This window comes from Candidatus Pelagibacter sp. HIMB109 (assembly GCF_052048155.1).
GTDB lineage: Bacteria > Pseudomonadota > Alphaproteobacteria > Pelagibacterales > Pelagibacteraceae > HIMB114.
In genome coordinates this window covers 1-176,351 of sequence record NZ_JBNAIK010000002.1, presented here as the reverse complement: position 1 = coordinate 176,351, position 176,351 = coordinate 1, and the positions used below count along the sequence as shown (strand labels likewise).

Below are 176,351 nucleotides of genomic sequence, written 5' to 3'. Positions count from 1 at the left end.
TTTAGATAGAAACAATATAAAGTCTAAAATTTTAGGAAATTTTGGTATACCAGTATTAGATAAAAGAATTTCGAGTGATGAAATTTGTATTATTGAATTATCTTCATACCAAATTGACTATTCAAAAAATTTAAAATTAGACAAAGCCTGTATTTTAAATGTTTCACCTGATCATTTAGAAAGACACAAGACATTATTAAATTACAAAAAAATAAAATTAAAAATATTTAAATTTCTAAAAGAAAATGGACGGGGCTACTACCATCAAAATTCATTTCCAAAATTAAAAAATAAAAATAAAATTAAAAGCTTTTCCAATTTGAATAAAATTTTTTTAAAAAATATTTTGGGAAAAAATGTAAAAATTCATAAAAATTATCATAATCAAATTAAAAACAAACTTCCACATCGCGTTGAATTTTTTTATAAAAAAAATAATTTTAAATTTATAAACGACTCAAAATCTACAAATTTTGAGGCAACCAAATTTGCTATACAGCAATATACAAATATTATTCTTATAATTGGAGGTCTATTAAAAAAAGGAGATAGTTACAATTTTAAAAATTTAAGTAAAGATTTGGTAGATATTTATATATTAGGAAAAAAAAATAATATTATTCAAAAAAGTCTAACAAAACAAAAAATACGATTTATTTGTTTTGATAACTTAGGAGCTGTTTTAAAGAATATTTACAAAAAACACTATTTAGAAAATAAAAACAGTAATAAAAATTTTACAGTATTATTTAGTCCTGCAGCTGCATCTTTTGACCAATTCAAGAATTTTGAAGACAGAGGTAATAAATTTAAAAAATATACTTATGAGTTTTTTAAAAATTAGTAACACTTTTTTATTTAAATGGTTTTCAAGCATCGATAAGATTATTTTGTTTTTGCTGATTACATGGATTACCTTAGGAGTAATTTTTAATTCAAATTCAACTCTAGGTTTTGTATCTTCTAAATTATATAATGATCCAAATATTTTAGTTAACAAATTTTATTTATTTGTATTTCTAGGATCATTAGTAATTTTTTTCTCATCTCTATTTAATGAAAATTTTTATAAGCAATCTGGGAAAATTTTGTTTTTAATATCTTTTTTTCTTTTATTTTTGACATTAATAATGGGCGTAGAAGTAAAAGGGTCAAAAAGATGGTTAAATTTTATTTTTTTAAACCTTCAACCTGTTGAGCTTTTAAAGCCGTCTTTAATAATTTATTTATCAAGTATATTTTCTAGTGATATTAAATTTTCTTATAAATTTTTATTATCTGGTTTCATTTCTTTTTTTTGTGTGTTGATACTTCTTTTACAGCCAGATTATACACAATCATTAATTATATTAGTTATCTGGTTTACTTTAGTATTCATGTCTGGATTAAATTTAGGCATACTTTTTTCTTTTTTTTTCTTACTTACAGGTCTTATGACTTCTGTCTTAATAGTTTTTAAACAAAAATTTTCATATATAATTTCAAGGTTCGAAAAATGGATTAATGTAAATGATATTTCCTATCAATCAGAAAAATCTTTAGACGCAATTCAACATGGCGGTTTTTTTGGCCAAGGTATTGGAGAGGGTATTTTAAAAGAGAGAATACCCGAGTCTCATACTGACTACGTATTGGCATCTATAAGTGAAGAATATGGAATTATAATAATAATATTAATTTTAATAATTGTTTTTTCTTTGTTCATGAGAGTTTTTGCTATTTGTCAGAGAGAAATTTCAAACTTCAAAAAATATACACTAGTTACCTTATCTACCATTATACTACTGCAAATATTTATTAATATTGGGGTTACAATTAATTTGTTGCCATCAACCGGTATGACTTTTGCTTTCGTAAGTTATGGAGGTTCATCTATTATTACCAGCTCTTTTATTATGGGTATAATTTTAGCGTTAACAAAGATAAAGAATTAAAATAAAGAAACATTAAGCATTTTATTTAAATAAAATTATATGAAAATCCAAATTAACAAAAAAAGTACAATATATTTTGTAGGCATTGGCGGGATTGGCATGAGTGGGATAGCATTGATAATGAAAAATTTAGGCTATAACGTTTGTGGAAGTGATCTAACTAGTTCAAACAAAGTAATTGAAGAATTAAAAAAAAACAAAGTTAAAATTGTTAAAGGTCACGAGACCAAATCAATTTTAAAAGCGGATATTGTTGTAATATCTACAGCAATAAAACCTGATAATAAAGAATTCAAATTAGCAAAAAAAAGTAACAAATTAATAATTAAAAGAGCTGATATGTTAGCTCATTTAATAAATTTAAAAAAAAATATAATAATTTCAGGCTCTCATGGAAAAACTACAATTACATCTTTGGTTTCACATTTACTAAAAGATAATAAATTTTTTCCCACTATTGTTAATGGCGGAATAATAAATTCTATCAAGTCTAATGCTACGCTTGGAAAGGGCGAATGGTCTGTTGTTGAAGCAGACGAGTCAGATGGTAGTTTTTTAAAATTTAAAAGTATTTTTTCAATAGTCAGCAATATTGATATTGAGCACATGGATTATTACAAAACTACCAAAAATTTAATAAATAGTTTTAAATTTTTTTTAAACAAAACTCCATTATTAGGGAAAAATATTGTCTGTATAGATGATGCAAATGTTAAAAAATTAATTAAAGAAATAGATAAAAAAAATTTTTTAACATATGGCTTTGCAAAGAACGCAAATTTACAATGTAAAAATATCAGAAATATCGATATGGGGATGAAGTTTGATATTTCTATAAACTTTTCAGGTAAAAAAAAGTTAGTAAAAAATATATTTATTAATCTTTTAGGAAAACACAATGTTCTTAATGCAACCGCAACTTTTGCGGTAGGCTTGCTTTTGAATATTAAAATTGAAAGAATTAAAAAATCATTATTTAGTTTTTCTGGTGTCCAGAGAAGGCTTACATTAATTTATAAAAATAAAAATTCATTTATTTATGATGATTATGCGCATCATCCAACCGAAATAAAAGCTGTGCTAAGTGCTTGTAAAAATAATTTTAAAAATAAAAAAATAATTGCAATTTTTCAACCTCATAGGTTTTCAAGAATTCTATCCTTATATAAAGATTTTATAAAGTCATTTGTAAATGCAGACCAAGTCTTAGTTTGCCCAGTATATTCTGCTGGTGAAAAAACAAAAAACTTTAATTATAATAAATTTTGTAAAGACATACTCATAAAATCTGGAACAGAAGTTATACAAACAAATTCAAAAGATGATCTAGAAAACTTTTTGCAAAAAAATTTTATAGGTAACCAGGTCGTTATAGCTATGGGAGCAGGAAACATTAGTAATTGGATAAGGAATATTTCAAATAAAATTTAATGAATAATTTAAAGACAAATTATAACTTATCTAAAAATAGTTGGTTTGGTCTTGGGGGAAAAGCAGATAAGTTTTTTACGCCCGACGATGAAAATGAATTAACTAATTATATAAAAAAAAATACAAATGAAAAATATTATTCAATTGGATCAGGATCTAATATTTTATTTAGAGATAAAGGGTGTAAAAAAACAATTATAAAATTAGGAAAAAATTTCAGAAAAATTAATATAAAAAATAATAAAATTATTTGTGGTTCTGCAGTTTTAAAAAATCAATTATCAAAATTTGCGTTAGATAATGAAATTATTAATTATGAATTCTTAAGTTGTATTCCAGGAACTATTGGAGGCGGTGTTATAATGAACGCAGGGTGCTTTCAAAATGAATTTAAAGATATTGTAGAGGAAGTAAAAGGATTTAATAAGAAAAATTTAAAATTTGTTAGATATAAAAAAAATGAGATTAAATTTTCTTATCGTAAAACAGATTTACCAGATGATTTAATTATAACAGAAGTCGTATTTCAAATAAATTATGGTACAAAAGAAAAAATTAAAGATAAAATTAAATTTTTAAAAAACAAAAAGGAAGCAGCTCAGCCCTCAAAAATAAAAACTGGAGGAAGTACATTTAAAAATCCAGATCCAAAAATTAAAGCATGGGAATTAATTCAAAAGAGTGGCTGCGATAGAATAAAATTTGGTAAGGCTAAGTTTTCAAAAATGCATTGTAATTTTATTGAAAATCAAGGTAATTCAAGTTTAGATATTGAAAAGTTAATTTACTTCACAATTGATGAAGTAAAGAAAAAATTTAATATAGTATTAGAACCAGAAATTAAAATTATTGGTGAAAAATAAAAAAAAAATACTTGTTATAATGGGTGGCAGATCTAGAGAAAGGTCTGTTAGTATTGCATCAGGTAAAGCTTGTTATGATGCCATAAAAAAAATTGGATATAAAGTATTCAAATATGATCCTATAAAAAATATAAAAAATAATATAAAAAAAAAAAATCCAGACATTGTATTTAATTGTCTACACGGAAAATACGGAGAAGATGGTCAAATTCAAAAAATTTTAGAAAAATTAAAAATTCCTTATACGCACTCTGGAGTAAAAGCTTCAGAAATAGCTATGGATAAGATTAAATCTAAGAGAATATTTTTAAAAAAAAAATTATTACACCAAATTTTAAAATTATAAAAAAAATTTCCGATATTAAAAATAAAATTTCAAAATCAAAATTTATATTAAAACCAATTAATGAAGGTTCGAGTTTTGGTGTTAAAATTTTTACAGGAGACTCAGTATCAAATATTAAAAATATTAAAAAACTTTTAAAAAGATATAAAATTTTAATACAAGAACCTTATATAGATGGCAGAGAAATTCAAACTGCCGTACTTGGTAATAAAGTAATAGGCTCAGTAGAAATTATTCCAAAAAGAAGTTTTTATGATTACAGAGCAAAGTATTCACTATCGGCAAAGACTAAACATATCATTCCTCCTAAAATTCCAAAGAAACTTCATAATAAAATTAAAAAAATTGCATTAAAAGCTCATAAATCTTTAAAATGCAAAGGTGTCACTAGATCTGATTTTAGAGTAATGCAAAATAATAAAATTTATATTTTAGAAATAAATACCCAACCTGGAATGACAAAATTATCACTAGTTCCTGAGATTGCTCAAGATTTTGGTTTAAGTTTCATTAAATTAGTCGATTGGATGATCAAAGATGCAAGTATTAATAGGTAAAAGAAAATTTTTATTTTTATTTTTTTTATTTTTTTTTTTTACTACCTACCAAAATAATAAAAAAAATAATTTATATATCTTTAAAATAGAAAAAATTAATTTTATAGGGGATATAAATTTTGAAGAAAATATTAAGGATGATATAGTAAGATTTTTAATTCAAAAAAATTTATATAATATTAGTATAAATGAACTTTCTAAATTTTTTTGATAAAAGTCAATGGCTAAAAAAATTTAGTATAAAAAGAAAATATCCAAATCAAATAGATTTGTTTATAATAGAGTATAAACCAATTGCAGTTTTAAAAAAAAAAGATCATTTTTTTTTAATTAACGAGGATTTCAAATTAAGTAAAAAGGTTATTAAAACAAATAATAAATTAGATTTAATTGTTATAACTGGCAAATATAAAAATAAATATTTTAAAAATATATATAATAGGATAGTTGATAATAAAATTTTTTCTCTAATTAAAGAATTGCATTTACTAAACTTAGGTAGACTAGATCTTTATTTAAAAAATAATATTCATGTTAAAATGAGATATTATGATATTGAAAAACAAATTAAAATTTTAGAGATGATGCTGAGTCAAAATCAAAATTTAACTTACATTGATCTAAGAAATGAGAATGCAGTTATTGTAAAATGATTGATGAAAAAATTACTATTGTAGATTTAGGTTCGTATAAAATTAAATTATTAGTTATTTCTTTAAATGAAAAAAATTATATAGATATTCACGCAAAATTCTCAATCTATTCTTCTGGTATAAAAAAAGGAAATATAGTTGATATCGAAAAATTTAGTTCAAAAATTAAATCATGTATAGAAACAGTTGAAAAAGAATTAAAATTTAAAATAAATAATATTTTTGTAGGCATCAATTCGCTTAATTTCAATTTTCTAACATTTGGATTAAGTAGAAATATTGGTTCATATGAGATTGAGAAAAAAAAAGATTTACAAAATTTAATTAGTTCAGCAACTAATATATTTTATCACAATTTACCCAATCATAAAATTATTCATTTTTTAAATTCAGGTTTTTATTTAGATAAACATAATTATGTTGAAAATCCAATTGGTTTAAGATCAAAAACTCTTGATGTAAATTTTAGTTTTTTAAGTTTAGATAAAAACATAATATTAAATTTTGATAAAGCATTTACAAAATTAGGATTAAGTGTAACAAGATATTTTTATTCTCCGTTCGCAAATAGTATTTTATCTGCAGACCAAGATTCTTTGGAGCGAGGGTTTACAAATATTAATTTTGGTTTTGATAAAACATCCATAACTTTATTTGAAAATTCTAAAATCTTATTTTCTAGTATAATACCTATAGGATCATCGCATATAAACAATGACCTTGTGAAAGCAGTTGGAATTGATAAAAATTTAGCAGAAAAAATTAAGTTAAATTTTGATGAAATCTTAAGTGGTAAAATAAACGGTTTATTAGAAACAGAGATTAAAAAAACCAAAACTTCTTTAGATATTATAATTAAAATAGTAAATGCAAGAATTGATGAAATAATAGAACATATTTTTAAGAAAATCATTTATTGTAAGTCTCTAAATAAATCTGCAAGACAAATTATTATCAATGGTGGAGGATCAGAATTACCAATTTTTAAAAGGAAGTTGTCAAAAAAATTAAATACATCTGTAAAGTATGCAAAACAATCTTTTCCTATAAAAGATACAGAATTTAATATCTTTCATGACTACATGGTATGTTTAGGTATAGCAAAACTAATTTTCTTTCCAAATAAAGATGAAATCAAAAGTTTTGTTAAAAAAAAATCTGGATTTTTTAGCAAGTTTTATTCACTTTTTTTAAAATCTTGAAATAAGAAATATTTATTGAGTAGATTATATATGATTTATTTGAGATTTAATTTGAGTGTTCAAAAAGCAAATTACAATTAAAAAAGCCATAATTTTTAAAGGAATAGGATTACATTCTGGTGAACCTGTATCATTAAAATTATCTCCTGAAAAAAAAAACACTGGAATTATTTTTTATAAAAAAAATAAAAAAATAAAAGCATCTTGGAAAAATGCAGAGGTGAGTCAGTTGTGTACTAAAATTAAAAATAAAAATATCACTATTTCAACAATTGAACATCTAATGTCTACATTAAGTAGCTTAGGTATAACAAATTTGAAAATTGAAATATCTGGGTCTGAAATACCCATATTAGATGGAAGTGCAAAAATTTTTCTAGATGAGATTCTTAAAGTTGGTACTTTAGAACAAGATGCTAATCAAAAATTTATAAAAATAAAAAAAAAAGTTTTATATGAAGATAAAGAAAAATTTATTTGTATCAATCCAATTAAAGAAAAAAAGTTAATTATAGATTTTACTATAGACTATAACGACCAGTTTATTAAGAAACAAAAATTAATTTATACACACTCTCCAGACAATTTCAGAGATATATATTTAGCAAGAACATTTTGTTTACAAAAGGATCTAGAAAAAATTTTTTCTTTAGGATTAGGAAAGGGTGGATCTCTAGATAATGCTATTATTGTATCTGAAAATAAAATTTTAAACCAGGGAGGTTTAAGGTATCCCAATGAATTTGTTAAACATAAAATTTTAGATTGTATTGGTGACCTTTATTTAGCTGAAAATCAAATATGGGGAAAAGTTGAAACATATGGTGGAGGGCATGAATTAAATCTTTTACTTTTAAGAGAAGTTTTTAAAAATAAAGAAAATTATGAGTTTTTTGATTATTAAAATTAAATTTTTTTAAATTTAAATATATAAAAACCTTATAATGATATTATTAGTCGAATAAATGATGATTATTTCAAAAAATAATTTTTTTTTAGTACTTATCTTTTGTATCTCTTTAATTAGTTGTAGTAAGAAAGATAATTATATTAAAAGGCCTGAAAAATTGCCACCCTTAGATGTTTTGTACAAAGAAGCTTTTAATAGTTATGAAACAAATCAATGGAGCGACTCTGTAGAATTGTTCCAAAAAGTAGAGTCTAGGTACTCATTTTCAGAATGGGCTCCAAAAGCAACATTGATGATCATGTATATTTATTATGAGTCTGGTGAATATTTTAAAGCAGTAGAATACGCAAAAAAATTTAAAAAATTATATCCCCTAAGTAGTGATTTGGATTATGTAGAATTTATAATTGGATTGTGTTTTTATGAAAAAATTGAAACAATCGCTAGGGACCAGTCTAATAGTGAATTTGCATTAAAAAAATTTAACGAAATAATTAAAAAGTATCCTAATTCAATTTATGCGACTGAGTCCAAATATAAAATTGATTTAATTAAGGAACAGCTCGCTGGTAAGCAAATGTATATTGCAAGATATTATATGGATAAATCAAGATGGATACCTGCAATTAAAAGATTAAAAATTATTATAGATGATTACGATCAGACAATTTATATCACAGAAGCTTTACATCGTTTAGTTGAAATTTATTATAAACTTGGAAATACTTTTGAGGCAAAAAAGTATGCATCTATTTTAGGTTATAATTTTAATGACAGTGATTGGTACAAAAAAAGTTATAAAATCGTAGGAGATAAAAATTATAAAATTGTTAAAGATAATAATGAAGAAAAACTTACAGATAAACTAAAAAAAATTTTTAAGTTTTCAAAATGATTAAGGATATAAGTGAATATAAAAAAAAGAAAAAAATCTTAATTAAGCACAATAAGTATTATTATGATCATAATGTATCGAAAATAGATGATGCTTCATATGATAAACTTAAAATTGAACTTTTAAATTTTGAAAAGAATTCAATAATACCAGTAAATGAAATTAAGGTATCTGATTTGGTAGGATACAAGCCATCCAAAAAATTTTCAAAGGTAAAACATTACGAGCGGATGCTGTCCTTGGATAATGCATTTGATAAAAATGATATAATAGATTTTTATAAGAGAATTAATAATTATTTAAATTTTAAATCAAATTTTAGACTAGAATTATTTGCTGAGCCAAAAATCGATGGAATCTCTGCTAGTTTGAAGTACATCAATGGAAATTTGGTCCAAGGTTTATCTAGAGGAGATGGTGAATATGGCGAGGATATTACTGAAAATTTATTAACAGTAAGTGATATTCCAAAGAAACTAAAAAAATTAAAATCTGGAGAGCTGATTGTAAGAGGTGAAGTTTATATACCTAGGTCAAAATTTAATCATATTTCTGAAAAATTTGCTAACCCGAGAAATGCTGCATCTGGTTCGTTAAGACAAAAAGATGCAACAAACACATCCAAAATCCCACTGAGTTTTTTTGCTTATGGAACAATATTCATGAATCATGACCTTTGTAATAAACAGTCTGAATTTTTAAACATTCTAAAATCAGAAGGTTTTCAAATTAATTCTTTTGGACAGATAGTAAAAAATGAGGATGATTTATTTAAGAATTATGAAAAAATAGAGAGTGTAAGATCTCAACTTGATTATGACATAGATGGAATTGTATATAAAGTTGATGAATTTAAGTTGCAGCAAAGACTAGGTAATTTAACTAATTCACCAAGATGGGCTATTGCACATAAATTTTCTGCTGAAAAAGGTATTTCAAAAATAAAAAATATAGAAATTCAGATTGGCAGAACTGGAGCCTTGACACCAGTTGCAAAAATAAATCCAGTAAATATTGGAGGAGTAACAGTATCAAATGCTACATTGCATAATGAGGACGAGATTAAGAGAAAAGATATTAGAATTGGAGATACTGTTATTGTGCAAAGAGCGGGAGACGTAATACCTCAAGTTGTTCAAGTAGATAAATCTAAAAGAGAAAAAAACTCTAAGAAATTTTTGTTTCCCAAAAAATGTCCGTGTGGTTTTGAAACAATTAAGGAGTTTAATAAGATTACAAAGAAGTATGATGCGGTAAGAAGATGTCCAGATAGAGGATACGAATGTAATTTAATTACAAAAGAAAAAATCAAACATTACGTTTCAAAAGATGCAATGAATATTGAAGGTTTAGGGAAAAAAGTAGTTGAGAATTTTTGGGAGATGAACTTGGTAAAATTACCACAAGATATATATAATTTAAATTTTGATAAAATTGCTAAATTAGAAGGGTGGGGTAAACTTTCTGCTGAAAACTTAAAAAAATCAATTAATAAAACAAAAAAAATTAGTTTAGATAAATTTATTTATTCACTGGGCATAAGACATATAGGGCAGGAAAATGCAAAGATTTTAGGCAAATACTTTCAATCAATAAAATTTTTTAATAAATTAATGACTGAAAATGAAAGTTCCTACAAAGATTTATTTGAACTTGATGGTATTGGAGAAACACAAATCAATTCATTAAAAAATTTTTTTTCTAATAATACTAACAAAAAAGTTTTCAAAGAATTAGTTAAGAATTTATCTATTTCAGATTTCAAAATGCAATTAAAAGGCAAGTTTATAAATAAAACATTTATGTTTACAGGTGGTATGGAAAAAATGAGTAGGTCCGAAGCAAAACAAATTGTAGAAAATGAAGGTGGAAAAGTTTTAGGTTCTCCATCAAAAAAGTTAGACTATTTGGTTATTGGAGACTCAAAGCCAACTGTAAAAAAAGTAAATCAGGCTAAGGATTTGGGTATTAAAATTTTAAAAGAAAAAGATTGGTATAAATTAATTAATCCTTGAACAATATTTTTGCAAAAATACTTTCTGCTTAGAATTGAGAAATTTGTGAATTTTTTCAAAAATTTCTTTATGATAATTATTAATCCAGTCCTTTTCATTTTTAGTGAGCATAGATTTAAGTATCATTTCTCTTTCAAATGGAACTAATGTGAGGTTTTCAAAATTATTTTTATGATTTTTATAAATTAAATTTTCTATTCTAATTCCAAAATCATTGTTTTTATAATAACCAGGTTCATTAGACACTACTTGATTAACTAAAAATTTCTTATTATAAAATTTTGATATTGAAGGTGGTGCTTCATGTACATTTGATAGAAAGCCTACACCATGGCCTGTACCATGATTATAATTATATCCAAATTTAAGAAGATTTTTTCTAGCAATTCTATCCAATTTTTTTCCTGTCATGTTTTTTAAATTAGCAATAGCAACCGTAATATGTGATTTTAAAACTAATGTATAAATTTTTTTTCTAAATTGATTTTGTTTACCCAGCGAAAAACTTCTAGTCATATCTGTGGTTCCATACAAATATTGTGAACCGGAATCTAAAAGATAAAGATGTTTCTTTTTTAAATTTGTTTTTTTATAATCTTTGGCATTATAATGAATTATAGATGCATTTTTCTCAGTTGCAGAAATAGTTTCAAAGCTAGGTCCAAGATAAAATTTATTTTTCTTTTTAAAAAATTCAATTTTTTTTTGACATTCAATTTCACTAGTATTTTTTAAATTATTATTTTTTAGCCAATATAAAAATTTACAATATGCTATACCATCAAAAATATGTGATATTTTTAAATTTAAAATCTCTGTATTATTCTTTATACTTTTAAATTGATCAATCGGATCATTAATGAATTTAATTTTAATTTTATTTTTTATAAAAAAATTATGATGATAAAGAGACAGGTACTTTTTGTCTGTATAAATTTTTTTTATACTCAAAAGATGTTGTTTAAATTCACTGTTTTTTTTAAATATTATATTTTTTATTTTTAAATTAATTTTTTGATCTGAATAAATATAAATTTTTTTATTTTTAATTAATGCAATACAATTAAAAATTTTACTAAATTTTTTATCATAAGATCTAATATTACTTAACCAAGCAATATTTTCAGGTGAAGTAATTAGAAAAACTTCATTTTTTTTTAAAGTGAGTTTTTTATTAACTTTCTTTGATTTTTCAAAAGAGTCCTGCCCGCTATAATTTTTTGAAAGGTAAAAGAGTTTTTCTTTTTTTTTTAAATTTTTATTTGAGTTAAAAAAGTGAAGATTTCTATAATTGAATTTACCAAAAAAATTGAATGTAAAAGTTTTTGGATCAATGAGTAATTTTTTATTAGAATTTATTATTTTGCCAATATCATTTTTTAGTAAAGATATATCTTTAATTATAAAATTTTTTGTTTGTATCTTGGCTTGTTGGGTATATCGACCATCGACATATAAATTTTGCTTATTTTTATATATGATTGCATAACCTAGAGATCCTGTAAATTTTGTAATTTTTAATAAAAAATTATCTCTATCTTCTACAAATTCATTTAAAAAAGTATTATTTTTTGAAATCAAACAAGCTTCTATATTATTATTATTTTTTAAGTAATTTTTAATTTTTAATACGCTATTCATTAGATGCTTTTTGAATAAATTTATCTATTACCTTTTTTTCACCTTGCTCTTTAAAATTTATAAGTAATTTGTTTCCATCGATATGAATAATTTTTCCTAAACCAAAACCTTCATGTTTCACAGTTTCACCTACAGTAAAATCTGTGAAATTTTCAGTATAAGAAATAGTTTTTATATTTTCCTCATTTTTATTTGCAAAATTGCTCTTTAATCTATTCCAACCTGGGCTATTTTTTTTCCCCTCAATATTGAAATCTTGATCGAAGATAAACTCATCCTCTTCAGTATTATCAATTGATATCTCAGTATATTTATCGTCTATTTCGTCGATAAAGCGAGACTGCAATGAAGAATAAAAGTCATAATTATCATTTTGTCTTCCATAAAATTTTCTTTGATTTGCAAAAGAAATAAATAATTCTTTTTTTGCCCTTGTAATAGCTACATACGCTAATCTTCTTTCCTCTTCTATACCGTCTGCTCCTTTTTCATCAATTGACTTTTGATGTGGAAACAAACCTTCCTCCCAACCAGGTAAAAAAACTGCATCAAATTCTAAACCTTTAGCTGAATGAATAGTCATAATATTAATTTTTTCACCATCCCATTCTTCATCTATTGCCGTCTGAAGAGAAATGTTTTCTAAGAACTCATTCAAAGATGAATAGTTCTTCATTGAAGATTTTAATTCTTTTAGATTTTCTAATCTTGCATCAGCTTCAGGCGTTCTTTCATTTTTAAGCATAGAAGAGTAACCCGACTCATCTAGCACAATTTCAAGTAATGAAATGTGATCAATATCTTTAGATTTTTGTTTCCAAGAAATCATATTTACTAAAAAGGATTTGAGATTTTGTATTGTTTTTGGTTTAAGTATATTTTCTTTTAATATTTGTTGAGAAGCATCAAAAAGTGATAAATCCTTTTCTCTAGCAAAATCATGAATTTTTTTTATTGAGCTATCACCTATAGATCTTTTTGGGTTATTAATTATTCTTTCAAATGAAATATCGTCAGATGACTGATTGATTAGTCTTAAATAACCTAAGGCATCTTTAATTTCTGATCTTTCATAAAATTTTAAACCTCCAATAATTCTATATGGTAGTCCAATTTTTATAAATCTTTCTTCAAATTCTCTTGTTTGAAATGCAGCTCTAACCAAAATCGAAATTTCATTAAGTTTAAACTTTTTTGATAAATTTTGCTCAATGATATCCGAGATACCTGTCGCTTCACTTATGCCATCAAAATAAGATTTAATTTTTACCTTTTCTCCATCACCTAATTCTGACCAAATATTTTTTTCCAGTCTATCTTCATTATTTGAAATAAGAGAAGTTGCACTATTAAGTATATTTTCTGTAGATCTATAATTTTGTTCTAATTTTATTGTTTGAGTATTTTGATAATTATTTTTAAATTCTAATATATTTTTTACCTCGGCACCTCTCCAACTATAAATTGATTGATCATCATCACCCACAACACAAATATTTTTTTTTTCAGAAGTTAATAACTTAAGCCAAAGATTTTGAACATAATTAGTATCTTGAAATTCATCTACGAGAATATATTTGAAGTTTCTTTGATATATTTTTTTTATATCTTCAAACTTTTTTAAAATTGTTACAACATGTAAAATTAAGTCACCAAAATCAACACAGTTCATAACTAACAATCTTTTTTGATAGATTTTGTATACCTTAAGTGCATTTACTAAATTAAATTCTTGATTTTTTAACTTTACTTGCTCAGGTAACAAAGCTTTGTTTTTCCATTGATCAATATGAAATGCAATTTGTTTAGGTGGATTTTTTTTAATATCTATATTTTCTGCACTTAAAATATTCTTAATTAACTTAATCTGATCTAAAGTATCAATGATTGTAAAGTTTGGTTTTAAACCAACTGCTTCAGCATTTTTTCTTAACATTTTATTGCAAATTGAATGAAAAGTTCCAAGCCACGGAAATGCTACTGATTTAGAATTAACTAATTTTAAAACCCGTTCACGCATTTCACTTGCGGCTTTGTTTGTAAAAGTCACACAAAGCATTTGTTGTCCAAAACATTTTTTTTGTTGGATTAAATAAGCAATTCTTGAAGTTAGAACTTTAGTTTTTCCTGAGCCGGCGCCAGCCAATACTTGTAATGGCCCCTCTGTGTTTGAGACGGCCAATTTTTGTTGATTATTCAATGAATTTAAATAACTACTCATTTAATAATTAAATTAGCACAACAAAAATAAATGTTAAAAAAAAATGCAAAAAAGCTGTTAATATCAATTTTATTTTTAGTTTTTTCTGTAACAACCTATGTCTGCTCACCTTTTTTAATTAATTTCAATAATGATAAGAAAGCTGGAATTGAAAATTTAATATCTGAATTAATATTTTATAAAGTAAACATTAAGGGCAATATTCAATATAAACTAAATCCTCTACCTAGTTTGGAAATTTCTGAAGTGCATATAAAGAATGATGAAGAAAACAGTATTCTAAATAAAATTGTTTTAAATGTATCTATTTTTGATTTATTAAAAAATAAATTCTCATACAAAAATATTCTTATCAATAGTGGAGAATTTATAATCAATCTAAATAATTTGGAAATTTTATCGAGTATTGAAGAATTTGATAATAAAAAAATTAATTTTGAAAAGGTAAATATTAAGTTTTTTGATAATAAGCAGACTTTCAGCATAAACGAATTTTCAGGCAATATTTTATACAAAAATAAGAAAATAGATAAAATAAATGGAAAATTTTATGTTGGTGATATTTTGTTTAAAATTAAATTTAAAGAAAATCAATTAAGTTTAAAATCTCCAGAAATAAATTTCAAAGCTAGCATTGAAAATTTTCTAAACCCAAAAAAATTGATAAAATTAGATTACAATAATAGTTCTATTTTTCCAGGAGTTGAAAGTATTTTTGCCTCTTTTACTTATGAGCAAAATAAAAATAAGTTTAGTTTGATTACTAAAGAATTTGAAACAAATATATTTAGTGGATTAATCAATATAAACAATAATAATGAAAAAAATATAATTGTACTCGATGGATATTTTGAAAATTCTAAATTTAAAAAAATTAGTAATACAGACCTGGCAACTTTTTTATCACAAAACCTTAATTTATTAGCTAATCTTTTCGATGGAAGAATAAAATTAAGCTTTAATAATTTCAAGAGCGATAAAGAAGTTTTTGAAAATATTAAGTTAAATGTCTTATTTCAAAATGGAGATATTTTTTTTGAAGATATAAATATTTATTCAGATAATAATTCAATTAATATTAAGGGAAGAAATATAACTTATCAAAAAGACAATCTTTTTTTTTATGATGTTATATTTTCAACAAAAAATTTAAAAAGACTTTGTGCACAAATTTGTGATGATAAATTTTTAATTGATAAAGCTATAGATGGCGAATTTAAATTACAATCAAAAGGAATTTTAAATATTAATAAATCAAAAATTACTGTCCAAGAAAATTTTGTAAATAGGGAGTTTAATGATAATGAGATTCAAAAATTAAATACAAATCTAAATTCGATTGTAATCTTCGGAAAACTTGAAAATTTATTCGATCTACCAAGATACTTTACTTTGCTATAAATTATTTTGGTCTTACCATCTTTTTGGGATCAACTATCTTATTATATTCTGCTTCTGTTACTAAGCCAGTTTTTAAAGTTTCTTCTTTAAGAGTTGTTCCATTTTTATGTGCTGTTTTTGCAATTTTGCTTGCATTATCATATCCAATTTTTGGTGATAGAGCTGTTACAAGCATTAAAGAGTTATTTAAAAGTTCATTTATCTTTTTCTTATTTGGTTTTATTCCATTCACACAATAATCAACAAAACAATTTACAGAGTCTGCTATGAGGTCAATCGATTGAATTATATTATGTGCGATCATTGGTTTGAAAACATTAAGTTCAAAGTGTCCGTGAGTTCCAGCAATTGTTATTCCTGTGTGATTACCTATTACTTTAGTACAAACCATTGTTATGGCTTCACATTGAGTTGGATTCACTTTTCCAGGCATAATAGATGAACCAGGTTCATTTTCAGGAAGCTCAAGTTCTGAATAACCTGCTCTTGGACCAGATCCTAAAAATCTAATATCGTTAGCTATTTTTGTTAGTGCTACAGCTGTTGTGTTTAAGCTCGCAGAAAAATTGACTACTGGATCATGACTTGCGAGTGCTTCAAATTTATTTTTCGCTGTTTTGAATGGAAGTTTAGTAATTTTTTTGACTTCATTAGCAATTTTTTTATCCCAACCTCTTCTTGAGTTTATACCTGTACCTACAGCTGTTCCTCCTTGAGCAAGATAATATATTTCTTTTAATGCTATACGCACTCTTTCTAAAGAATTTTTAATCTGCATATGATAACCTGAAAATTCCTGTCCCAAGGTTAATGGAGTTGCATCCTGTAAATGAGTTCTTCCAATTTTAACAATATCTTTAAATTGCTTAGTTTTTTTTAAAAGAGCTTTCTCCAATTTTAAAAGGGAAGGTATTAATTTTTTATTCGTTTGTATTGCAATAGCTATATGCATTGCAGTTGGAAATGTATCGTTTGTAGATTGAGCCATATTTACATGGTCATTTGGGTGAACTGGTTTTTTTGATCCTAATTTTCCGCCTAGCATCTCGATTGCTCTATTTGCAATTACCTCATTAACATTCATGTTTGTTTGTGTACCAGAACCTGTTTGCCAAACTTTTAAAGGAAAATGATCGTCAAGTTTTCCTGCTATTACTTCATCGGCAGCTTTTTGAATATATTTAGATAAATTACTATCTAAGTCTTTAAACTTAGCATTAACTATTGCTGCAGATTTTTTAACTATTCCAATTGCATGAATTAGTTCAAGAGGCACATTTACTTTGCCAATCTTAAAATTTTTTATAGATCTTTGTGTTTGAGCTCCCCAGTATTTATCTGAAGGTACTTTTATTTTACCAAAACTATCAAATTCAGTTCTTGAAGACATATTTGATTATAATTTATATATATATATTAAATTAATAAAAACAATGAACACATTAATAATAGGTGGAACTTTTGGTATAGGCTTTGAACTTGGAAAGATTTATTTAAAAAATTCTAAAAATTTGATCATTTTTGGAAGAAATGAAGATAAATTAGAACAAATATCTGAAGATTTTCTAAATGAAAATTGCAAAGTAATTACAAAAAAACTTGATGTAACTTCAGCAAGTGAATGTAGAGAAGTTTTAACTTCAGTTATAGATGAAGTAAAAAATATTGATTTAGTAATTTATTCTAGTGGTTTTTATAAACCCAATAATACTTTTGATGTAGATTTAGATCTTTATAGAAAAACTATAGAGGTAAATTTTATGGGTTTAATTAATGTGATGTCCGTGATTTTACCTGTTATGAAAAATCAACAAAAAGGTCATATTGCTATGATTAGTTCTTTAGCAGGATTTTTTGGTTTACCAAATTCATCCGGTTATGGACCAAGTAAAGCTGCTATCATGAACTATTCAGAATCTATTTATAATGACTGTAAAAAAAACAATATATATGTGAGCTTAATCAATCCTGGCTTTGTCAAAACAAGACTTACTGATCAGAATAAATTTGAAATGCCTTTTTTAATGTCTGCTGAAAAGGCTGCACAAATTATTCATAAAGGACTAGAGAAAAAGAAATATGATATTACTTTTCCTTTTACGATGAGTTTAATATTTAAAACTCTTAAAATTTTACCAAAACCAGTTTTTTTATTTCTAATAAAATTTATGGTAAAAACTGATAATTAGTAAATCACTAAATAAATCATTACCATTACAACTAAATTTGCCCCTAATAGTAGTTGTGTTCCTTTATTAAAAAAAGAATTGGTTTTTTGATCAATCTCAATTGGATCAACTTGAGCTAGTTTTATTAAATTATTTTTTTTCATACATCGATATATAAATTTTAAATGTGACTGAGTTTTTGGGTAAATTTGACTTTTTTTTGACCGCTAACCGTCAAGCAAATCTAAGGCTTGTTTGAGCATTTCTTCAGATTCTTTATGATCACCAGACTTGTGGGCCTGTTCACCTTGAGCTCTTAATTGTTTAATCTCTGATAGTTGATCTTTTGATAATTGTTTAGTCTCTAATAATAAATTATCTATTTCTTTTATTAAGTTCAAACAGTTACCCGCGTAAGTATTAAAAGGGAAAAGCAATAAGCAAATGAAAATTACAGATTTCTTAAACATGTAATTGCAAATAATGATTGAATTTGTCTAAATTAAGATTTTTTATGATTTTGATAGCGACTGATCTAAATCTTGTTTTAAATCCTCAATATTTTCAAGTCCAATTGATATTCTGACTAAGTTATCAGTAATATCTAAATTGGCCCTTTCTTCTTCGCTCAAAACTCTATGAGTAGTTGTTGCAGGGTGAGTAACAAGTGATTTGGTATCTCCAATATTGTTTGTAATATCAAAAATCTTGAGATTATTTATAAACTTATATGTTTTTTCTTTATCACCTTTGATCTTAAAGCTCATTATTGTTCCACCTTTGCTCATAAATTTTTTCGCTATATCATTTTGTTTGAAGCTTTCTAAAAACGGATAATTTACTTTTTCGATATTCGAATTACTTTCTAAAAATTTTGCAATTTCAAAAGCATTGTCTGATTGAGAATTAACTCTAAGCTGAATTGTCTCCAAACTTTTTAATAAAATCCACGCATTAAAAGGACTTATACATGGGCCTGTATGTCTAAGGAAAGGTTTTAAAGTTTCTTCTTTGAATTGTTTTGATGTAAGTATTGCACCTCCTAAAACTCTTCCTTGGCCATCAATATGCTTTGTTCCAGAATACACCACTATATCTGCGCCATATTTAATTGGACTTTGTAATACTGGAGTAGCAAAAATATTATCGACAATAGTTAAGATATTATTTTCTTTTGCAATGTCGCAAACACCCTTCAAATCTATGATTTCACAACATGGGTTGGATGGAGTTTCTAAGAAAAATATTTTTGTATTTTTTTTAATTTTATTTTTCCATTGTTCAAGATCTCTGCCATCAATAAAGTCTACCTCAATTCCAAACTTAGGAAGTATTTCCTTTAATATATATCTACAAGAACCAAAGAGTGCTGATGCTGATATAACATGATCTCCTGTTCTAAGTTGGCACATCATGGAACCAAAAACAGCTGACATACCACTAGCAGTTGCAAAACAATCTTCATATCCATCTAGGAGTGCTAATCTTTTTTCAAAAGTATCAATTGTGGGATTAGCATATCTTGAATATTGATAGCCAGTTTCTTCTCCTTTAAAAATAGCTTCAGCTTGCTCAGCACTATCATAAACAAATCCTGAATTTAAAAATAGTGCCTCAGAGGTTTCTTTAAATTGAGATCTTTGCAAACCTCCTCTTACGAGATTTGTTTCCTTATTTTTCAATTTATCCCCTTAGTTCTTTTGCAGCAGCGACCATTTCTTTCAAAGCATCTAAAGTTTCTGGCCAGCCTCTTGTCTTTAGACCACAATCAGGATTAACCCATAATCTTTTTGGATCAATTTGTTTAGAAGCTTTTTTGATAAGCTCAACCATCTCTGATTTATTAGGAACTCTTGGAGAATGAATATCGTAAACTCCTGGTCCAATTTCATTTGGATATTTGAACTGTTCAAAAGTTTTTAATAATTCCATTCTTGATCTTGATGTTTCGATAGAAATTACATCAGCATCGAGTGCTGCAATGGACTCAATAATATCTTCAAACTCAGCATAACACATATGAGTATGAATTTGAGTTTCATCCTTAACTACAGCGGCAGAAATTCTAAATGCATTTACAGACCATTTTAGATATTGGTTCCAATCATCTCGCTTTAATGGAAGACCTTCTCTTAAAGCAGGCTCATCAATTTGTATCATTCTAATTCCATTTTTTTCAAGATCTTCAACCTCATCTCTAATTGCAAACGCAATTTGTTCAGCAGTTGTTTGTCTTGGCTGATCATCTCTTACAAATGACCATTGTAGAATTGTAATTGGGCCAGTTAACATTCCTTTTACAATTGATGAAGTTTGTTCTTGAGCAAATTTTGACCATCGTACAGTCATTGGATTTGGTCTTGATACATCTCCAAAAATAATTGGTGGCTTAACACATCTTGATCCGTAACTTTGGACAAATCCACTTGATGTAAAAGTAAACCCTTTTAAGTTTTCACCAAAGTATTCAACCATATCATTTCGTTCAAATTCACCATGAACGATAACGTCAATACCCAACTCTTCTTGTTGTCTTATTGTTTCAATAGTTTTTTCTTCTAAAAACTTTTCATATTCTTCATTAGAAAGTTCGCCTCTTCTATTTTTAGCTCTAGCTTGCCTCACATCTTTTGTTTGAGGGAAAGATCCAATGGTAGTTGTTGGGTATAAGGGAAGATTGAAAATTTCTCTTTGAATATTTGCTCTTTCTTCATACTTTGAAACTCGGTTTAAAACACTATCATTAATTGTTTTAACTCTTGTTTTAACAGCTTCATCATGGATAAGTTTTGATTTTTTTCTATCTTCAATATCAGCTTTATTTTCTGAGAGCTGATCTTTTGCTTTGCCATGATTAATATTTTCTTTTAAAATATTTAGTTCTTGTAATTTTTGTTTTGCAAAAGCTAACCATTTTTTTATCTCTCCTGGGACTTTTGTTTCTAAATCTAGGTCATAAGGTGAATGGAGTAATGGACATGAGCTAGAGATGATAAAATCATCACTTACTTCTTTGAGTTCATCTATAATCTTTGATAAATCAGATTTCCATATATTTCTTCCATTTACCACACCAAGGGATAATGTTTTGTTAGAGTTTTTTATGTAATCTTTGTTTTTTTCTCCTCTAACCAAATCAAGGTGAACAGCATCAACATTTGATGCAAAAACTTCATCTTTTACTTTTTTATCAATACTTTCAAAATAAGTAGTTAAAAGAATTTTGGATTCACCTGCTGATGATTTTATTTCATTTAATGTATTTTTAATTTTTGAAACAACACCATCATTTAAATCTTTTACAAAAATTGGTTCATCAATTTGAATCCATTTTGCGCCAAGTTCATTTAGTTTTTTTACAATCTCTTTGTAAACTGGAAGAATTTTATCCAAAAGGTCAATTGTACTAGATCCATCAATAGATTTAGCTAAAAGTAAGAATGTAATTGGACCTAGTATTACTGGCTTAGTTTCAAAACCAGCATTTTTAGCCTCATTAAACTCATCGAAAGGTTTTTGGGAACTAATTTTGAAATTTTGATCTTTTTTAAGTTCAGGTACTAAATAGTGGTAGTTTGTATCAAACCATTTGGTCATCTCTAATGCACCAACATCAAGATCTTTTGTTTGAGATCCTCTAGCCATTGCAAAATAAGTATTTAAATTTACATCATCTCCATTCCATTTATATCTCTCTGGAACAGCGCCTAATAAGCAGATCATGTCTAATACTTGGTCATAAAATGAAAAGTCATTAGAAGTAATTAAATCAATTCCGTTATCTTTTTGAACTTGCCAAACACTTTTTCTTAACTCCGCAGCAGTTTTCTGTAGCTCGGCTTCTGAAACATCTCCCTTCCAAAAACTTTCTAATGCTTTTTTAAGCTCTCTTTTTGGTCCAATTCTTGGATAGCCAATAGTTGCAGTTGTAATCATATTCTTATTTCTCCTTTTTCTTTTTCTTTCTTTGTTTTTAAAAAATTTTTGTAAGATTTTAGCCTCGAACAGACCGCGTAACTTAATTCATATTTATTTAAAGTATAAAAATGAAATTCATTAACACCTTCTTTTTGAAGTTTTTTCACCAAGTCAGTTGCAATGCTAGAACCTATCATTTTTTGAACATCTGGATTATCTTCAGATCCTTCAAATTCTTTTTCTATCCAGGCAGGTACAGAAGTTCCGCATTTATTACTGAAATTTTTAACTCTCTTATAATTTTGAATGGGCATGATACCTGGTAATAATTGAATTTTAATTCCTTGTTTTGCAATATCATCTCTAAATTTTAAAAATATATTTTCATCAAAGAAAAATTGAGTAATGATTCTATCAGCACCTGCATCTACTTTTCTTTTTAGGTTATCTAAATCCAATTCTTTATTTTTTGAGTCTGGATGTATCTCTGGATATCCTGCAACTGAAATATCAAAATTTGCTAACTTTTTTAAACCTGCGGTCATATCAGCTGCATTTTTATATCCATCAGGATGAGGTTTATACTGTTCGCCTGAATTTCGAACATCTCCTCTTAAGGCGACAATTCTTTTTATTCCTTTTTCAAACCAGTTAAGAGCGATATCATTGATTTCATCTTTCGACATATCAACGCATGTTAAATGACCCGCCACTGGAACATTACTTTCTTTTTTAATTTTTTTAACAAAACTGTCAGTTTTTATTCTTTCGCCACCACCAGCACCAAAAGTAACCGAGTAAAATTGCGGATCAAAGCTTTCAAGTTTTTTTAAACTTTTCCATGCAGTGACTTCATCCTCTGCGTTTTTGGATGGAAAAAATTCAAAACTAAATTTTAATTCTTCTTTCATAATTTTAGTTTCAAATTTGCCGGAAGGTAAAAAAAAACCACCGGCTAAAGCGGTGGTCAAAATCGCTTTAGCAGTTTTTATAAAGCGCCCGCAATTTGATATAAATCAGCGCTTAGATATTCTTATAGTTAAATAATATTTTATGTAAATACTAATTATCTTTAAATTCAGGTTTTTTTTTAGGTAAATCTCTTACAGTTGCTATAGCAACAAACCAATAAAACCTTAGTTTATTAAAAAAACCTTTTCGTGCTTTTAGCAAGTAATACTCAGATAACCCACACTCTGTTTTGATGTAATTAGTAATATCTTTGCTCATTTTTTTAATTTTTCGATTAATTTCTTTATAATTAATGGAACCAAACCTATCAATATAAATGAAATAATTATTTCGATACTTAGTATATCCTCAATTTTATTAATTTTTGATAATTGAACACCCGCATTCACAAAAATGATAGTTCCAAGAAACATACCGATTTGAGATACCAAATAGAAAGTCAGTGCTTTCATTTTAGTCAGACCAAATACCAAATTTATAATAAAGAATGGAAATATCGGACTTAATCTTAAGAAAAATAAATAATAAATTCCATCTTTTTTAATTCCTTCATTTATTTTTTCTAAATATTTGGAATACTTTTTTTCTACATAATCTCTTAAAACAAACCTGGACATTAATAAGCATAAAGTTGAACCAATTGAGCTTGCAAATGACGTTATTATCACACCTGGAATTAAGCCGAAAAGAGCCCCAGCCAAGATTGTTTTTAATGCCCCAAAAGGCAATGCAAATGCTGTCACTATTAAGTAAATAATAAAGAATACCACTATAGATAAAGAATAATTTAATTTGATAAATTCATTTAATTTATCATGTTGGCTTTTAATCGTTTCAAAAGAAAAGTATTGGCTATAATCAAAAAGTAGCCCAAACGAAATGGTTCCTACAAAGATTAAAATAATAAAAATTTTAAAAATCTTGTTAGTCATTAACTACAACTAGAACCACCTAAAACGCAAAATTTAGAACAGTGCGGATGATTAAGGTAGATTTTTTTCATCGATTCTTTCAGACTATTGCCCAAGTCAAACTCTTGTTTATAAGGAAGCAAAGTACATGCAATTACACTTGGGTTTTCATTTCCTTTTTTCTTAACAATCATTCGAGAAGTTGAGCACATTACAGTATCTGGATTTTTATTTAAAATTCCCCAACATTCAGTTGTTATCTCTGGAGTATCTTGTTTTTCATCCATTTCTGCAAAAGTTACCAGTTGGTTTTTATTCTCTTCATCCAAAGTAAGTTGATATTGATCAATAAATTTTTTAAAATTTCTTCTTGTTGTTTCTTCGTCCTCATTCCACATTAGCCGAGTTGCCAAACAATAATTAAATTTATTCTCAGACAACCATTTTAATCCTTCAATCATCGGACCCCAGCTATTTGGACCTCTGATTTGTTCATGCTTATCTTTATTATAATGATCAATTGAAACTCTAATTGTTAGGTTTAAATGATTTAATTTATTCAAATCATTCTTATTATTCATCATTGGTTTCATTGCATTAGTAAGCACTAAAGTTTTAAACCCGTTATCAAGAGAATATTTAATCATCTTAAAAATATCTTTGTTCATAAATGGCTCACCACCAGTAAATCCAATTTCTTCAGTTCCCATTTCATTTTGAATACTTTCATTTACAAACATCTTAAATTCATCAAAAGAAAGATAAGATAAGCGATCATTTTTAGGACTTGATTCAATGTAACAATTTTTACAAGTTAGATTGCAAAGCGTTCCTGTATTGAACCATAAAGTTTTTAATTTTTTAGACTCTATATAAGCTCTAGCTTTGTTATCAGCAGTAAAAGTTTTATTTTCAAATTTTTGGTACATTTTCAATTCTTTTAAACTAAATAATTTTAAAGTATATTATTGAAATGTTCCCAGAAAACTACTTGCTTTTTTTACAAATAATTATTGTAATGTTTGTTACTCCCGGAGGACCTAGAGTTTTAATCATGTCTCAGTCAATAAATTATGGTTTTAAAAAAAGTTTATGGACAGCTTTTGGTGATGTGACAGCAAATTCTGTTCAAATGGTATTAGTTCTTTTTGGCTTAAGTGCATTGATAGAAATATTTCCAAATATTGTTTCAGTTTTTAAGTGGGTTGGTATTTCATACATATTATATGTTGCTTTTGGTTTTTTTAAATCTAAAGCAAACTTAGATATTAAAACTGGAAAACAAATTAAATCTAATACTGCTTTATTTAGAGATGGATTTTTTATTGCTTTCTTTAGTCCAAAGGCCATCGTTTTTTTTGCTGCTGTATTTCCAACTTTTTTAACTGGTGAAAATTATATTGCCCACTTTATTATTATGCTGATCAGCTGGGTAACTTTAGATTTTTTAACTCTAGCAATTTACTCAAAGGTAGCTGAAAAAATTATTGATCAATTAAAGTCAAATCCAAAAACATTAAATTATGTTTCTGCTGCAGCGCTTACTGTAATTGCAATTTTTATTGCAATAAAAGTATAATTCAATCAAAAGTTGTTTTTTTTTATTTAGCTTTTGAAGTTGATTACAAATATTTTTAAATGTAATTTTATAAAGTTAATTAACAAAAACAAACAGGGGAGAATATGAAAAATCTATATAGATCTATCTTAACTTTTATCTCTGTACTTGCATTAGTTTTTAGTTTTGGAACTGCAAATGCAAAAGTTGAGGGCGATACAATTGTTCTTGGCGCAGCAGTATCTCTAACTGGAAAATATTCTACAAATGGTGAGCATACCAAAAATGGTTACAACCTTGCCGTTGATAGAATTAATAGCATGGGTGGAGTAAAGGTTGGAGGAAAAAGCTATAAGTTTAAAATCATTTATTATGATGATGAGTCTAACTCAAAAAGAGCTGCTCAGTTAGCAGAGAGACTTATTAAGCAAGATGGTGTTAAATATATGCTTGGACCTTACAGTTCAGGATTAACAAAAGCGATTGCACCAGTAACTGAGGAAAATAAAATTCCTATGGTTGAAGCAAATGGTGCATCAAGATCGTTATTTACTAAAGGATATAAATACTTGTTCGCAGTTTTATCACCTGCAAACCAGTATCTTGAAGTAGCAATCGATCTTGCAGTTGAAAAGAACGGTGGAAAGCCAGTTAGAATCGCGCAAGCTTTCGAGCAAGATGCATTCTCACAAGACGTTAGATTAGGTGTTTTAGATGCAGCGAAAAGAACTGGATCAAAAATCATCATCGACGATAAGCTTCCAAAAGAACTTAATGATATGGCAGCAACTTTAGCAAAAGTTAAAGCTGTAAAGCCAGATGTTCTTGTTGTGTCAGGTCACTCAAAAGGTGCGTTAACAGCGATCAGACAAATTTCAGAAATGAAAGTTGACGTTCCAATGTTAGCAATGACACACTGTGACGCTTCAAAATTAGCTAAACAACATGGTGCAAAATCTGAATTTGCTTTATGTGCATCTCAATGGCATAAAACTTTAACCTACAAAGATAAATTCTTTGGTGATGGTATAAAGTATGACAAAGACTTCACAAAAGCTTACGGTTATGCGCCTCCATACCAAGCAGCAGAATCATCTGCAGCATTATTAGTTTTTAAAGATGCATTTGAAAGAGCTAACTCTTTCGATACTAAAAAAGTTAGAGATGCATTAGCAAAAACTAAAATGCAAACTTTTTATGGAAATATAAAGTTTGGATCAGGTGGACAAAACACGGCAAAGCCAATGGTGCTTTTCCAAGTTATGTGCAAAAGTGGTAAATGTGAAAACGTAGTTGTTGCTCCAACTAAATGGGCAGCGGCTGAGTTAATTCATCCAATACCACCTTGGTCAAAAAGATAATTAAGATATAGAAATTGCCCTCTTCTTAGTTTAGAAGAGGGCAGTTTTTTTTTAAAATGGATTTTTTAGTATTTCAAGTTCCAGCTTTAACAGCCCAGGCAATTCTTGATGGGATTCTTTTAGGAATTTTATTCGCCTTAATTGCTTACGGTATGGCTCTTCAATGGGGTGTGATGAACATTATTAATATTGCCCAAGGAGAACTTGTTATAATGGGTGGGTATATTGCATATTTCATGTACATGTCGGGCATTCATCCTGCTTGGGGTATTTTCGTATCACCCATCATAATGTTTTTTGTAGGAGTATTTATTTATAAACTTGTAATAAACAAAGTCGTTGACCGCGACATGTTTATTTCAATTTTAGCAACATTTGGAATTAGTATTTTAATGATGCAATTAATGAATTTTGGTTTTGGCTCAGATGTTGTTGTTGCACAGTCAGATTTTGGAACAACGATGTTATTTAATAATTCAGTTACACTTCCAAATTCAAAAATTTTCTCAGCAGTTGTAAGTATTGTTTGTGCAGTATTACTTACTATTTATATGAAGAAATCTAAACTTGGTCGTGCAATTAGAGCAACAGCTCAGAATGCAAGGGCAGCAAAAATTTTAGGTGTAGATACTGAAAAAGTTTATGCTTCAACTTTTGGAATTAATGCTGCATTATGTGGTGTAGCTGGCGCATTGGTTGCTATTACATTTACTTTACACCCCTATGTTGGGTTACCTTATACGGTAAGATCTTTCATGATAGTAATTGTAGCAGGTCTTGGTAACTTACCTGGTGTTGCAATGTCTGGTATGGGCTTGGGAGTATTTGAAGAGTTTGCTGATTATTTACTTGGAACAGAGTTTAGAATTGCAACTGTATTCTTTTTATTAGTATTAATTTTAGTTTATAGAAGATTTAAACTTGCCAAAACGAGGGAGTATCTAAAATAAATCAATGTTAGCTTTTACAAAAAGAGAACTTTATATTTGTGGTGCGCTTTTACTTTTTTTATTAGTTGCTCCATTTGTATTCGTTAATTTTAAATTACAATTAGCATTCATGTTAATCCTTATCATTCTTGCAATGACATGGAATATTCAAGGTGGAGAAATGGGATACAATTCTTTTGGAAACATAATGTTTTTTGGAGTCGGAATGTATTTGTGCGCGAGTATGCAAATTGGTTTGTATTTCCCTCTAGCTGAATGGACAGAAAGTGGTGGAGAAAAAACATTCGTTCATGAACCAGATCAATATTTTAAAGGTTTAGCACTAGGTTTAGCCTTTGCTGCTTTAATCCCGCCTATGATTGCTGGTTTAATTGGTTATGGAATTTTAGGATTAAGAGGACATTATTTTGCCATTTGTACTTTAGGAATTGGTATTGCGTCAGGTGAATTGGCAGGTGGAATAGAATTAATTGGAGCTGGACAAGGCATGACAGCCCCACCATTCCCAAAAGGTCTTGGAGATTTAGAAACTAGAGGAGAGTTTTTATATTTCCTATGTTTAATTCTTTTAGTTGCTACGTTTACTTTCATCAGATGGTTATACACGACGAGATTTAGATTAGTTTTAAATGCCATAAGAGACAATGAGGACAAAGCTGAAGCGATGGGTATTGAAACCATGCGTTATAAAATTACTGGTTGGATGATTTCAGCATTTTTCTGTGGTTTAGCAGGAGGTCTTGTAGGAACAATGGTTGGTTACATAGAACCAGTTGAAGTAGCCTTTGATGGAAGAGAAATGGGTGTGTTTATGGTGTTAATGACAATTCTTGGAGGAAAAGGAACTTTATGGGGACCAATAATTGGAGCCACCGCGTTTCATATATTTAAAGAAAGTTTCTGGACTTTATTTTTAGGTTGGCAATACGTAGCTCTTGGAGTTTTAATCATTGTAATCGTTATTTATTTCCCAGAAGGTTTAATGGGATATTTAAGAGAAAAAAAACCAGAGTGGTTCGGTGAAGTTATAGATGAAAAAGATAGAAAGGCTCAGATCAGTTTAGATTAATGGCATTACTTGAAGTCAAAAATGTTTCAAAATCTTTTGGCGGTGTGAAAGCCAATGTTGACATTTCTTTGCAAGTTGAGCAAGGGTCTATTGTTGGTATTATTGGTCCTAATGGTTCTGGAAAGACAACATTATTTAACTCAATAGTTGGAACACATCCAATTGATCAAGGTTCAATTAATTTTGATGGAAAAGAAATTTCTCAGTTAACCATTCCGTCTATTGCAAAATTAGGATTACTTAGAACTTTCCAGCAAACTAGAATTTATGGAAAACTTAACTGCGTTCAAAACATGCTCATTTCTCATAAACCAAGAGATGAAACTGTTTTCACAGTTTTTTCAGGAATACCTACTGATTTAACAGCCAAGGCAGAAGATATTTTAAAATTTGTAGGGCTTTACCAAAAAAGAAATTTAAGGGCTGGGGATTTGTCTTTTGGTCAGCAAAAACTTTTAGAGTTAGCTATGGCACTAATGAGCGATCCTAAAATGTTATTGCTTGATGAGCCAACTGCAGGGATTAACCCTACCTTAATTAATGGTATCATCAAAAGACTAATTTCTGTTAATAAAGAGTACGGTATTACACTTTTAGTGATTGAGCATAATATGAAAGTTATTATGCAATTAGCTCAAAAAATTTTCTGTGTAGCGCACGGTCAACTTTTAGCTGAAGGAAATCCAGATCAAATTAAAAATGATAAGCGAGTAATTGATGCTTATCTAGGAGCACAATAATGGCAGATCAATATTCAGTATTAGGTGCAAAACCAACTAAATCAGATTTAGAAAAATTATCTTCTGGTGAAATACATGTCACAATTGAAGGCTTAACAGCTGGATATGGTAAAATGGAAATTTTGCATAATATAGATTTGTTATGCAGCAAAGCTCAATCACTTTGTTTAATTGGCCCAAATGGAGCAGGTAAGTCAACTATTCTTCATTCTATTTATGGTTTCACAAATATTTTTTCGGGTAAAATTAATATCGATGGAAAAGAAGTTACAAATGTAACGCCAGCTGAAAAATTAAAGTCATTCGGTATTGCGTATATTTTGCAAGATAACTCTGTATTTCCAGATATGACCGTTGAAGAAAACTTATTAATGGGAGGTTATACAAAAGATAAAACAGAAGAAGCTTATGAGGAAGCACAAAGAGTATTAGAAAAATATGAAAGACTAAGAAATAGAAGAAACCAACCTGCTAAAGTTTTATCTGGTGGTGAAAGAAGGCTATTAGAAATCTCTAGAGCTTTGGTTATGAAACCAAGTGTTTTATTAGTTGATGAACCATCAATTGGTTTAGAACCAAGGTACATTGAAATGGTATTTGAAATTTTAAGAGACCTACAACAAAATGAAAAGAAAACTATTATTTTAGTTGAGCAAAATGCGAAAAAAGGTTTGGAATTTGCAGATATTGGATATGTTTTAGTTTCAGGAGAGTTAGCAATTGTTGGTAAGGGTGATGAATTGCTAAATAACCCAGATGTCGGTAGATTATTCCTTGGAGGATAATCTAAATCTTGTTTTCATCGCAATCTTTTAAAGACGGAGTTAAGCACGCCTTTGGTGTTCCAGCCTTAGGACTTGGCTCAAGTATGTTTGCTTTTGGAGCTTTTTTACATAGTGCTGGCTTTGATATTTATCAGAGCTTCTTCTCAACATTTTTTACTTTTGCTTTACCTGGTCAGTTTGTAATGGCAGAGACAATTTTAGCTGGAGGAACTTTGTTAAATATTTTTCTAGCCGTTTTATTAACGAATAGTCGTTTGTACCCAATGACTGTAAACATCACTCCATTAATTAGAAATTCAAACGTTCCTAAATGGAAACAATATATTGGAGCACATTTCATTGCAGTGACATCTTGGTTTAATTTTTTCTCTGTTCAAAAAAATATTAAGGAAGATGAAAAGTTTAATTATTTTCTTGGATTAGGAGGATTTTTGTGGGCTAACTCAGTTGTTTGTACGGTAGCAGGATATTTATTCTCTAATCTGGTTTCTCATGAAATTTTAATTGCTCTTGTATTTATTAATCCAATGTATTTTTTAGTCATGACAGTAAGTAATTTAGAAGAAAAAAAGATTATTTGCTCAATTTTAGTTGGAGCAATTTTAAGTATATTTTTAAATGATGTTTTTCCTGGCTGGTCAGTTTTAATTGCAGGAGTTTTAGCAGGAACATTAGGCTTTTTCATCTTCAGAAAAGAGAATAATGAGTAGTCAATTTATTTATTTATCAATTTTGGTCGCAAGTGTTGGTACTTATTTTTGTAGAGCTTTTGGCATGTTTAGTGCCAAAAATATTAAAGTAGATAGCCCTATTTTTCATTGGATTAGATGTGTCTCTATGGCTGTCATTGCTGCTGTTATTGCAAGAATAGTTTTTTTTCCAGTTGGGATACTAACCGAGTCTACTATGTTGGTAAGAATTATTTGTACCTTAATTTTATTAGTCGTTTATTTTTTATTCAAAAAAAATGTAATATTAGCAGTATCTAGCAGTACAATCTGTTTTGTGATACTAAATCATGTTTTGTAATGAAAAAAGTCACAGGATTAAAAGTTAATAATCATTCATCTAGTCAGAGACTAGTAGATATTAAAATTGAAAATGATTATTTAGATAAAGTTAAAGAACAGTTTGATCAATTTGATTTACTAGATATTGAATACAAACCTTTTTTAAGATTTCATATTACCGATATATTTAACAAAATTTTTAATGAGAAAATTCAAAGTTTAACCAAAACTATTTTATTAAACAGAGATCAAGGAGCATTTGTTATAGGTCCAGAAGAAATGGATCAATCTAAATACGACACTGATTTTTTGGTTAAGCTATCGACGGCACTTACGCATCTTGTTGGTATTCCTAACTTTGATGCAATGTATGGAAAATATTATGCAAGGTTTGAAGTTAAAAATACTGATAATAGTGACAGCTATTTAAGAAAGGCAGCAAAAAAATTAGATCTTCATACAGACGGGACGTACGTCAAAGAAAAAACCGACTGGCTTTTGATGATGAAAATGAAAGAAGAAAATTCAGAGGGGGGAGAAAGTACCTTGTTACATTTAGATGATTGGGAAGATTGTGAAAAATTTTTCACTGACCCGATTGGAAAAGAAAATTTTGTCTGGGGTTCTCCAAAAAGTAAAAATGTAGATTACAAAATAGAACACCCAATTTTTTCTACGGATCAACTAGGAAAACCTATTATTTCATACATTGATCAATTTCCTGAGCCACAAAGCTTAAAACAGGGTTTGTATTTAAATAGTTTGTCAGAGTCTTTAGAGGGAAGTAAAAAACTTATATCTTTTAAATTACCACCTGGTTATGCAATTTTTTCAAATAATTATTTTATGTTACATGGAAGAAAAGCGTTTAAACCTCACCCTAAACTATACAGAGAACTTCTTAGACAAAGAGGTATTTTTTATAAGTGATTAGATTTATAATCTTTTTTTTAATCTTATTTAGTTTAAATAATTTAACAATGGCCGATGAAAAAAAAGCATACTTTGCTGGTGGATGTTTTTGGTGTGTTGAAGAAGCATTTGAAAAAACTGATGGAGTTAAAGAAGTTAAGTCAGGTTATACTGGCGGACATGTAAAAAACCCAACATATGAACAAGTAACATACGAAGAAACAGGTCACTACGAAGCTGTTGAAGTAATTTATGACTCAAATAAAATTTCTTATGATCAACTTTTAGATGTTTTTTGGAAAAATATAGACCCATATGATGCCAAAGGTCAATTTTGCGATAAAGGATCGAGTTATTTATCTGCAGTTTTCTATCAAAATGATGACGAGAAAAAAGCTTATGAAGAGTCTAAAAAAAGGTTGAACAAAAAAGATGTTGCGGAATTTGCTACTCATATAAAAAAATTAGATGTTTTTTATCCAGCTGAAGATTACCACCAAGATTTTTATAAAAGAAATCCATTAAGATATAAGTATTACAAAACTACTTGTGGTCGAGTTCAAAGATTAAAAAAAATCTGGAATTAATGTTTAGAAAAATATTTCAAAATAAAAGGAATAGAAAAAATAATTAAAAATATTCTTAAAAAGTGATGGTAAGTCACAAATAGTGGGTCAATGTTATAGGCTATACTTATAACTACCATTTCGTGCAAACCTCCAGGCGCAAAACTTAGAAATGCTGCCATGAAATCAAAACCTAGAAAAACTTTTAAAAGGTAAGCGAAGATTGCTGCAATACCTAAAAGCAAAACCGAAACAATAAATCCATGTAAAGAATAAAAACCTATTTCTTTAATTGGCAAACCACTCAAACGACATCCAATTGCAGATCCTAGAAATACGAATGCAATATTAATAAAGAAGTCAGGAAACCTTGCAGTTGTTATTTCAAATGTGTAGAAAATTCCACAGAGTATCATAGCCGCTAAAATCGGTGCGGAAGGTACTTTTAATCTTTTTAATCCCATTGATCCTAATTGCGCTATTCCTAATAAAAAAATTAGTTCGAGAAAATATCTCAAACTATAATCTGGATTATTTCCATGTGATGAGATTTCCTGGTAACCAACTTGAGTAACAAACACAAAAGGTAAGATTAATACAATAAACAAAACTCTTGTTGCTTGCGGAATAACAACCTGTCCACTTTCTTTCTTACTATCAGTCATTTGGTTGATTGCTGCAGCTATAACAACAAAAGCACCAGGCAATCCAGCTAATACGGCAACTAGTTTTCTAAATTTACAAACTTTATAAAAATAAAACGCAACTACAATTGAACCAATGATCGTACATACGATCATCGCTATAGATGAATAGATCCATAAATGAATTTTGTATAATAACGTGATATTAAACGATCCAGCTAAAATCACACCAATGATTAAAAGAACTGGTAGGAATATTTTTTTATCAAAAGTTATTTTATAACTTGTGAAAGAAACTAATAAATTAAGAAGTAGTGCGCCTAATAACCAAGGTAAAGGCAAATGAATTAATGTACCTAGATATCCACCTATTACTCCAATAATTACACTTTTGTAACTTTTTTTAATTGCTTTGAAGTATTCAGCCACGTTTATTTATTTCCTTTTTCAATTTTTATATATTTTTTAAAATCTAATAAATTTAAAGTATCACTTGCTTTGTTTTTATATTTAGGAATTGTATTTTTTTTAATCAAATCTAAAGTTTGTTTAGTTGAGTCTATATATCCATTTAATATCTGTTGAGAAAATAAAGCAAATTTAAATTTATTTTTACTTACATCTTTTAAAGTAAATTTTACATTTTGAGTAATGTTAAGCATTAGAGGTATATTTTTTATTTTTTTGTTTATCATGTTTAAATGTTTTATTGAGTTAATGCCGGTGATGAAAATACAATCTGCACCTAACTTTTTAAAATGCAAAGCTCTTTTAATAGCCTCGTCAAGCGAACCTGCAGTCAAAGCATCTGTTCTTGCAACAACTAGGATATTTTTATTTTCTTTTGCAGCGTTAATTGCAGTTTTAACTCTCTCTTTTGCTTCTTTAAGATTCAATAATTTAACATGTTCAGTTAATGCACATCTCTTTGGAAAAACCTGATCCTCTAACACTAGCGCTGAAGCTCCTGCATCTTCTAAATCTTTTACAGTTCTATAGACATTAGCAAGACCACCAAATCCAGTATCTGCATCTACAATTATTGGTAATTTTGTATGGCTACAAATTTTTCTAGTCGCATCAACTAATTCTTTTTGAGTGATTAAACTGGCATCAGGGAAACCTAAGCTCGCTGAAGATAAAGCAAAACCTCCAATAAAAGAAATTTTAAATCCCTTACTCTGGATTAATTTTGCAGACAAAGGATCATGACAAGTAGGAAGATGATAGGTTTTTTTATCTTTTAAATATTTTTTTAAGAGTAAAGTTTTTTTATTCATTTGATAATAATTCTTTTAATTTACTGCGGTAGCTTGATAGTATTTTATAGTATTTTGGCACTGACTTGTTAGTAAAAAATTGTTTCCATCCTGATACACTTATTGTTCCTTTGAAATTATCTTTTTTATCAAAAACAGGTAAAGCTACACTTGCAATATTATCTAGTCTCTCACCTGCAGTAAAAATATAACCTTTTTTATCTATTTGATTTTTTAGTTCTGAATAATCTTCAGTATAAGCTAATAAAACTTTTCCCGTAGCAGATGTTAATTCAAAAGTTGTGCCTTCTACGACATAATGATTTAACTCAGATTTAGAATTTACTCGATATAAGCATACTTTTTTATTTCCAGCTTTTACCCAATAACCTGTTGACTGACCTGTAGCCTCACAAATTTCGCTTAAAATTTCTTTTATTTCATTTCCAATTTTAAAATTTGAATTATAAATTGAACCAAGTTTCCAACTTCCGGGACCCAAGCGGTAACTTCCATTAATTTCATTTTTAATCAGAAAATTATGCTTTATTAGAGAACTACATATTCTTAATATTGTTGATTTATTTAATTGAGTAATCACTGTTAATTCTTTTAAAGAAATACTTTTATTTGCATCATCGAATGAATTTAAAATTTGGAAAGCTTTATCTAATACTTTTATGGTACTCATAATGTTTTACAATGTGAAACATCATTTTATATTATAAAATTTGTTGACAATCTATATTTTTTTTGCAGAACTATATTTTTTATATAAATAGGGGAAATCAAGATGGGCAAAGCTTACACACCAAATATTAAATCAGATAAAGGTAAAAACTTAACTAAATACGTAGCAGAGTTTGTTAAAAAAAATAAATACAACTCAATACCAAAAAAAGTAGTAGAATTAGGAAAGAAACATATTTTAGACGGCTTCGGTTTAGCATTATCAGGTTCAGTCGCAAGGACTGGAGATTACTTATTTAAGCATATTAAACAGAATTCAGCAAAAGGTAGGGCAACTGTAATTGGTTCAAAGATGAAAGTAACCTCGCGTTTTGCAGCTTTGGCTAATGGTACTGGAATTCACTCAGATGATTACGATGATACACAACTTGCTGTACAAAAAGACAGAGTTTATGGCTTGCTTACTCACCCTACGGCACCATGTTTGCCAAGCGCCCTAGCAGAAGGAGAACTAAAAAAAATTAATGGTAAAGACTTTTTGAATGCTTATTTAATTGGTGTTGATGTTGAATGTAAAGTTTCAGAAGCAATGTCACCAAGGCATTACCAGCATGGTTTTCACTCGACTGCAACATGTGGAACTTTAGCATCTGCGTCTGCTGCTGCAAAAATTAGAGGCTATAATGTTGATAAAATTCAGAGATCGCTAGCAATTGCTGCATCATTAAGTGCAGGACTAAGAGAAAACTTTGGTACGATGACAAAACCACTTCACGCTGGAAGAGCAGCTGAGAGTGGAGTTGTTGCTTGTGATCTAGTTGGATATGGATGGTCTGCAACTGATAAAATTTTAGAGTCACCACGAGGTTTTTTCCAAGCTCATGGCGGTGGATATAATTTAAATTCAATCAAAGGTCAGTTAGGAAGACCTTGGACTTTTTCTAAGCCAGGAATTTCAATTAAACCGCATCCATGTGGATCTTTAACACACCCTGGAATGACAAAAATGTTAGAACTAATTTTAAAGCATGACATCAAACCACAAGACGTTGTTAAAGTTGATGTGGGCACAAATCATAACATGCAAAATGCATTAATCCACCATAGACCAACTAATGAGTTCCAAGCAAAATTTAGTATGGAATATTCTATGGCAATTTTATTAGTTCAAAGAAGAGCTTACATACCTGAATATCAAGATAAAAGAATTAATAAGCCAGATGTTCAGAAAATGTTAAGAAAAATTAATTTCTATAAAAATAAAGTTGCTGAGGCTGCAGGTTATGACAAGATGACAACCATTATTGATATTTATCTTAAAAATGGAAAGAAAATATCTGGTAGAGGTGATTTTGGAAAAGGAAGTCCAATGATCCCGATGTCTTATGATGAAGTAGCAGATAAATTCCTAGGCTGTTGTGAATTTGCTAAATGGCCTACTAAAAAGTCAAAGGCAATAATTGAAACTGTAAGACATTTGGAAAAATTAAAGGATATTAGAAAATTAACCAACTTATTATCAAAATAATTATTCATGAAAGTTGCTATACTTGATGATTATCAGGCTATAGCTGATCAACTAGTTGATTGGTCTAGATTTGAAAATAGCTGTGATGTTAAAGTTTTTAACCAGCCGTTTGAGAATGAAGAACATGCTATTGAAAACTTAAAAGATTTTGAGGCTCTCTTAATTATGAGGGAGCGGACACCAATTACAAAGAAATTAATAGACGCGTGTCCAAAATTAAAATTTATTGCAACTAGTGGAATGAGAAATTTGGGTATCGATTTAGATTATGCAAAATCTAAAGGAATAATTGTTTCAGGATCGGAGGGTAATAAAAATCCAACTGCTGAGTTAACATGGGCACTAATTTTAGGATTATCAAGAAATCTTAAACAGGAGTCTGAAAATATGTACCAGGGCTATTGGCAAACAACTATTGGTTTTGAGCTTAAAGGAAAAACTCTTGGAATCATGGGGCTTGGAAAATTAGGTTGCATGGTTGCAAAAGTTGGTAAGGCTTTTGGGATGGATGTTATAGCTTGGAGTGAAAACTTAAAAATGTCACACGCAGAAGAAAATGGTGCTTTGGCAGTTACAAAAGATGAGCTATTTGAAAAGTCAGATTTTTTATCAATACATTATCTCTTGAGTGATAGGAGTAGGAATTTAGTAAAGTATGAAGATTTAGCAAAAATGAAAAAAACAGCTTTTATAATTAATACGTCAAGAGGACCAATAATAAATGAAGATGATTTGATTCAAGCTCTTCAAGAAGAGATAATAGCAGGAGCAGGTTTGGATGTTTATAATATAGAACCACTACCTGAAAATCATAAGTTAAGATTTTTACCTAATGTTTTGTTAACGCCTCATATTGGATATGTAACAGTTGATAATTATATGAAATGGTACACTCAAATGGCAGAAGATCTTCAGGCTTTTATAGATGGAAGCCCAATAAGAGTTTTGAATTAAAAAATAAAATTATATTTTTTTCCAAATACCTTCAGCTGTAGCTAAAAGCTTATCGTCACACTTAATTTCTCCATACATAAAGATTAGTGTATTAGTGTGTTTTTTTATTTTTGCATATCCAATAATTTTATCTCCAGCTTTTGATCCTCCAATAAAATTAGTATTTAAGCTAATGGTCACTGCTCTACCTTTAATAACTTGATGTGCTGAGGTACCCATGCCTGAGTCCAGCATCGACATAACAAAACCACCATGAGTTACACCACCGGCGTTCATATGAAATTCTTTGATAGTAGTAGTAAACTCAAATTCAGTATCTGATATTTTCCTAAACTCTAATCCACCGTTGTGTTTCATAAAACCAACTTTGCTTATATTTCTAAAATTCTCAGTCATTGATTATTTATGTTCATTTAAAATTTTATTAGTTTTACCAGTTAGTACATCAGTTCTTGTTGCATTAGCATTTGCATATGTCCAATAAATTTTTAATTTCTCTTTTTTTTTGTTCATGAAACGATGTGGAATTTTAGCTGGTATCCAGCTAACTTCTCCTTTTTTTAGAATATATTTTTTTTTATTAATTTCAGCTATAGCCGTACCTTCAAGGATCATCACAGCTTCCTCACAGTTATGATAATGTAAGTTAATAGATTTATTTTGTGGAATTATTGTTATTCCACTAATCATTTTTTTTGATCCCTGTTTTTTGTTAATAAAAATTTTAGTTTTTACGCTACCAAACCTTTTAATGGGTTTAATTTTTTGTTCTTTAAAAATTTTTTCTTTAATTTGTTTCATTTTTTTCAATATATATATAAAAAGTTGAAAATGAGTAATCTTAAATTTTTAGTATTAGAGGGCGATGGAATTGGTCCTGAAATTGCAAAAGCATCAGTTGATGTATTACAAGCAGCACTAAAACTATATGATTTAAAAGTTAATCTCGTATATGAAGAAATAGGTTTTGCTTCTTTGAAAAAACACAAAACAACTTTTAGAAGTGAGGTTTTAAAAATAGCAGAAAAATGTGACGGTATGATTTTAGGTACCTGTTCTCACAATGATTATCCTCCGACTGAGGAAGGCGGTTTGAACCCATCAGGGGTAATCAGAAAATATTTTGATTTATATGCAAATGTAAGACCAGCAAAAAATAGACTGGGAAAATTAGAAAGATTTCCAATGGGTATTGATTGCTTAGTAATGAGAGAAAATACAGAGGGATTTTATTCAGACCGTAATATGTTTAAAGGGGTAGGGGAATTAATGCCAACACCTGATGTAGCGATTTCCATTAGAAATATCACCAGAAAAGGCTCAACTAGAGTTGCAGAAATTGGGTTTAAGTACGCAATGGAAAGAAGGAAAAAATTAGTAGCAATCCATAAAGCAAATGTACTTCGCTATAGTGATGGTTTATTTTTAGAGTGCGCAAGGCAGGTCTCTAAAAAATATCCTGAGGTAGAGTATAAAGAGCAAATTGTAGACTCAATGTCTGCAATGTTAATTAGAGATCCTTCTGTCTTTGATGTTATTTTAGCTACAAATTTATTTGGAGACAATCTTTCCGATGCAGCTTCTGAAATAGCTGGAGGCCTTGGTTTAGCAGAATCGATAAATGCAGGTGAAAATTATTGTATTGCCCAAGCCCAGCACGGATCAGCTCCTGATATTGCAGGTAAAAATATTGCAAATCCAGTATCATTAATTGGATCTACTGCAATGATGTTAGACTGGTTGGGTAAGAAAAATAATAATCAACAATTAAAAGAAATTGCGCAAATGATCGAAGATGCAATTGATAAAACTATAATCAATCCAAAGACAAGAACATCAGATATTGGTGGAAATTTATCAACTACTGATTTTACAGATGTATTAATTTCTAATTTAAAAAAATAATTTTTAATTTTAATTTTTTGGCTTGAACTTTAGCGCTTTACCGTTGTTACAAAACCTTTTACCAGTTGGCTCTGGACCATCATCAAATATATGCCCATGATGACTACCACATTTTGCACAATGATACTCTGTTCTAGGATAGCCTACGTGATGATCTGTTTTAGTTTCAAATACCTCTGGTTTACTTTCAAAGAAAGATGGCCATCCACTCCCGCTTTCATATTTTTTCTCAGAATCAAACAATAAAGTATCACATCCGGCACAATGATATGTCCCTGTCCTTTTTTCAGAATTTAATTTACTACTACCTGGAGGTTCAGTTCCTTCTTCGCGCATAATCAGAAACTGTTCTTGATCTAAAATTTTTCTCCATTCTTCAATATTTTTATTTTTAAAATCTGACATCGATTTCAAAATAGATGAATGATTTCATATTGTAAAATAATTTTTCTCTTTCAAATAAAATAAATTATATTAAATACTCACCCATGATCAAATATGATGTCATCGTCGTTGGAGCAGGTAATGCCGCACTATCATCTGCGCTGGCAGCAAAAGATAATGGTGCAAAAAACATTCTAGTATTAGAAAAAGCTTCACAAAAAGAACGTGGCGGAAATAGTAGATATACTAATGGAGCATATAGATTTGCCTATAATGGATTTTCAGATTTAAAAAAAATTATTCCAAGTTTAAAAAATTCAAACAGTATAGATTATGGGAAATATACTGTGAGTGACTTTTTAAAAGATATGAAAAAAGTAACTGACGGTAAAACTGATAAAGTATTGTCAAAAACATTGACCTCAAAAAGTTTTGAAACAATTCATTGGCTAAGTAAAAAAGGTTTGAAGTTTAAACCAATAGAAGGTCGACAGTCTTTTAAAATAAATGGAGTAATGAAATATTGGGGTGGCTTAACATTAGAAGTTAATGGTCAAGGTGAAAAACTAGTGGATTCATTATTGAAAATTACAAAAAAAAACGGAATCAAAATTCAATATGATTCAGCGGCCACTGATTTAATTTACGAAGATAATCAAATTAAAGGTGTAGAAGTATTATATAAAAACAAACCTCAAAAAATTTATGCCCAGTCAGTTGTATTAGCTTGTGGAGGTTTCGAGTCCAGCTCGGAAATGAGAACACGATATTTAGGACCAGGCTGGGAAATGGCTAAAGTTAGAGGAACAAAGCACAACACCGGAGATGGTTTAACTATGGCTTTAAAAGTAGGAGCTTCTCCTTACGGAAATTGGTCAGGCTGTCATGCGGTATTTCACGATATGAATGGACCTGAGTTTAGTGATTTAAAAATAAGTAATAAGTATAGAAAAATTAGTTACCCTTGGGGGATTGTTTTAAATGCAAATGGAGAAAGATTTGTTGATGAGGGTGAAGACTTTAGAAATTATACTTACGCTAAATTTGGAAGAGAGGTCATAAAACAACCAAATCAGATTGGTTGGCAAATCTTTGATCAAAAAGTCAGACACATGCTGTATCCAGAATATGATGTAAAATCTGCAACTATGGTTAAAGCTAAAACAGTTGAAGAATTAGTAAAAAAACTTTCAGGAGTTAACAGCGCTAAAGCTTTACAGACAATCAAAGAATATAATGAGTCTGTTAGAGACGATATTAAGTATGATCCAACAATTAAAGATGGAAGATGTACGGAAGGATTAAAAGTAAATAAAACAAATTGGGCAAATAAAATAGATCAAGCTCCTTTTTATGCGTACGGCGTTACATGTGGTATTACATTCACATTTGGTGGCTTAAGAGTAAATAATAAGTGCCAAGTATTAAATAAAGTCATGAAACCTATTAAAGGTCTTTATGCTGCTGGAGAGATGATAGGTGGAATTTTCTATTTTAATTATCCAGGCGGAAGCGGTTTAACCTCAGGAGCTGTATTTGGTAAGATTGCAGGACAATCTGCAGCAAGAGTTTAAATAGGACTCTTAATTTTGTACTGACTAGCTAGTTTTTTTAATTCAATTACTGTTTCTTTAGATAAATTAATACCTGATCTTTTTAATCTCATTTCGTCAAGATACTCTGGCTCACCAGGATGTAAAATTTTTTTAAAACCTTTAGCTTTTTTTAGTTGTTTAACTTGTTTAATTCCATATTCAATTTTTTTAATAAAACTTTTATGAGATTGAAAAAGATTTGTTCGCATGCAAATCATTAGATGCCCTACATTTGCTGGACCAGAAAAATCATTAATTGCATTTTTAACTTTTCCACTATGATTAGCGCCAGTAAATATACCTGCAACAATATCCATCATCCAAGATAATCCCGCACCTTTCATACCACCAAATGGCAACATAATACCTTCAAATGCTTTTTGCCCATCATTTGTTGGTTTGCCAAATTTATCTAAAGCATAACCGAATGGGATTTTAATATTATTTTGAGCTGCAAATTTTAATTTTCCTCTTGCAACTGATGATGAAGCCATATCTAAAATAAATGGTTTATTTTTATTTTTTGTAGGACAACCAAATGCAAATGGACTTGTTCCAAAAAAAGGTGCCATAGCACCGTGAGGTGGAAGCGCTTTAGATGCATTAGTAAAAACCCAGGATATACAATTATTTTTAGCAGCAAATTCTAAATAATTAGCAGCCATTCCAAAATGATTACTATTGCTTATTCCTACTAAACCAATTCCATTTTTTTTAGCAAGCTGGACACATTTTTTCATTCCTTCATTTGCAGAAATAAATCCGAGTCCGTTATCACCATTTAAATGAAATGCACTTTGTGAAATTTTTTTAAATTTTAATTTTGGTTTTGTGTTAGCGGCATTTTTATTTAATCTTTGAATGTACACTGGAAGTCTTACAATACCGTGAGACCACACCCCTCGCTCATCTGCTCTTACCAACATTTTAGATACAACTTTTGCGTTAGCAGAGCTCAATCCTATTTTTTTTAATATTGCTTCAGTAAATGATTTCAGCTTTGAATTTAATATTTTTTGCATTGCATTATCAAATTACATTTTTGACTGTTGTTTTGCATTGTGAAATTTGTTTATTAATCCTTATTATTAGATTTAATAATAACAAACTTAACACAGGGGAATATATAATGTTAAATAAATTAATCGCTACATTAGTTGCTTCTGTCATGATGATTTCTTCTGCTTTTGCAGTGGATTATTCTGGCAAAACAGTAACAATGTGGATTCCATTTAAAGCCGGCGGTGGATCTGATACTTGGGCAAGAGCTTTAGCTCCAATCTTAAGTAAAAGTTTACCTGGTAATCCTTCAGTTGTAGTAAAAAACGTAACTGAAGGAAAAGCAATCGGTGCTTCAAACAAATATTTTGCTGAACACGGTAAAGACAAAGACGGTATTGTAGTATTTGGTACTTCAGGATCTGTACAATTACCTTTTATCTTTAAAGATAAAAGAGTTAGATACAGATACAAAGATATGTATCCAGTATTTGCAAGTGGTACTGGTGGAGTTGTTTACGTAAGAAGCGATTCTGGAGTTAAAGATATCATAAAAGATTTTAATAAAATAAAATCTTCTAAGTTAGTATATGGATCTCAAGGTAAAACATCTTTAGATGCAGTTCCAATTTTAGCTTTTGATATGTTAGGTATGGATACGAAAGTTGTTTACGGAATGAAAGGTAGAAAAGGCGGAAGAGCTGCTATCCTTAGAGGCGAAACAACAATTGATTATCAAACAACTGCTTCATATTTAAAACACGTAAAACCATTAGTTGGAAAAGGTGAAATGGTGCCTTTAATGACTTGGGGTGCTTTAAAGGATGGAAAAGTAGTTAGAGATCCTAATTTTCCAAATTTACCATCATTCCCAGAGGTATACGAAAAGGTTACTGGTAAAAAATTTAAAGGTACTGAAGCTAAAGCTTGGACTGCAATGTTTACAGCAGGATTTGCAACACAAAAATATATCATGTTGCCAAAATCTGCAAAAAGCAGTGTGAAAAAAGCTTGGACTAAAGCTGCAGCAAATATTGTTAATGATCCTTCAGCAATGAAAGTAATTAACAAGAAGCTTGGAAAATACGACCAAGTTACAGGTAAAGCATTGAAGCCAGCTCTTAAAAAAGCAACTTCAATTGACTCTGCTTCAAACAAGTTTTTACAAGCTTGGAAAGCTAAGAAGTAATTTCTAAATATTAGAGGGGCAATTATTTGCCCCTCTAAATCATATGAATCAAAACTCTGATATAGTTTTAAAAGATCATAAAATCTTTTTTGTAGGTGGTGTAGATTTTAAAAAAAATAATAAGATTTTTAAAAGAGGACAAATGTATGTTGAAGCCTTTAAGCCAAAAAATTCAAATGGAAAAAAAATTATTTTAATTCACGGTGGTGGCCAATCAGGTGCAGGATTTATTTCAACTGCTGATGGTCGAAGAGGTTGGTTACATAATTTTTTAGATAAAGGCTATGAAGTTTACATAGTTGATCAACCAGGTAGAGCAAGATCTGGTTATTCAGAAAATTTATATGGCAAATACTTGGAAAGGGAAACAAATTTAGATGATGCTGAAAGACGCTTTACAGCAATGGCTGTAAAAGGAAATTGGCCTCAAGCAAAGACACATACACAGTGGCCTAGTAATGGCCTTAGAGGAGACCAGGTTTTTGAACAGTACATGGCCTCACAAGTAAATACGATGGCTGATAGAATTGATATTGAAGAAATGTCTAAAATTGCATTGTCAGACTTAATCGATCAGATAGGCGATACGGTAGTTTTGGGTCATAGCCAAGGAGGACCATTTTGCTGGCTTGCTGCTGATGTTAGGCCGAAACAAGTAAAAGCATGTGTTGCCGTAGAACCTAACGGTCCACCTTTTTTTAATGTGTCTTATGGAGGTATTCAACATTCGCACTTAGATAAACAAACTTTTAAAAAGAATGATTTTGATAAAGATTGGTACCAAACTAGTTCAGAACCAGATAGACCAAATGGTATAACCTATTCTGCATTAACATATGATCCACCACTCAAACAAGGTGAAAAATTAATACCAGAGATTGATACTCAAAAAACGCCAGATAATTTAGTACAATGTTTTTTGCAAAAAGAACCTGCAAGAAAACTAGTAAATTTATCTAAAACCAAAATCTTAATTTTAACTGCAGAGTCTTCATATCATGCACCATACGACCATGGGACCAGTAATTTTTTAAAACAAGCCGGTGTTAATCATGATTTTATACGATTAGAAGATCATAAAATAAAAGGTAATGGTCATATGATGATGCATGAAAAAAATAGTAATGAGGTATCTAATTTTATTATGAATTGGCTTGATAAAAATTATGGATAAAAAATTTGATAGAATTATTTTAAAAATAAGGTTTATATCCACATCAACTTATTCTAAATTAAATGATTGAATCTCTCTTAAGTGCACTTGTTACAGTTTTATCAGGTCAATCTTTTTTCTTTTTAATATTAGGTGTCGTTATTGGATTAATTGTTGGTGTCATACCAGGATTTGGTGGAACAGTGGGCTTGTCTTTATTGCTTCCATTTGTTTTTGGAATGGAACCAATTTCAGGAATTGCAATGATGATGGGTTTACTTTCGGTTGTAGCCACCTCTGATACATTTCCTGCCGTATTAATTGGTGTGCCAGGTTCTGTATCTGCACAAGCTACTGTAATGGATGGTTTTCCACTTGCGAAAAAAGGACAAGCGGCTCGTGCTTTATCCGCAGCTTTTTTTGCTTCATTATTTGGCGGTTTATTTGGGGCAACACTACTAACAATGATTATTCAAATCGCTAAACCTATAATATTGGCATTTGGAACTGGTGAGATGCTGATGCTTGCGATTTTTGGAATTTCAATTGTAGGAACTCTTACAGGTTCAAGTATTGCAAAAGGTTTAGTAGCTGCATGCCTTGGTTTAATTATAGGAGCGATTGGTATTGCTCCTGCTACTTCAGAATATAGATTGGATATGAGTACATTCTTAGATGTTCATAATCCTGTTGTTTCATATTTAAGTGGTGGGATACATTTGATGGTAATTGCAATATCAATTTTTGCTGTTCCTGAAATAGTTGAATTATTAAGAACAAATAAACCAGTCAGCGAAAAAGCAAGTTTAGAAAAAACTGGATGGGCACAAGGTTTTAAAGATTTTTTAGCAAATAAGTTTTTGGTTTTAAGATGTTCGTTTATTGGAAGTTTAATTGGGATGATACCAGGCATTGGTGGTTCATGCATTGATTGGATAAGTTATAGTCATGCGAAAACAACTGTAAAAGATGCTGATAATTTTGGAAAAGGAGATATCAGAGGTGTTATCGGTCCAGAATCTAGCTCTAATTCAAAAGAAGGTGGAGCATTAATACCAACATTATTATTTGGAATCCCGGGCTCTGGTGGAACAGCGGTATTAATGGGCGGGTTAATTTTACTTGGCGTTGATCCTGGAATACAGTTAATTGAAACAAAATTAGACCTTGTTTACACAATAATTTGGTCTTTAGCAGTCGCAAATATTTTTGGTGCAATTATTTGCGCAACATTGGCTAAACCAATTTCAAATCTAACAACTATTAATTTTACTTTATTAGCTCCTTTTTTAATTTCTCTAATTTTGTTTGCTATTTTTAACTCTACAAGGTCTTGGGGAGATTTGATTTTTGCTCTTATGATTGGAGTAATAGCTGTGTTTATGAAGAGATTTGATTACTCAAGAGTAGCGTTAATGATTGGGTTTGTTTTGAGCGATGGAATTGAAACAAATTTATATCAAACTATGCAGTTTTATACTTTTGGAGAATTGATAACTCGTCCAATATTTATAGTCTTGATAATTATTGCGCTATTATCAATTTACTCAGGAATTGTTGTGATTAAAAAATCTAGACAAATCAAAGGTGATGAGGTTTCGGCATTTAATTTCTCAAAAACTCCGCAGTGGATCTTTGTTATCCTTATGATGCTTATTTCAATTGGAACATTTTTAGCAACTAAAAACTTAGAATATTTAGGCATGGTTTATCCAGTCTCTGTTTCAGTAATAATGTTTGTTTTATCATTTGTCATTGCAGTTCAAATGTACTTTTCAAATGAATATTCTTCAGTTTTATTTGACAACGAGCAAAGTCTTTTAAAACAAAAAGATCTTAGACCTTTTTGGTTACCTATATTTTGGTTTATCTCACCCCTATTATTATCAATATTTATTGGCTTTTATATTTCTATAGGATTGTTTGTAATAATATTCTTAATTAAGATAGCTAAAGTTAATTTAAGAAAATCTATAATTGGAGGTATTGGGGTATGGATTGTCCTAGCGTTAATTTCACATTTTATGGTAATGGATTTTCCTCCAGGAATAATTCAAAGTTTTATAGAATTACCTTGGCCAATTAACTAAATTATGACTGATCAAATTAAAATTCCGTGTTTGTTTATGAGAGGTGGAACCTCAAGAGGTCCATATCTTTTAAAATCCGATTTACCAGAAGATTTAAATCAAAGAGATAAAATTTTATTAGCTATCATGGGATCACCTGATGTTAGGCAAATTGATGGAATAGGCGGAGCTGATCCAGTAAAAAGTAAAGTCGCCATATTATCAAAATCAGATGAAGAAGGTGTTGATGTGAATTATCATTTTGCGCAGGTTAAAATAGATGAACCGATTGTAGATACAAAGCCATCTTGCGGAAATATGTTAATTGGAGTTGGACCAGCTTCTATTGAAAGAGGCTTAGTTAAAGCAATCAATGGTGAAACAAAAGTAACAATTCGTGATGTAAATACTGGAATGAAAATAGAAGAAATTGTTCAGACACCAGGTGGAGAGGTTTCTTATGACGGTGATTTTAAAATTGATGGAGTTCCAAACTCTGGAACACCTGTTGAAATTAGATTTTTAGATTCAATTGGATCTAAAACAAAAAAACTTTTCCCCACTGGAAACAAAATAGATAAAATTAATGGGAAAGAATGTTCGCTCGTTGATGCTGCTATGCCAGTAGTTTTTTTCAGAGCAACAGATTTTGGCGTCACTGGAAATGAAAGTCACTTGGAATTAAATCAAAATCAAAACTTAATTGATGAAATGGGTAAAATAAGAATAGAACTTGGAAAACGAATTGGATTTGGAGATGTAAGTAAATCTGTGATTCCAAAAGTAGCTTTAGTGTCAAAACCAGATAAAGGTTCTATTAAATCAAGATATTTTATGCCATGGAGCTGTCATAACGGATATGCTATCACAGGATCAATTTGTTTAATGGCTGCCTCAAAATCAAGAGGCACTATTTGTTCTGAGTTTTATTCAGATTATTCTGATAAAGGTTCATTTGAAATTGAACATCCAACAGGTATTTCAAAACTAAATTTAGAAATTGATTATAAAGGTGATGAAATTGTAAATTTAGTTGCTGGAACAACTAGGCACGCTAGACTAATCATGTCTGGAGACGTGCACGTTCAAAAAAGTAAGTTAAAATAACAATAAAGTTAAATCATAGGTTGTTGGTAGATGTTTATGCCACAGGGTAATTACTGCTCTAATTCTTGATTTTATTGTCTTATTTCAATATTTAGCTGTTCATGAAAAGTTTAGATAGTTTTAAGTCTTTATCAGACTTGCAAGTTGGTTCCAAAAAATTCAAATATTACAATCTTAAAAAAGCAGCACGAAATGGTTTAGATGGTACTGAAAAATTACCAAAATCATTAAAAGTTGTTTTAGAAAACCTTTTAAGATTTGAAGATGATCTATCAGTTAATAAAGATCAAATTTTAGCTTTAAAAGAATGGCTAAAAAATAAGAAGTCGCCACAAGAAATAGCATACAGGCCCGCAAGAGTTTTATTACAAGACTTTACTGGTATTCCTGCGGTAGCAGATTTAGCTGCAATGAGAGAAATAGTAAAAGAAAAAAACAAAGACCCTAATAAGATTAATCCATTATCACCAGTTGATCTAGTAATTGATCATTCAGTTCAAGTTGATATCAATGGATCTAAAGATGCGCTTCAAAAAAATGTTGAAAAAGAATTTGAGAGAAATGGTGAGAGATATTCTTTTTTAAAATGGGGACAGCAAGCTTTTAATAATTTAAGAATCGTCCCTCCAGGAACTGGAATTTGTCACCAGGTTAATCTTGAATTTTTATCAAAGGTAGTTTGGACAGCAGATGTAAATGGAGAAACATATGCTTATCCAGATACACTAGTTGGAACAGACAGTCATACAACAATGGTTAATGGATTATCTGTTTTAGGTTGGGGCGTAGGTGGTATTGAAGCTGAAGCAGGAATGTTAGGACAACCTATATCAATGTTACTTCCTGAAGTTATTGGATTTGAAGTTAAGGGAAAATTACCTGAAGGTACAACTGCGACTGACTTAGTTTTAACAGTTGTTAAAATTTTAAGAGACAAAGGAGTTGTAGGAAAGTTTGTTGAATTTTATGGAGAAGGCTTAAAGAATCTTACATTAGCAGATAGAGCTACGATTGGAAATATGGCCCCTGAGTATGGAGCAACTTGTGGCTTCTTCCCAATTGATGATGAGACAATAAAATATTTAGAATTATCTGGTAGAGATAATGAAACGATTGAACTTGTAAAACTTTATGCAAAAGAACAAGGTTTGTGGGCTGATGATAATACAGTTTATACTGATACGGTATCTCTTGATATGTCAACTGTGGTTCCAACAATATCTGGACCTAAAAGACCACAAGATAAAGTATTGCTAACAGAAGCTGCGGCTACGTTTAAAAATGTTTTAAAAGATATTTCAAAAAGAGATAACCCTAAGTCTGTTAAAGTTGAAAACAATGATTTCGAACTTGAAGATGGAAAAATCGTTATTGCAGCAATTACGTCTTGTACCAACACATCAAATCCAAGTGTTTTAGTTGGCGCTGGAATAGTTGCAAAAAAAGCAGCAGAGTTAGGATTAAAATCTAAGCCTTGGGTCAGAACTTCATTAGCTCCAGGTTCTCAAGTTGTTACGGACTACTTAAACAAAGCGGGCCTTACTCCTTATTTGGATGAATTAGGATTTAATACTGTTGGTTATGGTTGCACGACTTGTATTGGTAATTCTGGTCCATTACCGGATGAGATTAATAATGCAATTTTAGATAATGATTTATTAGCTGTTTCAGTTTTATCTGGAAATAGAAACTTTGAAGGTCGTATTAGTCCAGTGGTCAAAGCTAACTTTTTAGCATCACCACCACTTGTTGTAGCTTATGCAATTGCAGGATCAATGAATGTTGATTTATACAAAGATCCAATTGGACAAGACAAAGATGGAAAAGATGTATTCCTAAAAGATATATGGCCAACAAATAAAGAAATTGAAGATACCCTAATGTCTTGCTTGGATGCCAATATGTTCAAATCTAGATATTCAAAAGTTTCAGAAGGCCCTAAAGAATGGCAATCAATTACTTCAGAAGAATCGAGTATTTATTCATGGGACCCAGGTTCAACTTATGTAAAAAAACCACCATTTTTTGATGGTATGCCAGATGAACCAGAAGGTTTTAAAGAAATTAAAGACGCAAGACCATTATTAATTCTAGGAGATATGATTACAACTGATCATATATCACCCGCAGGATCTATTCCAAAAGATAGCCCAACAGGTAATTATTTTATGGAACATCAGATTCTTCAAAAAGATTTTAACTCCTATGGAGCAAGAAGAGGAAATCATGAAGTGATGATGAGAGGAACTTTTGGAAATATACGAATTAAAAATGAAATGGCTCCAGGTACTGAAGGAGGATTTACTAAAATTTATCCTGAAGGAAAAGATGTAACGGTTTTTGATGCAGTCATGGAATATAAAAAAAGAGGAACACCACTAGTTGTTGTTGGTGGAAAACTTTATGGAACAGGATCTTCAAGAGACTGGGCTGCAAAAGGTACTCAATTAGTAGGAGTTAAAGTTGTTATTGCTGAAAGTTTTGAAAGAATTCATAGATCAAATTTAGTTGGAATGGGAGTTTTACCGTTACAATTTAAAGAAGGCATGGATAGAAAAAGTTTAAAATTAGTTGGATCAGAATTGATTACAGTTATTGATGTGGAGAAAGGTTTAAAACCTCTTCAAGATGTTAAAGTTGAAATCAAATATGCTGATGGAACTGCAAAAACTATAGATACGACTTGTAGAATTGATACGGATAATGAAGTTTTATATTACATTAATGGTGGAATTCTTCAGTATGTTTTAAGAAACATGCTACAATAGCATGCATGATACCAGATAGTTTTAAAAAAATAACAATTCAAAATCAAGATTATGATGTTGCTGATATTAGCAACATAAATGATATTGAGAAAATTCCATTTTCTTACAGAATTTTAATTGAAAATATTATCAGACAAAGTTTACTTGGAAGAAACAAAAACGCAAATCAACAAGTAAAATTTATTTTGGAAAATAAAATTGGTTCTGCAATTAATTTTGCACCAAACAGAATTTTAAGTCACGATATTTTAGGAAAAGTTATGCTAGTTGATTTTTTAGCATACAGAGAAGCTTTACAAAAAAAAGGTATTAGTTCTGATTCAATTCAACCTGATGTTCCAGTTGATGTTGTTATTGATCACTCTTTGCAAGTTGATTTTTTTGGTAATGATGAAGCTAAAATTAAAAATTTACAAAAAGAGTATGAAAGGAATTCTGAAAGATTTTCTTTTCTAAGATGGTGCTCAAAATTTTTAGATAAAGTAAACGTCATACCTCCGGGAGTAGGAATATGTCACCAAGTCAATATTGAATATTTATCAAAAGTTATTTGGCGAGAGAAAAAACAAGGTCATAATTTAATGCATCCAGACACATGCATTGGAACAGATAGCCATACTCCTATGGTTAATGCAATTGGTGTAATGGGTTGGGGTGTTGGAGGTGTTGAGGCAGAAATATCAATGCTTGGTAGAACTATTCCAATGACGGTGCCCGAGGTTGTCGGAGTTAATTTAAAAAATAACTTAAAAGAAGGTATCACTTCAACGGACTTAGTTTTGTATATCACTAAATTGTTAAGAGAGAACAAAGTTGTTGGAAGTTTCATAGAGTTTTTTGGGGATGGTGTTGAAAATTTAACAGTTGGCGACAGAGCTACTATTTCTAATATGGCACCAGAATATGGTGCAACGAATGTTTTGTTTCCAGTAGATAATTCAACTTTAGATTATTTAAAAATGACTGGCAGAACAGATGAGGAGATTAAAATTGTTGAAGAATATTCTAAAAATCAAAAACTTTGGAGAAATCCTGGAGATGCTCCAATGTATAATAGAGTTTTAGAGTTAGATCTTGATTCAATAACCCCATGTGTTTCTGGCCCAAAAAACCCTGAGGATAAGATTAATCTAGATCAATTCTCAAGTTTGGCAAATGAACATTCGCAAATGCTTTACAAAAAAGATTTGCGTAATGAGGAATTTGAAGTTCCTAAACTTAGTTTTAAAATTAAAGACGCAGACATAATGATTGCAGCGATAACAAGTTGTACAAATACTGCAAACCCTAAAAATGTGATTGCAGCAGGACTGATTGCTAAAAAATTAGTAGAGCTTGGGATCAAGAGAAATGAAAAAGTTAAAACATCTTTTGCACCAGGGAGCAAAGTTACTGCCGAAATTTTATCACAAACAGGTTTGCAAAAATACTTAGATGAGCTTGGTTTTAACATGGTGGGTATTGGTTGCACGACTTGTAACGGGAGTTCAGGACCATTAGACGACAATATTGCAAATACTATTGAGAAAGAAAAAATTTTTTCAATTGCCGTTTTGTCTGGAAATAGAAATTTTCAAGGTAGAATTCATCCAAATATTAGAGCATCCTACTTGGCATCACCAGGTTTAATAGTTTTATTTTCTATTTTAGGGACAATAAAAAAGGATTTAACAAAAGATAGCCTAGGAAAAGATAAAGACGGTAAAGATGTTTATTTTAAAGATGTGTGGCCATCAAATGAAGGCGTAAATAAAATTATTAATCAATTTTATAAATCAGAGACTTTTAGTGAAAAATATAAAGAGGTAAATGATGGAGGAGATCTTTGGGAAGGTCTTCAAGTTTCAAACTCTAGTAACTATGATTGGCCAGAAAGTACTTATATAAAAAAACCTCCTTATATGAGTAATGCTGAAAATAATGTCATTAAAGATATTAATTTAGCAAGACCTATCGCTCTTTTAGGAGACTCTGTAACAACAGATCACATATCTCCATCTAGTGTAATTACAAAAGGAACTGCAGCTTGGGATTATTTAACTGAATTAGGATTAGATCCAAAAGACTTTAATAATTATTTAACAAGAAGAGCAAACCACGAGATTGTTGCACGATCTACTTTTGCAAGTTTAAGATTACGAAATCTCATGACCCCTGATCAGGAAGGAAGTATTACGGTTAAGTATCCTGAGAATAAAACTATGAGACTTTATGAAGCCGCGATGGGTTATCAAAAAGAAAACAAAGAAATTATTGTTTTAGCTGGAGAAAACTATGGATGTGGATCATCCAGAGACGTTGCAGCTAAAGGTCCATTATTAATTGGTGTTAGAGCTATAGTTGCCAAAAGCTTTGAGAGAATTCACAGATCAAATTTAGTTGGAATGGGATTATTACCTTTAGAGTTCGAAAAAGGACAGGGTATAGATGAATTAAAGATAATGAGTACTGATCAATTTAGTATCATTGGTTTAGATAGAATTAGTAATGATAATAAAAAAGTTACGATGAAAATTCACAAAGATAGTGGCGATGTAATAGATGTGAAATTAAATGTTAGGCTAGATGTTCCTGAAGAAGTTACATTTTGGAAAAATGGAGGTATTTTGCCTACAGCTTATAAGGAAGCCTAATGGGTCAAAACTGGATTAAAGCAACATATTATAGGGGCGGAACTAGCAAAGGAGTTTTCTTTCAAAAAAAAGATTTACCAACACAAGATGAAAAAGAATTAAATAAAATTTTCTTAAAAGTTATTGGAAGTCCCGATCCAAATGGAAGACAATTAAATGGCATGGGTGGCGGAGTTTCTTCAGTATCAAAATGTGTAATTATCAGTCCATCTGAAAGAGATGACGCAGATGTTGATTATAATTTTATTCAAATTGCAGTAGATCAACCAATTGCAGAGTGGAATAATAATTGTGGAAATTTATCAGGTGCCGTTGGTCCGTATGCTGTTCAAGAGGGTATTATAAAACCAAAAGAGGGTGAAAATAAAATAAGAATTTATCAAGTTAATACTGATAAAATTATTCATTCAACTTTTAATGTTAAAGATGGAAAACCTGAAATTGAAGGTGATTATACTATCGCTGGTGTTTATGGTGAAAGCTCAAAAGTTAGACTTGATTATTTAGAGCCAGGTGGATCTGGTACTGGTAAATTATTACCAACGGGAAATGTTGTAGATGAAATTGAAATTGATGGATTTGGAAAAATAAAAGTTAGCGTTGTTGATGCTGCTACACCACTAATTTATATTCAAGCAGAGGATTTAGGCCTTAAAGGAACCGAAAGTCCTGATGAGCTCGATGGTAATGTGGAAAAAATGGAAATCATTCAAAAGATAAGAAGAAAATGTGCTTTCATGACTGGTTTATCAAAGTCAGAACATGAAGCTCCAATGAATACTCCTCGTATTGGTATTGTTACATCACCTAAAGATTATATCAGTTTAGATAAATCAAATATTAAAGGTGATGATCAAGATATTACCGCAAGAATGTTTTCAATGGGAAAAACTCATAAAGCTATTATGGGTACCGCTGGAGTTAATATAGGAGTTGCAGCAGCAATTGAAGGTACAATTCCAAATTTAATCAAAAGAAAAGGCTCAAATCCTTTAGAACTTAGAGCTGGAAATCCATCGGGAGTTATGACTGCTGGTGCCGTTATCGAACAAGTCGATGGTAGGCCTCATGCAAAATCGGCAATTATGTATAGAACGTTTAGACCTCTTATGAGAGGTGAAGTCTTAGTCTAAGCTGAAATTTTTATTTCACCCGTAACTTGGGTTCTGTGCATTACCCTTCTAGTATTAGGGTCAAAAGCATCTCTTTTATGAAGAACGAAAAGATTTTTCCACATTAGCAGTTCATTTGGCTTCCACCTTTGTGTCCAGGTATATTTTTTTTGAGTGGCATGTGCCCAAATATCATCAAGTAATTTTTCACTTTCACTTAGTTCCAATCCAATAACGTAAGCGTAAGGTCTTCTTCCAATAAAAAGAGATTTTTTTCCAGTATTGGGATCATTAAAGACTATTGGATGTTTTGCACCTGGTGTTTTTGATGGATCAGAAACTTCTTCATACCCTTTCCTTAATTGTCCAGCACTGTTGTGTGCAGAGTCATGAATTAAAATTTTTCCTTCAATTCTATTTTTTAAATCTTCTGGCATATCTTCGTAAGCTGCGATCATATTTGCAAAATGAGTATCTCCTTGATCTTTTGGAACTTCTAAAGAATATAAAATACCAGCTTTAGGTGGCACATCTTGATAAGACATATCAGAATGCCATGTTGCTTCACCATCTCCTAAAATTCCAGTGGGCTTACCTTCTTTTTTTACGTTAGAAATTACATTAATTTCTGGATGCTCTGGAGAAAAATTTATACCAAATGGATTTGGCGCTGGGTGATCCAAGTTACCGAAATTTTTACTAAATTTAATTAAATCAGGATCAGTTAAATTTTGATTTTTAAAAACCAAAACTAAATTTTCATCCCACGCTTTGTTAATCTGGTCAACTTCTTGTGAACTTAAATCTTTACTTAAGTCCATGCCTTTGACTTCAGCACCAAGAGCTAGACCACTTTTGATAATTTCCATAAACAAATATTAATTATTTTTAAAATTATAGTCAAATTTTAGAGGTTGTGAAAACCAAAATAAATCAATCTAATTGCTCCAAAAAATAAAATTATACTTAAGATTTTTTTAAAATAACTTTGACCCTTTGAAATAAGAACCAATTTTCCAAGATAAGTTCCAAGAAAACCAACTAAAATCATTACAGTAACTAATGGCAAATATTGTTGAAAAGAAAACCCAATAAAAAAATATGCAAAAGATTTAAATAAATGCTGAAAAGTCATCATTGATCCATGTGTTGCAACATGTTTTATAGGGTTAAAATTCATATTTTTTATTAAAGTTGCAACAAGTGGTCCCGAGGCTCCAAACATGACTGACATGGTAGATGAAGCAATTCCACCAAAAAAAATATATTTTTTTCCAAGCTTTGGAAACTTCCCAAACAATGAGTATAATATAAATAATCCCACTCCAATTTGCCCAATTGCAGGAGATAAGACTTCCACAACATTTGCTCCAAGGAATGAACCGATTAGCGTTCCACCCATAAAAGGTAATATTATTTTTATATCTAAATCTTTGAGTGAAACAAATATTCTTGCAAAATTTGAACCAAGTTGAATTATTCCATGCACAGGAACCAAAGCTACCGGAGGTACAATGAAGGATAAACTCACTAGCATTAAAAGCCCTCCACCTAAGCTAAGTGCAGTTGAAATAAATGAGCATAATAAATTAATTAATATTAACGCTAAAGCTCCAGACAAGGATACAGAGTCTGGCAAATATAAATTTATTAATTCCACTAAATTAATTTCAAATAAATAGTCGTAGAAACAATTAATACCACACTAATACAAAATCCAACCAAGAAAGGTTTAAAACCAAATCCTTTTAAATCATTAATGGAAATACTAGACCCAAGTCCAAATAATGCAAATAATATCAAATATTTAGAAACCGTTGAAACAAAACTAACTATTTTTTCCCAATTAGATAACATTGAGACTTCAATTGTTGCATCAACTATACTTCTAAATACTGCCAAAAGCATAAAAAAAATAATAAAGGGCGGAATTAGATTAAAAAATTTTAATTTGTTTTTTTGTTCTTGAGATGAATAATAAAACGTCAGCAAAGGTATCAAAATAATTAAAAAAGAATTTCTAAGTAATTTTGTTGATATTGTTGAATTAAAAGATTGAGCATCACCATAAATATTTTGAAAAATAGTACCTGCAGCTGTTACTTGAGATGTATCATGAATTGTTGCGCCAAGCAGTATGCCCGCTTTGATTTGTTCTTGTTCAAAAATCAGATTTGCAAAAAATGGAGAAACAAATACAGATAAAGTTCCAATCAGAGTAATGACAGCAACTGCGCATGTAATATCATTTTTTTTATTATTCATGACCGAGCTTGCTGCCATAATAGCTGTAATACCGCATACTGCAGAGCCGATTCCTAATAAATTTATCATTCCTTTATTTGAGTCAAGAAATGAGTTTAAAACTTTAATTAAAATAAAAATTAAAACAAAATTTAAAACTATAATAAAAAAAGAAATACTTGCGTAATTATAAAACTCAAAAAAACTGATTTTAATTCCAATTAAAGCAACTCCAATTTTTAAAAAATTTTTGGTTAAAATATTATTAATATTTTCAAAGTTACTTATTTGAAAATGATTAATCAAAAGCCCCGCAAGGATACATACAATTGCAGATGATATCACAATTGAATAATCAGATAATAGTGCAGATATATACTCGGCTATCGCTACGACAAAAGTAGCAATCAAAAAATTTTTTTTCATGAAATATTTAAGTTTGAAAGCTCAACAAATTCTTTAATCGTAAAGTCCTTATTTAAAATACAATCAATTAGATCATCAGTTTTAGAATTATTAAATACTTTAAATAATCTTTTAGATTTTGCAGTGATGTCATTTTTATCCATTGGATTATCCGGTGTTCCTCTGACTGAACTTGCATGATAAAAAAGCTTTTTACCATCATTAAGTATTATTGTTAATTTTGATTGTCTTTCAGGTCTAGCTTTGGCTAATTCATCACTTGATACTGATTTAATTTTTTTTCTTAATGCTACTACTTCTGGATCATTAAAAAGATTTTCATCATGAGCCTCTTCGTATCCCATAGTCTTTTTAATTAAATGCACAGCAATTAAATGTTGTGCACTTATCGAAGGAATTTTTCTGTCATTCACAATATGAAAACGGTCTGATGGTATTTCAATTGTAAGCTCTTTGATATCTTTATGATCAAAATCATTATTTTTTAAAAGATATTCAACTGCATCCATCATGGATTGAATAGGAGATCCTACCGACCATTTTTTTAAAGAAGAATGATCAATCTCAAATTTTTTTCCAAGTTCACTTATTATTAAATCAGGTTTAGGATTATGAGCAAAACCTTCATGAAAGCCTCTTTCTCCCAGAAGTGGATCAGTTACGGATGTAAAGTTTTCTTTTGCAAGAAGCGCTGAATAAATTGCATTTCTTGTTGTCATTCCAGAAAATACAAATGCCTTTTCAATGTGATCAGGATCTCTATTCCAACAAGCTAAACCTGAAGCTTGTTGTATCGTATAAGATAATAAATAATTACATTGTTGATGGTTTAACTTTAACAATGCGCCAGCTGATGCTGCGCACCCAAAAATTGGACCTAAACTATGTGTTGCAAAGATTGTTTTTTTTGGAGTTTCATAACCTAAGCTTGTGGTAATTCTAACGCCAATATCATACCCAAGTGCGATTGCTTTTAAAATTTCTTTAGAACTTAAATTTTCTCTTTCAGCAATTGCTAATGTTGCCGGAACAATTGCACATCCTGGATGAAACCTACCATTTGTATGAGAGTCATCAGTTTCGTTTGCGTGCGCTGCCATTCCATTTGCAAAGCCTGCATGAATTGCAGACACCTTAATATCATTACCTAATAATGTTGCTTCTTTAGGACCGCCTTGATTTTTAGAAAATTCAAAACCTTTTTTACCCGGAGGCAAAAGCCTTCCTGTTAGAATAGCAACCATGGTATCTAATAGATGAAACCTTGTATTTAATTCAGTCTCTTTTGGTAATTCGTGTGATAATGCTTCAGATATATATTTTGTGAGCGTTTGTTGAATATCCATTAATAAATCCCTTTAATATTATTTTTATCAAAATTAATTTTATTTTCATCACACATTACATTAAGTTTTTTTACATCATCAAAAGAAAGACTTTTCAAATTATTTATTAAATCTAAAAATCTTTTTTGTTCTTTTTCATTTACCATGCTTTCAAACAAAGGTTCCGTTTTTTTAATATATTCTGGTCTTCCAAATGGGGTTTTGCCACTTGGATGAGCATTTGCAAATTCTAAACTATCAACAATTTTTTCACCATTTTTTAAAATAATTTCAACTTTTGCACCTTGAGCTTTTTTTAAAGGATCTGGTTCATCATAATACTTTTTATTCCATTCAGGACTTTCAAAAGTTTCAATTTTATTCCAAAGTTCTACAGTTTCTTTTCTATTTTTTCTTTCTTCGCTGTAACTTTTTTCATGGTGCCACTCTCCATCCTCAAGCGCTACAGCAAATATATACATAGCTGAATGGTCTAATGTTTCACGTGTTGCTTTAGGGCTATATTTTTCTTTATCATTACTTCCACTGCCCATTACAATATGGGTATATTGTTTACTATGAATATTAATTTTACTAATCTCTTTAGTATCTTTAATTTTTTTTCTCATATTAAATGCAATATCGATTAAAGAGTTTCCGTGGTATCCAGCTGAATGTTCTTTAGTAAATGTTCCTAAAATTCCTTTTCTAGGTTCATCTCCAACAGGTAACTCAATATCTAAATCATCATTATTTTTTTTTAATAATATTGGAATGATTCCGTAATCACCTTCCCATACTGGACTAGGAGAGGTGTCACCACGAATTGCTCTATCAATTGCATCGATTGCATTTTTTCCAACTAGACCTGGCGCATAAGCTTTCCAACTTGAAAGCTCACCTTTTCTTCCTTGTCTTGTGAAAATTGATGTATGTGCACTCCATTGAATTGCCTGATAGATAGTATCAGCATCTAATTTTAGAAGTTTACCTAATCCACTAGTAATTGAAGGACCCAGGTGACCAACATGATCTATTCGATTTGGATTTAACGCAATTGACATGGATAATCTTAATTGTGTTTCGTAGCTTGTTGCAATTGCTTTTACTAAATCTTCACCATTACAATTTTTTTGTTGAGCTACAGCTAAAATTGTTGGGATACAATCTCCTGGATGACAAGTTTCTTTAGCCATAATATTATCATGAAAATCCAGTTCTCTAACAGCAACTGCGTTTGCCCAAGCCGCCCACTGACAGTCGTACTTTTTATTATCTTGAATTCCAAAAAGAGTAGCTCCATGCTTATTCTCAAACTGCATAGCTTGAGCTCTTGCGATTTTAACAGCCTCTCTATTTAAAGCTGCTACTGCAACTCCAGCATTATCTATAATTCTATTACCAACCATTTCGATTATTTCATTCGTTAATCGCCAATCTTCAGATGCCATTGTGGCAATGCGATATGCTAATTGATTATTTTTAATTAGTTTCTCACCAGGTTTTTGAATATTTATCTTAAATTTTTTCATTTATTTTGTTTTTAGTTTCATAATGTGAAACGAAGTTTTGCATATTGATATCTTATAGACATATGTTAATTTTCTGTAAATTTAATTGATCAATTAAAAAACTAAAGGGGGATAAATGTTCAATTTAAAATTCAAAAAGCTTTTTAGCTTTGTTGCATTATCTACACTAATAGTTTCGTCATTAGCTACAGAATCATTTGCAAAAAAGCATCCAACGTATGCTAAAAAAACATGCAATGGTTTAATTCAAGTTGTTATCCATGCTTCTTATGGTGGAGGTACAGACACGACAGCTAGAATGATGTCTATTAGAACAAGAAGAACTCTAAATACCGACATTCAGGTTGTTGGAAAAAGAGGTGGTTCTGGTGCAAAAGCTCAAAATTATACTCTAACTAGACCAAAAGATGGTTGTACAATTATGGCTCTTACAGAGTCTCATTTGTATACAATGGCTAGGGGCAAATCAAACATGAAGATCGGTGATCTTGTGGGTGTTGCTAGAGCAATGGAAGAGCCAAATTTTATTGTTGTTAACGCTAAAAATAAAGAGTTAAGCAATATTAAAAAGTTCATTAAAAGAGCAAAGAAAAAGCCAATTGTTACTGGTATAGCATCAATAGGTGGTACTGAGCATATTGGAATGTACACTTACTCTCAAGCAGCTGGAGTTCCATTTAAAGCTGTTTCATTTGGTTCAGGTGCACAAAGTTTACAAGCTTTAGTATCTGGAAAAATTGAAGCGACTTTATTGAATCCTTCAGAAGCGGTTGCAATGATTGAAGCTAAAAAAATTAAGCCAATCATTTTGTTACATGATAAAAAAATGTCAGACTTTAAAAAAGTGCCTACTTCATACGAAATGGGTCATGAAGTTAAAGTTGTAACTACAAGAGGTTATGCTGTTTTAAAAGGAACACCACAATCGACTATTGATGAGATTTCAAAAGGTTTAGTAAAAGCAATGAAGCATGAAACTTTTGCGACTTATCTAAAAGGTGCGGGTCTTGATCCAAAAACTAGTCCAGCTGGTACTGAAGTTTGGGACAAGCAGCTAAAAGAAAATTACAAAAAAGCTGCAGCCGCTCTTAAAGGCCTAGGATTAACTAAATAATTAAAGTTAATATATGTCAAAAGAATCTAACTTTGCGCCTGAAAATTCAGGCGCAAAGTTTTTTCACAGAAAAGATTTATATTTAGCTCTTGTGCTTGTTGCATTTGGAGCGTTTGTTTATTATGAAGCTGGAAAATTTCCTCCAGCACCATTAGTATTAGGGGATACAATAAATGCCGATGTATTTCCAAAAATTTTAGTTGTTATTCTACTTTTTTTAACTGCAATTATTCCATTTGAATTTAAAATTACTCCACAAAAAGTGGCAAAGATAGATAAAGAGAGAAATGTAAAAACTTTACCAATTACTTGGATTACAATTTTTTTATTACTTACAATTGTTTTTTTAACAGATTTTCTTGGAGCGGTATTAACTATGTTTGTAACCTGTTTACTTTTGCCTCTTGTCTGGGGTGAAAAAAATTATATTGCTGTTGCAATTTATGCACTTTTATTTCCAGCTTTTGTCTGGTTCTTGTTTAATCAACTTCTGGGTTTGTATTTTGCTCCTGGATTACTGGAGGTATTTTTAAAATAGTTATGGAAGATGTAATAAAAGGGTTTGGATTAATATTAGAGTTTAAAAATATTTTACTTATATTTGGTGGCGTTTTAATTGGTGTTTTAGTTGGCGCCCTACCAGGTTTAAGCTCACCAATGGCTATCGCATTATTAATGCCATTTACAATTAGTCTTGATCCAGTAGCGTCAATTTCAATGATGGCTGCTTTATATTGTGCCGGTACTTTTGGAGGATCAATCACAGCGATATTAATTAATGCTCCGGGTGCACCACCAGCAGTTGCGACTGCATTAGACGGTTATCAGATGGCAAAAAATGGTGAACCGGGAAGAGCATTGGGTTTAGCTGCAATATCAAGTGTGATAGGTGGTATTATAGCAATTATTATCTTTTTAATGGCAACACCGGTGCTTGCAGAAATTGCATTAAAATTTGGTCCAGTCGAATATTTTGGATTAACTTTATTTGCGTTGTCGATGTTAGCTGCAATGAGCGGAAAGTCATCTATTAGAAATTTAATCGCAGGTGTTATGGGTGTTTTAATTTCAACGATCGGTGTTCATTTGGCAACAGGCGTTGAAAGATTTGATTTTGGCGTAGATGAATTAACTGAAGGAATAAAATTCGTGCCTGTATTAATTGGTTTATTTGCAATGTCAGAATTATTAAACCAATCAAGAACTTTAAATGCTGCGGTTGAAAGAATGAATGCAAAAGCTTTAAGACTTCCAACAATAGCAGAATTGAAAGCTTTAAAAGGTACAATTTTAAGATCTTCAGGTCTTGGAACTTTCATTGGAATTTTACCAGCTGAAGGTTCAACGGTAGCCGCTATGATGGGTTATAATGAAGCAAAGCGATGGTCCAAAACACCAGAAAAATTTGGAACAGGTCATGCAGAGGGAATAGTAGGACCAGAAGCTGCGAATAATGCAGCAGCTGGAGGAGCTATGGTTCCAACACTAGCACTAGGTATCCCAGGCAGTGGAACAACAGCACTAATATTAGCTGCTCTTGTTATGCACGGCTTTAGACCAGGTCCTTATTTAATTACCGAAACACCACACTTAGTTCATGCAATATTTGGCGCTATGTTATTTGCAAATATTGGTTTTTTAGCAATTGGTTTAGTTGGAGCAAGGTTTTTTTCTTATGTTACATTTGTTCCTAAAAGATTTTTATGGCCATCAGTATTTGTTTTTTCGTTAATTGGTTCATACGCTTATAGTTCTGCATTCTTTGATGTTTGGGTTATGTTGATATCTGGTATTATTGGTTATTTCGCTTTAAGAAATGGTTTTTCACCAGCGCCATTCGTGATGGGATTAATTCTTGGTAAAATGGTAGAAGAAACTTTCACTCAATCAATGGTCATTTACGAAAACAATTTTATGAATTTCTTTGATAGCGGTGTTTTTATTTTCTTTTTCATATTAACCTTTGTGAGCTTATCAACTCCTTTTTGGGGACAGATAAGAAAAAAATTCTCTTCAACAAAGTCATAATTTGTCTAAAGATTTTAACAAAGACAAAGTCGTTATTATTACTGGTGGTGCTAAAAAAATTGGCCGTGCAACAGCCAAAAAATTAGCTGATCAAGGTTTTAATATTCTTATTCATACAGGTGGAAAAAGTATTGATGAAGCAAAAAAAACTGTAGCTATCGTTAAGGAATATGGAGTTCAATCTGATTTTATTGATGGCGATTTAGAAAATATTAAAACAATTGATAAAATTAAAAGTGCTGCTGAAAAGTTAGGAACTCCTTCGGTTTTAATTAATAATGCAGGTCTAAGAATTCATGATGATTTTGAGAAAATCACCTATGAAGATTGGAAGAGAGTAATGACTGTAAATGTTGATGCATCATTTCTTTGTACACAAGCATTAATAGGTCACATGACTAAACAAAAGTGGGGGCGAGTTATTAATATTGGTGGTTTATCAGCTCACATCGGAGCTAAAGAAAGAGCGCATGTTGTAACTTCAAAAGCTGCATTAATTGGTTTAACAAAAGCTGTAAGTATGGAGTTTTTAGAACGAGGTGTTACGTGCAACTGCGTTGTACCTGGTTTTATAGAAGATTTTGACAGTAAAGAAAAAGCTCTTAAAGGTCATTGGTTAAGACATCCTCAAACACCAAATCTTGTTCTTAATAGATTTGGAAATCCTGATGAAGTTGCAGAGGTGATTGCCAACCTGTGCAAAAAAGAAGCTGATTATATTAATGGCCAAACATTACACGTTAATGGTGGTAGCTATACCCCATGACAATAGCCGAAGAGTTTTCAAGTTGGGCAAAATCCCTTTCAACAAAAGATATTTCAGATAAATCAAGAAAAACTTTAGAGTTTTTATTTAAAGATATTTGCGGAGTCATCGTTTCTGCTAGAAATGAGAATTATGTTCAAAGTTTAGTAAAAACTTATAAAGGAACAGGCTCTCTTATCTCTCTTGGTCACGGAAAAGATTTTGATATGTTTTCAGCGGCGATCATTGCTGGGACCGCTGCACACGGAGAAGATTTTGATGATACATTCGAAGGTAATCCAATGCATGTTGGAGCATCCATGATACCAGCAATGTTATCTGCTGCACAAAAATTTAATTTATCTGGAGATCAAATTTTAAAGGGAATGATTGTAGGTTCTGAACTTATTTGTAGATTAGCGTTAGTTGCTCCTACAGCGATGCACAAACAATGTTTTCATCCAACAGCTGTATGTGGAACTTTTGGAGTTGCTGTAGGTTTGTCATCAGTTCTTGATATGTCAGAAAAACAAATATCATCTGCACTTGGAGTAGCAGGAAGTTTTACTTCTGGTATTATTGAATACTTAGCTGAAGGATCGTGGACCAAAAGAGTACATCCAGGTTGGTCTGCAAATTCAGGAATGAATGCGGCTTTAATGGCAAAATCTGATTTTTATGGTCCAAGAACAGTATTTGAAGGTGAGCATGGTTTCTTTAAAGCATTTGCATTAAGAGAGATTGAAAGAGATTATTCTCATTTAACTGACAAGTTAGGATCAAGATGGGAGACAGAAAATTTAGCATTTAAACCTTATGCCTGCGGAACTATGGCTCAACCATTTGTAGATTGTGCTGTAAAATTAAAAGAAAAAGTAAAAGATCCAAAAAAAATTAAATCAATTTTAGCAAAAGTTGGAGAGGGAACAGTTCATAGATTATGGGAACCTTCAAAAGAAAAGAAAAATCCATCCACTCCATATTCAGCTAAATTCTCTGTTCCATATTGTGTTGCAGTTGGTTTTTTAAGAGGTGATGCGGGTCTAAGCGAATTTAATGAACAAAGTATTAAAGACAAAGAGATTTTAGAATTAGCTAATAAAGTTCAATATGAGATTGACCCTAATGATGAATACCCAAAAAATTACACTGGAACGTTGATTTGTGAAACTGATGATGGAGTTTTTGAAGAGCATCAGCCGTGTTTCAGAGGTGGCCGAAAACAACCTGTTACCAAAGAAGACATTGAGAAAAAATATCAAGCAAATTTAAAATTTTCTAAAATAAGTGATAAAGAAATAAAAAATTTAAATTCTTTTGTTGATACAATTTTTCAAAAACCAGATTTTACAAAAATTATTATTCAATAATTAATATTATGGAAACTGATTTTGATATTGCAGCGTTATTTGCAAGTCTTGGTTTTTTTGAATTGAGTATTTTAATTTTAACCGCTTATTTTGCATCAGTGGTTTCGGGAATATCCGGATATGGTGGTGGAATGACACTTGGTCTTTTGGTGTCACCATTTATTCCAATCAAGTTACTTGTTCCATTAATGTCAGTTTTTGTTTTATTCTCTAATTTTTCAAGAATGTACTATTACAGAAAAAATATTTTCTGGAAAAAAGGTATTTATTTTGCAGTTATCTCAACACCTTTTCTAATTGCTGGTACAAATTTTTATGCAGCAGTTTCACCTAAGACTTTATATTTTTGTCTAGGTTTTGGATTAGCGTTTATTGTTATCTTAAGAAGAGTATTTAAAAAAATTAATCTAAATATTGGATGGTTTGGTTTGGGAGTAATGGCTGTATTCTATGGTACTATAAGTGGAGTTATTTTAGGACCTGGATCAGTATTACTTACAGCATTAGCTGCAAATGGAATGGTCGGTGCGCAAATTATAGGAACAGATTCTTTTATTACGCTGATTAATGTTATTATTCGATTAATTTCATTTTGGAATCTTGGATTGTTAAATCTTGATGCTCTTTATGTTGGATCAATGATTGGTATTGTTTCGATTTTTGGATCTTATACTGCTAAAAAAATTGCTGATAAACTTGGGGTCAAGTTACATACAATTATAATCGAAGTATGTGTTATATTGGGTGGTGCAGCTATGATTTATAGAGCATTTACTTTTTAATTTCTAATTTTTGCCCATCTAGCCACTCAGCATCTTCACTTTTGTAATGCTCTTTCTTCCAGATAGGTGTTCTTTTTTTAATTTCTTCGATAATGAATCTTGAAAAATCGTAGACTTGTTTTCTATGCTTGCATGCAACAGCAATAATAATTGAAATTCCACCAAGTGGCACATAGCCTTTAGCGTGTTCTACAAATGCTACTGGATGTTGTAAATCTAATTTCTTAATTGCTTCATTATATATTTCTTCAAAACTTCTTTTCACCATTACATCATGGGAGTCATAAGTAATTCCTGTGACTTCTTTTTCATTATTATGATCTCTTACTGTTCCAATAAAAAATAAAGATGCACCACATTTATGTGACTCAATAAATTTTTGAGCCTTATCTAAAGAAATATTTTTTATATCTACTACATCACAATGAAACATTACCCACCTCCTATTGGCGGTATAATTGATACAGCATCATTGTTTTGTAATTTATAAGCATCTTCAACAATTTCATCTTTTGAGCTAAATGCAGATTTCTTAACCATTTCTAAGTAATTATTATTTTCTGGAAATTTAGTTTTAACAATTTCAATCATTAGATCTCTAACATCTTTAATTTTAGAATTTTCATTTAACTCAAGATCAATATGGTCTTTATCAGAAAGCTCTCTACAAACACCAAATAATTCTACTTTAATTTTCATAATCAATTAATTTTACTAGATCACCTTTTTTAATTATTTTATTTTTTTGATCAAGTAATAACCAGCAGTTTGCTTTGACCAAACTATTAAGTTTGTAAGACTCTTGATCAGGAATAATTTTTACTCCCTTTTGATTAACAAATGCTCTTCGCAATTCAGTTAACTGAGGGTTTTTTTTATAATTATGTAATAATTTTGCAGTTTTAAAACCAACCTTTCGGTTTTGCATAGAAAGTATTAAAGGGACGACCAAGAAATGAAATCCTACAATTGTTGATATAGGATTTCCAGGTAAGCCAAAATAATATTTACTATCCTTGACTGCGAATAGGGTAGGTCTACCTGGCTGCATTCCAATTCTGTGAAATTGAATTTTATATTTTTGTTGTTTTAAAAATTTAGGAAAATAGTCTTTATGACCAGCAGATACCCCGCCTGTTGAAATGATAATTGTATTTTTTAAATTCTTAATTTTTGAAAAAACATTATTAATTGCCTTATGGTTATCTTTGACAATTCCAAGGTAAGTAAAGTTAAAGTTAAATTTTGATGAAAAGCTTTTAAAATATTCAGGTATAGAATTTATAACTTTTTCATTGTTTTCAATGTGATCTGAAATTTCATCACCAGAGCTAAATAATACAACGTTTGGTGTTTCGTAAGTTGATGTGATGTGATTTCCTGATGATTTAATTAATAATTTTTTTGCTGGAGATAATTTTTCATTTTTTTTTATTAATACCTTGCCCTTTTTAAAGTCTGATCCTTCTAATCTAACATTTTGATATTTCCTTATTTTTGCACGAATTTGAACCAGTCCATCAATAACCTCAACTTGTTCATAAGGCAGCATACAATCGAAAGGGGCTATAATTTTTCCACCTGTGCTTATGCGGTAACAGGTATTTTTAACGTATTGAATTGTTTTTTTTTCTCCAACTGCAAGCGCTCCATTAATTTTAAAAAAACTATTTTTAACCGTGTCCGAAGATTTAAACGCAAACCCATCTAATAAACTATTATTATAAAATGGGTTATTTCTCTTTGCTTTGATGTTTTCAGCTAAAACCTCGTTATTTAGATCTTTAGTGTATTTTTTTACTTTATTTTTTTTTGAAGTTTTGAGAACTTTCTGAAGAGCTTCTTTATATGAAGTCATGACTATTTAAGGTGAGATAAAAATTCAGGAACACCATTTGGATTAATCCATAATCCACTCTTTCCACCTTGTTTAACTAAAAGTCGAGTTTGCTGTATCAGTAAATCCGGATTAACTATTTTACTTAAATCATAAATTGTTATTAAAGCAGCATTCACACCCATAATAGCTTCCATCTCAACACCAGTTTTTGCATTTGCAGACACAAGACAATAAACATCTAAAGCAAAATTGTTCTCATCTAAGACAATTTTTGTTGAAGTATGATCTATCTGCAATGGGTGACAAAGTGGAATAAGATCACTTGTTCTTTTTACACCGAGCACAGCAGCAACTTCTGCAATTGTTATTGGATCGCCTTTTGGCATTTCACGGTTTTTAATTAAATTGAAAACTTCTTTTCCAACTATAATTGACCCTGTCGCCAAAGCTCTTCTCAAAGTGATTTCCTTGTCAGAAACATCAATCATATTAAATGATTTTTCTTGAAAAAGTTCTTTGGTCCAATCTTTCAGATCTTCTTTAGTTACAATTTTAAGTTTCAAGTTATCCTCCTACTGATGCTAGATGAGGAGTTATACCTGTGTTTCCAAGTTCAAGGTAATGAGATTCTTTTTTAAATCTTAGTTGGGTTAAGATTAGATCAACCAACTCATCTTTTTGTTTAGGATCTTGTAAATATTTTCTCAAATCAGTGCCAGTGTTCCCAAATAAGCAGAGTCTTAACTCACCCTTGGCAGTAATTCTAAGTCTATTACATGTTTTGCAAAAGTCTTTCGAATAGGGTGCAATAACGCCAAATTGTCCTTTTAAATTTTCATTTTTGTAATTTAAAGCAGGTCCATCATCTAATGCTCGGTCAATATTTTTCCAGCCTTTAGTCTCAATATATTCTTTAAATACTTTGGAACTTTGATGATACTTTTTAAAATAATCTAAATTATCACCAGTCTGCATTAGCTCGATATATCTAAAACTGATATCATTTTGATTTATAAATTCTGACCAAGCATCAAATTCTTCTCGGTTATCATTTATATTTTTTAATAAAACAGCATTAATTTTAATATTTTTAAATCCTTTATCTTGTAAAATTTTTATACCTTCTAAAATTTCTGGTAATCGATCATGACCTGTGATCTCTTTAAATTTCGACCTATTCAATGAGTCAATACTAATATTCATGCCATCTATGCCTGTATCAAGAAATTTATCTGTAAGTTGATTAAGTTTATAACCGTTAGTAGTAACAACTAATTTTTTTATTCCATTTTTTGATTTAATTAATTTCATTACATCAAAAAAGTCTTTCCTCACGGTTGGTTCTCCGCCTGTGACTCTAATCTTAGAGACACCTAAATCTGAAAGACCATTGATTAAATTTTCTATTTCAAAAATATTTAGAAAACCAGGATGATTATTTGGTTTAAAATAACCATTTGGCAGACAATAACCGCACTTGAAATTACAGACATCGGTGATGGATAATCTAATATAAGGAAAGGTGCGCCCAAATGTATCTCTTAGTTTTCCCCCCATGGTTTTAGAGTACTGTTTTTATACAATAATTTAAAGATTTTTTTATGACTTATTTATTTTGCTCATCTTTAAAAAATTGAAATTGCTTGAATTTATGTTGCAAAAGTAACTACAAAGCGGGTATATAAAGTAATTATGGAAATTTTAAATATGGGTGGTTACGCAGCTTTTGTTTGGCCAGCTTATTTTTTTGCACTAGGTTTAACATTCTTCTTGTACAGACGTTCAGTGAAACAGCTTAAAAAAGTAGAGAAAAAAGCTGAAGAGTTAGGGTTAGTATCTAAAGAAGTTAGCCAAACAGTTAGAGCAAGTCAAACTATCTAATTAATCATAAAATCTTTATACCCATTCGGATTGCAACAAACAATACAAGTGCGCCTGTAACAAATGCAAGAACTTTTGTAGACAATATTCTTATATTAACAAAATTACCTATTTGACCACCGATAAAAACACTTATTAATAAAGGCCAATAATTTAATAATTCATTGAATACAAATTTTTTAGAGAGGTGACCAAAAACACCTGATATAGAATTTATTAATATGAACAGCGAGGCAGCTGTCGCAATTTCTTTAGGTTTGCCAGCTTTTATTAAAAAAAGAATTGGGCTTAAAAAAATTCCTCCACCAATTCCCACAACACCAGAAATAAAACCAAGCACTGAGCCAATCCCAATTGAAATTGGATATGAAATCTTTTTATAACTTTTCTCATTATCATCATATTTTTTAAAATTGATTAATAATAGCAATCCTGCAATTGTGAGAATTACAAAAAGTAATACTTCAAATATTTCTTTATTAATCGAAAGGGTTCCACCAAAAAAAGCTAAAGGAACAGATCCAATTAAATAAGGTACAAGTAATTTAAGATTTAAGTTTCCAGCTCTTGTGTAATTAATGCAGTTTCCTGTAACGACAATGATGTTACAACAAAGCGCGATAATTGGAAAAACAGTAAACGGAATTCCCCAAAGCAATAATAACGCTAAGTAAGTTGATCCACCCCCAAACCCAACGCTTGAATAGATACAGGCAGTTATTAAAAATAATATTGTTAAAATTATCATCTTAAATCTTGAATTTTGGATATATGTGACGGTGTAATTTCGCAACATCCACCAATTAGTTTTGCACCCATATCAATGAATTCTTTTGAAATTTCTTGAAATTTAAAAGCAGTTAAATCTTCATTTTTACCCAGCGCTAAATTTGGATTTGAAGAGTCAGGTTTCCACCCTTTTGGTATTTCTTTGAATGCATTTACTTTAAATCCAAAAGGTAAACCAGATTCTATGAAACTATTTTTAGCATCAATAACATCTTCATAAGCTACACAAGAGCCGGTTATTGCTAAAGGATTATAAGATTTTATTTTATTTATAACATTTTTTATTTTTTCACCCGAGGGTAATAAGCCATTTTTTTTAAAATGAATTCCAACCACAAAAGGTTTATTGAATGTTTGTATTGATTGAATACCAATTTCGATTTCTTCTGAACTACTTAAAACATCAAGATAAAACAAATCTACTCCTTCATTTAAAATTTTCGCTTGGTCAAAAAAGTTTTTTTTCATTTTATCTATGTCGCCAAGTTCAGGAAGATAAGTAAAGTTTTGTGGAGGCAAACTGCCAGCAATTAACACTTTTCTTCCAGACTCTTTCACAGATTCTTTTGCAAGTTTTAACGCCGTAAAGTTTAATTCTTCGAAACGGTTTTCAATTTGATTATCTTCAAGTCGCCTTCTTCTAGATCCAAAAGTATTTGTTAATATGATTTCAGCTCCGGCATTGATAAAATCAAGATGGCAATCTTTTATAATTTGGTGATATTTTTTTTCCATCAATGCAGTTGCAGACCATAAGTTTGATACAGGCTTTACACCTCTAGCTAGAAGTTCTTGTCCCATTCCACCATCAAGTATTATGAAATTTTTTGTAAAAATATTTTTCATTTAAAGACCTAATAAACCTTGTAATTACTTAAGCAATTACTAAATAGCTCTAATGAATATTTTACATCTAGACTCTAGTGCCAGGAAAGAGGAATCAGTATCAAGAAAAATTGCCAAAGAACTGGTTAACAAATTAAAAAAAAATAATGATCAATTGGTCTACAGAGATATCTCTTCAAATATCCCATTTGTAGCAGGAATTAAAGGTGCAGGTTTTATAATTCCTGAAGAGGATAGAACTGAACAGGATAAAGAGTTATTTAAATTTTCAGATGAGCTTGTCGATGAAGTGTTAGCTGCAGATACAATTGTAATTTCAACGCCAATTTATAATTTTGGACCACCGGCAGCTGCCAAGGCTTGGTTTGATCTCGTTGCAAGGGCAGGAAAAACTTTCAAATATGAGCCCACTGGCCCAATTGGTTTGATAGGTGGAGGTAAAAAAGTTTATTTAGTAGTTACCTCAGGTGGAGTTCCAGTTGATAGTCCTGTAGATTTTTGTACACCATGGTTTAAGCAAGCATTAAATTTTTTAGGTATTTCTGATATAGAAATTATTGACTCATCTCAATTAAATATAAATGATGATAATTTAAAAAAAGCACAGGAGAAAATTAATAATTTATGATTAATGTAATCAAATATGAAGATCTAGGTGGAGCAGACCACGGATGGTTAAAAGCTAAACATCATTTTAGTTTTGCAAGTTATCAAGATCCAAATAGAGTAAGATTTGGTCCAATGAGAGTTATTAATGATGATATAGTAGGTCCAAAAACTGGTTTTGATCCTCATCCACATGACAATATGGAAATAATTACTTATGTGAGAAAAGGAGCAATTACCCATAAAGATGATATGGGCAATGAAGGCAAAACTGGCGCAGGTGATGTTCAGGTTATGTCTGCTGGAACTGGTGTTGTTCACTCAGAATATAATTTAGAAGATGAGGATACAAACCTCTATCAAATTTGGATGTTTCCAAATAAAAAAAATGTAAAACCAAGATGGGATGCAAAAGAATTTCCCAAAGAACCAGTTGAAGGACAGTTAAAACCTTTGGTTACTGGTTTTGATAACAATCATTCAGACTCGTTAAAAATTCACCAAGATGCTGTAATTTATGCAGGAAGAGTAAACAAAGGTAAAAGTGTGAAACAAACTATCGATAGAGATCAAGCTTATGTATTATGTTCACAAGGAAAAATTAAAATTAATGATACTGAAATTAAAAAAGGCGATGGAGCAGAAATTACAGAGTTAAAAGATGTTGAAATAACATCGTTAGAAGATAGTGAAATTTTATTTATTGATCTTCCAAGATAATTTTTTAATAGTATAAATATCTCATGCCTATTGATAGTACTAAAGAGTTTAAGCCAATCAATATTTCTGTTTTAACAATCTCAGACACTAGAACTGAGGCTACTGATAAATCCGGCCAAGTTTTAGCAAAGAAAATTAAAGAGAAGGGTCACGGGTTATCTCATAAGCAAATTGTTAAAGATAACAAAGATGATATAAAAAAAATTCTTTTAGAGTGGTGTAATGATAAAAATGTAGATGTCATTTTAACTACTGGTGGAACGGGGTTAACGGGCAGAGATACTACGCCTGAGGCTTTAGAAGAAATTAAGGATAAAGATATCCCAGGATTTGGGGAATTATTTAGATTAATTAGTTATAAAAAAATTGGTGCTTCGACGATCCAATCAAGAGCGATGGCAGTGCTTGCAAAAGGAACCTATATTTTTGCATTACCAGGTTCATCAGGTGCAGTAACTGATGCATGGGAAGATATATTAAAATTCCAATTAGACTCTAGATTTGCCCCATGCAATTTTATTGAATTAATCCCAAGACTCAATGAAGAGTAGACCGAACTAGGATTTGCACTTTTTACAAATACCATAAAATTCTAAATTATATTCTAGGTATTCTTCTCCAGCATCATCTTTAAAACTTGATAAAAATTTTGATAGTTTTGTGTTAAGTATCTCGGTAACTTTTTCACACCTTTGGCAGATGGAAAAAGCTGTTTTTGATGAGGTCTTACATTTAGAATTTTGACAATCTAAATACGCATTTTTACTTTCAATTCTGTGAATTTTACCCTTTTTAATTAATTTGTCTAAAGCTCGATAAACTTGAGGTGGCGCTTTTAAACCATTTTTCTTAACATCAGATAAGATTGTATAAGCTTTTATTGGTCCGGTTGATTTTTTTACTACCTCTAAAACCACTTTTTCATTTTTGCTTAATTTTTGAGATTTCATTTTTATATTTAATAATTTTTAACTTTATTTGATTTTTTAAAATTTATCAAAGACAGCAAAAATAGAATTAATGCAGCTGTTATTATTGATGGACCTGATGGTGAATTAAATTCTAGCGATGCAAATAAACCAATTGATACTGACATTATTCCTCCTACAATTGATAAAATTACCATTTTAGTTGGGCTATCAGATAAATTTCTGGCCATAGCAGCCGGCATGATCAGCATGCCAGTGATTAATAATAAACCTACCATTTTTATAGCTATAGCAATCATGGCAGCCATTAAAATTATAAAAATGATATTTGCTCTATCCGGTTTCATACCTTCAGCTTCAGCAAGATCATAATTAACAGTTGCCGCAAAAAGAGATTTCCATATAAATTTTAAAATAATTAGTATTATTGCACCACCAATCCAAATAATTAAAATATCTATTTTATTTACTGCAAGGATATCTCCAAAAAGTAATCCCATAACATCAAATCTTATATTTGATAAAAAACCGATAACGACTAACCCAGTTGCTAATGATGAGTGAGCCAATAAACCTAAAAGAGCATCTCCTGGAAGACGTGTATTTTTTTGAAGTGATAAAAGCATTACAGCAATTATTGATGAGATAACAAATACAGCGAGTGGAATATTTAATTCAAATGTTAATGCCATTGTAACTCCAAGTAAGGCAGAATGGGCTAGGGTATCTCCAAAAAAAGAAAGTCTTTTCCAGATTGTAAAACAACCCATTGGACCTGTAATCAATGAAACGCCAAGACCTGCAATTAACGCTCTTATAAAAAAATCATCTAACATAACTAATTATTTTTTTTTATTGTTCCATCAGTTGAATGACTATGATCATGATTATGCTCATAAATTGAAAGCATCGTAGAAGCTCGATCTCCGAATAACTCCCTGTATTGATCGCTATTTGCTACTTTCTTTGGGGTACCAGAACAACATATATGTCCATTGAGGCACACAACATAATCAGTAGCTGACATTACTACATGTAAATCATGGGATATAAGTAAAATACCGCAATTAGTTTTTTTAGATATAGATTTAATAAGCTCATAAAGTGAAATTTCACCTTTAAAATCTACTCCTTGTACCGGTTCATCAAGAACCAAAAGCTCAGGTTTTTTTGCTATTGCTCTCGCAATCAGTATTCTTTGGAATTCACCACCTGATAATTCATTTAAATTCTTATTTTTTAAATGATCTACACCGGTAAAGTCTAATGCTTCATTGATTTCCTCCGGATTGATCTTTGAAGTTAATTGCATAAAATCATTAACCCTTATTGGCAATGTCCAGTCAATCACTACCTTTTGAGGAACATAACCAATTTGACTGGTATATCTTTGAACATTACCTTCAAAGTTTTCATTTATACCCAAAGCCATTTTTGCAGTTGTTGTTTTACCCGATCCGTTTGGCCCGATAAGAGTTACAATTTCTCCTTGTTTCACCTCAAATGAAATGTTTTTCACAAGTATTTTTTTATTTTTTTCAACACTTGCATTTTCTAATTTGACTAAAGTTTTTTTATTATTTTTTTTCATATAGCTGTTGACTTCATAAAGTGTTATATTATAACAAGTTATATTATAACAATAATTTGCGATGTTAACCATGAAAAATCAAATAAACAAATTCTTTTTTTCAGTTTTTTTGATACTATTTTTAGGCTTTTCACATGCTAAAGCTGAATTACAAGTGGTAACCTCTATAAAACCTATATACTCTTTGGCAAGCATGTTAATGGACGGTATTGGTGCTCCGAAACTTATAGTTGATGGTAGCAACTCTCCACATAATTTTACCCTAAAACCTTCACATGCAAAAATGCTACAAAATGCTGACTTAGTATTTTGGGTAGGTGAAGACATCGAAGCATTCTTGGAGAAACCACTTCGTACAGTCGCTAAAAAAGCGAAAAAAATTGAATTGATGGAAATCAGTCAGATAAAAAAAATAAAATTTAGAGAAAAAAATATATATAAAGATCATCACGATGATCATGGACACAAAAAACACGATGATCATGGACACAAAAAACACGATGATCATGGACACAAAAAACACGATGATCATGGACACAAAAAACACGATGATCATGGACACAAAAAACACGATGATCATGGACATGCCCATGGCGAACATGATCCCCACATTTGGCTAGATCCTTTGAATGCAAAAGTGATCTTAAATGCTATGGCTAAGAATATGAAAATAATGGATAAGAAAAATTCAGCAAATTATGACTCAAATTTAAAAAAAGCTAATGCAAAAATAGATGGTTTAGTTTCTGAAATTAATAGGGTTATTAATAAAAATGCGAAATATGTAGTTTTTCATGATGCGTATCAATATTTCGAAAGACGTTTTGGTCTTAAAACACTTGGTGCTTTGACTGTAAATACAGATGTACTCCCAGGTGCAGAGCAATTAAAGGATATAAGAAAAGTTATTAAAAGAGAAAATGCAAAATGTATATTTTCAGAGCCTCAATTTAATCCAAAAATAATTAAGGCAATTGCAAAAGATACAAATATTAAAACTGGTGTATTAGACCCTCTTGGTGCAGATCTTAAAAATAATAAAGATCTTTACTTTCAATTATTAAATAATTTATCTAATTCACTTAGAAAGTGTTGACCTCTTCTCACGCTCGCTTGCGGTCTTTAGTTGGCCGCAAGCTCCTAAAATATCGTCACCTCTTGATTTTCTAAGAGTAACAATGTGACCATTCTTCTTTATTATTTCTATGAATTTAGAAGTTTGTTCTTTTGTCGCGGTTTTATATTTAACCCCTGGCCATGGATTAAATTGAATTAAATTTAATTTACATGGAAATTGTGACATAATTTTTGACAACTCTTTTGCACATTGTTCACTATCATTGACGTCTTTAAGTAGAACGTATTCGATAAATATTTTTTCTCCATTTTTTTTTGCATATTTATTACAATTATTAATAATATCTTGAATATTATATTTTTTATTAATCGGCATAATTGTATTCCTAATTTCATCATTTGATGCATGCAAAGATAAAGCTAAATAAGTACCTAGCTCGTCAGCTGCTTTTTTTATATTCGGAGATATTCCAGAAGTTGATACAGTTATTTTTTTATTAGAAAAGTTAAGACCATTTTCATCTTTTAAAATTTCAACTGACTTTTTTATATTTTCAAAATTATAAAATGGTTCACCCATGCCCATATAAACAATATTGTTAATTTTTTTTTGCTCTTTCCAATCATTCAATTCATCTTTTGCAATCAAGATCTGACTAATAATTTCATTTGATGATAAGTTTTTTACAAGTGGTTGAATACCGGTATGACAGAATTTACAATTTAAAGTACATCCAACTTGCGAAGAAATGCAAAGTGTAGCATGAGTTTCAGATGGTATATAAACTGTTTCAACTAAATTTTTATCATTTAACTCTAATAACCATTTAATAGTTCCATCTTTTGATACTTGTTTATTTTTAATTTTAGGTCTGGAAAAATTTACTATTTTTAATAATTCATCACGTAAACTCTGAGTTAAGTTTGAAAAGAGATTAGGATCAGAATATCCTTTTTGGTAATAAAACTTCCAAACTTGATTGGCTCTCATTGAAGATTTTTTTTTATCTAAATTAAAATTATTGGAAAAAATACTTTTTACTTCTCTATAATTAAGATCAGCAAATTCGATCATTTAAATTACAAATTTACTAAAAAGAAAATTAATTAATATCAAGACAAAGCTTGTAATTACTAATATGATACACCAAAATCTTAACAAAATCGCAGTTCCAGCTTTTTCGAAATTTTTCCATGGTATAAAATAATAACTAAGTAACGTTACTAAAATAAAAAAAAGTAAAATATCAGTTAAGCTTATATTCACTTTTGAAATTTATCTTTCCATTCAGAGTATGGCATTCCGTAAATCATTTCTCTAGAATCTGGATCAGAGATCTCAACACCTTTTTTTTCAGCCTCTTCCCTGAACCATTTTGATAAACAGTTTCTGCAAAAACCAGCCAAATTCATAAGATCAATGTTTTGAACATCTTTTCTCTTTCTTAAATGATTAATAAGTCTTTCAAATGCCTGTGATTGAATTTCTTTTTTTGTAGCTTCGTCCATAAAAATAATTATAAGAAGTTTAATGAAACTAACAGGTTCTTATAAAATTCCAACCGATAAACAGTCAGTTTGGGAAGCGCTAAATAATCCAGAGATATTAGAAAAGTGCATTCCCGGGTGCGAAGAGTTTAAAAAAAATTCTGACACTAGTTTTACAGCAACTGCCACAAACAAAATTGGGCCATTTAATGCAAGTTTTACCGGTGATGTTGAACTTCAAGATCTCAATCCTCCACATAGTTATAAGCTTGTAGGACAAGGTAATTCACCAGTAGGTTTTGCATCTGGAGAAGCTAAAGTAACTTTGACCGAAGATGCGGGTCATACTGTTTTGACTTATGATGTTGAGGCAAATGTTGGAGGAAAGATTGCACAAGTAGGTAGTAGATTGATTGATATGACGGCAAAAAAAATGGCTGATATTTTTTTTGGCAAATTTTCCGAAACAATATCCCCTCAAAGTCAAACTTCGCAATCTACAACAAAAACTTCTGTTGAAAAAAAAGTATTTAACAAAAAATTAATTTATGCGTTTGCAACATTAGTTTCTGTGGGCCTGATTTTATTAGCATTTTTTTAAACAACTTTTAATTGAAATTTTCTGACGCACTTGTTTTTTCATCTCAGTATGCGAAGATGTTTCTAGGGAGACAAGTTTAATAATGATGAAATTATCACTTAAGGTTAATGGAAAAAAAATAGAAAAAGAAGTTGATGATAATACTTTATTAGTTTCTTTTATTAGAGAAAATTTAAATTTAACAGGAACACATGTTGGATGCGATACAAGCCAATGTGGATCTTGCGTAGTTCATGTTAATGGCAAATCAGTAAAAAGTTGTGCAATGTTTGCTGCTGACGCTAATGGTTCAGAGGTGACAACTATAGAAGGATTGGAAAAGGATGGAAAATTACACCCTGTTCAAGAGTCTTTTAAAAAGCATCATGGTTTACAGTGTGGATATTGTACTCCAGGAATGGTTATGAGTTCTATTGATTTATTAAAATCACACAAAAACCCAACTGAAGAAGAAATTAGAAAAGGTTTAGAAGGTAATATTTGTAGATGTACAGGTTATCAAAATATTGTTGCATCAGTTAAAGGTGCAATTGGAAAAGTTTAACAAAAGGAGAAATAAAAATGGCAAGTATGATTGGTTCAAAAGTTGAAAGAAAAGAAGACAAAAAGTTTTTAACAGGAAAAGGAAGATACACTGCGGATATAACATTACATAACCAATCATATGCAGTTTTCATTCGTTCTCCTCACGCAAGAGCAAAAATTAAAGGAATTGATACAGCTAAAGCAAAAAAAGCATCTGGAGTTATCGATGTTTTAACAGGTAAAGATTTAGCAGATGACAAAATCGGAGGATTAATTGCAGGTTGGAAAATTGTAAGTAAAGACGGAACAGACATGAAATGCCCTGCTCATCCTGCATTGGCTACGGATACAGTTAATTATGTAGGTGATCACGTTGCATTAGTAATTGCTGAAAGTTTACAAGAAGCAAAAGATGCTGCTGATTTAGTAAATGTTGATTACAAAGTTTTAAAGGCAGTTGCAAATACAGGCGATGCCATGAACGCTGAAGCGATACACGATGGTATTGATAAAAATTTGTGTTTTGATTGGGAGCTTGGCGATAAAGCAAAGGTCGACGAAGCGTTTTCAAGTGCAGATAAAGTTGTTGAGATGAATATCGTAAACAATAGATTAGTTCCAAATGCTATGGAACCTAGAGCATCTATTGGTGACTACAATTCATCTTCAGATGAATTAACTTTGTACACTACAAGTCAAAACCCTCACTTGTCGAGATTAGTGATGTCAGCATTTAACGCACTTCATCCAGAGCATAAATTTAGAATTGTTGCTCCAGATGTTGGTGGAGGTTTTGGATCAAAAATTTATCCTTATTCTGAAGATGTAGTTATTGCTTGGGCAGCAAAGAGACTACAACGTCCAGTAAAATGGGTTTGTGAAAGAACAGAGTCATTCCTTTCTGACTGTCACGGAAGAGATCATATCACAAAAGCAGCTGTTGCAGTTAAAAGTGATGGAACTGTTACTGGTTTAAAAGTTGATACAATTGCAAACTTAGGTGGTTATGCATCTTTATTTGCAACTGTAACACCGACATATTTATATGGTCCATTAGTATTAGGACTTTACAATATACCCGCTGCTTACTGTAACGTAAAAGCAGTTTACACAAATACTGCTCCAGTTGATGCTTATAGAGGTGCAGGAAGACCAGAAGCTACTTATTTAATTGAAAGAATAATGGATAAAGCCGCTAAAGAAATGGGTATGGATAGAGCGGAGTTTAGAAAGAAAAACTTTATTAAACAGTTTCCTCATCAACAATGTTTAGTTCATAACATTGACTCAGGAGATTATGATGCACACTTCGATAAAGCATTAAATCTAGCTGATTATGCTGGGTTTGAAAAAAGGAAAGCAGAATCTGCAGCAAAAGGTAAGCTAAGAGGTATTGGTTTTTCAACTTATATCGAAGCTTGTGGTATTGCTCCATCAGCAGCAGTCATGTCATTAGGTGCTGGTGTTGGTTTATGGGAGTCTGCCGAAATTAGATTTAATCCAACTGGAAATATTTCAGTATTTACAGGAACACATAGTCATGGCCAAGGTCATGATACAACTTTTGCCCAAATAGTTTCCGACAAGTTGGGTGTGCCAGTTGAGAATATTGAAATCGTACATGGAGATACGGATAAAGGTCCATTTGGTATGGGTACTTATGGTTCAAGATCACTTGCTGTAGGTGGTTCTGCAATCTCAAAAGCTTGTGATAAAATTGTAGAAAAAGGAAAAGCAGTAGCTGCAAATATGCTAGAAGCTAAACCTGAAGACATTGAATTTAAAGATGGAGAATTCATTGTACCTAATACTAATAAGAAAAAAACAATGGGTGAAATTGCTTTTGCTTGTTATTTACCAGGAACATATGGTGAAATAAAATCACCTTTACCGGAAGGTATGGAGCCAGGCTTAAAAGAGACAGCATTTTACGATCCAGTAAACTTCTCTTTCCCAGCAGGTTCACATATTTGTGAAGTAGAAATTGATCCAACAACTGGAGAAACAAAGGTTGATACTTATACCTGTGTTGATGACTTTGGAAACTTAATCAATCCTATGATTGTTGAAGGCCAAATTCATGGTGGTTTAGCTCAAGGAATTGGACAAGCATTATATGAAAATGCATATTATGATGAGACAGGTCAGCTAGTGACAGCATCATACATGGATTATTGTATGCCAAGAGCTGATAATTTCCCAGAGTTTAGAATTGATTACACATGCACGCCAGCAACTTCAAACCCATTAGGTGTTAAAGGTTGTGGGGAGGCAGGTGCAATCGCTTCTCCTCCAGCTGTAATGAACGCAGTAGTAGATGCAATTGGAACAGAAGTTACAATGCCTGCAACTGCTGAAAAAGTTTGGAGAGCATTAAAAGATAAAAAATCAGCTCAAAAAAAAGCGGCATAAGGGGGGGTAAATGAAACAATTTAATTTTCACGAAGCAAAGAACGTAAAAGATGCAGTCAAAGCTGCATCAAAAAAATCTGCTTTTTTATCTGGAGGCCAGACTTTAATTCCTTCAATGAAATTAAGGTTATCTAGTTTTGACGATGTAATTAATGTCAAAAACATAAAAGATCTTCAAGGTATCAAAGTTAGTAGCAAATCTGTTACGATAGGTGCCGCAACAACACATGCTGAAGTAGCAGCGTCTAAAGATGTAAAAAAAGCTATTCCATCTCTTTCTCATTTAGCTGGGATGATTGGTGATGCTCAAGTTCGCAATAAAGGAACATTGGGTGGATCGATTGCTAATAATGATCCGAGTGCGTGTTACCCATCTGCCTGTATAGCATTGGATGCTACAATTCATACATCTGACAGAAAAATAGAGGCATCAAAATTTTTTAAAGGTATGTTTGAAACGGCACTAAAAAAAGACGAGTTAGTTACAGCTGTAGAGTTTAAAATACCAGAAAGTTCAAGCTATGTTAAAATTCCAAATCCAGCTTCAAGATATGCAATGGTTGGAGTTTATGTTGCTAAACACAAAAAAGATGTAATTTGCGCAGTGACTGGCGCTCAAGCGGTTGTTTATCGATGCAAGGAAATTGAAAAAGAATTAGGTAATAATTTTTCTTCAGATTCTTTAAATAACCTAAATTTAGATTATAGCGAAATGAACTCAGATATCCATGCATCAGCAGAATATAGAGCAAGTTTAGTTTTATCTGCTGCCCAAAAAGCAGTCGCTAATTGCAAATAATTTAAATAATTTATCATAATCTGATAAGGTACTATTTATGAATAATACCTTTGACGAAAAAATTCTAGATGAAGCTCATCAATGGATTGAGCAAAATAAAAAAGTTATTCTTGCAACAGTCATTCAAACATGGGGTTCTTCACCAAGGCCAGTAGGTAGTTTGATGATTGTAAATGACTCTGGTGATTTTTCAGGCTCAGTATCAGGCGGATGCGTAGAAGGTGAGGTTGTAAGACAATGCCTAGATTTATTAAATGATAAAAATGATTTTAAAAAAATTGATTTCAAAGTTTCAAATGAAAGCGCCTGGAATGTTGGTCTTGCATGTGGAGGTGAGATAGCAATTTTTTTAGAAAAATTAAAAAAATGAATTCAGACTTACTTCAAGAAATAATTAATTTAAAAAATTCTAAAAAAGAATTTTCAGTTATTACTGATATTAGCAATGCTAAAAGTTATATTTTTTCTTTAAATGAAAAAATACAAGAAGAGCTAAAAGAAAATGAAAAAAAAATTATTGAACTTTATAAATCTAGAAAAGATGGCTTAATAAAAGGAACAAACTTATTTGTAAAAAATTATCACCGACCAATCAAAGTTGTAATAATTGGAGCTGTTCATATATCTCAATTTTTCGTTGAGTATGCAAAATCGCTTAACCTGGATATTTATATTATTGATCCGCGTGGTTATTTTGCTTCTGAGAAAAGATTTCCGTCAGTAAATATAATTAATTTGTGGCCAGACGAGGCTTTTAAACATTGTACATTAGATAAAAATACGGCTTTGATTGCTTTAACCCATGACCCAAAAATTGATGATCCCGCAATACAAGAGGCTTTAAATAAAAAATGTTTTTATATTGGTGCGCTAGGAAGTAAGAAAACTCATGAGAATAGATGTAATCGTTTGATTGAAAATGGTTTTGAAAAAGAAGAGATAAAAAAAATTTTTGGACCAATCGGAATTAAATTTGGAGGAAGATCTGCACCAGAGATAGCTTTATCAATTATTTTTCAACTGATGACTGAGATTTACAAGCAGTGATATCTGCAATTTTACTAGCGGCCGGTACATCATCACGTTATGGGAAAGATAATAAACTTCTTGTTAAATATAAAAAAAAACCTTTACTGTCATATTCTTTGAAAGCTTTATTAAAAAGCAAAGTCAAAGATATTGTTGTTGTACTTGGTAAAGATAAACAAAAGATACTAGAAGAAATTCCTCAGAACAGAAAAATTAAAGTCATTTTTAATAAAAATTATAAAAGAGGAATGGCATCTTCTATCCTGACCGGTTTGAAAAAAATAAATAAAAGCAGCCATGGCTTTATGGTGTGTTTATCTGATATGCCAAAAATTAAATCTTCTACTTATAATAAAATTATTAATTATTTTAATAAAAATAAAAAAATTCCTTGTGTTCCTTGCTATAAAAATAGAAATGGAAATCCAGTATGCTTTCCAATAAGCTTTAAGCCTAAAATCAAAAATATCAAAGGTGATCAGGGAGCAAAAAAAATCCTTCTAATGAATAATTTTAATAAAGTTAGTATTTCATCAAGTTCAATATTAATTGATTTTGATAAAAAATCTGATTTTAAAAAGTAAAATCTTTTAAGTATTCTTTTAGCTTATTTGGTTTATCTAAAGTTATTGTTTGAAACCCTATTTTTTTTGCTGATTCAGTATTTTCTGGTCTATCATCAATAAAAAGTGTTTTTTTAGGATCACAAATAAATTTTTTAATGGCTAATTCATAAATTTTTACATCTGGTTTTTTTAGACCAACTTTTCCAGATATAATCATGTCGTCAAACTCATTAATAAATTTATTTTTAGATGCATAAATATCAAATTGATCACCAGGAAAATTACTTAAAATAAAAATCGAAATCCCTTTTTGTTTTAAGTCAAATGCAATTTTAAGATTTTCCTCATAAATACCAACTATCATCTCTTGAAAGCGACCATAAAATGACTCTATTGCATATTTATAATCTGGATGTTCTTCAATTTTTTTTAAAGTTGCGGGTTTTGTGTCATAAACTAAATCTTGTTGAATATGCCATTCCCAAGGACATATATTTTTAAAAAAAAAATCGGTGTCTTCTGGGGTATCAAAAACTTTATTGTATAGATTTCTTGGATCAAATTTAACTATAACTTTCCCAAGATCAAAAATTACTTTTTCAATTTTACTCACGATAAATCGATAGCGAATTTTTTAAGAGTTTCTAAATTTATAATTTCTAAAGTTTTTTTATTGGTACTTTTAATAAAAATCTTACATGGATGACCAGCATCTACTGCTCTCTTAAACCATGTTGCACAAACACACCAGCTATCACCATTTTTTAATCCTACGAAATTATATTCTGGCCTAGGTGTAATCAAATCATTACCATTATCTTTACAAAATTTTAAAAAATCATCGTTTACTTTCGCACATACAGTATGAGTGCCAATATCGTTTTCATCTGTATTGCAACATCCATCTCTGTACCAGCCTGTTAATGGATCTAATGAGCAATTTTCCAATTTCTCACCAAGAACATTGAGTTGATTTTTAGTCATGAAAGACGTTTGCGATTTTTTCTTCTAATTCAATATTTAATGAAAAGGATCGCCTTTCACCACTTGTATGAAATGGATAGGCTGTATGCATTAAGTAATTTGGAAATAATATCATATCTCCAACTTTCGGAACATGATTATAAATACTATCACTTAAAAAACTCTTAGAGCCATTGATGAAATCAATTGTTCCATTAGTTTTGATGTCTTTTTTACTTTTATTAAAATTTTTTGGAATCTTTAGATATCCAACCGCAGACAAATGTCCATCATGATAATGAATAGGGTTATATTCATTTTGAAACTGTCTTACTACCCATAGGTTTTTAATTGTTATTTTTTTTGCATTTTTATTAATAGATTTTTTTAAAAAAACTTTTACTTCTTTAGTAATAAGCTTTGATAGGTTTTTCTTTACGAAAGTTTTTGGCAACTCAAATTCTTGTTTAACCTCACCCACTAGTTTTTTTGAATAATTAAGTTTTTTTGCTAATTGTTTATTCTCTAATATTCTATCAACCTCAGTATTTATTTTTTTAATAATAGAAATAGGTAGTTTAAATTTACCTATCTTAGGTCCAAAAGGGCTTAGAACTTTCATTTTAAAGCTTCGTTGGGTTTGGTTGACCCTTGTATACAATTTCAGGGTCAAATGTTTTCTCATTTTCCTCAAACTTTAACTCAATATCATCAGTTTTATTTTCGAGCGGTATTGATCTATAAAAACATGAGTAGTATCCAACATGACAACTCGCTCCATCACCAATATCAACTGATATCCATACAGAGTCTTGATCGTCATCTATTCTTATAAATTTTACTTTTTGAACCCATCCGCTTGTTTTACCTTTATGCCAAATAGCATTTCTTGATCTACTGAAATAATGCGCTTCTTTTGTCTCTATAGTTTTTTTAAACGCTTTCTCATTCATATAACCGTGCATTAAAATTTCCCCAGATTTATGATCAGTGGTGATCACTGGTATCAACCCATTTTGATCAAACTTAGGGCATAATTCTTTACCTTCTTCTACTTGTTCTACAGATATTCTTTTTTTAAACATTGTTATGTGTATCTATAATTGTATATTAGATTAATCAAATTTAATTATACAGGGACTTAATGACAAATAAAAATGTAACAGAATTTAGAGCAAAATTAGAAGAAAAAATTAGTAAAGAGGAAGCAAAAAAAGCTATTCAAACAATATTAAAATACATTGGGGAAAATCCTGATCGTGAAGGCCTGATTGAAACCCCAAAAAGAGTAATCAAAGCTTTTGATGAATATTTTTCAGGATATGCAGAAGACCCTCAGTTATATTTGGAAAAAACTTTTGGAGATGTGGAAGGATATGACGATATGGTTATTCAAAAAAACATATCTATCCAAAGTCATTGCGAGCACCATATGGCACCAATAATTGGAATTGCTCATGTGGCTTATATCCCTTCAGAAAAAGTTGTAGGTTTAAGCAAGTTAGCTAGAGTCGTTGAGGCATTTTCAAGAAGACTGCAAACACAAGAGAGATTAACCATGCAAATTGCTAATGCGATTAACAAGGGTTTAAAAGCTCATGGAACCGCGGTATGTATTGATGCTGTTCACCAATGCATGACGACTAGAGGAGTAATGAAAGAAAACGCTACAACTGTAACAAATTATTTCACAGGCTCATTTAGAGATAGTCAGTCACTTCAGCAAAGATTTTTATCTTATATTAACCAAAAGTAATGTTTGATATTCCTGACAAATATAAAAATTTAAAAAAAGTTTATGTTGATACAACTCATGTAGCGACACAAATAGATAGCCCTAAAGTTTATTATAAAATCAAGCCAAACGAGGGATATGTAGTTTGTGGATACTGTAATATTTGCTTTATTTTAAAAGAGGACGCAGATCTTGATACGGACAGAGTGTTTTTTTATAATGAAAGACAGAGTAAATTAGAACATCAATCAAATTAAAATTTTATGAGTTTTAAAGCTATAGTTTTAAATAAGGATGGTGAAAACTTTACCAGAGAAGTCAAAGAGGTTGAAAAGTCTTTTTTAACTCATGGTAATGTTTTGGTTAAAGTAGATTATTCATCTTTAAATTTTAAAGACGGTATGATTTTAAAGAATGGAGGAAACCTAGTTAAAGATTATCCTCATATACCAGGTATAGACTTTTCAGGAACTGTTGAGGAAAGTGAATCTGGTAAATTCAAAAAGGGGGATAAAGTCATATTAACTGGCTGGAGAGTAGGCGAAGTTTTCTTTGGTGGGTATTCTCAGTATGCAAAAGTTCAAGATGATTTTTTAGTTAAAATGCCAAATGACCTAGATAGCAAAAAGGCAATGATATTAGGAACAGCAGGCCTTACAGCTCTAATGTGTGTCTTGGCTATTCAAGCAAGAGAAACAATTCTATTAGGTGAGCCAATAAAAGATGTTTTGGTGACAGGTGCTACAGGTGGAGTTGGAAGTGTTGCAGTTTTAGCACTCAGTAAACTTGGGTATAACGTTTCAGCCGTAACTGGAAAAAAAGATAAATCAGGCTTTTTAAAATCCTTAGGAGCAAATAATATAGTAGATCGTTCAGAACTTGATCAAGATGCAAGACCAATTGATAAAGGCTTATACGACGGGGTAGTTGATACAACAGGTGGTAAAATACTTGCAAAAGCATTATCTCATACAAGACCAAATGGTATTGTAGCTGCTTGTGGATTGGCAAGTAGTTACAAATTAGAGACAACTGTTATGCCTTTTATTATTAGAGGAGTTAAGCTTTGGGGAATAGACTCTGTTACAGCTCCTGCAAAAAGAAGAGAATTTCTATGGTCACAAGCAACTACTTATATTGATTTTAATCAGTTATCCGAAGGTGTCCAAGAATGGGGTCTTGAAGATTTAGTTCAAAATTCATCTAAAATATTAAAAGGCCAAATTTCAGGAAGAGTTATTGTAAACGTAAATAAATAATATGGATTGGGATAAATTAAAGATTTTTCATGCTGTTACCCAAGCAGGAAGTTTTACTAAAGCTGGGGAAGTATTAAATTTAAGTCAATCTGCAATAAGTAGACAAATTCAATCTTTAGAATACGAACTTAAATGCAGCCTTTTTCAAAGACATGCAAGAGGACTGTCTTTAACTGAAAATGGAGAAACTTTATATAAAACTGCGAACGAAGTTATTTCTAAAATTAAAGAAGTAGAAACTGATCTTGTTGAGAGAAAGGATAAACCATCTGGAAAATTAGTAGTTACCACAGTTGTTGGTTTTGGTGGAATTTGGCTTACTCCAAGAATAAAAGAATTTAGGGATAAGAATCCAGATATTGAAGTAGAGTTAATTGTTACAAATGATGAGTTAGACTTAAGCTTAAGAGAAGCTGACATAGCTATTTGGATGAGACCTCCAAAACAGCTTAATTATATTCAAAGAAAGTTAGTTGATATCAATTACCATATTTATGGTTCTTCAAAATATATAGCAAAAAAAGGGACACCTAAAACTGCAAAAGATTTAGATAAACATGATTTAATTACTTACGGGAAAGGCACACCTTCACCATTATCTGAAAAAGAATGGATTTTAAAATTAGGATCTAAACAAAAAAGAAAACCTGTAATGAAAGTTAATAATATTTATTCATTAATGTTAGCTGTTGATGCTGGAGCTGGTCTAGCAGCATTGCCTGATTATATGGTGGGTGATAATAAAGGTTTAGTTCGAGTTCTTCCTGAAACAAAGGGACCAAAATATGAAGCACATTTTGTCTACCCACAATCTTTAAAAAATGTTGCAAGAGTAAAAGCTTTTAGAGACTTTATATTTAATAAAGTTGCTGAATGGAATTTTTAAGCATTCAAAACTCTTTTTTTTAACCTCGGTTTTTTTTGTTTTTTTAATTTTGTTTGAAGGTCTTTTAGTAATCTATATCTAGTTTTAAGCTCTTTTTGTTTTGCTTTATAACTATGATTGAGGTTCTTTTTTTTTGATTTTAATATTAATTGATAGGAAAATAAAATAGCAAAGTAAATGATAAGTAAAATGATACTTATCTTTAAAAGTAAAGCCGTATTAAGCTCCTTTTTTTGTAAATGCTTGAATTTTTATGTTGGCACCATCTTCGATTGATATACTTTCGCCAACAACATCTCCTTCGAAGTTACACCCTTTATTAATTTTTACTCTCTTTGCTGATAAAGAACCTTTTATTTTTCCATTAACTTCAATTTCATCAGCATTAATGTCACCATTGATATCTGCAGTTTCTGATAAATTTACTTTATGTGCTGCGATGTTACCGTCGAATTTGCATCCAAGAATAATATCATCTTTTTCAGTTATTTTACCTTTTAATTCAACATCAGGTAAAAGAATTGAATTTGATGATGCCATTTAGACTTTTATATTTTAATTATCTTCTTCTTTAGCTGTACCGAAGAAACCGCCACCAGATTTTTTGTTCGTTTCTTCTTCATCTTTAACTAATTTAATTTTTGATTTTTGGAAATCTTCATCCGACATTTCAGCAATTGTTCCACTAATCTTTCCGCCTAAAGCAATTTCTAAATCTTTATATCTTATTTCTCCTTTTGCTACTCCTGAAGAAGAAACAGATAATGTACCAGCAACTTGTAAGTTACCATCATAATTACCTTCAATTTCAGCAGTCTCTACAGCTGTCTCTCCATCGACACCTCCACCATTTTTGACGCTTATTTTTCCAGCAGCAACTTTCCCAGTGTGTTTACCATTTACGATAACTTCATTTGGAGCATTAATTTCACCATTTACAGAAACACCAGAGCCGATATGAATATTACCTTCTTTGGTACCATCCATTGATGATGTTCTTGAAGTAGTAGACCTTGTAAAAGGGCTTCCTGTAGATTGATTATTATTTTCGTCGTCAAAAATTGCCATTTTTATAATTCCTTTTTGTTAATAAGATTTTATAAAACAACATATTAATAGAATCCAGTCAATTTATTATGTAAATTGATATTTTTTGTAATGATTTATCTTTTTACAGGTCTCATAATAGGTTTTTTTGTTGCATTACCAGTAGGAGCTGCCGCTTTATTGTGCATAAATCGATCAATTCAATATGGCTTAAAAGCAGGTGTATTTACTGGTTTGGGAGTTGCAACTGCAGATTTAGTTTACGGCTTTTTTGCAGTATTTGGGCTTTTTGCAATTTCAGGAGAGACATTAGAAAATCAACCAGTTTTAAGGCTAGCAGGAGCATTTTGCATTATGTTTATTGGTTTAAGAATGATGACCAAAGTTCCAAATACAAATTCTGATAACGCCCTTCATGAAACAGCTTTCAAGGATGCATTAACTGGCTTTTTAGTAACAATTAGCAATCCAATGACCATAATTGCCTTTGTGGCTGCTCTTTCTTACGTTAATTATTTAATGGAAGAAATCAGTTACTTTGGATCTTTGCTTATAATTACAGGTATTTTTTTTGGATCTTTTTTTTGGTGGTTAGCGCTTTCCTCTTTGTCAATAAAATTAAAGGATAAATTAACTTCAAATTTCTTAAGAAAAATTAATTTAATTTCTGGTTCATTAGTTTTTATTTTTGGAATATTACTTGTTTTAAGTATAAAGGGTTTTTAATGTTACAATATATTTTATCTTTTGTTATTTTAATCTCTGTTGTTGTATTTGTTCACGAATATGGACATTATTATTTTGCAAAGAAATATAAAGTTGGTGTCACTGATTTTTCTATAGGTTTTGGTAAAGAATTATTTGGTTTTAACGACAAAGATGGAACAAGATGGAAAATATGTGCAATTCCACTTGGTGGATATGTAAAGTTTTTCGGAGATAGTAATTCAGCCTCTCAACCTGTCAGTTTATCTAAGATTGATGATAAAGATCATTCAAAATTATTAACTACAAAGCCATTATATCAAAGGGCAATAATTGTTTCTGCCGGTCCAATAGCTAACTTTATATTGGCTATTTTTATTTTCTCATTAATATTTATGACTGTTGGAAAAGATATTACTGTTCCAATTATAACTGAAGTTCAACAAAATTCACCTGCTTCAAAAGCTGGATTAAAGAGTAATGATCAAATTACTTTTATTGATGAGAAAAAAATTGAAAGCATTAATGATGTTGCTTTATATATAACCACAAGTAAATCCGATAAAGTAAAGGTAGAGGTTTTAAGAAATCAAAGACCTTTATCTTTTATTATTGAACCTGAAAAAAAAATTACCAAGGACAATTTTGGTAATAATATTGAAAGAAAATTAATTGGAATAAAAATAGCTCCTCTTAAAGGTAAAATGGAAAGAGAAAAACTTGGTCCATCAAAAGCGATATTTTTATCTATTAAAGAAACCTATAATACAATTTCAATGACATTATCTTATTTAGGAAAAATGATTGTTGGAAAAGAAAGTGCCGATCAATTAGGAGGTCCTATTAAAATTGCACAAATTTCAGGAAAGGTTGCTGAACATGGATTGATACCTTTCTTATCGATCATGGCATATATATCAATCAGCTTAGGCTTAATTAATTTATTTCCAATACCCCTGTTAGATGGAGGTCATTTATTTTTTTATTTAATTGAATTTTTAAGAGGAAAACCGTTAAGTGAAAATGTTCAAATTTATTTTTATAAATTTGGAATGGCTGTTTTGTTTACTCTAATGTTTTTTGCAACTTTTAATGATCTTAAAAGTCTAGGATTGTTTTAAAAAGTCGTTTTTTACAAACTACTAGTTGAAATCTGTGGTTAAAAAGTCCCCCAAAATGATTTTTCGTTGATTTTATTGAGTTTTTGAAAGAATGTTAATTATTAACGATTCGAAAGGACCAAAATGAACAAAAAACAGCTTGTTGCTAAAATTTCTAGCACACTAAACTTAAGTAAAGCTGATGCCGAGAGAACATTTGATAGCATAACTAATATTATTTTAGATGCGCTTAAAGATGATGACGCGGTAAAAATTGCAGGTTTTGGTACTTACAAAGTAGCAAAAAGAAAAGCAAGACAAGGAAGAAACCCAAGAACTGGGGAAACTATCCAAATCTCAGCTTCTCAAAAAGTGAAGTTTTTACCTGCAAAAGCTTTAAAAGACATGTTCAATAAATAGTCTTTCAAAACAGCCTTATTTTTCAATAAAATAAGGCTGTTTTAAATCTTATTTTTTCACACAATTAAATAAATCACGTTTTTATTGATTGAATTATTGATCAATAAAAATAAAGTTAGCTTAATTAATTATATAGGAGTCGATATGTTTTCAAAAAAATTAGCAGATAAATTAGATGAATATCATCTATTAAAACATCCATTTTACCAAGCATGGAATGAAGGAAAATTAAATAGAGAAATTATAAAAGATTATGCTGAGCAGTATTATCAGCACGTAAAAGCTTTCCCAAGATATATCAGTGCAACACATTCTTTATGTGAAGATATTTCAAAAAGAAAAGTGCTTTTGGAAAATTTACAAGAAGAAGAAGACAGAGACAATGATCACCCTAAACTTTGGAAACAGTTTGCAATGGCGTTGGGAGCTGATGACAAGGAAATTGAAACTAAAGATCAAGATAGTTTCACAAAAGATATGATCGATAATTTTTTCAAACAAGCAAGATCTAGTTATGCCGAAGGACTTGGTTCTTTTTATACCTATGAAAGACAAGTTCCAGAAGTTGCCGATGTAAAGATTACTGGATTAAAACAACACTATGGTGTCGATACCAAAGAAGGACTGCAGTTCTTTGAAGTTCATAAAGATGCAGATGTAATCCATAGAGCTGAATGCGAAAAACTTTTAGACGAACTTACTCCTGAAGAACAAGCAAAAGCAGAAAAAGCAGCACTAACGACTGCTAAATTTATGTGGAACTTTTTATCTGGGGTAGCTTTAAAGCACAAATTACCTTTGGAGTGTGCAGCCTAAATAATTAATTCTTAAAAGCGCAGCCATAAAACGGCTGCGCTAAAAATCTAAATGTCTAAGCCAACAACAAAGCCTAATAGTCCATATTTTTCTTCAGGTCCTTGTAAAAAAAGACCTGGTTGGAATACATCTAAGTTTGACTTGGAAACATTGGGCAGATCACATAGAGCAAAACCTGCAAAAGAAAAATTATTACAAGTTATTGAACAGTCAAAAAAAATTTTAGATTTACCAGTTGATTATAAAGTTGGAATATTAGCTGGCTCTGACACTGGAGCTGTTGAGGCTGCAATGTGGAATTTACTTGGACCAAATGGCGCTGAAGTTTTAGCTTGGGAAAGTTTTGGATTGGACTGGGCAAAAACAATTACTGACCAATTAAAAATTGAAGGAAGCAATGTTCACAAAGTTGAATATGGTAAATTACCAGATTTATCAAAAGTAGATTTTAGTAAAGATGTTCTCTTTAATTGGAATGGAACAACCTCAGGAGTTAGAGTTCCTGATGCAAATTGGATACCAGATAATAGAAAGGGTTTAGTTTTATGTGATGCGACATCCGCTGTATTTGCCATGGAAATGAATTTTGCAAAGCTTGATGTTATCACATGGTCTTGGCAAAAAGTATTAGGTGGTGAAGGTGCCCATGGAATGATTGCATTATCTCCAAAAGCAATTGAGCGTTTAGAGACATATAAACCTAAATGGCCATTACCAAAAATATATAGATTAACATCAAAAGGAAAGTTGGCTGATGGAGTTTTTAAAGGAGCCACTATCAATACCCCATCAATGTTTTGTGTAGAGGATGCTCTTGATGCATTAGCTTGGGTTGAGTCTATAGGTGGAGCAAAAGGTGCAATTGATAGATCAACTAAAAATCTTGATGCAGTCAAATATTGGGTTGAACAAAGCGATTGGGCAGATTTTTTATGTGAGGATAAATCAAATTTATCTTCAACCAGCATTTGTCTGAAAGTTAAAGACAGTAACTTTTTAAAGTTAAGTGAAGAAGAACAATCTAATAAAATTAAGGAAATCAACAATCTTTTGGACAAAGAAAAAGTAGCATACGATATTAATTCATATCGAACAGCACCTCCTGGTTTTAGAATATGGGGTGGATCGACTGTGGAAACTTCCGATATTGAAAATTTATTACCTTGGTTAGATTGGGCTTATGCTGTAGTAAGCAGCTAAATGTATAAAGTTTTAATTGCAGATAAGCTTAGTGAAGAAGCGGTAAGCATCTTTAAAGAAAATGGAATTGAAGCAGTTGTAAAAACTGGTCTAGGCGAAGAAGAATTAATAAAAGAATTAGAAACTTGCGATGGTCTGGTTGTTAGATCCGCAACAAAGCCTAATAAAAATATTATTGAAAAATCCAAAAGACTTAAAGTGATTGGAAGAGCTGGTATTGGAGTTGATAATATTGATCTTGAGGCCGCTACTAATAATGGAAAAGTTGTAATGAATACTCCTTTTGGAAATTCTATAACAACAGCAGAACACGCAATTACATTAATTTTATCTACTGCAAGACAAATACCCTTTGCAGATAAAACTACTCATGAAGGTAAATGGGAAAAATCTTCAATCAAAGGAGTAGAGGTAACTGGAAAAACTCTAGGAGTGATAGGTTGCGGTAATATCGGTTCTATTGTTGCCAATAGAGCTTTAGGATTACATTTTAAAGTGATTGTTTTTGATCCGTTTTTACAAGACGAGCGAGCAAAGGATATGGGAGTTGAAAAAGTTGAATTAAATGATTTATTTAAAAGATCTGACTTCATAACTTTGCATACTCCTTTAACTGAGAAGACAAAAAATATTATAAATAAAGATTCATTTAAACTAATGAAAAAAGGTATTAGAATTGTAAATTGTGCAAGGGGTGGATTGATTGATGAAGAAGCTCTGAAAGAAAATCTGGAAAGTGGTCATGTCGCAAGTGCTGCATTAGATGTTTTTGTAAATGAGCCTCCAAAAGATAGTCCTTTACTTGGAACCAAAAATTTAATTATGACACCTCACCTGGGGGCATCCACAACTGAAGCACAAGAAAAAGTTGCGTTGCAAGTTGCAGAACAAATTTCAGATTATTTAAAAACTGGCGCCATTACAAATGCCGTGAATACTTTTTCATTAACAGCTAAAGAGTATAATTCTGTGCAGCCTTACTTAAAACTTTCTGAGCAATTGGGTGGATTTGCCGGTCAATTAACAGAGAATGCTATCAAAAGAATTGAAATAGAGTTTGAAGGTCAGGTATCACAAATAAATACTCAACCATTAATGCAAACTATGATTTGCGCACTGTTAAAATCAAATTTTGATGGTGTGAATGTTATTAATTCAATTTTAGTTGCAAAAAATAAATCTATTCAGATATCAGAGACTAAGCATGAAAAAGCGTGCGAATATCAGTCATGCGTAACTCTTACTATCGAGACAGATAAACAAACAAGATCAGTTTCGGGAACTTTATTTGGTGGTAATCCAAGAATAGTAAATATTAAAGGTATCAAAATTGAAGCTGAACTTGCTAAACATAATCTTTATATTAGCAACGAAGATAAACCGGGTTTAATAAGTAATTTATCTAAAATATTATCAGATAATAATATTAATATCGCAACATTTAATCTTGGAAGAAAAGATAGTGGCGGAGAAGCCATTGCCCTTATATCTACAGACAATCCGATAGAAGAAAAAGTCTTAGATAGTATAAAAAAATTACCATTAGTTATTCAAGCAAAAACACTCACTTTTAATGAATAATAAATTTTTATCATTAGTTGCAAATGAAAAATTTGTAGCTGATGAATTAATAAATTTTTGTAAAGAAAATTTTTCTTTTAAAATATTAAGCACCAGAACACTTTCAAACCATGCATTAGAGATTGAAATAGAGAATTTTGATATAAATAAAATTCAAGATTTAAATAAAACCTTTAATCAGAAACAAATTGATTTTTGTGTTAGGGATCAAAATTTTCAAGATTTTAAAGTTTTACTTTGTGATATGGATGCAACCATGATTGCAAATGAAACATTAGACGATTTAGTAAAAATTACTGGCTCAGATTTTAATGTTGATGAGACAAGTAAGTTAGCAATGGAAGGTAAAATTGATCTTAGAACTACACTAAAAAACAGAGTGGAAATATTAAAAGGTCAGCCAAAAAGTTTAATAGATGAAGTGTTAAAAGGTATTAAATTTAATCCTGGTGGCAAAACTCTAGTGAGTACACTCAATAATTTAGGTTTTGAAAGTAATCTAATAACTGGTGGCTTTAAACCAATCTCAACATATGTTGGAGAAAAACTAGGTTTTAAAAATGTTATTAGCAACGAGTTTAACTTTGATGAAAAAGATTGTTTTACAGGTGATTATATTCCAATAACGGGTGAAAAAAATTCAAAATACAAATACATGGAAACAATCTCTTCAGATAAAAATATTTCGTTTCAAGAAATGGTTTCAGTTGGAGATGGGTCAAATGACTTGCAAATGCTGAAACATTCTGGTTTAGGTATTGGTTATCATGCTCACCAGATCATAAAAGACAATATAAATCATCAAATTAAATTCACAGATTTAAAATCAGTTTTATTTTACCTTGGAATACAAGAAAGTCAGTTTATTGATTAATTAATTGTTTTAATAAAATCCAAAACAGCTTTGACGTGATCTTTTACTTTAACATTGTTCCAAATTTTTATTACCTTTTGATTTTTTCCAATAAGAACGGTTGTTCTTTTTATGCCCATAAATTTTTTTCCATACATTGATTTTTCACCCCAGGCACCAAGTTCTTTTATAAGTTTTATATTTTCATCAGAAAGTAATTCAAATGGAAATTTAAACTTTGATTTAAATTTTAAATGACTTTCAATACTATCTTTTGAAACTCCGATAATTTCAGTATTTAATTTTTTAAATTTTTTATAATCTTTTGCAAATTCAATAGACTCAGTGGTACAACCTGGTGTATTATCTTTTGGATAAACATAAATAATTAAATTTTGTTTTAAATCTTTTTTTAAGTGGAAAATCTTCCCATTTGTTAACGGTAATTTAAAGTCTTTTAATAATTTATTTTCTTTAATCATTATTTTTTTCCCACTCTTCTATCCAATTAAAACTTGGAGGAATTCCATATCTAGAATTTATATTTGCGCAATGCATTGCAAGTGAGGGAATTGGTGAAAGGCAGTAGTTTTTTTTGTAAATTTCATACAAGGTTTGTTCCCATGGATCTTCCCATTCTTTTGTCATTTGTAACAATTCATTAATGTATTTTTTTATTAATTTAGTAGATGTCATAAACGTAACTAAACTTTCATCAACTTTTCTCCAATGATTTTCAAACCCAGAAAATATTTCTGTTAGACTATTTTTTTCATACAGATAAGGATAGTCAGCAGGTAATAAGATTATTTCATTTTTTAATAAAGTGCTAAATTTTTCATAACTTTTAATCATTTCAAGTAAACAATTTTCTCTCAAAATGTAATCATCTTCTAGGAAAAATACTAAATCTGAATTGCTTTTTTCAGCTATATTTATTGACTCATGGAAATTAGCCATATTAGATATTTTTGCATTAGAATAACCGCCGCTGCCAGTGATACTACTCTTATGCTTTTCTACATTTATTTTTATTAAATTACTTCTGCATTCAATATTTTCAAGTTTTTGTTTCATATTATTGATATCTTCATCACTTGAGTTTGTGTCAGTAATTAAAATTTCTATATATAAATTTGGTGATTTTTTTTTTAAAAAATTAATATTTTTTTTTAAAGAATTTAATGTTCTGAAAGTGTATTCTTTTTTTTCCTTACCAAAGACCCTGTCTTTTTTTTGGTCCATTAAAAGTTCAGATGTGCATGTTCTTAATATAATTAAAATACTATTAACTTTTTTTTCAATCTTTAATTCTCCAAAAGGAATGGAAATGCTCTTGTTCTTTATATTCAAGCCTTCAGTTAAATATTTATTATTTGAAAAAAAAGTGAAATTATATTGATCAATTAATTCAAGCTCAAACATTCTTGCCAATTTAGCAAGTCTTTTTTTTAAAAAATTGTAAATTTTTTTTTTCATTGGTAATATTATGTATGATGATTAAATCTGTATCAGAACTTGTAAAAGAGGCTATGAAGCAAATCAAGACAATTTCTGTAAAAGAATTAAAAATGCTCATGGAAACAAATAAAAAAGCGGTAATAATTGATATAAGAGATATTAGAGAATTAAAAAAAACAGGAAAAGTTAAATTAGCAAAACATGTGCCAAGAGGAATGCTAGAATTCTGGCTAGATCCATCAAGTCCATATTTCAAAAAAGAATTAGCTATTGATAAGCCAAAAATTTTATATTGTGCATCCAATTGGAGAAGCGCGTTAGCTGTAAAAACGTTACAGGATATGGGATTTAAAAATATCTGTCATGTAGAAGGAGGGTTTAAAGCTATAGAAGATGGGGGGTTTCAAATTGAAAAAATTAACTAATTTATTTTTTCGCCTCTCGAAAAACAAACTCTAATCTATCTTGACCAAAAAACATTTTAGATCCAACAATGAAAGTAGGCGCTCCAAAAACGCCTTTTTTAAAAGCATTGCTGGTTTTTGTTTTTAAATCATCTTTAATTTTTTGATCACTTAATTTTTCAATAAAACTTTTTGGATTAATATCCATGTTCTTAATAAAACGTTCTAAAATTTTACCATCATTTAAGTTAAGCGAGTCTACCCATGCCGCTTTGTAAAATTGATCAACATAATTAATAAGAAATCCTTCTTTTTCAGCGACTAAAGCACCTCTCATTATATTTACTGTCTTTAATGGAAAGTACCTATTAAACTGAAACTTAACCTTAAACCAATCTGCGCAAATTTTTAAATCTTTGATCATATGTTTGGCTCTTGATGGATTTAATCCAGGCGCTGTAATATTCGCTAATTGATGAATTCCACCTAGGAGTATTGGCATATAGTTAACTTTAATTTTATTTTCTTTTTCAAAACGTTTTATTTGTTCATGAGCAAGATAGGAATAGGGACTACTAATATCAAAATAAAAATCAATTTTCTTCATTATTCATGCAGCTTTAATTTTTGAGCAATTAATAATCTCAAAAATAAATATAAAAATAAACCTACAGGCCCACTAAAATAAGTTAAAATTATAGGAAATATTACAATATATTTATGAATGTTTAATCTTATCGCATCATTTGCGATCCAGACACCGAGGAATAAACTTAATGTTAAAAAATGTATCCAAAAAATTAAAACAAACAGTGTATTATCCATTAAAGACATTAACTCATCTAACCCTAAATAAAGCCTAAAGTTATTTAAGACATCAAGAGGATCTTTTTTTATTAAATTCTCAAATGCACCGGAGGGATAAATTTGCTCAAAAGCTAAATAGCCATATGTGAGCGCTAAAACAAAAGGGATAAATAGATTATTTACTAAACCCTGAGTAATTTTTGAACTTGGAAAAAAAATAATTAACAGCCAAAGAGGAATTACACCAATATTTGCAAATTGGTATATCATTTCTAAGGTAAAAAAATCTTTGATCGTTTCTAACATATGGTAACGTCCTAGTTTATATATGAATCAATCTAAATCAATCCATCAAAACTTAGATACAGTAGAAGAAATAAAGGAATTGGCATTAAAGTATTTAGATAAATATCAACCTTCAAAAAAAAGTTTGCAAATTTATTTATTCAGAAAAGCAATTGATGCCCAGAGTAATACAATTGAAAAAAGTGAGATTATAAAGAAAATTGATATTGTTTTAGATGATTTAGAAGAAAAAGGTATTTTAAATGACACTCTTTACTCTGAAATTAAATCAAAGAATTTTTTAAAACGTGGCTATTCTTTAAATAAAATAAAACAACATTTGTCTCAAAAAGGTATCGGAAGCGAACTTTTAAAGCAGACTATTGAGAAAATTCAAAATGATCATACAAATCCTGATTTTTATTCTGCAATAAGAATATGTAAAAAGAGAAGACTTGGACCGTACCGTCCAGATGCCAATAAGGAAATTTTTTATAAAAAAGATATGGGTGTTTTAGCCAGATCAGGTTTTAGTTATGATTTATCAAAAGAAGTTTTAGCTTTAGACAAAAAACAACTCAAAATTTATGAGAAAAAGCTTTAGTTTATTTTTTACCTTTCTTTCGCTTTTCTTCCTCAACTAATTCATTTATCTTTTTTTGCATTGTTTGTCTTACAACACTAAAAACAATGATACCAAAAATTGATACACTTATGATTATGATTAATATAGTCTTGGCCATTATATTTTTGAATTCCTTCTTATTAATAATGAAGGATTTTTAAAACCCCTTTTGCCATATAGTATTTTTTTATTTTGATGAGTTCTTACAATTGCTCCAGCGCCTTCTGCAATTGCATGACCAGCGGCATAATCCCATTCCCTTGCTCTTGCTCTGGCAGTATAAAAGTCAAATTCTGAACTTGCAATCATGCAAAATTTTAGAGAACTTCTCATGCTCACAAAATGATTAATTTTATATTTTTTTAAAATTCGTCTTATAATTTCAGATGGTTTTGATGAGTTTGTTAATGCAATTTTGTCTCTTTTTTTTATCTTTGAACAATCTAATTTGATTTTTTTCTTTTTATCATAAATTTCATAGGCTTTATTTTTTCCAAACGAGTAAAACAATCTTTTCTTTTTTGGTGCATAAATAATACCAGCTACTGGTTTTTGGTTTATAATTAAGCCTGCATTAATTGTATATTCTGATCCACCTTTTATGTATGAACTTGTCCCATCGATTGGGTCAACTAACCAAAAAGTTTGTCTTTTTTTAATTTTTGTATTTTTAATAGTTTCTTCAGAAACAACTTCTATTTCAGGTGATATTTTTTTTAAAAACTTTTGTAATATTTTATCAACCTCTAAATCACCATTGGAAACAGGTGTTCCATCATCTTTGGTAAATATTTTTAGCTTTTTTGCACATTGTATTGATTTAGATCCCGCCTTATAAAAAATTGGAATAAGTTTTTTGATTAGCTTTTGTGTATCAATTTTATTCTTCATATTTTTCCAAAGTAATTTCGGAGGTATTTATAGTTTTTTTTCCCGCATTTTGAAAATTTACTGTTACCTTATTATCTACAATTGACTGTACTTGACCGATACCCCAATCTTTGTGAGACGGGTGGATTACAAAGTCACCAGGATCAAAGTCATATACATGCATTTTAAAATATGATTATCGTGATATACCGATGTTATGAGTTTAGCAATCACAGATATTACAGAGAATAATATACTTGGTTTTGATAAAGATAAATCTAAAACAAAAGTTGTTGTCGCAATGTCAGGAGGCGTTGATTCCTCTGTAGTCGCAGCTCTTTTAAAAAAAGATGGCTATGATGTAATTGGAATTACACTCCAGTTATTTGATTACGGAAAAATTGGAAAAACAAAAGGGACATGTTGTGCTGGGAAAGATATTTATGATGCAAAAAAAGTTTGTGATCAACTTGAAATTAAGCATGAAGTTTTCAATTATGAGTCGATATTTAAAGAAGAGGTCATAGAAAAATTTGCAGATAGTTACATAAAAGGAGAAACTCCAATTCCTTGTGTCGATTGCAATCAAACTGTAAAATTTAGAGATCTCTTTAAATCGGCAAAAAATTTAGATGCTGATGCATTAGCAACGGGACATTATGTTAAGAGAATATTTAATCATAGCGCCATGATGTATAGACCAGAGGATTTAAATCGCGATCAAAGCTATTTTTTATTTAATACTACCCAAGAACAACTTGATTATCTTAGATTTCCCTTAGCTTCATTGCCAAAAACTAAAACTAGAGACGTTGCCAGAGATTTAAAATTACAAGTTGCAAATAAACCAGATAGTCAGGATATTTGTTTTGTTCCAAACGGTAATTATAAGACAATTGTGGAAAAGCTAAGACCAGAGTCATTTGTTGAAGGTGAAATTGTAGATACCAAGGGAAAAGTATTGGGAAAACATAGTGGAATCGCAAATTTTACAATAGGTCAAAGAAAAGGAATAAAAGTATCATCAACAGATCCTTTCTTTGTAATAAAGATTGATCCAAAGAAAAATCAGGTAGTTATAGGATCTCGAGAAGAACTTTTGGTTCAAACTATTCATTTAAAAGAAATAAATTATCTTTGCGATAAAGAGCAATTAAATGGTAATTTTTTTGTTAAGGTGAGATCCACAGGAAATCTACTAGAGTGTAATGTGTATGATAATGGACATAAAGTAACGCTTTCAAGCGGCGAGACAGGAGTTTCACCTGGTCAAGCGTGTGTATTTTATAAGCAGGATGAGTTTGGAACGAGAGTGTATGGAGGTGGATGGATAGATAGAACGGAGAAATAATTATTTCTTTTTATTTTTTCTTCTATTTCTTCTTCTCTTAGATCCGATTTTTCTTCGACCTCGATGTTTTTTTGGATATCCCATTTTATGTTTTTTATTAAATTAAAAGTTGTATTTAGCAGATTTTTATTTTATTTACTAGATCGAATATGAGTTCAACTTTTAAAAATAACAAACCTTTAGATTTCACTAAAAATGAAGAGAACTCAAAAAATAATATAGATTACTTCAATTTAAAAGAAGATAGAGCAAAAGAGGACAAGCAGGAAAAAGTCCAAAGTGTTTTATTCGTATCTGCTGCAGCTGTTTTTATCGTAGCATTTGTTGCTATAATTTATTCTTAAAATAAAAATAACTTATTTATGATTACTACCGAACTTTTTATCGGGTTAATTACTTTCTATTTTGTAATGTTTATGACACCAGGTCCAAATAACATTATGTTAACCATATCTGGCATAAAATTTGGTTTTAAAAAAACTATTCCTCACATGATCGGTATTCCACTGGGTCATGTTACACAAATTGCACTAGTAGCATGTGGACTTGGAAAATTCTTTCAAATGTATCCTGATATTCAAAATATTTTGAAAATCTTAGGGTGTATTTATTTATTTTACCTTGCTTATAAAATGTTCGGTTCATTGAATGTAAAAACTAACGAAGGTAAGTTATCTGGACGCCCAATGAAAATGTATGAATCTATTTTATTCCAATACCTAAACCCTAAGGCGTGGGTAGCCTCGATGACAGCGGTGACTGTTTTTTTTCCAAATCAAGAAAATTTTATAGTTGGGGTGCTGTTTTTAACTCTAAGTGCTCCTTTGTTAGAAGTTATCGCTGTTACAACATGGGCAGGTTTTGGTGCAACGATAAGAGTGTTTATATCCAATAATAAAATAAAAAAATTTATTGAAATTTTAATGGCTATTTTATTAATATTAACTTCAGCATTTATTTTAATATGAAACAATTTTTTAAAGACATTAATCTAAATACAAATGGTCAAAAACTAATTGATTTTACAGATGAAGTTTTAGAGTTTGTAAAAAGTTCTAAAATTAATAATGGAATTATAAATTTAAGTATTTTGCATACTAGCGCTTCTTTAATTATTCAAGAAAATGCCGACTCTGATGTACAAAGAGATTTATTAAATTTTTTTGATAAGTTAGTACCCATGGACCCAAAGTTATACGTTCATGGTATCGAGGGCAAAGATGACATGCCAGCTCATATTAAGACAGCTTTAACAAATACTCACCTAACGTTAAGTATTAAGAATAGTAAAATAGTTTTAGGTACTTGGCAGGGTATTTATTTATTTGAACACAGAATAAACCAGCAAAATAGAACGGTTTTCTCTCATATTGTTGGTGATTGGTATTGACCAAACTTTAACATTCAACTAAAAGCTGAATTACTTATGGCAAAAAAGAAAAAAACCAAAAAGACAAAAAAATCTAAAAAAGTTTCAAAGAGAAAAGTTTCAAAAAAATCAGTATCAAAAAAAACTGATAAAAATATTTTAATTTATGCAGCTGCAGCTGCGCTAGCTCTTATCGTTGTTGTTTTTGCAATACCGGGTGGAAAGAATAAGCCAGAAGTTAAAAAACAAACTCAAGTTACAAAACAAGAGAATGCTCAAGAAGTAAAAGAAAACAAAGTTTCAGATATTAAACAAACAAAAGAAGTTAAAGCTTTAAATATTCCAAAAAAGAAAAAAGCTATTAACCAACCAAGTTTCAACGAGAAAGCAATTCAAATCAGATTTGCAGAAATAGATTATAACAGTAACAAAAAAATATCTTTGAAAGAGTATCTTTATTATTTCAAAGACAAGGCTCAGGGTAAAAAACAATTCAAGCAAGTTGATAAAAATGGTAATAAGTCAATAAGCTATGAAGAATACCTAGCCTTTAAAAAAAGATAGTTAATTCACAATAAAATCAAATTCAAATTGACTTTTATGAACCCGTGGTTCATTTAAGCGCTTATGGTTATTAGTAAATTGTTTTCAATTTTCTCAGGTGAAAAAGATGCTGTAGTTGATCAAACAACTATTAATGGAAAATTATATAAATTCGTAAATTCTAAAATACTACCAGGTACAGATATTACCGAAAAAGAGTTCTGGGATGGTTTTGTGAAAGTGGCAAACGAACTTGCCCCTGAAAACAGAGATCTTTTAAAAAAAAGAGAAGAGATCCAATCAAAATTAGATGAGTGGCATAAAAATAATAAAGATAAAATTGATTTTGAAGAATATAAAAAATTCTTAAAAGAAATTGATTATTTAGTTGAAGAAAAAGAGAAATTTCAAATTGAAACATCAAATGTCGATGATGAAATTGCCAAAATTGCAGGCCCGCAATTAGTTGTTCCAATTGATAATGCGAGATACGCACTAAATGCTGCTAATGCGAGGTGGGGCAGTTTATATGATGCTCTTTACGGTACAGATATTATCAGCGAAGATAATGGTAAAGAAAAATCTGGTGGTTACAACCCTAAAAGAGGCGAGGAGGTTATAGCACTTGGTCGTGAGTTTTTAGATGTTAATTTTAAATTAGAATATGGCAGTTGGTCAGATGTTAAATCTTTTACTAAAGCGAGTGATAATTTAAATATACAACTAGAAAATGGATCGTTTACAAAATTAAAAAACCTTTCAAAATTTGTTGGTTACAAAGGAGATAAAGAAAGTTTAACTTCAATATTTTTAAAAAACAATAACCTTCATATAGAAATTCAAATTAATTCAAATCATCCAATAGGTAAATCAGATAAAGCTAATATCAGCGATATTGTATCTGAATCTGCGATCTCAACTATTATGGATTTAGAAGACTCGGTTGCGGCAGTAGATGCTGAAGATAAAGTAAAATGTTATTCAAATTGGCTTGGTATTATGAAAGGCAACCTTGAAGCAAAAATGCAAAAGGGTGGAAAAACAATAGTTAGAAAATTAAATGAAGACAAAGAGTTTCTAGATATTAATGACAATCCTGCAAAACTTCACGGTAGATCTTTATTATTAATTAGAAACGTTGGCCATCTTATGACCAATCCAGCAATTAAATTGAACGATGGTTCAGAGATTCCCGAAGGTATAATGGATGCTTTTATAACTGTGTTATGTGCAAAACATGATTTTAAATTAAAGAAAAACTCTAGAACTGGTTCAGTTTATATTGTTAAACCAAAAATGCATGGCCCAGAAGAGGTAGCTTTTGCAGATAAAATTTTCTCTAAAGTAGAAGAGGTTCTTAAGCTAGAACCAAATACAATTAAAATGGGTATTATGGATGAAGAAAGAAGAACAACTGTAAATTTAAAAGAAGCAATAAGAAATGCAAAAAAAAGAATAGTATTTATTAATACAGGTTTCTTAGATCGAACTGGTGATGAAATGCATACATCTTTTGAGGCAGGTCCTATGATCTTCAAAGGTGATATGAAAAAATCAAGTTGGTTAAATACTTATGAAGATTGGAATGTTGATATTGGATTAGAGTGTGGTTTTTCTGGAAAAGCACAAATTGGAAAAGGAATGTGGGCTATGCCAGATAAAATGAAAGATATGATCGAGCAAAAAATTGGTCATCCAAAATCAGGCGCTAACTGTGCTTGGGTACCATCACCAACAGCAGCAATACTGCATTCAACACATTATCATCAAATTAATGTTTTTGATCAACAAAAAGAATTAGCATCACGTGGTAGAGCAAATTTAGATAACATTTTAACTATTCCTGTAGCAGACAGACCAAATTGGTCAGCCGAGCAAATTCAAAAAGAAATTGAAAATAATTGCCAAGGTATTCTTGGTTATGTTGTAAGATGGGTCGATCAAGGCGTTGGTTGTTCAAAAGTTCCAGACATAAACAATGTTGGATTAATGGAAGATAGAGCAACACTTAGAATTTCATCTCAGCATATTGCAAATTGGTTACATCATGAAATTTGCACCAAAGAACAAGTCATGGATACTATGAAGAAAATGGCAAAAGTTGTTGATGGGCAAAATGCTGGAGATAAAAACTATACACCAATGGATGGTAATTTTGATAATTCAATTGCTTTTAAAGCAGCATGTGATTTAGTCTTTGAAGGCAAAGTCCAACCATCTGGTTATACTGAACCAATCTTACACAAGAAAAGATTAGAAAAAAAAGCTTCTCACTAATCATTAAATAAATGTCGATCACTGAATTGTATTTTTATGCATTTGCGATGTTTATTTTGTTTCTCACCCCAGGTCCTGTTTGGGTTGTTCTTTTAGCTAGAATTTTTTCAAATGGATGGTCTGGTGGGTTACCATTAGCTTGCGGAGTTATTATTGCAGATTTTACTTGGTCTTTTTTAGCTGTGATATCTATATCTTCTATTAGTGAAGCTGTACCTTCTATAACAAAAATATTAACTTGGGTTGCTGCAGGATTTTTTTTGTATTTAGCAATCAAGTTATGGTTAAAACCGTCTTATGATTTAAATAATATTAAATTATCCAAGGTCTCATCAAAATTAAAATTTAACTCTATTTATTTAGAAAGCTTTATGACTGGATTACTAGTCAATTTTTCAAACCCAAAAGCTATTCTTTTTTATATAAGTATTATGCCAGGTTTCTTTGTATTAAATCAATTAACAAATACTGATGCGGTAATAATTGCATCAATTTCTGCTTTAGTTCCTTTTATTGGTAACATAATATTAATTGCATTAGTCTCACCTGTAAGACAGCTTATGCAAAGCCCTTCTGCTCAAAAAAAACTAAATCAAATTAGTTCAATACTTTTATTAATTGTAGCGGTTATGATTTTAGTACTTTAAGGTTATTTTATTAAGACACAGGCGTGACAAGTAGGATTTTATATTGTAGATAATCCAGCAATGGCGGGGTAGCTCAGTTGGTTAGAGCACGGGACTCATAAGCCCGGTGTCGGCAGTTCGATTCTGCCTCCCGCTACCATTAATCAAGGAATCAATTTAATATTTTTTTATGCCATCAAAATATAAAGCAATGGTTTTAAGCTGCATTGATCCTCGTTGTCAGCCAAAGATTAATAATATCCTAAAGAAGAAAAAATTGTCTGGAAAATATAGTTTATTTTCAATTGCAGGATCTGCAGTTGGTGTAACTTCAAATAAATTTAAAACTTGGCATAATGTCTTTTGGCAAAATTTAGGTATCTCTTTAAAGCTGCACGGTATTAAAAAACTTATAGCTGTAAATCATTATGATTGCGGTGCTGCAAAATTGGTAAATAAACAAAAAAAATTTAATAGAAATATTGAATATAAAATTCATCAAAATGCTTTTAAAGCTCTTAAAACAAAACTTAAGAAAAAGTACCCAAAAATTAAATTAGAAACAAAAATAATGACAGTGAAAACTCTTTTCTTGACTGTAGCAATGAATGAAATCATATAGATGATATGAAAAGTTCAAAGAATAAAACATGTCCATTTATGCAAGGACATTGGGGATGTGTAGTCAAATTATTATGTGAAAACTTTAAATATTTTGTAATTGGCGGTTCAATAATTTTAGCTGCAATAGCTTATGGATGTTTTTCAAAAACTGCAAAAGATAAATGTTATTACAAAAATTACAGAATGAAGTACCAAGAATTGAAAAAAATAAATCCAACTTTAGATAAATGGGCAAATAAAGCTGAAGCTTCAAAATTTGCTTTGAAGGCTTGTAATATAAAATAATTTAGTGGCCTGGAAATTTAATAAGACTAAAAGTTTTATAACCTTTAGCAATTAGTATTTTGTTACCCGGAAGATCAAAAAGGTCTATCAGGAAGACAAAACCTGAGACTTTAGCTTTAGTTTTTTCAACTAATTTAGCAGCAGCAAGCGCAGTTCCACCTGTAGCAATTAAATCATCGATGATTAAAATTTTGTCATTTTTCTTCAATGAAGATTTGTGAATTTCAATAGTGTCATAACCATACTCTAATTTAAACTTTTGAGAGATAGTTTTACCAGGTAATTTGTTTTTTTTTCTAAGTAGAATTAAAGGTTTTTTTGTCAAAAAACTTAAAACAGAGGCAAAAATAAATCCTCGTGATTCAATAGCTGCAATTTTATTAAATTTAACTTTGCTTGAAATAGACCGCATTTTTTTTATTGTATAATTAAAAGCTTTTTTATTTTCTAATAGAGAAGTGATATCTCTAAATAAAATTCCTTTTTTTGGATAATTTGGAATACTTCTAATGGTTTTTTCTAATTTCATTTTTTTGATATTTAATATACCTAAACAAATATGAATAAATTAGCAATCATTGGAGGCAGTGGCCTTTATAATATCGATGGTATTAAAGATGAGAAGTGGTTAAACGTAGATACACCTTGGGGCAAACCCTCAGATCAAATTTTAGAAGCAAAAATTGAAGACAAGCAAGTTTATTTTTTGCCAAGGCACGCAAGAGGACATAAAATTAATCCGTCTAATATTAACTTTAGAGCAAACATTGATGCCTTAAAACAACTTGGCGTAACTGATATTATCTCAGTATCAGCTGTGGGATCACTAAAAGAGGAATTAGAACCAGGGAAATTTGTTCTAGTTGATCAGTTTATAGATAGAACTTTTGCAAGAGTTAAAACATTTTTTGATAAAGAAATTGTAGCTCATGTTTCTATGGCAAAACCAACAAGTCCTGGTTTAATGAAGGCATGCGAAGAGGTTTTAAAAAAACTAAATTTAAAACATAAAGTAAGTGGAACATATTTAGTTATGGAGGGTCCTCAGTTTTCATCTTTAGCTGAGTCAAATTTATATCGTTCATGGGGATGTGATGTGATTGGAATGACTAATATGCCAGAAGCCAAATTAGCTAGAGAAGCTGAAATTCGCTATACATCTGTTGCAATGGTAACTGATTATGATTGCTGGCATGAAGATCACGAGGATGTTTCTGTTGAGCAAGTTATAAAGACATTGTTGAGTAATGCAGATAACGCGAGAAAAATGATAGTAGAAGTTGTTAAAAATTTTGAAAACTTTATCGATCCAAAAGATCCAGCAAATAATTGTTTAGATACAGCAATAATCACTGATCGTTCACATTGGACAGAGACAACAAAACAAGAGCTAAAAAATATCGCTGGAAGAGTCTTGAAAAGTTAAATGAAAATTAATGGTAAGCATTATTTAACTATTTGGCACAATGAAAATGAAGACAATGTTTGTATAATAGATCAAACAAAATTACCTTTTGAATTTATAATAAAAAAACTTAACACTTATCAGGACTGCTTTGTAGCAATAAAAAATATGCTTGTGAGAGGTGCTCCACTAATTGGAGCGACTGCAGCTTATAGCATTTATCTTGCGGCAAAAGAGAATGAAAATTTTGATTATATAAATGAAAAAATTACAAATATTAAAACCGCAAGACCTACAGCGGTAAATTTAGCATGGGCAGCTGATCGTATTCTAAAAAATATTGATAGTTCAAATATTAAAAATTCAATTTTAAATGAATGTAAAAAAATTTGCGAAGAAGATATTAAAATTTCAGAAAGTATTGGAAATCATGGTTTAGAATTAATTAAAAGAATTAAAAAAGAGAAAGTAAATATTCTTACGCACTGTAATGCTGGATGGCTTGCAACAATAGATTGGGGAACTGCAACTGCTCCAATTTATAAATCTAGAGATGCTGGTATCAATGTTCATGTTTGGGTCGATGAAACAAGGCCTAGAAACCAAGGTTCATCACTTACGTCTTATGAATTATTAAATGAAGAAATTGAGCATAAAATTATAGCTGATAATACTGGAGGACTTTTAATGCAAAGAGGCATGATAGATATGTGCATTGTAGGAACAGACCGCGTTAGTGAAAATGGGGATGTTGCAAATAAAATTGGAACCTATTTAAAAGCTTTAGCTGCAAAAGATAATAATATCCCTTTCTATGTTGCCTTACCAAGTACAACTTACGATAAAAAAATTCTTAAAGGAAAAGATATTCCAATTGAGGAAAGATCTGATGATGAGTTAAAATTAATAAATGGTTTTGATCAAGATGGAAAATTAAAACAAATAAATATTTATCCAAAGAACAGCAAAGGATTTAATTTAGGATTTGATATTACCCCAGCTGAACTTGTTACGGGGTTTATAACTGAAAAGGGAATTTTTAAACCAGAAGAATTAAGAGAAAATTTTTAATGAATGAATTATTAATAAGAAAAAATATAATTAAATTTTCAAAATTATTAAATAAAACAAACCTGTCGCCACTAAGATCGGGTAATATTTCAGCAAGGTACAAAAATGGTTTTTTAATAACTCCAAGTGGTATGAAATATGAGAAATTAAAAACTAAAGACATTGTATTTGTGAATATGAAAGGAGAGTTTAATAAGAGTAAAAATAAACCATCATCTGAATGGAAATTTCACAAAGATATTTATAAAAACAGAAATGAAAGCAAAGCGATAGTTCACTGCCATTCTAAAAATGCCTTGGTTCTTTCTTGCATCCGAAAGAAGATACCTGCATTTCATTACATGGTCGCTGTAGCAGGTGGCATAGATATTAGATGTGCAAAGTATGCAACCTATGGTACCAGTCAATTATCTAGAAATGTTATTGCAGCTTTAAAAGAGCGCTCAGCTTGTTTGATAGAAAATCACGGCCAGGTTTCATTTTCAAATAATTTAGAAAATGCATTTGAATTAGCCCAAGAAGTTGAGCATTTAGCTGAACAGTACCTGGAATGTTTGAGAGTTGGCAAACCTAAAATTTTAGCAAATTCTGAAATGAATAAAGTTTTAGCCAAAGTTAAAAATTATAAACAGTAATCAAAAAAGGTTGATAATACTGAGAGTCTCTGTATACCGCGAGTTAAGGGCTAAAAATCTTGTCGAGATCTCTGATGAACAAGGTTTTGAAGTTTAAGCTTTAGCAAGCTTTAATTTTTTTGAAAGAAGGGAGGCCTAATGAATAAAGTAGGCGAGCACATCACATTAGATTTTCTTGGAGTATATGAAAATCACTCTGCAGAATTTTATGAAAAAATTTTTAAAAAAATTGCTGAAGTAGCAAAAGTTGAAATAGTAAATATTTCCAAATATGTTTTTACTCCACAAGGTGTAACTTTACTGTGTTTGCTTAAAGAGAGTCATATGAGCTTTCATACTTTTCCTGAAAAGGGGATTGTGAGTTTTGATTTTTTTACATGTGGCGCTGTTAGTCCAAGTATATCATTGGAGATTTTAAAAAAAGAATTACCTCATACATCAGTAATTAAAAAAGATTTCGAAAGAGATACCGTTCATCATTATAAAGATATTTATAGTTCTGAAGGTATTAAAAAGTTTTATATGGTTGAAGAAGTTATTAAAAACTTCAAATCTCAAGCTGGACAACATATCGAAATATTAAAGCTTAAAGAATTTGGTAATGCATTATTTATAGATGGTGAAATTCAAGTAGCTGAGAAAGATGAAGAATTATACTCAAGTACATTTGTTAAATCTGGACTTGGGTTATGCTCAAAAAACTCAACCGCTGCAATTATAGGCGGAGGTGATGGAGGAGTCGCTAGAGAGTGTGTAAAAAATAATTTTGATTATATTGATTGGTTTGAATTGGATAAAGAAGTTGTAGATGCATGCCAACAATATTTACCTGAGGTCTTTAAAAATATTCACAAAAGCAATAACGTAAATTGTATTTGGGGTGATGCTTTTAAAAATATAGTTTCTTGCGAAAATGAAAAATATGATCATTTGTTTATAGATTTAAACGATGACCAATTTTGTATTGATCTTGCAGCAAAAAATATAAATGACATTAAGAGAATTACAAAGAAAAATGGAGTTATTACTGCTCAAGTTGGATCAAAAGATAAAAAACCATCTCAAGTTAATAATTGGAGAGAAACTTTAGAAAGCGCATTTGGCAATTCAAAGATTTCAGAAATCTACATTCCAAGCTTTGATTGTAGTTGGAATTTTATAAGTTCAATTAATAAATAATGAAATTTAATGCTGCTTGTTTGCAGCTGACATCTAATGATCAGCCAAAAGAAAATCTAGATCAAGTTATAAAACTATCTGATCAAGCTGTTAAAGATGGAGCTCAAATTATTTTAACTCCGGAAAATACTTTCCTACTCACTTTAGATGAAGGTGTTTTGGAGGAAAAATCTGAAGATTATGAAAAAGGATTTTGCATTAATGAAATCATTAAATATGCAAAATCTAATTCAATTTGGTTTTTAATCGGTGGAACACCATTTAAAGAAAATAATAATATTTTTAATAGATCAGTTTTAATTAGTCCAAAGGGAGAGATAGTTACAACATATGATAAGATTCATATGTTTGATGTAAATTTACCAAATGGAGAAAGTTATGAAGAGTCTAAAAAATTTAAAGCTGGGGAAAGTTTATCAGTAACAAAATTACCATGGGGAAATTTAGGCTTATCAATTTGTTATGATTTAAGATTTCCAAATCATTATAGGCAATTAATGAAAAAAGGTGCTGATTTTTTAGCGGTACCATCAGCATTTACAAAAAACACTGGTGAAAGACATTGGCATATTCTTCTAAGATCTAGAGCTATAGAAAACTTTTGTTATGTTCTAGCCCCGGCTCAAACTGGAAAACATTTTAATAATCGAGAAACTTACGGACATTCAATGATTGTTTCACCTGATGGTGTTGTTTTATCTGAAAAAAAAGAAGACATTGGTTTGATAATTTCTGAGATAGATATTGAGAAAGTTAAAAAAATTAGGTCAGAGATTCCAAGTATAAGTTTTGATTAATATTTATCGTAACTTTTAACTTCTGAGATATTTGACCCAGATAATTGATTGATCTTATTTTTTATTTTAGCTCTGTTGTCATTTTCAATATAGACACTTCTTGCTAATTCAATAAATTTTTCTCCAAAATCTTTATTTCTTTCACAGTCTCGCTTACCATCTTCGATGTCCCATAGTTTTGAATTTATAGCTTTTAAATCATTGTACAAAGATTTAATTTCATCAGTAATACTTACATCATTTTTCAAAGTATTATTTAAACTCTCAAGTTCTTTGGTGACAATTTTTGTTTTTTCAGTGTCTTTTAGATTTTTTTGCTTAATTTCTAAAATACTTATTTTATCTAATAGCTCACCTACTGATATTTCGGCAAAAATTTTATTAGCTGAATTCATAACTAATTGATAATACTAAATCAGCCTATGTCAAATATTCTAATTATTAAACATGGTTCTCTTGGTGATATAGTTCAGATATCGGGCGCCTTACAAGATATTCGAAATCAATTTAAAGATAGTACAATTTTTATATTAACAACTTTTAAATTTAAAAATCTATTTGAAGGATGTCCATTCATTGATGAGGTAATAGTAGACAAAAGGTTACCAAGATGGAATTTTTTTTATTTATTAAAATTAATAAAAAATATCAGAAGTTTTAATTTTGATATTTGCTTTGACCTTCAGAATTCTTCAAGGACTAATTTTTACAGAAAAAATTTTAAAATTAAGAATTGGTCTTCTTCACTTACGGTTTTGCAAAAAAATGAAACAAAAAAACTATTTGATCAGGAAGGTGTTATAGAACGTTTTAAAGTTCAATTAGATAGATCTAATATTAATGACACAAGCCATGTATTGAAACCAGATTTTTCATGGGCAATTGAAGAAAGTTTTCAAATCAAAGAGCAAAAATATATTTTTTTAGCTCCTTTTAGTTCTCCAAAATTAAAACATAAAGTTTGGCCATACTTTAAAGAATTAATTCAATTATTAAAAAATGAATTACCTCAATATGAATTAATAACAGCGCCAGGGCCAAGTGAGATTGGTCAATGTAAAAATATAGGTCTTAAGATGATTTTAAATAATGATAAACCAACAAGCATTGGTCAACTTGCAAAAGTAATAAAGCAGTCATCTTTTGTTATAGCAAATGATACAGGACCAGCTCATATTGCTGCTCACTTAGGGTGCAAGGGTGTTGCATTGTTTGGTCATCATACTTCTGCAAAAAAAGTAAGTATTGAAACAGAAAAATTTAAAGTTATTGAGTCTAACTCCCTTAGGGAAATTACTCCTGAACAGGTATTAAAGTTTGTGAAAGATAAAATTTTTACATAAAAAAATATTTGTAAAAACCAATAATCGAAAAAGGAATTTGTAGGGCAAAATTTGTTAGTACCGCCTTATCCTTATGGATATACCCATGAATAGTCCAAGCTACAATTCCGGGACCATGAAAAAAAATATTTAACGGATAAATATTTAAGTACATTAATAATATCCCAATGAAGACCAAGATGGTACCAAGCCACTTTAAATTATTTTTAATAAAATTCATTAAGTTAAATTTGAATAAGATCTAAATATTTTTTAATTTGTTTATCCCAAAAGAATTCTTCAGAAAATTTTTTTGCTTTATCGCCCATGGATTCAAATTTATTATTTTCCATAATATTAATTAAACAATTATAAATTTCGTCATACTTTTCTCCGTCACACAATAAACCAGTTTCATTATGCTTTATAATATCAGCCGCGCCACCCGCTTTTCCTCCAATAGAGGGAGTTCCATATTTAGCCGCTTCTAAGAAAGATATTCCAAAACCTTCAATTGATTTACCTACCTGTATTGAGGGCATAATAAAAAAATCCGCTGTTTTAATTAATGAATTTTTTAACTTTAAAGACGCCTCACTTAAAAAAATAATATTTTTATTTAAATTAAGATTTTCTACTTGTTTTTGTAGATTTTGTTTTTCTTCACCATCACCAATAATAATAAATCTAAAATTTTCATATCTTGCTTCAAAATTTTTTAAGGCAAGAAGTGTTTGCTCTAAACCTTTTCTTTTTTCTAATCTACAGACTGTAATAATTTTTGGATTTGCATTGTTATAAATTTCTAAGGCTGCACTCTCATCACAATCTTCATCAATATTATCAGTTCCGGGGTTGATTATTTTAATCTTTTCTTCCTGAATTCCTTTTTCGATAGCTAGGTTTTTAGTGAATTCAGAATTTGCAATTATATACTTAGTTTTAGATAATGAATTTTTCATTCTTATATTCAAAGGGGAGCCATTAGGGTGATTAATTTCTTTTCCGTGAATTAAACAAATTGTTGGTACTGATTGGCAAATATTTTTAGATAGTTTTTCTATACTCTTCCAGTGATCTGATATTAATGCAGAAATATTTTTATTTTGGTTAAAATAATCTTGTATTTGATTTGCTTTTCTAAACTTTCTTATAAATTTGAAACCTTTAATTCTTTGAATTTCATATTTTTGATTTTTATCAAATTCATGTGCATTTTTTATATCTTCCGCAAAAACTTTCACTTTAGAATGTTTAGATAAATGCTTAGCAATATCTGACATTAAAATTTGCATTCCACCCATCTCAGGAAGAAAATTTCTAGTAGTAATTATTATCACTTTATTTCCACTTAATATTACATCCCATACTTGGATATTGGTTTTTTGGACCACTTTTTGATTGTGAAATCTCTATCATGGCTTCCATCAATTCATTCTTACTTCCATCAACCGGAACTAAGTCTTTCATTTCCCTCAACCTACCACGATATTGGAGTTCATGATTGGAATTATATCCAAAAAAATCAGGAGTACATACAGCTCCATATTTTTTTGCAATTTCTTGAGTTTCGTCAAATAAATAAGGGAAGCTAAAATAATTTTCTTGTGCAAATTTTTTCATATTATCAAAACTATCATCTGGATAATTAGCAGTATTATTTGACATAATTGCCACTGAGTTTACGTTATATTTTTTTAGACTTAAGGCAGTTGAACTGAGTTCTTTGATTATGGCCTTAACATACGGACAATGATTGCAAATGAACATAACGAGTGTTCCATTTTTTCCCTTAATATCTTTAAGTGTATAATTTTTTTCATCTACAGACTTTAAATTAAAATCATAAATTTTTTCCCCAAAGCTACAAATAGGTGTTTTTTCAAGTGCCATAGTAAATATTATTATATATATACCTTAATTATGATTCATCAACTTGGAGATAAAATCGTAAAAAGAGATGGAAAGAACTGGATTGCAGATAGTGCTAAAGTTATAGGTAACATTCATTTAAAAAATGATTGCAGTATTTGGTTTGGAGCTGTTTTAAGAGGTGACATTGAAAAAATCACAATAGGTGAGGGAACTAATGTTCAAGATAATAGCGTTGTACACACTGATGATGGATGTGAATGTATAGTTGGCTCAGGTGTAACTGTTGGACATATGGTAATACTTCATGGATGCTCAATTAAAGATGATAGTTTAATTGGAATGGGAGCTACAATTTTAAATAACGCAAAAATTGGAAAAAATTGTATTATTGGTGCAAATTCACTAATTACAGAAAACAAAGAAATACCAGACAGATCTTTAGTTATGGGCTCTCCTGGTAAAATCATACGAGAAGTAACAGATCAAGAAATTGAAGCGATAAAAGAAAATGCAAGAAGATATTCTGCAAATTGGAAAAATTACGAAAAAGGTTTTAAATAAACTAAGGTGTTAGCCACTCAGTGTTAACTGAGCCATTATCTTCAATATTTATTTTTGCCCTACGGTGACCTTGAGAGGCAAGGTATAGCCATTCCATTTCTCTAATTTTACTTTCCACTACACAGAAGTTGTCATAACCTATTTCTGTATCTTCAATTTTTGGATTTTTACCTTCAAGTTCTTTTGGGTAACCGGGGTGAGGATTTTCAGAAACTGACCCTGGTGCATTTGTTGCGAGATAACATTTTCTACTGATTATCATTGTTTTTTTCCAAGCCTCATCAGTAATTTTATCTTTATAATGTATAGTAGCTTCTCCTTTTGCTCTTACCTGTATTTTTCTTTTTTTATTATAAAATAAAAAATAAATATTATTATTTTTCTTTAAAGCTTCTATTTTAGATGATCTTAGGTCAGTATGAAATCTTAATACTCTTCTATCTTTGAAAGCTCCCCTTAAAACAACTATCCTTCCATCTGATATTTGCCCTTTATTAACAATGACAACGGGTAACCTAAAATCCTCTGATCTATCGACTACACCCCTTGATAGGAGAGTCCAAATTTCATCAAAGATTAAATCTTTATTGTTATAAAAATCTGGAACTTTCTCGTTCACCTGATTACTTTTTTGGAAGCAAGGTTATTAGACTAGAGGTATCAAACCTATTACCACCATTTTTTTGAACTTCTGAATAGTACTGGTCTACAATTTCAGTTACAGGAAGTTTTGATCCATTTGTTTTTGCCTCTTCCATTGCAATCCCAAGATCTTTTCTCATCCAGTCAACTGCAAAACCATAATCAAATTTATCATTTAACATTGTTTTAAATCTGTTTTCCATTTGCCAAGATTGAGCAGCACCTTTAGAAATAACTTCAACTACATCTTCAACATTTAGACCAGCATTTTGCCCAAACCTTAATCCCTCTGATAATCCTTGTACTAATCCAGCAATACAAATTTGGTTTACCATCTTTGCGAGCTGTCCACTTCCTGCGCTACCTAAAAGTTTAATTTTTTTACTGTAGCAATCAATAATTGGTTCAGCTTTTTCAAAATCTGACTGCTGTCCACCAACCATTACAGTTAGTGCACCATTTTCTGCTCCAGCTTGTCCACCAGAAACTGGGGCATCTAAAAAACCAAAACCTTTTTCAGTCGCTGTATTAAATAATTCTCTTGCAACTTGAGCCGAAGCTGTTGTGTTATCAATAAATACAGCTCCCTTCCTAACATTTTGAAATGCACCATCTGAACCAGTTGTCACTTCTCTTAAGTCGTTGTCATTTCCAACGCATGTAAAAATAAAGTCAGCATCTTTTGCTGCTTCAGCAGGTGTTGAAGCTGTTTTTCCTTTGTAAGTACTAGTCCATTTATCAGCCTTTGCTGAAGTTCTATTATAAACTGTTACATCGTGACCAGCTTTTGATATATATCCAGCCATTGGAAAACCCATGACGCCTAAACCGATAAAAGTAACTTTGTGAGACATTTAAAAATAACTCCTTATAATTAATAATGTTTAATTTTCATTTTATAAAATCAAATTTTAAATACCTACTTTTTGGTTTCCTTATGACTTTCTGTTCAAGCTTTGGGCAAACTTTTTTCCTAGGTATTTTTAACCCGTTTATAAGACAAGATTTAAATTTAAGCCACTCTGAATTTGGTGGAATTTATTCAATCGCAACACTTGTGAGTAGTTTAAGTATTATTTGGTTAGGCAAGAAGATAGATGATTTTAAACTTAGGAATTTTGCAATTTTTGTTTGTTTATCATTATTTTTTGCATCTATTTTTATAAGTCAATTATCGAGTCTCCTACATCTTATTTTTGCATTATTTTTTTTAAGGTTATTTGGACAGGGTTTAATGAGCCATACTTCTAGTACAGCTATGGCAAAATTTTTTAATAGAAATAGAGGAAAGGCTCTTGGTATTGCGTGGCTTGGTTTAACATTTGGCGAAGGTATTTTACCAGGTTTGGTAATTTTACTTTTAAATTTTATGATATGGAAAAAAGTTTGGATCGTTATTGCGACTTTTCTTTTTATTTTTGTAATGCCACTTATTTTATATCTTTTAAAAGACTTTAAAGATAATTCTGAAGAACCGGATCAATTAAAAGTAAATTTAAACATTAAAAATTGGACAAGGGGAGAGGTTTTAAAAGATATAAAGTTTTATTTTTTACTACCAGCTGTTCTTTGTCCTCCATTTTTAATAACTGGCATTTTTATCAATCAGACTTTTCTATTTGAAAGTTCAGGGTGGGGCATTACTTATATAGCCCCAAGTTTTACAGCTTATGCAATTTTTACATTAATTTCCCTACAAGTTTCTGGTTATTTAATAGATAGATTTAGTGCAATTAAAGTATTACCATTTTACCTCCTGCCTATGATAATAGGCTTTGTGATTTCTTATTTATTTCAATTTTCGTTATCACCAGTTTTATTTTTTATTTTTATTGCAATTACAAATGGAACAGCAAATGTGCTAATTACGTCCACATGGTCAGAAATGTATGGCACCAAACATCTTGGAGCAATTAGATCAGTTACAGTTGCGCTTATGGTTTTTTCAACTTCTTTGTCCCCTGTGTTATTTGGATACTTAATTGATGATGGGTTTAATGCTCAAAAAATATTTTTATTTATGGTTTTATATGCAATATTTGCCAACCTTCTTTTTTGCCTGAAAATAAAGAGTTATAAGCCTGTTATTACCGCTTGAAATTTCATGACAAAATCATTATAAGCCTCGCCAATGGCAAGAGTCACAGTTGAAGATTGTTTAGAAGTTGTAGATAACCAATACGATCTAGTTATTTTAGCAAAAGAGAGAACTTTGCAAATAGGTGCAGGTGATAAACCTATGGTCTCTGAAGATAATGATAAAAAAACAGTTTTATCTTTAAGAGAAATTGGAGACAAATTACTGGACCAAAAGACTTTAGAAACACAAACTGTAGATAGAGCAAGAGAACATCCAGAAGATGCAATGGAACAAGAAGAGTATGATGCTCCAGAAGGAGATGCATTTGAAGAAATTTACAAAGGTGAAGTTTCTAAATCTGGTCAAGCTATATTGCCTTCGAAAAGATCTAGAAAAGTTCCTACCCCAAGCATGAAAGCAAATGATGTTACAGATGAAGATGATGACTTTTCAGATGATAATGCAGATGAAGTAAGCGATACTCCTGCTGAAGAGCAAAACTCTTAAATTCCAAATTCTTTTAGTATTTTTTCACGGTGTTGATCTAAATTAGGTATTTCGCCTCTGGTATTTTTATCCTCATATGAAGACATTTTGATTGGATTACCAGCCATTTTAAATTCACCAATTTTATTATGCATTGCACTTACAATCATATTACGCGCTTTAGTTTGAGGGCTTTCAACAGCCTCTTTTATATTATTAATTGGACCGCAAGGTATTCTTTTAGCCTCTAGCACTTTGCACCATTCAGATGTTGTTTTGTCTTTAAGTTTATCTTCTAATATTTTTTTAAGTTCTTCTATGTTTTTATTTCTATCCGCATTAGTTTTAAATTTTGCATCTTTATATAATTCTAAATCAAATACTTTGCACATACCCTCAAACAACTTATCGTTTCCAGCGGCAATAATAATGTAACTATCTTTTGTCTTAAAAGCTTCAAACGGAGAGATAGACGGGTGTCTTGATCCCATTGGTTTTGGAATTTCACCTTTAGACAAATATCTTGCAATTGCGTTTTCAAGAATAGCTATCTGACAGTCTAACATTGATACATCGATATACATTCCTTTACCTGTTTTTTGTCTATCATATAAAGCAGCATTAATTCCAATCGCAGTAAACAACCCAGCTGTAATATCTCCAATTGAAGTTCCAACTCTTGTTGGTTCGCTATTAGGCTGACCCGTTACACTCATTAACCCACCCATACCTTGAACAACCATGTCGTATGCAGGTAATTCTTTTAAAGGTCCTGTTTGACCAAAACCAGATGCAGACGCATAAATTAACTTTGGATATTTATCTTTTAAATTTTCCCAGCCATAACCCCATTTGGTTAAAGTTCCTGGTTTAAAGTTTTCAACAAGAATGTCGGTCTTATCTAATATTTTTTCAAAAATTTTTTTATCTTCTTCAACTTTTAAATTGAGAGCGATACTTTCCTTGTTACGATTTAGCGACATAAAGTATGCTGATTGATCTTCAATAAAGGGTCCAAAGCCTCTAGAGTCATCTCCTACACCTGGAGCTTCAACTTTGATCACTCTAGCTCCAAGATCCGAAAGTATCATTGTACAATAAGGTCCAACCAACACTCTTGTTAAATCTAGTACTAATAATCCAGATAATGGACCTTTATTCATGTTGATCTTGATACCAAAATATAGTTCAATAGCCAATAATTTAACTAACAAGGGAGACATAAATGAAATTTAAAAAATCATTTATCTATTTATTTGCTGCTGTTTTCTTATTTGCTGGAGTAGGTGAGTCTTTTGCTAAAACATTAAAAGCAAGTCACCAATGGCCAGGTACCAAAAGAAAAGACGGTAAATTTGATGTTCGTCACGAAATGGTTCAAATCATTGCTGACGAAATGAAAAAAGCAAATGTTGGAGTAAATATCAGAATTTATCCAGCTAAATCACTTTATAAACCAAAAGAGCAATGGAAGCCGATGACAACTGGTCAGTTGGATATTTCTGCATTCCCATTAGCTTATGCTGCAAAATTCCATCCAGAGTTTGATATTACATTAATGCCTGGAATGGTTAAAAACCATAAGCATGCATTAAGAGTAAACAATTCACCAATGATGAAAACAATTAAAAAAATCATCAATGATGCAGGTGTTGTAGTATTATCTGATGCTTGGTTAGCAGGTGGTTTCGTATCAAAGAAAAATTGTATTACGAATCCAGAGTCAGTTAAAGGTCAGGTTTTCAGAGCTGCAGGAAAAGCATTTAACCAAATGCTTGAAGGTGCAGGTGCTGGTATTCAAGGAATGCCATCTTCTGAGATCTATAATGGTCTTCAAACTGGAGTACTTGATGGAGCAAACACTAGTTCAGGAAGTTTTGTATCTTACAGAATTTACGAACAAGTTAAGTGTGCGACACCTCCAGGAAAATATGGACTATGGTTTATGTACGAGCCAATTCTTATGTCAAAGAAGTCTTTTGACTCTTTAACTTCTAAACAACAAAAAGCTTTAATGAAAGCTGGAAAAGTTGCGGAAAAGTATATGACAAGAGAAGCTGCTGGTTTAGACACTACTATGGAAAAAGCTTATAAAAAAGCTGGTGTTAAACTTTCTTACATGACTAAAGCTGATTTCGATGCTTGGTTAGCTATCGCTAAAAAAACATCATACAAGAACTTTGCAACCAAAGTTCCAGGTGGTCAAAAATTAATTGACCAAGCTTTAGCAGTAAAATAAAAGCTTAAAATTAATACCCCTGCTAATTGCAGGGGTATTTTTTTATGACAGATAAATTTATAAAATTTACTGAACAAGTTGCAAAAATCTGTGGAATATTTGCTGCAGGTTGTTTGTTATTATCTATAGTTTTAATTACAGAATTAGTTTTTGAGCGATATCTTTTTAGAAACGCAATTACATGGCAAACCGAATTAGTTACAATGTTGCTTGTTGCATCTACTTTTATTGGAAGCGCATGGGTTTTGAGTGAAAAAGGGCATGTTAATATGGAATACTTATATACATTCATGTCAGAAAAAAATGTAACAAGATTAAAGATATTTACTGATAGTTTGTGCTTAATTTTTTTCTCAATTTTATTTTATGTGAGTTTTGAAATCACTGCAGATGCATTCATAAATAATCACAATACAGGAACGATTTGGAGCCCTCCACTATGGATACCTTATTCATCTATGTTAATTGGAGCAACTTTAATGACAATGTCCTACATTGCTGAACTAATTAAACTTTTTAGAAAATTGAAGGAATTTTAATGGAGTTTATTACAAACATGGATCCGCTTTTACTTGGTCTGATCGTGGGCCTTTTTACGGTTGCTATGTTGTTTTCAGGAATACCTATTGCATTTGGTCTATGTTTTACATCTTTAGTTTTTTTATTTTTAGCAGAAGGTTTTCAAATTCTGAATGTGTATGCAGAAACCTTTTATGCAGGTTTAAATTCTTTTGTATTGTTATCCATTCCAATGTTTATCTTGATGGGTATGGCTGTAGCGAATTCACCAGCGGGTAAGGATTTATATACTGGTTTAGATAGATGGCTTTGGAGATTGCCTGGTGGTTTAGTGGTTTCTAATATTGGAGCTTGTTCAATATTTGCAGCTCTTAGCGGATCAAGTCCAGCAACGTGTGCTGCGATTGGAACCATGGGAATTCCTGAGATGAGAAAAAGAGGATACTCGGCAGAACTTGCAACTGGATGTATTGCTGCTGGTGGAACTCTTGGTGTTTTAATCCCGCCTAGTATCGTTCTTATCGTTTATGGTTTAGCAACAGGAACATCTATAGGAAGATTGTTTTTATGCGGTGTAATCCCGGGCTTACTACTTGCCGGATTATTTATGCTCTGGGCTTATATTTATTCTTACTTTATTGATAAATCCTATGCCGAAAGAGCCAGAAATAGAATTCCACCAACTTTTAAAGAAAAAGTAGAAGTTATCCCAAGGGTTTTTCCTTTCTTGGCGATAGTAGTTGGGGTTCTTTATGTACTTTACGGAGGTATTGCTACCCCTTCTGAAGCATCGGGCGTAGGTGCGTTCCTTGTTTTTGTGATGATTGCTGTGGTTTATAAAATTTATCAGCCAAAAAAAATATGGGATATCGTAAAAGTTTCAATGAAAGAGAGCGTAATGATCATGTTCATTATTGCTGGCTCGTATATATTTGCATTTAGTTTATCGTCTTTATACGTAACACAATCTATTGCCCAAACTATTGTTGAGATGGGTTTAAATAAATGGTTATTGTTTTTTTATATCAATATCTTTTTATTAATTGCGGGTTTCTTTTTACCGCCAGTTGCAGTGATTGTTATGACCTCTGCAATCTTACTTCCAATTATTACTGAATTTGGTTTTGATCCTTATTGGTTTGCGATTGTATTCACAATTAATATGGAGATTGGCTTAATTACACCACCAGTAGGTCTTAATTTGTATATCATCAAAGGTATAACTCCAGATGTTAGCTTAAACCAAATTTTAAGAGGATCAATTCCTTTCATGGTAATGATGATGATCTGCATAGTGATTTTATGTATTTTCCCTGAGCTTGTTACATGGTTACCAGATAAGTTAATGGGTAAAGATGCTGGATTTTAAAAAACTTTTTTCTTCAATAGCAGATGCAGGTCAGAATTTAATAGGGAAAAAAACTGTTAAAAAAGATTTACCAACTGCACTTCAACTATGTGACGATTTAATATCCTTTAAAGGAATTGCTTCAGGTATTGCAATTGCTAGAGAGATCACTGAGATTTATAGTGTCTTTAATACAGATCAAAAATTGAATTTTTTTAAAGAAATAAATAAAAAATTCTCACCAAATAAAGAAAAAGTTAAAATTAAAATTGCAGAATATCTTAAAGAAAAAAATGAAAAGGCATTAAATGAATTAGGAACTGCTGTTGAAGGAAACAGACAAGAACTCATTCGAAGATTAAATATGGCTCCAAACGGAACCCCCTTCCTCGTTTCAATGAGAGAAGATTTGATAAAATTTTTACCTATTAATCCTGAGCTTAAAACCTTAGATGAAGATATAAGGCACTTATTTAAATCCTGGTTTAATCCTGGCTTTCTAAGGCTAGAAAAAATTACTTGGGAGTCAAAAGCAGCAATATTAGAAAAAATAATAAAGTATGAAAAAGTTCATCAAATTAAAGACATGAATGATTTAAAACGTAGATTGCAGCAAGAAGATAGAAGATTTTTTGCGTACTTTCATCCAGTATTAAAAGATGAACCTTTAATATTTGTTGAGGTTGCTTTTACAAAAGGTATTGGCAATTCTATACAAGAAATTGTTAAGCCAAAAACAGATAATAATTCAAATTATGATACTGCCACTTTTTATTCAATCAGCAATTGCCAAGAAGGTTTAATGAGAGTGACATTAGGAAATTTTTTAATAAAAAGAGTTGTTTTTGAAATTCAAGAGGAAAATCCTAAAATAAAAAATTTTGGAACTCTTTCTCCTTTACCTGGTTTTTCTGATTGGTTTTTATCGTTAAACGATGAAAAATTAAAAGATATATTAAAAGATTATGACATCACAAAATTAAATTTTTTAAGATCATCTGATTTAAAAATAGGAGAACCTAAAATTATAGAGGAGAAAACAGCTATTAAAAAATTAGTAGCTAATTATTTAATTAATGAAAAAATTAATAATAAACCTCTAAATCCAGTATCAAGATTTCACCTTGGAAATGGCGCCAGTATTTATAACATTATAATTAATGGAAATATTAGTGACTATGGGTACAAAGAGTCTTTCGGCATTATGGTAAACTATGGATATCAGTTAGAAAAGTTAGAGAAAATTCATGAGGATTTTATTACCAAAGGTATTATTTCATATTCTGATAAAATAAAAAAATATGTCTAAATTAAATCGTAAAATTTCTATGGCGCCAATGATGGATTGTACAGATCGTCATGATCGATATTTCTTAAGGTTAATTAGTAAAAACATTTTTTTATATTCAGAAATGATTGCAACCGGAGCAATTCTCAATGGAGATAAAAAAAAAATATTAGAATTTAGCGAATTTGAAAAGCCAGTAGCATTACAACTTGGCGGAAGTAATAAAAAAGAATTAGTGGAGTGTTGTAAAATTGTTGAAGATTTTGGGTATGATGAGATTAATTTGAATTTGGGTTGTCCAAGTAAAAAGGTTCAAAAAAATAAATTTGGCGCATGTTTAATTAAGGAACCAGATCTAGTTGCTGATTGTCTTTCTGCAATGGTTCAATCTACGAAACTACCAGTTACAGCAAAGACTAGAATTGGTTATGATGATGTTGAAGATTTTGATTATTTAAATTCATTTGTAGAAAAAATTAAAAATACAGGAGTAAAAACAATTATTCTTCATGCAAGAAAAGCAATTTTAAAAGGTTTAAGTCCAAAAGAGAATTTAAGAATACCAAAACTTAATTATAAAATGGTGTATGAAATAAAAAAATCAAACCCAGAAATTGAAATTATTATCAATGGAGCGGTTACAGACACTGATCAAATTAAATCTCATTTAGAGAAAGTTGATGGAGTAATGATTGGAAGAGCTATTTATCAGTCACCATATTTCTTAGCAGATATTGAAAGAGAAATTTTTCAAAACAATGATATTCTTTCAAGAGAAACAATTGTAGAGAAGTTAATTGAGTACGTGAGCAATGAGGTTAAGAAGGGAACAAGAGTGAATCAAATCATGAGACATACCGTAGGTCTTTATCATGGTCAACGTGGAGCTGGTAAATGGAAAAGGTATTTATCAGATAATATGATGGCAAGAGATTCAGATTTTCAAAAGGTAAAACATATTTTAAGCGTTGTACAAAATAACGAAAAAATAGAAGCGGTTACATAACTTGATCACTTTAGAAATTAATCAACTAATAACTTTGATTACGGTATTGGCCATTGCTGCTGCTGCATCTGGATTTATCGCAGGCTTACTTGGCGTTGGTGGTGGAATTTTAATGGTACCAGCTCTTTATTATGCATTTTCAACTTTAAATTTTGATGAAAATATTATTATGCATTTATCATTAGGAACATCTCTAGCTATCATAATTCCAACATCTATAATGTCAGCCAAAACTCATTATAAATTTAAAGCTGTAAATTTCGATTTAGTTAAATCATTTGGCTTACCAGTTGTGATTGGAATTTTTATTGGAACTTATATGGCTACTAATTTAAGAACTGTGCAACTTCTATTGATGTTTTCAATATTTTCATTTTGTGTTGGTTTATTTTTTATTTTTATTAGAGAAAAAATGGGTGAAAAACCAAAATCAGTTGGAACTTTTATCAAAAGTATTACAGGCGCTTTTATGGGTTTTATGTCTGTTCCTCTTGGAATTGGAGGTGGCTCATTGGGAGTTCCATTTATGAGATTATTTGGTCACCCAATAAGGGAAGCAATAGGAACCTCAGCAGCTATAGGTTTTATTATTTCATTGTTTGGCGCATCATCCATGGCTCTTAGTGGTTTGATGTTTTCTGACTTTGCTGCACCATTATCAGTTGGTTATGTAAATATTCCTGGTTTTTTAGTATTTGTACCTGTTACAATGACAATGGCTCCTATTGGAGCAAGATTAGTTCATTCAATAGATAAAAATCTCTTGAGTAAAATATTTGGAGCATTTCTTATTATTATTTCAATACGAGCTTTTATTGAGTTTTTAAACTTTTAATTACAACTTTAAGTTTAAATTAAAGTATTTATTATTTGTAAAAATAGGTTTTTTATTAACAAACTTATAAGTTTAATAATATTAAACTATTATTTATTATTGACAAACTACACCGGTCTCATTAGATTTTAATCATGTCAGTTAAATCTATATCTAAGACAATGGATACTTTAGATTATTTCTTAGAATCGGATTCATCTAAGGGAATTAGCTTAAAAGAAATTTGTGATCATTTAGGATTTAAAAAATCAGCTGCACACCACATGTTGGCTACAATTTGTGATAAAGGTTATTTGTACCAAGATTTAAAAAGTAAAAAATATTTTCTAGGATCTAAATTAAAAAAATTTGGTGAAGTTATAGATCTAAATGCAAACTCTTTTATTAATTTTGCAGATCCATTTTTAAAAAAAATTAATGATGCTACCGGAGAAGCTGTTCATTTAGCATCTTTTGAAGGCACAAAATTAATCACCTTAAGTATGCTGGAATCAACACATCCTGTCAGGGTCGACCATGGTTTTTTAAATAAAGATAATGCGTTTCATGCGACAGCATCAGGTAAAGCGATGTTAGCTTACATGTCAGATGCAAGTCAAAAAAAGATTTTAAAAAACAAGTTAGAAAAATTTACGAGTTATACAATAACAAATGCAAAACAATTGAGCGAAGAACTTAAAAAAATTAAAAAAAATGGTTTTTCAACTGATGATGAAGAATTTCAACCTGGTGTATTTTGTGTTGGTTATCCAATATTTGATAATGAAAATAAACCTTTTGCTTCGATTAGTTGTTCTTCACCAAAATTTAAAATCACATCAGATAAAAAATACTTAGATAAAATAAAAAATTCTGTGAAATTTTCTGCCCTTGAAATTGGAAAATACTTTAAAAAAACTAGAAAAAAAGGAGATAAACATGCCGCGTGATAACAGTATGATGGGACATAATCAAAAATTTGAAATCCCAAAAGAGATGGGAGCATGGGTTCTTAATGATCCAAACAATATTACGATAAAAAAGAAACCTGTTCCGGAACCAAAAGAAGGAGAGGTACTTTTAAAAATTGATGCAGTTGCTATTTGTGCAACCGATTTAGAAATTATGTCTCATGGTTTGCCAGCTATGATTAATGGCGAACTACCATTTAATAAAAATTTTACCTTTGGTCATGAAGCGATGGGTACAGTTGTAAAGTTAGGTGAAGGTGTCCATGAATTTAAACCTGGTGACAGAGTATGTGTGGAAATTCATGCTGGATGCAGCAGATGTGAAATGTGTAGAAAAGGATGGTACACTTCTTGTTTAAATTACAGTTTTACTGACAGAGGACATAAAGCAAATGGTTTCACCACCGACGGAGCATTTGCTGAATATATGACAAATAGGACTCAAACATTAGTTAAAGTCCCAGATGGCATGTCAGATGAAGAAGCTACCCTTTGTGTAACTGCTGGAACTAGTATGTATACGCTTGATGTTATGGGTGGTTTGTATGCTGGTCAAACCATAGTGATTACTGGACCTGGTCCAATTGGATTATGTGCAGTTGGTGTTGCAAGTGCATTAGGTGCTGAGGTTATTTTAACAGGTACAAGAGATAATAGACTTGAGATTGGTAAAAAACTTGGAGCAGCTCATGTGATAAACGTTAAAAAAGAGGATGCGGTTAAAAAAGTTAAAGAACTAACCGGTGGGATTGGTGCACATTATGTACTTGAGTGTTCTGGTGCAGAAAATGCAATTAATGATGCTTCATCAATGATTAGGAGAGGTGGAAAAATTGGTCTTGCAGCTTTCCCTTCAAAACCTGTAACTGTTGATATTGCAAATTTAGTTAGAAATAACGCTTATATTTTCGCAACAAGAGGAGAAGGTAAATCTGCTTGTCACAGAGCAATGGCTTTAATGGCTCAAAAGCGTTTTGATGCAAAACTAATTCATACTCATACATTTCCAATGAAAGATTTGGAAACAGGTTTGAAATACACAAAAGAAAGGATCGAGGACGCTATCAAGGTTGTTGTTAGAAATGATCAAAAATTAGCTTAATAATTTATGCTTAGATACGACAATTACTTTATTCCAAAGACTCTCAAAGAATACTTTGAATTAACATCAAAGGTTAAAGATTGTCGTATCGTAGCAGGATGTACTGATATGTTACCTTGGGCTAGAGAAGGTCGAGGAGGCGATGTTTTTTTTAAAAATGTTGTCGATGTCAGTAGAATTAAAGAGTTAAACGTATTTAAATTCGGATCAAAAAAGATTTTATTAGGGGCTGCAACTAATTACCAAAAACTTTTTCTTGATAAAAAAATTAGAAAAAGTTTAAAAGTATTACCCCAAGTATCAGTCTGGTTTGCAGATGATCAAATTAGAGAACTTGCTACCATTGGTGGTAATATTGTTAACGCTTCTCCCGCAGGAGATGGCATGCCAGCATTTCTAACTTTAAATACCAAAGTCACAGTTGCTTCTTTTAAAAATAAAAAAATTATTAAAGCAAAAATGCCTTTACAAAAATTTGTTAAAGGTAGAAATAAAGTTGCACTAAACAAAAATGACCTTTTGGTTGATTTTGAAGTAGAAAATACAGATGGTTATGGAGCATGCTTTGAAAAAGTTGGACATAGAAGATCTTTGGTAATTTCAACTGTGTGCGTATCTTCACTTGTAAAATTAAATAAAAGTAAGTTTCAAGATGTCAGAGTTGCTGTTGGCGGTGTTTGTGAAGTTCCAACTCGATTAACTAAGACAGAAAATTTTTTAAAAGGAAAATCCATAGATGAAAATAATATTTATGCAGCTTCAAAATTAGATCTAGATGTTATTCAATCAAGATCAAGAAGAGAATATAGAAAAGAAGTTTTGCAAAATTTTATCATTAGATCAATTTTAAAGTCTTTAGGAAAAACCAACATCGATGAAACAATACAGAAATTCGACAACAAAATAGAATTAAAAATGGAGGGTGCTCATGTCTAGTATGGAGTTAAAGCTAACAGTTAATGGACAAAAAATTAAAAAAACAACTCAATCTCATTACCGATTATTAGATTTTTTAAGAGAAGATTTGGATTTAACTGGAACCAAAGAAGGATGTGGAGCTGGTGAGTGTGGAACGTGTTCAGTTTTTATCAATGGTAAATTAGTTAAAAGTTGTCTTGTACCTGCTGCAAAGGCTGAGGGTGCAAAAATTGAGACAGTTGAAGGTATTGGTAATCCTGAGAAAATGTCAGAAATTCAAAAAGCTTTTTGCGCAACGGGTGCTAGCCAATGTGGATTTTGTATACCAGGCATGGTCATGGCAGCAACGTCTACATTGAGAAACAATCCAAAAGCTAACTTAGAACAAATTAAAGAAGAAATGGGCGGCAATATTTGTAGATGCACTGGCTATCAAAAAATCTTTGATGCAGTTGAGATGGCAAGGGACGTTATTAATAAAGAAAAATCAGAGAAAGTATTCGATGAGTATGAGAAGCCAGCAAACTCTTTTATTGGCGCAAATGTAAAAAGAATTGATGCTCCAAGTAAAGTTACTGGAAGATTAAAATATGCAGCAGATATGAAGATGCCAAACATGCTTCATATGCAGGTTTTAAGAAGTGATAGACCTCATGCAAAAATTTTAAATATCGATTTATCAAAAGCAAAAAAAATTGAAGGAGTAAGAGGAATTGTAACATGCGATGATGTTCCAGGGGTAGATAACTTTGGAGTTTTTATTGAAGATCAACCTGTTTTAGCAAAGGATAAAGTAAGATACGTTGGTGAAGCTATTGTTGCTGTAGCTGCGGACACACTTGAGCAGGCAAAAGATGCGGTAAATGCAATTAAAATCAAATATAAAGATCTTCCAGCGTTATATGATCCTGAAGAGGCGTTGAAAGAAAAGATTTTAATTCATGAGCATTACAAAACCAATTTAGTAAAACACATTCCAATTAGAAAAGGTAATACTGAAGAAGCTTTTAAAAAAGCCGATGTAATTATTGAAGATGAATTTGCAACTCAGCCTGTCGAGCACGCGTATTTGGAACCAATGGCTGGAGTATCTTACATTGATCAAGATGGTGTTTTAACAATTGTTTCTCCAAGCCAAAATATTACTCATCACCGACATATGATGGCAAAAATTATGAATCTTCCAATCCACAAAGTTAGATTCATCATGTCACCTGTTGGTGGTGGTTTTGGCGGCAAAGAAGATATGATTTACCAAGGAATGTTAGCTTTATTGGCAACAAAAACTAGACAGCCAATTAAATATGTAATGACAAGAGAAGAAGATATTGTTTCTACGGCTAAAAGACACCCGAGTCGAACAAAATACAAAATGGGTCTTACAAAAGAAGGTAGAATTCTTGCAGCAGAAATTAGCATGTTAGCTGATGGAGGTGCTTATGGTTGTTCAACAGAAGGTGTGATGAGAAAAGCTGCTATATTAGGAGCTGGTCCTTATAATATCGAGAATTTAAAAATGGATACGCGTGGAGTTTATACCAATAATACTCCAAGTGGTGCATTTAGAAGCTTCGGAGCTTTGCAAACAGAGTTTGCTACAGAGTCGATGTTAGATATTGCAGCAGAAAAGTTAAATATGGATCCTTTTGAAATTAGAAGAATTAATGCTTTTGTAAAAGGAAATATAACTCACACAAAACAAGAATTAAATTCAGCTAGCATTAATACTGTTCTAAATGAGTTGGAAAAATTAGCTAGTTGGGAAAAAGGCTCTCCTCAATCAAGAGGTAATTCAAGAAAAGATATGTTCGGTAAAGATAACCGAGATGCATGTGAACTTGGAGCTAGATTAAAAACAAACGGAAATGGCAAGAGGGCTGCAAGATGAGTTTAACAAAAAAAAGAGGAAGAGGAGTAGCTGCGTCCTGGTATGGAATAGCAAGAACTGCAGCAATGGATCAAGCTGGTGCATGGGCAGAAATTGACGATGGTGGATCAGCAAAAATATCAACTGGTGTTACAGAAATTGGAGAGGGTATTTTAACTGTACTAGCACAGGTAGCTGCAGATGAATTAGGAGTTAAGCCTGAAAACGTAATGATTGGTGAAAATGATACTTCAAGAAGTCCAGAGGCTGCACACGCTGGAGCTACCAGACAAACTTACATGATTGGAAATGCAGTTGCTTTAGCTTGCAGAGGTGCAAGGCAAAAATTATTCGATGTTATGGCAAAAGAATGGAAAGTGGATGCTAATACAATCAAAGCGCATAATGGTGAAATTTGGAGCGAGGGAACGAATTACAAAATGGAAATGAGTGAAGCTATTCATATTTGCAAAAAAAAATATGGTGTGATCCCTGTTGCCGGAGAGAATTATACATCTCATCATACAGGTTTAGATCCAGTCGACGGCTCAGGTCGTCCATGGCAAGCATATGTTTTTGGCGGCCAAGTTGCTGAAGTTGAAGTTGATACTGCTACGGGTGAAGTACAGTTACTTGGAATTTGGGCGTGCCACGATGTTGGAAAAGCAATTAACCCAAAAGGAGTAGAGGGCCAAATCGAAGGTGGCGTTGTTCAAGCTGTCGGTCAAGCTTTAATGGAAAATTATGAGTTAGAAAATGGAAGAACTAAATCTGGAAGTTTTGCAAAATATATTTTGCCAACTTCATTAGATGTTCCAAAAGTTACATCAAAAATTGTTGAGGATCCAGATCCTCTCAGTCCTTTAGGAGCTAAAGGAATTGGTGAACCTGCAATGGTTCCAACTTCTCCAGCAATCATGAATGCGATTTATGATGCTATAGGAGTTAGAATTAAATCATTACCAGCGACACCTGAAAAAATCTTAAATGCTCTTAAAGAGAAGAAGCAAAACGGAAGTCGTAAATTTAATTAGGTTTAAATTTACACTAAACACAAGGGGGAAAAATGAAACTAACCAAAAAAATCGTAGGAGCTTTAGCTGCAATTACTTTATTGTTTGCTGGAGCATCTACAAACTCTTTTGCAGGAAGTCATTCAAAATTCCCAAGTAAAACTATTGAAATGACAGTTTTATTTGGTGGTACTGCAAAAAGTGTTGGACAACTAGTTGCTAAAGGTCTTGAAAAAAATCTTGGTGGAACAGTTGTTCCAGTATCTAGACCAGGTGGTGGTGGAGCTGTTGGATATAAATACATTCAATCAAGACCAGCATCAGGTTATGATATTGTATGGAATTCAAACTCTGTGAGTACATCTCACCACAGGGGTAGAACTTCATTTAATTATAAAGCATTTACTCCAATTGCAGCAATGTCAATTGAAGTTCCTGTTCTTGCTGTAAAATCAGGTACATTTAATTCAGTTAAAGAATTAGCTGATTATGCAAAAAAGAATCCTGGGAAATTAAAAGTTGGTATCAGTGGTAAAGGTGCATTTACGCATTTAACCTCTGCAATTATCTTTGATGCTTTAGGTGCAAAGGTTACTTATATTCCTTATGGAAAAGGTAAAGCGCCTGCAGAGCTTTTAGCTGGAAGAATTGATGCGGCTGTTCAATGGCCTGGTCAATTTAGATCTTTCCATAAAGCTGGTCAGTTAAAAATGTTAGCTGTTACTAGTCAGGAAAGAATTGCATCTGACTCTAGTATTCCTACTATGAAGGAACTTGGTTACAAAAAAGTTGATGTAACTATGTGGAGAGGATTAGCAGCTAAAAAAGGAACTCCTAAAGCTCAAATTAAAGCTTTAGAAAAAGCTGCTGAAGCTTACGCTAATAGCGCAGAATTTAAAGCTGCGTCTAAAAAAATCGGATTTACAATTAATTACTTAAACTCAAAACAGTTTGGTAAGCAAATTGCTAAAGACGATAAAAAAATCAAGAAACTTATGAAAGATCTTGGTTTAGCAAAAAAAGCTAAATAAATTTTCAAATGAGAGAAAGCAAGTTCTATCTATTCTTAGGATTGGGTGTTCTTGCTTTCTCAATCATTTGGATAACATTAGTTTTTTTTCAAATCGAAGGTGATTTGGGTGGCTATGCCAATACACCTAGAACCATCCCATTTTTCCTAGGAATATGTATGTCTATTTTAGGATTAGTATTTTTGTATCAATATAAAGTTGGTTATGTTCCAAAAAATAAAGCAAACCCTTTACAAAAAAATGAAATTAGAAACATCATTTTTTGTTTGATTTTATTTGTCTCGTATTCATATTTATTAAAGTATTTTGGTTTTTTAATTTCAACTCCAATTATTGTTTTTTTTATTACAAGATTTTTGCTTGGTGAAAAAAATTGGAAACTTAATTACCTGTTTCCAGTAACAATCACTGGATTAATTTATTTTATTTTCATAGTTTTATTAAAATCTTCATTACCAAGAGGTGAAATTTTTTAATGGAAAATTTAACTGCAGCACTAGGTTTAATTGGAACTTTTGAGGTGATGATTGCAATTTCAATTGGTGCATTCGCTGGAATTATATTTGGAGCAATACCAGGGCTAACATATTCAATGGCACTTGCGCTAATGCTTCCTTTTACATTTACAATGGAGCCTGTTACAGGAATATCATTATTACTTGCAACTTATATCGGAGGGATGACAGGTGGATCAATCTCTGCAATTTTAATTGGTATTCCAGGAACTCCATCTGCAGCCGCAACTGTTTCTGATGGTTATTCACTTACTAAAAAAGGTGATGCAAGTATTGCATTAGGAACAGCAGTTATAGTTTCAACTATTGGCGGTTTTATAAGTCTTGTTATTATGATTGTGCTTGTTGATTTTATTTCACAGTTTGCAATTAAATTTGGTCCCGCTGAAATTTTTATGTTGGTATTGTTTGGTTTTTCTACGATATGTGGTCTCTCCGAAAGATCATTATTTAGAGGTCTAGTTGCTGGTGTTCTAGGTTTAATGCTTATGACAATAGGTACTGATGAGATCGAAGGAATATCAAGATTCACATTTGGTAGTACACAGATGTTACAAGGAGTGAATTTATTGGTTGCGATGATCGGTTTATTTGCTGTTCCGCATATTTTGGAAGTTTTTCATTTAAGATTAAACAGAGAAGACAAAACTAATTATAACGTTGACGTTGTTAAAACAAAATTACCAAGTTTTGCATTATTAAAAAAATATTTTAATTTAATGTTAAGGTGTGTTGGTCTTGGTACATCAATAGGCGCAATACCAGGATCAGGAGGACCTATTGCAGCGTTTTTAGCTTATTCTCACGCGAAAAATTCAGAAAAAAATCCTGAAGAAAAAGAAAAGTACGGCAAAGGTCATATTGGTGGAGTTGTGGCTCCAGAGACGGCAAACAATGCAGTTACTGGGGGAGCTATGGTTCCATTGTTATCACTTGGGATTCCGGGAGATCCAGCAACAGCTATTATTTTAGGAGGTTTGTTAATTCACGGTCTATCACCTGGGCCAATGTTGTTTATTGAAAATGCCCCCCAGGTTTATTCCATCTATCTAGCAATATTAATTGCATATATCGTTGTTTTTATTTTCCAGGTTAATTTTATTAAACACATTGTAAAAATCTTAAAAGTCAAACCCCATCATTTAGGAGTAGGCATTTTGGTAATGGTGATCGTTGGATCTTATGCAATTAGAAACTCTTTTTTAGATGTTAACGTCATGATTTTGATGGGTTTAATTGGTTATTTTTTTAATCGTATTCAATTACCTGTAACACCCATTGTTCTTGGAATGGTTTTGGGAAAAACTATTGAAAGCGAATATCGTACGGCAATGTCTCTTTCAGCTGGCGATCCCACAATATTTTTTAGCTCTGTTGTTAGTTTGTTATTTTTTGCATTAATTATTCTAACTATAGCGCTTCAAATTAAAAAAAGAATGCAAGATGTAAAAAAACAAAAACAACTTAAGGAGCAAGTGCAAATATGACTTCATTAAAAGCAGTTGAGCAAAGAGCTAAAATAATTGCGAAAAACAATAATGATTTAAATCAATGTATTGATAAAAATGCTTTGCCTAAAAATATTGATGTTTCATTATCAGAGGGAATAATTTTAGGTTTATTAAAACAAAATGTTAGAAAATATTTTGCTATCTTTGGTCATGGTTCAACTGACTTTGCAGAGATTTTGAGAATTTATGAAGAGCAAGGTGTTACCAAAACATATAATTTTAGAAATGAAGTTGAAATGGCGCATGCAGCTACAGCTTTACGTTGGCAATATAATGAAGTCCCAGCAGTTGTGACATCAATAGGACCTGGCGCTTTACAAGCCATGGCTGGATCACTTGCCGCTTCTTCAAATGGGGTTGGTTTGTATCATATCTATGGTGATGAAACGACTTATGGAGAAGGTTATAACATGCAACAAGTTCCTAAAAGAGAACAGGATATCTATGGCAAAATAACCGCTCTCATGTCAGAGTCGCATGTTTTTCATACTCCAGAGTCTATAAGAGATGCGATGAGAAAAGGATATTTAAAAACAAAACATCCTTATAAAGCTGGACCGTTTTATTTTATGTTACCTATTAATACTCAACCAAAAGTTATTAAAGGATTGAATTTAATAACTTTACCAGGAAGAGACAGTTTAGAATTAAAAAACAATTTAAATGATGATCAAGTAGAAGCATTTGAAAAAATTATAAATAAGTATGAAAACATTGTTATCAAAGCTGGTGGTGGATCTGTAAAGTTTTCAAAAGAACTTACAGAATTTTCAGAACATCTTAACGCTCCTGTAGTTTTAGCGCCAGGAAGTTTAGGTGTTTTACCAGATGCTCATGAAAACAATATGCATGTTGGAGGCAGCAAAGGATCAATTTCTGGAAATTATGCAATGCAGAATGCAAAATTATTAGTTTCAATTGGCTCTAGATCCGTATGCCAATCAGATTGTTCAGGAATTGGTTACCCTAATGCTGAGACCGTAATTAATATTAACGCAGATCTATCTGACATGATGCATTATAACAATACGTTAGGATTAAATGGCGATATTGGTGTTATTTTAAAACAGCTTAATTCCGCATTACAATCAAAAAAAATTAATAGATCGAATACCAAAAAAAATTGGATTGAAGATTGTAGAAAAAAGAAAAAAGAGTGGAATGATTTCAAAAATAGAATTTATCAAAATGAAGTTTTAAAAGACGATGCCTTTGGCAGAGATTTGCTCACTCAGCCTGCTGCAATAAAGACTGCAGTTAATTTTTCTAATAAAAATAAGTGCGTAAAATTTTTTGATGCTGGTGATGTACAAGCAAATGGTTTTCAAATTGCTGAAGATAACGAGCCCTCTGATACATACACTGAAACAGGCGCATCTTACATGGGATTTTCAGCGAGTGCCATATTAGCATCAGCGATTGCAGATAAACCAAAGTACCCAATTAGTTTTACAGGAGATGGATCTTTTATGATGAATCCTCAGGTCTTAATTGATGCAGTTTATTTAGGATTAAAAGGGATGGTTGTTATTTTTGACAATAGAAGAATGGCTGCAATTACTGGTCTTCAATATGCTCAATATGAAAAAGAATTCAAAACTAATGACGGGGTTGAAGTTGACTATGTTCAAATGGCAAATTCAGTAAAAGGTGTGAAAGGATTTTTTGGTGGTTATAATTCCAAAGAGTTTAATGCAGCATTAGAAGAAGCATATAAATTTGATGGACTATCTGTAGTTCATGTTCCTGTTTATAGCGGTACAGATGAGTTAGGTGGTATGGGGGCATACGGATCTTGGAATGTTGGAAATTGGTGTGAAAATGTTCAAGCTGAATATGCAAAACAAAAAATTTAAATAGAAAGGTTATCATGTACGAAAATTTAGGAAATTTTATTGAGGGTAAATGGTCTAATAATACAAAAGATAAAGTTGAAGTATTTAATCCTTTTAATGAAGAAGTTCTTGGAACTATTCCTTCATCTACTGAAAAAGAATTAGATGAAGCTTTAAACTCTGCAAAACAAGCTATGAAAAGCTGGAAAAAAACTTCTCCATGGGAAAGATCAAAGACAATAAAAAAAATTGCAGATTTAATAAGGGAAAGAGCAGATGACATTGCTAATATAATGACTCTTGAAACAGGAAAGCCTTTGGCTGAAGCTAAAGGAGAAACAATGGCATCCGCAGATCAATTTGAATGGTTTTCTGAGGAGACCAAAAGAATTTATGGACAGTTAATTGAGTCAAGAACTCAAGATACTCGTTTACAAGTAAGGTACGAACCTGTTGGAGTCGTTGCTGCCTTTAGCGCGTGGAACTTTCCAGCACTATTACCAGCACGAAAAATCGCAGCCTCAATTGCCGCTGGATGCTCAGTCATTGTAAAACCAGCTAGTGAAACTCCGGGTACTTGCATGGAAGTCATCAAGGCATGCCATGATGCAGGAATACCAAAAGGTGTAGTAAACTTTGTTACTGGCAAGTCTGGTTTTATTTCAAAATACTTAATTCAATCTCCAATAATTAAAAAAGTATCTTTAACGGGATCAGTTGAAGTTGGAAAAGAAATTTTAAAAATGGCCGCAGAAGGTATCAAAAAAGTTTCTATGGAGTTAGGAGGGCATGCTCCAGTCTTAGTCTATGATGATACAGATGTTGATTATGCTGCAACCACATGTTCCAATACAAAATTTAGGAATTGTGGTCAGGTTTGTATTTCGCCTACTCGTTTTTATGTACAGGAAAAAATTTACGATGAATTTTGTAAAAAATTTACAGAGAACACAAAAAAACTTAAATTAGGAAATGGACTTGATCCAGATACAAATATTGGACCAATGGCAAATAAAAGGGGACTAGATCATATTGATAAACTTGTAAGAGATGCTGAGAATAAAGGAGCTGAAATTCTTACAGGAGGTTCACCAAGTAAAAAATTTAACAAAGGCTTTTTTTATGAACCAACGGTATTAAAAAATGTACCTGATAATGCTGATATTCTTTCAGTAGAACCTTTTGGTCCAGTTGCGCCAATAATAAAAGTTGCAGATGAGAGTAAAATCTTTGAAATGGCAAATAGTACAAACTTTGGTTTGGCTGGATATGTATTTACCTCCTCTTTAAAAAGAGCACATGTGGCATCAGAAAATTTAGAAGTAGGCATGGTTGGGGTTAATGATATGTTGTTAGCATCTGCTGAAATACCTTTTGGAGGTGTAAAAGAATCAGGGTTTGGTAGAGAAGGTGGATCACTTGGTATATTGGATTATCTTGTTCCTAAATATACTAAATTTAAAATTTATTAATGGCAAAAAAAATCAAAGACCAAGGAATTGACAAAAGTCTCACAAATTATGGAGACAAAGAGTTTTCTTCATATCTAAGAAGATCTTTTGCTAGATCGATGGGGTACACAACCGAGTCTTTAAACAAACCAATTGTAGGTATCGTAAATACTGCAAGTGGATTAAATAGTTGCCATAGACATTTTCCAGAAATGATCGAGGCTTTAAAAAGAGGCATTCAAAGCCAAAATTGTTTAGGAGTTGATTTTCCAGTCATATCATTAGGAGAAGTTTATTTATCACCAACTAGTATGATGTTTAGAAACTTGATGTCTATGGATGTTGAGGAAATGATTAGGGCGCAGCCTGTAGACGTTGTTGTATTACTTGGAGGTTGTGACAAAACTTTACCAGCAATGATCATGGGGGCAATTTCTGCAGGAAAACCTTATGTTGTTATGCCAGCTGGTCCAATGATTACAAATAAATATGAAAATGAAAGATTAGGCGCGTGTACTGATTGCAGAAGATATTGGGGAAAATATCGAGGCGGAGAGATTTCTGATCAAAAAATAAAAGAAGTAGAAGGTAAGTTGGCGGCGAGTTCTGGAACATGTGCGGTTATGGGAACTGCAAGTACCGTAGCATGTCTTGTGGAAACCATGGGTTTATGTTTGCCAGATGCCTCAAGTGTTCCTGCAGTATATTCTGAAAGGTTAAAGTTAGCCGAACAAACAGGAGAAGTTGCAGCAAAAATAGCAAACAAAAAAATTAAAAAGATAAAAAAAATTAATGAAAAAGATATTTATAACGCCTTAGTGGTTCTTTTAGCATTAGGTGGATCAACTAATGCTATTGTTCACTTAACTGCTATTGCAGGAAGAGCTGGAATAAATATTGATCTTAAAAAATTTAACCAAATAAGTAACAAAACACCTGTTCTCGTAAATTTAAAGCCAACAGGAAGTTACTATATGGAAGATTTTTATCATGCAGGTGGAATGAAAGTTGTTTTAAAAGAACTTCAAAGTTTATTAAAAAAAGAAACTTTCACAATTGAGGGTAAAAAACTAAGTTCAGTGATAAAAGAAAACTCTAATTGTTTTCATGATCAAGAAGTTATCAGATCAAAAAAGAAACCTTTTGAAAAACAAGGTGGCTTAGTTTCATTGTTTGGAAACATTTGCCCTAAAGGCGCAATATTAAAAAGATCAGCAGCAGATAAAAAATTATTCGAAAAAACTGGAATGGCTTTTGTATTTGAAGACATTAAAGAAATGACCAAAAAAATTGATGATCCAAAATTAAAAATTACTAAAGATGATATTTTAGTACTTAAAAATATTGGTCCGAAAACAATTTATGGCATGCCAGAAGCTGGCTATCTGCCTATCCCAAAAAAAATATTAAAAAGTGGTGTAAAAGACATGATTAGAATTTCAGATGGAAGAATGAGCGGTACTGCATTTGGAACGATTATTCTTCATGTTTCACCAGAATCTGCAGTTGGAGGACCATTTTCTATATTAAAAACAGGTGATAAAATTAAATTAAGTGTAAAAAATAAATCTTTAAATGTTTTATTGTCAAAGAAAGAATTAGAAAAAAGACTCAAGAATACAAAAATCAAGGCACCAATAATTAAAAGAGGATATTTAAAACTTTATTACGACACTGTTTTGCAGGCAGATGAAGGTTGTGATTTTGATTTTTTAAAATATAAGAAATAAAAATGAATTTTAAATCTTTAGCACCAGTTGGTTTTTTAGGTCTGGCAATTTTAGCTATCATCCTGCCAAAAGATATTTTTACAGCAATTTTAATTTTTTTGATGATTTTAAGTGGAGTGATCGCGATTTATACAAATTTAGATATTTTTGATGACATCGAAAGGGATAAATAATGAATGTATTAGGATTAATAACATCTTACACTTTTGAGTTTGCTCTTATTACAATGATAGCAGCAACACTTTATTTTTTACTTGAGAGATATAGATTAAGTGATGAATATAAACCAGTTTCAACCTTTGCAATTTTAACTACCGCACTTGCTGTAATCGAGTATTTTAATATGAGAGAGTTTTTTACTATAGAAAATTTATCAAAACCTGATTTAAATTTTCCAACAGAATATAGGTACATAACTTGGTTAATAGCTACACCGTTAATGCTTTATACGTATTTTGTTTTAACGAAGCTAAGTAGATATGCAAAACCAATAGTGATTTTAACAATTAGTTTAAATTTTTTAATGATAACGTCAGGTTATTTTTCAGAAAGTGCATATTCTAATGGTTGGATGCCAATGGTTTCAGGCACCTATGTATTCTCATATTTTTTATTTGGGTTAGGTACTGCTTGCTGGGGTGGAATTATCTATATTTTTATAAAAGTTTTGCCTGGCCAGGTTATAAAAGTCAATGATCAAAGAAATTCAGATTATTGTTTAAAATGCTTGGGCTTTGTACAAAAATTAATCATTTATGGATGGGCAATTTATCCTTTGGGGCTTTTTGTATCTTTTTGGGACGGTGCATCTGACACTGCTTTAATAAGAGAAATGATTTATAACTTTGGTGACTTATTTAATAAAGTTGGATTTGCATTAATTTGTTTTTCTTGTGCAAAAAAACTATCAAAAAAATCTTAAAAAATATTAAGGAGTAAAGATTGCAGGTCCAAGCAGTTTCCTTGCATGTAAGTCTTCATGTGCTTTTTGAGCTTCGTCAAGGGAATATTTATGTGCAATATCTATTTTAATTTTTCCTTCTTTCATCGCAGTAAATACTCTATCAGCAGAAAGTTCTAATTCTGGTCGTGTAGCTGTGTAAGGCATAACAGAAGGTCTTGTAAAAAAGATAGCTTTAGGCGCCAAATGTTTTTTGACATCAAGATTTGCCACCATGCCAGAAGCATTACCAAATGATAAAAACATTCCTCTTAATTTAATTGCTTCTAAAGATTTTTCAAAAGTACTTAATCCAACACCATCATAGACAGCATCAACACCTTTGCCGTTTGTTATTTCCAAAACTTCTTTGGCAAAGTCTTGAGTAGAATAATTAATAACATGATTGCATCCATTTTTTTTTGCAATCTCAATTTTTTCATCTGATCCAACAGTACCAATTAAAGTACAGCCAATCGATTTAGCCCATTGACAAAAAATTTGACCAACACCACCTGCCGCAGCATGGTACAGTATTGTATCATCTTTAGTCACTTTATAGGCTCTATGAAGTAAATATTCGCATGTCATGCCTTTTAATGTAATAGCGCCCGCATCTTCAACACTGATCTCTTTAGGTACTTTTACTAATTTAGCTTCTGGCATCACTTGCATTTCGGAGTACGCGCCAATTGGCATTGAAGCGTGTGATACATGATCACCAACTTTTAAAAGTTTAACATCAGATCCAATTTCTTTTACAATTCCAGCAGCTTCTAAACCAATTCCAGACGGAAGTGGAATAGGGTAAAGCCCTGATCTGTGATAAGTATCAATAAAGTTTAAACCAATAGATTTATTTTCAACTAGAACTTCGTTTGCCTGTAATTTAGGAGTATCTTTATTTGTTATTTTTAGAACTGAAGGATCACCAAATTCTGTAATTTCTACAACTTTAACCATAGCAGCTTATACAGCTTTAAAGTATCTTTTGTAAATCATAAATATGAAATAACTTAAGACTAAACTAAAAATTATTCTTGCAAATAATATTCCTGAGATATGACCACCAATAAGCGCCATCAAGATAGTATCTTCAATAATAGCATGAAGAAGATTTAGTAGCGATACTGCTAGAAAAACACTTTGCTTATCTATTTTCCCAGACTTAACATCTTTAATTAAAATACCACCTCCATATTGAATTCCGATAGTCATACCAACTATAATAATATTCATTGCTTCTTTTTGTATGCCAAATAATTTTAAAGGAGGTACAAAAATAATTTCAAATAGTCTCTCAATACCGATTTTTTTTAGGATTTCTAAAATGATTACCATGATGCAAACAATGAAAAAAACATAAACAAGGTTTACAAACTGATAGTATAACCAGGGCCAAAATTCTGTAGGCAATGGATCCAATTTTACAAGTGTATCAAAAGGCTCCATCAATAACTCAAAATTAAAATAAATTAATTTTAGGATAAAACCTAATAAAAAAGCTGAAAAAAACCTAAGTACTGCTGTGTAAGTAAAGCTTATTCCTGCAGCCTTACAAACCGCACTTTCAATTGGAATATTATGACATACCAATATCATAGTCGTTAATATTGTTACTTGCGCAACATTCACATCTAAAATTGGTATTAGATTTATAAATAATACAATTGCAGCATACATATTTACTAAAATGGCAGTTACTAAAACTAAGCCGAGTTCTGGAGTTAAACCAACCAAAGACATTAATGGTTGAATTAATTCTGCTAAAAATTCTATGACTCCCGAAATTTCTAAAAGTTTAACGATGAATACGAATGGAATTAAGATTTTATAAAGTGGTATACAGATATCTTTAATATCTTCTGTAATTTTAACTATAGTATTTTTCATTATTAATTTATTGTTTCAAATAAATTGAATAATAATTCAGAAATATGCTTTGGTTTTTTATTAGAAAAATCTGATATTTGATGTCTGCAACTTGTACCATTAGCAACTACATAATCATCTTCTGTTGAATTGTTAATCGCAGGTATCAAAGTGAGATGCGCCATCTTTTTTGAAACATCATAATGCTTTGAGCTATATCCAAAGGATCCAGCCATTCCACAACAACTACTATCAATCATTGAGTTTTTAATATTTAATTCATTAAGCAAACCAGTAAGACCTTTGGTTCTATTTTGTGATTTTTGATGACAATGTCCGTGGATGAGGACTTTTTTATCAAAATCTTTGGGTTTGATTTGGTTACCATTTTTTATTTCATTTAAGACAAACTCTTCTAGCAATAAAAAACTATTTTTGATTTTGTCTCGACCATTTAATTTTGAAAAAGATTTAAACTCATCATTAAAGGTTAATAAACACGAAGGCTCAATACCAATGACTGGAAGCTCGTTATATCCATTTTCAGTTATGTAACTCGTAAACCTTTCTAATTCATTTTTAGCTTTATCTAGTTGACCCATAGAAATATAGGTTCTTCCGCAACAAAGAGGTCTATCCAAATTATCATTTTGAAAACTCGGTATGATAGCTTGATAACCAAATTTATTTATAACTCGAATTGCATACATTAGATTTTTTATTTCAAAGTTAATATTAAAAGTATCTGCAAACAAAATTACTTTTTTTTCTAAATTCGGCTGAGAATTATAAATTTCTCTAAGTGGACTTTGATTTTCAACAATTGGTAGAGATCTTTTTGAAGAAAAACCAAACCATTCAATGATTTGGCTGATAATAGGAACTTTGTTTAAAAAATTAACAATTGGATTTGAAATTTTTAATAACCAAATTAGTTTTGGCATATTTGAAATCACTTTATCTTTGATGCTCATTGAAAACTTTTTGTAATAGTGTGATAAAAATTCACTCTTCATTTTAGCCATATCTACAGACATTGGACATTCTCTTTGGCAAGCTTTGCAACTTACACATAGTTCCATTGTTTCATACATGCCTTTTGAAACAAATGATCCTTTTGGTAATTGATTAGATAATGCTAACCTTAATGTATTCGCTCTTCCTCTCACTAAATCTTTTTCTTCTTTAGTAACTCTATAAGAAGGGCACATTACTCCTGAGTCTAATTTTCTACACGCCCCGTTATTGTTACACATTTCTACTGCATCAGAAAACTGACCCCAGTCAGACCAATCATAATGAGTTGAGATATTTTCTGCTTTGTAATCAGATTTGTATCTCATCAAAGATCTATCATTTGATTTATATGCTCTTACAATTTTGTGAGGGTTTAATAAGTTTTTTTTATCAAAAGTATCTTTGATTTCTTCAAAAGCATTTAATATTTTTTTACCAAACATTTTTTCATGAAACTCAGACCTGACAATTCCATCACCATGTTCCCCAGAGTGCGATCCTCTGTATTCTTTAACCATGTTAAAGGCTTCATCAGCAATTGCTTTCATGTTTTTAATATCTTGATCTGATTTCATGTTAAGTACAGGCCTTACATGTAAAGTGCCAACCGAAGCATGAGCATAAAACATCCCGCTCGTGTTATATTTTGCAAAAACATCTTTTAATCTTGATGTGTAATCAGCCAAATGATCTAAGGTTACTGCACAGTCTTCAATGAAAGCGACTGGCTTTTTGTCTCCTTTTAAAGACATTAAAATATTTAAGCCTGCTTTTCTAATTTCAAAAATTTCTTTTTGGTCTGATAAATCTTCATAACTCTTATAATTGTTATTTGAATTTTGCGCTCTTACTAAACTTTCTAAATCTTTTAATTTAGACCTTGCAAGATCCAAATCATCATCAATGAATTCTACCATGAGAACTGCTTCTGGATTACCTAAAATATATTTTTTTATACTTTCTGCATAAATTGGAATTTGTTTGGCAAGATCAATTAAATTATGATCTAAAAGTTCTACAGTGGTAGGTTTTAATTTTACCATTTCTTTTGTTAATTCCATCGCCTGTGCAAAACTTTCAAAATAGCAAACACCTAAAACTTTTTGTTTTGGTATTGGAGAAAGTTTAAGTTTAATTTTATTAAATAATGATAATGTTCCTTCAGAACCAACTAAGATATTAGAAGTATTAAAACCATCAGGATTAATTAAATCTATATTGTATCCACCAACTCTTCTTTGTGTTTGAGGCCAAAATTGAGAAATATCATCTTTAACATTCTCTCTTAGATCTAAAAATTTTTTAATTATTTCATATTGTCTATTTTGATCATTTTTTGCTTCAAGATAGTTTTTATTGATGTCCTCAAAAGTATGAATAGTTCCATCATCTAATATGGCTTCAACAGCAAGAACATTATTAACCATATTTCCATAATACAAAGATCTAGAGCCACAGCTGTTGTTACCCGTCATTCCTCCAATAGTTGCTCTGCTGCTTGTAGATACATCTACTGGAAACCAAAGACCAAATTGTTTTAAATAAGAATTTAAAGTATCGAGTACTATTCCAGGCTGAACCCAAACATATTTTTCTTCTACATTAAGTTCCAAAACTTGGTTTTGATGTTTTGAGTAGTCTAATACAATGGCTTCACTTACAGTTTGTCCGCATTGTGAGCTTCCACCTCCTCTTGCTAGTAAAGGAATTGAATTTTTCTGAGAATACTCCATTAGCCTTAAAACATCATTATGATCTTTAGGCAAAACTGCACCGATGGGTTTAATCTGATACAAAGAAGAGTCAGTGCTGTATCTGCCTCTTGAAAACGGATCGAAGAGCGCTTTGCCTTTAACAAGTCCTTGGACTTCTTTTCCTATTTTTTCTGCTTGTTGATCATTAAATTTCATAATTGCTAAAGAAGTTTCTTTAACATATAAGGCCATATGCCTAAATCAAATTCTTTTCAACCGGGTAAACATTTTTTACAGATTCCAGGACCAACAAATGTGCCTGATAGAGTTTTAAGGGCTATGGATTATCCGACAATTGACCACAGAGGACCAGAATTTGCTGAAATTGCCAAAAGAGTTTTAGATAAAATTAAATTAATTTTTAAAACCTCTGAACCAGTAATTATTTATCCAGGGTCAGGAACAGGAGCATGGGAAGCTGCAATCGTTAATACTTTAAATGAAGGTGATAAGGTATTGATGTTTGAGACCGGTGAATTTTCTACTAAGTGGTGGGATATTGCTGAGAAATTAAAGTTAAAAAGTGATTTTGTCAAAGGTGATTGGAGAACTGGAGCTGATCCAGAGATCGTTGAGAAGAAATTAAAAGAAGACACCAATAAAGAAATTAAAGCTGTTTTTGTAGTTCATAATGAAACTTCAACTGGCGTTGCAAGTAGAATTGGAGAAATTAGAAAAGCAATAGATAATGCAAATCATCCAGCTTTATTTATGGTTGATACTATTTCTTCGCTTGCTTCCATTGATTATAAACATGAGGAATGGAAAGTAGATGTTACAGTTGGAGGATCTCAAAAAGGATTATTGTTACCACCTGGGTTGTCTTTTAATGCAATAAGTTCAAAAGCATTAGAAGCTTATAAAAATTCTAAATTACCAAAATCTTATTGGGACTGGAAACCAATGTTAGATAATAATAAAAATGGTTTTTTTCCTTACACTCCTGCAACAAATTTATTTTACGGATTAGACGAAGCAATTAATATGCTTCTTGAAGAAGGGTTAGAAAATGTTTTTGCAAGACACAAAAGACATGCAGAAGCAACAAGGCTTGCGGTAAAAGCTTGGGGATTAGAAATTCTTTGTAAAAATCCTGAAGAGTATTCAAATTCTTTAACAGCAGTTATGATGCCAGACGGTCATGATGCTGACGCACTGCGAAAAGTTATTTTGGATAATTATAATATGTCTCTTGGTATGGGGCTTAATAAAGTCAAAGGTAAAGTATTCAGAATCGGTCATTTAGGTGACTTTAATGACTTGATGTTGTCAGGAACTTTAGCAGGCGTTGAAATGGGTTTAGCAAAAGCAGGAGTTCCATTTAAAAAGGGTGGCATATTAGCTGCTCTGGATTATTTATCCAAATAATCAAAATATATCTCTAGCCAACCCAGTTAATTTTTACTAAAATCATAGAAATTTAACAGGGGGAAATAAATGAAAACATTAAGCAAACTTATTGCTTTAATCGTATCTGTAGTTTTCATAAGTTCATCTGCATTTTCATTAGAATTAAAATTTGGTCACGTTGGAAAACCTGGATCATTATTCCATGAATCAGTTGAGCATTTTGCAAAATTAGCAAATAGTCGATTAGGCGGTAAAGCAAAGATCACAACTTTTGGATCTTCTCAATTAGGAAAAGATAAACAGTTACTTCAAAAAGTTAAATTAGGTACTGTAAACTTTTCTCTACCATCATCGGTGATGTCATCAGTACACGATGAGTTTGGTGTATTTGATATGCCATACATGATTAAAGATAGAAATCACATGGCAAAAGTTGAAAAACAAGTATTGCCAGGTATCTTTAAAAACTTAGAGAGCAAAACTGGTTATAAAGTTTTAGCTGTCTGGGAAAATGGTTTTAGACAAATCACAAATAACAAGAGACCAATTAATACACCGAGTGACTTAAAAGGTATTAAACTTAGAACACCTAAGTCAAAGTGGAGAGTTAAAATGTTCCAAACTTATGGCGCAAACCCAACTCCAATGGCTTTTTCTGAAGTGTTTACTGCATTAAAAACTGGAACTATGGATGGTCAAGAAAATCCATATGCTCAGATTGCTAGTGCTAAGTTTCAGGAAGTGCAAAAGTACTTATCTATAAGTAATCACGTTTACACTCCTGCTTATGTTGTTGTTCACAAAGATCAGTGGAGCAAAGTTCCTGCTGATGTTAGAAAAATTGTTGAAAAAGCAGCACAAGACACTCAAGGATTTGTTTATAAAAGAGCTGCAGAGCTTGAAGTATCTTTATTAAAAGTAATCAAGGATGCAGGTGTTAAAGTTAACACTGCAAACAGAGATGCTTTTGTTAAAGGAAGTGCAGCTGTTTACAAACAGTTCGGTGACGAAGTTCCTACTGGAAACGCTTTAATTAAAAAAGTTTCTGGTTTAGCTAAGTAAACTATTTAATGGAGCCGGCCCTTAAACAAGGGCCGGTTTTTTTAATGAACATCGAAACATTTAAGAAAAAATACGATAAGTTTTTAGAATTTATTCTATTCATTATGATGATTGCTCTTGCAGCAGTTGTCATTATGGGTGTTAGCTTCAGATGGGCTGGTAGTGCATTAGTTTGGTATGACGAAGTTGCTGCGGTCCAATTAGCTTGGTTAACATATTATGGATCAGCTTATGCCGCTCTTAAAGGTGGTCATATTAGTGTTCCAAGTATCCTAAGATCCTTTCCTTTAGGGCTTAGAAGAGTTTTATTTTTTATTTCAAAGTTTTTTATTTATGGTTTTTTTGCCATGCTTACTTTTTATGGTTTTAAAGTTATGTATTTAATTCAAGGAGAAACTTTAACGACTTTAGAATGGGTCCCACAACCTTTTGCTCAATCAGTAATCCCAATTGCATCAATACTTTTTATTATTTCTGAAACTTTAAATTTTAAAAATAGCTATCAGCAAATGATGGAAGGTAAAATTGTTGGAGGAGAGGAATAATGGAGGAAAAGAAGTAAACTTATGATGTTGCTTATCATGTTCTCTATTTTGTTGTTTTTATTAAGTATCAATGTTCCGATTGCAATTGGAATTGCGATTACAACAGTTTTTGCAATGGTAGTAAATCAAGGACCATCATTCTTAATTGATACTGCAATCGTTTTATATGACGGGACAATGAAATTTCCATTAATTGCAATTCCATTATTTATCTTAGCTGGATCAATTATGAATACCGCAGGAATTTCCAGAAGATTAATTGCATTTGCATCAGCCTTAGTAGGGTTTGTTAAAGGTGGATTGGCCATGATTAATATTGCCGTATCCATGTTTTTTGCTGAAATTTCAGGATCAGCTGTTGCAGATGTTGCTGCACTTGGATCAATTTTGATACCTGCTATGAAAAAGAAAGGTTATCCAGGACCATTTTCAGCTGCTGTTACATCTTCTTCTGCATCATTAGCAATTATAATTCCACCATCTATTCCAATGATCTTATATGCTGTGATGGCGCAAAGCTCTGTAGTCCAATTATTTGTGGCGGGTATTATTCCTGGAATACTTGGCGGTTTTTTAATGATGTTTGCAGCTTATATTTATGCAAGAAAAAAAGATTTACCAGTTGAAGAAGCTTTTGATTTCCAAAATCTTAAAAAAACAGCAAAAGAAGCTGGACTAGCATTTACTTTACCATTGATAATTTTAGGTGGAATTTTTGGGGGAGTAGTGACTGCAACAGAAGGAGCAGGTCTAGCAGTTGTTGCTGCTCTAATAATTGGATTTATTCATAGAGAACTAGATTTTAAAAGTTTTTATAAAGCGGCTTCTGAAGGTGCCACCCAAACAGCTGTTGTAATGTTGTTAGTTGGGGCCTCTGTTTTATTAGGAGAATTTTTAACAGTGGAACAAATTCCTCAAAAAGTTGCAGAGTCAATTATTGGAATAACAAATAATAAGTATTTTGTTTTGATGATATTAAACGTATTTTTATTAGCAATTGGATTATTTTTACACTCTGCTGCTGCAATTATTTTAACTGTCCCAATAGTAATGCCGCTGGTAAATGCTGTTGGAATTGACCCAGTGCACTTTGGAATTATCGTAACCTTAAACTTAGCTATTGGACAGCAAACTCCTCCAGTAGCCAGTGTACTAGTTACAGCATGTTCAGTTGCAAAAGCAGATATCTGGGAAGTGACCAGAGCTAATATTATGTTCATATGCGTTTTATTACTTCTATTAATACTTGTTACTTATGTACCAGCTATCCCGATGACTTTAGTTGAGTATTTTTACAGATCATAAATGAACTTAATTAAACAAAAAAAAATAAGCAATTACATAATAGAGGTCTCTCTAAACCGTCCTGAAAAATTAAATGCTTTAACCAAACCTATGTGGAAAGAGCTAGGAAGTGTTTTTAAAAATCTTAGTAAAAATAAAGATTTAAGATGCATTGTAATCAGAGGAGAAGGGGGAAAATCTTTTTCACCTGGAAATGATATTGGAGAGTTTGAAAAAGAAAGATCTAATAGTAAATTAGCCAAAGCTTATGGAGTTTTTTTACACGGCACTTTAAGAGCTATTCAAGATTGTCCTATACCAACTGTTGCATTGATCGAGGGGATTTGTGTTGGTGGTGGTATGGAAATTGCAGCATGTTGTGATTTGAGAGTTTGTGGAGAATCCTCAAGGTTTGGAGTTCCAATTAAAAGACTAGGCTTAACTATGGCAGCAAAAGAGCTACAGGCTTTACTTGGTATAACCAATTATTCAACAGCCATGGAAATTTTACTTGAAGGAAAGATAATGAGTGCCAAAGAAGCTTATGAAAAAAATTTAGTAAATAAAGTTGTTCCAGATGAAGATGTTGAAAAAGAAGCATATAAAACTGCTGAATTAATTTGCGATGGTGCACCAAAAGTAGCAAGGTGGCATAAACAATTTGCAAAAGAGATACTGAAAACTGGAAAAGTCACGAGTAAGTTAAATAATCTTGGTTACAAATGCTATGACACAAAAGATTTTCAAATAGGTTACAAATCTTTTTTAACAAAAACAAAACCAAAATTTAAAAATAAATAAAATGCCGGGTCCGATACAAGGAGTAAAGGTTTTAGAACTTGCTCAAATTATGGCTGGACCAACATGTGGATTAATGCTTGCAGATCTTGGAGCAGAAGTAATCAAAATTGAAAAAATACCAGGTGGAGATGACACAAGAAGATTTTTACCGCCTGATATAAATGGTGAAGCATCTGCATATATGATGATGAACAGAAATAAAAAAGGAATTGCAATTAACTTAAAAGAAAAAGATGGAATTAATATTTTAAAAAAAATGATCAAAGAATCTGATGTTGTTATAGAAAATTTTAGAAAAGGAACGATGGAAAAACTTGGAATTGGTTATGATGAATTAAAAAAAATTAACCCAAAAATAGTTTATTGTGAAATATCAGGTTACGGTAGAACAGGTCCATACTCTGACAAAGGCGGATTTGATTTAGTTGCACAAGGCATGAGTGGTTTGATGAGTATTACTGGTGAGAGTAAAGACAAACCTCCAATGAAGGTTGGAGCTCCACTTACAGATATTACCGCTGGTATTCTTGGAGCAACGGGTGTTTTGGCTGCATTGATTAATCGTGAAAAAACTGGAGAAGGTCAAAGGGTAGATACATCTTTATTTGAAGCGGGTATCGTTCATACATATTGGCAATCTGCGATTGCAGTTGCAACAGGTAAATCACCAGGCCCACTAGGTTCGGCACATCCTCTTACAGCGCCTTATCAAGCTTTTAAAACTAAAGATAATTGGATTACAGTTGGAGCATCTAATCAAAAAACTTGGTTAAGGTTAATCAAAGCTTTAAACAAAGAAGAGTTACAAGAAGACGAAAGGTTTAACAGTAACGATAATAGAATGAGTAATCTAAATTCTTTAGTCGAAGTTCTACAAAAAGAAATTTTAAAAAAAACTTCTAAAGAATGGATAGATATTTTTGACAAAGAAGGTTTGCCATGCGGCCCAATTAATTCAATAACTGAAATGCATAATGATCCTCACACAATAGATAGAAAGATGATAATTGAAGTAGAAAACAAAAATGCTGGAAAATCAAAAGCTATTGGTATGCCAATTAAATTTTCGAAAACAAAGGTTGAAAATAGCACAGGAGCCCCAGTTTTTGGCGAACACACAGACGAGGTTTTGCAAAATTTTGGTTATTCAAACACAGAAATTAAAGATTACAAAACACGAGGAATTGTAGCTTAGTGTTTAAGCTTAATAATAAATTTAATAAAACTAGCTATTTTATTAAGGAATTAAAGCTTTGCTATGTAAGGCTTCACGATAATTCTAAATTTCCATGGATAATGTTAATTCCTAAAAGAGCAAAGGTATCTCAAATTTTAGATTTAAATAAAAAAGATCAAACCCAACTTTTAAATGAAATCCAACATTGTAGTAAAAAAATGAAACAACATTTCAAGTGCAACAATTTAAACGTAGAAAAAGTTGGAAATATCATACCTCAATTACATATTCATATAATTCCACGGCATAAAAAGGACCCAACATGGCCATTACCAGTTTGGGTAACTAAACCAAAGCCATATCCAAAAAAAGAACTTGAAAAAATATTATCTAAATTAAAAAAAATTATTTAATTAAATTTTTTGATCGTATTCACCAATCTTGCCAGTTTCTTGCAAATATTTATCAATAAAATTAAAAATTGCTTTTTTTCTTTTATCTGAGGTTGGACTTTCAGTCACTACAACTAAAGAAGGTTTGTTTGATGAAGCTCTTATTAAACCCCAGGATCCATCGCTTAAAGAAAATCTTACGCCATTTACTGTTAATACATCTTTTATCTCTTCACCATCGACTAATACTTTGTCATTTTTAAACTTTATAAATTTTTTAACTAGCTCATCAACAACTTGATATTTTTCTTCATCTTTACAAAAAGGAGCCATTGTTGGTGTTTGAAAAGTTTTTGGAAGTTCATCAATAATTTCATTCATTTTTTTGTCTTGATTATTTAATAGGTGGCAGACTTGTATTGCAGAATTAATTCCATCATCATAACCTAGACCCAGTGGTTGATTAAAGAAAAAGTGACCGCTTTTTTCAAAACCTGCGAGTGCTTTTTCTTTATTAACTTTCCTTTTTATATGTGAATGACCAGTTTTCCATAAAATGGTTTCACAATTATTTTTATTCAAAATTTTATCGTGAGAGAACAGTCCAGTTGATTTAACATCTATTACAAATTTTGAATTAGGATATTGCGGAGCCAAGTTCCTTGCGATTAGTAATCCAATTTTATCAGAAAATATCTCTTCACCATTATTATCAATAACACCAACACGATCTCCATCTCCATCAAAACCAAATCCAACATCAGCATTATTCTCTTTTACTGTTTTTGAAATAGCATGAAGCATTTCAAGGTCTTCTGGATTAGGGTTATATTTTGGAAATGTAAAATCTAGGTTGCAGTCCATCTCAATCACTTCGCACCCAATACCCCTTAAGATATCTGGAGCAAATATTCCGGCAGTTCCATTACCACATGCAACAACAGCTTTGATTTTTTTTTGTATTTTGTTTTTTGAAATTAAATTTTTTTTATAAACATCAATAAAATTTTCTATTTTTTTTACACTTCCTTTACCTGACATAAATTTTTTATTTAATACAATTTCTTTTAGTTCTTGCATTTCTTCGGGAGCATGGGTTAAGCCTTTTGCAATTCCCATTTTAACTCCTGTCCATCCATTTTCATTATGACTGGCTGTAACCATTGCTACACCGTCAGCTTCTAATTCAAATTGCGCGAAGTAGGCCATTGGAGACAAAGATAGTCCTAAATCTTCAACATGACATCCAGTTGAAATTAAACCTTCAGTTAAGGAATTTTTAATTTCTTCGCTGTAAGACCTGTAATCATATCCAACCACAACTCTTGGGTTTTGTTTTTTTGTTTCTGAAATAATTTGTGAACCCAATCCGCAGCCTAAATTTCTAATTCCAGCTAGATTGATGTCGTCAGGATAAAGCCATCTAGCATCATATTCTCTGAACCCATTGTGATTAATGTGGATAGTAGAATCAGACATAAGAAACCATTAATGAATTAGCAGTTCTTTTGAAAGCCAATAATTAACAGGCCTCAATTTTATTATTGATTTATCTATAAGTTCATATTATGTTCTCTTGCTTGGAACATACAATTAGTATACTCAAGCTTTATAGACACAACATATAGTTGTTTTTACATAAAAACGTAACAAAAAGGCTAAAAAATGCAAGATAACATCGCTCTGGCTATCAAGAATGCTTTGGAAGAAAACAAGGACAAAATTGTAGAAGAATCTAGCAAAATCAATGATGATTTGAAGAGGCCAGACCTATTTAGCCTTTCAAACGACACTGAATTATTTCAAAACGAAGAAGGAATCACTATTAAGATCGATAGATCACGTGACGCTAATCTAACTGATTTTGGTATGGCAACTCTAACAGATAGATATTTAAGTGAAAACGAGTCTTATCAAGATTTATTTGCAAGGGTAGCCGCAACTTATGCTGATGATAATCTTCATGCACAAAGACTTTATAATTATATTTCTAAATTATGGTTCATGCCAGCAACACCTGTGCTTTCAAACGCAGGCACATCAAGAGGTTTGCCTATTTCGTGTTTTTTAAATGAAGCGGCAGATTCATTAGACGGAATTGTAAATCTGTGGAGCGAGAATGTTTGGCTTGCTGCAAAAGGTGGTGGAATTGGAAGCTACTGGGGTAACCTTAGAGCTATTGGAGAAAAAGTTGGAAGAGTTGGAAAAACTTCAGGAATTATTCCGTTTATTAAAGTAATGGACTCTTTAACACTTGCAATTAGTCAGGGTTCTTTAAGAAGAGGTTCAGCAGCATGCTATCTTCCGATTGATCATCCTGAGATAGAAGAGTTTATTGAAATGAGAAGACCAACTGGTGGAGATCCGAATAGAAGAGCTTTAAATTTACATCACGGTGTACTGGTGACAGATGCGTTTATGAGAGCTGTTGAAACTGATGCTGACTGGCCTTTAAAGAGTCCATATGACGGTACAGTTCAATCAACAATTAAAGCAAGAAATTTATGGATTAGATTATTAACTGCAAGAGTTGAGACAGGTGAGCCGTACATCGTTTACATTGATACTGTTAATAGAATGATACCTCAGCATCATAAACTTGCTGGTCTTACTGTTAAGACATCAAATTTATGCAGTGAGATAACTCTGCCAACTGGAATTGATAAGTACGGAAAAGATAGAACAGCGGTATGTTGTTTATCATCTTTAAATTTGGAAAATTATGACGAATGGAAAGATGAGCCTGGGTTTATTGAAGATATAATGAGAATGTTAGATAACGTTTTATCTGATTTCATTAATCGTGCACCTGAATCATTCAAAGACGCAAAATATTCCGCAATGAGAGAAAGAAGTGTTGGACTTGGAGTTATGGGATTTCATTCTTACATGCAAAGACACATGATACCACTTGAGTCTGTTATGGCTAAAGTTTGGAATAAAAAAATGTTTCAGTTCATAGACAAAGAAGTCAACGCTGCTTCAAAAAAATTAGCTGAAGAAAGAGGACCTTGTCCTGATGCAGCTGAGTATGGAATTAATGAAAGATTTTCTAATAAAACTGCAATTGCGCCGACAGCATCCATTTCAATTATTTGTGGAGGAGCATCGCCAGGAATTGAGCCAGTAGCAGCAAACAGTTATACGCACAAAACTCTATCCGGTTCATTTAATGTTAGAAACAAATACTTGAAAAAAATCTTACAAAAGTACAATCAAGATACAAATGAAGTTTGGTCTTCAATTACAACAAACCAAGGTTCAGTTGAACATCTAGATTTTTTATCTCAAGATGAAAAAGACGTATTTAAAACTGCTTTTGAAATTGACCAAAGATGGTTAATTGATCATTCAGCAGATAGAACACCTTATATATCTCAGGCCCAATCACTTAATGTGTTTATACCTGCTGATATTCATAAAAAGGACCTTCACCAGATTCATTATCAAGCTTGGAAAAAAGGATTAAAAAGCCTTTATTATTGTAGATCTAAATCGATCCAAAGAGCTGAAGTTGTGAATACAAGTTTTGCAAAAACTAAAAAGCAAAAAAAACAAGAAAACCAACAAACAAATGATTACGAGGAGTGTTTATCATGTCAGTAGCACCTAAATTAGAAGAAAAATCAGGTTATTACGATGGGTATTGTGATAACGAAGGATTATTAAAAGAAAAAGCAGTTTATAAACCATTTAGATATCCATGGTGTTATGACGCTTGGTTAACCCAACAAAGAATACACTGGTTACCGGAAGAAATTCCATTAGCTGAGGATGTTAGAGATTGGCAAAAGAATCTAACAGCTCATGAAAAAAATCTTTTAACTCAAATATTCAGATTTTTTACCCAAGCTGATGTTGAAGTAAACAACTGTTACCTAAGACATTACACAACAGTATTTAAACCTACAGAAGTTTTAATGATGATGACTGCATTTGCTTCAATGGAAACAATTCACGTTGCAGCTTACTCTCACTTACTTGATACAATCGGAATGCCAGAGTCTGAGTACTCAGCTTTCTTAAAGTATAAAGAAATGAAAGATAAGTACGATTACATGCAGAACTTTAATGTAAATAATAAAAGAGAGATTGCAAAAACAGTTGCGGTATTCTCGGCTTTCACTGAAGGTCTTCAGTTATTTGCAAGTTTTGCAATTTTATTAAATTTCCCAAGATTTAATAAAATGAAGGGAATGGGGCAGGTAGTAACTTGGTCAGTAAGAGACGAGACTTTGCATTGTAATTCAATGATCAAAATTTTTAATACTTTCTGTGCTGAGAACCCAGGTCTTTTAGATGAGTCTTTGAAAAAAGAAATCACAGACGCTTGTAGAACAATCGTTGAGCATGAAGATGCTTTTATTGATCTTGCATTTGAAATGGGTCCAATTGAAGGATTAACAGCTCAACAAATTAAAGACTACATCCGTTGGATTGCAAACAGAAGATTAGTTCAGTTAAAATTGGATGAAATTTATGATGTTAAAGAAAATCCACTAGAATGGATCGATACCATGTTGAATGGTGTTGAGCACATGAACTTCTTTGAAGGTAGAGCAACAGAATATTCAAAAGCTTCTACAAAAGGTTCGTGGGTTGAAGCATTTGACTTTACAAGATAATTAATATTTAATTTTAAAAAGGGCAGTATAATTCTACTGCCCTTTTTTTATGAATAGTAAAATCTTTTCATTATCATGTGCTTTGATAACTTCATTTATTTGGGGTACAGCATTTGTTGCACAAGATATGGGCATGGATCATATTGGTCCACTTACGTTTACTTCAGCTAGATTATTTTTAGGTTTTTTAACTTTATTACCATTTTTAATAATAATTGATTTTAAAAAAATAAAACAAGGCAAGCATGATTTTAAAAAAGTATTTATTTATCTTTTGTTTATTGGTTTTTTAATAGCTTATGGCAATGCCCTTCAACAATATGCTTTGCTTTATACTGATGTGGCAAATACTGCTGTATTTACTGTTTTGTATGTAGTTTTTGTTCCATTTGTTTCTTATTTTTTTTTCTCAAAGAATATTCATTGGTCCGTGTGGCCTTCAATTTTTACATGTTTATTAGGAGGTCTATTCTTAACTGAGCTTGATAATGTTGTGGTAAGATTAGGAGATAGTATTGCATTATTTAATGCTCTTTTTTGGTCTTTTCACATAGTTTTTATTTCAAAACTTTTAAGAATTTTTAATTATCCAATAACAATCGCATCTCTTCAATGCTTGATTGGTTCAATTTTTACTTTTGTACCCGCACTTATTTTTGAAGAGGTAATTTTTGCAAATATTTTATTAGAATATAAAGAAATTTTATACGTTGGTATTTTATCTAGCGGCTTTGCTTTTATGCTTCAAATATTTAGCCAGCAAAATTTAAGCCCAGCACCAGTTGCTATTATTTTTTCTTTGGAAGGAGCTATAGCAGCATTAGCAGGCTGGATTATTTTAGATCAATTTCTAAATGAGATTAAAATCTTTGGAATATTTCTTATTATTTTTGCAGTAATATTTTCTCAAATCGCCCCGTTATATAAAAAGAATAGTATCAAAAATTAGCCATTGGCATTGTTGATATGAGTTTAAATATTTTATTTAAGTTAAGATCTTCTTCCTCAAGTTTTATTAGGCCATCTAATCCTATTAATGTAATAGGTGATTTAAACTCATTTTGAATAAAAATGCTTTCAATTTTATATGAAGAAAGTTTAGCTTTATTATTTTTAATTTCATCTTTTATTTCTTTAATTTTAGAGTGATTTTTATTTATGAGTATTAACCTTTTTTTCCAAAGGTATTTTTCTAAATCTAAAGTGTTATTTTTCAATTTTTCTGTGTGGAGCACCAGTGTATTTTGAAAGAGGTCTAATTAATTTGTTATTTTCAAATTGCTCCATAATATGTGCTGACCAACCTGTAATTCTTGAAACAATAAAAATTGGTGTAAAGAAATCAATATCAAAACCCATTAAATAATAAGTTGGACCTGCTGGAAAATCTAAATTTGGCTTAATATTTTTCTCTCTAAGCATCGTTTCCTCAAGTATCTTTGAAATCTCAGGCAATTCTTTGTTTTGATAATACTCCGCAGTTTTATGATAATATTCAGTCATAGTTGGAACTCTAGAATCTCCGTTTCTGTAAACTCTATGACCAAATCCCATAATTAATTCTTTATTCTTAATTCTGTTTAATATGAATTTTTCAGCTTTATCAGGAGATCCAACCTCATTTAACATGTGCGCAACAGCTTCATTTGCGCCTCCATGTAATGGTCCTTTTAAACTTGCTATTCCACCAACCACTGCACCGTGAAGATCAGATAAGCTACTTGTGATTACTCTTGATGTGAAAGTTGAGGCATTGAAACTATGCTCTGCGTACAAAGTCATTGAAACATCAAAAGCTTTAACAACTTCTGGACTTGGCACTTTACCAAAACACATATTAAAAAAATTTTCACAAAATCCTAATTTTGGATCAGGATCAATTATATCTTGTCCTTTTCTAACTCTGAAATTTGCAGCAACAGCTGTAGATATTTTAGCCAAAAGTCTCATTGATTTTCTCATGTTTGCTTCTTTAGAGTTATCTGCAGTATCAGGATCCTCTAACCCCATATGACTAACTGATGTTCTCGTCGTATCCATTGGATGAGCATTTTTTGGATAGTTTTTGATAATAGATTTTAAATTTTCAGATATAGGTCGATTTGCTCTTTCCTCTTTTTCAAAATCTTCTAATTGTTTTGAATTTGGAAGATCATCATGAAGTAACAAGTAGGCCACTTCTTCAAATTTACATTTTGCACATAAGTCCTGAACTGTATAACCTCTGTAAGTTAATGAATTAATTTCAGGCATTACCTCAGAAACTTTTGTTTCATCTGATATAACGCCAATTAAGCCTTTTTTAATTTCATCGCTCATTATTCATGTCCTTTTTGTGAAAAATTAAATACTGACTGATCAAACTCTCCATATTTTTCATAATCAACTACTTCATAGAGTCTTTTTCTAGTTTGCATCTTATCAATAACATTATTTTGGTGTCCTTCTTCAAAAATTTGTCTAAGTCCATCTTCTACGTTTTTCATTGCTAATCTTTGTGTAGTTACCGGGTATATAACTAAATTATAACCAAGGTTTTCTAATTCTTCTTTTGTTAAAAGTTTAGATTTTCCAAACTCTGTCATGTTAGCTAAAAGATAACATTTTAACTCTTTTCTCATTTTTGCAAATTCACTCTCATCTTTCATGGCTTCTGGAAAAATCATATCAGCACCAGCATCAACATAAGCTTTGCAACGATCTATTGTTTTATCTAAGCCTTCAACTGCATTTGCATCAGTTCTAGCAATAATTAAAAAATTTTTATCAACTCTAGCATCAACTGCTGCTTTTATTTTTTTAACCATATCTTGGGTTGAAACGAGTTCTTTATTATCTAAATGACCGCATCTTTTGGGGTTAGTTTGATCTTCAAGATGACATCCAGAAACGCCTAATGTTTCTATAGTTTGGATAGTTCTTGAGACATTCATTGCTTCACCAAATCCTGTATCAATATCAATAATCGTTGGAAGGTTTGTTACTCTTGCTATTTGATGTGAGCGATTTGCTACATCATTTAATGTTGTAAGTCCGATGTCTGGAAAACCCAAATCATTAGCCATAACACCACCAGATACATAAACTCCATCATATCCGATTTGTTCAATCAATTTTGCGACTAAAGGATTATAAGCACCAGGAAAACGTAAGAGTTTTCCGCTTTTTAATTTTTTTGCAAATTCAGCTTTTTTTTCAGTAGGATTTTTTTCTACAAAATGCATTTTGGGTTTATACTACAATAATTTTAATAGTAATTATTTAATAGTAAGGTAATTTGACGCTATCCGCTTAACCGCCTCAAAATCTTCAATTAAATGATCATGATGAATATCTTCTAGTTTTTGTTCAGTATACCCATCATTAATTAGAATAAAATGTACCTTTGCTGCTTTGGCAGTATTTGCATCTGTTTCAGAGTCTCCTAGCATAATAGAATTTTTTTTATCAATATCCAAAATATCTAAAATATCAGTAAGGTGTCTTGGATCTGGTTTTCTATAATTAAATGTATCTGCACCTGCAACATAATCAAAATAGTTATAAAGATTAATTTCTTTTAAAAGTTTAATTGCAAGATCTTCTCTTTTATTTGTACAGACTGCACAAATAATATCTTTTTCTTTACACCAATCCAATAGAGAGATTACATTTTTTCTAATTGTAGAATGTCCGGAAATATTTTTTCTATAAAAAGATATAAAATCATCTGTCATTTGCTTGTGAGTTTCAGGATCAATTGGATTTTTTTTAATCAAGTTTCCTTGAGCATCGATTGATCTAATTAACATTGCTGCAGCTCCACGACCTGCTAAATGCCTGATACTTTCTAGTGGTTTTTCTTCATAACCATATTTTTTCATGACATAATTATGAGCCGTCATAAGATCTGGAGCGGTGTCTACTAAAGTACCATCAAGGTCAAAAACTAAACAATTTTTCATCAATTAATTAAGTAACAATTTGTGAATTAATACTGACTCATATTAGTATATTACACAATCACTTATGGCAAATAACCTAAATATCCTTATTCTTGCTGCGGGCAAGGGAACTAGAATGAATTCTAAATTGCCAAAAGTTCTTCACAAGCTCAATGAAAAAATAATGTTAGAGCATGTTTTGGACCAGTCTAAATTATTAAAGCCAAAAAAAGTTTTTATTTTAATAAATAAACAAATGACATTTGTTAAAAAATTATTTCCAAAAGAAAATTTTTTAATTCAACATCCTCAGCAAGGGACTGGTCACGCAGTTCAGGTTTTTTTAAATAAGGTTAAAATTAAAAAAAGTGAAAAATTGTTAGTTTTGTATGGTGATAACCCACTCGTTGAAAGCAAAGACATTCAACTAATGTATGACGAGATTAAAAAAAGTAATTTAGTTTTATTGGGTTTTAAAAAAAAAGATAACAAGTCATATGGAATTATTATTCATAATAAGAATGGAGTTAGTGAGATTGTTGAATTTAAAGAAGCCAATACAAGGCAAAAGAAATTAACAACATGCAATTCTGGAATAATGGCTTTTGATTACCAATCATTAAATCTTGTAAAAAAAATAGATAATAAAAATAGGAAAAAAGAATACTATTTAACTGATATAGTTAAGCTTTCGAGGCAATATCGCCTTAAAATTAACTTAGTTTTAGCCCAGAACGAGAAAAATGCTGTTGGCGTAAATGACCAAATCGAATTACTAGAAGCAGAAAAAATTATGCAAGATAGATTGAGAAAAAAATTTATTAAACAAGGTGTTAAGTTTGTTGATCCTAGTACTGTTTATTTGTCATCAGATACTAAAATTGGAAAGAATGTAAAAATAGAGCCATTTGTGGTGATAGGAAAAAAAGTAACCATAGGCAATAATGTAATTATAAAATCGTTTAGTCATTTAGAAGATGCAAAGATTAAAAATAAAGTTGAGGTTGGTCCTTATGCTAGATTAAGACCTGGCTCAATTTTAGAGGATAATTCAAAAGTTGGAAATTTTGTTGAAATAAAAAAATCTAAAATAGGCAAAGGATCAAAAGTAAATCATCTTTCATATATTGGAGATGCTTCGGTTGGAAAGCAAGTTAATATTGGAGCAGGAACAATTACTTGTAATTATGATGGTAAAAATAAGTTTAAAACTACTATTAAGGACTCAGCATTTATCGGCTCAAATACGTCATTAATAGCTCCAGTTACAATTGGTAAAAATTCTTTAGTTGGCGCAGGATCTTCAATTAGTAAAAATGTAAAAGATAATAGTTTGGCATTAACAAGAGCTGAACAAAGAAATTTAAGAAAAAAGAAATAAAAAAATAAAATGTGTGGAATTGTAGGAATAAATAGCAGCAAGCCTGTAACTGGAATTATATTAAATTCTCTTAAAAAATTAGAGTATAGAGGATATGATTCAGCTGGAGTAGCAACGCTTAAAGATGGTTTCATTAACGAAACAAAGTGCGAAGGGAGAGTAGAGAGCTTAGAAAATATAATTTTTAAGAATAAAAATGACGGACCTATTGGTATTGGTCATGTTAGATGGGCAACGCACGGACAGCCAAGCCAAATTAATGCCCATCCTCATTCATCAGAAAAAGTATCTGTAGTTCACAATGGTATTATTGAAAATTCAACTTTATTAAAAAAACATTTAATTAGAGCTGGTCATGAATTTAAATCTCAAACTGATACTGAAGTTATTACTCACTTAATTACAGAATATCTAAAAAAAAATGATTTAAAAACTTCAATATTAAAAATGCTAAAGAGATTACATGGAAGTTTTGCTCTTGGAATTATATTCAAAGATTTTCCAGATGTTATTGTTGGAGCAAGAAGAGGTTCTCCATTAGCAGTTGGCTATGGACCAAATGAAAATTATTTAGGTTCAGATTCCTACGCTTTAAAAACGATGACAAACAAAGTCAGCTATCTCAATGATGGTGAATTTTGTTTTATTCATAAAAATCAAGTTGAGTTTTTTAATTCTGAAGGTGAAAAAGTTAATAAAGAGGTATTGGAAGTTTCAAACGATGAACAAAGTTATGACAAAGGGAACTTCAAACATTTTATGGCAAAAGAAATTCATGAACAGCCAGATACAATAAAATCTTGTTTAAAAGAGTATATCGATAAAATTAATAAGGAGATCAATATCATTAATTTCCCGTGGGATAGTAAAAAAATAGAGAGTATTAAGCTAATCGGATGTGGTACGGCTTATCATTCTTGTTTAATGGCTAAATATTGGATTGAACAATTAACTGATATTGAGGTTGAAACTGATATTGCCTCTGAGTTTAGATATAGAAAAAATAAATTTAAGAGTTCACAATTATACATTTTTGTATCTCAGTCAGGTGAAACCGCAGATACTTATGCAGCTTTAGATTTATGTGTAAAAAATAAGATGAAAACTTGCTCTGTTGTAAATGTTGTTGAAAGTTCAATTGCAAGAGCCTCAGACTATGTTTTGCCAATTCATTGTGGACCAGAAGTTGGTGTCGCATCTACAAAGGCATTTCTAGGACAATTACTAGTATTATATTTATTAACACTAAAATTATCTTTTTCAAGAAATGAAATTTCTAAAAACAATTATAGTAAAAAAATCGATAATCTTTTGAAGCTTCCGCAATTAATTGAAGGTACTTTAAAATGCGAGAGTGAAATTCAAGAAGCTTCTAAAGATTTTTCCAAAGCAAAAGGCTCGATGTTTTTAGGACGAGGATATTCTTTCCCGATAGCACTTGAAGGAGCATTAAAGCTTAAAGAGCTTGCTTATGTTCATGCTGAAGGTTATCCAGCGGGTGAAATGAAGCATGGTCCTTTAGCCTTAATTGAAAATGGAATGCCAGTTGTTGTGATTGCGCCACGTGATGAGTTCTATAAAAAAACGGTATCTAATATGCAGGAAGTAATATCTAGAGGTGGTAAAGTTCTATTGATATCGAATAAAAGTACAGATGAAATAAGTTCAGAAAATTTATGGAAAAAAATTCAAGTTGAAACAATTTCAGAGGATCTTTTTCCATTTCTTGTAACAATCCCGTTGCAATTACTTGCTTACTATGCTGCAAATTCTTTAGGATACGATATTGATAAACCTAGAAATTTAGCAAAGTCAGTTACCGTAGAATAATTTATCTTGTTAATTACATCTTAGAGTTTATATACTCATGGTTGTATGAGTAGTTGGAAATTAAATAGCTGGAGATCTAAACCAATCAAGCATCAACCTATTTATGCTGATCAGGGAAAGATAGATAATGTTTTAAAAGAGTTATCTACTTTTCCTCCGTTAGTTTTTGCTGGAGAGTCTAGATCATTAAAGAAAAAACTTGGTGAAGTTTCTCAAGGAAAAGCATTTTTGCTTCAAGGTGGAGATTGTGCAGAGAGTTTTTTAGAATTTCATCCAAATAACATCAGGGATTTTTTTAAAGTGGTATTACAAATGTCACTTATATTAACAGTATCTTCAAAACTACCTGTTATCAAAGTTGGTAGAGTAGCTGGACAATTTTCAAAACCCAGAAGTTCACCAGTTGAAGTTAAAGATGGAAAGGAATTACCAAGTTATTTAGGTGATAACATAAATTCAATGGAGTTTACCAAAGAAGGTAGAGACCCGCAGCCAGAAAGATTGCTAAAGGCTTATTCGCAATCAGCTGCAACATTAAATTTACTACGTGCTTTTTCTCAAGGAGGTTTTGCTGATCTGAATAAGGTACATTTATGGAATATGTCATTTGTTAATGAGACAGCTCAGAAGAAATATAAAGAAATTGCTGAAAAAGTTAGCGATGCTCTTGCTTTCATGGAAGCTTGCGGAATAAATTCAGAGAACAATAGAAGACTTAGGACTGTTAACTTTTACACAAGTCACGAGGCATTATTGTTACCTGTAGAAGAAGCAATGACAAGAGTAGACTCCACAACTGGCGAATATCATAATACGTCAGCACACTTTCTATGGATTGGAGATAGAACTAGACAATTAGATGGTGCACATGTTGAATACTGCAAAGGTATAAAAAATCCTTTAGGTATAAAATGTGGACCTACATCTAATCCAAAAGAAATTGTAAAATTAACTGAGGTTTTGAATCCTGATAATGAACCGGGTAGAATAACCTTGATTGCAAGATTTGGTCACGATCAAGTTACAAAATTTTTACCAAATTTAATCAAAGAAGTTAAAAAAGCTGGACGAAATGTAATTTGGTCGTGTGATCCTATGCACGGGAATACAATCAAATCTTCAACAGGTTTTAAAACTAGACCTTTTGATAGTGTGTTAAGCGAAGTAAAGAATTTCTTCAAAGTACACCAAGACCAGGGTACTTTTGCAGGAGGCTTGCATATTGAGATGACAGGTCAAGATGTAACTGAATGTACAGGTGGGGCTCAAAATATTACTGATAAGGATTTATCGAATAGATACCATACTCATTGCGACCCTAGATTGAATGCTAACCAAGCATTAGAGCTTGCTTTTTTGATTTCAGAAGAAATTAAGAAAAATGCCAATTTTTCTAAAAATGGCATACAAGAAGCGTCATAACTGCAATTGTAGTTTTTTATATCCTTGATAACCTGAGATTATGGACGTTGAAAAAAGAATAAGCATAATTAAATCTTGGATTGTTGACTATGTTAATAGTATGCCAAAAAAAGCATCAACCTTAGTTGTTGGTGTGTCTGGTGGAATAGACTCTGCAGTAGTAAGCACTATTTCTTCAATGACTGGTATTAAAACAATTGTCTTGTCCATGCCAATTAGACAAATCAAATCACAAGATGATTTAAGTAAATTACATTGTAACTGGTTGGAAGGTAAATTCAAAAATACAAGTTATCTAAATATTAATCTTGATGACGTTTTTACAAATTTTGAAAATGCCCTTGGATCAAATGATAATGAACATGCCTTTGCAAATTCTAGGGCAAGACTAAGAATGACAACTTTGTATCAAGTTGCAGGCTCAAATAATGGAATTGTAGTTGGAACCGGTAATAAAGTAGAGGATTTTGGCGTAGGTTTTTACACGAAATATGGAGATGGAGGAGTTGATATTTCTCCAATAGCTGATTGTACTAAAACACAGGTTTGGGATATGGGCAAATTCTTAAAAATTGACCAAAAGATTATCGATGCTCCTCCTACAGATGGTTTGTGGACTGATGGTAGAAATGACGAGGATCAATTAGGTATGTCTTACCAAGATTTAGAAGAGGCTATGATTAATCCAGATTCTAAAAATTTTGAAAAATATAAAAAAATTAGAGAAAATAACCTTCATAAAATGAAGGAAATACCTGTTTGTAAATTTAATTAAGGTGTTTATTAATTATTTTAATGGCACTTAAAATTTCAAATACTTTAACTCGATCTAAAGAAAAATTTATACCAATAGATGAAAAAAATATCAGAATGTATGTTTGCGGTCCAACCGTATATGATTATCCTCATGTTGGAAATGCAAGACCATTAATAGTTTTTGATTTATTATTTAGATTGTTATCTAAAATTTATCCAAATTCTAAAGTTACATATGTAAGAAATATAACAGATATTGATGATAAAATTATTGAAGCATCAAACAAATCTAAAATTTCAATTCAAGACCTTACAAGCAAAGTAACTAAAGATTTTCATGACGACTGTAATTACCTAGGATGCCTTAATCCAACAATAGAACCTAAAGCTACAGAGCATTTAAATGAAATGATTAATTTAATTAAAAAATTAATTCAAAATGATTTCGCCTATGAGTCTAATGGGCATGTATATTTTCAAGTTACAAAATTTAAAAAATATGGAAATTTATCCAATAAAAAAATTGAAGAATTAATTTCTGGTTCTAGAGTTGAGGTTTCTGATAACAAAAAAGAACCAGGAGACTTTGTTCTTTGGAAACCTAGCAAAGAAAATGAACCTAGTTGGGACTCTCCATTTGGAAAAGGACGCCCAGGTTGGCATCTAGAATGTTCCGCAATGTCTGAAAAATATCTTGGTAATCATTTTGATATTCATGGTGGCGGTTTAGATCTAATTTTTCCCCATCATGAAAATGAAATTGCCCAATCTGTTTGTGCTAACAAAAATGAAAAATTTTCTAATTACTGGTTACACAATGGTTACGTTACTGTTGAAAAACAAAAAATGTCAAAATCACTTGGTAATTTCATTACCATTAATGAATTAAAAAAAAATTATAATGGACAGGTTGTAAGACTTGCTATGCTAAGCACACATTATACTCAACCATTTGATTGGAATGAAAATATTTTAGATGTATCTCAAAAAAGCTTAGATAAATGGTATGAATTTTATTCTGATGAAAAAGAAGAAATAAGCGAAGAAAATTTAAAATTTTTGTTAGATGATTTAAACACACCTTTAATGATTTCAAATATCCATGAGTTACATAAAAAAGCAAAAACTGGAGATAGTTTTTCAGCTAAACAATTGTCATCCTCATGCAAGATTTTAGGTTTATTTAATCAAAGCCACGATGAATGGAAAAATTTTAAAAAAATAGGAAAAATTACTGCAGAAGAAATAGAAAAATTAATATCAGAAAGAGATAAAGCTAGATCTAAAAAGGATTTTAAAACATCAGATGAAATTAGAGATTTGTTAGTAAGCAAAGGTGTTCTAATTAAAGACAAAGATGGTATTACGACCTGGGAATATAAATGAGCAAAGAAAAAATTTATTTATTTGATACTACTTTGAGAGATGGCGCTCAAACTAAAGGCGTTGATTTTGGTATGGATGATAAAGTTAAAATTGCTAACGCATTGTCTGAAATTGGTATAGATTATGTTGAAGGTGGGTGGCCTGGTGCAAATCCTACAGATACTAGTTTTTTTAACGAACCACCAAAATTAAAAAGTAACCTTGTTGCTTTTGGAATGACCAAAAGGTCTGGTAGAAGTTGTGAAAACGATCCTGGTATATCGTCAATTGTAAACGCAAATGTTAATCATGTATGTATTGTTGGAAAGAGTTGGGATTATCATGTTGATGTTGCTCTTGGTATTTCTAAAGAAGAAAATTTAGAAAATATTAAAGATACAACTAAATATTTTATTAAAAATAATAAAGAATTCATGTTTGATGCTGAACATTTTTTTGATGGTTATAAAAATAATAAAGATTATGCTCTATCTTGTTTAAAAGCTGCCTATGATAATGGAGCTAGATGGATTGTTCTTTGCGATACAAATGGTGGAACTCTACCTAACGAAGTCGCCGAAATCGTATCCGATGTATCAAAAATAATTCCAAATGATCATATTGGTATACATGCCCACAATGATACTGGTAACGCAGTTGCAAATTCATTATCTGCAGCATTGGCAGGAGCAAGACAAATACAAGGAACATTAAATGGATTAGGTGAGAGATGTGGCAATGCTAATTTAGTTTCAATAATACCTACTTTAATTTTAAAAAATTCTTTTAATAAAAATTTTGAAACAAACATTGATACTAAAAAACTAAAAAAACTTACAAATTGCTCTAGGCTTTTAGATGAAGTTTTAAACAAAACTTCAAACAAACATGCTCCATATGTTGGTGCATCAGCTTTTGCCCATAAAGGAGGATTACATGTTTCTGCTGTTCAGAAAGATCCTAAAACATATGAGCACATTGAGCCAGAGCAAGTAGGTAACGAAAGATCAATTGTAATTTCTGATCAAGCAGGTCGATCAAATATTTTATCAAGATTAGAAAAGCTTGATATCCAAATAAATAAAGATGACCCTAAAATTCAAACTATTTTAGATGAGGTTAAAGATAGAGAGTTTACAGGATATTCTTATGATGGAGCAGATGCTTCTTTTGAACTTTTAACAAGAAGGTTATTAGGAGAAGTTCCAAATTACATACAAATTAAAAATTATGAAGTTAAAATTGTAAAAGATACCGATAAAAAAAACATAAACTCTATTGCCAAAGCTTATTTAATTGTTGATGGAAAAGAAATTCTTTGTGAGGGAGAGGGTAACGGTCCTGTAAATGCTTTAGACCAAGCGATAAGATCTAATCTTGATAAAATTGGAAAGTATTCTGATTATTTAAAAGATTTAAGATTGATTGATTATAAAGTTAGAATCTTAAACACAGGCACAAATGCAACAACTCGAGTATCAATTGAAAGTTCTGATGACAAAGGCAAAAGTTGGTTTACCATCGGTGTATCACCAAACATAATAGAGGCTTCATTCAAGGCTTTGTTAGATAGCATAGATTATAAGCTTTTTAAGGAAAATGCTCCCTCAAGTAGCAATTGACAATAGGTTTTTGATATCTATAACTCCAGTTTTTATAAATGACAAAAAGAATAAAATCTAAGCATAAAGTTGATAGAAGGTTAGGGGCTAACATTTGGGGCAGACCAAAAAGTCCATTTAATTCTAGAGCTTACGGCCCAGGTCAACACGGACAAAGATCTTCAGCTAAACCATCAGATTACAAAGTTCAGTTACAAGCAAAACAAAAATTAAAAAATTATTATGGAAATTTAAACGAAAGACAGTTTAGAAATTTATACAGAGAAGCAGATCGTAGAAGAGGAAATACCGGAGAGAATCTAGTAGGTCTTTTAGAGAGTAGATTGGATGCAGTGATTTATAGAGCAAAATTTGCAACAACTGTTTTTCAAGCTAGACAGTTAATTAATCACGGACACGTAAAAGTTAACGGTAAAAGAGTAAATATTTCAAGTTTCAAGTTAAACGACAAAGATGAAGTAGAGATTAAAGAATCTTCAAAACAACTTACTTATGTATTAGCATCAACACAATTAAAAGAACGTGACGTTCCTGAATATATTGTTGCTGATCATAAGAAAATGACAGCTAAATTAGCAAGAGTCCCAAAATTTGATGAAATTCCATACCCAGCGATAATGGAACCAAATTTGGTAGTTGAATATTATTCTAGATAATTACTTTTTAAAATTAATGCCCTTGTCTTCAAAAAGTTTTTGAAGTTCTTTTTTTTCAAACATTTCTCTAACAATATCGCAGCCTCCAACAAATTCTTCATTCACATAAAGTTGAGGAATGGTAGGCCAATTACTATATTCTTTAATTCCATTTCTAATTTCTTCGTCATCTAAAACATTAATACCGATAAATTGCACTTCTAAGTGTTTTAAAACATTTGCAACAGCCATTGAAAAACCACACTGAGGCATATCAGGGGTACCTTTCATAAATAATACGACTTTATTATTTTTAATTATTTCATCTAATTGTTTATTAATTTCTGACATTATTTTTCCTCTGTTGTTAAGGCTAGCGCATGAAGCTCAGCACCCATTTTACCTTTTAAAGCTTTATAAACCATTTGGTGTTGTTGTACACGGTTTTTACCTTTAAATTGTGATGATTTAATTTTTGCAGAAAAATGATTATTATCACCTGCGAGATCTTGAATTTCAATATCTGCATCAGGAAAACCTTCTTTTAATAATTTTTCAATTTCCTCTTGTTTTATTGCCATGAGATTAATTATTATATTTATAAAACCATTCTTTATTTAATTTAGATAATTCTTGTAAATCAAATTTCAAGTCATCATCTATTTTAATTTTTTCTGATGTTTTACCAATATTTTCAAAGTAAACATTTAAATCTGTAAGTTTTTTTTCAAAGCTTTTTTTATTTTGATCTTCAACCTCAACAATATATCTAGACTGATCCTCACCAAATAAAAATTTAACTCTATCTAATGATTTTTTATTTGTATTTAATTTAAAACCAATTTGAGAAGCTATACTCATTTCTAATAAACATAAAATTAGACCACCTGATGATATATCGTGACATGACTCAATTAAATTTTCATTTATTAGTGATCTGATTGATTCACCATTTTTAAATTCATCATTTAAATCAATAGATGGTGGAGGACCTTTTTTTAAATACAAAAGGTCATAACAAAGTACACTCTGTTCTAGATGACCCATTGTTTTACCAATAATATAAATATTATTATTTTTATTTTTAAATCTTGAATTTTTTACTTTTGAAATATCTTTAATTAAACCTACACCACCAATCGTTGGAGTAGGGTTAATACCAACGCCATTAGTTTCATTATAAAGAGAAACATTTCCAGATATCACTGGATAGTTTAATTTCTTACAAGCTTCCGTCATACCTTTGATGACGCCAACAAATTGACCCATGATTTCTGGTTTTTCAGGATTGCCAAAATTTAAGCAGTTGGTAATCGCAATAGGTTCAGCGCCGACAGCACATAAATTTCTATATGTTTCACATACCGCTTGCATTCCTCCAGTATAAGGATGGGAATTGCAATATCTTGGAGTGCAATCGACAGAAGCTGCAATCGCTTTTTTGTTATTGCCATGAACCCTAATAACCGCAGCATCACCACCTGGAAATTGGGCAGTATCACACATGACCATATGATCATATTGTTCCCATACCCATGACTTATCAGCTTGGTTTGGATGGGATAATAAATTTTTAATTGTTTGTTCCAAATTGATATTATCTAATTTTTTTTCAAGATCGCTATGTTCTGGTTTTTTAATTTCAATCCATTCTCTTTCATATTTTGGAGCTTCATCTGCTAATGCAGAAATTGGAATGTCGCAAACAGTTTTATTGTCATATTTCAAAGTAAGGTTTTTTGAGTCAGTCAAAATTCCGATTACAGAAAAATCCAAGTCCCATTTTTTAAAAATCTTTTCAGCTTCTTTTTCTTTTCCAGTTTTAAGAACGATAAGCATTCTTTCTTGGCTTTCAGATAGCATCATCTCATAAGGAGTCATACCTGTTTCGCGGCATGGTACTTTGTTAAGATCTAATTCAATTCCAATATTTCCTTTTGAAGCCATTTCTACCGAAGAAGAAGTTAAACCTGCGGCCCCCATATCTTGAATAGACACAATCGTATCTGTTTGCATTAATTCAAGACACGCTTCTAACAATAATTTTTCAGCAAAAGGATCTCCAACCTGAACTGTAGGTTTTTTTGACTCTGAGTCTGAATCAAATTCTTGTGATGCCATTGAAGCGCCATGAATTCCATCTCTTCCTGTCTTTGAGCCAACATAAATTACTGGATTACCTACTCCACTTGCAATCGAATAAAAAACCTTATCTTTTTTTGCTAAACCAATATTCATTGCATTAACCAAGATATTGCCATCGTAACAGCTATCAAATTCTACTTCTCCACCAACAGTTGGAACTCCGATACAATTTCCATATCCTGCAATTCCTGCAACCACACCATTTAAAAGATGTTTAGTTTTTGGGTGATCAGGTGAGCCAAAACGAATTGCATTTAAATTAGCAATTGGTCTTGCGCCCATAGTAAAGACATCTCTTAAAATTCCACCAACACCAGTAGCAGCACCTTGATATGGTTCAATAAATGATGGATGGTTGTGACTTTCAATTTTAAATATAGCAACATCATCATCATCAATATCGATGACCCCGGCATTTTCACCAGGTCCTTGAATTACCCTATCATTTTTGGTTGGTAATGTACCTAGCCAAACTCTTGAAGATTTGTAAGAACAATGTTCGTTCCACATTGCTGAAAAAATTCCAAGTTCAGTAGAATTAGGATTTCTTCCAATTAAAACTTTTATTTTTTCATATTCTTCTGGTGTTAAACCATGCTGAACAGCTAAATCTAAATTTACTTCTGTCATTAATTTAATAATGATTGAAAAATACCTGAACCATCGGTTCCACCTAAAATATTTTCAACACATCGTTCAGGGTGGGGCATCATTCCAATTACATTTTTGTTTTTATTAATAATTCCTGCAATATTTAAACAAGAACCATTTGGATTGCTTTCTTCGTTAATATTTAAATTTTCATCACAATATTTAAGTACAATTTGCTCATTGTTTTGTAATTCATTTAATGTTTTTTCATCAGCAAAATAATTTCCTTCATTATGAGCAATTGGAATTTTTATTTTTTCATTTTTTTTATATTTTGACGTGAATGGCGTTGAGTTATTTTCAATTAAAAGATTTACATATTTGCAGATAAATTTTAGCTTTTTATTTCTTAATAAAGCTCCAGGTAGCAAACCAGTTTCTGTTAAAATTTGAAAACCATTGCAAATTCCAATTAAATAACCACCTTTATTCGCATGCTTGATCACTTCATTCATTATGTTCGATTTTGAAGCCATACTTCCACACCTCAAATAATCTCCATATGAAAAACCGCCAGGTAAGACAACCACATCAGATTTTGGCATCTCATTTTCTTGATGCCAAACCATTGTAGGTTTTATTTGAAATTTTTCTAATGCAACTTTTACATCTCTGTCACAGTTTGATCCTGGAAAAACTATGACATTAGCCTTCATTAAATCTTATTAAATTTAAAGTTTTCTATAGTTTGATTTGCAAGTAATTTTTCACATGAAGACTTAACTAAGTCTGATGCTTTATTTTCATCGGTTTCACTCACTTCCAGTGTAAAATATTTTCCTTGGCGAATATTTTTGACAGCACTGAACCCAATATCACCAAGTGCGTTTTCAACCGCTTTACCTTGAGGATCTAATACTTCTTTTTTAAGTGTTACAAATACTTCGAACTTCAATTTATTTTTTTTTAAGTTTAATAGTTTTGGAAATTCCAGATTTTATTTCCATTATATTGCTGCCTTCTGGCATGATTCCCAATCTTTTTGCAACTTCAGTGTAAGCTTCAACTAAGCCTCCAAGGCCTTTTCTGAAACGATCCTTGTCTAATTTTTTTTCATCTTTTGTATCCCATAATCTACAAGTATCAGGACTTATCTCATCAGCAAGAATAACTCGACTTTCGTCCGCATTCCAAACTCGTCCAAACTCAAGTTTAAAATCAACAAGTTTGATACCCACGCCTCTAAATAAACCGATTAAAAAATCATTAATTCTGAATGCGGTCTCTGAAGCTTGAGCTATTTCTAAAGTAGATGCCCATCCATTTACTTCAATATGCTCCTCAGTAACAAGCGGGTCATCTAAATCGTCATTTTTATAATAATATTCTATAATTGGTCTTTTTAACATTGTTCCTTCAGCTATTCCCAATCTTGTAGATAAAGATCCAGCTGCAATATTTCTCACAACAAACTCTATTGGTAGGATTTCACAATTTTTAATTAATTGTTCTCTCATATTTAATCTTTTGATTAAATGTGTTTCAATACCGATATCGTTTAACTGACTTAATAAAAATTCAGAAATTCTATTGTTGAGAACCCCTTTTCCTTCTATGACTGCTTTTTTTTTGTTATTAAACGCTGTAGCATCATCTTTAAAATACTGAACTAAAGTATTTCTTTCAGGACCTTCGTATAAAATTTTTGCTTTACCTTCGTATATTTTTTTTCTTCTCATTATTTTAAAACTCTTCCTAATATATGGTTAATATACCTTTTATGGTAATTAACATCAAATAACTGTTTGAGTTCTTTTGCGGTTAAGTTTTTTTGAATTAGTTTATCTTTTTTTAAATTATTATAAAAATCTTCATTTTTATCCCAGGTTTTCATCGCATTTTTTTGAACAACTTTATACGCATCTTCTCGTTTTACTCCTTTTTGAGTTAGCTTTAACATAACTCCTTGAGAAAAAATTAAACCTTTAAATTTATTTAAATTACTCTCCATTGTTTTTGGGTGAACAACTAAATTTGCAACTACATTATTTAATCTAATGAGTAAAAAGTCTAGAGTAACAGTAGCATCAGGTCCTATATTTCTTTCAACACTCGAGTGAGAAATATCTCTTTCGTGCCACAAAACTATATTTTCCATTCCAGGAATTGAATAACTCCTTACCAATCTTGCTAAACCAGTTATGTTTTCTGATAACACTGGATTTCTTTTGTGTGGCATTGCAGATGAACCTTTTTGTCCTGATGAAAAATATTCCTCCGCTTCCAAGACCTCAGTTCTTTGTAAATGTCTAACCT

Annotated in this window: 187 protein-coding genes, 1 tRNA gene and 1 pseudogene; 119 read left to right on the top strand and 70 right to left on the bottom strand. The window is 30.8% G+C overall.

What is annotated here, in order from left to right; translation table 11 throughout:
• The 10 genes and pseudogenes from ACTTAQ_RS02600 to ligA all read left to right on the top strand — a co-directional run.
• The coding region (locus ACTTAQ_RS02600; protein ID WP_440695295.1) for a Mur ligase family protein at nt 1–844 on the top strand (844 nt) is incomplete at its 5' end.
• Nucleotides 825–1,934: an FtsW/RodA/SpoVE family cell cycle protein gene (locus ACTTAQ_RS02595; RefSeq protein ID WP_440695293.1), complete on the top strand. Its 1,110-nt coding sequence runs from the start codon at nt 825–827 to the stop codon at nt 1,932–1,934. The genes ACTTAQ_RS02600 and ACTTAQ_RS02595, both read left to right, overlap by 20 nt.
• 39 nt (nt 1,935–1,973) lie before the next feature.
• On the top strand, nt 1,974–3,365 hold the full coding sequence (murC, locus tag ACTTAQ_RS02590) for a UDP-N-acetylmuramate--L-alanine ligase (protein WP_440695291.1): 1,392 nt from the start codon (nt 1,974–1,976) through the stop codon (nt 3,363–3,365).
• The gene (gene murB, locus ACTTAQ_RS02585; RefSeq protein WP_440695289.1) at nt 3,365–4,228 is read left to right on the top strand and encodes a UDP-N-acetylmuramate dehydrogenase; all 864 of its coding nucleotides are present in this window, start codon (nt 3,365–3,367) and stop codon (nt 4,226–4,228) included. The genes murC and murB overlap by 1 nt, the downstream gene beginning before the upstream one ends.
• 19 nt (nt 4,229–4,247) lie before the next feature.
• Nucleotides 4,248–5,131, top strand: a pseudogene (locus ACTTAQ_RS02580) (D-alanine--D-alanine ligase).
• 188 nt (nt 5,132–5,319) lie between these two features.
• Nucleotides 5,320–5,784 carry a cell division protein FtsQ/DivIB gene (locus tag ACTTAQ_RS02575; protein WP_440695287.1) on the top strand — a complete coding sequence of 155 codons (465 nt, stop codon included), beginning with the start codon at nt 5,320–5,322 and terminating at the stop codon, nt 5,782–5,784.
• Nucleotides 5,781–6,986 (top strand): cell division FtsA domain-containing protein, encoded by a 1,206-nt coding sequence (locus ACTTAQ_RS02570; protein WP_440695285.1) that lies wholly within the window; start codon nt 5,781–5,783, stop codon nt 6,984–6,986. Before ACTTAQ_RS02575 ends, ACTTAQ_RS02570 begins: the two co-directional genes overlap by 4 nt.
• Nucleotides 6,987–7,041: 55 nt before the next feature.
• Entirely contained in the window at nt 7,042–7,890 is an 849-nt protein-coding gene (gene lpxC / locus ACTTAQ_RS02565; protein ID WP_440695282.1) for a UDP-3-O-acyl-N-acetylglucosamine deacetylase, read from the top strand.
• Nucleotides 7,891–7,951: 61 nt separating this feature from the next.
• A complete protein-coding gene (locus tag ACTTAQ_RS02560; RefSeq protein WP_440695280.1) occupies nt 7,952–8,791 on the top strand; it encodes an outer membrane protein assembly factor BamD in 840 nt (279 codons plus the stop codon).
• Complete coding sequence (gene ligA / locus ACTTAQ_RS02555; protein ID WP_440695279.1) at nt 8,788–10,806, top strand: NAD-dependent DNA ligase LigA; 2,019 nt, start codon at nt 8,788–8,790, stop codon at nt 10,804–10,806. Before ACTTAQ_RS02560 ends, ligA begins: the two co-directional genes overlap by 4 nt.
• On the opposite strand, the gene ACTTAQ_RS02550 is transcribed toward ligA, so the two are convergent.
• Together ACTTAQ_RS02550 and ACTTAQ_RS02545 are read right to left on the bottom strand one after the other, a co-directional pair.
• On the bottom strand, nt 10,792–12,447 hold the full coding sequence (locus ACTTAQ_RS02550; protein WP_440695277.1) for a M24 family metallopeptidase: 1,656 nt from the start codon (nt 12,445–12,447) through the stop codon (nt 10,792–10,794). The two genes, ligA and ACTTAQ_RS02550, sit on opposite strands and share 15 nt — an antisense overlap.
• Nucleotides 12,440–14,668, bottom strand: a complete 2,229-nt coding sequence (locus ACTTAQ_RS02545) for an ATP-dependent helicase (RefSeq protein ID WP_440695275.1) — start codon at nt 14,666–14,668, stop codon at nt 12,440–12,442. The genes ACTTAQ_RS02550 and ACTTAQ_RS02545 overlap by 8 nt, the downstream gene beginning before the upstream one ends.
• Before the next feature lie 30 nt (nt 14,669–14,698).
• On the opposite strand from ACTTAQ_RS02545, the gene ACTTAQ_RS02540 reads away from it, so the two are divergent.
• Nucleotides 14,699–16,069: a hypothetical protein gene (locus tag ACTTAQ_RS02540; RefSeq protein ID WP_440695273.1), complete on the top strand. Its 1,371-nt coding sequence runs from the start codon at nt 14,699–14,701 to the stop codon at nt 16,067–16,069.
• A gap of 1 nt (nt 16,070) precedes the next feature.
• Here the strand turns inward: ACTTAQ_RS02540 and fumC are convergent, their stop codons facing one another.
• A complete protein-coding gene (gene fumC, locus ACTTAQ_RS02535; RefSeq protein ID WP_440695271.1) occupies nt 16,071–17,459 on the bottom strand; it encodes a class II fumarate hydratase in 1,389 nt (462 codons plus the stop codon).
• Nucleotides 17,460–17,502: 43 nt separating this feature from the next.
• On the opposite strand from fumC, the gene ACTTAQ_RS02530 reads away from it, so the two are divergent.
• On the top strand, nt 17,503–18,258 hold the full coding sequence (locus ACTTAQ_RS02530) for an SDR family NAD(P)-dependent oxidoreductase (RefSeq protein ID WP_440695269.1): 756 nt from the start codon (nt 17,503–17,505) through the stop codon (nt 18,256–18,258).
• Here ACTTAQ_RS02530 and ACTTAQ_RS02525 read toward each other — a convergent pair.
• The 8 genes from ACTTAQ_RS02525 to ACTTAQ_RS02490 all read right to left on the bottom strand — a co-directional run bounded on the left by ACTTAQ_RS02525 (nt 18,255) and on the right by ACTTAQ_RS02490 (nt 24,967).
• Entirely contained in the window at nt 18,255–18,401 is a 147-nt protein-coding gene (locus ACTTAQ_RS02525; protein ID WP_009359905.1) for a hypothetical protein, read from the bottom strand. The genes ACTTAQ_RS02530 and ACTTAQ_RS02525 overlap by 4 nt on opposite strands.
• Before the next feature lie 63 nt (nt 18,402–18,464).
• Nucleotides 18,465–18,638 (bottom strand): hypothetical protein, encoded by a 174-nt coding sequence (locus tag ACTTAQ_RS02520; protein WP_440695267.1) that lies wholly within the window; start codon nt 18,636–18,638, stop codon nt 18,465–18,467.
• 111 nt (nt 18,639–18,749) lie between these two features.
• Nucleotides 18,750–19,919 (bottom strand): O-succinylhomoserine sulfhydrylase, encoded by a 1,170-nt coding sequence (gene metZ, locus ACTTAQ_RS02515; protein ID WP_440695265.1) that lies wholly within the window; start codon nt 19,917–19,919, stop codon nt 18,750–18,752.
• Between the two features lies 1 nt (nt 19,920).
• Complete coding sequence (metE, locus tag ACTTAQ_RS02510) at nt 19,921–22,173, bottom strand: 5-methyltetrahydropteroyltriglutamate--homocysteine S-methyltransferase (protein WP_440695263.1); 2,253 nt, start codon at nt 22,171–22,173, stop codon at nt 19,921–19,923.
• Nucleotides 22,170–23,126: a methylenetetrahydrofolate reductase [NAD(P)H] gene (gene metF / locus ACTTAQ_RS02505; protein ID WP_440695261.1), complete on the bottom strand. Its 957-nt coding sequence runs from the start codon at nt 23,124–23,126 to the stop codon at nt 22,170–22,172. The genes metE and metF overlap by 4 nt, the downstream gene beginning before the upstream one ends.
• A 91-nt stretch (nt 23,127–23,217) precedes the next feature.
• Nucleotides 23,218–23,385, bottom strand: coding sequence for a hypothetical protein (locus ACTTAQ_RS02500; protein WP_440695259.1), 168 nt, complete (start codon nt 23,383–23,385; stop codon nt 23,218–23,220).
• Nucleotides 23,382–24,059 (bottom strand): TVP38/TMEM64 family protein, encoded by a 678-nt coding sequence (locus ACTTAQ_RS02495; protein ID WP_440695257.1) that lies wholly within the window; start codon nt 24,057–24,059, stop codon nt 23,382–23,384. Before ACTTAQ_RS02495 ends, ACTTAQ_RS02500 begins: the two co-directional genes overlap by 4 nt.
• Nucleotides 24,059–24,967: a radical SAM protein gene (locus ACTTAQ_RS02490; RefSeq protein WP_440695255.1), complete on the bottom strand. Its 909-nt coding sequence runs from the start codon at nt 24,965–24,967 to the stop codon at nt 24,059–24,061. The genes ACTTAQ_RS02495 and ACTTAQ_RS02490 overlap by 1 nt, the downstream gene beginning before the upstream one ends.
• Nucleotides 24,968–25,011: 44 nt before the next feature.
• Between ACTTAQ_RS02490 and ACTTAQ_RS02485 the strand changes: the two genes are divergently transcribed.
• From ACTTAQ_RS02485 to msrA, 10 genes are all read left to right on the top strand, one after another.
• Nucleotides 25,012–25,617, top strand: coding sequence for a LysE family translocator (locus ACTTAQ_RS02485; RefSeq protein ID WP_440695253.1), 606 nt, complete (start codon nt 25,012–25,014; stop codon nt 25,615–25,617).
• A gap of 104 nt (nt 25,618–25,721) precedes the next feature.
• Complete coding sequence (locus ACTTAQ_RS02480; protein ID WP_009359914.1) at nt 25,722–26,957, top strand: amino acid ABC transporter substrate-binding protein; 1,236 nt, start codon at nt 25,722–25,724, stop codon at nt 26,955–26,957.
• Nucleotides 26,958–27,013: 56 nt separating this feature from the next.
• Nucleotides 27,014–27,907 (top strand): branched-chain amino acid ABC transporter permease, encoded by an 894-nt coding sequence (locus tag ACTTAQ_RS02475; RefSeq protein WP_009359915.1) that lies wholly within the window; start codon nt 27,014–27,016, stop codon nt 27,905–27,907.
• 4 nt (nt 27,908–27,911) lie between these two features.
• Entirely contained in the window at nt 27,912–28,976 is a 1,065-nt protein-coding gene (locus tag ACTTAQ_RS02470; protein WP_440695251.1) for a branched-chain amino acid ABC transporter permease, read from the top strand.
• A complete protein-coding gene (locus tag ACTTAQ_RS02465) occupies nt 28,976–29,716 on the top strand; it encodes an ABC transporter ATP-binding protein (RefSeq protein ID WP_440695249.1) in 741 nt (246 codons plus the stop codon). Before ACTTAQ_RS02470 ends, ACTTAQ_RS02465 begins: the two co-directional genes overlap by 1 nt.
• Nucleotides 29,716–30,501 carry an ABC transporter ATP-binding protein gene (locus ACTTAQ_RS02460; protein WP_440695247.1) on the top strand — a complete coding sequence of 262 codons (786 nt, stop codon included), beginning with the start codon at nt 29,716–29,718 and terminating at the stop codon, nt 30,499–30,501. The genes ACTTAQ_RS02465 and ACTTAQ_RS02460 overlap by 1 nt, the downstream gene beginning before the upstream one ends.
• 8 nt (nt 30,502–30,509) lie before the next feature.
• Complete coding sequence (locus tag ACTTAQ_RS02455) at nt 30,510–31,211, top strand: AzlC family ABC transporter permease (RefSeq protein WP_440695245.1); 702 nt, start codon at nt 30,510–30,512, stop codon at nt 31,209–31,211.
• A complete protein-coding gene (locus tag ACTTAQ_RS02450; protein ID WP_440695243.1) occupies nt 31,204–31,530 on the top strand; it encodes an AzlD domain-containing protein in 327 nt (108 codons plus the stop codon). The genes ACTTAQ_RS02455 and ACTTAQ_RS02450 overlap by 8 nt, the downstream gene beginning before the upstream one ends.
• Nucleotides 31,530–32,441, top strand: a complete 912-nt coding sequence (gene glaH, locus ACTTAQ_RS02445; protein ID WP_440695241.1) for a glutarate dioxygenase GlaH — start codon at nt 31,530–31,532, stop codon at nt 32,439–32,441. Before ACTTAQ_RS02450 ends, glaH begins: the two co-directional genes overlap by 1 nt.
• Nucleotides 32,442–32,491: 50 nt before the next feature.
• Complete coding sequence (gene msrA, locus ACTTAQ_RS02440; protein WP_009359922.1) at nt 32,492–33,010, top strand: peptide-methionine (S)-S-oxide reductase MsrA; 519 nt, start codon at nt 32,492–32,494, stop codon at nt 33,008–33,010.
• Here the strand turns inward: msrA and ACTTAQ_RS02435 are convergent.
• Genes ACTTAQ_RS02435 through ACTTAQ_RS02425 form a run of 3 tightly spaced genes read right to left on the bottom strand, consistent with a single transcriptional unit; the run spans nt 33,007 to nt 35,583 of the window.
• On the bottom strand, nt 33,007–34,062 hold the full coding sequence (locus ACTTAQ_RS02435; RefSeq protein ID WP_440695239.1) for an AbrB family transcriptional regulator: 1,056 nt from the start codon (nt 34,060–34,062) through the stop codon (nt 33,007–33,009). The genes msrA and ACTTAQ_RS02435 overlap by 4 nt on opposite strands.
• A gap of 2 nt (nt 34,063–34,064) precedes the next feature.
• Nucleotides 34,065–34,913, bottom strand: coding sequence for an isocitrate lyase/PEP mutase family protein (locus ACTTAQ_RS02430; protein ID WP_440695237.1), 849 nt, complete (start codon nt 34,911–34,913; stop codon nt 34,065–34,067).
• On the bottom strand, nt 34,906–35,583 hold the full coding sequence (locus tag ACTTAQ_RS02425; protein ID WP_440695234.1) for an IclR family transcriptional regulator: 678 nt from the start codon (nt 35,581–35,583) through the stop codon (nt 34,906–34,908). Before ACTTAQ_RS02425 ends, ACTTAQ_RS02430 begins: the two co-directional genes overlap by 8 nt.
• Nucleotides 35,584–35,685: 102 nt before the next feature.
• Between ACTTAQ_RS02425 and ACTTAQ_RS02420 the strand changes: the two genes are divergently transcribed.
• On the top strand, nt 35,686–37,110 hold the full coding sequence (locus ACTTAQ_RS02420; protein WP_009359926.1) for an MmgE/PrpD family protein: 1,425 nt from the start codon (nt 35,686–35,688) through the stop codon (nt 37,108–37,110).
• 6 nt (nt 37,111–37,116) lie between these two features.
• On the top strand, nt 37,117–38,064 hold the full coding sequence (locus ACTTAQ_RS02415; RefSeq protein WP_440695232.1) for a D-2-hydroxyacid dehydrogenase family protein: 948 nt from the start codon (nt 37,117–37,119) through the stop codon (nt 38,062–38,064).
• A gap of 9 nt (nt 38,065–38,073) precedes the next feature.
• Here ACTTAQ_RS02415 and ACTTAQ_RS02410 read toward each other — a convergent pair whose 3' ends face one another.
• Nucleotides 38,074–38,460 (bottom strand): PaaI family thioesterase, encoded by a 387-nt coding sequence (locus ACTTAQ_RS02410; RefSeq protein ID WP_440695230.1) that lies wholly within the window; start codon nt 38,458–38,460, stop codon nt 38,074–38,076.
• 3 nt (nt 38,461–38,463) lie between these two features.
• Nucleotides 38,464–38,865, bottom strand: coding sequence for a cupin domain-containing protein (locus ACTTAQ_RS02405; protein WP_440679755.1), 402 nt, complete (start codon nt 38,863–38,865; stop codon nt 38,464–38,466).
• 30 nt (nt 38,866–38,895) lie between these two features.
• Here ACTTAQ_RS02405 and ACTTAQ_RS02400 point away from each other — a divergent pair, with 30 nt between their 5' ends.
• Nucleotides 38,896–39,969 (top strand): isocitrate/isopropylmalate dehydrogenase family protein, encoded by a 1,074-nt coding sequence (locus tag ACTTAQ_RS02400; protein WP_440695228.1) that lies wholly within the window; start codon nt 38,896–38,898, stop codon nt 39,967–39,969.
• 9 nt (nt 39,970–39,978) lie between these two features.
• Here ACTTAQ_RS02400 and msrB read toward each other — a convergent pair whose 3' ends face one another.
• Nucleotides 39,979–40,374: a peptide-methionine (R)-S-oxide reductase MsrB gene (gene msrB / locus ACTTAQ_RS02395; protein ID WP_440695226.1), complete on the bottom strand. Its 396-nt coding sequence runs from the start codon at nt 40,372–40,374 to the stop codon at nt 39,979–39,981.
• An 83-nt stretch (nt 40,375–40,457) separates the two neighbouring features.
• On the opposite strand from msrB, the gene tcuA reads away from it, so the two are divergent.
• Nucleotides 40,458–41,927 (top strand): FAD-dependent tricarballylate dehydrogenase TcuA, encoded by a 1,470-nt coding sequence (gene tcuA, locus ACTTAQ_RS02390; protein WP_440695224.1) that lies wholly within the window; start codon nt 40,458–40,460, stop codon nt 41,925–41,927.
• On the opposite strand, the gene ACTTAQ_RS02385 is transcribed toward tcuA, so the two are convergent.
• On the bottom strand, nt 41,924–42,970 hold the full coding sequence (locus tag ACTTAQ_RS02385) for an Ldh family oxidoreductase (protein WP_440695222.1): 1,047 nt from the start codon (nt 42,968–42,970) through the stop codon (nt 41,924–41,926). The genes tcuA and ACTTAQ_RS02385 overlap by 4 nt on opposite strands.
• A 107-nt stretch (nt 42,971–43,077) precedes the next feature.
• Between ACTTAQ_RS02385 and ACTTAQ_RS02380 the strand changes: the two genes are divergently transcribed.
• The 7 genes from ACTTAQ_RS02380 (at nt 43,078) to ACTTAQ_RS02350 (ending at nt 54,999) form a co-directional block, all read left to right on the top strand.
• Complete coding sequence (locus tag ACTTAQ_RS02380; protein ID WP_440695220.1) at nt 43,078–44,136, top strand: transporter; 1,059 nt, start codon at nt 43,078–43,080, stop codon at nt 44,134–44,136.
• Between the two features lie 43 nt (nt 44,137–44,179).
• Nucleotides 44,180–45,310, top strand: coding sequence for an alpha/beta hydrolase (locus ACTTAQ_RS02375; protein WP_440695218.1), 1,131 nt, complete (start codon nt 44,180–44,182; stop codon nt 45,308–45,310).
• Between the two features lie 62 nt (nt 45,311–45,372).
• On the top strand, nt 45,373–47,379 hold the full coding sequence (locus ACTTAQ_RS02370; RefSeq protein ID WP_440695216.1) for a tripartite tricarboxylate transporter permease: 2,007 nt from the start codon (nt 45,373–45,375) through the stop codon (nt 47,377–47,379).
• A 3-nt stretch (nt 47,380–47,382) separates the two neighbouring features.
• Nucleotides 47,383–48,465 carry a 2-methylaconitate cis-trans isomerase PrpF family protein gene (locus ACTTAQ_RS02365; protein ID WP_440695214.1) on the top strand — a complete coding sequence of 361 codons (1,083 nt, stop codon included), beginning with the start codon at nt 47,383–47,385 and terminating at the stop codon, nt 48,463–48,465.
• Between the two features lie 101 nt (nt 48,466–48,566).
• Entirely contained in the window at nt 48,567–51,233 is a 2,667-nt protein-coding gene (acnA, locus tag ACTTAQ_RS02360; protein WP_440695212.1) for an aconitate hydratase AcnA, read from the top strand.
• A gap of 5 nt (nt 51,234–51,238) precedes the next feature.
• The gene (gene acnA / locus ACTTAQ_RS02355; protein ID WP_440695210.1) at nt 51,239–53,866 is read left to right on the top strand and encodes an aconitate hydratase AcnA; all 2,628 of its coding nucleotides are present in this window, start codon (nt 51,239–51,241) and stop codon (nt 53,864–53,866) included.
• Nucleotides 53,866–54,999 (top strand): 2-methylaconitate cis-trans isomerase PrpF family protein, encoded by a 1,134-nt coding sequence (locus ACTTAQ_RS02350; RefSeq protein ID WP_440695208.1) that lies wholly within the window; start codon nt 53,866–53,868, stop codon nt 54,997–54,999. Before acnA (ACTTAQ_RS02355) ends, ACTTAQ_RS02350 begins: the two co-directional genes overlap by 1 nt.
• Here ACTTAQ_RS02350 and ACTTAQ_RS02345 read toward each other — a convergent pair.
• The 5 genes from ACTTAQ_RS02345 to ACTTAQ_RS02325 are packed head-to-tail and all read right to left on the bottom strand — an operon-like array spanning nt 54,996 to nt 60,505.
• The gene (locus ACTTAQ_RS02345) at nt 54,996–55,847 is read right to left on the bottom strand and encodes a TauD/TfdA dioxygenase family protein (protein WP_440695206.1); all 852 of its coding nucleotides are present in this window, start codon (nt 55,845–55,847) and stop codon (nt 54,996–54,998) included. The genes ACTTAQ_RS02350 and ACTTAQ_RS02345 overlap by 4 nt on opposite strands.
• 38 nt (nt 55,848–55,885) lie before the next feature.
• Nucleotides 55,886–56,638 carry a sulfite exporter TauE/SafE family protein gene (locus ACTTAQ_RS02340; RefSeq protein WP_440695205.1) on the bottom strand — a complete coding sequence of 251 codons (753 nt, stop codon included), beginning with the start codon at nt 56,636–56,638 and terminating at the stop codon, nt 55,886–55,888.
• A complete protein-coding gene (locus ACTTAQ_RS02335) occupies nt 56,638–57,648 on the bottom strand; it encodes a YeiH family protein (protein ID WP_440695203.1) in 1,011 nt (336 codons plus the stop codon). Before ACTTAQ_RS02335 ends, ACTTAQ_RS02340 begins: the two co-directional genes overlap by 1 nt.
• Nucleotides 57,645–58,994 carry an MmgE/PrpD family protein gene (locus ACTTAQ_RS02330; RefSeq protein ID WP_440695201.1) on the bottom strand — a complete coding sequence of 450 codons (1,350 nt, stop codon included), beginning with the start codon at nt 58,992–58,994 and terminating at the stop codon, nt 57,645–57,647. Before ACTTAQ_RS02330 ends, ACTTAQ_RS02335 begins: the two co-directional genes overlap by 4 nt.
• A complete protein-coding gene (locus ACTTAQ_RS02325) occupies nt 58,994–60,505 on the bottom strand; it encodes an MmgE/PrpD family protein (RefSeq protein WP_440695199.1) in 1,512 nt (503 codons plus the stop codon). Before ACTTAQ_RS02325 ends, ACTTAQ_RS02330 begins: the two co-directional genes overlap by 1 nt.
• Before the next feature lie 115 nt (nt 60,506–60,620).
• On the opposite strand from ACTTAQ_RS02325, the gene ACTTAQ_RS02320 reads away from it, so the two are divergent.
• Genes ACTTAQ_RS02320 through ACTTAQ_RS02295 form a run of 6 tightly spaced genes read left to right on the top strand, consistent with a single transcriptional unit; the run spans nt 60,621 to nt 66,544 of the window.
• Entirely contained in the window at nt 60,621–61,619 is a 999-nt protein-coding gene (locus tag ACTTAQ_RS02320; RefSeq protein WP_440695197.1) for a tripartite tricarboxylate transporter substrate-binding protein, read from the top strand.
• A gap of 13 nt (nt 61,620–61,632) precedes the next feature.
• On the top strand, nt 61,633–62,157 hold the full coding sequence (locus ACTTAQ_RS02315) for a tripartite tricarboxylate transporter TctB family protein (RefSeq protein ID WP_440695195.1): 525 nt from the start codon (nt 61,633–61,635) through the stop codon (nt 62,155–62,157).
• Nucleotides 62,158–62,159: 2 nt separating this feature from the next.
• A complete protein-coding gene (locus ACTTAQ_RS02310; protein ID WP_440695193.1) occupies nt 62,160–63,647 on the top strand; it encodes a tripartite tricarboxylate transporter permease in 1,488 nt (495 codons plus the stop codon).
• Between the two features lies 1 nt (nt 63,648).
• Nucleotides 63,649–64,413 carry an SDR family NAD(P)-dependent oxidoreductase gene (locus tag ACTTAQ_RS02305; protein ID WP_440695192.1) on the top strand — a complete coding sequence of 255 codons (765 nt, stop codon included), beginning with the start codon at nt 63,649–63,651 and terminating at the stop codon, nt 64,411–64,413.
• A complete protein-coding gene (locus ACTTAQ_RS02300; protein WP_440695190.1) occupies nt 64,410–65,762 on the top strand; it encodes an MmgE/PrpD family protein in 1,353 nt (450 codons plus the stop codon). The genes ACTTAQ_RS02305 and ACTTAQ_RS02300 overlap by 4 nt, the downstream gene beginning before the upstream one ends.
• Before the next feature lie 8 nt (nt 65,763–65,770).
• Nucleotides 65,771–66,544 (top strand): sulfite exporter TauE/SafE family protein, encoded by a 774-nt coding sequence (locus ACTTAQ_RS02295; protein WP_440695188.1) that lies wholly within the window; start codon nt 65,771–65,773, stop codon nt 66,542–66,544.
• Here ACTTAQ_RS02295 and ACTTAQ_RS02290 read toward each other — a convergent pair.
• From ACTTAQ_RS02290 to moaA, 5 genes are read right to left on the bottom strand one after another with little or no spacing between them, the layout of a single operon-like run.
• Nucleotides 66,534–66,977 (bottom strand): molybdopterin synthase catalytic subunit, encoded by a 444-nt coding sequence (locus tag ACTTAQ_RS02290; RefSeq protein WP_440695186.1) that lies wholly within the window; start codon nt 66,975–66,977, stop codon nt 66,534–66,536. The genes ACTTAQ_RS02295 and ACTTAQ_RS02290 overlap by 11 nt on opposite strands.
• A complete protein-coding gene (locus tag ACTTAQ_RS02285; RefSeq protein ID WP_440695184.1) occupies nt 66,977–67,243 on the bottom strand; it encodes a MoaD/ThiS family protein in 267 nt (88 codons plus the stop codon). Before ACTTAQ_RS02285 ends, ACTTAQ_RS02290 begins: the two co-directional genes overlap by 1 nt.
• The gene (locus ACTTAQ_RS02280) at nt 67,233–68,402 is read right to left on the bottom strand and encodes a molybdopterin molybdotransferase MoeA (RefSeq protein ID WP_440695182.1); all 1,170 of its coding nucleotides are present in this window, start codon (nt 68,400–68,402) and stop codon (nt 67,233–67,235) included. The genes ACTTAQ_RS02285 and ACTTAQ_RS02280 overlap by 11 nt, the downstream gene beginning before the upstream one ends.
• 2 nt (nt 68,403–68,404) lie before the next feature.
• A complete protein-coding gene (moaC, locus tag ACTTAQ_RS02275) occupies nt 68,405–68,947 on the bottom strand; it encodes a cyclic pyranopterin monophosphate synthase MoaC (protein ID WP_440695180.1) in 543 nt (180 codons plus the stop codon).
• A gap of 1 nt (nt 68,948) precedes the next feature.
• Complete coding sequence (gene moaA / locus ACTTAQ_RS02270; RefSeq protein ID WP_440695178.1) at nt 68,949–69,941, bottom strand: GTP 3',8-cyclase MoaA; 993 nt, start codon at nt 69,939–69,941, stop codon at nt 68,949–68,951.
• 135 nt (nt 69,942–70,076) lie between these two features.
• Here moaA and ACTTAQ_RS02265 point away from each other — a divergent pair, with 135 nt between their 5' ends.
• On the top strand, nt 70,077–70,265 hold the full coding sequence (locus ACTTAQ_RS02265; protein ID WP_440695176.1) for a heme exporter protein CcmD: 189 nt from the start codon (nt 70,077–70,079) through the stop codon (nt 70,263–70,265).
• 4 nt (nt 70,266–70,269) lie between these two features.
• Here the strand turns inward: ACTTAQ_RS02265 and ACTTAQ_RS02260 are convergent, their stop codons facing one another.
• Nucleotides 70,270–71,013, bottom strand: a complete 744-nt coding sequence (locus ACTTAQ_RS02260; protein ID WP_440695174.1) for a sulfite exporter TauE/SafE family protein — start codon at nt 71,011–71,013, stop codon at nt 70,270–70,272.
• The gene (locus ACTTAQ_RS02255) at nt 71,010–71,900 is read right to left on the bottom strand and encodes a homocysteine S-methyltransferase family protein (protein ID WP_440695173.1); all 891 of its coding nucleotides are present in this window, start codon (nt 71,898–71,900) and stop codon (nt 71,010–71,012) included. The genes ACTTAQ_RS02260 and ACTTAQ_RS02255 overlap by 4 nt, the downstream gene beginning before the upstream one ends.
• A gap of 52 nt (nt 71,901–71,952) precedes the next feature.
• Between ACTTAQ_RS02255 and ACTTAQ_RS02250 the strand changes: the two genes are divergently transcribed.
• The 3 genes from ACTTAQ_RS02250 to moaB are packed head-to-tail and all read left to right on the top strand — an operon-like array spanning nt 71,953 to nt 73,777.
• Nucleotides 71,953–72,528, top strand: coding sequence for an FMN-dependent NADH-azoreductase (locus tag ACTTAQ_RS02250; protein ID WP_440695172.1), 576 nt, complete (start codon nt 71,953–71,955; stop codon nt 72,526–72,528).
• On the top strand, nt 72,525–73,226 hold the full coding sequence (locus tag ACTTAQ_RS02245) for a pirin family protein (protein ID WP_009359961.1): 702 nt from the start codon (nt 72,525–72,527) through the stop codon (nt 73,224–73,226). The genes ACTTAQ_RS02250 and ACTTAQ_RS02245 overlap by 4 nt, the downstream gene beginning before the upstream one ends.
• Nucleotides 73,227–73,249: 23 nt before the next feature.
• On the top strand, nt 73,250–73,777 hold the full coding sequence (moaB, locus tag ACTTAQ_RS02240) for a molybdenum cofactor biosynthesis protein B (protein WP_440695169.1): 528 nt from the start codon (nt 73,250–73,252) through the stop codon (nt 73,775–73,777).
• A gap of 6 nt (nt 73,778–73,783) precedes the next feature.
• On the opposite strand, the gene ACTTAQ_RS02235 is transcribed toward moaB, so the two are convergent.
• Genes ACTTAQ_RS02235 through ACTTAQ_RS02225 form a run of 3 tightly spaced genes read right to left on the bottom strand, consistent with a single transcriptional unit; the run spans nt 73,784 to nt 75,746 of the window.
• Nucleotides 73,784–74,176, bottom strand: coding sequence for a Fur family transcriptional regulator (locus tag ACTTAQ_RS02235; RefSeq protein ID WP_009359963.1), 393 nt, complete (start codon nt 74,174–74,176; stop codon nt 73,784–73,786).
• Between the two features lie 8 nt (nt 74,177–74,184).
• Nucleotides 74,185–74,991: a metal ABC transporter permease gene (locus ACTTAQ_RS02230; protein ID WP_440695168.1), complete on the bottom strand. Its 807-nt coding sequence runs from the start codon at nt 74,989–74,991 to the stop codon at nt 74,185–74,187.
• 2 nt (nt 74,992–74,993) lie between these two features.
• Nucleotides 74,994–75,746, bottom strand: a complete 753-nt coding sequence (locus ACTTAQ_RS02225; protein WP_440695166.1) for an ATP-binding cassette domain-containing protein — start codon at nt 75,744–75,746, stop codon at nt 74,994–74,996.
• Between the two features lie 70 nt (nt 75,747–75,816).
• Between ACTTAQ_RS02225 and ACTTAQ_RS02220 the strand changes: the two genes are divergently transcribed.
• On the top strand, nt 75,817–76,842 hold the full coding sequence (locus ACTTAQ_RS02220; RefSeq protein WP_440695165.1) for a zinc ABC transporter substrate-binding protein: 1,026 nt from the start codon (nt 75,817–75,819) through the stop codon (nt 76,840–76,842).
• Here the strand turns inward: ACTTAQ_RS02220 and rlmN are convergent.
• Nucleotides 76,825–77,898, bottom strand: coding sequence for a 23S rRNA (adenine(2503)-C(2))-methyltransferase RlmN (gene rlmN / locus ACTTAQ_RS02215; protein WP_440695164.1), 1,074 nt, complete (start codon nt 77,896–77,898; stop codon nt 76,825–76,827). The two genes, ACTTAQ_RS02220 and rlmN, sit on opposite strands and share 18 nt — an antisense overlap.
• Nucleotides 77,899–78,086: 188 nt before the next feature.
• Nucleotides 78,087–78,332 carry a DUF1244 domain-containing protein gene (locus ACTTAQ_RS02210; protein ID WP_440695163.1) on the bottom strand — a complete coding sequence of 82 codons (246 nt, stop codon included), beginning with the start codon at nt 78,330–78,332 and terminating at the stop codon, nt 78,087–78,089.
• Nucleotides 78,333–78,354: 22 nt separating this feature from the next.
• Between ACTTAQ_RS02210 and ACTTAQ_RS02205 the strand changes: the two genes are divergently transcribed.
• The 7 genes from ACTTAQ_RS02205 (at nt 78,355) to ACTTAQ_RS02175 (ending at nt 84,261) form a co-directional block, all read left to right on the top strand.
• Nucleotides 78,355–78,912, top strand: a complete 558-nt coding sequence (locus ACTTAQ_RS02205; RefSeq protein ID WP_440695162.1) for an SRPBCC family protein — start codon at nt 78,355–78,357, stop codon at nt 78,910–78,912.
• An 82-nt stretch (nt 78,913–78,994) separates the two neighbouring features.
• Nucleotides 78,995–79,456, top strand: coding sequence for a (2Fe-2S)-binding protein (locus tag ACTTAQ_RS02200; RefSeq protein WP_440695160.1), 462 nt, complete (start codon nt 78,995–78,997; stop codon nt 79,454–79,456).
• Nucleotides 79,457–79,482: 26 nt separating this feature from the next.
• The gene (locus ACTTAQ_RS02195) at nt 79,483–81,849 is read left to right on the top strand and encodes a xanthine dehydrogenase family protein molybdopterin-binding subunit (RefSeq protein WP_440695302.1); all 2,367 of its coding nucleotides are present in this window, start codon (nt 79,483–79,485) and stop codon (nt 81,847–81,849) included.
• Nucleotides 81,850–81,859: 10 nt separating this feature from the next.
• Nucleotides 81,860–82,648, top strand: a complete 789-nt coding sequence (locus ACTTAQ_RS02190) for an FAD binding domain-containing protein (RefSeq protein WP_440695158.1) — start codon at nt 81,860–81,862, stop codon at nt 82,646–82,648.
• Between the two features lie 37 nt (nt 82,649–82,685).
• Nucleotides 82,686–83,018: an XdhC family protein gene (locus ACTTAQ_RS02185; protein WP_440695157.1), complete on the top strand. Its 333-nt coding sequence runs from the start codon at nt 82,686–82,688 to the stop codon at nt 83,016–83,018.
• Nucleotides 83,015–83,695 (top strand): XdhC family protein, encoded by a 681-nt coding sequence (locus tag ACTTAQ_RS02180; protein ID WP_440695155.1) that lies wholly within the window; start codon nt 83,015–83,017, stop codon nt 83,693–83,695. Before ACTTAQ_RS02185 ends, ACTTAQ_RS02180 begins: the two co-directional genes overlap by 4 nt.
• The gene (locus ACTTAQ_RS02175) at nt 83,692–84,261 is read left to right on the top strand and encodes a nucleotidyltransferase family protein (RefSeq protein WP_440695153.1); all 570 of its coding nucleotides are present in this window, start codon (nt 83,692–83,694) and stop codon (nt 84,259–84,261) included. The genes ACTTAQ_RS02180 and ACTTAQ_RS02175 overlap by 4 nt, the downstream gene beginning before the upstream one ends.
• On the opposite strand, the gene ACTTAQ_RS02170 is transcribed toward ACTTAQ_RS02175, so the two are convergent.
• From ACTTAQ_RS02170 to hisI, 4 genes are read right to left on the bottom strand one after another with little or no spacing between them, the layout of a single operon-like run.
• The gene (locus tag ACTTAQ_RS02170) at nt 84,251–84,856 is read right to left on the bottom strand and encodes an HAD family hydrolase (protein WP_440695152.1); all 606 of its coding nucleotides are present in this window, start codon (nt 84,854–84,856) and stop codon (nt 84,251–84,253) included. The genes ACTTAQ_RS02175 and ACTTAQ_RS02170 overlap by 11 nt on opposite strands.
• The gene (locus ACTTAQ_RS02165) at nt 84,853–85,227 is read right to left on the bottom strand and encodes a DUF2237 family protein (RefSeq protein ID WP_009359977.1); all 375 of its coding nucleotides are present in this window, start codon (nt 85,225–85,227) and stop codon (nt 84,853–84,855) included. Before ACTTAQ_RS02165 ends, ACTTAQ_RS02170 begins: the two co-directional genes overlap by 4 nt.
• Nucleotides 85,220–85,828, bottom strand: coding sequence for a putative 2OG-Fe(II) oxygenase (locus tag ACTTAQ_RS02160; RefSeq protein WP_440695149.1), 609 nt, complete (start codon nt 85,826–85,828; stop codon nt 85,220–85,222). The genes ACTTAQ_RS02165 and ACTTAQ_RS02160 overlap by 8 nt, the downstream gene beginning before the upstream one ends.
• Nucleotide 85,829: 1 nt before the next feature.
• Nucleotides 85,830–86,291 (bottom strand): phosphoribosyl-AMP cyclohydrolase, encoded by a 462-nt coding sequence (gene hisI, locus ACTTAQ_RS02155; protein WP_440695147.1) that lies wholly within the window; start codon nt 86,289–86,291, stop codon nt 85,830–85,832.
• A gap of 59 nt (nt 86,292–86,350) precedes the next feature.
• On the opposite strand from hisI, the gene folE reads away from it, so the two are divergent.
• From folE to ACTTAQ_RS02135, 4 genes are read left to right on the top strand one after another with little or no spacing between them, the layout of a single operon-like run.
• The gene (gene folE / locus ACTTAQ_RS02150) at nt 86,351–86,962 is read left to right on the top strand and encodes a GTP cyclohydrolase I FolE (protein ID WP_440695146.1); all 612 of its coding nucleotides are present in this window, start codon (nt 86,351–86,353) and stop codon (nt 86,960–86,962) included.
• A complete protein-coding gene (locus ACTTAQ_RS02145; RefSeq protein ID WP_009359981.1) occupies nt 86,962–87,198 on the top strand; it encodes a zinc-finger domain-containing protein in 237 nt (78 codons plus the stop codon). The genes folE and ACTTAQ_RS02145 overlap by 1 nt, the downstream gene beginning before the upstream one ends.
• Before the next feature lie 6 nt (nt 87,199–87,204).
• Nucleotides 87,205–88,200: an MDR family oxidoreductase gene (locus ACTTAQ_RS02140; protein WP_440695144.1), complete on the top strand. Its 996-nt coding sequence runs from the start codon at nt 87,205–87,207 to the stop codon at nt 88,198–88,200.
• A 1-nt stretch (nt 88,201) separates the two neighbouring features.
• The gene (locus ACTTAQ_RS02135) at nt 88,202–89,086 is read left to right on the top strand and encodes a LysR family transcriptional regulator (RefSeq protein ID WP_440695142.1); all 885 of its coding nucleotides are present in this window, start codon (nt 88,202–88,204) and stop codon (nt 89,084–89,086) included.
• Between the two features lie 219 nt (nt 89,087–89,305).
• Here ACTTAQ_RS02135 and ACTTAQ_RS02130 read toward each other — a convergent pair whose 3' ends face one another.
• Both ACTTAQ_RS02130 and ACTTAQ_RS02125 read right to left on the bottom strand, forming a co-directional pair.
• Nucleotides 89,306–89,626: a bactofilin family protein gene (locus tag ACTTAQ_RS02130; protein WP_440695140.1), complete on the bottom strand. Its 321-nt coding sequence runs from the start codon at nt 89,624–89,626 to the stop codon at nt 89,306–89,308.
• Between the two features lie 15 nt (nt 89,627–89,641).
• Nucleotides 89,642–90,154 carry a bactofilin family protein gene (locus tag ACTTAQ_RS02125; RefSeq protein ID WP_009359985.1) on the bottom strand — a complete coding sequence of 171 codons (513 nt, stop codon included), beginning with the start codon at nt 90,152–90,154 and terminating at the stop codon, nt 89,642–89,644.
• 90 nt (nt 90,155–90,244) lie between these two features.
• Between ACTTAQ_RS02125 and ACTTAQ_RS02120 the strand changes: the two genes are divergently transcribed.
• From ACTTAQ_RS02120 to serB, 7 genes are all read left to right on the top strand, one after another.
• Nucleotides 90,245–90,859: a LysE family translocator gene (locus ACTTAQ_RS02120; protein ID WP_440695137.1), complete on the top strand. Its 615-nt coding sequence runs from the start codon at nt 90,245–90,247 to the stop codon at nt 90,857–90,859.
• Nucleotides 90,859–91,959: an RIP metalloprotease RseP gene (rseP, locus tag ACTTAQ_RS02115; protein WP_440679818.1), complete on the top strand. Its 1,101-nt coding sequence runs from the start codon at nt 90,859–90,861 to the stop codon at nt 91,957–91,959. The genes ACTTAQ_RS02120 and rseP overlap by 1 nt, the downstream gene beginning before the upstream one ends.
• A 123-nt stretch (nt 91,960–92,082) precedes the next feature.
• Nucleotides 92,083–92,358, top strand: coding sequence for an HU family DNA-binding protein (locus tag ACTTAQ_RS02110; protein ID WP_009359988.1), 276 nt, complete (start codon nt 92,083–92,085; stop codon nt 92,356–92,358).
• A gap of 144 nt (nt 92,359–92,502) precedes the next feature.
• Entirely contained in the window at nt 92,503–93,174 is a 672-nt protein-coding gene (locus ACTTAQ_RS02105; RefSeq protein ID WP_440679820.1) for a CADD family putative folate metabolism protein, read from the top strand.
• A gap of 51 nt (nt 93,175–93,225) precedes the next feature.
• Nucleotides 93,226–94,374, top strand: a complete 1,149-nt coding sequence (locus ACTTAQ_RS02100; protein WP_440695135.1) for a phosphoserine transaminase — start codon at nt 93,226–93,228, stop codon at nt 94,372–94,374.
• On the top strand, nt 94,375–95,955 hold the full coding sequence (gene serA / locus ACTTAQ_RS02095) for a phosphoglycerate dehydrogenase (RefSeq protein WP_440695133.1): 1,581 nt from the start codon (nt 94,375–94,377) through the stop codon (nt 95,953–95,955).
• Nucleotides 95,948–96,829, top strand: coding sequence for a phosphoserine phosphatase SerB (gene serB, locus ACTTAQ_RS02090; RefSeq protein ID WP_440695131.1), 882 nt, complete (start codon nt 95,948–95,950; stop codon nt 96,827–96,829). The genes serA and serB overlap by 8 nt, the downstream gene beginning before the upstream one ends.
• On the opposite strand, the gene ACTTAQ_RS02085 is transcribed toward serB, so the two are convergent.
• Nucleotides 96,826–97,290 (bottom strand): peroxiredoxin, encoded by a 465-nt coding sequence (locus ACTTAQ_RS02085; protein ID WP_440695130.1) that lies wholly within the window; start codon nt 97,288–97,290, stop codon nt 96,826–96,828. The genes serB and ACTTAQ_RS02085 overlap by 4 nt on opposite strands.
• On the bottom strand, nt 97,283–98,287 hold the full coding sequence (locus tag ACTTAQ_RS02080; RefSeq protein ID WP_440695129.1) for a glycosyltransferase family 2 protein: 1,005 nt from the start codon (nt 98,285–98,287) through the stop codon (nt 97,283–97,285). The genes ACTTAQ_RS02085 and ACTTAQ_RS02080 overlap by 8 nt, the downstream gene beginning before the upstream one ends.
• Before the next feature lie 14 nt (nt 98,288–98,301).
• Here ACTTAQ_RS02080 and ACTTAQ_RS02075 point away from each other — a divergent pair, with 14 nt between their 5' ends.
• Nucleotides 98,302–98,694, top strand: a complete 393-nt coding sequence (locus ACTTAQ_RS02075) for a rhodanese-like domain-containing protein (protein ID WP_440695128.1) — start codon at nt 98,302–98,304, stop codon at nt 98,692–98,694.
• A gap of 1 nt (nt 98,695) precedes the next feature.
• Here ACTTAQ_RS02075 and ACTTAQ_RS02070 read toward each other — a convergent pair whose 3' ends face one another.
• Together ACTTAQ_RS02070 and ACTTAQ_RS02065 are read right to left on the bottom strand one after the other, a co-directional pair.
• Nucleotides 98,696–99,280 carry a 2-hydroxychromene-2-carboxylate isomerase gene (locus tag ACTTAQ_RS02070; protein WP_440695126.1) on the bottom strand — a complete coding sequence of 195 codons (585 nt, stop codon included), beginning with the start codon at nt 99,278–99,280 and terminating at the stop codon, nt 98,696–98,698.
• Nucleotides 99,280–99,786: an ABA4-like family protein gene (locus tag ACTTAQ_RS02065; RefSeq protein WP_440695124.1), complete on the bottom strand. Its 507-nt coding sequence runs from the start codon at nt 99,784–99,786 to the stop codon at nt 99,280–99,282. The genes ACTTAQ_RS02070 and ACTTAQ_RS02065 overlap by 1 nt, the downstream gene beginning before the upstream one ends.
• Before the next feature lie 22 nt (nt 99,787–99,808).
• Here ACTTAQ_RS02065 and ACTTAQ_RS02060 point away from each other — a divergent pair, with 22 nt between their 5' ends.
• Nucleotides 99,809–100,369, top strand: a complete 561-nt coding sequence (locus ACTTAQ_RS02060; protein ID WP_440695122.1) for a regulatory protein RecX — start codon at nt 99,809–99,811, stop codon at nt 100,367–100,369.
• Between the two features lies 1 nt (nt 100,370).
• On the opposite strand, the gene ACTTAQ_RS02055 is transcribed toward ACTTAQ_RS02060, so the two are convergent.
• Genes ACTTAQ_RS02055 through ACTTAQ_RS02045 form a run of 3 tightly spaced genes read right to left on the bottom strand, consistent with a single transcriptional unit; the run spans nt 100,371 to nt 101,444 of the window.
• A complete protein-coding gene (locus ACTTAQ_RS02055) occupies nt 100,371–100,508 on the bottom strand; it encodes a hypothetical protein (protein WP_440695121.1) in 138 nt (45 codons plus the stop codon).
• Nucleotides 100,508–101,281 (bottom strand): 3'(2'),5'-bisphosphate nucleotidase CysQ family protein, encoded by a 774-nt coding sequence (locus ACTTAQ_RS02050; protein WP_440695119.1) that lies wholly within the window; start codon nt 101,279–101,281, stop codon nt 100,508–100,510. The genes ACTTAQ_RS02055 and ACTTAQ_RS02050 overlap by 1 nt, the downstream gene beginning before the upstream one ends.
• Nucleotides 101,271–101,444 (bottom strand): DUF3553 domain-containing protein, encoded by a 174-nt coding sequence (locus tag ACTTAQ_RS02045; protein ID WP_440680013.1) that lies wholly within the window; start codon nt 101,442–101,444, stop codon nt 101,271–101,273. Before ACTTAQ_RS02045 ends, ACTTAQ_RS02050 begins: the two co-directional genes overlap by 11 nt.
• 54 nt (nt 101,445–101,498) lie before the next feature.
• Here ACTTAQ_RS02045 and mnmA point away from each other — a divergent pair, with 54 nt between their 5' ends.
• The 10 genes from mnmA (at nt 101,499) to ACTTAQ_RS01995 (ending at nt 108,335) form a co-directional block, all read left to right on the top strand.
• Nucleotides 101,499–102,611, top strand: coding sequence for a tRNA 2-thiouridine(34) synthase MnmA (gene mnmA / locus ACTTAQ_RS02040; RefSeq protein ID WP_440695301.1), 1,113 nt, complete (start codon nt 101,499–101,501; stop codon nt 102,609–102,611).
• A 149-nt stretch (nt 102,612–102,760) separates the two neighbouring features.
• The gene (locus ACTTAQ_RS02035) at nt 102,761–102,955 is read left to right on the top strand and encodes a hypothetical protein (RefSeq protein ID WP_009360003.1); all 195 of its coding nucleotides are present in this window, start codon (nt 102,761–102,763) and stop codon (nt 102,953–102,955) included.
• 18 nt (nt 102,956–102,973) lie between these two features.
• Nucleotides 102,974–103,579 carry a LysE family translocator gene (locus tag ACTTAQ_RS02030; protein WP_440695117.1) on the top strand — a complete coding sequence of 202 codons (606 nt, stop codon included), beginning with the start codon at nt 102,974–102,976 and terminating at the stop codon, nt 103,577–103,579.
• Nucleotides 103,576–104,001, top strand: a complete 426-nt coding sequence (locus ACTTAQ_RS02025) for a secondary thiamine-phosphate synthase enzyme YjbQ (RefSeq protein ID WP_440695115.1) — start codon at nt 103,576–103,578, stop codon at nt 103,999–104,001. The genes ACTTAQ_RS02030 and ACTTAQ_RS02025 overlap by 4 nt, the downstream gene beginning before the upstream one ends.
• Before the next feature lie 36 nt (nt 104,002–104,037).
• Nucleotides 104,038–104,544 carry an EF-hand domain-containing protein gene (locus tag ACTTAQ_RS02020; RefSeq protein ID WP_440695113.1) on the top strand — a complete coding sequence of 169 codons (507 nt, stop codon included), beginning with the start codon at nt 104,038–104,040 and terminating at the stop codon, nt 104,542–104,544.
• A 63-nt stretch (nt 104,545–104,607) separates the two neighbouring features.
• A complete protein-coding gene (locus ACTTAQ_RS02015; RefSeq protein WP_440695111.1) occupies nt 104,608–106,800 on the top strand; it encodes a malate synthase G in 2,193 nt (730 codons plus the stop codon).
• Between the two features lie 11 nt (nt 106,801–106,811).
• Entirely contained in the window at nt 106,812–107,447 is a 636-nt protein-coding gene (locus ACTTAQ_RS02010; protein ID WP_440695109.1) for a LysE family translocator, read from the top strand.
• A gap of 62 nt (nt 107,448–107,509) precedes the next feature.
• Nucleotides 107,510–107,586, top strand: a tRNA-Met gene (locus ACTTAQ_RS02005).
• 30 nt (nt 107,587–107,616) lie between these two features.
• Complete coding sequence (locus tag ACTTAQ_RS02000; RefSeq protein ID WP_440695107.1) at nt 107,617–108,048, top strand: carbonic anhydrase; 432 nt, start codon at nt 107,617–107,619, stop codon at nt 108,046–108,048.
• A 5-nt stretch (nt 108,049–108,053) separates the two neighbouring features.
• Complete coding sequence (locus tag ACTTAQ_RS01995; protein ID WP_440695106.1) at nt 108,054–108,335, top strand: hypothetical protein; 282 nt, start codon at nt 108,054–108,056, stop codon at nt 108,333–108,335.
• Nucleotide 108,336: 1 nt separating this feature from the next.
• Here ACTTAQ_RS01995 and ACTTAQ_RS01990 read toward each other — a convergent pair whose 3' ends face one another.
• Nucleotides 108,337–108,864 carry an adenine phosphoribosyltransferase gene (locus tag ACTTAQ_RS01990; RefSeq protein ID WP_440695104.1) on the bottom strand — a complete coding sequence of 176 codons (528 nt, stop codon included), beginning with the start codon at nt 108,862–108,864 and terminating at the stop codon, nt 108,337–108,339.
• A 30-nt stretch (nt 108,865–108,894) separates the two neighbouring features.
• On the opposite strand from ACTTAQ_RS01990, the gene ACTTAQ_RS01985 reads away from it, so the two are divergent.
• The 5 genes from ACTTAQ_RS01985 (at nt 108,895) to ACTTAQ_RS01965 (ending at nt 113,422) form a co-directional block, all read left to right on the top strand.
• On the top strand, nt 108,895–109,761 hold the full coding sequence (locus ACTTAQ_RS01985; RefSeq protein WP_440695102.1) for an S-methyl-5'-thioadenosine phosphorylase: 867 nt from the start codon (nt 108,895–108,897) through the stop codon (nt 109,759–109,761).
• The gene (gene mtnA, locus ACTTAQ_RS01980) at nt 109,762–110,811 is read left to right on the top strand and encodes an S-methyl-5-thioribose-1-phosphate isomerase (protein WP_440695100.1); all 1,050 of its coding nucleotides are present in this window, start codon (nt 109,762–109,764) and stop codon (nt 110,809–110,811) included.
• The gene (locus ACTTAQ_RS01975; RefSeq protein WP_440695098.1) at nt 110,811–111,446 is read left to right on the top strand and encodes a class II aldolase/adducin family protein; all 636 of its coding nucleotides are present in this window, start codon (nt 110,811–110,813) and stop codon (nt 111,444–111,446) included. The genes mtnA and ACTTAQ_RS01975 overlap by 1 nt, the downstream gene beginning before the upstream one ends.
• Before the next feature lie 138 nt (nt 111,447–111,584).
• Nucleotides 111,585–112,625 carry an adenosylmethionine decarboxylase gene (gene speD, locus ACTTAQ_RS01970; protein ID WP_440695096.1) on the top strand — a complete coding sequence of 347 codons (1,041 nt, stop codon included), beginning with the start codon at nt 111,585–111,587 and terminating at the stop codon, nt 112,623–112,625.
• On the top strand, nt 112,625–113,422 hold the full coding sequence (locus ACTTAQ_RS01965) for a carbon-nitrogen hydrolase family protein (protein WP_440695095.1): 798 nt from the start codon (nt 112,625–112,627) through the stop codon (nt 113,420–113,422). The genes speD and ACTTAQ_RS01965 overlap by 1 nt, the downstream gene beginning before the upstream one ends.
• Here ACTTAQ_RS01965 and ACTTAQ_RS01960 read toward each other — a convergent pair.
• The gene (locus tag ACTTAQ_RS01960) at nt 113,419–113,817 is read right to left on the bottom strand and encodes a DUF6165 family protein (protein WP_440679999.1); all 399 of its coding nucleotides are present in this window, start codon (nt 113,815–113,817) and stop codon (nt 113,419–113,421) included. The genes ACTTAQ_RS01965 and ACTTAQ_RS01960 overlap by 4 nt on opposite strands.
• A 27-nt stretch (nt 113,818–113,844) precedes the next feature.
• On the opposite strand from ACTTAQ_RS01960, the gene ACTTAQ_RS01955 reads away from it, so the two are divergent.
• Nucleotides 113,845–114,765 carry a glycosyltransferase family 9 protein gene (locus ACTTAQ_RS01955; protein ID WP_440695093.1) on the top strand — a complete coding sequence of 307 codons (921 nt, stop codon included), beginning with the start codon at nt 113,845–113,847 and terminating at the stop codon, nt 114,763–114,765.
• Between the two features lie 224 nt (nt 114,766–114,989).
• On the opposite strand, the gene ACTTAQ_RS01950 is transcribed toward ACTTAQ_RS01955, so the two are convergent.
• The gene (locus ACTTAQ_RS01950; RefSeq protein ID WP_440695091.1) at nt 114,990–116,138 is read right to left on the bottom strand and encodes a glycosyltransferase family 4 protein; all 1,149 of its coding nucleotides are present in this window, start codon (nt 116,136–116,138) and stop codon (nt 114,990–114,992) included.
• Entirely contained in the window at nt 116,086–116,637 is a 552-nt protein-coding gene (locus ACTTAQ_RS01945) for a thioredoxin family protein (protein ID WP_440695089.1), read from the bottom strand. Before ACTTAQ_RS01945 ends, ACTTAQ_RS01950 begins: the two co-directional genes overlap by 53 nt.
• Nucleotides 116,638–116,667: 30 nt before the next feature.
• Between ACTTAQ_RS01945 and ACTTAQ_RS01940 the strand changes: the two genes are divergently transcribed.
• Nucleotides 116,668–117,180: a gamma carbonic anhydrase family protein gene (locus tag ACTTAQ_RS01940; protein WP_440695087.1), complete on the top strand. Its 513-nt coding sequence runs from the start codon at nt 116,668–116,670 to the stop codon at nt 117,178–117,180.
• Between the two features lies 1 nt (nt 117,181).
• On the opposite strand, the gene ACTTAQ_RS01935 is transcribed toward ACTTAQ_RS01940, so the two are convergent.
• Nucleotides 117,182–117,799, bottom strand: a complete 618-nt coding sequence (locus ACTTAQ_RS01935) for a pyridoxamine 5'-phosphate oxidase family protein (protein ID WP_009360022.1) — start codon at nt 117,797–117,799, stop codon at nt 117,182–117,184.
• A gap of 4 nt (nt 117,800–117,803) precedes the next feature.
• The gene (locus ACTTAQ_RS01930) at nt 117,804–118,676 is read right to left on the bottom strand and encodes an NAD(P)-dependent oxidoreductase (RefSeq protein WP_440695085.1); all 873 of its coding nucleotides are present in this window, start codon (nt 118,674–118,676) and stop codon (nt 117,804–117,806) included.
• 83 nt (nt 118,677–118,759) lie between these two features.
• On the opposite strand from ACTTAQ_RS01930, the gene ACTTAQ_RS01925 reads away from it, so the two are divergent.
• Together ACTTAQ_RS01925 and rpoZ are read left to right on the top strand one after the other, a co-directional pair.
• Nucleotides 118,760–119,920 (top strand): MFS transporter, encoded by a 1,161-nt coding sequence (locus ACTTAQ_RS01925; RefSeq protein WP_440695083.1) that lies wholly within the window; start codon nt 118,760–118,762, stop codon nt 119,918–119,920.
• A 33-nt stretch (nt 119,921–119,953) separates the two neighbouring features.
• A complete protein-coding gene (rpoZ, locus tag ACTTAQ_RS01920; protein ID WP_440679988.1) occupies nt 119,954–120,409 on the top strand; it encodes a DNA-directed RNA polymerase subunit omega in 456 nt (151 codons plus the stop codon).
• On the opposite strand, the gene ACTTAQ_RS01915 is transcribed toward rpoZ, so the two are convergent.
• A complete protein-coding gene (locus tag ACTTAQ_RS01915) occupies nt 120,406–121,551 on the bottom strand; it encodes a CaiB/BaiF CoA transferase family protein (protein ID WP_440695299.1) in 1,146 nt (381 codons plus the stop codon). The two genes, rpoZ and ACTTAQ_RS01915, sit on opposite strands and share 4 nt — an antisense overlap.
• A 62-nt stretch (nt 121,552–121,613) precedes the next feature.
• Here ACTTAQ_RS01915 and dctP point away from each other — a divergent pair, with 62 nt between their 5' ends.
• From dctP to ACTTAQ_RS01820, 19 genes are all read left to right on the top strand, one after another.
• Complete coding sequence (gene dctP, locus ACTTAQ_RS01910; RefSeq protein WP_009360027.1) at nt 121,614–122,627, top strand: TRAP transporter substrate-binding protein DctP; 1,014 nt, start codon at nt 121,614–121,616, stop codon at nt 122,625–122,627.
• A 44-nt stretch (nt 122,628–122,671) separates the two neighbouring features.
• Nucleotides 122,672–123,166, top strand: coding sequence for a TRAP transporter small permease subunit (locus ACTTAQ_RS01905; protein WP_440695080.1), 495 nt, complete (start codon nt 122,672–122,674; stop codon nt 123,164–123,166).
• Nucleotides 123,167–123,183: 17 nt separating this feature from the next.
• Complete coding sequence (locus ACTTAQ_RS01900; protein ID WP_440695297.1) at nt 123,184–124,515, top strand: TRAP transporter large permease; 1,332 nt, start codon at nt 123,184–123,186, stop codon at nt 124,513–124,515.
• Nucleotides 124,502–125,803: a malonyl-CoA decarboxylase domain-containing protein gene (locus ACTTAQ_RS01895; RefSeq protein WP_440695078.1), complete on the top strand. Its 1,302-nt coding sequence runs from the start codon at nt 124,502–124,504 to the stop codon at nt 125,801–125,803. The genes ACTTAQ_RS01900 and ACTTAQ_RS01895 overlap by 14 nt, the downstream gene beginning before the upstream one ends.
• Complete coding sequence (dusA, locus tag ACTTAQ_RS01890; protein WP_440695076.1) at nt 125,796–126,788, top strand: tRNA dihydrouridine(20/20a) synthase DusA; 993 nt, start codon at nt 125,796–125,798, stop codon at nt 126,786–126,788. The genes ACTTAQ_RS01895 and dusA overlap by 8 nt, the downstream gene beginning before the upstream one ends.
• 1 nt (nt 126,789) lies before the next feature.
• Nucleotides 126,790–127,623: a sulfite exporter TauE/SafE family protein gene (locus ACTTAQ_RS01885; protein ID WP_440695074.1), complete on the top strand. Its 834-nt coding sequence runs from the start codon at nt 126,790–126,792 to the stop codon at nt 127,621–127,623.
• Between the two features lie 134 nt (nt 127,624–127,757).
• The gene (locus tag ACTTAQ_RS01880) at nt 127,758–128,552 is read left to right on the top strand and encodes an IclR family transcriptional regulator (RefSeq protein WP_440695072.1); all 795 of its coding nucleotides are present in this window, start codon (nt 127,758–127,760) and stop codon (nt 128,550–128,552) included.
• Nucleotides 128,542–129,675, top strand: coding sequence for a zinc-dependent alcohol dehydrogenase (locus ACTTAQ_RS01875; RefSeq protein WP_440695070.1), 1,134 nt, complete (start codon nt 128,542–128,544; stop codon nt 129,673–129,675). Before ACTTAQ_RS01880 ends, ACTTAQ_RS01875 begins: the two co-directional genes overlap by 11 nt.
• A gap of 6 nt (nt 129,676–129,681) precedes the next feature.
• On the top strand, nt 129,682–130,611 hold the full coding sequence (locus tag ACTTAQ_RS01870) for an FAD binding domain-containing protein (protein WP_440695068.1): 930 nt from the start codon (nt 129,682–129,684) through the stop codon (nt 130,609–130,611).
• Nucleotide 130,612: 1 nt separating this feature from the next.
• Nucleotides 130,613–132,481: a molybdopterin-dependent oxidoreductase gene (locus ACTTAQ_RS01865; protein ID WP_440695066.1), complete on the top strand. Its 1,869-nt coding sequence runs from the start codon at nt 130,613–130,615 to the stop codon at nt 132,479–132,481.
• Nucleotides 132,478–133,494, top strand: a complete 1,017-nt coding sequence (locus tag ACTTAQ_RS01860) for a xanthine dehydrogenase family protein molybdopterin-binding subunit (protein WP_440695064.1) — start codon at nt 132,478–132,480, stop codon at nt 133,492–133,494. Before ACTTAQ_RS01865 ends, ACTTAQ_RS01860 begins: the two co-directional genes overlap by 4 nt.
• A gap of 32 nt (nt 133,495–133,526) precedes the next feature.
• A complete protein-coding gene (locus ACTTAQ_RS01855; protein ID WP_440695062.1) occupies nt 133,527–134,504 on the top strand; it encodes a Bug family tripartite tricarboxylate transporter substrate binding protein in 978 nt (325 codons plus the stop codon).
• A gap of 8 nt (nt 134,505–134,512) precedes the next feature.
• Nucleotides 134,513–134,980, top strand: coding sequence for a tripartite tricarboxylate transporter TctB family protein (locus ACTTAQ_RS01850; RefSeq protein ID WP_440695060.1), 468 nt, complete (start codon nt 134,513–134,515; stop codon nt 134,978–134,980).
• The gene (locus ACTTAQ_RS01845) at nt 134,980–136,506 is read left to right on the top strand and encodes a tripartite tricarboxylate transporter permease (RefSeq protein WP_440695058.1); all 1,527 of its coding nucleotides are present in this window, start codon (nt 134,980–134,982) and stop codon (nt 136,504–136,506) included. Before ACTTAQ_RS01850 ends, ACTTAQ_RS01845 begins: the two co-directional genes overlap by 1 nt.
• Nucleotides 136,503–138,386, top strand: a complete 1,884-nt coding sequence (locus ACTTAQ_RS01840; RefSeq protein WP_440695056.1) for a thiamine pyrophosphate-dependent enzyme — start codon at nt 136,503–136,505, stop codon at nt 138,384–138,386. The genes ACTTAQ_RS01845 and ACTTAQ_RS01840 overlap by 4 nt, the downstream gene beginning before the upstream one ends.
• Nucleotides 138,387–138,400: 14 nt before the next feature.
• Entirely contained in the window at nt 138,401–139,837 is a 1,437-nt protein-coding gene (locus ACTTAQ_RS01835; RefSeq protein WP_440695054.1) for an NAD-dependent succinate-semialdehyde dehydrogenase, read from the top strand.
• On the top strand, nt 139,837–141,546 hold the full coding sequence (locus ACTTAQ_RS01830; RefSeq protein WP_440695052.1) for a dihydroxy-acid dehydratase: 1,710 nt from the start codon (nt 139,837–139,839) through the stop codon (nt 141,544–141,546). Before ACTTAQ_RS01835 ends, ACTTAQ_RS01830 begins: the two co-directional genes overlap by 1 nt.
• A gap of 2 nt (nt 141,547–141,548) precedes the next feature.
• Complete coding sequence (locus ACTTAQ_RS01825) at nt 141,549–141,719, top strand: hypothetical protein (protein ID WP_440695050.1); 171 nt, start codon at nt 141,549–141,551, stop codon at nt 141,717–141,719.
• Entirely contained in the window at nt 141,719–142,468 is a 750-nt protein-coding gene (locus ACTTAQ_RS01820) for a bacteriorhodopsin (protein WP_440695048.1), read from the top strand. Before ACTTAQ_RS01825 ends, ACTTAQ_RS01820 begins: the two co-directional genes overlap by 1 nt.
• A gap of 6 nt (nt 142,469–142,474) precedes the next feature.
• Here ACTTAQ_RS01820 and ACTTAQ_RS01815 read toward each other — a convergent pair whose 3' ends face one another.
• The 3 genes from ACTTAQ_RS01815 to ACTTAQ_RS01805 are packed head-to-tail and all read right to left on the bottom strand — an operon-like array spanning nt 142,475 to nt 147,321.
• Nucleotides 142,475–143,449, bottom strand: a complete 975-nt coding sequence (locus tag ACTTAQ_RS01815) for a quinone oxidoreductase family protein (protein WP_440695047.1) — start codon at nt 143,447–143,449, stop codon at nt 142,475–142,477.
• Nucleotides 143,450–143,455: 6 nt separating this feature from the next.
• On the bottom strand, nt 143,456–144,379 hold the full coding sequence (locus ACTTAQ_RS01810) for a nucleoside recognition domain-containing protein (RefSeq protein WP_440695045.1): 924 nt from the start codon (nt 144,377–144,379) through the stop codon (nt 143,456–143,458).
• Nucleotides 144,380–144,381: 2 nt separating this feature from the next.
• A complete protein-coding gene (locus ACTTAQ_RS01805) occupies nt 144,382–147,321 on the bottom strand; it encodes an FAD-binding and (Fe-S)-binding domain-containing protein (RefSeq protein ID WP_440695043.1) in 2,940 nt (979 codons plus the stop codon).
• Here ACTTAQ_RS01805 and ACTTAQ_RS01800 point away from each other — a divergent pair, their 5' ends adjacent.
• The 7 genes from ACTTAQ_RS01800 (at nt 147,322) to ACTTAQ_RS01770 (ending at nt 153,761) form a co-directional block, all read left to right on the top strand.
• Nucleotides 147,322–148,497 carry a pyridoxal-phosphate-dependent aminotransferase family protein gene (locus tag ACTTAQ_RS01800; protein ID WP_440695041.1) on the top strand — a complete coding sequence of 392 codons (1,176 nt, stop codon included), beginning with the start codon at nt 147,322–147,324 and terminating at the stop codon, nt 148,495–148,497.
• Nucleotides 148,498–148,566: 69 nt separating this feature from the next.
• Nucleotides 148,567–149,541 carry a TRAP transporter substrate-binding protein gene (locus ACTTAQ_RS01795; RefSeq protein WP_440695039.1) on the top strand — a complete coding sequence of 325 codons (975 nt, stop codon included), beginning with the start codon at nt 148,567–148,569 and terminating at the stop codon, nt 149,539–149,541.
• 44 nt (nt 149,542–149,585) lie between these two features.
• Nucleotides 149,586–150,086, top strand: a complete 501-nt coding sequence (locus tag ACTTAQ_RS01790; RefSeq protein ID WP_440695038.1) for a TRAP transporter small permease — start codon at nt 149,586–149,588, stop codon at nt 150,084–150,086.
• A gap of 21 nt (nt 150,087–150,107) precedes the next feature.
• Entirely contained in the window at nt 150,108–151,391 is a 1,284-nt protein-coding gene (locus ACTTAQ_RS01785; RefSeq protein WP_440695036.1) for a TRAP transporter large permease, read from the top strand.
• On the top strand, nt 151,392–152,171 hold the full coding sequence (locus ACTTAQ_RS01780; RefSeq protein WP_440695034.1) for an enoyl-CoA hydratase/isomerase family protein: 780 nt from the start codon (nt 151,392–151,394) through the stop codon (nt 152,169–152,171).
• Between the two features lies 1 nt (nt 152,172).
• Nucleotides 152,173–153,366 (top strand): CaiB/BaiF CoA transferase family protein, encoded by a 1,194-nt coding sequence (locus tag ACTTAQ_RS01775; protein WP_440695032.1) that lies wholly within the window; start codon nt 152,173–152,175, stop codon nt 153,364–153,366.
• Nucleotides 153,366–153,761 carry an HIT family protein gene (locus ACTTAQ_RS01770; protein WP_440695030.1) on the top strand — a complete coding sequence of 132 codons (396 nt, stop codon included), beginning with the start codon at nt 153,366–153,368 and terminating at the stop codon, nt 153,759–153,761. Before ACTTAQ_RS01775 ends, ACTTAQ_RS01770 begins: the two co-directional genes overlap by 1 nt.
• Here the strand turns inward: ACTTAQ_RS01770 and ACTTAQ_RS01765 are convergent, their stop codons facing one another.
• Entirely contained in the window at nt 153,762–155,219 is a 1,458-nt protein-coding gene (locus ACTTAQ_RS01765; protein WP_440695029.1) for a phosphomannomutase/phosphoglucomutase, read from the bottom strand. It abuts the gene before it with no gap.
• Nucleotides 155,220–155,405: 186 nt separating this feature from the next.
• On the opposite strand from ACTTAQ_RS01765, the gene ACTTAQ_RS01760 reads away from it, so the two are divergent.
• The 3 genes from ACTTAQ_RS01760 to ACTTAQ_RS01750 are packed head-to-tail and all read left to right on the top strand — an operon-like array spanning nt 155,406 to nt 159,314.
• On the top strand, nt 155,406–157,346 hold the full coding sequence (locus ACTTAQ_RS01760) for a ribonucleoside-diphosphate reductase subunit alpha (RefSeq protein WP_440695027.1): 1,941 nt from the start codon (nt 155,406–155,408) through the stop codon (nt 157,344–157,346).
• Nucleotides 157,337–158,365, top strand: a complete 1,029-nt coding sequence (locus ACTTAQ_RS01755; protein ID WP_009360059.1) for a ribonucleotide-diphosphate reductase subunit beta — start codon at nt 157,337–157,339, stop codon at nt 158,363–158,365. Before ACTTAQ_RS01760 ends, ACTTAQ_RS01755 begins: the two co-directional genes overlap by 10 nt.
• A 49-nt stretch (nt 158,366–158,414) precedes the next feature.
• The gene (locus ACTTAQ_RS01750) at nt 158,415–159,314 is read left to right on the top strand and encodes a DMT family transporter (protein ID WP_440695025.1); all 900 of its coding nucleotides are present in this window, start codon (nt 158,415–158,417) and stop codon (nt 159,312–159,314) included.
• Here ACTTAQ_RS01750 and ACTTAQ_RS01745 read toward each other — a convergent pair.
• Genes ACTTAQ_RS01745 through ACTTAQ_RS01730 form a run of 4 tightly spaced genes read right to left on the bottom strand, consistent with a single transcriptional unit; the run spans nt 159,304 to nt 162,309 of the window.
• On the bottom strand, nt 159,304–159,582 hold the full coding sequence (locus tag ACTTAQ_RS01745; RefSeq protein ID WP_440695024.1) for a hypothetical protein: 279 nt from the start codon (nt 159,580–159,582) through the stop codon (nt 159,304–159,306). The genes ACTTAQ_RS01750 and ACTTAQ_RS01745 overlap by 11 nt on opposite strands.
• The gene (locus ACTTAQ_RS01740) at nt 159,572–160,684 is read right to left on the bottom strand and encodes a bifunctional 2-methylcitrate synthase/citrate synthase (protein ID WP_440695023.1); all 1,113 of its coding nucleotides are present in this window, start codon (nt 160,682–160,684) and stop codon (nt 159,572–159,574) included. Before ACTTAQ_RS01740 ends, ACTTAQ_RS01745 begins: the two co-directional genes overlap by 11 nt.
• Nucleotides 160,684–161,589: a methylisocitrate lyase gene (gene prpB / locus ACTTAQ_RS01735; protein ID WP_440695021.1), complete on the bottom strand. Its 906-nt coding sequence runs from the start codon at nt 161,587–161,589 to the stop codon at nt 160,684–160,686. Before prpB ends, ACTTAQ_RS01740 begins: the two co-directional genes overlap by 1 nt.
• A gap of 33 nt (nt 161,590–161,622) precedes the next feature.
• A complete protein-coding gene (locus ACTTAQ_RS01730) occupies nt 161,623–162,309 on the bottom strand; it encodes an HAD-IA family hydrolase (protein ID WP_440695019.1) in 687 nt (228 codons plus the stop codon).
• Between the two features lie 64 nt (nt 162,310–162,373).
• On the opposite strand from ACTTAQ_RS01730, the gene glmU reads away from it, so the two are divergent.
• From glmU to rpsD, 7 genes are read left to right on the top strand one after another with little or no spacing between them, the layout of a single operon-like run.
• Nucleotides 162,374–163,669, top strand: a complete 1,296-nt coding sequence (glmU, locus tag ACTTAQ_RS01725; RefSeq protein ID WP_440695018.1) for a bifunctional UDP-N-acetylglucosamine diphosphorylase/glucosamine-1-phosphate N-acetyltransferase GlmU — start codon at nt 162,374–162,376, stop codon at nt 163,667–163,669.
• A 9-nt stretch (nt 163,670–163,678) separates the two neighbouring features.
• Nucleotides 163,679–165,499 carry a glutamine--fructose-6-phosphate transaminase (isomerizing) gene (glmS, locus tag ACTTAQ_RS01720; protein WP_440695016.1) on the top strand — a complete coding sequence of 607 codons (1,821 nt, stop codon included), beginning with the start codon at nt 163,679–163,681 and terminating at the stop codon, nt 165,497–165,499.
• A gap of 45 nt (nt 165,500–165,544) precedes the next feature.
• Entirely contained in the window at nt 165,545–166,921 is a 1,377-nt protein-coding gene (locus tag ACTTAQ_RS01715) for a class II 3-deoxy-7-phosphoheptulonate synthase (RefSeq protein WP_440695014.1), read from the top strand.
• A 40-nt stretch (nt 166,922–166,961) separates the two neighbouring features.
• Nucleotides 166,962–167,696 carry an NAD(+) synthase gene (gene nadE / locus ACTTAQ_RS01710; protein ID WP_440695012.1) on the top strand — a complete coding sequence of 245 codons (735 nt, stop codon included), beginning with the start codon at nt 166,962–166,964 and terminating at the stop codon, nt 167,694–167,696.
• A gap of 20 nt (nt 167,697–167,716) precedes the next feature.
• A complete protein-coding gene (gene cysS / locus ACTTAQ_RS01705) occupies nt 167,717–169,063 on the top strand; it encodes a cysteine--tRNA ligase (protein WP_440695010.1) in 1,347 nt (448 codons plus the stop codon).
• Nucleotides 169,060–170,664 (top strand): citramalate synthase, encoded by a 1,605-nt coding sequence (gene cimA, locus ACTTAQ_RS01700; protein WP_440695008.1) that lies wholly within the window; start codon nt 169,060–169,062, stop codon nt 170,662–170,664. The genes cysS and cimA overlap by 4 nt, the downstream gene beginning before the upstream one ends.
• Before the next feature lie 38 nt (nt 170,665–170,702).
• On the top strand, nt 170,703–171,320 hold the full coding sequence (gene rpsD / locus ACTTAQ_RS01695; protein ID WP_440695006.1) for a 30S ribosomal protein S4: 618 nt from the start codon (nt 170,703–170,705) through the stop codon (nt 171,318–171,320).
• On the opposite strand, the gene grxD is transcribed toward rpsD, so the two are convergent.
• The 7 genes from grxD to ACTTAQ_RS01660 all read right to left on the bottom strand — a co-directional run.
• Complete coding sequence (gene grxD, locus ACTTAQ_RS01690) at nt 171,321–171,650, bottom strand: Grx4 family monothiol glutaredoxin (protein WP_440695004.1); 330 nt, start codon at nt 171,648–171,650, stop codon at nt 171,321–171,323. It lies immediately after the preceding gene.
• Complete coding sequence (locus tag ACTTAQ_RS01685; protein WP_440695002.1) at nt 171,650–171,880, bottom strand: BolA/IbaG family iron-sulfur metabolism protein; 231 nt, start codon at nt 171,878–171,880, stop codon at nt 171,650–171,652. Before ACTTAQ_RS01685 ends, grxD begins: the two co-directional genes overlap by 1 nt.
• A gap of 4 nt (nt 171,881–171,884) precedes the next feature.
• On the bottom strand, nt 171,885–174,074 hold the full coding sequence (purL, locus tag ACTTAQ_RS01680; protein ID WP_440695000.1) for a phosphoribosylformylglycinamidine synthase subunit PurL: 2,190 nt from the start codon (nt 174,072–174,074) through the stop codon (nt 171,885–171,887).
• Complete coding sequence (gene purQ, locus ACTTAQ_RS01675; RefSeq protein WP_440694998.1) at nt 174,074–174,751, bottom strand: phosphoribosylformylglycinamidine synthase subunit PurQ; 678 nt, start codon at nt 174,749–174,751, stop codon at nt 174,074–174,076. Before purQ ends, purL begins: the two co-directional genes overlap by 1 nt.
• Nucleotides 174,751–174,990, bottom strand: coding sequence for a phosphoribosylformylglycinamidine synthase subunit PurS (gene purS, locus ACTTAQ_RS01670; RefSeq protein WP_440694996.1), 240 nt, complete (start codon nt 174,988–174,990; stop codon nt 174,751–174,753). The genes purQ and purS overlap by 1 nt, the downstream gene beginning before the upstream one ends.
• 1 nt (nt 174,991) lies before the next feature.
• The gene (purC, locus tag ACTTAQ_RS01665) at nt 174,992–175,774 is read right to left on the bottom strand and encodes a phosphoribosylaminoimidazolesuccinocarboxamide synthase (protein ID WP_440694994.1); all 783 of its coding nucleotides are present in this window, start codon (nt 175,772–175,774) and stop codon (nt 174,992–174,994) included.
• Nucleotides 175,774–176,351, bottom strand: a 578-nt coding sequence (locus tag ACTTAQ_RS01660; protein ID WP_440694992.1) for a lyase family protein, incomplete at its 5' end; no start/stop codon positions are given. The genes ACTTAQ_RS01660 and purC, both read right to left, overlap by 1 nt.

Excerpts from the sequence above, each read along its gene's own strand:
- ACTTAQ_RS02595 (WP_440695293.1), top strand. The coding sequence starts at position 825 with ATGAGTTTTTTAAAAATTAGTAACACTTTTTTATTTAAATGGTTTTCA.
- murC (WP_440695291.1), top strand. The coding sequence starts at position 1,974 with ATGAAAATCCAAATTAACAAAAAAAGTACAATATATTTTGTAGGCATT.
- murB (WP_440695289.1), top strand. The coding sequence starts at position 3,365 with ATGAATAATTTAAAGACAAATTATAACTTATCTAAAAATAGTTGGTTT.
- ACTTAQ_RS02575 (WP_440695287.1), top strand. The coding sequence starts at position 5,320 with ATGAACTTTCTAAATTTTTTTGATAAAAGTCAATGGCTAAAAAAATTT.
- ACTTAQ_RS02570 (WP_440695285.1), top strand. The coding sequence starts at position 5,781 with ATGATTGATGAAAAAATTACTATTGTAGATTTAGGTTCGTATAAAATT.
- ACTTAQ_RS02560 (WP_440695280.1), top strand. The coding sequence starts at position 7,952 with ATGATGATTATTTCAAAAAATAATTTTTTTTTAGTACTTATCTTTTGT.
- ligA (WP_440695279.1), top strand. The coding sequence starts at position 8,788 with ATGATTAAGGATATAAGTGAATATAAAAAAAAGAAAAAAATCTTAATT.
- ACTTAQ_RS02550 (WP_440695277.1), bottom strand. The coding sequence starts at position 12,447 with ATGAATAGCGTATTAAAAATTAAAAATTACTTAAAAAATAATAATAAT.
- ACTTAQ_RS02545 (WP_440695275.1), bottom strand. The coding sequence starts at position 14,668 with ATGAGTAGTTATTTAAATTCATTGAATAATCAACAAAAATTGGCCGTC.
- ACTTAQ_RS02540 (WP_440695273.1), top strand. The coding sequence starts at position 14,699 with ATGTTAAAAAAAAATGCAAAAAAGCTGTTAATATCAATTTTATTTTTA.
- fumC (WP_440695271.1), bottom strand. The coding sequence starts at position 17,459 with ATGTCTTCAAGAACTGAATTTGATAGTTTTGGTAAAATAAAAGTACCT.
- ACTTAQ_RS02530 (WP_440695269.1), top strand. The coding sequence starts at position 17,503 with ATGAACACATTAATAATAGGTGGAACTTTTGGTATAGGCTTTGAACTT.
- ACTTAQ_RS02525 (WP_009359905.1), bottom strand. The coding sequence starts at position 18,401 with ATGAAAAAAAATAATTTAATAAAACTAGCTCAAGTTGATCCAATTGAG.
- metE (WP_440695263.1), bottom strand. The coding sequence starts at position 22,173 with ATGATTACAACTGCAACTATTGGCTATCCAAGAATTGGACCAAAAAGA.
- ACTTAQ_RS02500 (WP_440695259.1), bottom strand. The coding sequence starts at position 23,385 with ATGAGCAAAGATATTACTAATTACATCAAAACAGAGTGTGGGTTATCT.
- ACTTAQ_RS02495 (WP_440695257.1), bottom strand. The coding sequence starts at position 24,059 with ATGACTAACAAGATTTTTAAAATTTTTATTATTTTAATCTTTGTAGGA.
- ACTTAQ_RS02490 (WP_440695255.1), bottom strand. The coding sequence starts at position 24,967 with ATGTACCAAAAATTTGAAAATAAAACTTTTACTGCTGATAACAAAGCT.
- ACTTAQ_RS02485 (WP_440695253.1), top strand. The coding sequence starts at position 25,012 with ATGTTCCCAGAAAACTACTTGCTTTTTTTACAAATAATTATTGTAATG.
- ACTTAQ_RS02480 (WP_009359914.1), top strand. The coding sequence starts at position 25,722 with ATGAAAAATCTATATAGATCTATCTTAACTTTTATCTCTGTACTTGCA.
- ACTTAQ_RS02475 (WP_009359915.1), top strand. The coding sequence starts at position 27,014 with ATGGATTTTTTAGTATTTCAAGTTCCAGCTTTAACAGCCCAGGCAATT.
- ACTTAQ_RS02470 (WP_440695251.1), top strand. The coding sequence starts at position 27,912 with ATGTTAGCTTTTACAAAAAGAGAACTTTATATTTGTGGTGCGCTTTTA.
- ACTTAQ_RS02465 (WP_440695249.1), top strand. The coding sequence starts at position 28,976 with ATGGCATTACTTGAAGTCAAAAATGTTTCAAAATCTTTTGGCGGTGTG.
- ACTTAQ_RS02460 (WP_440695247.1), top strand. The coding sequence starts at position 29,716 with ATGGCAGATCAATATTCAGTATTAGGTGCAAAACCAACTAAATCAGAT.
- ACTTAQ_RS02450 (WP_440695243.1), top strand. The coding sequence starts at position 31,204 with ATGAGTAGTCAATTTATTTATTTATCAATTTTGGTCGCAAGTGTTGGT.
- glaH (WP_440695241.1), top strand. The coding sequence starts at position 31,530 with ATGAAAAAAGTCACAGGATTAAAAGTTAATAATCATTCATCTAGTCAG.
- msrA (WP_009359922.1), top strand. The coding sequence starts at position 32,492 with ATGGCCGATGAAAAAAAAGCATACTTTGCTGGTGGATGTTTTTGGTGT.
- ACTTAQ_RS02430 (WP_440695237.1), bottom strand. The coding sequence starts at position 34,913 with ATGAATAAAAAAACTTTACTCTTAAAAAAATATTTAAAAGATAAAAAA.
- ACTTAQ_RS02425 (WP_440695234.1), bottom strand. The coding sequence starts at position 35,583 with ATGAGTACCATAAAAGTATTAGATAAAGCTTTCCAAATTTTAAATTCA.
- ACTTAQ_RS02420 (WP_009359926.1), top strand. The coding sequence starts at position 35,686 with ATGGGCAAAGCTTACACACCAAATATTAAATCAGATAAAGGTAAAAAC.
- ACTTAQ_RS02415 (WP_440695232.1), top strand. The coding sequence starts at position 37,117 with ATGAAAGTTGCTATACTTGATGATTATCAGGCTATAGCTGATCAACTA.
- ACTTAQ_RS02410 (WP_440695230.1), bottom strand. The coding sequence starts at position 38,460 with ATGACTGAGAATTTTAGAAATATAAGCAAAGTTGGTTTTATGAAACAC.
- ACTTAQ_RS02405 (WP_440679755.1), bottom strand. The coding sequence starts at position 38,865 with ATGAAACAAATTAAAGAAAAAATTTTTAAAGAACAAAAAATTAAACCC.
- ACTTAQ_RS02400 (WP_440695228.1), top strand. The coding sequence starts at position 38,896 with ATGAGTAATCTTAAATTTTTAGTATTAGAGGGCGATGGAATTGGTCCT.
- msrB (WP_440695226.1), bottom strand. The coding sequence starts at position 40,374 with ATGTCAGATTTTAAAAATAAAAATATTGAAGAATGGAGAAAAATTTTA.
- tcuA (WP_440695224.1), top strand. The coding sequence starts at position 40,458 with ATGATCAAATATGATGTCATCGTCGTTGGAGCAGGTAATGCCGCACTA.
- ACTTAQ_RS02385 (WP_440695222.1), bottom strand. The coding sequence starts at position 42,970 with ATGCAAAAAATATTAAATTCAAAGCTGAAATCATTTACTGAAGCAATA.
- ACTTAQ_RS02380 (WP_440695220.1), top strand. The coding sequence starts at position 43,078 with ATGTTAAATAAATTAATCGCTACATTAGTTGCTTCTGTCATGATGATT.
- ACTTAQ_RS02375 (WP_440695218.1), top strand. The coding sequence starts at position 44,180 with ATGAATCAAAACTCTGATATAGTTTTAAAAGATCATAAAATCTTTTTT.
- ACTTAQ_RS02370 (WP_440695216.1), top strand. The coding sequence starts at position 45,373 with ATGATTGAATCTCTCTTAAGTGCACTTGTTACAGTTTTATCAGGTCAA.
- ACTTAQ_RS02365 (WP_440695214.1), top strand. The coding sequence starts at position 47,383 with ATGACTGATCAAATTAAAATTCCGTGTTTGTTTATGAGAGGTGGAACC.
- acnA (WP_440695212.1), top strand. The coding sequence starts at position 48,567 with ATGAAAAGTTTAGATAGTTTTAAGTCTTTATCAGACTTGCAAGTTGGT.
- acnA (WP_440695210.1), top strand. The coding sequence starts at position 51,239 with ATGATACCAGATAGTTTTAAAAAAATAACAATTCAAAATCAAGATTAT.
- ACTTAQ_RS02350 (WP_440695208.1), top strand. The coding sequence starts at position 53,866 with ATGGGTCAAAACTGGATTAAAGCAACATATTATAGGGGCGGAACTAGC.
- ACTTAQ_RS02345 (WP_440695206.1), bottom strand. The coding sequence starts at position 55,847 with ATGGAAATTATCAAAAGTGGTCTAGCTCTTGGTGCTGAAGTCAAAGGC.
- ACTTAQ_RS02335 (WP_440695203.1), bottom strand. The coding sequence starts at position 57,648 with ATGAAAAAAAATTTTTTGATTGCTACTTTTGTCGTAGCGATAGCCGAG.
- ACTTAQ_RS02330 (WP_440695201.1), bottom strand. The coding sequence starts at position 58,994 with ATGGATATTCAACAAACGCTCACAAAATATATATCTGAAGCATTATCA.
- ACTTAQ_RS02325 (WP_440695199.1), bottom strand. The coding sequence starts at position 60,505 with ATGAAAAAATTTAAGATAAATATTCAAAAACCTGGTGAGAAACTAATT.
- ACTTAQ_RS02320 (WP_440695197.1), top strand. The coding sequence starts at position 60,621 with ATGTTCAATTTAAAATTCAAAAAGCTTTTTAGCTTTGTTGCATTATCT.
- ACTTAQ_RS02315 (WP_440695195.1), top strand. The coding sequence starts at position 61,633 with ATGTCAAAAGAATCTAACTTTGCGCCTGAAAATTCAGGCGCAAAGTTT.
- ACTTAQ_RS02310 (WP_440695193.1), top strand. The coding sequence starts at position 62,160 with ATGGAAGATGTAATAAAAGGGTTTGGATTAATATTAGAGTTTAAAAAT.
- ACTTAQ_RS02300 (WP_440695190.1), top strand. The coding sequence starts at position 64,410 with ATGACAATAGCCGAAGAGTTTTCAAGTTGGGCAAAATCCCTTTCAACA.
- ACTTAQ_RS02295 (WP_440695188.1), top strand. The coding sequence starts at position 65,771 with ATGGAAACTGATTTTGATATTGCAGCGTTATTTGCAAGTCTTGGTTTT.
- ACTTAQ_RS02290 (WP_440695186.1), bottom strand. The coding sequence starts at position 66,977 with ATGTTTCATTGTGATGTAGTAGATATAAAAAATATTTCTTTAGATAAG.
- ACTTAQ_RS02285 (WP_440695184.1), bottom strand. The coding sequence starts at position 67,243 with ATGAAAATTAAAGTAGAATTATTTGGTGTTTGTAGAGAGCTTTCTGAT.
- ACTTAQ_RS02280 (WP_440695182.1), bottom strand. The coding sequence starts at position 68,402 with ATGACTTCATATAAAGAAGCTCTTCAGAAAGTTCTCAAAACTTCAAAA.
- moaA (WP_440695178.1), bottom strand. The coding sequence starts at position 69,941 with ATGGGGGGAAAACTAAGAGATACATTTGGGCGCACCTTTCCTTATATT.
- ACTTAQ_RS02265 (WP_440695176.1), top strand. The coding sequence starts at position 70,077 with ATGGAAATTTTAAATATGGGTGGTTACGCAGCTTTTGTTTGGCCAGCT.
- ACTTAQ_RS02260 (WP_440695174.1), bottom strand. The coding sequence starts at position 71,013 with ATGATAATTTTAACAATATTATTTTTAATAACTGCCTGTATCTATTCA.
- ACTTAQ_RS02255 (WP_440695173.1), bottom strand. The coding sequence starts at position 71,900 with ATGAAAAATATTTTTACAAAAAATTTCATAATACTTGATGGTGGAATG.
- ACTTAQ_RS02250 (WP_440695172.1), top strand. The coding sequence starts at position 71,953 with ATGAATATTTTACATCTAGACTCTAGTGCCAGGAAAGAGGAATCAGTA.
- ACTTAQ_RS02245 (WP_009359961.1), top strand. The coding sequence starts at position 72,525 with ATGATTAATGTAATCAAATATGAAGATCTAGGTGGAGCAGACCACGGA.
- moaB (WP_440695169.1), top strand. The coding sequence starts at position 73,250 with ATGCCTATTGATAGTACTAAAGAGTTTAAGCCAATCAATATTTCTGTT.
- ACTTAQ_RS02235 (WP_009359963.1), bottom strand. The coding sequence starts at position 74,176 with ATGAAATCTCAAAAATTAAGCAAAAATGAAAAAGTGGTTTTAGAGGTA.
- ACTTAQ_RS02230 (WP_440695168.1), bottom strand. The coding sequence starts at position 74,991 with ATGTTAGATGATTTTTTTATAAGAGCGTTAATTGCAGGTCTTGGCGTT.
- ACTTAQ_RS02225 (WP_440695166.1), bottom strand. The coding sequence starts at position 75,746 with ATGAAAAAAAATAATAAAAAAACTTTAGTCAAATTAGAAAATGCAAGT.
- ACTTAQ_RS02220 (WP_440695165.1), top strand. The coding sequence starts at position 75,817 with ATGAAAAATCAAATAAACAAATTCTTTTTTTCAGTTTTTTTGATACTA.
- rlmN (WP_440695164.1), bottom strand. The coding sequence starts at position 77,898 with ATGATCGAATTTGCTGATCTTAATTATAGAGAAGTAAAAAGTATTTTT.
- ACTTAQ_RS02210 (WP_440695163.1), bottom strand. The coding sequence starts at position 78,332 with ATGGACGAAGCTACAAAAAAAGAAATTCAATCACAGGCATTTGAAAGA.
- ACTTAQ_RS02205 (WP_440695162.1), top strand. The coding sequence starts at position 78,355 with ATGAAACTAACAGGTTCTTATAAAATTCCAACCGATAAACAGTCAGTT.
- ACTTAQ_RS02200 (WP_440695160.1), top strand. The coding sequence starts at position 78,995 with ATGATGAAATTATCACTTAAGGTTAATGGAAAAAAAATAGAAAAAGAA.
- ACTTAQ_RS02195 (WP_440695302.1), top strand. The coding sequence starts at position 79,483 with ATGATTGGTTCAAAAGTTGAAAGAAAAGAAGACAAAAAGTTTTTAACA.
- ACTTAQ_RS02190 (WP_440695158.1), top strand. The coding sequence starts at position 81,860 with ATGAAACAATTTAATTTTCACGAAGCAAAGAACGTAAAAGATGCAGTC.
- ACTTAQ_RS02185 (WP_440695157.1), top strand. The coding sequence starts at position 82,686 with ATGAATAATACCTTTGACGAAAAAATTCTAGATGAAGCTCATCAATGG.
- ACTTAQ_RS02180 (WP_440695155.1), top strand. The coding sequence starts at position 83,015 with ATGAATTCAGACTTACTTCAAGAAATAATTAATTTAAAAAATTCTAAA.
- ACTTAQ_RS02165 (WP_009359977.1), bottom strand. The coding sequence starts at position 85,227 with ATGACTAAAAATCAACTCAATGTTCTTGGTGAGAAATTGGAAAATTGC.
- ACTTAQ_RS02160 (WP_440695149.1), bottom strand. The coding sequence starts at position 85,828 with ATGAAAGTTCTAAGCCCTTTTGGACCTAAGATAGGTAAATTTAAACTA.
- hisI (WP_440695147.1), bottom strand. The coding sequence starts at position 86,291 with ATGTTTAAAAAAAGAATATCTGTAGAACAAGTAGAAGAAGGTAAAGAA.
- folE (WP_440695146.1), top strand. The coding sequence starts at position 86,351 with ATGACAAATAAAAATGTAACAGAATTTAGAGCAAAATTAGAAGAAAAA.
- ACTTAQ_RS02145 (WP_009359981.1), top strand. The coding sequence starts at position 86,962 with ATGTTTGATATTCCTGACAAATATAAAAATTTAAAAAAAGTTTATGTT.
- ACTTAQ_RS02140 (WP_440695144.1), top strand. The coding sequence starts at position 87,205 with ATGAGTTTTAAAGCTATAGTTTTAAATAAGGATGGTGAAAACTTTACC.
- ACTTAQ_RS02135 (WP_440695142.1), top strand. The coding sequence starts at position 88,202 with ATGGATTGGGATAAATTAAAGATTTTTCATGCTGTTACCCAAGCAGGA.
- ACTTAQ_RS02130 (WP_440695140.1), bottom strand. The coding sequence starts at position 89,626 with ATGGCATCATCAAATTCAATTCTTTTACCTGATGTTGAATTAAAAGGT.
- ACTTAQ_RS02125 (WP_009359985.1), bottom strand. The coding sequence starts at position 90,154 with ATGGCAATTTTTGACGACGAAAATAATAATCAATCTACAGGAAGCCCT.
- ACTTAQ_RS02120 (WP_440695137.1), top strand. The coding sequence starts at position 90,245 with ATGATTTATCTTTTTACAGGTCTCATAATAGGTTTTTTTGTTGCATTA.
- rseP (WP_440679818.1), top strand. The coding sequence starts at position 90,859 with ATGTTACAATATATTTTATCTTTTGTTATTTTAATCTCTGTTGTTGTA.
- ACTTAQ_RS02110 (WP_009359988.1), top strand. The coding sequence starts at position 92,083 with ATGAACAAAAAACAGCTTGTTGCTAAAATTTCTAGCACACTAAACTTA.
- ACTTAQ_RS02105 (WP_440679820.1), top strand. The coding sequence starts at position 92,503 with ATGTTTTCAAAAAAATTAGCAGATAAATTAGATGAATATCATCTATTA.
- ACTTAQ_RS02100 (WP_440695135.1), top strand. The coding sequence starts at position 93,226 with ATGTCTAAGCCAACAACAAAGCCTAATAGTCCATATTTTTCTTCAGGT.
- serA (WP_440695133.1), top strand. The coding sequence starts at position 94,375 with ATGTATAAAGTTTTAATTGCAGATAAGCTTAGTGAAGAAGCGGTAAGC.
- serB (WP_440695131.1), top strand. The coding sequence starts at position 95,948 with ATGAATAATAAATTTTTATCATTAGTTGCAAATGAAAAATTTGTAGCT.
- ACTTAQ_RS02085 (WP_440695130.1), bottom strand. The coding sequence starts at position 97,290 with ATGATTAAAGAAAATAAATTATTAAAAGACTTTAAATTACCGTTAACA.
- ACTTAQ_RS02080 (WP_440695129.1), bottom strand. The coding sequence starts at position 98,287 with ATGAAAAAAAAAATTTACAATTTTTTAAAAAAAAGACTTGCTAAATTG.
- ACTTAQ_RS02075 (WP_440695128.1), top strand. The coding sequence starts at position 98,302 with ATGATGATTAAATCTGTATCAGAACTTGTAAAAGAGGCTATGAAGCAA.
- ACTTAQ_RS02070 (WP_440695126.1), bottom strand. The coding sequence starts at position 99,280 with ATGAAGAAAATTGATTTTTATTTTGATATTAGTAGTCCCTATTCCTAT.
- ACTTAQ_RS02065 (WP_440695124.1), bottom strand. The coding sequence starts at position 99,786 with ATGTTAGAAACGATCAAAGATTTTTTTACCTTAGAAATGATATACCAA.
- ACTTAQ_RS02060 (WP_440695122.1), top strand. The coding sequence starts at position 99,809 with ATGAATCAATCTAAATCAATCCATCAAAACTTAGATACAGTAGAAGAA.
- ACTTAQ_RS02055 (WP_440695121.1), bottom strand. The coding sequence starts at position 100,508 with ATGGCCAAGACTATATTAATCATAATCATAAGTGTATCAATTTTTGGT.
- ACTTAQ_RS02050 (WP_440695119.1), bottom strand. The coding sequence starts at position 101,281 with ATGAAGAATAAAATTGATACACAAAAGCTAATCAAAAAACTTATTCCA.
- ACTTAQ_RS02045 (WP_440680013.1), bottom strand. The coding sequence starts at position 101,444 with ATGCATGTATATGACTTTGATCCTGGTGACTTTGTAATCCACCCGTCT.
- ACTTAQ_RS02035 (WP_009360003.1), top strand. The coding sequence starts at position 102,761 with ATGAGTTCAACTTTTAAAAATAACAAACCTTTAGATTTCACTAAAAAT.
- ACTTAQ_RS02030 (WP_440695117.1), top strand. The coding sequence starts at position 102,974 with ATGATTACTACCGAACTTTTTATCGGGTTAATTACTTTCTATTTTGTA.
- ACTTAQ_RS02025 (WP_440695115.1), top strand. The coding sequence starts at position 103,576 with ATGAAACAATTTTTTAAAGACATTAATCTAAATACAAATGGTCAAAAA.
- ACTTAQ_RS02020 (WP_440695113.1), top strand. The coding sequence starts at position 104,038 with ATGGCAAAAAAGAAAAAAACCAAAAAGACAAAAAAATCTAAAAAAGTT.
- ACTTAQ_RS02015 (WP_440695111.1), top strand. The coding sequence starts at position 104,608 with ATGGTTATTAGTAAATTGTTTTCAATTTTCTCAGGTGAAAAAGATGCT.
- ACTTAQ_RS02010 (WP_440695109.1), top strand. The coding sequence starts at position 106,812 with ATGTCGATCACTGAATTGTATTTTTATGCATTTGCGATGTTTATTTTG.
- ACTTAQ_RS02000 (WP_440695107.1), top strand. The coding sequence starts at position 107,617 with ATGCCATCAAAATATAAAGCAATGGTTTTAAGCTGCATTGATCCTCGT.
- ACTTAQ_RS01995 (WP_440695106.1), top strand. The coding sequence starts at position 108,054 with ATGAAAAGTTCAAAGAATAAAACATGTCCATTTATGCAAGGACATTGG.
- ACTTAQ_RS01990 (WP_440695104.1), bottom strand. The coding sequence starts at position 108,864 with ATGAAATTAGAAAAAACCATTAGAAGTATTCCAAATTATCCAAAAAAA.
- ACTTAQ_RS01985 (WP_440695102.1), top strand. The coding sequence starts at position 108,895 with ATGAATAAATTAGCAATCATTGGAGGCAGTGGCCTTTATAATATCGAT.
- mtnA (WP_440695100.1), top strand. The coding sequence starts at position 109,762 with ATGAAAATTAATGGTAAGCATTATTTAACTATTTGGCACAATGAAAAT.
- ACTTAQ_RS01975 (WP_440695098.1), top strand. The coding sequence starts at position 110,811 with ATGAATGAATTATTAATAAGAAAAAATATAATTAAATTTTCAAAATTA.
- speD (WP_440695096.1), top strand. The coding sequence starts at position 111,585 with ATGAATAAAGTAGGCGAGCACATCACATTAGATTTTCTTGGAGTATAT.
- ACTTAQ_RS01965 (WP_440695095.1), top strand. The coding sequence starts at position 112,625 with ATGAAATTTAATGCTGCTTGTTTGCAGCTGACATCTAATGATCAGCCA.
- ACTTAQ_RS01960 (WP_440679999.1), bottom strand. The coding sequence starts at position 113,817 with ATGAATTCAGCTAATAAAATTTTTGCCGAAATATCAGTAGGTGAGCTA.
- ACTTAQ_RS01955 (WP_440695093.1), top strand. The coding sequence starts at position 113,845 with ATGTCAAATATTCTAATTATTAAACATGGTTCTCTTGGTGATATAGTT.
- ACTTAQ_RS01945 (WP_440695089.1), bottom strand. The coding sequence starts at position 116,637 with ATGGCACTTGAAAAAACACCTATTTGTAGCTTTGGGGAAAAAATTTAT.
- ACTTAQ_RS01940 (WP_440695087.1), top strand. The coding sequence starts at position 116,668 with ATGATTCATCAACTTGGAGATAAAATCGTAAAAAGAGATGGAAAGAAC.
- ACTTAQ_RS01930 (WP_440695085.1), bottom strand. The coding sequence starts at position 118,676 with ATGTCTCACAAAGTTACTTTTATCGGTTTAGGCGTCATGGGTTTTCCA.
- ACTTAQ_RS01925 (WP_440695083.1), top strand. The coding sequence starts at position 118,760 with ATGACTTTCTGTTCAAGCTTTGGGCAAACTTTTTTCCTAGGTATTTTT.
- rpoZ (WP_440679988.1), top strand. The coding sequence starts at position 119,954 with ATGGCAAGAGTCACAGTTGAAGATTGTTTAGAAGTTGTAGATAACCAA.
- ACTTAQ_RS01915 (WP_440695299.1), bottom strand. The coding sequence starts at position 121,551 with ATGAATAAAGGTCCATTATCTGGATTATTAGTACTAGATTTAACAAGA.
- dctP (WP_009360027.1), top strand. The coding sequence starts at position 121,614 with ATGAAATTTAAAAAATCATTTATCTATTTATTTGCTGCTGTTTTCTTA.
- ACTTAQ_RS01905 (WP_440695080.1), top strand. The coding sequence starts at position 122,672 with ATGACAGATAAATTTATAAAATTTACTGAACAAGTTGCAAAAATCTGT.
- ACTTAQ_RS01900 (WP_440695297.1), top strand. The coding sequence starts at position 123,184 with ATGGATCCGCTTTTACTTGGTCTGATCGTGGGCCTTTTTACGGTTGCT.
- ACTTAQ_RS01895 (WP_440695078.1), top strand. The coding sequence starts at position 124,502 with ATGCTGGATTTTAAAAAACTTTTTTCTTCAATAGCAGATGCAGGTCAG.
- dusA (WP_440695076.1), top strand. The coding sequence starts at position 125,796 with ATGTCTAAATTAAATCGTAAAATTTCTATGGCGCCAATGATGGATTGT.
- ACTTAQ_RS01880 (WP_440695072.1), top strand. The coding sequence starts at position 127,758 with ATGTCAGTTAAATCTATATCTAAGACAATGGATACTTTAGATTATTTC.
- ACTTAQ_RS01875 (WP_440695070.1), top strand. The coding sequence starts at position 128,542 with ATGCCGCGTGATAACAGTATGATGGGACATAATCAAAAATTTGAAATC.
- ACTTAQ_RS01870 (WP_440695068.1), top strand. The coding sequence starts at position 129,682 with ATGCTTAGATACGACAATTACTTTATTCCAAAGACTCTCAAAGAATAC.
- ACTTAQ_RS01865 (WP_440695066.1), top strand. The coding sequence starts at position 130,613 with ATGGAGTTAAAGCTAACAGTTAATGGACAAAAAATTAAAAAAACAACT.
- ACTTAQ_RS01860 (WP_440695064.1), top strand. The coding sequence starts at position 132,478 with ATGAGTTTAACAAAAAAAAGAGGAAGAGGAGTAGCTGCGTCCTGGTAT.
- ACTTAQ_RS01855 (WP_440695062.1), top strand. The coding sequence starts at position 133,527 with ATGAAACTAACCAAAAAAATCGTAGGAGCTTTAGCTGCAATTACTTTA.
- ACTTAQ_RS01850 (WP_440695060.1), top strand. The coding sequence starts at position 134,513 with ATGAGAGAAAGCAAGTTCTATCTATTCTTAGGATTGGGTGTTCTTGCT.
- ACTTAQ_RS01845 (WP_440695058.1), top strand. The coding sequence starts at position 134,980 with ATGGAAAATTTAACTGCAGCACTAGGTTTAATTGGAACTTTTGAGGTG.
- ACTTAQ_RS01840 (WP_440695056.1), top strand. The coding sequence starts at position 136,503 with ATGACTTCATTAAAAGCAGTTGAGCAAAGAGCTAAAATAATTGCGAAA.
- ACTTAQ_RS01835 (WP_440695054.1), top strand. The coding sequence starts at position 138,401 with ATGTACGAAAATTTAGGAAATTTTATTGAGGGTAAATGGTCTAATAAT.
- ACTTAQ_RS01830 (WP_440695052.1), top strand. The coding sequence starts at position 139,837 with ATGGCAAAAAAAATCAAAGACCAAGGAATTGACAAAAGTCTCACAAAT.
- ACTTAQ_RS01825 (WP_440695050.1), top strand. The coding sequence starts at position 141,549 with ATGAATTTTAAATCTTTAGCACCAGTTGGTTTTTTAGGTCTGGCAATT.
- ACTTAQ_RS01820 (WP_440695048.1), top strand. The coding sequence starts at position 141,719 with ATGAATGTATTAGGATTAATAACATCTTACACTTTTGAGTTTGCTCTT.
- ACTTAQ_RS01815 (WP_440695047.1), bottom strand. The coding sequence starts at position 143,449 with ATGGTTAAAGTTGTAGAAATTACAGAATTTGGTGATCCTTCAGTTCTA.
- ACTTAQ_RS01810 (WP_440695045.1), bottom strand. The coding sequence starts at position 144,379 with ATGAAAAATACTATAGTTAAAATTACAGAAGATATTAAAGATATCTGT.
- ACTTAQ_RS01805 (WP_440695043.1), bottom strand. The coding sequence starts at position 147,321 with ATGGCCTTATATGTTAAAGAAACTTCTTTAGCAATTATGAAATTTAAT.
- ACTTAQ_RS01800 (WP_440695041.1), top strand. The coding sequence starts at position 147,322 with ATGCCTAAATCAAATTCTTTTCAACCGGGTAAACATTTTTTACAGATT.
- ACTTAQ_RS01795 (WP_440695039.1), top strand. The coding sequence starts at position 148,567 with ATGAAAACATTAAGCAAACTTATTGCTTTAATCGTATCTGTAGTTTTC.
- ACTTAQ_RS01790 (WP_440695038.1), top strand. The coding sequence starts at position 149,586 with ATGAACATCGAAACATTTAAGAAAAAATACGATAAGTTTTTAGAATTT.
- ACTTAQ_RS01785 (WP_440695036.1), top strand. The coding sequence starts at position 150,108 with ATGATGTTGCTTATCATGTTCTCTATTTTGTTGTTTTTATTAAGTATC.
- ACTTAQ_RS01780 (WP_440695034.1), top strand. The coding sequence starts at position 151,392 with ATGAACTTAATTAAACAAAAAAAAATAAGCAATTACATAATAGAGGTC.
- ACTTAQ_RS01775 (WP_440695032.1), top strand. The coding sequence starts at position 152,173 with ATGCCGGGTCCGATACAAGGAGTAAAGGTTTTAGAACTTGCTCAAATT.
- ACTTAQ_RS01765 (WP_440695029.1), bottom strand. The coding sequence starts at position 155,219 with ATGTCTGATTCTACTATCCACATTAATCACAATGGGTTCAGAGAATAT.
- ACTTAQ_RS01760 (WP_440695027.1), top strand. The coding sequence starts at position 155,406 with ATGCAAGATAACATCGCTCTGGCTATCAAGAATGCTTTGGAAGAAAAC.
- ACTTAQ_RS01755 (WP_009360059.1), top strand. The coding sequence starts at position 157,337 with ATGTCAGTAGCACCTAAATTAGAAGAAAAATCAGGTTATTACGATGGG.
- ACTTAQ_RS01750 (WP_440695025.1), top strand. The coding sequence starts at position 158,415 with ATGAATAGTAAAATCTTTTCATTATCATGTGCTTTGATAACTTCATTT.
- ACTTAQ_RS01740 (WP_440695023.1), bottom strand. The coding sequence starts at position 160,684 with ATGAGCGATGAAATTAAAAAAGGCTTAATTGGCGTTATATCAGATGAA.
- prpB (WP_440695021.1), bottom strand. The coding sequence starts at position 161,589 with ATGCATTTTGTAGAAAAAAATCCTACTGAAAAAAAAGCTGAATTTGCA.
- ACTTAQ_RS01730 (WP_440695019.1), bottom strand. The coding sequence starts at position 162,309 with ATGAAAAATTGTTTAGTTTTTGACCTTGATGGTACTTTAGTAGACACC.
- glmU (WP_440695018.1), top strand. The coding sequence starts at position 162,374 with ATGGCAAATAACCTAAATATCCTTATTCTTGCTGCGGGCAAGGGAACT.
- glmS (WP_440695016.1), top strand. The coding sequence starts at position 163,679 with ATGTGTGGAATTGTAGGAATAAATAGCAGCAAGCCTGTAACTGGAATT.
- ACTTAQ_RS01715 (WP_440695014.1), top strand. The coding sequence starts at position 165,545 with ATGAGTAGTTGGAAATTAAATAGCTGGAGATCTAAACCAATCAAGCAT.
- nadE (WP_440695012.1), top strand. The coding sequence starts at position 166,962 with ATGGACGTTGAAAAAAGAATAAGCATAATTAAATCTTGGATTGTTGAC.
- cysS (WP_440695010.1), top strand. The coding sequence starts at position 167,717 with ATGGCACTTAAAATTTCAAATACTTTAACTCGATCTAAAGAAAAATTT.
- cimA (WP_440695008.1), top strand. The coding sequence starts at position 169,060 with ATGAGCAAAGAAAAAATTTATTTATTTGATACTACTTTGAGAGATGGC.
- rpsD (WP_440695006.1), top strand. The coding sequence starts at position 170,703 with ATGACAAAAAGAATAAAATCTAAGCATAAAGTTGATAGAAGGTTAGGG.
- grxD (WP_440695004.1), bottom strand. The coding sequence starts at position 171,650 with ATGTCAGAAATTAATAAACAATTAGATGAAATAATTAAAAATAATAAA.
- ACTTAQ_RS01685 (WP_440695002.1), bottom strand. The coding sequence starts at position 171,880 with ATGGCAATAAAACAAGAGGAAATTGAAAAATTATTAAAAGAAGGTTTT.
- purL (WP_440695000.1), bottom strand. The coding sequence starts at position 174,074 with ATGACAGAAGTAAATTTAGATTTAGCTGTTCAGCATGGTTTAACACCA.
- purQ (WP_440694998.1), bottom strand. The coding sequence starts at position 174,751 with ATGAAGGCTAATGTCATAGTTTTTCCAGGATCAAACTGTGACAGAGAT.
- purC (WP_440694994.1), bottom strand. The coding sequence starts at position 175,774 with ATGAGAAGAAAAAAAATATACGAAGGTAAAGCAAAAATTTTATACGAA.